General features: G+C 42.7%; 218 protein-coding genes (1 of these 218 cut by a window edge). 102 read left to right on the top strand and 116 right to left on the bottom strand.

Going from position 1 to position 230,686, the window contains the following annotated elements:
* Together EHO59_RS10670 and EHO59_RS10665 are read right to left on the bottom strand one after the other, a co-directional pair.
* Window positions 1–1,214 carry the 5' portion of a hypothetical protein gene (locus tag EHO59_RS10670; RefSeq protein ID WP_135587784.1) on the bottom strand. It extends 376 nt beyond the left edge of the window, so the window shows 1,214 of its 1,590 coding nt (coding positions 1–1,214); it begins with the start codon at window positions 1,212–1,214; its stop codon lies beyond the left edge, outside the window.
* On the bottom strand, window positions 1,211–1,606 hold the full coding sequence (locus EHO59_RS10665; RefSeq protein WP_135587934.1) for a Fur family transcriptional regulator: 396 nt from the start codon (window positions 1,604–1,606) through the stop codon (window positions 1,211–1,213). The genes EHO59_RS10670 and EHO59_RS10665 overlap by 4 nt, the downstream gene beginning before the upstream one ends.
* 171 nt (window positions 1,607–1,777) lie before the next feature.
* On the opposite strand from EHO59_RS10665, the gene EHO59_RS10660 reads away from it, so the two are divergent.
* Window positions 1,778–2,482 carry a leucine-rich repeat domain-containing protein gene (locus tag EHO59_RS10660; RefSeq protein WP_135587782.1) on the top strand — a complete coding sequence of 235 codons (705 nt, stop codon included), beginning with the start codon at window positions 1,778–1,780 and terminating at the stop codon, window positions 2,480–2,482.
* Here the strand turns inward: EHO59_RS10660 and EHO59_RS10655 are convergent, their stop codons facing one another.
* The gene (locus tag EHO59_RS10655) at window positions 2,483–3,166 is read right to left on the bottom strand and encodes a hypothetical protein (RefSeq protein WP_246052828.1); all 684 of its coding nucleotides are present in this window, start codon (window positions 3,164–3,166) and stop codon (window positions 2,483–2,485) included. It abuts the gene before it with no gap.
* A 194-nt stretch (window positions 3,167–3,360) separates the two neighbouring features.
* Between EHO59_RS10655 and EHO59_RS10650 the strand changes: the two genes are divergently transcribed.
* The gene (locus EHO59_RS10650; protein ID WP_135587780.1) at window positions 3,361–4,959 is read left to right on the top strand and encodes a peptidase M30; all 1,599 of its coding nucleotides are present in this window, start codon (window positions 3,361–3,363) and stop codon (window positions 4,957–4,959) included.
* On the opposite strand, the gene EHO59_RS10645 is transcribed toward EHO59_RS10650, so the two are convergent.
* The 4 genes from EHO59_RS10645 to queA form a co-directional block, all read right to left on the bottom strand.
* Entirely contained in the window at window positions 4,960–5,268 is a 309-nt protein-coding gene (locus tag EHO59_RS10645) for a YbaB/EbfC family nucleoid-associated protein (protein WP_135587931.1), read from the bottom strand.
* Between the two features lie 85 nt (window positions 5,269–5,353).
* Window positions 5,354–5,590 (bottom strand): hypothetical protein, encoded by a 237-nt coding sequence (locus EHO59_RS10640; protein ID WP_135587778.1) that lies wholly within the window; start codon window positions 5,588–5,590, stop codon window positions 5,354–5,356.
* Window positions 5,591–5,683: 93 nt separating this feature from the next.
* Window positions 5,684–7,300 carry a S16 family serine protease gene (locus EHO59_RS10635; protein WP_135587776.1) on the bottom strand — a complete coding sequence of 539 codons (1,617 nt, stop codon included), beginning with the start codon at window positions 7,298–7,300 and terminating at the stop codon, window positions 5,684–5,686.
* A 63-nt stretch (window positions 7,301–7,363) separates the two neighbouring features.
* Entirely contained in the window at window positions 7,364–8,410 is a 1,047-nt protein-coding gene (queA, locus tag EHO59_RS10630; RefSeq protein ID WP_135587774.1) for a tRNA preQ1(34) S-adenosylmethionine ribosyltransferase-isomerase QueA, read from the bottom strand.
* Window positions 8,411–8,547: 137 nt separating this feature from the next.
* On the opposite strand from queA, the gene EHO59_RS10625 reads away from it, so the two are divergent.
* The 9 genes from EHO59_RS10625 (at window position 8,548) to EHO59_RS10585 (ending at window position 18,578) form a co-directional block, all read left to right on the top strand.
* Window positions 8,548–9,861: a glycosyltransferase family 87 protein gene (locus EHO59_RS10625; protein WP_135587772.1), complete on the top strand. Its 1,314-nt coding sequence runs from the start codon at window positions 8,548–8,550 to the stop codon at window positions 9,859–9,861.
* Window positions 9,861–11,000, top strand: coding sequence for a glycosyltransferase family 4 protein (locus tag EHO59_RS10620; protein ID WP_167882100.1), 1,140 nt, complete (start codon window positions 9,861–9,863; stop codon window positions 10,998–11,000). Before EHO59_RS10625 ends, EHO59_RS10620 begins: the two co-directional genes overlap by 1 nt.
* A 17-nt stretch (window positions 11,001–11,017) precedes the next feature.
* A complete protein-coding gene (locus EHO59_RS10615; RefSeq protein WP_135587770.1) occupies window positions 11,018–11,626 on the top strand; it encodes an LIC20162 family protein in 609 nt (202 codons plus the stop codon).
* Window positions 11,626–13,011 (top strand): hypothetical protein, encoded by a 1,386-nt coding sequence (locus EHO59_RS10610; protein WP_135587768.1) that lies wholly within the window; start codon window positions 11,626–11,628, stop codon window positions 13,009–13,011. Before EHO59_RS10615 ends, EHO59_RS10610 begins: the two co-directional genes overlap by 1 nt.
* An 88-nt stretch (window positions 13,012–13,099) precedes the next feature.
* Entirely contained in the window at window positions 13,100–14,599 is a 1,500-nt protein-coding gene (locus EHO59_RS10605) for an MBOAT family O-acyltransferase (protein WP_135587766.1), read from the top strand.
* Window positions 14,600–14,606: 7 nt separating this feature from the next.
* Window positions 14,607–15,773 carry an SGNH/GDSL hydrolase family protein gene (locus EHO59_RS10600; protein ID WP_135587764.1) on the top strand — a complete coding sequence of 389 codons (1,167 nt, stop codon included), beginning with the start codon at window positions 14,607–14,609 and terminating at the stop codon, window positions 15,771–15,773.
* Window positions 15,770–17,167: an MBOAT family O-acyltransferase gene (locus EHO59_RS10595; protein ID WP_135587762.1), complete on the top strand. Its 1,398-nt coding sequence runs from the start codon at window positions 15,770–15,772 to the stop codon at window positions 17,165–17,167. Before EHO59_RS10600 ends, EHO59_RS10595 begins: the two co-directional genes overlap by 4 nt.
* Window positions 17,168–17,175: 8 nt before the next feature.
* The gene (locus EHO59_RS10590) at window positions 17,176–18,249 is read left to right on the top strand and encodes a DUF1574 family protein (protein ID WP_135587760.1); all 1,074 of its coding nucleotides are present in this window, start codon (window positions 17,176–17,178) and stop codon (window positions 18,247–18,249) included.
* On the top strand, window positions 18,246–18,578 hold the full coding sequence (locus tag EHO59_RS10585) for a nucleotide pyrophosphohydrolase (RefSeq protein ID WP_135587758.1): 333 nt from the start codon (window positions 18,246–18,248) through the stop codon (window positions 18,576–18,578). Before EHO59_RS10590 ends, EHO59_RS10585 begins: the two co-directional genes overlap by 4 nt.
* A 7-nt stretch (window positions 18,579–18,585) precedes the next feature.
* Here EHO59_RS10585 and EHO59_RS10580 read toward each other — a convergent pair whose 3' ends face one another.
* Complete coding sequence (locus EHO59_RS10580; protein ID WP_135587755.1) at window positions 18,586–18,984, bottom strand: ExbD/TolR family protein; 399 nt, start codon at window positions 18,982–18,984, stop codon at window positions 18,586–18,588.
* Window positions 18,981–19,466, bottom strand: coding sequence for a MotA/TolQ/ExbB proton channel family protein (locus tag EHO59_RS10575; RefSeq protein ID WP_135587752.1), 486 nt, complete (start codon window positions 19,464–19,466; stop codon window positions 18,981–18,983). The genes EHO59_RS10580 and EHO59_RS10575 overlap by 4 nt, the downstream gene beginning before the upstream one ends.
* Window positions 19,467–19,610: 144 nt before the next feature.
* On the opposite strand from EHO59_RS10575, the gene EHO59_RS10570 reads away from it, so the two are divergent.
* The 3 genes from EHO59_RS10570 (at window position 19,611) to EHO59_RS10560 (ending at window position 23,740) form a co-directional block, all read left to right on the top strand.
* Window positions 19,611–20,342, top strand: coding sequence for a ubiquinone/menaquinone biosynthesis methyltransferase (locus EHO59_RS10570; protein ID WP_135587927.1), 732 nt, complete (start codon window positions 19,611–19,613; stop codon window positions 20,340–20,342).
* Between the two features lie 57 nt (window positions 20,343–20,399).
* A complete protein-coding gene (locus tag EHO59_RS10565) occupies window positions 20,400–22,322 on the top strand; it encodes an LruC domain-containing protein (RefSeq protein ID WP_135587750.1) in 1,923 nt (640 codons plus the stop codon).
* A 62-nt stretch (window positions 22,323–22,384) separates the two neighbouring features.
* Window positions 22,385–23,740, top strand: coding sequence for a PrsW family glutamic-type intramembrane protease (locus EHO59_RS10560; RefSeq protein WP_246052826.1), 1,356 nt, complete (start codon window positions 22,385–22,387; stop codon window positions 23,738–23,740).
* 80 nt (window positions 23,741–23,820) lie between these two features.
* Here the strand turns inward: EHO59_RS10560 and EHO59_RS10555 are convergent, their stop codons facing one another.
* The 7 genes from EHO59_RS10555 to EHO59_RS10525 form a co-directional block, all read right to left on the bottom strand.
* Window positions 23,821–25,806 carry a hypothetical protein gene (locus tag EHO59_RS10555; RefSeq protein WP_135587923.1) on the bottom strand — a complete coding sequence of 662 codons (1,986 nt, stop codon included), beginning with the start codon at window positions 25,804–25,806 and terminating at the stop codon, window positions 23,821–23,823.
* Window positions 25,807–25,942: 136 nt separating this feature from the next.
* Window positions 25,943–26,395 carry a TraR/DksA family transcriptional regulator gene (locus EHO59_RS10550; RefSeq protein WP_135587748.1) on the bottom strand — a complete coding sequence of 151 codons (453 nt, stop codon included), beginning with the start codon at window positions 26,393–26,395 and terminating at the stop codon, window positions 25,943–25,945.
* Window positions 26,396–26,406: 11 nt separating this feature from the next.
* Window positions 26,407–26,559 (bottom strand): 50S ribosomal protein L33, encoded by a 153-nt coding sequence (gene rpmG / locus EHO59_RS10545; protein WP_010514486.1) that lies wholly within the window; start codon window positions 26,557–26,559, stop codon window positions 26,407–26,409.
* Window positions 26,560–26,683: 124 nt separating this feature from the next.
* The gene (locus EHO59_RS10540) at window positions 26,684–27,649 is read right to left on the bottom strand and encodes a bile acid:sodium symporter family protein (RefSeq protein WP_135587697.1); all 966 of its coding nucleotides are present in this window, start codon (window positions 27,647–27,649) and stop codon (window positions 26,684–26,686) included.
* Between the two features lie 5 nt (window positions 27,650–27,654).
* A complete protein-coding gene (locus tag EHO59_RS10535) occupies window positions 27,655–28,800 on the bottom strand; it encodes an aminotransferase class V-fold PLP-dependent enzyme (protein WP_135587695.1) in 1,146 nt (381 codons plus the stop codon).
* Between the two features lie 87 nt (window positions 28,801–28,887).
* Window positions 28,888–29,616: a ferritin-like domain-containing protein gene (locus tag EHO59_RS10530; protein ID WP_135587693.1), complete on the bottom strand. Its 729-nt coding sequence runs from the start codon at window positions 29,614–29,616 to the stop codon at window positions 28,888–28,890.
* 65 nt (window positions 29,617–29,681) lie between these two features.
* A complete protein-coding gene (locus EHO59_RS10525) occupies window positions 29,682–30,308 on the bottom strand; it encodes a lysoplasmalogenase (RefSeq protein ID WP_135587691.1) in 627 nt (208 codons plus the stop codon).
* 103 nt (window positions 30,309–30,411) lie between these two features.
* On the opposite strand from EHO59_RS10525, the gene EHO59_RS10520 reads away from it, so the two are divergent.
* The 15 genes from EHO59_RS10520 (at window position 30,412) to EHO59_RS10450 (ending at window position 46,551) form a co-directional block, all read left to right on the top strand.
* Window positions 30,412–31,407: a TerC family protein gene (locus EHO59_RS10520; protein WP_135587689.1), complete on the top strand. Its 996-nt coding sequence runs from the start codon at window positions 30,412–30,414 to the stop codon at window positions 31,405–31,407.
* A gap of 10 nt (window positions 31,408–31,417) precedes the next feature.
* Window positions 31,418–33,301, top strand: a complete 1,884-nt coding sequence (locus tag EHO59_RS10515; protein WP_135587686.1) for a methylmalonyl-CoA mutase family protein — start codon at window positions 31,418–31,420, stop codon at window positions 33,299–33,301.
* The gene (gene scpA, locus EHO59_RS10510; RefSeq protein WP_135587684.1) at window positions 33,298–35,478 is read left to right on the top strand and encodes a methylmalonyl-CoA mutase; all 2,181 of its coding nucleotides are present in this window, start codon (window positions 33,298–33,300) and stop codon (window positions 35,476–35,478) included. Before EHO59_RS10515 ends, scpA begins: the two co-directional genes overlap by 4 nt.
* A gap of 4 nt (window positions 35,479–35,482) precedes the next feature.
* Window positions 35,483–36,526 (top strand): methylmalonyl Co-A mutase-associated GTPase MeaB, encoded by a 1,044-nt coding sequence (gene meaB, locus EHO59_RS10505; protein ID WP_135587682.1) that lies wholly within the window; start codon window positions 35,483–35,485, stop codon window positions 36,524–36,526.
* Between the two features lie 231 nt (window positions 36,527–36,757).
* Window positions 36,758–37,147 (top strand): LIC20211 family lipoprotein, encoded by a 390-nt coding sequence (locus EHO59_RS10500; protein WP_135587680.1) that lies wholly within the window; start codon window positions 36,758–36,760, stop codon window positions 37,145–37,147.
* A 14-nt stretch (window positions 37,148–37,161) separates the two neighbouring features.
* On the top strand, window positions 37,162–37,578 hold the full coding sequence (locus EHO59_RS10495; RefSeq protein ID WP_135587678.1) for a hypothetical protein: 417 nt from the start codon (window positions 37,162–37,164) through the stop codon (window positions 37,576–37,578).
* Window positions 37,575–37,916, top strand: a complete 342-nt coding sequence (locus tag EHO59_RS10490) for a hypothetical protein (protein ID WP_135587676.1) — start codon at window positions 37,575–37,577, stop codon at window positions 37,914–37,916. The genes EHO59_RS10495 and EHO59_RS10490 overlap by 4 nt, the downstream gene beginning before the upstream one ends.
* Window positions 37,913–40,462: a TonB-dependent receptor plug domain-containing protein gene (locus EHO59_RS10485; protein WP_135587674.1), complete on the top strand. Its 2,550-nt coding sequence runs from the start codon at window positions 37,913–37,915 to the stop codon at window positions 40,460–40,462. The genes EHO59_RS10490 and EHO59_RS10485 overlap by 4 nt, the downstream gene beginning before the upstream one ends.
* A complete protein-coding gene (locus EHO59_RS10480) occupies window positions 40,462–40,971 on the top strand; it encodes a hypothetical protein (protein WP_135587672.1) in 510 nt (169 codons plus the stop codon). The genes EHO59_RS10485 and EHO59_RS10480 overlap by 1 nt, the downstream gene beginning before the upstream one ends.
* Before the next feature lie 64 nt (window positions 40,972–41,035).
* On the top strand, window positions 41,036–41,650 hold the full coding sequence (locus EHO59_RS10475; RefSeq protein ID WP_135587670.1) for a MotA/TolQ/ExbB proton channel family protein: 615 nt from the start codon (window positions 41,036–41,038) through the stop codon (window positions 41,648–41,650).
* A gap of 25 nt (window positions 41,651–41,675) precedes the next feature.
* Window positions 41,676–42,080, top strand: coding sequence for an ExbD/TolR family protein (locus EHO59_RS10470; RefSeq protein WP_135587667.1), 405 nt, complete (start codon window positions 41,676–41,678; stop codon window positions 42,078–42,080).
* Window positions 42,081–42,093: 13 nt separating this feature from the next.
* Entirely contained in the window at window positions 42,094–42,750 is a 657-nt protein-coding gene (locus EHO59_RS10465; protein WP_135587665.1) for an energy transducer TonB, read from the top strand.
* A 145-nt stretch (window positions 42,751–42,895) separates the two neighbouring features.
* Window positions 42,896–43,474, top strand: coding sequence for an SCO family protein (locus tag EHO59_RS10460; protein WP_135587663.1), 579 nt, complete (start codon window positions 42,896–42,898; stop codon window positions 43,472–43,474).
* Between the two features lie 159 nt (window positions 43,475–43,633).
* Window positions 43,634–44,086: an LIC_20196 family exoprotein gene (locus tag EHO59_RS10455; protein ID WP_135587661.1), complete on the top strand. Its 453-nt coding sequence runs from the start codon at window positions 43,634–43,636 to the stop codon at window positions 44,084–44,086.
* 107 nt (window positions 44,087–44,193) lie between these two features.
* Window positions 44,194–46,551 (top strand): C1 family peptidase, encoded by a 2,358-nt coding sequence (locus EHO59_RS10450; protein ID WP_425460230.1) that lies wholly within the window; start codon window positions 44,194–44,196, stop codon window positions 46,549–46,551.
* 31 nt (window positions 46,552–46,582) lie between these two features.
* On the opposite strand, the gene EHO59_RS10445 is transcribed toward EHO59_RS10450, so the two are convergent.
* From EHO59_RS10445 to EHO59_RS10420, 6 genes are all read right to left on the bottom strand, one after another.
* A complete protein-coding gene (locus EHO59_RS10445; RefSeq protein WP_135587657.1) occupies window positions 46,583–47,932 on the bottom strand; it encodes an EAL domain-containing protein in 1,350 nt (449 codons plus the stop codon).
* A gap of 78 nt (window positions 47,933–48,010) precedes the next feature.
* Window positions 48,011–49,441 (bottom strand): UTP--glucose-1-phosphate uridylyltransferase, encoded by a 1,431-nt coding sequence (locus EHO59_RS10440; protein ID WP_135587655.1) that lies wholly within the window; start codon window positions 49,439–49,441, stop codon window positions 48,011–48,013.
* Window positions 49,429–49,833, bottom strand: a complete 405-nt coding sequence (locus EHO59_RS10435) for a hypothetical protein (protein WP_135587653.1) — start codon at window positions 49,831–49,833, stop codon at window positions 49,429–49,431. The genes EHO59_RS10440 and EHO59_RS10435 overlap by 13 nt, the downstream gene beginning before the upstream one ends.
* A 42-nt stretch (window positions 49,834–49,875) precedes the next feature.
* A complete protein-coding gene (locus tag EHO59_RS10430; RefSeq protein WP_135587651.1) occupies window positions 49,876–50,421 on the bottom strand; it encodes a CsgG/HfaB family protein in 546 nt (181 codons plus the stop codon).
* A gap of 14 nt (window positions 50,422–50,435) precedes the next feature.
* Window positions 50,436–52,577, bottom strand: a complete 2,142-nt coding sequence (locus EHO59_RS10425; protein ID WP_135587649.1) for a 7TM diverse intracellular signaling domain-containing protein — start codon at window positions 52,575–52,577, stop codon at window positions 50,436–50,438.
* Window positions 52,578–52,595: 18 nt separating this feature from the next.
* The gene (locus EHO59_RS10420; RefSeq protein WP_135587647.1) at window positions 52,596–53,795 is read right to left on the bottom strand and encodes a TraB/GumN family protein; all 1,200 of its coding nucleotides are present in this window, start codon (window positions 53,793–53,795) and stop codon (window positions 52,596–52,598) included.
* 233 nt (window positions 53,796–54,028) lie between these two features.
* Between EHO59_RS10420 and EHO59_RS10415 the strand changes: the two genes are divergently transcribed.
* The 4 genes from EHO59_RS10415 (at window position 54,029) to EHO59_RS10400 (ending at window position 57,052) form a co-directional block, all read left to right on the top strand.
* Complete coding sequence (locus tag EHO59_RS10415) at window positions 54,029–54,535, top strand: chemotaxis protein CheD (RefSeq protein ID WP_135587645.1); 507 nt, start codon at window positions 54,029–54,031, stop codon at window positions 54,533–54,535.
* A gap of 6 nt (window positions 54,536–54,541) precedes the next feature.
* The gene (locus tag EHO59_RS10410; protein ID WP_135587643.1) at window positions 54,542–55,393 is read left to right on the top strand and encodes an HDOD domain-containing protein; all 852 of its coding nucleotides are present in this window, start codon (window positions 54,542–54,544) and stop codon (window positions 55,391–55,393) included.
* Entirely contained in the window at window positions 55,390–55,929 is a 540-nt protein-coding gene (locus EHO59_RS10405) for a shikimate kinase (RefSeq protein WP_135587641.1), read from the top strand. Before EHO59_RS10410 ends, EHO59_RS10405 begins: the two co-directional genes overlap by 4 nt.
* Before the next feature lie 229 nt (window positions 55,930–56,158).
* On the top strand, window positions 56,159–57,052 hold the full coding sequence (locus EHO59_RS10400; RefSeq protein WP_135587639.1) for a tyrosine-type recombinase/integrase: 894 nt from the start codon (window positions 56,159–56,161) through the stop codon (window positions 57,050–57,052).
* A 4-nt stretch (window positions 57,053–57,056) separates the two neighbouring features.
* On the opposite strand, the gene EHO59_RS10395 is transcribed toward EHO59_RS10400, so the two are convergent.
* The 7 genes from EHO59_RS10395 to EHO59_RS10365 all read right to left on the bottom strand — a co-directional run bounded on the left by EHO59_RS10395 (window position 57,057) and on the right by EHO59_RS10365 (window position 65,075).
* On the bottom strand, window positions 57,057–58,457 hold the full coding sequence (locus EHO59_RS10395; protein WP_135587637.1) for an MFS transporter: 1,401 nt from the start codon (window positions 58,455–58,457) through the stop codon (window positions 57,057–57,059).
* A 1-nt stretch (window position 58,458) separates the two neighbouring features.
* Window positions 58,459–59,694 carry an alanine racemase gene (locus tag EHO59_RS10390; protein WP_425460229.1) on the bottom strand — a complete coding sequence of 412 codons (1,236 nt, stop codon included), beginning with the start codon at window positions 59,692–59,694 and terminating at the stop codon, window positions 58,459–58,461.
* Window positions 59,695–59,792: 98 nt separating this feature from the next.
* Window positions 59,793–60,413 carry a trimeric intracellular cation channel family protein gene (locus tag EHO59_RS10385; RefSeq protein WP_135587633.1) on the bottom strand — a complete coding sequence of 207 codons (621 nt, stop codon included), beginning with the start codon at window positions 60,411–60,413 and terminating at the stop codon, window positions 59,793–59,795.
* A 2-nt stretch (window positions 60,414–60,415) separates the two neighbouring features.
* Complete coding sequence (locus EHO59_RS10380) at window positions 60,416–61,219, bottom strand: SDR family oxidoreductase (protein WP_135587631.1); 804 nt, start codon at window positions 61,217–61,219, stop codon at window positions 60,416–60,418.
* A 23-nt stretch (window positions 61,220–61,242) separates the two neighbouring features.
* A complete protein-coding gene (locus EHO59_RS10375) occupies window positions 61,243–62,352 on the bottom strand; it encodes an MBL fold metallo-hydrolase (protein WP_135587629.1) in 1,110 nt (369 codons plus the stop codon).
* Window positions 62,353–62,414: 62 nt separating this feature from the next.
* A complete protein-coding gene (locus tag EHO59_RS10370; RefSeq protein ID WP_135587627.1) occupies window positions 62,415–62,783 on the bottom strand; it encodes a hypothetical protein in 369 nt (122 codons plus the stop codon).
* A 51-nt stretch (window positions 62,784–62,834) separates the two neighbouring features.
* A complete protein-coding gene (locus EHO59_RS10365) occupies window positions 62,835–65,075 on the bottom strand; it encodes an adenylate/guanylate cyclase domain-containing protein (RefSeq protein ID WP_135587625.1) in 2,241 nt (746 codons plus the stop codon).
* A 125-nt stretch (window positions 65,076–65,200) separates the two neighbouring features.
* Between EHO59_RS10365 and EHO59_RS10360 the strand changes: the two genes are divergently transcribed.
* Together EHO59_RS10360 and EHO59_RS10355 are read left to right on the top strand one after the other, a co-directional pair.
* Window positions 65,201–65,680, top strand: a complete 480-nt coding sequence (locus tag EHO59_RS10360) for a peroxiredoxin (protein ID WP_135587623.1) — start codon at window positions 65,201–65,203, stop codon at window positions 65,678–65,680.
* 3 nt (window positions 65,681–65,683) lie between these two features.
* A complete protein-coding gene (locus tag EHO59_RS10355) occupies window positions 65,684–67,456 on the top strand; it encodes a M61 family metallopeptidase (RefSeq protein WP_135587622.1) in 1,773 nt (590 codons plus the stop codon).
* Here EHO59_RS10355 and EHO59_RS10350 read toward each other — a convergent pair.
* Window positions 67,443–68,207 (bottom strand): SDR family NAD(P)-dependent oxidoreductase, encoded by a 765-nt coding sequence (locus tag EHO59_RS10350; RefSeq protein WP_135587620.1) that lies wholly within the window; start codon window positions 68,205–68,207, stop codon window positions 67,443–67,445. The genes EHO59_RS10355 and EHO59_RS10350 overlap by 14 nt on opposite strands.
* Before the next feature lie 87 nt (window positions 68,208–68,294).
* Between EHO59_RS10350 and argB the strand changes: the two genes are divergently transcribed.
* Both argB and EHO59_RS10340 read left to right on the top strand, forming a co-directional pair.
* A complete protein-coding gene (gene argB, locus EHO59_RS10345) occupies window positions 68,295–69,167 on the top strand; it encodes an acetylglutamate kinase (protein WP_135587921.1) in 873 nt (290 codons plus the stop codon).
* Between the two features lie 119 nt (window positions 69,168–69,286).
* The gene (locus EHO59_RS10340) at window positions 69,287–71,035 is read left to right on the top strand and encodes a GAF domain-containing SpoIIE family protein phosphatase (RefSeq protein ID WP_135587618.1); all 1,749 of its coding nucleotides are present in this window, start codon (window positions 69,287–69,289) and stop codon (window positions 71,033–71,035) included.
* 17 nt (window positions 71,036–71,052) lie between these two features.
* On the opposite strand, the gene EHO59_RS10335 is transcribed toward EHO59_RS10340, so the two are convergent.
* A complete protein-coding gene (locus EHO59_RS10335) occupies window positions 71,053–72,351 on the bottom strand; it encodes an ATP-dependent 6-phosphofructokinase (RefSeq protein WP_135587616.1) in 1,299 nt (432 codons plus the stop codon).
* 123 nt (window positions 72,352–72,474) lie between these two features.
* On the opposite strand from EHO59_RS10335, the gene EHO59_RS10330 reads away from it, so the two are divergent.
* Window positions 72,475–73,509, top strand: coding sequence for an LIC_20087 family outer membrane protein (locus tag EHO59_RS10330; protein WP_135587614.1), 1,035 nt, complete (start codon window positions 72,475–72,477; stop codon window positions 73,507–73,509).
* A gap of 107 nt (window positions 73,510–73,616) precedes the next feature.
* Window positions 73,617–74,240 carry a DUF3157 family protein gene (locus EHO59_RS10325; protein ID WP_135587612.1) on the top strand — a complete coding sequence of 208 codons (624 nt, stop codon included), beginning with the start codon at window positions 73,617–73,619 and terminating at the stop codon, window positions 74,238–74,240.
* 13 nt (window positions 74,241–74,253) lie between these two features.
* On the opposite strand, the gene EHO59_RS10320 is transcribed toward EHO59_RS10325, so the two are convergent.
* The 11 genes from EHO59_RS10320 to EHO59_RS10270 all read right to left on the bottom strand — a co-directional run bounded on the left by EHO59_RS10320 (window position 74,254) and on the right by EHO59_RS10270 (window position 85,977).
* Complete coding sequence (locus EHO59_RS10320; RefSeq protein WP_135587610.1) at window positions 74,254–74,577, bottom strand: hypothetical protein; 324 nt, start codon at window positions 74,575–74,577, stop codon at window positions 74,254–74,256.
* A 6-nt stretch (window positions 74,578–74,583) separates the two neighbouring features.
* Window positions 74,584–78,321: a methionine synthase gene (gene metH, locus EHO59_RS10315; RefSeq protein ID WP_135587608.1), complete on the bottom strand. Its 3,738-nt coding sequence runs from the start codon at window positions 78,319–78,321 to the stop codon at window positions 74,584–74,586.
* Window positions 78,318–78,617, bottom strand: a complete 300-nt coding sequence (locus EHO59_RS10310) for a ferredoxin family protein (RefSeq protein WP_135587606.1) — start codon at window positions 78,615–78,617, stop codon at window positions 78,318–78,320. Before EHO59_RS10310 ends, metH begins: the two co-directional genes overlap by 4 nt.
* A 28-nt stretch (window positions 78,618–78,645) precedes the next feature.
* On the bottom strand, window positions 78,646–79,959 hold the full coding sequence (gene ahcY, locus EHO59_RS10305) for an adenosylhomocysteinase (protein ID WP_135587603.1): 1,314 nt from the start codon (window positions 79,957–79,959) through the stop codon (window positions 78,646–78,648).
* Window positions 79,959–80,954, bottom strand: coding sequence for an ArsR/SmtB family transcription factor (locus EHO59_RS10300; RefSeq protein WP_425460228.1), 996 nt, complete (start codon window positions 80,952–80,954; stop codon window positions 79,959–79,961). Before EHO59_RS10300 ends, ahcY begins: the two co-directional genes overlap by 1 nt.
* Before the next feature lie 153 nt (window positions 80,955–81,107).
* Window positions 81,108–81,641: a DUF1564 family protein gene (locus EHO59_RS10295; protein ID WP_135587599.1), complete on the bottom strand. Its 534-nt coding sequence runs from the start codon at window positions 81,639–81,641 to the stop codon at window positions 81,108–81,110.
* An 88-nt stretch (window positions 81,642–81,729) separates the two neighbouring features.
* Window positions 81,730–82,464: a FecR family protein gene (locus tag EHO59_RS10290; RefSeq protein WP_135587597.1), complete on the bottom strand. Its 735-nt coding sequence runs from the start codon at window positions 82,462–82,464 to the stop codon at window positions 81,730–81,732.
* Between the two features lie 107 nt (window positions 82,465–82,571).
* Entirely contained in the window at window positions 82,572–83,630 is a 1,059-nt protein-coding gene (locus tag EHO59_RS10285; RefSeq protein ID WP_135587595.1) for a DNA-methyltransferase, read from the bottom strand.
* A 138-nt stretch (window positions 83,631–83,768) separates the two neighbouring features.
* Window positions 83,769–84,329 carry a HAMP domain-containing protein gene (locus EHO59_RS10280; RefSeq protein WP_135587593.1) on the bottom strand — a complete coding sequence of 187 codons (561 nt, stop codon included), beginning with the start codon at window positions 84,327–84,329 and terminating at the stop codon, window positions 83,769–83,771.
* Window positions 84,330–84,394: 65 nt separating this feature from the next.
* Entirely contained in the window at window positions 84,395–85,426 is a 1,032-nt protein-coding gene (locus EHO59_RS10275) for a FecR domain-containing protein (protein WP_135587591.1), read from the bottom strand.
* A 29-nt stretch (window positions 85,427–85,455) separates the two neighbouring features.
* Window positions 85,456–85,977, bottom strand: coding sequence for an RNA polymerase sigma factor (locus EHO59_RS10270; protein ID WP_135587589.1), 522 nt, complete (start codon window positions 85,975–85,977; stop codon window positions 85,456–85,458).
* A gap of 427 nt (window positions 85,978–86,404) precedes the next feature.
* Between EHO59_RS10270 and EHO59_RS10265 the strand changes: the two genes are divergently transcribed.
* Complete coding sequence (locus tag EHO59_RS10265; protein ID WP_246052837.1) at window positions 86,405–86,686, top strand: hypothetical protein; 282 nt, start codon at window positions 86,405–86,407, stop codon at window positions 86,684–86,686.
* Between the two features lie 42 nt (window positions 86,687–86,728).
* On the opposite strand, the gene EHO59_RS10260 is transcribed toward EHO59_RS10265, so the two are convergent.
* From EHO59_RS10260 to EHO59_RS10245, 4 genes are all read right to left on the bottom strand, one after another.
* Entirely contained in the window at window positions 86,729–87,007 is a 279-nt protein-coding gene (locus tag EHO59_RS10260; protein ID WP_135587585.1) for a TIGR04454 family lipoprotein, read from the bottom strand.
* A gap of 83 nt (window positions 87,008–87,090) precedes the next feature.
* Window positions 87,091–88,992, bottom strand: a complete 1,902-nt coding sequence (locus EHO59_RS10255) for a glycoside hydrolase family 5 protein (protein WP_135587583.1) — start codon at window positions 88,990–88,992, stop codon at window positions 87,091–87,093.
* Window positions 88,993–88,996: 4 nt separating this feature from the next.
* Window positions 88,997–89,884 (bottom strand): patatin-like phospholipase family protein, encoded by an 888-nt coding sequence (locus EHO59_RS10250; RefSeq protein WP_135587581.1) that lies wholly within the window; start codon window positions 89,882–89,884, stop codon window positions 88,997–88,999.
* Window positions 89,885–90,479: 595 nt separating this feature from the next.
* Window positions 90,480–91,700 carry an MFS transporter gene (locus tag EHO59_RS10245; protein WP_135587579.1) on the bottom strand — a complete coding sequence of 407 codons (1,221 nt, stop codon included), beginning with the start codon at window positions 91,698–91,700 and terminating at the stop codon, window positions 90,480–90,482.
* A gap of 307 nt (window positions 91,701–92,007) precedes the next feature.
* Between EHO59_RS10245 and EHO59_RS10240 the strand changes: the two genes are divergently transcribed.
* A complete protein-coding gene (locus EHO59_RS10240) occupies window positions 92,008–93,123 on the top strand; it encodes a GGDEF domain-containing protein (protein ID WP_135587577.1) in 1,116 nt (371 codons plus the stop codon).
* Here EHO59_RS10240 and EHO59_RS10235 read toward each other — a convergent pair.
* Window positions 93,115–94,506 carry a high affinity choline transporter 1 gene (locus EHO59_RS10235; protein WP_135587576.1) on the bottom strand — a complete coding sequence of 464 codons (1,392 nt, stop codon included), beginning with the start codon at window positions 94,504–94,506 and terminating at the stop codon, window positions 93,115–93,117. The genes EHO59_RS10240 and EHO59_RS10235 overlap by 9 nt on opposite strands.
* 85 nt (window positions 94,507–94,591) lie before the next feature.
* Between EHO59_RS10235 and EHO59_RS10230 the strand changes: the two genes are divergently transcribed.
* The gene (locus EHO59_RS10230; protein ID WP_135587574.1) at window positions 94,592–95,347 is read left to right on the top strand and encodes an enoyl-CoA hydratase/isomerase family protein; all 756 of its coding nucleotides are present in this window, start codon (window positions 94,592–94,594) and stop codon (window positions 95,345–95,347) included.
* 22 nt (window positions 95,348–95,369) lie between these two features.
* Here the strand turns inward: EHO59_RS10230 and EHO59_RS10225 are convergent, their stop codons facing one another.
* Window positions 95,370–96,272, bottom strand: a complete 903-nt coding sequence (locus EHO59_RS10225; protein WP_135587572.1) for a haloalkane dehalogenase — start codon at window positions 96,270–96,272, stop codon at window positions 95,370–95,372.
* A gap of 182 nt (window positions 96,273–96,454) precedes the next feature.
* On the opposite strand from EHO59_RS10225, the gene EHO59_RS10220 reads away from it, so the two are divergent.
* On the top strand, window positions 96,455–97,582 hold the full coding sequence (locus tag EHO59_RS10220; RefSeq protein WP_135587570.1) for an MBL fold metallo-hydrolase: 1,128 nt from the start codon (window positions 96,455–96,457) through the stop codon (window positions 97,580–97,582).
* Between the two features lie 62 nt (window positions 97,583–97,644).
* Here EHO59_RS10220 and EHO59_RS10215 read toward each other — a convergent pair whose 3' ends face one another.
* Both EHO59_RS10215 and EHO59_RS10210 read right to left on the bottom strand, forming a co-directional pair.
* Window positions 97,645–98,325 carry a class I SAM-dependent methyltransferase gene (locus EHO59_RS10215; RefSeq protein ID WP_135587569.1) on the bottom strand — a complete coding sequence of 227 codons (681 nt, stop codon included), beginning with the start codon at window positions 98,323–98,325 and terminating at the stop codon, window positions 97,645–97,647.
* A complete protein-coding gene (locus tag EHO59_RS10210) occupies window positions 98,322–99,653 on the bottom strand; it encodes a hypothetical protein (RefSeq protein WP_135587567.1) in 1,332 nt (443 codons plus the stop codon). Before EHO59_RS10210 ends, EHO59_RS10215 begins: the two co-directional genes overlap by 4 nt.
* A 110-nt stretch (window positions 99,654–99,763) precedes the next feature.
* Between EHO59_RS10210 and EHO59_RS10205 the strand changes: the two genes are divergently transcribed.
* The 4 genes from EHO59_RS10205 to EHO59_RS10190 all read left to right on the top strand — a co-directional run bounded on the left by EHO59_RS10205 (window position 99,764) and on the right by EHO59_RS10190 (window position 105,168).
* Window positions 99,764–101,776 carry a protein meaA gene (locus tag EHO59_RS10205; RefSeq protein ID WP_135587565.1) on the top strand — a complete coding sequence of 671 codons (2,013 nt, stop codon included), beginning with the start codon at window positions 99,764–99,766 and terminating at the stop codon, window positions 101,774–101,776.
* Between the two features lie 3 nt (window positions 101,777–101,779).
* Window positions 101,780–102,733, top strand: coding sequence for a P-loop NTPase family protein (locus EHO59_RS10200; RefSeq protein WP_135587563.1), 954 nt, complete (start codon window positions 101,780–101,782; stop codon window positions 102,731–102,733).
* 73 nt (window positions 102,734–102,806) lie between these two features.
* Window positions 102,807–104,051, top strand: coding sequence for an ankyrin repeat domain-containing protein (locus tag EHO59_RS10195; RefSeq protein WP_135587561.1), 1,245 nt, complete (start codon window positions 102,807–102,809; stop codon window positions 104,049–104,051).
* A 310-nt stretch (window positions 104,052–104,361) separates the two neighbouring features.
* Window positions 104,362–105,168, top strand: coding sequence for an acyl-CoA desaturase (locus EHO59_RS10190; protein ID WP_135587559.1), 807 nt, complete (start codon window positions 104,362–104,364; stop codon window positions 105,166–105,168).
* A 62-nt stretch (window positions 105,169–105,230) separates the two neighbouring features.
* Here the strand turns inward: EHO59_RS10190 and EHO59_RS10185 are convergent, their stop codons facing one another.
* A complete protein-coding gene (locus EHO59_RS10185) occupies window positions 105,231–105,710 on the bottom strand; it encodes a hypothetical protein (RefSeq protein WP_135587557.1) in 480 nt (159 codons plus the stop codon).
* 436 nt (window positions 105,711–106,146) lie between these two features.
* On the opposite strand from EHO59_RS10185, the gene EHO59_RS10180 reads away from it, so the two are divergent.
* The 3 genes from EHO59_RS10180 to EHO59_RS10170 are packed head-to-tail and all read left to right on the top strand — an operon-like array spanning window position 106,147 to window position 109,818.
* Complete coding sequence (locus tag EHO59_RS10180; protein WP_135587555.1) at window positions 106,147–108,528, top strand: SpoIIE family protein phosphatase; 2,382 nt, start codon at window positions 106,147–106,149, stop codon at window positions 108,526–108,528.
* Between the two features lie 47 nt (window positions 108,529–108,575).
* Window positions 108,576–109,478, top strand: coding sequence for a diacylglycerol kinase catalytic domain-containing protein (locus EHO59_RS10175; RefSeq protein WP_135587553.1), 903 nt, complete (start codon window positions 108,576–108,578; stop codon window positions 109,476–109,478).
* The gene (locus EHO59_RS10170) at window positions 109,471–109,818 is read left to right on the top strand and encodes an STAS domain-containing protein (protein WP_135587551.1); all 348 of its coding nucleotides are present in this window, start codon (window positions 109,471–109,473) and stop codon (window positions 109,816–109,818) included. Before EHO59_RS10175 ends, EHO59_RS10170 begins: the two co-directional genes overlap by 8 nt.
* Here EHO59_RS10170 and EHO59_RS10165 read toward each other — a convergent pair.
* Complete coding sequence (locus tag EHO59_RS10165) at window positions 109,815–111,476, bottom strand: PhoX family protein (protein WP_135587549.1); 1,662 nt, start codon at window positions 111,474–111,476, stop codon at window positions 109,815–109,817. The genes EHO59_RS10170 and EHO59_RS10165 overlap by 4 nt on opposite strands.
* Window positions 111,477–111,588: 112 nt before the next feature.
* Between EHO59_RS10165 and EHO59_RS10160 the strand changes: the two genes are divergently transcribed.
* Window positions 111,589–112,083 (top strand): hypothetical protein, encoded by a 495-nt coding sequence (locus EHO59_RS10160; protein WP_135587547.1) that lies wholly within the window; start codon window positions 111,589–111,591, stop codon window positions 112,081–112,083.
* On the opposite strand, the gene EHO59_RS10155 is transcribed toward EHO59_RS10160, so the two are convergent.
* The 17 genes from EHO59_RS10155 to EHO59_RS10075 form a co-directional block, all read right to left on the bottom strand.
* The gene (locus tag EHO59_RS10155) at window positions 112,064–112,588 is read right to left on the bottom strand and encodes a hypothetical protein (protein ID WP_135587545.1); all 525 of its coding nucleotides are present in this window, start codon (window positions 112,586–112,588) and stop codon (window positions 112,064–112,066) included. The two genes, EHO59_RS10160 and EHO59_RS10155, sit on opposite strands and share 20 nt — an antisense overlap.
* Before the next feature lie 55 nt (window positions 112,589–112,643).
* Window positions 112,644–114,473, bottom strand: a complete 1,830-nt coding sequence (gene htpG / locus EHO59_RS10150) for a molecular chaperone HtpG (RefSeq protein ID WP_135587543.1) — start codon at window positions 114,471–114,473, stop codon at window positions 112,644–112,646.
* Window positions 114,470–116,074, bottom strand: coding sequence for a BatD family protein (locus EHO59_RS10145; protein ID WP_135587541.1), 1,605 nt, complete (start codon window positions 116,072–116,074; stop codon window positions 114,470–114,472). The genes htpG and EHO59_RS10145 overlap by 4 nt, the downstream gene beginning before the upstream one ends.
* Window positions 116,071–117,783 carry a VWA domain-containing protein BatB gene (gene batB, locus EHO59_RS10140; protein ID WP_135587539.1) on the bottom strand — a complete coding sequence of 571 codons (1,713 nt, stop codon included), beginning with the start codon at window positions 117,781–117,783 and terminating at the stop codon, window positions 116,071–116,073. The genes EHO59_RS10145 and batB overlap by 4 nt, the downstream gene beginning before the upstream one ends.
* The gene (gene batA, locus EHO59_RS10135; protein ID WP_135587537.1) at window positions 117,780–118,724 is read right to left on the bottom strand and encodes a VWA domain-containing protein BatA; all 945 of its coding nucleotides are present in this window, start codon (window positions 118,722–118,724) and stop codon (window positions 117,780–117,782) included. The genes batB and batA overlap by 4 nt, the downstream gene beginning before the upstream one ends.
* Entirely contained in the window at window positions 118,721–119,593 is an 873-nt protein-coding gene (locus EHO59_RS10130; RefSeq protein ID WP_246052823.1) for an LB_053 family protein, read from the bottom strand. The genes batA and EHO59_RS10130 overlap by 4 nt, the downstream gene beginning before the upstream one ends.
* Window positions 119,594–119,694: 101 nt before the next feature.
* Window positions 119,695–120,519, bottom strand: coding sequence for a DUF58 domain-containing protein (locus EHO59_RS10125; protein WP_135587535.1), 825 nt, complete (start codon window positions 120,517–120,519; stop codon window positions 119,695–119,697).
* A 17-nt stretch (window positions 120,520–120,536) separates the two neighbouring features.
* Window positions 120,537–121,547, bottom strand: a complete 1,011-nt coding sequence (locus EHO59_RS10120) for an AAA family ATPase (protein ID WP_135587533.1) — start codon at window positions 121,545–121,547, stop codon at window positions 120,537–120,539.
* Between the two features lie 18 nt (window positions 121,548–121,565).
* A complete protein-coding gene (locus EHO59_RS10115) occupies window positions 121,566–122,183 on the bottom strand; it encodes an LIC20036 family protein (protein ID WP_167882104.1) in 618 nt (205 codons plus the stop codon).
* Between the two features lie 64 nt (window positions 122,184–122,247).
* Entirely contained in the window at window positions 122,248–123,540 is a 1,293-nt protein-coding gene (locus EHO59_RS10110) for an LIC20035 family adhesin (protein ID WP_135587529.1), read from the bottom strand.
* A gap of 99 nt (window positions 123,541–123,639) precedes the next feature.
* Window positions 123,640–124,728 carry a DUF1574 domain-containing protein gene (locus tag EHO59_RS10105; protein ID WP_425460226.1) on the bottom strand — a complete coding sequence of 363 codons (1,089 nt, stop codon included), beginning with the start codon at window positions 124,726–124,728 and terminating at the stop codon, window positions 123,640–123,642.
* Window positions 124,729–124,775: 47 nt separating this feature from the next.
* Complete coding sequence (locus EHO59_RS10100) at window positions 124,776–125,141, bottom strand: PLU-1-like domain protein (protein WP_135587527.1); 366 nt, start codon at window positions 125,139–125,141, stop codon at window positions 124,776–124,778.
* A 179-nt stretch (window positions 125,142–125,320) separates the two neighbouring features.
* Window positions 125,321–125,743: an SRPBCC family protein gene (locus EHO59_RS10095; RefSeq protein ID WP_135587525.1), complete on the bottom strand. Its 423-nt coding sequence runs from the start codon at window positions 125,741–125,743 to the stop codon at window positions 125,321–125,323.
* Between the two features lie 16 nt (window positions 125,744–125,759).
* A complete protein-coding gene (locus EHO59_RS10090) occupies window positions 125,760–126,572 on the bottom strand; it encodes an SDR family NAD(P)-dependent oxidoreductase (protein WP_135587523.1) in 813 nt (270 codons plus the stop codon).
* 49 nt (window positions 126,573–126,621) lie between these two features.
* The gene (locus EHO59_RS10085; protein WP_135587521.1) at window positions 126,622–127,908 is read right to left on the bottom strand and encodes an NAD(P)/FAD-dependent oxidoreductase; all 1,287 of its coding nucleotides are present in this window, start codon (window positions 127,906–127,908) and stop codon (window positions 126,622–126,624) included.
* Entirely contained in the window at window positions 127,901–128,416 is a 516-nt protein-coding gene (locus EHO59_RS10080; RefSeq protein WP_135587520.1) for a low molecular weight protein-tyrosine-phosphatase, read from the bottom strand. Before EHO59_RS10080 ends, EHO59_RS10085 begins: the two co-directional genes overlap by 8 nt.
* A 13-nt stretch (window positions 128,417–128,429) precedes the next feature.
* Entirely contained in the window at window positions 128,430–129,194 is a 765-nt protein-coding gene (locus EHO59_RS10075) for an SDR family NAD(P)-dependent oxidoreductase (protein WP_135587518.1), read from the bottom strand.
* A 138-nt stretch (window positions 129,195–129,332) separates the two neighbouring features.
* On the opposite strand from EHO59_RS10075, the gene EHO59_RS10070 reads away from it, so the two are divergent.
* On the top strand, window positions 129,333–130,355 hold the full coding sequence (locus EHO59_RS10070) for a GGDEF domain-containing protein (RefSeq protein ID WP_135587516.1): 1,023 nt from the start codon (window positions 129,333–129,335) through the stop codon (window positions 130,353–130,355).
* A gap of 12 nt (window positions 130,356–130,367) precedes the next feature.
* Here EHO59_RS10070 and EHO59_RS10065 read toward each other — a convergent pair whose 3' ends face one another.
* The 4 genes from EHO59_RS10065 to EHO59_RS10050 form a co-directional block, all read right to left on the bottom strand.
* Entirely contained in the window at window positions 130,368–130,766 is a 399-nt protein-coding gene (locus tag EHO59_RS10065) for a Crp/Fnr family transcriptional regulator (protein WP_135587514.1), read from the bottom strand.
* A gap of 324 nt (window positions 130,767–131,090) precedes the next feature.
* Entirely contained in the window at window positions 131,091–131,696 is a 606-nt protein-coding gene (locus EHO59_RS10060) for an NADPH-dependent FMN reductase (protein ID WP_135587512.1), read from the bottom strand.
* Window positions 131,697–131,817: 121 nt separating this feature from the next.
* Window positions 131,818–132,519 (bottom strand): ParB/RepB/Spo0J family partition protein, encoded by a 702-nt coding sequence (locus tag EHO59_RS10055; protein WP_135587510.1) that lies wholly within the window; start codon window positions 132,517–132,519, stop codon window positions 131,818–131,820.
* Window positions 132,503–133,429 carry a ParA family protein gene (locus tag EHO59_RS10050; protein ID WP_135587508.1) on the bottom strand — a complete coding sequence of 309 codons (927 nt, stop codon included), beginning with the start codon at window positions 133,427–133,429 and terminating at the stop codon, window positions 132,503–132,505. The genes EHO59_RS10055 and EHO59_RS10050 overlap by 17 nt, the downstream gene beginning before the upstream one ends.
* A gap of 192 nt (window positions 133,430–133,621) precedes the next feature.
* Between EHO59_RS10050 and EHO59_RS10045 the strand changes: the two genes are divergently transcribed.
* From EHO59_RS10045 to EHO59_RS10030, 4 genes are all read left to right on the top strand, one after another.
* Window positions 133,622–134,737: a putative porin gene (locus tag EHO59_RS10045; RefSeq protein ID WP_135587506.1), complete on the top strand. Its 1,116-nt coding sequence runs from the start codon at window positions 133,622–133,624 to the stop codon at window positions 134,735–134,737.
* Window positions 134,737–135,840 carry a ferrochelatase gene (gene hemH, locus EHO59_RS10040; RefSeq protein ID WP_135587504.1) on the top strand — a complete coding sequence of 368 codons (1,104 nt, stop codon included), beginning with the start codon at window positions 134,737–134,739 and terminating at the stop codon, window positions 135,838–135,840. Before EHO59_RS10045 ends, hemH begins: the two co-directional genes overlap by 1 nt.
* A 69-nt stretch (window positions 135,841–135,909) precedes the next feature.
* Window positions 135,910–136,323 (top strand): SRPBCC family protein, encoded by a 414-nt coding sequence (locus EHO59_RS10035; RefSeq protein ID WP_135587502.1) that lies wholly within the window; start codon window positions 135,910–135,912, stop codon window positions 136,321–136,323.
* Window positions 136,324–136,343: 20 nt separating this feature from the next.
* Window positions 136,344–136,736, top strand: coding sequence for an iron chaperone (locus EHO59_RS10030; protein WP_135587500.1), 393 nt, complete (start codon window positions 136,344–136,346; stop codon window positions 136,734–136,736).
* On the opposite strand, the gene hemG is transcribed toward EHO59_RS10030, so the two are convergent.
* From hemG to EHO59_RS09970, 11 genes are all read right to left on the bottom strand, one after another.
* Window positions 136,723–138,024, bottom strand: coding sequence for a protoporphyrinogen oxidase (gene hemG, locus EHO59_RS10025; RefSeq protein ID WP_135587497.1), 1,302 nt, complete (start codon window positions 138,022–138,024; stop codon window positions 136,723–136,725). The two genes, EHO59_RS10030 and hemG, sit on opposite strands and share 14 nt — an antisense overlap.
* Before the next feature lie 86 nt (window positions 138,025–138,110).
* Window positions 138,111–139,115, bottom strand: a complete 1,005-nt coding sequence (locus EHO59_RS10020; RefSeq protein ID WP_135587495.1) for a DUF5683 domain-containing protein — start codon at window positions 139,113–139,115, stop codon at window positions 138,111–138,113.
* Window positions 139,116–139,238: 123 nt separating this feature from the next.
* A complete protein-coding gene (hemN, locus tag EHO59_RS10015; protein WP_135587494.1) occupies window positions 139,239–140,588 on the bottom strand; it encodes an oxygen-independent coproporphyrinogen III oxidase in 1,350 nt (449 codons plus the stop codon).
* Window positions 140,585–141,607: a uroporphyrinogen decarboxylase family protein gene (locus EHO59_RS10010; protein WP_135587493.1), complete on the bottom strand. Its 1,023-nt coding sequence runs from the start codon at window positions 141,605–141,607 to the stop codon at window positions 140,585–140,587. The genes hemN and EHO59_RS10010 overlap by 4 nt, the downstream gene beginning before the upstream one ends.
* Window positions 141,600–142,292, bottom strand: a complete 693-nt coding sequence (locus tag EHO59_RS10005) for a response regulator transcription factor (RefSeq protein WP_135587492.1) — start codon at window positions 142,290–142,292, stop codon at window positions 141,600–141,602. The genes EHO59_RS10010 and EHO59_RS10005 overlap by 8 nt, the downstream gene beginning before the upstream one ends.
* The gene (locus EHO59_RS10000) at window positions 142,289–143,218 is read right to left on the bottom strand and encodes a sensor histidine kinase (protein ID WP_135587490.1); all 930 of its coding nucleotides are present in this window, start codon (window positions 143,216–143,218) and stop codon (window positions 142,289–142,291) included. The genes EHO59_RS10005 and EHO59_RS10000 overlap by 4 nt, the downstream gene beginning before the upstream one ends.
* 1 nt (window position 143,219) lies before the next feature.
* Window positions 143,220–144,515, bottom strand: a complete 1,296-nt coding sequence (gene hemL / locus EHO59_RS09995; RefSeq protein ID WP_135587488.1) for a glutamate-1-semialdehyde 2,1-aminomutase — start codon at window positions 144,513–144,515, stop codon at window positions 143,220–143,222.
* Complete coding sequence (hemB, locus tag EHO59_RS09990; RefSeq protein ID WP_135587486.1) at window positions 144,515–145,480, bottom strand: porphobilinogen synthase; 966 nt, start codon at window positions 145,478–145,480, stop codon at window positions 144,515–144,517. Before hemB ends, hemL begins: the two co-directional genes overlap by 1 nt.
* Window positions 145,477–147,039, bottom strand: a complete 1,563-nt coding sequence (gene hemC, locus EHO59_RS09985) for a hydroxymethylbilane synthase (protein WP_135587484.1) — start codon at window positions 147,037–147,039, stop codon at window positions 145,477–145,479. The genes hemB and hemC overlap by 4 nt, the downstream gene beginning before the upstream one ends.
* Window positions 147,024–147,911, bottom strand: a complete 888-nt coding sequence (locus EHO59_RS09980) for a glutamyl-tRNA reductase (RefSeq protein ID WP_135587482.1) — start codon at window positions 147,909–147,911, stop codon at window positions 147,024–147,026. Before EHO59_RS09980 ends, hemC begins: the two co-directional genes overlap by 16 nt.
* Window positions 147,912–148,216: 305 nt before the next feature.
* Window positions 148,217–149,044 carry a Cof-type HAD-IIB family hydrolase gene (locus EHO59_RS09970; protein ID WP_135587913.1) on the bottom strand — a complete coding sequence of 276 codons (828 nt, stop codon included), beginning with the start codon at window positions 149,042–149,044 and terminating at the stop codon, window positions 148,217–148,219.
* Window positions 149,045–149,211: 167 nt separating this feature from the next.
* Between EHO59_RS09970 and EHO59_RS09965 the strand changes: the two genes are divergently transcribed.
* Window positions 149,212–150,039, top strand: coding sequence for a 1,4-dihydroxy-6-naphtoate synthase (locus EHO59_RS09965; protein WP_167882099.1), 828 nt, complete (start codon window positions 149,212–149,214; stop codon window positions 150,037–150,039).
* Window positions 150,040–150,137: 98 nt separating this feature from the next.
* On the opposite strand, the gene metF is transcribed toward EHO59_RS09965, so the two are convergent.
* The 5 genes from metF to EHO59_RS09935 form a co-directional block, all read right to left on the bottom strand.
* Entirely contained in the window at window positions 150,138–151,010 is an 873-nt protein-coding gene (gene metF / locus EHO59_RS09960) for a methylenetetrahydrofolate reductase [NAD(P)H] (RefSeq protein WP_135587478.1), read from the bottom strand.
* A gap of 33 nt (window positions 151,011–151,043) precedes the next feature.
* On the bottom strand, window positions 151,044–153,551 hold the full coding sequence (locus tag EHO59_RS09955) for a discoidin domain-containing protein (protein WP_135587476.1): 2,508 nt from the start codon (window positions 153,549–153,551) through the stop codon (window positions 151,044–151,046).
* 18 nt (window positions 153,552–153,569) lie between these two features.
* Entirely contained in the window at window positions 153,570–154,457 is an 888-nt protein-coding gene (locus EHO59_RS09950) for a helix-turn-helix domain-containing protein (protein WP_135587474.1), read from the bottom strand.
* A 383-nt stretch (window positions 154,458–154,840) separates the two neighbouring features.
* Complete coding sequence (locus tag EHO59_RS09940) at window positions 154,841–155,680, bottom strand: ParB/RepB/Spo0J family partition protein (RefSeq protein ID WP_135587472.1); 840 nt, start codon at window positions 155,678–155,680, stop codon at window positions 154,841–154,843.
* Window positions 155,664–156,416, bottom strand: a complete 753-nt coding sequence (locus EHO59_RS09935) for a ParA family protein (RefSeq protein WP_135587470.1) — start codon at window positions 156,414–156,416, stop codon at window positions 155,664–155,666. Before EHO59_RS09935 ends, EHO59_RS09940 begins: the two co-directional genes overlap by 17 nt.
* 272 nt (window positions 156,417–156,688) lie before the next feature.
* On the opposite strand from EHO59_RS09935, the gene EHO59_RS09930 reads away from it, so the two are divergent.
* The 6 genes from EHO59_RS09930 (at window position 156,689) to EHO59_RS09905 (ending at window position 163,104) form a co-directional block, all read left to right on the top strand.
* Window positions 156,689–158,044, top strand: coding sequence for a helix-turn-helix domain-containing protein (locus tag EHO59_RS09930; protein WP_246052821.1), 1,356 nt, complete (start codon window positions 156,689–156,691; stop codon window positions 158,042–158,044).
* 4 nt (window positions 158,045–158,048) lie between these two features.
* Entirely contained in the window at window positions 158,049–159,083 is a 1,035-nt protein-coding gene (locus EHO59_RS09925) for a hypothetical protein (RefSeq protein ID WP_135587468.1), read from the top strand.
* Between the two features lie 95 nt (window positions 159,084–159,178).
* Window positions 159,179–160,090 (top strand): hypothetical protein, encoded by a 912-nt coding sequence (locus EHO59_RS09920; RefSeq protein WP_135587465.1) that lies wholly within the window; start codon window positions 159,179–159,181, stop codon window positions 160,088–160,090.
* 45 nt (window positions 160,091–160,135) lie between these two features.
* Window positions 160,136–160,513: a phosphatidylinositol phospholipase gene (locus tag EHO59_RS09915; protein ID WP_167882098.1), complete on the top strand. Its 378-nt coding sequence runs from the start codon at window positions 160,136–160,138 to the stop codon at window positions 160,511–160,513.
* Between the two features lie 819 nt (window positions 160,514–161,332).
* Window positions 161,333–161,548, top strand: a complete 216-nt coding sequence (locus EHO59_RS09910) for a hypothetical protein (RefSeq protein WP_086445707.1) — start codon at window positions 161,333–161,335, stop codon at window positions 161,546–161,548.
* Between the two features lie 107 nt (window positions 161,549–161,655).
* Complete coding sequence (locus tag EHO59_RS09905) at window positions 161,656–163,104, top strand: MBOAT family O-acyltransferase (RefSeq protein ID WP_135587461.1); 1,449 nt, start codon at window positions 161,656–161,658, stop codon at window positions 163,102–163,104.
* Here the strand turns inward: EHO59_RS09905 and EHO59_RS09900 are convergent.
* Window positions 163,089–164,567: a hypothetical protein gene (locus tag EHO59_RS09900; protein WP_135587459.1), complete on the bottom strand. Its 1,479-nt coding sequence runs from the start codon at window positions 164,565–164,567 to the stop codon at window positions 163,089–163,091. The two genes, EHO59_RS09905 and EHO59_RS09900, sit on opposite strands and share 16 nt — an antisense overlap.
* A 99-nt stretch (window positions 164,568–164,666) precedes the next feature.
* On the opposite strand from EHO59_RS09900, the gene EHO59_RS09895 reads away from it, so the two are divergent.
* From EHO59_RS09895 to pyk, 4 genes are all read left to right on the top strand, one after another.
* The gene (locus tag EHO59_RS09895) at window positions 164,667–166,229 is read left to right on the top strand and encodes a hypothetical protein (protein WP_135587457.1); all 1,563 of its coding nucleotides are present in this window, start codon (window positions 164,667–164,669) and stop codon (window positions 166,227–166,229) included.
* Window positions 166,230–166,305: 76 nt separating this feature from the next.
* Window positions 166,306–167,352 carry an aspartate-semialdehyde dehydrogenase gene (gene asd / locus EHO59_RS09890; protein WP_135587455.1) on the top strand — a complete coding sequence of 349 codons (1,047 nt, stop codon included), beginning with the start codon at window positions 166,306–166,308 and terminating at the stop codon, window positions 167,350–167,352.
* Between the two features lie 14 nt (window positions 167,353–167,366).
* The gene (locus EHO59_RS09885) at window positions 167,367–169,337 is read left to right on the top strand and encodes a hypothetical protein (RefSeq protein ID WP_135587453.1); all 1,971 of its coding nucleotides are present in this window, start codon (window positions 167,367–167,369) and stop codon (window positions 169,335–169,337) included.
* Window positions 169,338–169,381: 44 nt separating this feature from the next.
* On the top strand, window positions 169,382–170,812 hold the full coding sequence (gene pyk, locus EHO59_RS09880) for a pyruvate kinase (RefSeq protein WP_135587451.1): 1,431 nt from the start codon (window positions 169,382–169,384) through the stop codon (window positions 170,810–170,812).
* A 10-nt stretch (window positions 170,813–170,822) separates the two neighbouring features.
* Here pyk and EHO59_RS09875 read toward each other — a convergent pair whose 3' ends face one another.
* The 3 genes from EHO59_RS09875 to EHO59_RS09865 are packed head-to-tail and all read right to left on the bottom strand — an operon-like array spanning window position 170,823 to window position 171,795.
* Window positions 170,823–171,095 (bottom strand): hypothetical protein, encoded by a 273-nt coding sequence (locus tag EHO59_RS09875; protein ID WP_135587449.1) that lies wholly within the window; start codon window positions 171,093–171,095, stop codon window positions 170,823–170,825.
* 22 nt (window positions 171,096–171,117) lie between these two features.
* Entirely contained in the window at window positions 171,118–171,504 is a 387-nt protein-coding gene (locus tag EHO59_RS09870) for an LBF_4227 family protein (protein WP_135587447.1), read from the bottom strand.
* A gap of 12 nt (window positions 171,505–171,516) precedes the next feature.
* On the bottom strand, window positions 171,517–171,795 hold the full coding sequence (locus EHO59_RS09865) for a DUF883 family protein (protein ID WP_135587445.1): 279 nt from the start codon (window positions 171,793–171,795) through the stop codon (window positions 171,517–171,519).
* Between the two features lie 235 nt (window positions 171,796–172,030).
* Here EHO59_RS09865 and EHO59_RS09860 point away from each other — a divergent pair, with 235 nt between their 5' ends.
* Window positions 172,031–172,444: a TraB/GumN family protein gene (locus EHO59_RS09860; RefSeq protein ID WP_135587443.1), complete on the top strand. Its 414-nt coding sequence runs from the start codon at window positions 172,031–172,033 to the stop codon at window positions 172,442–172,444.
* A 17-nt stretch (window positions 172,445–172,461) separates the two neighbouring features.
* Window positions 172,462–172,770 (top strand): 4a-hydroxytetrahydrobiopterin dehydratase, encoded by a 309-nt coding sequence (locus EHO59_RS09855; protein WP_135587441.1) that lies wholly within the window; start codon window positions 172,462–172,464, stop codon window positions 172,768–172,770.
* Window positions 172,771–172,789: 19 nt separating this feature from the next.
* Here the strand turns inward: EHO59_RS09855 and EHO59_RS09850 are convergent, their stop codons facing one another.
* Window positions 172,790–173,344 carry a DUF1564 family protein gene (locus tag EHO59_RS09850; protein ID WP_167882097.1) on the bottom strand — a complete coding sequence of 185 codons (555 nt, stop codon included), beginning with the start codon at window positions 173,342–173,344 and terminating at the stop codon, window positions 172,790–172,792.
* A gap of 165 nt (window positions 173,345–173,509) precedes the next feature.
* The gene (locus tag EHO59_RS09845; protein WP_135587437.1) at window positions 173,510–174,235 is read right to left on the bottom strand and encodes a response regulator transcription factor; all 726 of its coding nucleotides are present in this window, start codon (window positions 174,233–174,235) and stop codon (window positions 173,510–173,512) included.
* A gap of 225 nt (window positions 174,236–174,460) precedes the next feature.
* On the opposite strand from EHO59_RS09845, the gene EHO59_RS09840 reads away from it, so the two are divergent.
* The 4 genes from EHO59_RS09840 (at window position 174,461) to EHO59_RS09820 (ending at window position 179,859) form a co-directional block, all read left to right on the top strand.
* Complete coding sequence (locus EHO59_RS09840; RefSeq protein WP_135587435.1) at window positions 174,461–174,898, top strand: DUF4279 domain-containing protein; 438 nt, start codon at window positions 174,461–174,463, stop codon at window positions 174,896–174,898.
* 371 nt (window positions 174,899–175,269) lie between these two features.
* Complete coding sequence (gene epmA / locus EHO59_RS09830; RefSeq protein ID WP_135587427.1) at window positions 175,270–176,214, top strand: EF-P lysine aminoacylase EpmA; 945 nt, start codon at window positions 175,270–175,272, stop codon at window positions 176,212–176,214.
* A gap of 190 nt (window positions 176,215–176,404) precedes the next feature.
* Complete coding sequence (locus EHO59_RS09825) at window positions 176,405–177,424, top strand: OmpA family protein (RefSeq protein WP_135587425.1); 1,020 nt, start codon at window positions 176,405–176,407, stop codon at window positions 177,422–177,424.
* A 173-nt stretch (window positions 177,425–177,597) separates the two neighbouring features.
* Window positions 177,598–179,859, top strand: coding sequence for an aconitate hydratase (locus EHO59_RS09820; protein ID WP_135587423.1), 2,262 nt, complete (start codon window positions 177,598–177,600; stop codon window positions 179,857–179,859).
* Window positions 179,860–179,930: 71 nt separating this feature from the next.
* Here EHO59_RS09820 and EHO59_RS09815 read toward each other — a convergent pair whose 3' ends face one another.
* On the bottom strand, window positions 179,931–180,620 hold the full coding sequence (locus EHO59_RS09815) for a TetR/AcrR family transcriptional regulator (RefSeq protein WP_135587421.1): 690 nt from the start codon (window positions 180,618–180,620) through the stop codon (window positions 179,931–179,933).
* 147 nt (window positions 180,621–180,767) lie between these two features.
* Here EHO59_RS09815 and EHO59_RS09810 point away from each other — a divergent pair, with 147 nt between their 5' ends.
* Together EHO59_RS09810 and EHO59_RS09805 are read left to right on the top strand one after the other, a co-directional pair.
* Window positions 180,768–182,531 (top strand): ArnT family glycosyltransferase, encoded by a 1,764-nt coding sequence (locus EHO59_RS09810; protein ID WP_135587419.1) that lies wholly within the window; start codon window positions 180,768–180,770, stop codon window positions 182,529–182,531.
* Complete coding sequence (locus EHO59_RS09805; protein WP_135587417.1) at window positions 182,528–182,878, top strand: Cys-rich protein; 351 nt, start codon at window positions 182,528–182,530, stop codon at window positions 182,876–182,878. Before EHO59_RS09810 ends, EHO59_RS09805 begins: the two co-directional genes overlap by 4 nt.
* Window positions 182,879–182,884: 6 nt before the next feature.
* Here EHO59_RS09805 and EHO59_RS09800 read toward each other — a convergent pair whose 3' ends face one another.
* Window positions 182,885–183,454: a lytic transglycosylase domain-containing protein gene (locus EHO59_RS09800; protein ID WP_135587415.1), complete on the bottom strand. Its 570-nt coding sequence runs from the start codon at window positions 183,452–183,454 to the stop codon at window positions 182,885–182,887.
* Between the two features lie 157 nt (window positions 183,455–183,611).
* Between EHO59_RS09800 and EHO59_RS09795 the strand changes: the two genes are divergently transcribed.
* Both EHO59_RS09795 and EHO59_RS09790 read left to right on the top strand, forming a co-directional pair.
* Window positions 183,612–185,915, top strand: a complete 2,304-nt coding sequence (locus EHO59_RS09795; protein ID WP_135587909.1) for a sensor histidine kinase — start codon at window positions 183,612–183,614, stop codon at window positions 185,913–185,915.
* On the top strand, window positions 185,912–186,589 hold the full coding sequence (locus EHO59_RS09790) for an LIC_20245 family lipoprotein (protein WP_135587413.1): 678 nt from the start codon (window positions 185,912–185,914) through the stop codon (window positions 186,587–186,589). The genes EHO59_RS09795 and EHO59_RS09790 overlap by 4 nt, the downstream gene beginning before the upstream one ends.
* On the opposite strand, the gene EHO59_RS09785 is transcribed toward EHO59_RS09790, so the two are convergent.
* The 4 genes from EHO59_RS09785 to alr are packed head-to-tail and all read right to left on the bottom strand — an operon-like array spanning window position 186,586 to window position 190,543.
* Window positions 186,586–187,347 carry a hypothetical protein gene (locus tag EHO59_RS09785; protein ID WP_135587411.1) on the bottom strand — a complete coding sequence of 254 codons (762 nt, stop codon included), beginning with the start codon at window positions 187,345–187,347 and terminating at the stop codon, window positions 186,586–186,588. The two genes, EHO59_RS09790 and EHO59_RS09785, sit on opposite strands and share 4 nt — an antisense overlap.
* Window positions 187,344–188,243 carry a hypothetical protein gene (locus EHO59_RS09780; RefSeq protein ID WP_135587409.1) on the bottom strand — a complete coding sequence of 300 codons (900 nt, stop codon included), beginning with the start codon at window positions 188,241–188,243 and terminating at the stop codon, window positions 187,344–187,346. The genes EHO59_RS09785 and EHO59_RS09780 overlap by 4 nt, the downstream gene beginning before the upstream one ends.
* Before the next feature lie 9 nt (window positions 188,244–188,252).
* Window positions 188,253–189,401 carry a 1-acyl-sn-glycerol-3-phosphate acyltransferase gene (locus EHO59_RS09775; RefSeq protein WP_135587407.1) on the bottom strand — a complete coding sequence of 383 codons (1,149 nt, stop codon included), beginning with the start codon at window positions 189,399–189,401 and terminating at the stop codon, window positions 188,253–188,255.
* 8 nt (window positions 189,402–189,409) lie between these two features.
* Window positions 189,410–190,543 carry an alanine racemase gene (gene alr, locus EHO59_RS09770; RefSeq protein WP_135587907.1) on the bottom strand — a complete coding sequence of 378 codons (1,134 nt, stop codon included), beginning with the start codon at window positions 190,541–190,543 and terminating at the stop codon, window positions 189,410–189,412.
* Window positions 190,544–190,689: 146 nt separating this feature from the next.
* Here alr and EHO59_RS09765 point away from each other — a divergent pair, with 146 nt between their 5' ends.
* Window positions 190,690–191,178, top strand: coding sequence for a DUF2505 family protein (locus tag EHO59_RS09765; protein WP_135587404.1), 489 nt, complete (start codon window positions 190,690–190,692; stop codon window positions 191,176–191,178).
* A gap of 53 nt (window positions 191,179–191,231) precedes the next feature.
* On the opposite strand, the gene EHO59_RS09760 is transcribed toward EHO59_RS09765, so the two are convergent.
* Complete coding sequence (locus tag EHO59_RS09760; protein ID WP_246052814.1) at window positions 191,232–191,645, bottom strand: hypothetical protein; 414 nt, start codon at window positions 191,643–191,645, stop codon at window positions 191,232–191,234.
* 260 nt (window positions 191,646–191,905) lie between these two features.
* On the opposite strand from EHO59_RS09760, the gene speD reads away from it, so the two are divergent.
* The 4 genes from speD (at window position 191,906) to pyrF (ending at window position 194,939) form a co-directional block, all read left to right on the top strand.
* Window positions 191,906–192,292 (top strand): adenosylmethionine decarboxylase, encoded by a 387-nt coding sequence (speD, locus tag EHO59_RS09755; RefSeq protein ID WP_008596834.1) that lies wholly within the window; start codon window positions 191,906–191,908, stop codon window positions 192,290–192,292.
* Window positions 192,293–192,409: 117 nt separating this feature from the next.
* Window positions 192,410–193,276 carry an S-adenosylmethionine decarboxylase gene (locus tag EHO59_RS09750; RefSeq protein WP_135587400.1) on the top strand — a complete coding sequence of 289 codons (867 nt, stop codon included), beginning with the start codon at window positions 192,410–192,412 and terminating at the stop codon, window positions 193,274–193,276.
* A 9-nt stretch (window positions 193,277–193,285) separates the two neighbouring features.
* A complete protein-coding gene (speE, locus tag EHO59_RS09745; RefSeq protein ID WP_135587398.1) occupies window positions 193,286–194,128 on the top strand; it encodes a polyamine aminopropyltransferase in 843 nt (280 codons plus the stop codon).
* A gap of 1 nt (window position 194,129) precedes the next feature.
* Entirely contained in the window at window positions 194,130–194,939 is an 810-nt protein-coding gene (gene pyrF / locus EHO59_RS09740) for an orotidine-5'-phosphate decarboxylase (RefSeq protein ID WP_135587396.1), read from the top strand.
* Window positions 194,940–194,965: 26 nt separating this feature from the next.
* Here the strand turns inward: pyrF and EHO59_RS09735 are convergent, their stop codons facing one another.
* Window positions 194,966–195,661 carry a hypothetical protein gene (locus tag EHO59_RS09735; RefSeq protein ID WP_210413061.1) on the bottom strand — a complete coding sequence of 232 codons (696 nt, stop codon included), beginning with the start codon at window positions 195,659–195,661 and terminating at the stop codon, window positions 194,966–194,968.
* Window positions 195,662–196,134: 473 nt separating this feature from the next.
* Here EHO59_RS09735 and EHO59_RS09730 point away from each other — a divergent pair, with 473 nt between their 5' ends.
* Window positions 196,135–196,365, top strand: coding sequence for a hypothetical protein (locus tag EHO59_RS09730; protein ID WP_135587392.1), 231 nt, complete (start codon window positions 196,135–196,137; stop codon window positions 196,363–196,365).
* A gap of 5 nt (window positions 196,366–196,370) precedes the next feature.
* On the opposite strand, the gene EHO59_RS09725 is transcribed toward EHO59_RS09730, so the two are convergent.
* Window positions 196,371–197,195 carry a hypothetical protein gene (locus tag EHO59_RS09725; RefSeq protein WP_246052813.1) on the bottom strand — a complete coding sequence of 275 codons (825 nt, stop codon included), beginning with the start codon at window positions 197,193–197,195 and terminating at the stop codon, window positions 196,371–196,373.
* Between the two features lie 129 nt (window positions 197,196–197,324).
* Here EHO59_RS09725 and EHO59_RS09720 point away from each other — a divergent pair, with 129 nt between their 5' ends.
* The 7 genes from EHO59_RS09720 to EHO59_RS09690 all read left to right on the top strand — a co-directional run bounded on the left by EHO59_RS09720 (window position 197,325) and on the right by EHO59_RS09690 (window position 203,727).
* Window positions 197,325–197,774, top strand: coding sequence for a YqaA family protein (locus tag EHO59_RS09720; protein ID WP_135587390.1), 450 nt, complete (start codon window positions 197,325–197,327; stop codon window positions 197,772–197,774).
* Window positions 197,775–197,990: 216 nt separating this feature from the next.
* Window positions 197,991–199,310 carry an NAD(P)/FAD-dependent oxidoreductase gene (locus tag EHO59_RS09715; protein WP_281275716.1) on the top strand — a complete coding sequence of 440 codons (1,320 nt, stop codon included), beginning with the start codon at window positions 197,991–197,993 and terminating at the stop codon, window positions 199,308–199,310.
* Complete coding sequence (locus tag EHO59_RS09710) at window positions 199,301–200,083, top strand: DUF1365 domain-containing protein (protein WP_135587388.1); 783 nt, start codon at window positions 199,301–199,303, stop codon at window positions 200,081–200,083. Before EHO59_RS09715 ends, EHO59_RS09710 begins: the two co-directional genes overlap by 10 nt.
* Before the next feature lie 31 nt (window positions 200,084–200,114).
* Window positions 200,115–201,368 carry an SAM-dependent methyltransferase gene (locus EHO59_RS09705; protein ID WP_246052811.1) on the top strand — a complete coding sequence of 418 codons (1,254 nt, stop codon included), beginning with the start codon at window positions 200,115–200,117 and terminating at the stop codon, window positions 201,366–201,368.
* A complete protein-coding gene (locus EHO59_RS09700; protein WP_135587385.1) occupies window positions 201,365–201,853 on the top strand; it encodes a DUF2062 domain-containing protein in 489 nt (162 codons plus the stop codon). The genes EHO59_RS09705 and EHO59_RS09700 overlap by 4 nt, the downstream gene beginning before the upstream one ends.
* Window positions 201,854–201,871: 18 nt before the next feature.
* Window positions 201,872–202,663 carry a DUF1295 domain-containing protein gene (locus EHO59_RS09695; RefSeq protein ID WP_135587383.1) on the top strand — a complete coding sequence of 264 codons (792 nt, stop codon included), beginning with the start codon at window positions 201,872–201,874 and terminating at the stop codon, window positions 202,661–202,663.
* A 32-nt stretch (window positions 202,664–202,695) separates the two neighbouring features.
* Entirely contained in the window at window positions 202,696–203,727 is a 1,032-nt protein-coding gene (locus EHO59_RS09690) for an SAM-dependent methyltransferase (protein WP_135587381.1), read from the top strand.
* A 65-nt stretch (window positions 203,728–203,792) separates the two neighbouring features.
* On the opposite strand, the gene EHO59_RS09685 is transcribed toward EHO59_RS09690, so the two are convergent.
* Window positions 203,793–204,413, bottom strand: a complete 621-nt coding sequence (locus EHO59_RS09685; protein ID WP_135587379.1) for a TetR/AcrR family transcriptional regulator — start codon at window positions 204,411–204,413, stop codon at window positions 203,793–203,795.
* Between the two features lie 83 nt (window positions 204,414–204,496).
* Between EHO59_RS09685 and EHO59_RS09680 the strand changes: the two genes are divergently transcribed.
* Both EHO59_RS09680 and EHO59_RS09675 read left to right on the top strand, forming a co-directional pair.
* A complete protein-coding gene (locus tag EHO59_RS09680; RefSeq protein ID WP_135587377.1) occupies window positions 204,497–206,080 on the top strand; it encodes a phytoene desaturase family protein in 1,584 nt (527 codons plus the stop codon).
* A 9-nt stretch (window positions 206,081–206,089) separates the two neighbouring features.
* A complete protein-coding gene (locus EHO59_RS09675; RefSeq protein ID WP_135587374.1) occupies window positions 206,090–206,833 on the top strand; it encodes an SGNH/GDSL hydrolase family protein in 744 nt (247 codons plus the stop codon).
* Between the two features lie 190 nt (window positions 206,834–207,023).
* On the opposite strand, the gene EHO59_RS09670 is transcribed toward EHO59_RS09675, so the two are convergent.
* From EHO59_RS09670 to EHO59_RS09645, 6 genes are all read right to left on the bottom strand, one after another.
* Window positions 207,024–207,779, bottom strand: a complete 756-nt coding sequence (locus tag EHO59_RS09670; protein WP_135587372.1) for a hypothetical protein — start codon at window positions 207,777–207,779, stop codon at window positions 207,024–207,026.
* A 43-nt stretch (window positions 207,780–207,822) separates the two neighbouring features.
* Window positions 207,823–208,029 carry a hypothetical protein gene (locus EHO59_RS09665; RefSeq protein WP_135587370.1) on the bottom strand — a complete coding sequence of 69 codons (207 nt, stop codon included), beginning with the start codon at window positions 208,027–208,029 and terminating at the stop codon, window positions 207,823–207,825.
* Window positions 208,030–208,106: 77 nt separating this feature from the next.
* A complete protein-coding gene (locus EHO59_RS09660; protein ID WP_135587368.1) occupies window positions 208,107–208,646 on the bottom strand; it encodes a hypothetical protein in 540 nt (179 codons plus the stop codon).
* Window positions 208,630–209,739, bottom strand: a complete 1,110-nt coding sequence (locus EHO59_RS09655; RefSeq protein ID WP_135587901.1) for a KamA family radical SAM protein — start codon at window positions 209,737–209,739, stop codon at window positions 208,630–208,632. Before EHO59_RS09655 ends, EHO59_RS09660 begins: the two co-directional genes overlap by 17 nt.
* Window positions 209,740–210,004: 265 nt before the next feature.
* Window positions 210,005–210,325: a hypothetical protein gene (locus EHO59_RS09650; RefSeq protein ID WP_135587366.1), complete on the bottom strand. Its 321-nt coding sequence runs from the start codon at window positions 210,323–210,325 to the stop codon at window positions 210,005–210,007.
* Window positions 210,326–210,392: 67 nt separating this feature from the next.
* Window positions 210,393–211,301, bottom strand: a complete 909-nt coding sequence (locus EHO59_RS09645) for a phosphate ABC transporter substrate-binding protein (protein WP_135587364.1) — start codon at window positions 211,299–211,301, stop codon at window positions 210,393–210,395.
* A gap of 173 nt (window positions 211,302–211,474) precedes the next feature.
* Here EHO59_RS09645 and efp point away from each other — a divergent pair, with 173 nt between their 5' ends.
* From efp to EHO59_RS09625, 4 genes are read left to right on the top strand one after another with little or no spacing between them, the layout of a single operon-like run.
* Window positions 211,475–212,041 carry an elongation factor P gene (efp, locus tag EHO59_RS09640; protein WP_135587362.1) on the top strand — a complete coding sequence of 189 codons (567 nt, stop codon included), beginning with the start codon at window positions 211,475–211,477 and terminating at the stop codon, window positions 212,039–212,041.
* Window positions 212,042–212,066: 25 nt separating this feature from the next.
* Complete coding sequence (locus EHO59_RS09635; RefSeq protein ID WP_135587359.1) at window positions 212,067–212,600, top strand: 1,2-dihydroxy-3-keto-5-methylthiopentene dioxygenase; 534 nt, start codon at window positions 212,067–212,069, stop codon at window positions 212,598–212,600.
* A gap of 3 nt (window positions 212,601–212,603) precedes the next feature.
* Window positions 212,604–213,239 carry a methylthioribulose 1-phosphate dehydratase gene (mtnB, locus tag EHO59_RS09630; protein ID WP_135587358.1) on the top strand — a complete coding sequence of 212 codons (636 nt, stop codon included), beginning with the start codon at window positions 212,604–212,606 and terminating at the stop codon, window positions 213,237–213,239.
* Window positions 213,240–213,243: 4 nt separating this feature from the next.
* Window positions 213,244–213,927: an SDR family NAD(P)-dependent oxidoreductase gene (locus EHO59_RS09625; protein WP_135587356.1), complete on the top strand. Its 684-nt coding sequence runs from the start codon at window positions 213,244–213,246 to the stop codon at window positions 213,925–213,927.
* 40 nt (window positions 213,928–213,967) lie between these two features.
* On the opposite strand, the gene EHO59_RS09620 is transcribed toward EHO59_RS09625, so the two are convergent.
* The 4 genes from EHO59_RS09620 to EHO59_RS09605 form a co-directional block, all read right to left on the bottom strand.
* Complete coding sequence (locus tag EHO59_RS09620) at window positions 213,968–214,963, bottom strand: response regulator (RefSeq protein WP_135587354.1); 996 nt, start codon at window positions 214,961–214,963, stop codon at window positions 213,968–213,970.
* Window position 214,964: 1 nt separating this feature from the next.
* The gene (locus EHO59_RS09615) at window positions 214,965–217,952 is read right to left on the bottom strand and encodes an MHYT domain-containing protein (RefSeq protein WP_135587352.1); all 2,988 of its coding nucleotides are present in this window, start codon (window positions 217,950–217,952) and stop codon (window positions 214,965–214,967) included.
* A complete protein-coding gene (locus EHO59_RS09610) occupies window positions 217,949–220,474 on the bottom strand; it encodes a histidine kinase N-terminal 7TM domain-containing protein (protein ID WP_135587350.1) in 2,526 nt (841 codons plus the stop codon). The genes EHO59_RS09615 and EHO59_RS09610 overlap by 4 nt, the downstream gene beginning before the upstream one ends.
* Window positions 220,475–220,535: 61 nt before the next feature.
* The gene (locus EHO59_RS09605) at window positions 220,536–223,001 is read right to left on the bottom strand and encodes a hybrid sensor histidine kinase/response regulator (RefSeq protein ID WP_135587348.1); all 2,466 of its coding nucleotides are present in this window, start codon (window positions 222,999–223,001) and stop codon (window positions 220,536–220,538) included.
* A 528-nt stretch (window positions 223,002–223,529) separates the two neighbouring features.
* Here EHO59_RS09605 and EHO59_RS09600 point away from each other — a divergent pair.
* The 3 genes from EHO59_RS09600 to EHO59_RS09590 all read left to right on the top strand — a co-directional run bounded on the left by EHO59_RS09600 (window position 223,530) and on the right by EHO59_RS09590 (window position 228,333).
* Window positions 223,530–224,723: a tyrosine-type recombinase/integrase gene (locus EHO59_RS09600; RefSeq protein WP_246052809.1), complete on the top strand. Its 1,194-nt coding sequence runs from the start codon at window positions 223,530–223,532 to the stop codon at window positions 224,721–224,723.
* Window positions 224,724–224,869: 146 nt separating this feature from the next.
* Complete coding sequence (locus tag EHO59_RS09595; RefSeq protein ID WP_135587345.1) at window positions 224,870–225,787, top strand: HamA C-terminal domain-containing protein; 918 nt, start codon at window positions 224,870–224,872, stop codon at window positions 225,785–225,787.
* Entirely contained in the window at window positions 225,784–228,333 is a 2,550-nt protein-coding gene (locus EHO59_RS09590) for a DEAD/DEAH box helicase (protein ID WP_135587343.1), read from the top strand. The genes EHO59_RS09595 and EHO59_RS09590 overlap by 4 nt, the downstream gene beginning before the upstream one ends.
* Window positions 228,334–228,431: 98 nt before the next feature.
* Here the strand turns inward: EHO59_RS09590 and EHO59_RS09585 are convergent, their stop codons facing one another.
* Entirely contained in the window at window positions 228,432–228,779 is a 348-nt protein-coding gene (locus EHO59_RS09585; protein ID WP_135587341.1) for a helix-turn-helix transcriptional regulator, read from the bottom strand.
* 93 nt (window positions 228,780–228,872) lie between these two features.
* Here EHO59_RS09585 and EHO59_RS09580 point away from each other — a divergent pair, with 93 nt between their 5' ends.
* The 3 genes from EHO59_RS09580 to EHO59_RS18385 all read left to right on the top strand — a co-directional run.
* Entirely contained in the window at window positions 228,873–229,091 is a 219-nt protein-coding gene (locus EHO59_RS09580) for a helix-turn-helix domain-containing protein (RefSeq protein WP_135587339.1), read from the top strand.
* A gap of 760 nt (window positions 229,092–229,851) precedes the next feature.
* On the top strand, window positions 229,852–230,235 hold the full coding sequence (locus tag EHO59_RS09575; RefSeq protein WP_135587337.1) for a hypothetical protein: 384 nt from the start codon (window positions 229,852–229,854) through the stop codon (window positions 230,233–230,235).
* Between the two features lie 275 nt (window positions 230,236–230,510).
* The coding region (locus tag EHO59_RS18385; protein ID WP_425460227.1) for an AbiTii domain-containing protein at window positions 230,511–230,686 on the top strand (176 nt) is incomplete at its 3' end.

Below are 230,686 nucleotides of genomic sequence, written 5' to 3'. Positions count from 1 at the left end.
GCCCCAGCCTTGAAGGCATAGATCCGTTCCTTATAGTCCTTAGAATAATCCTCTTGGTTCATATGAGCGAGTCTTGAATCATCTATGCCCAAGATCCTAAGATACGAAATATTCTTTCTGATCTCTCTTCTACAAAAATTTTGCGAGAGACGGATGCCATAAATTTCTTCTAACCCGAAGAGTCTCGCGTCCACTTGAGAAGATGAGATTTTCTTATCCGTTACGAACCTTAAAGTTGCGGTCTTTGTCTCTTGAGGGAATTCTAAACGTAGGCTATTCCATCCGGATTTAGAAAAGGTTTGGTCTAATAAAACCTTCTCCCCTTCTCCAATGATCTTGAGATTTGCTCCCTTTTCTTGGAAGAAGACACTTTCTTGAAAGATTCCGTTTTTTAGCTCACATTCGATCTCGAATTCAGGTTTTGCCCATCCTCGTAAATACATTCCTTCTTTCGGAGGAATTCCAGTATAGTAATGGTAGGATCTCCCGCTTCTGAGATGATTCTCTATCCAAACATCGAATGGATCATACAAGAAACTGCGGTATCGAACTACCAAAAATAAAGACCTGGAAAGAAGGGATAGAGCCGAGGACTTTCCGATTTTGACCACATCCGAAAATCGTTCCTTTAGATATTCCCAAGGATAAATAGTGCGATTTTGATGTCTAGTTGTAGCTTCGATCTCGGTTAGCGCGTGCTCGTCATATTTTATATTCTGGAGATCTAAGACTGAATCTTCCTGATATATAATATTTTTCTCATATTGTCGAAATCTTGCTTCTGATTCTTTTTCGGAGACTAAAAAATCCAATTGTAGATCCGCCGGATTTAATATGAAAAAGACCAGTTTCGGTTTTTTAGAGGCGATATCTTCCTTATAAAAATAGAAGTCGGAAGGAGTTAAGGCCGGATGAGCGTAAAATTCAGTCCGAATCGGCAGGGAATTCTTTTGAAAACCCTCATTGATCCTTTCCGGAAGAGCAGAATACAGTGCAACACTACTTCCTACAAGTAGGACTCCTTCTTCATTCGGAGCAAATTCTATTCTCTTTCGTTTCTCCAAGAAATTAAACCAAGGAGAAGTATCCCATTCCTGCTCATTCGGAAATCCGAAAAGGACGTTATCCAGAACGAAGCGATCGATAATAGCGAACGCAGTGAAGAATATTAGAGTTATATAAAGTATTCTAAGCTTTAGAGGAGTTTTTTTCATTTTCGTTGGTTGCATTCCGAGCAAATGCCATAGAGGATAATTTCATGAGAATCTAATGTAAATCCCTTGGGCAGATTTTCCAACGGGAAAGGACAAACACCGACGTCGAAAACACGATCGCATACTTTGCAGTGAAAATGATGGTGATGGCCTAAGTGGCTCGCTTCGAAGCGGGAAGATTCTCCCGGGAGTTGGATCTCATGGATTGACCCGGATTCGAGCAAATGATTGACCACTCTATAAACAGTGGCTATTCCTATGTTCTGAACGGATCTCTTGGAGATATCGTGGATTTCCTTTACGGAGAGAGGACCTTTTGCATCCTGAATGACTCTCAGGATCTCCCCTTTTTGTTTTGTGTTACGAGAAGCGGATTTTTTATCTTCTTCCATCAGGAATCCGAGTGAATCAAAGAACCTAATCAAAAGGCTCGTATTAGATCCTGCGCTAGGAACGAGGTCTATGTCAACCCCGATTAATCCCAATTCCATCTCGGTCAAGAATCCTAAGAGAAGAATGATTTTCTAGTTTTCCTTTCTAGGATTTCTCTTAGATTTGATCTTATGAAGAAAGTATTCTCTCTTCTTCTATTTTTTTCCTTCTGTGCTCCCACAGAATATCTGGTCCAGATCAGAAATACTTCGGGAAGTATTATCGGAGAATACTATAAAGAAACTCGCTGGTTAGGTCTGAAAGAGACTCCTAATTGGAAAGATCTGTCTTCTTTTTCTAAACTTGAAATCCTAGAATTCAATGCAACTAATCTAAACTCTCTGCAGGATATTCCGGCTCTTCCTAAACTTAGATACCTGCAACTCGACGGCGCAGAAATCCAAGATCTAAGTCCTCTCCAAAGATTTCCTAAATTGGACAGTTTGATTCTAAATCGCACGGATACGAGCGATAAGGTCATGCTTACTTATTCGAATTGGAATCAACTCACTCGATTGGAGCTAGCATATACGAATGTTTCCAATCTGAATTTTCTGGGTCCTGGATGCAGTCTGCGTCATCTTCATTTAAGAAATACTAAAGTAAGCGATCTAAAACCTCTTTCCAATTGTACAAAACTGACTGAATTATATTTAAGAGGAACAAAGGTAAAAGATCTAAGTCCTTTGTACGGGATTACTGGTTTGATCCATTTGCAAACAGGTGGAAGCGAAGTCTCGGACGAAGAGATCCGTAAGATCAGATCAATCCATCCGTATCTGAAGATTATGCCGGGACTTCGTAAGATCCTAGGTTCCGAGACAGGCTTGGATTAATTACAAGGCAAGCGGTTTCGCATCCCCACTCGGATTTGTATAGAGTATAAAATCTCCAGGAACCACTCCCTGTTTTTCGGTTTTAATCTCTCCTGTAGTCTCCACCGTCTGTAGAGATTTCAGATCGATCTTTCGCCCATCCTGTTTCTCCAGATAGACACTGGCTCCGCTTCGCACCCTAGAAAGCCTCATTCCCCAAACACTCGTGATCAAAGAATCTACCTTGAGTACTATAGCAGCTATTCTGGACGGGTTTCCGGATCTGGGGCTTGTCAGTTTGAGCCCGCCTTCTTCTCCTTCGGGGCCGGGGACAAGACGGATCTCTCCGTTGCCGGATTTCCATATTAAAAATTCATAATGGTCACATTCATAGGCTCTGGTTAAGGTCCAGCGATCTCCTGGATTCTTGCTTGTGAATATTCTGCAAAGGCGAGGTCTAAATCTGAAGTATTTTCCGGATTCATCGATACTCAGTTTTCCTTCAAAGCGGATCTCTTCCCAATTCTTTGCTTCGGAAACAGTAAGCTGACTGATGGACAATTCCAGTTTGGAGGAATGATTCAGATACACCTGTCGCACATAAAAGCCTGTCGGGATTTTTTTGATCTCTGAAAAGTATTCCCCGCTTTCGGGAAGAGATACAAGGAAAGGTATGTTCGGACCTTGGGTCTGATTTCTTTCCAATGGAGATTGACGAAATCCGCAATTACATCCCAACGAAAAAAGAATGATATATATTAAAAATTTGGAAAAAAATTTCCTAATCTTGGAAACCGTAAAGGTCAATGGTTCTTGCTCGTCTCGGGCCATTTCCAAGAATTGACACTAAAGAAAGGAACCTTGCAGTAAAGCTAGTTTCGTTTTTTTAGAAGAAGACCATGAAAGTTTCTCTTCGAGAAAAGATTTTTACTTCCGATTGCGGACTTCGGACCATCGTCTATGTTCCGTTCGCGTGCATTCTTCTTCTTTCAAACTGCGTTGCTTCCGGCTCCTTTGGTTCTTCTCAACAAGATTCCAATCCATCCTTGAACGATATCCTGTCTTTAAGTAGAACTGGTCCTTCCTGTTCGGGAACAGGTAATTTTTGGGTCCGCAATCTAATCACGAATTCTTCCAGTTGTGTTCATTTTACTAAGATGTCCTCGGGCCAATATACGGACGTATATGCATCTTCCGGTCTCGAAACCGCTCTAGATTATGGAAATGTTTCCCAAGAATTCGATACCAAAATCTATCCTAGACTAGGAGACGCTTTCGGATATTCAGATGATCTGGATGGAGATGGAAAAGTGACCATCCTAGTTTCCGATATTCAGGATGGAAGCCAACCTGGAGGAGCTTTCGTAGCGGGCTTCTTCGATCCTGTAGACTTTTATCCGGACAATTCCTCTTATAGTGTAAGATCAAATTATTCTAATATACTTTATATGGACGGAGTGCAATTGGTGGATCTTAGAAATTCGGATCTGGCCCAGGGCAAGCCTGACACTTTTCTTTCCACAGTAGCTCATGAGTACCAGCATTTAATCCGATTCCAATACGAGGCAAGGATACTCGCTGCCGGTGGGGGAAGGGACGAGACTTGGATCAATGAAGGAACGAGCGAAGTAGCCGCGGATATCGCCGGTTACTCTCCGCAAATCGGACGAATCAATTGTTATAGAGGAAGAAGTGCCGGTTCCTGTGCTCGAGGTGCGAACGGTTCGGCTATTTTTGGAACGGAGAATTTCAGCAGTTTAGTGGATTATGCGTTCGCATACTCCTTTATGAAATACTTATATATGATCTCCGGCACAAGCGCTGTTACTCGAAACTCGTATTTCAGGAACGGAGTTCAAGGTCCAAAAGGCAATCGAGCCTCCGACTCTATCGGTTTATTTCATCTTTTCCGCACAGGCTCAGAGGCATATACGACCGCACCTTCCGACGTAAAAACAATATTAGGAAGTACGGATGCTTCGATCTTTCAAAAGATATATCCTACTTTCGTTTGGTTATCTTTGGGAGATACAGTTCCTGATTTTGCTCAGAGTGGAACTAATCAAGCGGGAGCGAATACTTACTTACAGAATATGACCCGGATCATTCAATACTTTCCTTTTCCAGCTGCGGGAACGGATGGAGATTTCTTACGAAAACTATATGATCCTCAGAGACTTCCTGAAATTACTCCTTTGACACAGTTGAATCCGGGACAGATCCAATTTGTAAAAGCGGATCGTTCTAATGCGAACGGGATCGATAATCTTGTCTTATTGAAAAAAACTTGGGATACCAATCTCTATTCTTTGCAGATCAATACTGAAACAAAAAGAAGTGGAGAAGTTTCTGTTTCCCTAGGAATTGCAGAAGCGGATGAGGAAGGAGAAGAAGGGATCAAACTCCCGGATTCGAAAGAGGCTATCGCAATCTGTCCTCATCAATTCTTTAAATTAGCAAGAAGTCGCACGAAAGAAAAAGTCTACCGTGCGTTTTGATTAAGGCATTCCCGCAAGAAGACCTTTGAATTCTCCCATTCTTTCTTCCGCAACTTTTTGAGCTGCTTCCATAGATTGATTCACTGCTTGCTTAATACTTTTCTGAAGAAGTTTCTTATCGTTCTTTGCTAACAGCTCGTCTTCGATACGGATCTCTTGTACTACTTGCTTTCCGTCAGTGATGCAAGTGACTAGATCATTTTTGGATTTTCCCTCGAAGGAAAGAGCTTCCAATTCCTTTTCCAGACGTTTCATTCTGACTCGCATCTGGTTCATTTGTTTTAGATTATCAAGACTTTTACCAAACATCATCCTCTCCGGTCGATATAACTAATGATAGGATTTCAGAAAGAATCGCCGACGCAAGAATAAAGCGCGAAAAGAAGAGAAGGAATTAAACGAAGGAAGGACCAGGCTCTACAGTTCTTTCCGGTAGATCTCGGATCTGTTCGGAAGAAGGCTCCCAAGAAAATTGGTCTGGCAGCAATTCCTCTAAGATAGGTTCGTCTGTCAAAAATCCATCCCGATCCGTTTTGAGAGGAGCAATCCCCAAAAGCAATACGAACCCTAGACTGGAAAATAGGGTCACCAGCAGAGAAGATTCTATATTGATGTTTGCCCTGGGCTTCATCTCTATAGAGAGTATCGGTCGTTTTGGGGGAGTCTGATTAGAGGATTTCTGAGGAAAAATCCGAGACCGAGCGTTTTCCAGCGGGAACTAGACTTAATTCTCCTCCCCGTCCCTCTTTCTATCGATCCTTTCTTCGATCAATTTGAACAGACTTCCGTTCGGATATTTTCCCGATTTGGAGATCCTTCCCGCCGGAATCCCGAAAATCTCAGGGATCAGGTCTTCTACATGAGAACAAGACAGAATCTGGAACCTACCCTTCTTCATAAGTTCTCGAATTTCTCTGGGAAGATTCAGATCCCTTACATTGTCCTTAGGAATATAAATGCGATACTTTTCCTGAGAAGACCCAGCAAGCCGAGTAACGTCGTACCAAGCCTGGATCTTTGTGTTCACCGATCCTACCGGTAGAATATCTCCATACTGGGAAAGAGCCCCAGTCACCGCAATATTGCAAGGAATCTCCAGACCCGAAAGAGCCGAGAGCAAGGCTAAGAGCTCCGCACAACTTGCAGAATCACCATCAATCGGAGAACTGTTTTGCTCGAAAAGAATAGAAGCGTCTAAGCCGAAAGACTGAATATGAGAGAACATTCCCTTGATATAGGACTGAAGAATAAAGACGCCTTTATCATGCAGATTTCCGGAAAGATTTACTTCCCTTTCTATATTGATCAAATTCCCGGAACCCAAGGAAACCCGAGCTGAGACCTGATTCACTTGTCCGAAATCCAATAAGGAAGATTGAAGAAGAATAACGGAGAGCCCGTTGATCCTGCCGGTCTTCTTTCCTTTCAATTGGACCGAGATCAATCCTTCTTTGATATTCTCCACATATTTTCTTTTATGAATAGCAGTCCTTTTTTGGATCAGAGAAGGAGCCGCCTCTATCTGGGATCTTCCGACTGTCTTCTTACCTTTATTATTTAAAGCTAATATTTCTCTTACGAAGGAACGAAGTTCCGAGAGATGAAGAGAAAGTCTATTTTGGCTATCATTCCATCTAAGCGCCAGTTCCAAAAGAGAATCCAGGGCCGCCTGGTCTAAAGGAGGATAGCCCGGCTTCTCCCAGGATTTTACAAGTCCGGAGAAAATAGGAAGAGTTGATTTATCTAGACTGATCTCGTATGGCATATGGATCTTGAAATCGAAGCTCCCGTAAAAGTCAGCATCCATTTCTGAGATAGAATCTACTTCAGTCTCTTCTCCCACTAAGATGAGGCGAAATACGGAATCTATGCTTGGATGAAAACGATTGATCGCAGAATCCGAATCTTCGGGAAGAGAAAGAAAATCTATCTTACCCGTTAAAAGAACTCCCTTTAAAAAATAATATAGGTCCGGATCTTCTACAAAGGCTTTGATCGGTAATAAAAGAAGACCTCCGTTTGCTTCCGCAATCCTACCGGGTCTGTATTGGTCTTTGAAGGGAAAGCCAGCGAGAGAAAGAAGCGTCGGGTTCGGTTCTGCGACAACAGGCTGTTTCTTTACAATCTCTTCGAGGTACTGTCCGAAGCGGAGAAGATTGGATTCTATCTCTGGACCTGTGATCAGAATATGCCGAAATAATTTCGGATTTTCCAAGGCTTGGCGGAATGTACGAACTTCTTCCTTATGAAATACTAAGAAATCCGGAAGGCCGTTCAACCGGATCGGTTTCGCCGCCTTTAATCTTGCTTCTGTTTGGACAGGAAGGACTTTACGTAGCACCTTTCCCATTCTTCATACAAGCTGGGAATTGCTCAATTAAATAAGTACGATCCGAACTTGTTTTTAGGGATCCAAGATCAGCATAGAATCTCCATACGAAAAGAAACGAAATCCTTTCTGTACTGCATATCTATATGCGTCCATCATCCTGTTCTTTTCGGAGAATGCGCTTACCAAGAGAAGAAGACTGCTCTCCGGCAAATGGAAATTCGTGATCAAACCTTCGCAGCTCTGTATAGGATCTCCGGGCTGCAAGAATAAAGTGGTACTTCCTTCTCCCACTTTGAATTCGTTTTTTTCCTTTTGGTAAGAAGCTTCTAAGGCTCTCAATGTTGTAGTTCCTACTGCAATGATCCTTCTATTCTCTTTCTTGGCTTGGTTTAAGATCTGAGTGGTTCTTTCGGGCATAAGAAAAAATTCTTCGTGTAACTTCTTCTGAGAAAAATGCTCCTCGGTTAAGGGTTGAAAGGTTCCATACCCTACTCTCAATTCCAGATCTAAAAATTCGATCTCATTGCTTTGGAGTTTAGAGATCAATTCCGGAGTAAAATGTAAACCAGCAGTGGGAGCGGCAACCGATCCTAAGTTTTTGGAATAAACAGTTTGGTAACGAATATCATCTTCCGAAGAACTCTCTCTCTTGAAATAAGGAGGAATCGGAGTCCTTCCGACTTTTTCAAAAGACTCTTCGTTCCATTCTGTTCCGGCTTGGACGAGAGTAAACTCTTCTTGCTTTCCAATTACGGAGAAGGAGAAGTTGCGACTTACTTCATCAAAGAGTGTATCTCCGATCTTTAGCTTTTTAGAATTTCGAAGAAGTGTTTTCCAAACACCGGGTTGGACTTCGGATAAGAATAGAGACTCGTGTCTTCTTCCAGTACTAGTAACTAGAAAGACTCTTCTCTTAGAGACTCTAGTATGATTGGCTACTAAGACATCTCCTCGCTTTAAATATTTTAGTATGGATGTAAATTCAGCTTCTTCTGTCAGAAAATCTTTGGTCCTTCCGATTACTAGCAATCTGCTTTGGTCCCGTTTGGATGCCGGGAACTTTGCGATCTGTTCTTCAGGTAATTCGAAATCGAATTCGGAAAGATCCGTGAATTTCATTCTTCCAGAGAATCAAATTACTTGCATACGGAAATCGATTTTTATCAGGCTTTCCATTCTATGTCTCGCTTTTATAGCCGAGGATGAAGGGGATTTTATTTCTTGGCTTTTTGGGCCTGCGATAAAAGAGTACCTGAATGCGGATCGATCTGAAAAAGCATTGGCCTATTCTTCTTTTTATCCTGTTTCTAGGTTTGCTTTATACCAACGGATTTAGTCGTACTGGACAATCTTCCGATTTTTCGGATTATTATGAGGCCTCTCGTAATTTCCGGATTCAAAAAGATCTATATAGCTTGGATGTTCTCTCTGAAGTAGTCCAAGATTTCGAAAGCGGAAAGTTCAAGATGGAGCAGATCTTCGAGCCTTCCGTATTCTTAAGCCTAAAAGCCAGGATCGAGAATGTAGGATCTTATATTTATCCTCCTACGTTTGCCTTCCTTCTCATTCCTTTTTCTTATTTAGAGTTCGAGACTGCCTCTGCGATATTCTTTACTCTCAATTTTATCTCTTTAGTTGGCAGCCTTTTCCTAATCGGAAGACTACTTGGAAAGCAAAGATCCTTTCTTTTCCTTTCAGCAACTCTTCTTCTTTCGCTTCGTTTTGTGGAAAATCATCAGAACAATAACCAGGTCGGATTCTTACTTCTGTTCTTGATCCTTCTGTCTGTCTCATCCAAAAGAGATTGGTTATCCGGTCTTCTTCTTTCTCTTGCGATCATCATCAAGATCACTCCTGCGGCATTTCTATTCTATTTTCTTTATAAAAGAAGGTATGCAGTGATCGCTTATACTCTCGTATTTGCGATGGTATGGTTGGCATTGCCTGCTCTTCTATTCCCAGAGTTTACTTGGAAGATGAATCAAACTTGGTACAATCTGGTACTTGAAAAATATATGAAGTCCCCAGCATTGAGAGCTTGGAAGAATAACCAAAGTTTAAGCTCTACTCTTTCCAAGTATTTCTTATCTTATTCGGATCTATTGAACCAAGGAAGATTCGGAATGCCATTCGTGAATCTTACGGTAGCGCAAGTAAAAGCCATGGCTCTTGTGCTAACTCTTGGAATCTCCGGTCCTTTCTTATACAGAGTATACAAGGGAGCTTCCGAAGGATTTGTGCTTTCTGGTCTATTCTTCTTTTCGGTGATCTTTAGCGGTATATCATGGATCCACGCATTCGTCTTTTTGCTTTTTCCTATCGGTTACGCTCTCTCCCAACTTTGGATGGATGAACAAGAAGACGGTTTTGTTTGGGAAAAATGGAAGAACAGGATTCTTTCTTTTAAAGCGGCAAGCCTATTTACTTTAATCGCTATATTCGTACTACTCATGAATAGAGGAACGATCGGGAATACTGCCGAAGAAGCGCTCTTGATGTTCTCTTTCTTACTTTATACTTCTCTAATACAATACGCCTGCACCTTTTATATCGACAGGGCGAGATCCTAGTGGCAAAAGATCCCAGACTAAAAACGGAAGCCTTGAAATACAAGCCCCGTGTTGCAGTAGATGCGAGACCTCTTGCGTACGGGATCACAGGCAATTCTAGATACCTGGCCGAAGTTTTACAAAGACTGATCCGTCCTGATGCTCCCTTAGAATATTATCTATATTCGAATAAGCCAATACACCCCGTTTTTCAAGATCTGATCCGTCAGACTCCTGTATTTATACCGAGTAGGCTCCCTGGATTTATCTGGCTGAACTGGACCATTCCCGCAGTGGTAAGAAAACACAGGATCGATATTTTTTGGGGAACGATCCAATTATTGCCAGTATTCGGCCTAAAGATCCCGACTGCAGTGAATTATCATGATCTGAATTTCAGGTCCGCGCCGGAAACCATGACCACTGCAAATTATTGGCAGCACAAATTTCTTTCTCCTCTTACATTAAAAAAAGCTGATAAAATATTCTGCCTTTCTCAAAATACTAAGAACGATATAGAGCAGTTTCTTCCTAAGATAGAATCCAAACTAAAGGTAATCTATCCAGGGGTGCAAGGCTTCCCTTCTATCACTGCTCCTTCTAAGCCTCTACCGGAGCGTTTTCTATTTTCTGTAGGAACTCTAGAACCTCGCAAAAACCTGAATCGATTAGTAGATGCCTATTTAGCCCTGAAGAAAGAAGAACCGAATTTTCCCTTTCCTTTGGTTTTGGCAGGAAGACTCGGTTGGAAGTCCGAAGGCCTTACCCTTCTCTTGAAAGAAGGATCTTTGGAGAAAGATGGCGTCTACTTTGTAGAAAATCCGAGTGACTCTCAGCTTGGTTGGTTTTACCAAAATTGTTCCTACTTTGTATTCCCCTCTCTACACGAAGGCTTCGGGCTTCCTCTTTTGGAAGCGATCCGAATGGGTAAGCCTTGCATTGTTTCCGATATCCCTGTATTTCACGAGGTCTTGGATGTTTTAACCGATACCTTCGTGCCACCTACGGATACGGAAGCCTGGAAAAACGCGCTTTCACTCGCCGGCAAGAGGGGAATTTATGGGAGAAAACCTAATTCCAACCCCTGGTCCTGGGATACGACTGCAAAACAAGTCGAAGAATCCTTGGTAGATCTTTGGAAGAATAGAAAGAAAAAATAAGTCCGAGGACCGATCTTATGCAAACTCATTCAAAGCGAAAATCTTCCGCCTGGTGGGATTGGGAAACTTCTAAGCCGAGTCTTCCTAAAAGAAGTTCAGGAAGTTCTAAATTAATAAATAATTATATTCCCCCGATTCTTGCAATCCTGGCCTACTTTACTTTTATCTGGTATTTATATCCAATCAAGGACTTGGTCTCCGTTTGGATCTTTAAGTTCGTAGAGTTATTACAGATCACCAAAGTATTGAAACTTTCCCTTCTTACAGACAAAAGACTTTATGACTACACAGCTCTTGCGATTTTTCTCTATGTCGGATTTGCATTCTTCTTGGATCTGTTCCGTTTCTTAAATAAGAATCTATTTCAAAACTTAAGTTGGGACGGAGAGGCTTTGATCTTTTCCAGATGGGGATTATTAGGAAAGATCACTGTCCGATGGAATCCCAATCAAACCGGTTTGCAGATACTACATAAGGGAGGATGGGTCCGTAAAATTCTCGGATTGGAAAAGATCCTCTTTAAAGTAAATGTGAGCGGAGCAGAAGAATCCACTCTAGCTGAGTCTCCTTTCTTTTCTTCCAAGAAGAATGGACAGTTTCTTTCTTCTATCTTTAAGAATGTGTAATGCTCAAACGTTCTATAGAAAGTCTAGAATTCATTGCGAGAATTCGATTTATCTTCCGATCTCCAACTCTTTGGACGGGAACATTATTCTTAATTTGCTTATCTTTAGCCTTATTCTTATTCGATCTTAGATTTCTTTCCCGTCATTACGACTGGGACTCCATCGTTTATACTCATAATATTCTTACGAATAAATATTGGAAGGTATTCTTTAACCCTCATCATATAGGTTTCGAAAGCACAGGATATCTGTATTTGAAATTCTGGTATTGGCTGCACGGCACGGATTCCGCTATGTTCGGCCTGAGACTAAGAGTGCTCGCCTCCGCTCTTGTTTTCGTTTTTGTTTTGATGTTAACGTATTGGAGACTGTATCATGATTTGATCGGCGCAGTACTCTTAGGGCTCTCTGTACATTGCACGCAAGGATTCTGGTTCTACGCTCAACACAACGACACTCCTCTGATCCATTCTTGCTTAACCGCTTCTCTGTATTTGGTTTGTGTATGGAATTGCAAGAAGGGATGGTCTCCCGGAAAACTCTATATCGCCGGCTTTTTACAAATCTGGAATATCTACTTTCATCAATCCGATACGATCTTTCTTACATTCGTTCCCGCCTCTCTTTTGCTAACAGATAGATGGAGAGGAGGAACATTCACATACTCTCATAAATTAAGACTTATCTTCGTATATCTGACTGCCGTAATCGGCATACTCACTCTTTCCTATCTTTATGTAGGCTTCATTATTTTAGGAAGGGATTTGGTTTCACTTCCGACTAGCGAAAAGAATTTTGCGAATTGGCTTTTCTTATACGCATCTCAGGAAAAATGGGGAGCGGCTCCCGGCGAAAAAAACTATATTATGAATTTCTATAGAGGGATCGGTGATGCCTTCTTGAATTTCGAGGGAGTTAAGAACGGGCTTAGGATCAATCCAAGCTTGCCCACTGCTCCTAGAAATTTTCCATACAATCTCAATCTTGCCTTTTGGTTGGGAATCTTAGCTCTTGCAGCAACAAACGCTCTTCAACTTTGGAAAACATACAAACAAGAACTAGTGCTATTATTTTTCTGGTTAGTTCCTTCTTTGATCTTCTATACTTGGTGGGAAGGTTATTTCTTCGAATTTTGGGTCTCGGCTGTGATCGGACTCATGATCTTTGCCTCCCTAGTTCTACATTCTCTCCGATGGGAAGGATTGAAATTCGGGATCCGTGCTTTGACACATGTGGCCTTATTCACGTATCTACTATTGCTTTTCTTGGTAAACTTCAGCTATTCCACCTACCCTCGTTCTCAAAGATCCAACGCAAGTTTCATAGAAGGGATCGAAGATAAGTATGAAGCGATCACACCTGAAAAAGTGTACAAAGACGAGTAAGTTCCTGTGCCTTCTTTCAACCTAATAAAACGCTTGTGGGTTTCCCTCCGTCCAGAAAACTGCACAGGAGTCGAGGAAAAGCAAACGAATGCTGTTTAATTCAGCCCATTTTATTGTGTTTTTGCCGATCGTACTGATCTTAGCAAAAATCTTAAAGGGAACGTATCAAAGAGTCTTTCTTTTACTCGCGAGTCTCTATTTTTATAATGCCTGGCATCCTGCCACCATCCATTGTGATGCTCCAAGAACTGCTACTTGGTACGAATCATGGATAGATTACTCCTTCTGTAATTTTAACATTAACTTATATATCATCATCTTGATCGCTTCCATGATCGTAGACTACGTTGCAGGAAGATTGATGAGTAAAGAAGGAGTCTCTGAGCAATTCAGAAAGCTCTGCTTAGTCGCTTCTCTCATAACAAACCTTGGGATTCTATCTTACTTCAAATATACGAATTTCATTTTAGATGTTTTTGCTGATATTTTCACCCTAGGAACTCTCAAGCTAGAACATTGGAAGATCATTCTTCCTGTAGGAATTTCATTCTATACCTTTCAATCCATGAGTTATTCGATAGATGTCTATCGTAGGAATTTGGAAGCCAGAAAGTCTTTCTTGGATTTTGCATTGTATGTTTCCTTCTTCCCTCAACTGGTAGCAGGACCAATCGTAAGAGCACATACCTTCTTCAGAGATTTGGACGATCCTCCTAAGGTCACTGCAAAAGATGTGGAAATTGCGTTTGCTCAGATCTTAATGGGATTCACCAGAAAGATCGTTTTTGCCGACAACCTGGCAAAGGTAGTAGATTATACTTTCAATTATTATAGAATTCTAAACCCGGTTGAGATTTGGGTGGGAACTCTTGCATTCGGATGGCAGATCTATTTCGATTTTGCCGGCTATACGGACATAGCGATCGGAGTAGCCAGATTATTCGGATATAAATTCGATCCGAACTTTAATTTCCCGATGGTAGCAAGGAATATCGCGGATCATTGGTCTCGTTGGCATATCTCCTTCTCCACTTGGATCCGAGATTACATCTATATTCCTTTGGGTGGTTCTAGGGTTTCAGTGATGAAAGGATACAGAAACCTTTTTATCACATGGTTATTCGCAGGTATTTGGCATGGAGCCGCCTATCATTTCGTTAGCTGGGGACTTTGGCAAGGGATCATGCTTGGGATCCATAGGGAATATTCTAAGACTAAAACTGCCGCTTGGTTGAACGAGAAAGGTGGGAGATCCTACGATATAGCAGCGAGAGTATTTACAATGTTCTGCTTATCCTTCGGGTTTATCATGTTCCGCGCAAAGACAATGCAAGATGCTTGGGCGATGATGAAGTCACTCGTCTTCTTCGTTCCGAGCGGAATCGCTTCCGTTAGCACATTCTCGAACTATGATTACGGTTTACTATTGGTGCTCTGTTTTGTCCTCTCTTACTATTTCTCTAAAAATACGATTGAGTCTATGGTAGAGAGTGGAAGAAAGTTCGCCGTATTCTTCGTAGTTAATGTTTTCTTAATCTTCTTCTTCGGCGCTACGGAAAGTAATAACTTCCTGTATTTCGATTTCTGAGGTAACTGTGAGTCCTTATCTTCAATTGATACGTCAAAAAAAATTCTGGATACCGGTCCTCATATTCTTTTGCTTCGATCTTTGTCTGCAGACAGGTGTCTATAGACCCTTTTTGAAGAAAGGATCCTTTGCAGCTAACGTAGTTCGTAACACCGAATACATTTTGGAAAAGAAATCAGTATTCGAACCTACTATTTTAGTCTTAGGGACCTCCGTAGCATACCAAGGACTTTCTCTCGAAACCCTGAACAAAGAGTTAGAGCCTTATGGAGAAAGAGTGCAATCTCTTGCGATGGAAGGTACAGAGTTAGTAGTCCAGGATTCTCTCGTACGAAATCTTCTTCCAAAATTCCCGAAAGTGCATACAGTCCTTCATATATTGGAGATTTCCACACCATGGGTGGATCAGGAATTCTTGCAGATCCATACGCTCGCAATGCTCGGAGAATTGGACAGAAGAATTGCATTTCCTCTAATATTCGATTTTAATTATAATATAAAGTACGATGACCTCGGTTTCTTAGCATTCAAAAGTGTTGCCTATCGACGGGATATCCGTGATTTCGTCCTAGATCCTTCAAAGCGTTTAAAGGACATCGGCAGAAGAAGAAAAGAGCCTCGTTTGAATCCTTGGCCTCACGAAAACACGAATCTTCCGAGTATTAGTATGTATCCGGAAGCGAAGGATATTCCTTCCTGCATTAAGGTTACGAATCCTAATAATGGTCTTCCTGCTCCAGCAGGTTCCGACCAATTTCATAAGAAGGCGATTTGGGATACCTGTGATCTGGCAAGGACCAACTCGAAAGAAGTCACTAAAACAAAAAGAGTCCTAAACTATTTCCATAGAATGAATATACTTCATGGAGATATTCGAAGGATAGGAAAAGAAAACGGTCAAGACATTCGTATCATAGGAGTCATCGCGCCTTATAGCGAGCTGATCAAAGACTGGAGAACTCCGGAAAGAAATCGCATCTGGGAAGAAGAGCTCAAGAAGATCAATCCGAACACAACGCTTTTGGATTATCAGGAAAGCTTGGATGGAGCGAATAACGGAGATTATTATTACGACCTGATCCATTTAAATAAAGCAGGAATGCATAAATTTTCCGAAATCTTTGCGGCGGATCTGCCTTCTATTCTTGGCCTAGGACAGAAGAAAACGAAATGATATTTACATCCACACTCTTCTTTCTTTTCTTTCTTATAGTTTATATCAGCTATTGGCTTTGGCAGGATCGCAAATACAGAGAATGGATCCTAATGATCGGCTCTCTAGTCTTCTATGCGTCCTGGAATCCTCCTTTCTTATTGCATCTTTTAGGAATAGTCTTACTAAATTACTTATTCTTAAAGCCTATTCTTCGTACTAAAAGCAAGAAATTGCTTACGATCATAGTTGTTATAGACCTGGTCAATCTAGGGATCTTTAAGTATTTCTATTTCTTTACCGAAAATTTATTTTATGTAACTCATTGGTCCGTTTTCGACACGAGCACCATGCCATTCAGGATCATACTTCCTCTTGCTATTAGCTTCTACACATTCCAAGTCATGGCCTATGTGATAGACGTGTACCGAGGCAAAGTACAAGAAATTCCAAGCTTCTTTCATTTTACTTTGTTCCTGCTCTTCTTTCCTCAGTTAGTAGCGGGACCGATCATGAGATCCAGGGATTTCTTTCCTCGGTTAGAACAATTAAGGATCCATAAAACAGCCATATACACAGGGCTATTTTTGATAGGCCTTGGTGCTTGCAAAAAGATACTAATCGCGGACAATCTAGGCGCCCTGATCGATCCGGTTTTTCTAAGACCGAAGGAATATGGGAGCGGTTCTCTAATATTGGCCTCGATCGGATTCACTTGGCAGGTCTATTCCGATTTTTCGGGCTATACGGACGTCGCAAGAGGTTGTGCTTTATTATTCGGATTTAATATACCTAGAAACTTCAACGCTCCTTTCTTCAGCAGGGACATACATGAACTCTGGAGAAAATGGCATATCACTCTGGGGAGCTGGCTTAAGGATTATATCTATATTCCTTTGGGGGGGAGCAGAATCTCCGAAGCCAGGACAAACCTGAATCAAACCATTACATTTGCGTTAGGCGGTCTTTGGCATGGAGCAAACTGGACTTTCTTAGCATGGGGACTTGCGCATGGACTTTTCCTTGCTACAGAGAGATTCATGGAGAGAAACGGGATCAGAATACTTCCAGAGAAAGGAAAATTTTTCACTGGCCTCCGAATTCTTTGGACCTACTCTCTCTTCGTACTCGCAGCAGTATTCTTCCGATGCTTCACGATCCAAGACTCGATGTATTTCTTTAAGAGTTGGTTCTATTCTCCGATCACGGAGCAAAGCAATTTCCTTTCTTTTAATTTGATTTTACCTTATATAGTAGGTGGAGTCCTTTTCCATGCGGCAGAGGCACCTAAGAATTATCCTCTTTGGTTCCACAGAAATCGAACCAAACTTTTGATTGCATTCTTAATCATCGGAGCTCTGATATTTGGGAACTACGCCGGAAAAGGCCAGGACTTCATTTACTTCGCTTTCTAAGATATCCTATGAAAAACTATCATATTCCATTCTTAAAACGCAAAATACTTTGGATCCCATTGGCGATTGCAGCCCTGGTCCTCTTCTGGGACAGAGTACTGTCCTCCGAGTTCGTTCGACCTTATACGGAGAGCGGAGCCGAATATTATTTTTATAATATGAAAGATCGGGTCCTAAATACAATGAAGAAGGAAACGGATGCAAAAAAGCCGGCGCAGAAAGTGCTTACCTTCTTCGGGACCTCTCATATGGGCGAGTTCTCTTTAACCGAATTCGAAAAGAATAGCCCTGGCTTGATCGTTTATAATCTTTCCGGGCCTTCTGCTCCTTATTCCTTTCATAATTTTACCTTAGAAAAACTGATCTCTAAAAAGATTCCTTTGGATTATGCAATTCTAGAATATTATCCGGACTCGGGCACCGACTTTGCAAACCGTTACCCTCTCCGATATTCTTATGATCTTCCTTTCTTTTTGAGATACTGGAATATTTTCTCTACGAGCGAATGGGACAGCTTCTTGAAAGCAAGAGTGTTCCGTACATCTGTCTTTCCACCTAGATTTAAAGAAGCTTATGCTCGTATTAAGAATCCGTTCGAAGTAAAGAAACTATTATTTATTCGTAATATATTGATCAATGAATCGGATAAATTTAAAGGCGGGATCCCGAATACACTTCTAGCAAATACTCCTGAGGATCAATTGGGTTCGGAATCGGATCGGATCTTTAACGAATCTTACAAGAATTATAGAAGCTCTAAGGTCCAAGAATTCTTTCTTAGGAACTTCTTAGAAACATCTCGTAAGAACGGGATCAAAGTGGTTCTTTGGACTCCATTACTCTATTCTAAATTCTCCGAAAAAGTTAGATCGGCCGCGTTCTTTCAAGAATGGATCAAAATGAGAGACTCTCTTTTAAAGGATTATCCTGAAACCTTGGTCCTGGATATGGAGAATTATAGAGAAAGGATGAAATGTCAAAAGTTCATTGATCCTCACCATCTCAGCGGGGGCTGCTATGCAGAGCCTACACGCTATCTGATCGAGTTCTTGGAAGAAAAAGGAAATCTTCCTAAACCATGACCTTTGAAGAAGCCCAAAAGGCGGTCGATGATTGGATCAAAACGATAGGAGTAAAATACTTCTCTGAGCTCACCAACCTCGCCATTCTTATGGAAGAAGTTGGAGAATTTTCTCGTATAGTTGCTCGTAAATACGGAGATCAATCCTTTAAGAAAGGAGAAGATCCAGAAGCTTTGCCCAAGGAATTCGGGGATATTCTTTTTGTGCTGATTTGTTTAGCCAATCAGATGGGAATCTCGATGGAAGATGCTCTTCGTAGCACCTTGGAGAAAAATACGAATCGCGACAAAGATAGACATAAGAACAATCCTAAATTGCAGGATCCTTAATATAGTTCTATTTAGTCCCTTGAACTGCAAGCTCCAAGGAAGAAGTCCCGGATCTTCTCAATAAATCCAGTGCTCTCACAGTTTCTCCGTAATTTGCGGATTCTCCAGCGAAGAAACGAACCTCTTTGCCATTTACAAAACCTGAATGTAATTTTGCTTCTAATGCTTGGCGATCTAACCTTTCTCCGTTTAGAGAGAATCGGCCTTCTCCGAGCATCCCGAATTCGATCCTTTCTCCCTTTGGATCTTCTCCTTGGCCTATTTTAGGAAGTTCTAATGGAATAGAACGGATTTCTTTTCTGAAACTTACCGCAAGCATCACGAAAATCAGAAGAATAAAGACCACATCTATAAAGCTTGTGAGGTCTATACCGGTCTCTTCTTCCTTTAATAAGGATTTTCTCATATAGAACCTGCTGGAGGAATTTTCAGCCAGGAGAGTGCCTCTCTTTCCAGATCCAGGACTCGATGTTTCAAAAATTGATACGCAAATAAAGAAGGAATCGCCACCGATAAACCTAAAATAGTGGTGAGTAAGGCTAATTTAATCCCTCCTGCAAACGCGTCCAAACTAACTGTCCCAGCGGCTTGCAAAGAAGAAAAGGCCTCGGAGATCCCAAGGACGGTTCCTAACAAACCAAGCATGGTAGCTATGCTTGCTAGATGTTTGATCCAAGATAGTTTTGTCTCGATAGGAAATAAGGCTGCTGATAATTTTTCTTCCCAAATGGAAGGATCCTTTTGCGCAATGAATTCGGAAAGCAAGGCCTTTCTTCTTTTAGGCAGAACTGTCAAGACATGCAAAAAAGTTCCCAGATTCCAAATCGATAAGAGTCCGATCAGAGTAGAGACCCAATCTAGTCCCTGCAAAAAATTCCCGCTATTCATCCTGTTACAAATTCCTAAGAGATATCTTTGATTTTATTTTCCAGATTCGCCAAAACAATCGGATCTGTCATCCGAACAAAATCAGAAATCCCTCTTGCACTCCAAGTAAACCGCAAAATCTTAAGGGAAATGAACTCTTTCCAAATGCCCTCTCAGGATACGAAGGCAAACTTCGTCAGAGAGAACTTCGATAAGATCGCTAGTAAGTATGATCGATTCAATGATTGGAATAGTTTTTTTCTTCACCGCGCTTGGAAAAACAGATTAGTGCATGAGATCGAAAAGGAAACCCAAGGACCGATTCGGGTTCTGGACCTTTGCTGCGGTACTGGAGACATCTCGGTTCGCTTGGAAAGATCTTCTAGAGTTCAATCCCTTCTCAGTTTAGATTTTTCGGAAAAGATGCTCTCCGTTGCGAAGAACAGACTGCAAGTCCCTATTCAAAAAGGAAGAGCCACGGTCGAGATCGGAGATGCGACAGAACTTTCTAATGTTCAAAGTAATAGCTTGGATGCAGTTAGCATTGGATTCGGCCTGAGGAATGTAAACCATATAGATAAAGCTCTGTCGGAGATACTACGAGTTCTAAAACCCGGAGGAGTCTTTGCTAATCTGGACGTGGGTAAGGTAAAAAATCCTCTGGTGAGAAAATTCGCTGATTTCTATTTCTTTAAGATCGTCCCTCTATTCGGTTATATTCTTTGGGGAGGCAAAAATGATATGTTCGATTATCTTCCCGTGTCTTCCCTTTATTACCCAGACCAAGAAAGCCTAAAACAAAAAATGCAAGACTTAGGCTTCGAAAAGGTGCGTTATACCAATTTTGTATTCGGAAACGCAGTTCTTCATATTGCAAAAAAACCGATTCGACCGTAGTATTCTTTCCTAAAACCCGTCTCCTAACCTAAAGAGATTAGTTTTGGGATGCATTCGATGAGAAAATTTCTAGCCTTCGCACTGGTACTAGGATTCGTTTATAATTGTACTCATAAGAAAAAGGGACTTCTATTTCCTTTCTTCTTTTTAGGAAATCCACATAGCGTAAGTGGAGTTCCAGGAAACAGTGGAAGCCCTGGAGTTGTGTTCGTACCAGGAGATGGTTCCGGAAACCCAACCACCACTACCCCTAGTTCCGGAGATTCTTCCGGTTCAGGATCGGGTAGCACGGATACTAGCGGTTCCAATTCCGGTAGCCAATCCGGAGATACCGGATCCAATTCAACAACAAGCGGCGGTTCTTCCGACCAAACTTCTACTAGCTCGAATACAAGCTCTGGCAGTGGAGATACTTCCTCCAGTAATTCTGGATCTTCTTCCGCTTCCAATACTTCCGGTTCTTCTAATTCATCTACAGATAATTCTAGTGGTTCAAGTTCATCTAACTCGGACTCAAATACTAGCAGTGCAAGCTCAGGATCTTCAAGTTCCAGTTCGGACACTTCTTCTAGCGGATCTTCTTCTGGAAGTTCCTCTTCTGATAGTTCCAATGCTTCGAATGCAAGCGGAGGCTCGACAGATACTGGTTCAGGCACAACTCCGACTTCGAATTCAGGATCGGACAGCTCAGGAACTCCTACTGTTGCCGTTGTGGTTGTAGAAGATCCTACAGGAACTGCCAACTTTAACTACAATACAACAATCAATATTCCACTGAACTTAACCGTGATGGATAAGGATTCCCGCTCCGTGGCCGGAGCAACAGTTCTAGTGTATGATGAGAATAATAATATACTCTTCCAGGGAGTGTCCGATTCTTCGGGAAAAGTTACAGGGACATTGACAGTCCCAACTTCCGTCGGAAATATCACAGTAGATATCTCTATAGGCGGAGATTCCATCACTCAATACATTAGCTTACAAGATATTCTTGGTATCAATCGCACTATACGTTATGCGATCACTCTTCCTACAGCACAAGTTGCGGATGCGGATGGAGACGGAGTTCCTGACGATACAGATATTTATCCGAATGATGCAACTCGTTCAACCGAAGTGTCTTATCCAAACGATGGAGTCTTTACTCTGGCGTTCGAGGACTTATATCCTTCTGCTGGAGACGCAGACTTGAACGATTATGTGATCCAATTCAAAAACGAAGAAGATCTGAACGCTCAAGGAAACATAGTTCGCTTAAGAGGAGTATACCAACACGTAGCAAAAGGTGCTGGATACAGACACCAATTGTATATTAAATTGCCGGTGAATGTAGGAGCTTCTTTAACTTACTCCTTAACACAAGCCGACGGAAAAGTAGAAGTAGCGACCAATACTGTTTCGATCACTGCGGATGCGTTGAAATCAGGATATCAGATCTTTCCGGAGTCGAACAAAACAATCCGTGGCCAAAATGTGCATCCAGGAGATGTATTTAAGCCTGGCTTTATAGCTAAATTGGAAATTGTATTTAACTCGCCGGTAACTAGAAGCCAGATCGGCTCCTTTCCATACGATATGTATGCATACGTTCTGAACACGAACCAAGAGATCCATTTTCCAGGTTTATATAAGAATTCAAACGGAACGGATAAATATCTAGACTCTACCGGATTCCCTTGGGCAATCATTATGCCTGGTCCATGGAAATATCCTTACGAAGGTTATGATATCAGAAACCCTTCCCAAACAGGTTATGCAGAATTCGTTTCCTGGGTAAGTTCAGGCGGGGCTAATTATAAGACTTGGTATTTCGATGTGACCAATGAATCGAAGGTCTTTCCGGTTCCTAGCACTAGTAGCATCGTAGGTTATCTGTTCTTATCTGTGAAGAAATTCGCGATCTTCTATGCGATAGGACTTGTGATTGCAGGGGCAATTGCTGTCTACTTCTTGCGGAAAAGACAAAGTCTTACGGTATAGAATCTAGTTTTCACAACTCGAAAAGTTGCGAAACTAAGGGCATCGCTTAAACTTGTCGGGCGATGTCCTTTTTTATGTATGATTGGTTGGTCTTTTTAAAACCCGCTGCGGCAGTCTTAGCTGCTTGGTTTTATTGGGATTTTTATCGTAAGACATACTATTCCGGACAAGGCAGGATCTTTACAATTCTCGCCTTCTTTTATGGAATGATCGCGACAGGTATCGCACTCGCTTGGGAAATAGGCGTCTTCGATCTATTCGAGTCCTACCATCCGTTCCAACAAGCGGTCCTATTAGGAGCATTGCCAGAAGAAACTGCAAAGGCCTTGCTTATTTATCTTTTTCTAAAGAAAGAGAAAGGCTCCTCGAATCTGGCGGATAGTTTGTATTTCGGTCTCACCGTGGGAGTTGCCTTCGGATGTATCGAAAACGTCTTCTATTCATTTCAATTGGACTTTTGGCCAGGGATCTTAAGATCCGGAACCTCACTCCCTTTTCATACTTTTTCAGGAGGAATATTAGGATTTTTTATATTAAAAACTCTGCAATCTCGAAAGGGAAATCTTTCCGGATTGGATTTCTGCCTTTCCTTTTTATTCCTAACTCTACTTCATGGGCTTTATAATTTTCTACTCTTAGAGGGAGGATTAGGAACTGCAATGATCCCATTGATCCTAGGACTCTCCTTTCTTACCTTGGAATTGATCGTAGTCCAAGCTGAAGTCACACTTCCATTTGAAGTATTGCAATCGGAGAATCTCTACTTAGATGATTATGCGATGATACGAAAATTTTCCAGATACGATGCTTGGTTGAGAGCCGCCCAATCCAATGAAAGCATACAGAGTATTCCGTTGCTTCGGGATCTTTCTCTCGAAAGAGCGATCATTTCCGTATTCTTATTCGGAATTCCCCTCTTCTGCTTGAACTTTTATTTATTTGTCCCCGCTCAAATTCCGTATTATCTGGAGAATATTAGTTCTTTGGAATTTATCACCTTGTTCATGGAATATCCTGCTTGGCTCGGATTCCTATTCTTAGTGCGAGGACTTTTGAATCCTTCCTTCTTTAGAGAAAGGATCCTGAAAATCCCTCTCTTTCTTTCCGTAAACCTCGGCGCAGAAGGAGAAGAAGAGCCTAGTCTTGCATATTCCCTTTCTCGAAAAGGATTCTATTCTCCTGTGATCCGAGAGCCCGAACTAAACCGAGAAACATTTGTTTCTTTTTATATTGCGGGGAAGAGTTTCGAGAAGATCAAAGTAGTCCCGATCTGGAAAAACTTTAGAGAGAATGATCCAAGCCACGAAAGCGGAGCCTTGTACAGATTTTCTCAAATCCCCTGGGGACTCCTTACTTGGAGATGGCTTGTTCGGATCAAACAACAATACAGAAACGCAGTAGAAGCGGTTTTCCGCTAATTCCCCCGATTTTTCTTTGAGCAGAGAACTGGGCTTGAATTACATATCCGAACAGATAAAAGCCGATCTTGGCAAAAGGCCTATCGGATCCGATTCAGTCCGTCAAAGTCTTCTGTTAAGATATAAAACTCAGATGGCCCAGCTTGGTACCAAGTCGTTCTTAGTACTTTCGCAGTGAGTGATTTAGCTCCAGCAGGAACACCGAGTCCGATCTGACTCGCGATACTAGTCAGAGGAGTGTTTCTAGATTGCAGTTCCACTCCGTTCTGATCCGAGAAGATCCAACGAATATAAACAGGTTTTCCCGGTTTAGGCCCTTCGTCCAAGGCAACTCTCAAACTGAGATTTCCTTTATCTCCCAGGATCCAAGATGCTCCCGAATGGAAACTATGAAATCTTGCTCCTAACTTCTCTACGTTCTTTGCCTTTGCAGAGAGCTGGTATGTTTTTCTCTCTTCGTATCTGAACTCAGGTCCTTGTAACTGCGAAGATAATTTCACGAAGGATCTGACGGTAAGAGCCAGTCCAAACACAAGGCAAACTAAATTGAAAGCTGGGATCATCCACCATTTAGGAAGAGTCTTAGTCGAAGCCCCGGAAGAACTTAAAAGCCAAATCAAATAGAACGCTAGGATTCCTGCGCCTCCTGTCCAAGGCTCGAAAAAGCTAACAGGGAAAAAGAGTAAAGGCAAGAACCAGTAACTAGATCTTGTATAGGCTTCGAGCCCGATCCAGACAAAGAATAAAAGGAAGAAGATCACTCCCCCTTCGGTCAATAAAAAGACCCAGGAAGTAAGTCCAAAGTCTTGGATACCATTTGCCGGATAGCCTGCTCTCGGACCAGACTCTATCCAATGCAAAGCGAACCCACCGAATCCTTGTCCGAAGAAAGGCATTTCCTTCCACCAATTCCAGGCAGAAAGAGTTTGGACCCATCCGTCCTTCCAGAAGAATTCCAAAAATTTGGAGACTGTCTTTCCTTTGACCCACGCGTTAGACGCATCTTCACGGATCAATTGCCAAGAAGTAAAGGACCAGTCCATTCCTCCGATCACATATACTCCGGCAAGGGCAACGCAGGTTCCCAAAACCACCAGTGGAATGAAGGAATACTTTAAGATAGGATTTCGGAAACTTCTCTGATAAGAAAGTCCCACAACTAAAGCGGTTTGGAAGATAAGAAGAAGCCAATATCCGGTTCCTTGAAATCTTCCAGCAAGACCAAGAGCTAAGAAGACAGCTAAACTTAAAAGCAAGCGAGAGAATCTTCGCCAGTTACGACTATGGATCTGATAAAAGAAAAATCCATATAATACAGGCATTCCTATCCCGAAAGATGCAGCATCCGGAAAGAAGCCGGATACACCGAATGTTTCCGCATTCCCCGCAGTAAAAGGGAAGTCAGTCTCAGGAGCAAGGCCTTGCATCGCACCCAAGATCAGATTCGCAGTAAAGCCTACGGTGATCCCTGTTTTCCAATGTTTGCCAGGAGGATCCGTATCGTGGGAACTCGTTTCTTCTGCAAAGAAGTACAATAGTGCCGAAAGCCAAGAACCTATCCCGTCCAAAGTAAGTGCAAAGGCGTACTTAGAAGAGATCCCAGTAGAATAATCCCAATCAGGTAATATCCAGGAAGTGATCGGATCCGTTCCGAAATAGGCAAGCAATCGATCCAATAGCAAGAAAACTGCAATCAACAAGAACCCAGCCTTAGGGTTCTGAGTGAACTCTAAGGAATTCTTATAAGGACGGTTTATATAAAAATATCTTAAAACAGGATCGTCGTCATTTGCAGTATGCGCATAAAAAGTGGAGACATACTGTCTCAGAAAGATCCCAAAGACCGCACCGGAGAATAGAGCAGAGAGATAAAGATATCCCCCTTCCCCATATAGCAGAAGTCCAGGAGAAAGAAGAGCAAAAGCCGCAGTGAAAATCCTACCAGATTTGCGATGATGCAAATTAGGGATGAGCCCTGCCAAGAATTGGATCCATACGATGCCCAGATTTCCATCCGGGTCACGAGCGAGCAAGGTCCAGCGCAATAAGACGTAGGACAAGATCACCGTCAGTATTAGGGTAAGAAAGGTAGGAGTTCTAAGAGGCCTCAATCGGGCGAAAAGATTTGGCACGAATTGGAAATGCTCGCCGAAAACGAAGAGATTTCAATCTAAAAAAATAGAATGGAATATAAGATTTGGATTAATCGTCCAGAGAATCCGGATCGGACGGAATTTTGTAAGTTCCCGTAAGAGTCGCGGATAAAGGACTTTTTTTGCCGGAAGCCTTGTGTTTGGAAACTGCTTCGGCGTACTCGACAGTGTAACGAGTCCAGGGAATGGCCTTCAATCTAGCGAGAGGGATTTTTTTACCAGTCCCCTCGCAGATTCCATAGGAACCGTCCTCGATCTTTTCGAGAGCGACATCAATCTCTCGGATCGTGTCTATCTCGGATTCTGTAAGAACGGAACTCAACATCTCCTCGTTGATCTCGGAGGCGATGTCGGCGATATCTCCCATTTCTTTCAAGCCGGATGGTTTGCTATTATCTTCCCATTTTGCATACTTCTCCAATAGAGAGTTTTTTCTCTCTAGAAGAAGATCCGTGATTTCAGTCAGGACCTTTTTATCGTATGCGGCTTTTTTAGCTACCATCGGCTTTAGGATTATACCTTGGATTCCTTATGTTCGACGTGTGCGCGGCAAAATTTACAGAATTTTTTCGTTACCAATTTCTCGGATTTCGCCTTTTTATTCTTTGTTTGGAAGTAAGAATTTTTCTTACATACCTGGCAAGAAAGCTTAATGATCTCTCTCATGACGAATGATTCTCTTAGCTAAAGATTAGTCTGATACAGGCTTTTATAGAATTTAGACGGATTTCCGCCCTTATCCCAGCCCACAGAACTTGATTATGCTATAAAAAAAAAGAGATCGTAAAAATCAAGGAAGATCGCTTTGCAGCTGTGTTTTTTCCCCAAAACCGGACGGAATAGACCTTCGCCAGATCCCTGCGAGAACGCTTCCGATCAAAGAATGCACCAAACTGGAAATCGCAGCAGGAATAGCTACCAATGGGTCAGAAAAATTATTTCGAGCTAAAACCGCACCTAGGCCGCTGTTTTGCATTCCCACTTCTATGGAAACGGTTCTCGCCACTGTAAGGGAGCGAGTCCCAAAAAATGCGACCCAATACCCGAAAAAATAACCGGAGAGATGGAGCAAGAATACACAGAGAATCAGATGAGGTCCTGAACTGATCACAGCTTGCTTTCCAGAACCTATGATGGAAGCAACGATCAGAGTGATCAAAAGCACCGCGATCAAAGGAGAAACTAGTTTCGCCTTCTCCGAGAATTTAGGTGCATAACGATTTAATAAAATACCTAAAATTACAGGCAGGATCACTACTTGGATCGTATCTATAAATAGTCCGAGAGCGTTTGCTCCCACGCTATTTCCCGCGAGAAATAAGGTAAGAAGCGGGGTCATTACCACGGAAAGCAACGTAGAAATTGCAGTCATCGTAACGGATAAGGCCAAGTCCCCTCTCGCTAAAAAAGAGATCACATTGGAGGCCACTCCTCCAGGACAGCAAGAAACGACGATAATCCCGATAGCGAGCGGAGTCGGCAATTGGAAGAAATTCCCAAGGATCCAACCGGTCAGAGGCATGATCGTATACTGACCGATCACACCGATTAAGATGGGTTTTGGCATCTGAAAGACCCGAGTGAAATCCTCTGTCTTTAAGCTAATCCCCATCCCAAGCATAGTGAGCCCGAGGCTATAAGTGATCCAAGGTCCCTTGAACCAAACAAGTGCGGACGGAAAGATCCAAGTGATCGTAACCCCAAGGATCACCCAAAGTGGAAAGAGTAAGGCCGCTTTTTCTAAGATCCTACCCAATCGAATTACCTGGAAAGAAGATCCACTACCCGATCTAGTTGTTCTTTGGCTAAATAGATATGGGGAGAGAAGCGAACCCTTCCCAAACGAAGAGCGCACATGACTCCGTTTTGCTTGAGAGAAGAAACGATATTCTCCATAGAAAGCCCATCTTTCTCAGCGACAACGATGCCTGTTTTGAAATCCGGAAAATGATCCGAGGCCAACTTCCAACCGGAATCTCTTAATTTGTCGGAAAGATAATCTGCGAGTTCGTAGATCCTTTCCATAGAGTTATGAAATCCAACTTTATGCAGCATTTCTAATGTAGATTGAAAATATACCCAGTCGATAAAATTCACTGTGGAGATCTCGTAACGATCCGTACCTTTGAGCTCTTCTCTATACGGCAAATAGACCTCGTCGTTGACTACGGAACCGGTCCCCTTGAAAGGAAAATTCAGTTGTTCCAACTTCTCCTTGGCAACATACAGTACTCCCAATCCCAAAGGACCGAGTAACCATTTCCATGCCGGAAAGGCCATATAAGAAATCCCCATTTCTCTAGGGCGAACCGGAAGAAGCCCTACTCCCTGAGCTCCATCTAGAACGAATTCAATTCCCTTTTCTGAAAGAAGAGCACCGATTTCTTCTAACGGGAAAGGCATTCCAGTGCACCAATGCACGGCAGATAAGCTCACCACTTTCACGTCGGGAGTGATCGCTGATTTTAAATTTTCTAGAAAAGCGTCTGGAGTATCAGCCATTGGAACAAAAGAGATAGAAACCCCTTTATCTTTCCAATGCTCCCAAGGATAAATATTGGATGGGTATTCATTCTCCAGAAGAAGGATCCGATCCCCCGCTTTCAAACGAAGCCCGAGCGATATAAATCCAATTCCTTCATTGGTATGATGGATAAGAGAAAGTTCTTCGGCGTCTACACCTAGAAGTTCTGCGAGTATATTTCGGATGGCCTTCTTGACACTTGGATAGCGACGAACATCCGTCTGTCCTCCATGAGCGGCGTAGCCTTGTAAGTATTCATTTACCGCTTGGAGTGTTTCGGTATTTGCAGGAGTGGTCCCACAATTATTCAGCCAAATCATTTCCCTGTTTACGGGATATAGATGTTGTATTCTCGCCCAATCCGGACTTGGAGTCGTTTTCATCTAGGTCCAACTTGGATCGAATGCTAAGAGCGAAAACTTTTTTTTCAACCAAAACCGGGAAAGCTTAGCTCCCCGGTTCTCTAGTTCTTATCTTTTTTTCTTAGCAGCGGCCTTTTTCTTAGGTGCAGCTTTCTTAGGAGAAGTTTTTTTCTTCGCGACTACTTTGGCTTTTTTAGCAGGAGCTTTTTTCGCTGCCTTCTTAGGTGCCGACTTCTTTGCCTTCGCAGGCTTCAGGCTTTTAGCCGCCTTGGAAGGAGTTTGAGTAGCCTTAGCAACTTCTTCTGCTTGTTCGTCCCAGAAATAAGCTCCTCGTCCGGAACTGGTTTGGTCAAATGAATTCAGCTCAGCTTCTAACAGGGATTGATAATTGTGATTATAATCCATTAGCTTGCTAAACAATAATTTGATATTCTCGTCATCGAACTTGGTAGTGAGCTTCTCGTAAAACGCGACAGAGTTTTCTGCCTCTCGGATCGCAAGCTCAAGCGCTTCGTGAGCGTCTTTGGAACCGGAACCAGTGATAGTACGTTCTACCTTATTCATGATCTTTTGGATAGTAGTCTGATGGAACTTATGAATGGCAGCTAACTGTTTTAGATTAGGAAGTTCAGATCCTTCTGCAATCTCGTATACTTCTTGGATGAACCTGATATGTTCATCTACTTCTTCTGCGAGTTTTTCGAATAACTCTCTCGTTCTTCCTGGAGGAAGTTTCTCGTACGTATCCATATAGAATTCGAAGTAATCTTTCTCATGTTGGATGGCGGCGGCTACTGCTTCCAAGAAAGTTGTTTCTTTTAAAGGTTTAATAGTCATTCTGCATACTCCGGTCGCGACAATTCTAGGGGATTTTCAAGCTCGTTCAATAATATTTTTTTCAATTATTCTTCTTCTTGAGAAAGATAAATCAGCATCTGAGCTACATAGTAAGTGCCCATGATCCAAACTCCATGCAATGGAAGTTTGTTCGGAGTGAATTGTCCGAGTGCAATTAGGGAATCCGAAAGTATAAAACTGAGTGCGCCTAGGATTCCGAGGATTCGATCTCTCGGAGAAACTTCTCTCGCAGTGGATCTCCAGCCCATAACGCAGATCGCCGTCACGTAAACCGCTACGGGAATCTGCAAGGCTCCGGCAATCCCAGGAAGAAGCCAGTAATAATATCCTGCCCCAAAGATCAGAAAGGGGATCACTCGCAGGAAATGTACCGGATTTCCGAGAGAGAAGCTCACAGAGTACGAAACTTGTGCGATTAGAAAACTTCCGAGCCCGAAAACGAAATATCGATCCGGGAAGGCCAAGATCGTATCCCCTCCTAAAGAGAATACTAGTCCGATACCAAGCCAAAGACCTGCGCTCGTTTTCCATCTTCCTTCCCAAACACTGCTCGCAAGAAGGAATACGATAGGCGCGATCTTGGAAAACAAACGGAGAAGAAAAATATCCGGCCAATATGCGATGGCTACCAAATGAAAAATGGCTAAAACGGGGAATGCGATGTAAATCATAACTAGCTTTCTATACTCCATCCAAGTCGATTTGGGATTGTCTTCCAGATCGAACCGAGGAACCTGTCTTACGAGGACAGTTTTTAGTTCCTCAGAAGCTGCGATGATTTCGTTTAGCCAAAAAGATTCTACACTTTTTCTGATTTTTTCCGTTCTAGTAGGCCTTTTGATCTACTTAGATCTATTCGTACTGAATAAAAAGGCTCATAAACTCTCTCTAAGAGAGTCCGGCTACTGGACTTTGTTCTGGGTAACTCTTGCATTCAGTTTTTCCATGCTCGTTTACATCTTTCACCAAGATCCGAATCAACCGGAACTTGCAAAAGAGAAAACCTTGGAATTCTTAGCGGGATATCTTCTAGAATATTCACTTTCCGTTGATAACCTTTTTGTGTTTATCATGATCTTTTCCAAGTTCAGGATAACGGCCCAACACCAGCCGATGATCTTGAAATGGGGAATTATAGGCGCTCTGATCTTCCGAGCGATCATGATCTTTTCCGGAGCGGAACTTGTTTCCCGTTTCGAATGGATCCTGTATCTATTCGGACTTCTTCTCTTATATTCCGCTTGGAAGATGTTCTTTCACTCGGAAGAAGAAGATGAATTCGATCCGGAGAAGATGAAACTTCTTACGTACGCTAAGAAAGTGCTTCCTATGACTCATACTTTTCATCCTGAAAAATTCATGGTGAAGGAACATGGCAAAAAGGTTTTCACTTCTACCTTTTTGATTTTGATCGTAGTAGAATTCAGCGATATACTATTCGCAGTGGATTCCATTCCTGCGATCTTTTCGATCACTCAAGATAGTTTCATCATATATACATCTAACGTATTTGCGATCCTAGGACTCAGATCCCTGTTCTTTCTTCTGGGCGGTGTCATGGAACTGTTCGTGCACCTCAAAAAAGGAGTCGCCCTTCTTCTTGCCTTCGTGGGAGTGAAGCTTCTTCTTCCTTCTTTTTCGGGCTATTTGTTCGGAAGAGTCATCCATGTATCTATAGAACTTTCTCTGATTGTGATCTTGGCTACCTTGGTGATCTCGATTCTCGTTTCTCTTCCTCACTATATAAAAACAAAAAAGGAACGTCCGTAGGCGGCAGTCGATGGCATCTCAAAAACTCTTTTCCGAATTTCCACCTATCTCCACGGAAGAATGGACCAATCTGATCCAAAAAGATCTGAAAGGTGCGGACTTCGATAAAAAACTGGTTTGGGAAACCCAGGAAGGATTTAAGATCCGTCCGTTTTATAGAAAAGAGGATTTGAAAGGAAAGGAATGGCTCCTCTCCAATTTGCCTGGAAAATTTCCGTATGTTCGTTCAACTCGCAAACTTACCAATGAGTGGAGCATTCGCCAAGATATCGATTCTCCCGATCTAAAGACTGCAAAGACTCTCGCATTCGAAGCGATCCATAACGGAGTTTCTGCGCTTGGCTTTGTGATCTCCAACTCCACTTCCGGAAAGAAAGGTGTTCCTGTTCAAGGTCCTAAGGATCTGGAATTCTTGATCCAAGATCTTCCTTTAGATGACATCACTCTTCATTTCGTTGCAGAAGAAAGATCTCCCGAAATCTATTCTTGGCTTCCTAAGAATAAGACTATTGTAGGCGGATTGGGTTATGACCCTTATAGAATCCTTGCAAGACAAGGTCATTCTGCAGGACATGGCCCTGAAACCTTAAAGCCGATCCTATCCGAACTTGCAGGCAAATGGAAACATTTCCGTGCACTCACCATTCATTCTTCTTCTTTTAGAGACAGTGGTTCCACGATCGTTCAAGAGTTGGCATATACGCTGGCGCTCGGTTCTGAGTATTTGTTTCGACTGGGAGAATTAGGGATCAGCCCTGAGATTGTAAATTCTCAAACGATCTTCCAATTTACCATCGGGCCGGACTACTTCTTAGAGATTGCTAAGTTCAGAGCCGCAAGAACTCTTTGGGCGGAAATATTCTCGTCTTATTCTTCGGATAAGGGAGAAGCGAGTCTTCCGTTCATCACTGCGGAAACTGCAAGATTCAATTACGGGATCTACGATCTTCATAATAATATTTTAAGAGGAACCACGGAGGCGATCTCTGCAGCCATTGGAGGCGCAGAAGTCATCAATGTATTCCCATTCGATCATCTTCTTCAACCTGCAGACTCCTTCTCTCTTAGGATCGCAAGAAACATCCAACTTTTGATGAAACATGAGTCCTACTTAGATAAGGTCGCGGATCCTTCTTCAGGTTCTTATTATATAGAATCCGTCACCGATGCGATTACGGAACAAGCATGGAAACTTTTCTCCGAAGTCGAAAAAGACGGAGGATTCTTGGAATGCCTGAAATCCGGCAAGATCCAATCTGCTATCCTTTCTTCCAGAAAGAAGAAGGAAGAAAATTACTCTACTCGCAAAGAATTCTTTCTTGGAACCAACCAATATCCAAATGCAAAGGATAGGATTAAGAACAAAGACTTGAATAAAAATCTGAAGTCTTCTTCTTTACCTAAGGTAGAAGGCGAGATCGTTTGCGAACCTCTGCCCGACTTCTTTGCTGGAGACGCCTTAGAAGAGATCAGAATGGCCACGGAGGATTGGGAGAATAAGAACCAAACCACCGTAAAAGCACTTCTTCTTCCTTTAGGAGATCTGAAGATGAAGAAGGCGAGAGCAATCTTCTCCTTGAATTTCTTGGGTTGCGGCGGTCTGAATGTGATCGATCCGGGAAGTTACGAAAACTCTCAAGAAGCAATCCTAGGAATTTCTAAAGAAGCACCAAATGTTATCGTTCTCTGTTCTTCCGATGAGGAAGTTCTTTCTTATGCGAAAGAGATCCTACCTCAGATAAAAAAAGACTCCAAGGTTCTTGTATATGTTGCGGGTTATCCTAAGGATCAGATCCCGGAACTAGAATCTTTAGGAGTAAACGGATTCTTGCATGTCCGCTCCAATCTTTTAGAAACACTTTCCGATCTACTCAAAAGGCTGGGAATCAAATGAAACGACCTTCCTTCTCCGCAAATCGTTCTCCCGTTGTTGGTGATTCTAAATTTGAATCCTGGTCTAAGGAAGCCTTGGATGAATTAGGTCTTTCTAAAATAGAAGAAACCGTTTGGAATACTCCCGAGAAGATCCCTGTTAAACCTGTTTACGTTCCTAAGGATGTGGAATCCTTAGAACATTTAGATTTTGCTGCAGGACTTCCTCCTTTCTTACGAGGACCGTATTCTACTATGTATGTCCAACAACCTTGGACCATTCGCCAGTACGCAGGCTTCTCCACCGCCGAAGAATCCAATGCATTCTATCGTAGAAACTTGGCCGCAGGACAGAAGGGACTTTCCGTTGCATTCGACTTGGCAACTCACAGAGGATACGACTCCGATCACGAAAGAGTTCTAGGAGATGTGGGAAAAGCGGGAGTTGCAATCGACTCCGTGCTGGACATGAAGATCTTATTCGATCAAATCCCTTTGGACCAGATGTCCGTTTCCATGACGATGAACGGTGCGGTCATCCCTACTCTTGCATTTTATATCGTAGCTGCTGAAGAGCAAGGTGTGAAGCCGGAACAACTTTCCGGAACCATCCAGAACGATATCTTAAAAGAGTTCATGGTGAGAAATACTTATATTTATCCGCCGGAACCTTCGATGAGGATTATCGCGGATATCTTTCAGTACACCACTGAGTTCATGCCTAAGTTCAATTCGATCTCTATCTCCGGCTATCATATGCAGGAAGCTGGAGCAACTGCCGACATCGAGCTTGCTTATACTCTAGCTGACGGATTGGAATATCTACGCACTGGGATCAAGGCCGGGATGGATGTGGATAGTTTCGCTCCTCGCCTCTCCTTCTTCTGGGCGATAGGAATGAATCACTTCATGGAAATCGCTAAGATGAGAGCGGGAAGACTTCTCTGGGCAAAACTAGTGAAGACATTCAATCCTAAGAATAGCAAGTCTCTCGCGCTTAGAACTCATTGTCAAACCTCAGGTTGGAGTTTAACGGAACAGGATCCATTCAATAATGTGGGAAGAACCTGTATAGAAGCATTGGCTGCGGCTCTCGGACATACTCAGTCTCTACATACGAACGCGTTAGACGAAGCGATCGCACTTCCTACGGACTTCTCCGCAAGGATCGCAAGAAACACTCAGATCTATTTACAAGAAGAAACAAATATCCATCGAGTCGTGGATCCATGGGGCGGTTCTTATTATGTAGAATCCCTCACTGCGCAACTCGCAGAAAGAGCCTGGGAATTGATCCAAGAAGTCGAGCAACTAGGCGGGATCGCAAAGGCGATCGAGACCGGGATCCCCAAAATGAGGATAGAAGAAGCCGCTGCCCGGAAACAGGCAAGGATCGATTCCGGAAGAGATGTGATCGTAGGGATCAATCGTTATCGCCCGGAAAAAGAAAATCCTTTGGATATTTTAGATATCGATAATACTGCAGTGAGAGAATCCCAGATCAAAAAGCTGAACGAGCTCAAGAAGAATCGGGACAATGCAGCTGTCGAAGCGGCCCTCAATACAATTACTGAATGCGCCCAAACAGGAAAAGGAAATCTACTCGCATTTGCGGTGGACGCGGCTCGAAAAAGAGCTACTCTCGGAGAAATTTCTTACGCCATGGAGAAAGTGTTCGGACGCTATAAGTCAGTCACTCACATGATCAAAGGCGTATATTCGGAAGAAATCATGGACGATCCCGATTTCAAAAAGGCCAAAGAACTCTCCGCCAAATTTGCCAAGCTCGAGGGAAGACAACCTCGTATCATGGTCGCAAAGATGGGACAGGATGGTCACGATAGAGGTGCCAAGGTAATCTCAACGAGCTTTGCCGATATGGGATTCGACGTCGATATAGGCCCTCTCTTCCAAACTCCGGGAGAAGCTGCAAAACAGGCGATAGAGAATGACGTGCATGTACTCGGAGTCTCTAGTCTCGCAGCGGGTCATAAGACACTTGTGCCTCAGGTTATCCAAGAACTTAAGAATCTTGGTCGCGAAGACATTTTAGTCATCGCAGGAGGAGTGATTCCTCAGCAAGATTATGATTACTTGTATAAGGCAGGAGTGAACGGTATCTTCGGGCCGGGCACTAAGATTTCCAAAGCAGGAGTGGAGATCCTAGAACTCCTCATCAAAAGCGTAGAAGGTCAATAATCTCATGCCGGCGACGGAAGGATCGGACGAAAGCCTAGTCAGAGGCTCGGTTAAGAAGAAGATCCTTCCGGATCTGGAGACATTCGTACAAGGAATCTTGGCAGGAGATATCGTACTTCTCAGCCGTGCTATCACCCTGATAGAAAGCACCCTTCCTTCTCATCAAGAATTAGCAGAAGCTATTTTAGAAAAATGCCTTCCTCATTCAGGCAAAAGTGTTCGCGTGGGGATCACAGGAATTCCGGGAGTCGGTAAAAGCAGTTTCATAGAAACTTTCGGAAATCATCTGATTGATAAGGGAAGAAAGATCGCAGTACTTACGATAGATCCTTCTTCTCAACTTTCCAAGGGTTCTATTCTGGGAGACAAGACCAGGATGGAAACTCTCTCTCGTAAAAAAGAAGCATTCATTCGCCCTTCCCCATCCGGAGATTCATTGGGAGGAGTGGCTCGTAAAACCAGAGAGACTATTTTTCTCTGCGAAGCCGCCGGCTTCGATACTATTCTAGTCGAAACGGTAGGTGTAGGACAATCCGAAACGGCAGTGTATTCGATGGTGGATATTTTTCTTCTTCTACTGATAGCAGGAGCCGGGGACGAATTGCAAGGGATCAAGAGAGGCATCATGGAGATGGCAGATCTGATCGCGATCACCAAGGCGGACGGAGAGAACACGATGCGCGCCAATCGTGCGAAAAGCGAAACGATTTCTGCAGTGCATTTTCTTCCTTCTCATGAATCAGGAATGAAGACCGAGGTCAGAACTTGTTCAGCACATACTGGAGAAGGGATATCCGAGATCTGGTCTGAAATCCAAACTTTTATTAGCGCAATCAAAGAAACCGGTTACTTGGATAAGAAAAGAAAGGAGCAGGCTAAACATTGGCTTCATGAATCCGTGCAGGCTATGCTTCTGGACGATTTCCATTCCAAGTTAGGCGAAGAATTCGAAAAAGAAGAAGATAGAGTAGTACAAGGTCTATCAGGCTCGTACCAAGCTGCTCGAAAACTCGTGCAGTCTTATAAGAAAACAGACACCATTCGCTAATTCCTTCCTCAAGATACAAAATCATAGTTTTGTAATATACTCATTTTCTTTTCGATCGACTCCCGGTTAATTCAATTTATTTCCCATTCCTAGGAACAAATTTTTTCCTTGGAAAATATGTCTTTTCAGTCCTTGATGGCGGTAAATTCTACCGAGCCTGATCTTAGGGTCTTGCGATGTTCTGAATCCAACCGATTTGGACTCAGGTCGGTTCCCGAGAAAGGAAAAAACATGAAACCTCGTATTTACGGACTAATCGTTTCCCTAATCCTGGCCTTTTTTCTTTCCGGTTGCGCCACGTCTAACGCTGGGCTTGCAACAAGCACGGTTCCGATGGCGGATAAAAAATACAAGGTGATCGCTCCGGTAGAAGGAATGAAATACTGGTTCACGTTCGATATCGCGATCATCGGAGTTCCTTTGAGTGAACCGCCAATCGACCGCTTATTAGATGAACTTAAAAAAACAAAAGAAGCGGACGCTCTCATCAACGTGAGATTTTGGTCGGATAAGATCATTGTCGCATTCATCACAATAAACAGATTACATATCTCTGCAGAAGCGGTAAAATTCGAAGAAGAGCCGCAACAACAACCGGATCCAAGAAGAAAAGGTCGTTAATTCCCTTACCCTATATGATTCGATTTCAGATCGGCATACTGTTTCTTCTCGTCTTTCTTCTAAGCGAGTCCTGCTCCGGTACATTGACCAGGACCGAAGTGGGAGGAAGGGTCTCGCATATCCGTTATGCGGAATCTGCTACGATCATCCGTTCTTCAGATTATGTGGAACTCGGAGTTTCCAGCGGAGAAAGTTCCGTATTCTTTTTATTCGGCCTCTTCCCCATGACAAATCCTATGAATATGGATTATGCGTTGAGCGATGCCGTGCAGAGGATCCCCGGAGGAAAAGGACTCATCAAGATCAAGTATTGGCATGAGACTCATCTATTCTTCCCTGTAGGAACAATAAGCGTATTGAAAGTAAAAGGAACTGTGATCGGTTCTCCGGAAGTAATCGAAGTATCTCCTCAGGAGCCTGTACGAAGATGAAGATTCGCTTACTGTTCTTCTGTATTCTAATCTTCTCTTTGTCTGACTGCGTTCGACAAGACACCGTTATGGAAGGAGACGCAAATAGCCAGATCTATGCAGCCGCAAGTTTCCTTTCTCAAAAATGCGGAGATCCAATCCCTCCGAATTTTCCGACAGCGATAGGAGACGTGCAAAGAAGGAATTTGGATCTATGCAGTATCGCGATTACTAAGGCAGAATGTCCGTTTGTATCTTATCCTGTTGCTTGCCTTCTAATCTATTACGATAAGCCCTTGGGTGAAATTCCCTGGTACCTGAACTTTAAAGATGTATTCGTGAACCAGAAAATCCCATGAAGATGAAACGAATACTGATCAAATTAGTTTTTCTGGCTGCATTCGCGCCTGCGGATGTTTTTGCAGAAGTTGCATTCAAGGCACGTCTATTCTCCCGACAGAAAGACCAAGGAGAAGGAAAGACTCAAGTACTCTTATTCGAGACTCGAAAACTCTATAAGACCGATGCGGATGGTTATTTCGAAGCGGTGGTTCCTGCTCCTGGAATGTATACTTTCCGTGTATTAAAGAATGATGATATGCAGGACATTAAGGGGAATGTGGAGTCCTCAGGACAGATCATCACACTGTATATGGATGCAGGCGCAAACTCCGGAGGAATAGGCTCTTCCATTCCCAAGGCTCCTAAAGGAGCGATTACAATCTCTGCAGAAAGAGAAAAGCCGATCATGTCTCGTACTACTCTCAAGTATGATGAGATCAAGAGAATGCCCGGAACATTCGGAGAGCCTTTAAGAGCGATCGAGACTATTCCGGGAGTAGTTCCTACTGCCGCCTTTGGTGGAGGAGCCAATAACTATGTGATCCGAGGTTCGGATCCGAACTCGAACTTATATTTGGTGGATGACCTTCCCATTTTATATCCGTTCCACTTCGATGGTCTTAGTGCGGTAGTTAACGCCAACCTAATCAAGTCCATGGATGTTTATACGGGTGTATATCCCGCAAACTTCAATAACGCCTTGGGCGGTGTGATCCATATTGATACTGTCGATAAAGTGGATAAGTCCCAAAAGAACCTGATCATGTCGGCTTGGTCGAGTAGCATGAGTTATATGACTCCTACCTTTGGCGGAAAAGGATATTTAATCGCTTCTGTTCGCGTAGGTTACTTGGATCGATTTGTACAAGGTCTGACTTCTGCTTTAGGCGCGAGTTTTCCAGAAGGACTTAGGTTGCCCAGATTCGTGGACTCCCAAGTGAAATTCGTTCATAATTTTGATGAGAAGCACCAGATCTCCTTCCACTCCTTTTATTCTAAGGATGATTTTGCCGCCAATCTTCCGAGCAAATATCATAACGACCCTGCAAACGATTCTACTGCCGCCTTTGCTGGAGGAAGTTTTTCTGCAGGACAAGGATTTAGAACGCAAGCACTTCGTTATACTTGGAAACCGATCGATACATTTTCAAATCGGATCACTTTTATCAGCTATGATCCGTTTACGGATTTCAATGTTTCCTTAGGTTCCATTAAAGGAAAGAGCCAGGCAAGTGGTGCGTATAACGGAGTACGTCAAGATGCGTTCTGGGATCCGAACCGACATTTAAGCGTCGAGTTCGGTTCCGAATTCAGACAACTGAATTACTACTCCAGAGGATCGAGCATTGTGCAGACCGATCCTAATAATATGAGCCCGAACCCGTATGATTCTCAGAATCCCGCGTTCACTACTATTCCCACAAATATTGCTGCAAAGGGAACGTACTATAACTCTTACGTTACTACTAAGATCAAGTTTGGTGGATTTCAGATCGAGCCTGGTGCAAGATATGATTACATTCCTTATGTGCATCATAGTGCGCTTGGGCCGAGAGCACAGGCCTCTTATAAATTCGAAGGGATAGGAAAAGGAACTACCATCTTCGGAGGTGGAGGTGACTTCTATCGATTCCCTCTGGATACCCGTTTTAATAAGGACAGTGGAAACCCTCATTTGAATTTCGAAAAAGTATTCAAATACGGAGGCGGTATAGAGCAACTCTTAGAAGGAGATTATCAGATCAAAGGAGAGGTATTCAAACAGGAATATTCAAATTTGATTGTGGATGACCCTTATATCACCGATCCGATCGGAGTAAATCCGGATCCTTATTCTGCAGTCACTCAACCTTATGTGCTGAATAAAAAACTGAATTATTCCAACAAGGGAACCGGATGGTCTCACGGATTTGAATTGGTACTTCGTAAGAACTCTAGACCGGGGACAAGACATTGGTTCGGTTGGATTACCTATACCTGGTCTCAAACATTCAGAAATAATAATGTTTACATGCAGTATCCGAACACTCCTGCACTTACTCAGCAGCAGATTGATCTGACCTCTCAAGTTTATAATAATTCCAAACAGACACTCTACGACTACGACAGGACCAATGTGATCAACGTTGTATTCGGCTGGAGATGGAGCCAAGAGTGGCAATTCGGCTTAAGATGGTCTTATTTGACCAGTATGCCGTTTACACCCATTGTTGGGGACGATGGGGGCAAATTCAGCAACCCGGCCAATGGCCAAACCTACTGGTCCCCCCAATATGCCAATAATCCGGCCCTAGGACAATATATCAATAGTGAGAGATTAAAACCCTATCATCGACTTGACATCCGGTTTGACCGGTTTTTCAATTATGAATGGGGGTATGTGAATACGTTCTTGGAGATCATCAACGTCTACATGCGTGAAAACGTAAGTGGAGAAAGTTTCGATAATACCAAGCCTTATTCCAAAACCAACCCGAGCCCAAATCCGACGTTTGGAACAATCCCTTTACCGGGAGGGGTAGTGATCCCTTTCTTTAACGTAGGAATAGAGGTTAAGTTTTAATGTCAGAGCAAAGCATATACATGCCTGTATTTAGAAGTATTGCAATGTCCCTTGCGATACTTACGCTCTCATTTTGTTCCCAAACGGAAACAGATTCGGGAAGCGAAGGCTTTATATTGCAATCCCTGATCAACAATTCCGCAAAGCCTGTTTCTGCTTGTAAGACTTCTGCAGAAGAAGCGCAGGACTGTTTAGAATCCAGTTCGGATCTATCCGGCTCTGGCGAAGAGAAACTGGCTCAGATCTTCTCCGGAGGATCGGCTTCTTCTTATGAATCCTATTGTAATCAACTCTTAGAACAAGGTCAGATGGCTAAGCTAGGTGCCAAAGTCCAAGAATGTATTTTTGAATGCAACGCAGCGTATTGGTCCAAAGTACAATCAGAAGGGAGTTGCGAAGGAGACGGAACCGAACTCATCACTGGTTCCGGGGTCGAAACCTTAAACTGTCTTAGAAATTGCAAAGAACTGTACCTTACTGATTCGGAACCTTCTGCTTCCGGAAATTAAGGAACAAAAACAGAATGACTGGGATCATACCAGGCAAAAAATAGAATGTAGGAAGGATATCTGAATGAATTTTGAGAGTTTCATCGAGTACGGCGAATCAGCAGTATTCGTGATCATGATCATCGCGAGCATTCTCGCCATAGCAGTGGTGGTCGAAAGAGCTATCGTTTTTATTAAAAATACCAAAGATTCCAAACTCTTACTCACCGAAATCGTAGACACCGTTCGCAAAGGAGAACTTTCCGACGCGCATAAATTCACGGAGACTTATCCAGAAAATGTATACGCGAGATTCGCTAGCTTCTCCGCAGAACATTCCAAAAAAGGAAAAGAAAGTTTGGGAGAGCTGATGGAAGGAAAAGCCATCGGAGAAAGAGTAGAATTCGAGACCAGACTCTCCATTCTAAATACTCTTGGAAACAATGCTCCTTTTATCGGACTACTCGGAACAGTCTTCGGAGTGATCAATGCATTCTATCGTTTAGGAACACTCGGAAATACCGGAGCAGATGTAGTGATGAGAACCATCTCCACTGCCCTATTAGCAACTGCAGTAGGTTTGGCAGTGGCTATCCCTGTGGTTATGGCAAACAACTACTTCACTCGTAAGCTGAAGATCATCCAAGCGAATCTGGAAATCCTTTCCAGAGAATTCTTAGCGAGCGTCTCTCGGAAATAACTCCCGAGAATAAAAGGAGTAGAACATGGCAGGACAAAGTTCTTCCGGAGACGGCGAAGAAATAGGCAGCATTAATATCACACCGATGGTGGATGTTATCCTAGTGCTGTTGGTGATCTTTATGGTGACCGCAAACTTCTTAAAGAAGGAATCCATCAATATCAACTTACCTAAGGTGGATTCAGCCGATCCGAATGTGGCTCAATCCGTCCAGGTCGCACTTACTAAAGACGGCAAGATCATGTTAGAAGGGGCCGAGACCGACGGACCTCGATTGCAGGCTCAATTGCAAAGAGACTTGAAATTCAGGCCGAATATGAGGCTTACCTTATCGGCCGATTCTTCCATTCCATACGGAAGAATTGCTGAGACCATGGGCTTGATTCACAAGGCCGGAGTGACTAGGATCGCTTTATCAGTAAAAAGATAAATCGTAGACTCGGATGAACCAAGGCTTAGAAAAAATAAAAACCGCTACGATACAAAGGGTGAAGGAACTCACTCTTTGGGAAAGATGTTTATACGGCTCGATTGCCGCTCATATTCTTTCCTTCGGGATTTATTATATCGTCACTCATACAGACGTTTCCATCGTAGATTCAGAACAATTGGAAATGAATGTGGAAGTGGATATAGAGGACATTCCCCCTGAATTATTAGGAGGAGAGAATTCTCCCACTCATGTAGAAAAAGAAGAATGGGTAGAAGGCTCCAAAAAAGACGGAGAAGATCCTGACGAGGCCGAAATCGATCCGAACAAGCTAAGCGGCGATGGCACAGACAAAGATGGATTCTTGTACGCATTCTTAGGAGATAAACCTCCAGCGGCTATTATCGATTTCGATTTAAATGATTTCTTTCCGGAGAATGCAAAGGCACAAGGGATTTCTTACGCAGACATTACTCTAGAAGTACAAGTAGACGAGAGAGGAAACCTAGTCCAAGCTAAAGTGGTTCGATCTACTATCAAAGGATATGGCTTCGAAGATGCAGCCGTCAAGGTGGTGCGAATTGCGAGATGGAGTCCTGGTTATGCAAAAGGACGTCCTACAAGAATGAACCATAGAGTCCCGGTTCACTTCGAGTTGAGAGATAATTAATTTCCGACGTCATAAGTAAGGCAATTCTATCCAGAATTCCACTCTTGCTGTAAATTTTACTAGCAACATTCCATAAAAAATCAGGGCCTTATCCAAAGAATACTGCTGCGGTTTTAAGCCCCCTTGCGTCTCTTGTTCTTAGAGCATGGAATCAAATCGCTGGAAACTCTTCTTAACTGCAACGATCGCGATCCTACCTATACTCTTCCTTTTATTCCATAGAGATGCCAACATGGTATTCGCAGAGAAGGACGTTCCGAACGAGACTGTATTTTTGGGGAAGAACCAAGAATCCGTCTTACTCAAGAATGTTTTGAGCGGAAGACAAACTCTGTTGTATTTCGGTTTATTTGATTCTCCTGAGAGGAATAAGAAAGATCTTAGAAAATTCTTGGCTCATTTTCAGGAATCCGCTCCAGTAGGAACACAGTTCGTATTCATCACTTTAACGCCTGAGAAAGATCACTACGAGGATCTAAAGAATATCTTTGGGGAGTTCGGAGAGAAAATCGTATTCTTGAGCCCGAAAGGTTCTGGTGCCGCCATGGAGCTAGCGAGAGCATTCGGGATCCAAGCGTATATCATTCCCGAATTAGGAAGTATGAAATACCAACCTGCTTTGATCTGGGTGGATGATTCCCCTAAAATCCGGGCAATCTTTCCTCGTTTCTCAGAGCATCCCGATTCTATCAATATTCCTGAGTTGCTTGTACACGCAAAATAGTTCCAGCTTCTCCCACAAAAATCCGATCTAGTTTTCTTTTTCTGTAAAATTTTCATCTGCTCTTCTTCAACAATAGCGCGGAAAATCGTTGAAAAACCCGAGGATTTCGAAGTAGAGTGGAAAGCCGTGTTAAAAACTTGTTTCCCGGAGTGGCTTCCAATGCAAAGACAATTGCCTTTGGTATTCTTGGCTTTTTTACTGATTTTCATTCTTCCCTTATCCGCACTTACCCCTCCTCTTCCTTTAGAATCCCAGGTCAACGCCTCTAATTATATCGCGTTGGCTCGCCTCACTAATGTGAAGGAGAGTAAGATTTCTTCTAGCTCCATTTCGGTCACAGCGACTGTAGAAGTGATCAAGCCTCTAAAGGGTGGAAGCACCTTGCCTCAGAAGTTTGATCTAGCATTTTTAGTCTTTCCGGAACTTTTCGGGAAATGGCTGAAGGCAACTCCTCAAGAAGGAGAATATATACTTTTTCTAATAAAGAAAAAAGTAAAAGATAGCAAGGGGAACGAGTCGGAGACTATCGCTCTTTACGAGCCTCATCCTTACGCATTTCGAGAATACAGCAAAGAGCTGGAAGAAAAGATCCTATCCTACGTTAAGAACTAAGAAGGTAATACCGAATGAAATCGAATCTTCGCACAATATCCGTATTCACATTCCTATTTTTCGTTTTCGCATCGGGCCTATTCTCTCAAAGCCCTCCTTCTTTGGGAATGAAACAGGAACCGGCAGAACTGATCGCTTCCTTGAAAGAGGCAAACCCGTACAAGATTGCGCATAGAGGACTTCCCTCTTCCGTAGATCTTTCTTCTTTTATGCCGCCTGTAGGAGACCAGGGACAACAGAGTTCATGCGTAGCCTGGTCTACCGCATACGCAACGAAGTCCTACCAGGAATATATGGAGAGAAAGAACTCAGGCTGGAAGTTGAAAGATTCTTCAGGCTCTCCGAATTACTCTAATATTTTTTCTCCTGCATTCATCTATAATCAGATCAATGGAGGAAGGGATAATGGTTCTTTGATCTCCGATGCTATGCGTTTGGTAGTAGAGAATGGAGCGGCACCTTGGACCAGCATGCCATATAATCCGAACGATTATCTAACTCGTCCTTCTCAAGCTGCATTAAATACCGCTTCCAACTACAAGGCCAAGGAATTTCTGAGAGTTCGTCAAACGGATCCGACTGAGGTTAAAAACCAGCTCAATGAAGGAAGGCCTGTAGTAGCCGGAATTCTAGTTTATGAAAACTTTATGAACTTAAAAGGAGATCAGATTTATAAGGAAGGAATTGGCAAGACCTACGGAGGTCATGCAATTGCGATTATAGGATATGATGATTCCAGAGGAGCATTTAAGTTCATTAATTCTTGGAGCACTCAATGGGGAGACAATGGATACGGTTATATAGACTATAAGTGGTTCTCCAAGATCTGCCAATCTGCATTCGTAATGGTGGATGAAACGGCTCCCGCCAGCACTACTACCGCGACGAATACCGCAGATACAAGCACTACGACTACAACAACCACGGATAATATCCTTCCGCCGGCTACTGATACAAAGCCTGTGCCTCCTGAGAAAGTAAAACCCCTTCCTCCAAAAGAGATCTCAGCCTCCCAAGGTTCTTTCTCCGATAAGGTAATCTTGACCTGGGAATCGATCCCACTCGCAATCGGTTATGAGATCTACAGAAAGGGTTCTGGAGATTCTTCCTTTTCCAAGATCGGACTTTCTCAAACAAACGGATTCACCGACGACGGAGTACAAAAGGACTTCGCATATTCCTACAAGATCGCTACTTTAACCGACTCCGATTCTTCGGATCTATCCAATGGAGATGTTATCGGTTACGCAAAAACGGAAGAAGCTAAGGCTCCACCTAAGGTAGTAGGAGTAAAGGCAAGCCAAGGGCAATTCTCCAACAAGGTAGATTTAGTCTGGGAAACCATTGATGGAGTGACTGATTACTCCGTTTATAAATGGAGCGCAACTCAGAAGAAATACCTATCTATCGGAAAGGCAAAGGCTTCGACTTATTCGGACAATGGAGCTGCAAAGAACGGAGTTACCGAATTCTATGTAATTGCAGCAACAGGGAACGGAAAAACCGGAGAGGCCTCAGACGCAGCTTCCGGCTTTACGGCGAAGCTTACAGCAAAGCCTTCTAAACCTACTGGCCTCAAGGCTACGAAAGGATTATACAATAGTAAAATAGAATTGCATTGGCAAAAGGTGGCCGGTGCTTCCAAGTACGTGATCTATCGATACAATATCACGGGGATCTTTGGAGGAGGAGCCTGGGCCAAACTTGCAGAAGAGCCTAGAGAAAATTTCATAGATGAGAAATTATCCGGACAATACGCGTTCTATGCAGTGGCCGCAGTCAATAAAGACGGTCTATCAGGACCATTCTCTGATTATGCTTACGGGTACATCGATCCAAACAAGCAAAGAGGAGCCAAATTACCTTCTCCTGAAAATCTGAAAGGAAGCACGGACGCAAAGGCCGGCAAGATATCTTTGAAATGGGATCTGGTGAAAGGCGCAAATGAATATTACGTTTATAGAAAGAAAAGAGGCTCCTCTTCTTGGGACTTCCTTTCATCCACAAACGATAAAACATCAGCATATACAGCGGACATCCCTGAAAAAGAAACATTATATCTATACTCGGTCACAGCGAAAACGGATCTCGGAGGAGAAAGTGATCGTGCAAATCCTATCTCCGCAGTTCTCTCCAAGGCCAAACCCGCGGCTGCAATGCGATCTTTCGGCGGTGATTCTAGTTTAGAAAAATTTAAAGGACCATGGACTGCTATGGCCTGGGACGGATCTAAAGGAGTCAATCAAGTCCTTTTAGAGATCGAGAGCCAGGACAACGTGAACTACGTAGTGAAATTCAATAAACAGAAAATCTTCGAAGGAAGATATGTGGAGAACAGTCCGATCATCGATAAAGAAGGAAAATTTAAGATCGAGATCGAGAACTCTGGAGATGCACTACAAGTTACTCTGAAGGACAACGGGATTATCAATCAAAAGTCCACGTTAAACTTCCTGAAGGAGTAAGGAATTTTGCAGGGGGTGAGACAACGCCCCCTTAAAACAGATCTAGATCTCTTGCTAAAACGAAAATATTTCCGACACCTTTCAATCTTTCCGTTAACTCCGGAGAACTTAAGATCTTGGTAACCGCAGTTTCAGGAAGCTTCTGCATTTCCTTAAAACGATCCTTATAATCTTCTATCCAGATCTTTCTACAGAAAAGGTTGGCTTGGAAATAATAAACTTGGTGAGTGATCAGGAAGTTCAGGGAATCGATATCTTCCAAAGCTTCCGCAGTGATGATCGCTTCTCTGTTATCGGATAATCTTCTGCAATAATCGATGAATGCAAGGTTGTCCAAGAATTTGGTAAGGTCCTGGTCGGCTTTGAACTTAAAGCTGATCGGATCGAGTTTAAACTCTTTGATCATTTCTCCCAGATCCAAAACAACCTGATGGCTTTGGCTCTTCACTCCGAAGTCGTCCGCCGCAAAGCTAATCCCAAAATTCCAGAACCTTCTGCACACCGACTTTAGAGTGGCTTCGGATTCCTCGTATGGTTTTTCGATCAGCTCCATACGGATATTCTGAGGGTTCAGATTTTGCTTCAGCAAGAGTTCGTGGAATCGGGTTACCTTCTCATCTGTATCAAATGTATCGATCAGCGTTTGAGGAGAAATATTAAATTTCAAAAGTCCAGGAGAACCGTTGCAGGACATGATCAATTTCTCTATGATGAGAAGTTCGATCCGATTTAGATCCTGGTCATGAGGAATGTCCCGGATCAAATCCGAATAACCTGCATAGGCCTCACCGCCCACGAAAACCTCTCCCCCTTTCATGGAGAAAGTATGGTCCCTATGATTATAATGAATGATCGGCTGAATCACCGCGTCCGGGCGTTCATTCGCGAAATAATCGTTTACTCGATTGAGGTAGGTCCAGCTCCAACGAACAAGATTGTCCTTCAGATTCTTTAAGGAAGAAGAGTCCAGCTCCCTAAAAATCTCTTCGACATAGGAAATAAAATTGCATTGGGTTCTACCGATCCCGAAATCAAAGTTCATTGTTCCGGTGCGTACGGAATGATCATGGAACCTTCCCATAGCAGCATCGAAATTTGCAAGATTCTCCATCCCGGAATGATCCAAAGGAGCAACTCCGATCAGCAGATTCTTTTTATCCCCATAGGCATAGTAACGGAACAGTTCTCGATGAGAAGGTTCTATATCCGCAATTCTTTGAGGGATCAGTTGGATGAACTCCACTAAGGAGATCGTAGAGATATTCTGAAAGCGAAGGAGGAAGATAGGCTTCCCACGATTTTCATTTATGAATACCGTCTTAAACTGCTCGAGATCCCCCATATCGAAGGATCTTAATTTTAAGTCAGAGGTATCTGTCATTTCGTTTGAAGCATGAATTGGCATAGGGACGGACTTGCAAGCGCAATCCCGTGGACTGGATTTTAAACGACTGTTGTTTTATGTAAAGCGGAATCGCAAACTCTCATTTACAATCCTTTCCTTGCCCAATTCAGACAACTTTCTTTGTCCAGGACCAGGATTTACTAGAGTGATATCTCCTTCCATAATTACTTTCGTATCAAACAAAATATCTCCCTCTACTTTTAGAGAGGTGCAGCGCACTAAAGAAGGGATGACCTGCATCCTTGCATTGAAGTCTCCCACTTTCTTATAATATGATTCGTCCAGAGAAACTACTAGCTCCGCAAGCCCTTCTTTCTTTCTGTCTTGGGACATGGTAACTGAGAAATCATGATTTAAGGAATACGCGTCTGAACGACGCACTAGATAATCCTCGCATTTCTTTACTGGAGCAAATCTATCTCTAGGAATAATAATGCCCTTTGCCTTAGAAAAGTTTTGGATAGCAGAGCCCATTGCAGTTTCTAATTGTAGGACCTCCTTCCCTTCTACCTTCTTCGGGTTCACGATCAAGGAGAGTCGAAACTTATCAGCAAGCAGTTTCTCTTTTAGAACATCCAATCGGATCCAAAGATTATTAGTAGAGAATGTTCTAAACTTTCCTAAGCCTTCGAACTCATGCATATATTCCGTTGGGACCTGCGCAGTTTCCAGCAATTGTAAGTTCTTCTTTTCTTTGCCTACTACCCTTCTGAAGATTGCTCCCCCTTTTTTGTCGGCGAGAGTTTTTGGAGTCATCTCCATACAGAATTCTAAATCTTCTTTCAGAATATATTCTAAGATACCAGCGTGAACTGTAGCTCCTAAATTATCCCCATTGGAAACGAATGCTACCTTATACCCTTTCTCTAAGAGTTGGTCCAAGAGCCCAGTTTCCAAAAGAGTAAACCAGATATCTCCGTGGCCAGGAGGGCACCATTCTTCATTCTTATCCTTTTGCGTTTCGAGAGGAATTAAATTTGGAACAACAAGCCTCGGCACCTTATGCTGCAAAAAGCTCATCGGATAATCTTGAGTGAAGCCTATCTTTTTCAATTCGGCCAGACTTTGCTCTTGTGTGCTGAAACTATCCATCAGCACAAGAGGAACTTCCAAATTGTATTGCTCTCGAATATGACCGATCTGTCTGCAGATGATCTCTAAAAAAGACATTCCATCCTTGATCTCTATCAAGGATTTCGGGCCAGAAAGACCCATACTAGTCCCGAGCCCACCATTCAATTTAATTACAACTAATTGATTTAGATAAGTAGGATCTCCTACATAAGAAGATTCTATCTTTTCTAAGGAGATCTCATCAGAAGAAGGATCCAGATCCCCAACTTCTTCCCATTTTACGATCCCAGTCTCTCCGTTGCGGACTTCTTCTATCTTGGAAAGAAAGTCGGAGATAAATTCGGAAGATAGTCCTTCTACTTCCATCTTCTCTCGTATCAGTTTTTCGGATTCGGCAATCATCGGATCCATCTTATAATTCCTTTCGCATCATATATTTCATCAAACTCGCCCAATTCAATCGTATATTTGTCCTCATCGGAGGACGGATCATAGATCAATTTGAGTTTCACTTCTCTTCCGCCTTCCTTCTGAACTGCCTTCTCCCCTTCCTCCGAATAAAGAGGAAGAAATACTACGAAGGAATAGATATATACTGACTTCTTGGAATTTTTTCTATAATAGAGCACACCCTTTCCAGCCAGATCCCTTTTCAAGATCTTTGTATAAGGCACCGGAAAGGTTTTGTTCCAAGTAGAAAGAAGTGTCTTGTCCATTTCGGAATGTCTATGGACTTCCGAATACAAATCGGTTACAAGGATCAGAAAAAATCCAAATAGGAATAAGCGAAGAAGAGACTTCATAAACCGTCTAGACAGCTTGAGAGACCGAGTCTATCCTTCAAGTTATTTAATGGATTCTTTATATTTAGAGTAAGTGTCGTCGTCGGAATCGAATAGTATGTCCGCAGTCGCGCAGATCACTCCTCCCAAAGAAACGATCCGAATATTTAAAAGGAAAACCTGATCTTGGAATACTATCTGGCCTAGCGTCAAATATTCCGCTCCGGATAATTTTCCGGCAGATACGATCTGATCGCTCAGCACCAATCCGGTTTCTTGGAAAGTCTGCTCTCCGATCACCTGATTCAATCTATCTCTTTCTAAAAGAATGAACGTCTTAGGATCGAATAATTCTTTGCTCAAACGGTCCGAGATCATTCTCCCCAATTGGGAACTCTTTCCTTCTTCGTTGATAATGTCTAGAATTCCGAGCCTTGCAGGCAATTTTCCTCCCTGAGCCTTGAGAGAAGATAGAAACTGGTATCTAAGTTCAGAAGCAATGGTTGCCGCTGCCGCATTCGGATCTTTTGCCTTTGGTCTAGTTCCTTGACCGGAAGCACAGTTTGCGAATAAGAATAAGGAAACAAGAAGAGCGATGCTATTTTTCATTTTAGAACCCAATATTAAAAATACTTAATTAATGTGACCTGATTTCCGGAACTATTGAATTTTACCAGATCGAATGTAGAAAGGGTCAAGGTCAATCCTCTACCATGGGTGATCCCTTCCGAGTTCAATTTGTCCATGCTGCTTTTCATCAATCTGGCATGATTGAATCCTTTTCCTTCATCCGTAATCCGAACTCCAAGTCTATCTCTGGAAAGAGAATATTCCACCTTAACTTTCTTGGATTTATAGTAAGGATCCTTTTGCCTTTCCTGCACAAACCTAAAATAGCTTCCGTCCGACATGGCTCTTGTCTTCTCTTCGAAACTGATGTTCAAGTTTCCATGCTCGATCGCATTGATGATCATTTCTCTCAAGCAATTTCGGATCGCTGTAATCGTGCCCGGATCGGTGAATCTATATAGATTAGTAGTCATTCTCTGGCTAAGAAGTTCCGCATTCTGCAGATAATTATTCGCAGAATAAACTGTCTTCTCATCATCCACGAACCTGGACATCAAATCCTGATCCGGCTCATAGGCTCTTCCTAGAATCTCTCTTTGTCCCTCATATTCCAGGATTTGGAATTGGATCTGCAATTCCTTCGGTTCTCTCAAATATTTCTGTAGGAACTCCGCTAGGAAACGGACTGGTTTTCCTTCTGAGGCAAGCTCTTCTAGTTTTTCGAGAACGTATAATTTCTTATACGCATCCTGTAATTCTCCTGCCTTATAGATCAGCTCCATGAAATTCTTTCCGACTACTTCTTGGGGCTTGAACCCGATATGCTTGGAGACGGAGCGGTTGGCAGCGAGCACATTCCAGTTTTGATCTAAGGAGAAAAGAAAATCCTCTTCTGCTTCGAATAAGCTCCTGTATTTTGCCTCTGATTCTTCGGCCTCTGTTCTTATTCTACCAAGTTCGTTCACTCTAGATGTAAGCTCATCCGAGAGTCCTTTGATCCTGTCTGCAAGTCCCAAGGACAATAAGCTTACTTCCATCACGGAACCGACTTGGATCCCCCAAAGTGTGAAAAAATTATTAGGAAGGATGCCGAAGGATTTCAACCCGAAGAGAAAACTGAAGAATAGAAAGAATGACCAAGCTAAAAGAAAATACTTCGCCTCTCTTCTGCCGGCGAGCAAACATTGGATCCCGTTTGCGATCAAGAACCCCAAGGTCACAAACATCAGTATTAGGCTCGCCATGATCGCGGTCCTGTACTCCCAAAGAAAGAGGGTCGAGAACATTCCGAATCCGCTTAATCCGAATAAAACATAGTACACTCGGGAAGTCTTTGGAGTATATTCCACAGCGTTTAAAAAGGATCTGCCGAAGGCACTGCCTGCTAAAAGCACCGTAAAGATCGAGAAAGGAAGACTATAATTCGCCCAAAGAACGGAGTTTCTCCAGAGATATTGAAAAGACAAACCGTTCAATGTGAATTGGAATAAGATATAAGACAATATATATAAAACATAATATAGATAGCTTTTATCTCTGGTAGAAAATAGTAGAAAAAGATTATATACTACCATGATCAACATGGACCCGTAGTATAATCCTAAAAACAGCTGCTCTAAGAACGCATGCTCGGTGAATTCTCCTTTTGTAAATACCAGAAAAGGAAGTAGAATGGAGCTTGAGCTTGCGATCCTAAAATAGATCTCTCTAACGGATCCAGGTCGATCCGTGAATGGATACGCGAAATTCCTATGTTCAATCGGACGAAATCCGAATTCTCTCATATCTCCGGAACGATTGACCGCGTTTTCCGATCTTCTTCCGGAATACATTTCTACATAGTCTAACAAAGCATAATCGATCTCAAGGATCCAATCGATACTTCTGTCCGTTTCGTTCTCCGTTTCGATCTTTACCCAGATCGCCGCTTGCGAATAGCCTAGACTATTGTGACCTAGCTTTTTAGATTCACCTCGATCAAACGCCTTAACGATCTCGAAGAAGGGTTTCTTGCCTGTTTCGTCTATATAAACGGAAATATAAGGGAGTAAGGAGATCCCGTGCATCTCCTTCTCCAGGGGAAATCTCTCCTGATTTTCTTTAGAATACAGTTCTTGGTTAGATAGAAGGAAGGAAAGAAAACCGAATCCTAAAAACAATAAGCTTGTGACCCGAGATTGTTTTTCTTTCCGCATAGTTTTTCCGATCTCCGATCAGGAGAAGAAGCTGCCAAAGATCTGAGGGATCTTATCAATGATCTGCTTGGATACAATGAAGGTCCCGATACTGCTTCCGATCTGAGGCAAAGTAAATACGAGGAAAATTCGTATCACATTATTCTTCCAATATCCACGAAAACTTTCGGTATCTTCTCCGATCTTTTCAAAATCTTCCACCAAGGGTTTGCGAAGCCAAGACTCGGAAAGTGCCGCAAGCCAACCTGGCTTGATGATCGGGTTGAAATTCCCGATAGGCGCCGCGATGAATGCGAGTAGAATAGAGATCGGATGAGCGAGGGCAATCATTGCACCAATTGCCGCGAGACTTCCCTTGACTAGAACCCATCTGACTAGAAATTCTTGTCCTTCTTCTTTTCCGCCATGCCAATAGACAAAGCCAAAAGCACTCAGTATCAATGCGGGGAATAGAATGGGTCGGATCACGTCCCAAATGCTTTTCTTTGGTAGGATGTCCAATGGAGAGATATCCCGATCTTCGGTGATATTCTTCATGATCCCTTCTAAGTGACCTGCTCCTACGACAGCAAAGATCTTTTTGCCGTCGGTCGCCTGTTCTCTGATCCTTTGCGCAAGATAGGCGTCTCTTTCGTCTATGATCACATTTTTTACGGAATGATAGCGGCTAGGCAACTGAGAGAATAGATCCTTGAGCACATCGTCGGATTTCATTTCCTCGATCTTCTCAGGCGCAACTTCTTCCTTATAGATCAGGGAAGTAAGAAGAGTGGAGAATAAAAGCATGCGGCTCCAAAAGCCCACATTCCACCAGGCTCTCTTGAGAGTGACCGAGATCTCTCTGTCGACAGGAGCGATCTTTGCTCCTATTTTGCCGCCCTCTTCGATCGCCTTGCGCATCTCGTCTCCGGGACGGATATTTCCATTGCCCAACTTCTTCTGGAAGGAAGAAAGGATGAGACTGGAAAGAAGAAGCCACATCTTTCTTTCCTTGAAGACCTTGAAAATGTCTAATTTCTTCCAATGATCCGGATCCAATACGGATCTCATTCTGGACTGACAGAGTTCTACGCAGACTGTATCTGGTTTTTCTTCTTGGATGATCTTGGATACTGCATCTATGCTTTTCTGGCTAATATGAGCCGTTCCTAGAATTATGACGGAGGAACCGTTGAGCTTTAGAGTTCGGATCGGTTCGGATGAGACGGTTGCTTGCACTGGAAATCGATTTCCTTTCTGTTTCCATACAGTTTCCCTTCCCCTCCGAGACTTGAAACTCTATTTTTGATAAATCTAAGGGATTTCCTCTTGGATTTTTTACGATCCAGATCGTCACATAATTCGGATCAAACATCTGAACTTTTCCAGGAAAAAGATTTGATGTAAGCCTCGGGACCGGGAAATACTTGTTCGGTCTATTCTTCATCCGATACGGGAAATGAATTTGAAACATGCTCAGTAAGGACGCAAAAATTATAAACGTCGGGATCGCGGATATTCAAATCGGGCAATCTCCCTCCGTGATCCGCACAACCTTAGGATCTTGCATAGGAGTCGTATTCTATGCTCCTGAAAAAAAGATCGGAGCCATGGCGCATATCATGCTTTCCAAGGATTCTTCCGGAAAAGATTCCTCTAAGAACCCTTTTAAATATGCGGATACCGCACTTCCCCAACTCGTTAAAAAAATGGAAGAGTTGGGTTGCACTAAGGGAGAATATTACGCTCGTTTATTCGGTGGAGCGTCGATGTTCAAGGGAATGAACTCCAGCTTCTTGCAAAATATTGGTGATTTGAACGTAAGCGTAGCAAAAGAATTTTTAGATAAAGAGAAAATAACGTTACTCGTAGAAGAAGTGGGCGGGCATGAAGGTAGGACGATCAGTCTCTACTTGGACGACGGTAGGATCCTCTTGAAGAAAGGCGGATTCGAAAAATACCTCTATAAGGTCAGGTAGGCGGAAATGAAAGAAAAGATAGACCAACTTTTTGAAAACGAAGCCCAGCTCCCTAAGATCTCTTCCGTGGTCACCAAAGTCATGGAAATGGTAGGCAAACCGGATGTCGTCATCGCGGATCTTGCTAAGGAGATTTCTAAGGATCCTGGCCTTACTGCGGCAGTGATCAAGCTTTCCAACTCGGCATACTTCCGTCCTACCAAACCAGTTAAGACTGTGCAAGAATCTCTCATGACTCTCGGAATTAAGACAGTAAGAGAGATCATTCTTCTAAACGAAACAAAAGGGATCCTCAAAAAAGAACTGAAAGGATATCAGGTAGACGGAGAATCCAACTGGCTGCATTCCTTAATTGTTGCCGAGCTCGCTATGAGAATAGCAGTCCAGAAGAAGCTTAAGATAGACAAGGATGTTGTCTTCACTGCAGGACTTCTTCATAATATTGGCAAGGTGATTCTTTCCGAATTCTTCCCCACTGTACTCATGCAATTTAGAACAGAATTGCAAAACTATGAGGGTCCATATACGGAGTTAGAGGCCAAATTCTTCGGTTATACACACCAAGAAGCTGGCGCCAAACTACTGACTAAATGGAATTTCCCTCAAGAATTGATCGAAGTCGCAAGCTTCTATACTGAGCCTGAAAAGGCAGTCCACTTCCCTGAATTAGTTGCCGTTGTCCATATCGCGAATTGTATCGTGTTAGTTGGTGGAATGGGAATTGACATCGGAGGTTTACGAATTCCACTTTCTCCTAAAGCCTTACAAATTGCGGGCGTGACGGAGGGAGACTTACAGATGTATTATACTCTTCTGCCCGAAATGGCTAAGCATATAGAAGAGTTAATCTCAGTTTGAAAAATATCGCTCTTGTCGGTCCCAGAGGGGTCGGAAAATCCAAGATTTCTCGTAAATTATCCAAACTCACAGGAAAGCCGGTCTTATCTACGGATATGATCGCAGTCTATCTGACTGGCGGCTTATCGATTCCTGATTTTGTAAAATCCCATTCTGGAAATTGGAAACCTTTCCGGGACTTGGAGTATGAGATCCTACAACATGTTGCTTCTTCTCAAAGTCTCATCTTGGATTGTGGTGGAGGCATTCTATTCGATCAGGATGAATCCGGTAAAGAAGTAGTAAGCGAGAGAAAGGTTCGTATCCTAAAGGATAATGCTTTTGTTATCTCCTTATCTAGAAAATCCGAATACTTAGTCGAAAAGATCCAGAACGATCCGACTCGACCTCCTTTAAGTTCAGTTCTATCTTATAAAACAATTTTGGAATCCAGACTACCTCAGTACAGAGCGCATTCGGACATTCAAATTGCCCTAGATGACCGCAGCGTAGAAGAAGTTTGCGAAGAAATACTACGCAGATCCGGTTGGGCCTAATATAAAAAGGGCGATCTGCCCTTTTGTTGAACTTACAAGTTTTAAGACTTATAGTAAAATCAGAAATATCTTTACGACTTTCTAATTAGATCAGAACCTTCGTATTACCGGATATGGAATGATTCCAGATCCCGAGAGATTCGAAGAGTGTAAATCTGCTCTTTGATCATCCTCTCGCCGCCAGGGGAAAAAAAGATAAAAATGATAAAGATAGAACTAGAGGTCCGACATGATAGAAACGGAGGTCCCGAGGAAGAATAAAGCTTCCTTCGAGAAACTTATCAAAGTTATTCGGCAGAGAAATTATAAGAAAGCTACCGAATACACGTATCTTAGATACAATCTCGACTTCCTTTTATTCGCGGACAAGCCCGCGGAGAAAGTAGTCACCAAGGATATTGAGAAGTACATCGAGCATTTGCGTAAGAAGAAGGTTTCTTCTTCTACTATTCAGATCAATATCAGCTCTTTGAAAATGTTCTTCGAAGAAGTTTTGGATATGAATGTATTCCAAGACTTCAGAAGACCTGCCAGAGAATACAAGACTCCTAAGGTTTTAAGCCAAAAAGAGATCTCTATTCTTTTGGATTCCGCTTCCGAATCGAATCGGTCTCATCTCCTTTGCGCGCTCGCCTATTTTGGCGGATTGCGAGTTGGAGAGATCATTCGTTTGAAATGGGGTCAATTCGATCTAACTAAAAAGACGATCAAGGTGGATTCTCCTATTCCTACGCAAAATAGGATCGTTTTCATGGATTCCGAACTTCAGAAAGTTTTGAAGAAGTTTGAGAAGGAAGTGGGAACTGAAAAGTCCGCTTTCTTATTTCCAGGAAAGTATGAGGGAACTCATTTAACTTCTCGTAACGTGGAAAGATTGGTAGGTGATTTGGCTAAGACTGCAGGGATCAAGACCCAAGTAACGTTATTTACTCTTCGTCATAGCCGTGCAATTCACCAATTGGCCGAAGGCAAGAGTTTAGAAGATATCAGGGATTTTCTGGGCCATAAGAGTCTGGCTACGACGGAAAGTTATCTTCCGATCAGAAAGAACCTTCGTCCTCAAGTTAGGCAGAAGCATATCCAAGACGCTCTGAAAGAGATCAAGAGAAAGTATAAGTATTGAGATTTTAGCCGGCGGAAACGCCGGCCTTTGCGTTCTTTCGGATAATACGCTTGCGTACCAAGAGATCCTGGATCCTTTTATGAGTTTCAGGCGTAAGCTGTAACCTAGAGAATATTAAAGATCCTGCAATAAAGAATCCCCCCACCACTGGCCCGAACAAGATGGTCAAATTTTGACCCAAAGAAGGATCTTGCACTGCAGAACCTTCCTTGTAGCCAATCTCTTCTAAGAGAAAACCTAAGCAGGCGAATCCGATCGCTCTTACTACTTTAGTAGCCATTTTCCAAAATCCGAAATAGGCCCCTTCTCTCTTTTCTCCTGAGATCAACTCATCATAGTCCACTATATCTGCAACCAAGGAATCAAAGAGAAGAATAGAACCGGCAAAGAATCCCCCAAAGAACGCTGCGATCAATGGAGCCTCGTAGGATCCGGGAGGAAGATTTGGATATAAGACAACGGTCATGACTCCGAGCAAAAAACTTCCCCAGAAAGCAGGCCATTTCTTGCCGAATCTCTTGGCCAAATAGACCCAAAGAGGAATAGAAACAATCAGAAAGAATACAAATGGAAGAAGGATACGTACAACTACTTTAGAATCTTCTAATAATAATCTTTGCTTATAGTACAATAGTCCGATCGAAGAATTCAATGTTCTAGCAAAGGTTGCCACTATGAATGCCAATAGAAGAGGCCTAAAGAATCTGTTCTTTAAGATGGAACGAGTGGACTGAAAAAATGCGGAGAAGCTTCCGGAAACTATATGATCCGGATCCTTCTTCCATTTTTCCAAAGGCTTGTCCTTTCCCCTTGTGGAAAAATAAGAAAGGACAGATACAAAGATCAGAAGCTCTCCCACGATCAGTGCAGAGGCACTCCTTGAGTTGAAAAGATTAGCCCCCGCTCCTACCCAAAGAGCAGGCAAGAGTAAACCAGTCAATAAACCCAAATTGGCGAAGAATAATCTCCATCCAAAGATCTGATTTCTTTCTTCACTTTGAAACGTGAGTTCGCCACCTAGAGCAATATGAGGCACTGCGATGATGGTCATAAATGTATTCACCAGGAAATACAAGGAGAGAAGATAGATAAACTTTGCGATTTGAGATTCTAAAAATGGAGGAGTGAATAAAAAATAAGTCCCTATTCCTAGAAGCAATCCTCCTAAAAGAATATAAGCTCTCCGTCGGCCGGTGCTGAAACCAGTACGATCCGAAATAAAACCCATGATGGGATCGCTGATTGCATCCCATAGAATTGCGATCAGCATCGCCAATCCGAACAAGGAAGGCTTCAGACCTATTACGGAAACGTAAAATTCCAAAAGATAGATCTGCGCCATGGTCTCTACCGCAGTAATACCCATCTCCGCGGAAGCATAGCCTGCAATTGTTCTTATTTTCATTTTAATTAATAAAGCATTTCCATATACCGGAGAGTTTATTTCCCCGCAATAGATGGATTTCTCCCATCTCCGCCATGACCTTTTCACTTTGAGTAGGCCGGAAGAATACGTAATCATCCGGTTCTAGCTTTGTAGCCTTAGATCCGTTCAGAATACTTTGGTTCGTACTGGAACCGAATAAGGAATTATCCTGTAATCCCTTAGGCGATTCCTTCTTAGCGGAATAAGCTCCACCGTAGATAAAATAAGTCACTTCTTGGTTCGGGTCCCAAAGAGGAAACAAGAAGGATATAGATTCCAAGAATGGGATTTGAGTACCTTCTAGTTTTTTTAAAACAGGAGTCGCTATGAAGACAGCAGGAGTATGTTCCTCCAAACTCTCGACATCAAAGTCTGTAGGCTTTACTAAGGCGGAACCTAAAGAGAGATCATTGACCACTCCTAAATGTTTTTGATAGAACTTGTAGGTCTTGCTTCCTCCTCCGTTAAAGGTCAGATCGGAAGTAAAGAGCTTTGGATATTTACGTTTTCCTAATTCTATATGAGAAGAATATCTTTGCAGAGACTCACCCAACGCTTCCTCCATGGCTGCAATTTTATCTCTAAAAATCGTAGGCACGGAGGCCACATGAGGCTCATAGCCCATATATCCGGAAAAAGAAAGACGATCCGAATTCTCTTGGATCAGATCCAAAGCTTGCAGAGAAGCTTCCGGATTGGGGAATCCTCCCCTATGAAGACCTATATCTATTTCCAGATTGAGTTTTAATTTTAGATCCTTCTTCTTAGCAAACTCCAAATACTGTTCTATTCTGGTAGAAGTGTCTAAAAGCCATTGTACTTTTTGAAAGTTTTCTTTTTTCGTTCTGGAGTAGATCTCAGAAAGAGCTGCAACCGGCATCGGCTTTCCTAAGAGTATATCAAACTTTTGGAATTCAGGATCATTCAGAAGCATAACCAAATCTCCTGAGTGAAAGACCATAAGCCTACGAGAACCTGTTTCTCTTACGATATATCTGAGTAGATCCAAAGAAGGAAGTGATTTCACCACAACTCTATATTGCAAAGGAGGCTGGATCTTTTCCTTTAATACTTTGAGATTTGCATCCAATCGATCCAGATCTAATAGCACGATCGGCTTGCCCGGACCAGAAGATCTTAATTCTTGATTCAGTTTTTGAAAGTAATCTGAATATACTGCTCCGTTATCCTTGGGTTTAACTACGAAAGCAGCGATAACTGCGAGTGGTAATAGCCAAAGGAACTTTTTTTTAGAACTTTCTTTGCGCACCTATTCTCTCCAATGAATCCGGAATTGGATCCTAAGACGAAGCTCTATTCGGGCAAACGGAATTTAGGCAGCGACAGATTAAATCTTACTGCGATGATCCGAACGAGTATGACTGCAAATGCCGAAACTGCCGTATTGATCTCGGCATTTACTTGCAGTCTTTCTAAGAAAATATACAAGATCGCACCGACTAGACAAGCAGTCGCGTAAATCTCCTTTCTAAAGATCATAGGAACTTCGTTGATCAGAGTATCCCGGATCACTCCTCCGAATACCGCCGAGATCATTCCTAAGATTGCAGCCGCAAATGGATTCACTCCTGCTAATAACGAGATCCTCGTTCCGATCACTGTGTAGATTCCTATTCCGATCGTATCGAATAGAAAAATACCTGTCTTCATCTTTAATAGATATCTAGGAAATACTATCGTGATCACGAAGCCTATAAAGATTGCCCAAAGCACATTAGAATCAGATACCCAAGAAACCGGATAATTTCCCAGAGTAATATCTCGTAGAGTCCCGCCTCCGATAGCAGTAATGAATCCTGTAAAGAATACACTGAATGCGTCGTTATGATGGGTTTTCTTTTCGGCAGCGGCAAGTGCTCCGGATACTGCGAAGACTGTGACTCCCGCTAAATTGAAATAATATGCCAGATCCACTTTCAGTGACCGTATTTGGCCTGCTTCTTTCTTCCTTTACTTCTGAGTGAAGGACCGAGTAACGCATTTGCCCCTGGAAAGAAGTTCCCTATCTTTGCAAGGAAACCGCGAGAACCAGGGATCAAAACTTCCAAAGGTTTTTTAGGAATTACCTTCTTGAAGATCACGTTGACTACGTCTTCCGTTTTTAAGTAGCGATTTCCGGAGAATGTCATAGAAGCTTCTTCGTAATCTTTTTGCAAATCCAACATGGGAGTTTGGATCGCGTCAGGACATACCACGCTTACGAATATATTCTTTTCTCTTAATTCTTGAGCGATTGCTAAGGAAAATCCTCTAACTGCAAATTTAGAAGTAGAATACAATGAGATCCCTGGGATTGGAGCAACTCCAGCCAAAGATGCAATATTTATAATATGTCCGTCTCCCTGTGCAATCATTCGAACAGAAGCCTCTCTTGTTCCGTACATCAATCCTTTGGCATTGATATCAATATGTCTGTCTATGTCCTTTGGCGAAACATTATAGATATATCCGGGAAGAAGATAGCCTGCCACATTCATTAGAATGTCGAGTCTCGCCCATTTTTTATAGAGAAGGTCCATACACTTCTTCCAATCCGAAACAGAGCTAACATCCAGCTTGGAGAATAGAACCCGATCCTTTTCCCATTTCCATTCAGAAAGAAGGTTCTTGAGCGCCTTCTCATTTATATCCGTGAGAAAAAGACGATGTCCTTCCGCATAAGCCTTCTCAGCCAGGCTTCTTCCCAGACCTCCGCTCGCACCGGTAATGAAAATGTTCATAAGAATACTCTAATTTAGAAATTCTATTTTAGCACTGGAGTTCCAAACTCCAATTGTCCGAAAGAAAATGTGGGACTCGTTCCTGGGAATAGCCAGAATCCGCTCATTTCAGATGAAGGCATAACGTTGAAGAATTCCGGATTTCGTTTAGAAACTCCTGCGATCTCTTTCTCCAATACCATGGAAATGTATTGATCCAAACCGAGCTCGAGAGTGTTTCCGTTTAATATAACTTCCATCCCGCTATTCTTTGCATATTTGCGAACTCCGGGGATCCTGGAATTCAAAGGATTATAACTGTCTGCGCTCACTCCATTTTCACTGCTTACAAAAATCCCTTCTGGAGTATTTGCGACTAGGCTGTGATTTCCGTACGTGTGCCCGGGAGTACGAATGAGAGCTAACCCTCCTCCTAACTCGGTATCCGAATCCAAAAGAACGATCCGATCCATGGAAATTCCTCCGGAACCGTTCGGACAATACCAATCAGATTGAGGAGGAAGAAGTCCTTGGATCGAATTCCATTCTTCTCTCATTACGAGTAGCTTCGCATTCGGGAAATAGCCCGGCTGCCCATTGGCTCCCAACCATTTTCGAAGATCCTGAGTATGCAAATGATCGTAAGAAATATAATCCACTTGCTCGGGAGAAATTCCTACCTTCTTCAAACATTCTTCGACAGTATTTAAAGTAGGAGCCATGATCCTGCGACCAAGATCCTGAAAAGGTCCAAAACTCTGAGAAAGTCTCTTAAAGAAAGGAGTCTCCGAGTTTGCATCTACATCCGAGGGAGAGAAAAGCAGAGTCTTGACCCCTTCTGATGTCTTGTATTGGATGACGAACAATCTATTGATAATATGCAAAAAGGGAGTAGGAAGTGAAAACGCGTTTAAGAGCGCATACTTTGTAGGATAAGGCACCCGTACTAAATCAAAGGATTTGTAATATATAACCTGAGGTCCGGAGAGAAATTTTTCTCTGAACCTTCTTGCCCTTCTTCTCACATCTTCAAGACGATCGACGGGAGCAGGCAAATCGCGAGAGCCCAGAAAATCTTTGATCGGTTTCAGACTCGTATCCTTCTTTGAAGAAGTAGAACCATTTTTTGTTTTAGAAGCGATCGCCTTTGCCATGTTCATCCCCTCGCAATATATATATATTATTTTCTTAAAATAGAAATCGGAATGGGTCCCGATCAGAACGGTTTGTACAATGCCAGATAAGCGGAGAATACTCCCAGCACAGGAAGTCCGAACAAAAGGATCTTTGCAAAGTTCGGCTTTTTGTAATATAGAGTTAGGGCTCCGCCGAATGCCAACCAAAGTACGATCTTAGCGATCACCCAGCCAGGAAAGGCAGTTAGAATTCCGATACGAGCGAGCATTCCAAAACCACCGAGTAAGATCAGAGACATTCCGATCCCATGAGTCAGGGCGATCAATTTTCTAGGAGCGTTCTCTCTAGTTCCTCCGCCTATTACATGAAGGGCCAAACCACCAAAGGCGGAGAATAAGAATAAGATTCCAAGTATATGAATCAGTTTATAAACCGGATAAGAAATCATAGAGGTTAGTTTTAAGATTTCCAGGCCGGATGGAAAGCGAAAAACGGCTCCCTATTTCTCTAAAAGATGTTGGACCCCGATCCAATTCCCTACTGGAGGAGATTCGATATATTCTTGGCAACGTTTTCTATAAAGGATCGGTACTATATCTTCCGGATAAACTTTTAGAGCCTGCTCGAAATTGAGCAGAGCTTCTTTAAAATTTCCTACCTTATAGAGAATGATCCCTCTAGATATCAGAGGAAGAGTTGCATCCTTAAGTTTACGAATATGAGGATCATCTGATTCATAGATCTCGTAGATTACAATCGGCTGGCTTTTTCCTTTTACAACTACTGAGTCTACTTCTCGTACTGCGAGTTCGTCTTGGATGGTAAGACTGGATAAAGTGTTTTGGGTCACTAAAATATCCGCCTTATATAAATTCGTGAGACTTTCCAAACGAGAAGCCACATTGACCGTATCTCCAATCACAGTGGTGTCCAATCTGTGAGAAGATCCTACAGTCCCAAGCATCAAGTTCCCGGTATTGATCCCTATCCCGATGCGGACTCCTTTAATATGACCTTCTTTGACTTCTTCGGTTAATTCTCGTACTCTCTTTCTCATCTCGATCGCAGCTAGAACAGCCCGGTCTGCAGCAGACTTACCATCCCAAGAATTATCCGAGACCGCCGATTTCTCGGCGGAGAATAAAGCGAGAATGGCATCCCCCATAAACTTATCCACGAAGCCTTCGTACTTCTGAATCAAAGGTTCCATTCGAGCCAAGTATCCATTAATAAAACGGAAATTCTCTTCTGGAGTCATCTTCTCCGAGATAGTTGTGAAGGAACGAATATCTGTAAATAGAACACTCATCTCTCTTAGAGCAGAGTCTCCCAGATTCACATCCACCGCGGAATCTTTTCCAAGCACACTTAAGAATTGCATAGGAACGAATCGGAAGAATGCATTCTTCTGCCTGGCTAGTTCCAGCTTTTGATGACTCAATTCGATATTCAATTCTTCGGACTGTCTATAGAGATCGATAAAGCGATTAGCAAGGATCGTAGTTAATGATATTACAAAAAGAAGATATGCAAATTGCATAAATCTGAATCCAAGTTGAAAGAACATGGAATCCAACAGATCGTAACCCGCAATAAATACGATGATGAACAGGCTAATCGCCATCACGGAAGCATCCTTCTTCTTCAGATATACCGCTTTCCCCATAAAATAAAGCATGTAAATCAAGGAAGGAATGATTGAGATCTGCCAAGCTCTCAGGCTCGTAATCAGATACCGAAATGGAGCAAGCAAAGAGAAGAAGAAGATCACAAAGCTAAAGCTAGCGATCAAAAGAATAGGCCATTTAGGCAGAGTAGATCCGTAGAAATAATCATGCAGAAATAGCAAAAATAACGGTGCAAGGAGAGCAACGGATCCATATTCCATTCTCGTAATCAAGGTAGTATCTTGGATAAAATCGAAAATTATGGAAGATCTGCTCAAAGAATAGATCGCCATAGAAATGGAAAAGACTCCGAAGAATAGATTGTACTTATCCGCCCTTCTCTTGGTAAAAATAAGAAGATGATACAATCCAAAAAAGATATAGATCGTATTCAAACTAAGATTGGTAAGCACTCCGATCTGTCTGGAAAAATCATAATCCTGGCCTAAAGTATAATCACCATTTACATAAAAACCTAGATCCACATTCGTAGGAGTGAGAAAATTATCTTCGGAAAGAAGAATTGCAGGAGCATCTCCGAGTAAGTGAAAGACAAGAGTATTCTCTCCTTCTTTCAACACACTGGAGTCGACTGTGACCTCCAGATCTCTATACGATCTTCTCTCTTGGATCTTTCCTTCTGGAGTCAGATGGATCTCTTTTCGGAGAAGATGACCGTTCAAATAGATTTCCCAGTTCTCTCCGATAAAACTTAAGAACAATCGGATCGGGCTCACAAAGATCTCTTTCTTTGCCTCATCATCCAATAGGAATGTGGTCTGAACAGTGAACTCTTGTAGCTCATCCGAAACAGGAGTCTTGTAAAGTTGGTTCAAAACGATCGGAAAACCTTCTATCTTCCGAACGGATGAGCCGCTCACGTCAAAGCCTTGGGAGTATTCCTTCTTAAATCCTTGGACGGAATGCCAATCCAATCTTTTTAGATCTAAGTCCTTCCATTTAGAGACCGAGTCGTTCTCTTCTGAGAAAAGAAGCCCCGGTAGAAAGAGCAGAAATGAAAATGCGAAAAGGAAAATGTATCGAGCTGAAAGAGTTTTTTGTATTTGCGCCATGCGTTATTCGTCTGCAGTTATTGGATGAGAAAAAGCGACAGAATTCAATGTTTTTAAAGGATTTTTTCCTTTTCCCGAAAACGATTTAGGATGAAACTATCCGGAAGAGAAATCGGGAGGAGTTTATGTCCGACGCATGGGAAGGAAAGAAACTACCAGAGGTTAGTCTGGAAAGCTCGGAAGGAAACACGGTGAATCTTCCGAAAGATTCTGCGGGCTCCTGGACATTATTATATTTCTATCCGAAAGACGATACTCCTGGCTGTACTAAGCAAGCTTGTTCGTATAGAGACAATCTGGAAGATTTTAAAAAAGCAGGCGCGAGAGTCTTTGGTATCAGTTCGGATTCTCTCGAAAGTCACAAGCAGTTCATCGGCAAATTCAATTTGAGCTTTCCTCTCTTATCGGATCCGAAGCAGACGTTAAGCGGACCTTTAGGAGTGTACGGAGACCAAGAATGGCAAGGTAGAGTTTTCAAAGGACTCTCCAGGGACAGCTTTTTAGTCGGACCGGACGGAACAATCCGCAAGGTATGGAGAAAAGTAGATCCGACTAAGACGGTCGCCGAAACTTTGGAGGCAATCCTGAAAGAGGCCGGTGCCTAAGGCGTGATCCTAAAGTATTTTCTAGACACATACAAGCCTCATCAACATTTACTTCGGGTGGAAATGGAAGTCCATCCGGACAAACAAGAAACTCTTCTCTGTATTCCAAACTGGTCTCCTGGGTCTTACAAGATCCGAGATTATTCCAAATCCATTCATAAACTTGACTTCATAAGTCCTAAATCGGGCTGGACTCTCGAACAAATCGATCTAGACACATGGAAGATCAATTCTAAGGGAGAAACATTCAAGATCTCTTATTTAGTGTACGGTTATGAACATACTGTCCGCACCAACTACTTCACAAGTGAATTCATTTTAGTCCATCCCCCGGCTACGTTTCTCTATCCGAAAGACAAACTCGATTTAGAAGTGGAGATTTCTTGGAAGACACTTTCTCCCTTCCGCTATTGTCATACCGGTCTTAAAAAGAAAGAAGGCTCCAAGAATGTATACAAAGCGAATAATTTAGACGAATTCTTTGACTCCCCTATCCTACTCTCGAATGAGAAAGAACTCAGTTTCTCTGTCCAAGGCTGTGATTTTGATCTAGTCATTCTGGGCGATATATCCGCCCCTGATAAGAAGAAGATCGCAAAGGATCTGACCCTTATCATGGAGACTCAGATCCCTAATATGGGAGGAACGGAAAATTCATATTATCTTTTCATATTGGATATGTCTGAGAATTTATATGGCGGCTTGGAGCACTTAAATTGCAGCATCAATCAATACGATCCAAACGGTTTTAGTTCCCCAGAAAATTATAGAATCCTAATGGAACTTCTCTCCCATGAGTATTTTCATCATTGGAATGTGAAACGGATCCGCCCAATCGCTCTGGGGCCTTTCGATTACCAAAAACCGAATCTTACGAAAGAATTATGGATCGCAGAAGGGATCACGAGTTTCTTCGATGCGTATTTCCTTCTACTTTGCGAGCTTTATTCCCCGCAGCAGTATCTGAACAAGATCTGGAAGGATATATTGGAGCTAGAAGAATCATCTGGCGAGTCCTGGATGAGCCTAGAAGACTCTAGCTTTACTGCATGGACAAAATATTATAATCGTCCATTCGATCCGAATTTCTCGAACACAGGAATCTCCTATTATACGAAGGGAGCTGTTCTTTCTTTAGGAATGCATCTGTTCATTCTTTCCGAGACTAAGGGAAAGAAATCACTTCTGGATGTAATGCAGGCTTTGAACAAACAGTACCACCAAGAGAAGAAGAGAGGATTTACTAAATCGGAATTCTTCCAAACTGCAAAGAAGGCGACAGGATTGGATCTAAAATTGGAATTCGATCCTTATATAAGCGAACCTAAACGGATCCCGATCGAAAAATATCTACATCTTGCAGGAATTGAAAGAACTCCATCTAAACCAAAGGCAGAACCTGGCTTTAGAGTAAAAGAAGAGAGAGGAAGATTAATCATAAGCAAGATCCTCTTAGGCAAATCCATACGAGACGTAGATATCAATGTGGGAGACGAATGGATCTCTATCGACAATCGCAGAGTACTTTCCGGAACATATAAGGAAATCCTAAATAACTACCAACCTAAGAGGAAAGCAGAGATCCTATTGTCCAGAAGAGGACAGATCCTGAAGAGAAGGATCCAATTCGATTCTTCCGCTTCAAATTGCGAGTTATGGATAGACGAAAAGGCAAAGTCACAAGCGTTAGAGACAAGAGAGAAGTTTTTCAACTTGAACAAAGAGATAAAACTTCCCGCCTCTAAACCAGCCAAGAAGAAGACTAGATCGAAGTAATCCCTCCGTCCACTGTCCAGTTCGCTCCGTTGATATAACCCGATTCCGAAGAAAGTAAAAACGCCACCACCCGAGCGATCTCGCTTGGGTCCGCGATCTTTCCTACTGGAGTCATATCTATTATCTTTTTGCGATGATCGTTTATCTGGTCTTCTTGGATCCCCATTGTGGTTTCCATATAACCAGGGCTGATTGCATTCGCAGTAACTCCCTTCTCTCCCCATTCGGCTCCGATCGATTTAGTAAAACCGACTAACCCATGCTTAGAAGAAGAGTAAGCGACGGATAACGCACTCCCTTGCACGGAAAGAGAAGATGCGATATAGACCAAACGGCCGTATTTTCTTTCTGCAAAGACCGGAAGTAACGACTTGGTGATCTGAAATGCAGAACGCAGATTGATCGCAAAGATCCTTTCCCATTCTTCCATAGAAACTTCAGTAATCTTATGATATGGGCCGCCGTAGCCTGCGCAATGCACGAAACCGTTTAGAGGAAATTCCTTAGGAGAAGGTCCTGAAAGAAAATCCGCTTTTAATATCCCGCATGCTTTGTCCAAGTCGGAGAGAGAGGTAAGATCGACTCGATAAAAGGTTTCGTTCGGATGAGTATGAATCGGAGGGACCAGATCCCAATTCAAGATTTTGTAATTCAAATCTCCAAGAAGGGAAACTAAGGCCCTTCCTAAACCTCCACTTCCCCCAGTGATCAATATGGTCCCAGGTTTTTGCGGATTTTCCGTCAGATTCATTACGTTATTGTTTCAGAGATTCGCGAAGAAAGAAAGCAAAGGATTTCTGAATCGACAGACCAGAGGCTTGTGAATTCTCTGTTTGGTATGGAACATTCCTTCGAAAGGGTCAACCATATTCTGGAAGCCCTTCCCTATATCACAAAATACTCGGGCAAAACGGTAGTGATCAAGTACGGCGGTGCTGCGATGGCAAAGGCCGACTTAAAGGAATCTTTCGCAAAGGATATCGTCCTTCTAAAATATGTTGGGATTCATCCAATCATCGTGCATGGTGGTGGTCCCGAAATCAACAGCCTATTAGATACTTTAAAGATCCCGACCGAGTTCGTGCATGGACATAGGGTTACAAACGCCGAGACAATGGATGTGGTAGAGATGGTGCTCACTGGAAAAGTGAATAAGCAGATCGTCTCCATGATCAATACGCAAGGTGGAAAGGCAGTGGGACTTTCCGGAAAGGATGGAAATCTGGCAGTCGCTTCCAAGACCAAGATAGAAGTGGATGTGGAAGGTAAGTCAGGAGAATTGATCGATGTAGGTCTCGTGGGCAAGATAGACAAGATAGATCCTACAGTCATTCTCTCCCTGCAAGAAAAGGGATTTATTCCAGTGATCTCTCCAGTAGCAGAATCGGAGAAAGGAGAATCCCTGAACATCAACGCGGACACATTTGCGGGAGAACTCGCAGGCGCATTGAAAGCGGAGAAGCTTATTCTTCTCACCGATACAAGTGGCATTCTCATCGGAGGAAAACTTGTTACAGGCCTGAACCGAGCTTTAGTAAAGGATTATATCAAAAAAGGTGATATTACTGGAGGAATGATCCCGAAGGTGGAATGTTGCCTCTCTGCAATCGACCAAGGAGTTCGAAGAACTCATATTATAGACGGAAGGGTTCCTCATTCCATTTTGATCGAGATCTTCACCGACCAAGGGATTGGTTCTTTGATCGAGTAAGTAGAAAATCGAAGAGATCCTAGAGAACTTTCGAATCTCCTTGACAAGGTTGAGAATTAGATTGGAATAAACCCTCCGATTTTAAAATCATACAAAAATAGAAGAACCGCGACCCCAAAATGAGTTTCAAACAGCTCTCCCTTGCACTGATTTCCGACATAACGGCTCGTATCAATTCCACGGACGACCTAGAAGAACTTCTCGGGATCATAATAGAGACAACCAAAGACGTTTTAAATACCGAAGGCTGTTCCCTTCTTTTATACGATAGAGAAGAAGATTGCTTGGTATTCCAAGTCGCCAAAGGAGACAAGGGCGAATCTTTAACCGAGCTCAAGGTCCCTAGAGGCAAAGGGATTGCGGGTATGGTTCTAGAAACTCTTGAGCCAGTAATCGTAAACGATGCTGCAAACGATCCTAGAATCTATAGAGATATAGACGACACCGTCGGTTTTACTACTCGAAACCTAATCTGCGTCCCGATGAAGACCCAAGGAGAGATACAGGGAGTTCTCGAAGCGGTCAACTCTAAGGAAAGACCCGAGTTTACGAGTAAAGATATTAAAATATTAGAATATCTTTCGGATCTCGCGGCAATCTCCATTAGAAATCGAAGATTGATCCGAGATTTGAAGGATAGAGCAAGAGAGTTAGATTGCTTATTCCAAATCAGCCAGGCTATTTCGAATATCAGCGAGTTAAACGAATTCTTAAATCTTACTGTTCATTCTATTTCGGACGTATTGGGAGCCGAAAGAGTCTCTCTGATCTTTCAAAATCCGAGGACCAAGTCATTCGAACTTTCCAAGTCCATCGGTTTCAATTTGGAAGAAGAGTCTCATCTTGTGGACGAATCCAGAGGGATCCTGAACGAGATCCTTTCTAATGGGAAGGCGTTGCTTGTACAAGGATCAAGCGATATCAGCCCCAATCTTTTAAACCCGAATCGCTATAAAACGAAATCCTTCGTCTCCGTTCCGATCCGACAAGACGGAACAATTATTGGGATCTTGAATGCTGCGGATAAGAAGAGCGGAGATAGTTTCTCTCACCAGGACTTATCTATCTTAAGCACTATCTCCAACCAGATCGCGGAGGCTTACAATAGCCTACTCGCAAAGAACCAAAAGGAGAAGTTGACTTCGATCCGGAGAGATATGCAGATCGCTTCTCAGATCCAAATCAACTCTCTGCCTAACATCCCGAAAAAGATGCATCTCTTAGAAATAGAGACTTCCTACACTGCTTCCAAGGAGATAGGAGGAGACTTTTACGATCTTATCTATCACAATCCTGACGAAGTAAGTATTCTGATCGCAGACGTTTCGGGCAAAGGGATCTCTGCAGCTCTATTCATGGAATTCTCCAAGACGATCATCGCGGGGGAAGTCGCAAGAAATTCTTCCACAAGCATCAGTCTTATGGGTGCGAATCGCATCATCCAAGAGAAGTCGGGCTACTTCATGTTCGTGACAGTGATGCTTACCCGAATCAATATGCTCAAGAAAAGAATACGTTATTCGAGCGCAGGTCACAACGAGCAATTATTGTATAAAACGAAGGAGAAGAAGGTTGTTCTTCTCTCCGGAAAAGGAATGCCTCTTGGGATCAAAGAATCCGAGATCGAAGAGCACGAAGTAGAATATCAACCAGGAGACCTACTCGTACTCTATACGGACGGAGTGAGCGAGACAACCAACGAAGGTGGAGAGATGTATTCTTTAGAGAATCTGGCTAAGCTTGTAGAAAGAAACGGAGATATGCCGGTCGAAAATCTGAAGGACCTGATCCTAGACACCACGGACGCTTTTCGTGGAGAAGCGGATCCTCACGACGACTATACTCTCGTTTTAGTACGATTAAATTAGAATATTCTAAACTTCTTTTAATCCTCAGCGCTCATGTGGGCCGGCTGTCCCGTAGACGCAAGCAAAGTTCTCCACAGAGTGCTCTTAGTGGGTTGCAATACCTTTCTTTCCTGGATTGCAATATCTATTGGAAGATGAGTAAACACATTATTCCACATACCGATCACTATATCCGTCTTGCCAGCCATGCCGGCGTGCACTGCATTCTGCGCTAAGAAACCGCAAAAAATAGAATCCTCTGGATTTGCAGGAATGGAACGAATGATATAGCTTGGATCTATGTACTTAACATTGACCTCGATCTTCTCCGATTTAAAATAATCTTGGATGGAATTCTTGAGATAGACGCCTATATCTCCCAGTTTCAAATTTCCGGAAGCATCTCTCTCTTCATTCTTACCGAAGAATTTTTGACCGGCACCTTCGGCCACTATGATGACTGCGTGTTTACGAGTGAGGATTCTCTTCTTTAAGATTTCTAAGAAGGCACCCTTTCCTTGCAGATCGAAATCTACTTCTGGAATTAAGCAGTAGTTTACATTCTGAGAGGCAAGAGCGGCATTTACTGCGATGAAGCCGGAATGACGGCCCATGAGTTTGACTACACCGATTCCGTTCGGAGCGCCCTTGGACTCAACATGGGCGCATTCCACTGCTTCCATTGCCTTGGAAAACGCAGTAGAAAAACCGAATGTTTTTTGAACATAGTTGATATCGTTATCTATCGTCTTTGGAACTCCAATAACGGAGATCTGCTCTCCCCTTTTCTCTATCTCTTTTACGATTTCCTTGGCACCTCTTAGAGTACCATCCCCGCCTATGCAAAAGAGGATCTTAACTCCATAGAGCGAAAGACGATCCACCATATCGGTAGCTTCTTGGTTTCCTCGAGAAGAAGCGAGAATGGTTCCTCCGTCCCTTCCTATATGAGCTACATTCTCCGGAGTGAGCTCCACTGGTTTATGATCATACTTCTTAACCAAACCCTGGTATCCGTACGGAAAGCCTAGGACCCTCTTCACTCCGTATCTGTAATTCAACTCCATTACGATTCCGCGAATTACGTCGTTGATGCCCGGACAAAGACCACCGCAAGTCACGATCCCCGCAGTCACATCCTTCGGGTCGAAATAAATTTCCTTTCTGGGTCCTGCTTGCTCGAAAAACTCCACACCAGCACTCTTATATGCCTGCCAACTCTCATCGGTCTCGAAAACGGTCTTAAAAATAACCTTAGATTCGTCAGGAGTATAATATTCGTAACCGGCCGGGCTGACCACCTTGCAGGGTCCGAAATTTTTGATTCGAGTGTTCATCTTAGCTCGCTTCCAAAAGAATTTTCAAAAGGACATTTTTCGGAGAATAGGACGGATTTTTCATTGGCAAAGCAGATAATTTCGTCATATATCAATAAATAAAGGGTGGAAACGAATCCAAAGATGGCAGATGATCTCGATTTCCATTCTCGCAAGCTCAGACCCGAGCCCAAAAAAACAAGTCATGCTTATCTCCCGATTATAGGTCCTTTTCTTCTTAGTCTATCCGTTTTATACGCGGAGAGTAATTCCCCTTTTTGGGATTCCTTCGGAGTATTCTCTTCTAAAAAGTCTTCGTTCCATGTAGAAGAACCTCCTAACGACGCTGACAAGAAGAAGGAAGAAGAAAAACCTGTCCGTTTCTTTTCTGCGGCTGCATTCAAACATCCCTACGAGATAAAAGTCTTCCAAGAATATTTTCCGAATGAATCTCCGGTTCTAGAATCAATTCCTGGGTTCACTACAAAGGCACCTTCCCTACCAAGAATCAATCTACAAAGAAGAGAATTCTTCTCCTTGTATCCGGCCTTTGGAAGAGAAGAGATATTCGTCATGGGTCTCGCGATGAGCCAGACTAAGGATTCCAAAGCGGAAGCGTATGTAGGAACTACTTCGGAGAAAAGAGCCTTCGACCCTTTGACGGACGTTAGGAGCACAACAACTGCCCTTCCAGGAGGGAACCAAAATCTCTCGAAAGGATTGGATAACCAAGCGGGGAATATACTCTTCGGTTATTTATTGGGACGTGCCGGGATTCAAATGGATGTGGGCTGGCGAATGGCAGGGAATAACGTGGGTTTGGCGATCCCAGAATCCGCAAAATCTTCCATCGGGATCTCTTATTCACTGATTTCTAATTCGAGTGCGCTCAATAAGATGGATTTCTTTCTGCAATTTTCCGGAATCAAACGTTTCAACGACAAGGCTTTCTTAGCTGTAGATATTCCTCCTGCATTTAGAGGTTGGCAGCAGGGCTATGAGTATTATGTGAATCCCGGTTTTTCCATCTCTACTAAGAATTTAAGCTTTGAAGGTCTGGTTAGATTGCCGTTGCACCAGCCTTTTCCAAATACAGATGGATTACTTACTCCAGAGGTTCAGGGTCTATTAGGAGTGAAATATAGATTCTCTGAGAGTTCTCCGAATAACACTAAGTAAATCTAGATGGTTCTGGTTCGATTTTGTAGTAACTTCGACGGTTTTTAACCCCTCTTTCTCATATCTCCACTAAGTCTCAGGTTTTCAGAACATTCTAAAACGTAACTATGAAGAAATCCTCTCTATTACTCCTGCTGCTTTTCTCCTTATCCCTCCATTCAGAAGAAACGGTTTATACCAAAGAGGGAAAGAAGGTCCTACTCAAAGACGATCATACTTGGCAATACACTGCGGAAGCAAAGTCCGACGCGAAAGAAAAACGAGCACCTGTCCGAAATCTAGCTAAAAGCAAGGATATGGGCGCGATTGCGAAGAGTAAGCTCGGGAAGTATTCCATTTTATATAACCCTGACCAGTGGAGCTTAGTAAGTAGCAATTCTGAATTCGCGGAATTTCACTTTGTTAATCCTAGCAAAAGCGCGAACGCGATGGCTATCTACGATGGAGCGGAAATTCCACTCGAAAGCTTTCCGGAACTCCTGATCCTAAGTATAGGCAAATCCGATCCAGAAGCAAGGATCCTAAATATTGAAGATTGCTCGATCAATGGAGTTATAGGCAAGATAGTAACCTACAAAGCTCATACGAAAGGCCTAAAATTGATTTTTTATACCTTCATCACCAGTGGAACCTTCGGCTCCATCCAATTCTCTACCTTTACTTTAGAAAATCAGTTCGATCGGGAGAAGGTAAACTTTGAGAGGCTGTTATCAGGGTTTGTTTTGGACTAGGTTGTCGAAGATACTACAAATTCTTCTTTCGATCGAAGGCCAATTGAAGATCAAGCTTATTGATTTGCTCCTTCTTTCTACCAAATCGCAAAAAGAAGAGAGATGTATTTGAACTTGGGTCAAACACATCAATTTGGGTTTCGGTAACTGGGCAGCTTACTTCATCGCAGCTAATTTCCCGGACCTTCAACCAGATATCGTGTCTACCAGCTTTCTCCCGGATTTTCGAGGCCAACCAAGGGTGGAACGCAAATTCACCGCCAGGCGCCAGCTCATGCGTGTATTCCGCATGAGCCAAATGCCCGGAATTTGTAGTAACTTTGACAAAAGATTTCATCTCTAGTTAGACTTTCGAAACTGCCTCTTGGGGATCATAAGCTAAATTCGGTGCCAGCCAACGCTCCACTTCCGAAACGGAAATTCCTTTCCTTTTAGCGTAATCTTCCACCTGGTCCTTATTGATTTTTGCCACTGCAAAATACTTCGCTTCTGGATGAGCAAAATAAAGCCCACTGACAGAACTCGCCGGCCACATCGCAAAGTGTTCAGTAAGAGTAATCCCGGTATTACGTTCGGCATCCAATAGATCAAATAGTGTCCTTTTTTCAGTATGATCTGGGCTCGCAGGATAACCAGCAGCCGGACGGATCCCGCGATACTTTTCACGGATCAATTCTTCGGCAGAAAGATTTTCATCCGGAACATAACCCCAGATTTCCTTCCTTACTTTCAAATGCATATATTCCGCAAACGCCTCAGCGAACCTGTCTCCGAGCGCTTTAGACATTATGGAATTATAATCATCTAATTTAGCATCAAATAATGCAGCAAACTCTTCTACTCCGTGGCCGGCAGTAACTGCAAACCCACCTACATAGTCGGCTATTCCGCTATCTTTCGGAGCTATATAGTCTGCCAGGCAATAATTTGGTTCTTGCTTATCTTCTTTGCTGATCTGCTGACGAAGAGTGTGGAAAACCGTTTTTACCTTTTTTCGATTCTCATCTTCATAGACTTCGATATCATCGCCTACGCTATTTGCGGGGAATATTCCAATTACACCCTTAGTACGATACCTCTTATTTGGAATTATATCTTCCAATAACTTTTGGGCATCTTTAAATAGCTCTCTCGCTTGCTTTCCATAAGTTTCATTCTCTAGGATAGAAGGATATCTTCCTTTTAATTCCCAAGCTTGGAAGAAAGGAGACCAATCGATGTATGGAAGAAGTTCTTCCAACGAAATTTCTTCGTCAAAGACCCTTACTCCTACAAAATTCGGCGTGGAAACCTTGGTAACATTCCAATCTGTCACATAGCGATTTTCTCTGGCATCTTCTATAGAGACCAATTTACGATCGCTTCTAGTATTGAAATAGATTTCTCTCTGAGTTTTCTGATCTTCTTTGATCTGCTTTATATAATCTTCTTTTAATGAAGGATTTAAGAGTCTACCGACCACATTCACAACGCGAGAAGCATCAATAACGTGAACTACTGGCTGATCATATTTTTCGGAGATCTTAACGGCAGTATGCGCAGAACTTGTAGTCGCTCCGCCGATCAGAAGAGGAATATTAAAGCCCATTCTTTTCATTTCGGACGCAACATGGACCATTTCATCCAATGAAGGAGTGATTAATCCGGAAAGACCGACGATATCAACATTCTGTAGCTTTGCTTCCTCTAAGATCTTCTCACAAGGGACCATAACCCCTAGATCGATAACCTCGTAGTTGTTACAAGCAAGGACCACTCCCACGATATTCTTGCCGATATCGTGAACATCCCCTTTTACAGTCGCGATCAAGAATTTCTGTTTTGCAGAACTTTGAGTACGTTTGCGATTTTCTTCTTCCATATAAGGAAGAAGATACGCTACGGATTTCTTCATTACCCTAGCGCTCTTTACTACCTGAGGAAGGAACATTTTTCCGGAACCGAACAAGTCTCCGACCACTCTCATTCCATCCATAAGAGGGCCCTCGATCACGTTCAAAGGCTGATCGTATTTCAATCGAGCTTCTTCCGTATCTTGATCGATGTATTCTACAATTCCTTTTACGAGAGCATATTCCAGTCGCTGTTCAACTGTTCCTTCTCTCCAAGCTTCTTCTTTCTTTTCAACCTTGCCACCGGACTTAACGGACTCGGCAAATTCGATCAATCTTTCGGTTGCATCCGACCTGCGATTTAAGAGCACATCTTCTACTCTTTCCAAAAGGTCTTTTGGAACTTCTTCATATACCGCAAGCATTCCAGCGTTTACGATCGCCATATCCATCCCGGCACTGATCGCATGATATAAGAAAGCAGAGTGCATCGCTTCTCGAACTGGATTATTCCCTCTGAAGGAAAAAGAAATATTACTTAGACCACCGCTGATTTTCGCACCAGGACATTTAAGTTTTATTTCTTTGATCGCTTCTATAAAATCGACTGCATAGTTATTATGCTCTTCGATCCCTGTCCCAACAGTTAAGATGTTCGGATCGAAAATAATATCAAAAGGAGAGAAATTCGCTTTCTCCACTAATAGATTGTAAGCGCGAACACAAATACGGACCTTATCGTCCTTGGTCGCAGCTTGTCCTTGCTCATCGAACGCCATTACGATGACCGCAGCACCATACATTTTGACCAAACGAGCTTGCGCTAAAAATTTCTCTTCACCTTCTTTCAAAGAGATAGAGTTAACGATCGGTTTTCCTTGAATGCATTTTAATCCGGTTTCCAAAACAGACCATTTGGAACTGTCGATCATGAAAGGGACTTTAGCTATATCCGGCTCAACGGCGATTAGATTTAAGAAATGTCTCATAGACGCTTCTCCATCCAAGAGAGCCTCATCGAAATTGAGATCAATCACATTGGCTCCGGCATCCACTTGCTGCAGCGCGACCGAAATTGCTTCTTCAAAATTTCCTTCAAGGATCAGTTTCTTAAATTTAGGAGATCCTGTTACGTTCGTTCTCTCACCGATAAGAATAAATCCCGTATTCTCATCTATATTCAAAGGTTCTAAACCAGATAACTTGGTTTTTTCTATAATGGCGGGAATTTCTCTCGGCTTCTTATTCTGAACTGCTTTTGCTCCCGCAGAAATATGAGCGGGAGTAGTTCCACAACAACCGCCTGCAATATTCAACCAGCCTTGGTTGGAAAAATCATCCAAGTAGTTTCCGAATTCTTCAGGAGTCTGATCATATCCGCCGAAAGCATTCGGTAGGCCTGCATTAGGATAACAACTTATATAACAATTCGATATCCTGGATAACTCTTCTATATACGGTCTCATTTCGCCTGCGCCTAACGCACAGTTTATCCCTACAGATAAAGGGTTCGCATGATAGATGGAATTATAGAAGGCCTCAATCGTTTGTCCGGATAGAGTTCTACCGGATGCGTCTGTGATAGTAACAGAAATTGAGACGGGAATTCTTACCTGCAAATCATGAAATACATTTTCAATCGCAACAATGATAGCCTTGAGATTTAAAGTATCGATATTTGTTTCAGTCAGAAGAATATCGACTCCTTCCTCCACAAGAGCTCTTACTTGCTCGTAGAATGACTCGACTAGTTCATCGAAAGTTACAGCTCTAAAGGCCGGATTATTTACATCAGGCGAAAGAGAAGCGGTCTTAGTAGTCGGCCCGATCGAACCCGCGAGGAAGAGAGGATGATCCGGATTCTTCTTCGCAAATCTATCCATTGCAGAGCGAGCGACTCGAACAGCCTTGCGATTGATCTCGTCCACATAAGCCTGAGCATGATAATCTGCCTGGGAAATGCTATTGGAGCTGAATGTATTCGTTTCCAGAATATTTGCTCCTGCCTCCAGGAATTTGAAATGGATCTCTTCGATTACCTCAGGTTTAGTAATCACTAATAGATCATTATTCCCTTTCAATGCAGAAGGGTGATCTTTCAGTCTTTCATCTCTAAAATCCGATTCCGTTAAACCGTATTGCTGGATCATCGTTCCCATTGCACCATCCAGCACTAGTATTCTTTCTTCTAGTAGCTTAAGAAGTTCTTGGGCCTTAGGATTCGTATATGTGGGAAATTTGTTTTTCATAATTCTCTAATATTGCACTGTTTATCTAAAAGAGGAGTCTTCAGATCTCGAATAATCGGTAATTTCTTCGATTCTCTAGCGTTAATTCCGATCCATTCTTTCCAAACTACTGGAACTTCATCCTCCGGAAAAATCGCGTTCACGGGACATTCACGTAAACAATCATTACAATGAATGCATATATCCGGATCGATCAAGAGGTAGTTCTCCCCTTCCCGAAACGCTTCGACCGGACAAGCCGCGGCACAATAGGTAATCTTACATCCTATACAGGGCGGGGTTACCACATATGCCACGACTTTTGTGCCTTACTTTAAAAGCAGATCAGTAACGATAATGCTCTGGTTTGTATGGACCATCGACCGGAACTCCGATATAATCGGCTTGTTTCGCGTTCAATGTTGTTAAACGAACTCCTAATTGCTCTAAATGTAAGGCCGCAACCTTCTCATCCAGTTTTTTAGGAAGTCTATAAACACCAATCTCGTACTTGTTGTTCCAAAGCTCGATTTGAGCCAGAACTTGGTTCGTGAATGAGCAAGACATTACGAAAGAAGGGTGACCAGTAGCGCAACCAAGGTTTACAAGACGGCCTTCTGCGAGAACGATAATAGATCTTCCGTTCGCAAAGGTGTACTTATCTACCTGAGGTTTGATTTCCTTCTTAACTACGCCAGATTCTGAATTCAGTCTAGACATCTGGATTTCAGTGTCAAAGTGCCCGATATTGCAGAGGATTGATCCGTCTTTCATCGCTTTCATGTGTTCTAGGGTGATGATGTCGTCGTTTCCTGTCGAAGTTACTACAAGATCAACAAACTCGATCACATCTTCCACTCTTAGAACTTGGTATCCTTCCATAACAGCCTGAAGAGCGCAGATTGGATCGATCTCGGTTACGATTACGCGAGCACCGAAATTCCTGAGGGAAGCTGCGGAACCCTTACCAACATCACCGTAACCGCAAACTAAAGCGACTTTTCCAGCAAGCATAACGTCAGTAGCGCGCTTGATACCGTCTGCCAAGGACTCACGGCATCCGTAGAGGTTGTCAAATTTAGATTTAGTGACGGAATCGTTTACGTTAATTGCCGGAATTTTTAGTCCGCCCTTCTTAAGAAGCTTTTCCAAACCTTTTACGCCTGTGGTAGTTTCTTCAGAAACCCCTTTGATCTCGTTCAAAAGTTGAGGAAACTTCTCATGAACGTACATTGTAAGGTCTCCGCCATCATCAAGGATCATATTCGGGCCTTTCTCACCGTCGAAGAAGAGCGTTTGCTCTACACACCACCAATATTCTTCTTCTGTTTCACCTTTCCATGCAAATACAGGAACACCAGTTTTTGCAATTGCAGCTGCAGCATGATCTTGAGTGGAGAAGATATTGCAGGATGACCAGCGAACTTCAGCTCCTAACTCAGTAAGAGTTTCAATCAACACTGCAGTTTGGATTGTCATGTGAAGGGAACCAGCGATCCGAGCACCTTTAAGCGGTTGTTTGCCCTTGTATTCTTTACGAAGAGCCATCAGACCCGGCATCTCTTTCTCAGCAAGAATGATTTCCTCGCGGCCCCAATCTGCGAGGGAGATATCCTTAACTTTATATTTTAAACCTTTCTCTTGAACTGTCGCGGACATTAAAGTCCTCCTCTTTTCTTAGCTTTTATAATTAATACTTTGAAGTATTTCTGTGATTCGACTTCTTCTATCGATTGGACCTGAAAACCTGTATGTTCCAGCCAATCCGTTAAGAGCTCGGGTTCAAAACCAAGCCACAAGTCTGCAAAATTATCCCGCATGATTTCTTGATTATGTTTTTTAAGATCAACGATAATGAATGTTCCGTCTTCTTTTAATACGGAATGAACTTCTTTCATTGCTCGAGCAGGATTAGAGAGATGGTGAAGGACCATCGAAGATACTACAGAATCCGCCTGATTTGCTAGCTCGACTGGTAAAGATTCGATTTCAGATTCCAAAAAACGAACTTGAGGGTTATTCAAAAATAAACTCTCTGCCTTCTTAATCATCTTAGCAGAAGAATCAATTCCCAACACTTCTTGGCCTTTTGTTAATAAGTAAGGGATAAGTCCGCCTGGCCCACAGCCAAGGTCAAAGATCCTACCAGAGTGTTCAGGCAACAATTCTAGGATCTTATTCCTATACAAAATCGGATCCAAAACATCGCTTTGAATCGTTTCCCAATTTTGAGCTACATCATCAAAATACTTGGATGTCTTCAAATCCCTCTGTTTCAGAAGCCCCTTTGTCTTTGCTAAATCGTGCTCGGAATAGGGAAGATTATTTTCAAACGTAAGTAGTAAAGCATGAAGATGTGAAGAAAAGTCGTCTGCCTTTTCAATATCCTTTGGTCTATAATAAACCCAAGAGCCTTCTCTTTGCGAAATTAAGAAGCCCGCATCGGTCAGAATTTTCAGGTGTCTCGAAATGCGAGACTGGCCCATTCGCAAAACTTCAGTCACTTCTTGAACATTCAAAGGCGCAATAGATAAGATACGAAGAATGCGAACTCTTGTTTCATCAGATAATGCTTTTATTGCAAGTAGTATGTCCTTGCCTTTGCTCGAAGGAGCCAAAGCAATAGCTTCCGCAGAAGCTCCTGCCTTCCCCATAAAAGGCTCGAATACTTCGAGGGATTCCCTGCCGTTCGAAACATCTCGAATGCTCATACTAAGTTTTCTTCAGCATATCAAGATATCTTGATTTCTTCAAGCAAAATATCCTACAAAATATATACAATTATGTCCTCTAAGCTAAAAAATGACCTAAACCCAACGAGTAGATCCTCTCGAAAGGTAGAATTTAGTCGGGCAATGGAGAGAAAGAACCCGGACTTCTTGAGTTGCTATGTCCAGCACCCTGGAAACATGTAAAATCTCCAATTCAGGGGGCTTACGTCCTTTCCAAAATTGCCTCAAAAGCTTTCGAATAGATTTGCAAGAATCCCAAAATATCATGAGCGCTATAAGAAGGTTAACCGAAACCCCGTGACCAATTGCAATATTCCTTAACTCTTGGTAATGCTCTTCAATAGGCCGGTAGCTATGCCGAATTAGGCTTTGGCCTTTTTCTTGAAAGGTAGTTCGCAAAGATGACTTACCCAAATATTCATGGGTGTAAAGAAGATGGTGATATCTTCCCCGCAGAATGCCTAAATAGTAAGAGAAATTCTTCTTATATACTGCCGGGATCTGGCGCCATAAATCTAATGGGATCAGGGCTGTAGAAGGATATAAATATCTAGGAATCTTATCCTTCTTCTCAAGCGAATCTTTTTGAAAAACAACGGATGTACTCATAAGAAGTACTGTTTCCGCTCTGATAAAGTGCGCGAAAAAAATCGTATAAATTTATGTGTCGAAGATACTACAAATCTTCCGCGTTACTCTATTCGGTAGTTTTAGTATGATGTAACAATTCTTGATTTTGCAGTCTTTGATCTCTCAGCAATTTGTAATTTTCTTCGCTGATGCGCTTAAAGCCATCGAGAATCTTCATCTTCTCCCGCATGAATTCCTCTAAAGGCTGCTTTAGAAGTCCTTGGGAAGATAAAACGGCCTCTTCATTTCCTTTCAGAGGGAAATTTTGTCCAGATCCCGTAGTAACTCCGACTTCGCCTTCCTTCACAAAGATGCCATTAGGAACATCTGAATCTTCATGTTCCGGGTTGCTTTGCTTTTGAGATTCCGTTTCTTCACTTATAGCAAACTGAGTTCCGCGAACACCTGCGTTATACGATGGGGAAGTAACTGCGAAGTCTTCTTTTTTAGCACCTTTATCAACTCTCGCAAAGATTTTTCCCGAAACGAGAGCAACCTTCGATTTATTTTCCTTATTATCAGAGCTAAGTTCAGCAAGACGAACCTTTGTAAAAGGAGAAATACGAACTACTACGGAGGGGCCAATTTGCAAATCCACCTTCCCTTCTTTCGTTTCTATTTCATCTTGCTTTTTTAAAACAACGTTCTTTTTAAGACTTAACTTTTTGCCGTCTTGAAGTCCGGACGCCTCACCAACCACAAATAGAACAATTGCAACTTCATCGGCCGCATATACAGAATGTATATTAACACCCAAAGAGAGCAGAAATGCAGATATCGTTAAAGTAAGCCTCAGATTCATCAATAAACTCCCTTTTATATTTCACGATTCATTCTTCGCTCGGAATCATTTCAGGAAATATAATGTTGACAACAAATAAAATAGAGCCATTTCACTGAAATTGAAGATCAGAACGGACTATAATTTGCCAGGATAGAAGAGTCTTTATCTTCGTTAATTTCTTCTACTATCTCGAAGCTCAATTGCTTCTCCTGGGATGTCACTACCGGAAAATCGAAATATTTATTCACGTGAGCTAACTTCTTCCCAATTAACTCCCGTTCGGAGACAAACTCGCGATGACTTTGAACCCGAATTTGTAGTAACTTCGACGAAATCCCAGCAGCACTCAGCAGCTTCTTCCTCGCAATCGATAGTATCCCAGAATCGAGATCATATCCTGCACTATTTCGAGAACTCAAAAGTGCGGCCAAAGAAGTAGTTCCGGTCCCCAAAAACGGATCCAAAACAGTGTCCCCTTTGATAGAAAACATATTTACCAGGCGGTATGCGAATTCCAAAGGGAAAGCAGCCGTCCTTTCCCGCGAAGCTCCTACATCCTTAAAAATCTGCCTCTCCCCTTTCAGCTCCCAAACATCGGAAAACCACTTATTTCTCTCTTCCCAGAAGAAGGCGCTATTTCTTCGGATTTCAACTTCTTGCTTGGAGTATTTTCTTAGGGCCCCTTTTCGGAAGATGAGTATATATTCATGTTCGTAAGTAACGTACGCACCAACCGGGAACATTCCAGAACCCATGAATTTAGTAGGAGAATTCGTTTGTTTTCTCCATAAAATATCAGGTAGAGAAGTGAAGCCCAAACTCCGGCAAGCTTGGAGAATTCGAGAATGATTCGAAAAAAGGGAAAATTCGCCGCCGATACTTCTAGTTGCATCACCAATATTGACGAGGAGAATTCCTCCCTGCTTTAAAACTCGATAGCACTCAGACCAGACCCGATCCAATTGCAAATGCATACTTTCGAATGCTTCATTGCCTTGGTTTTTAGATAAAAACTTTTTTGTGTTTTTATCCCAGCTCTTGAAAAGATCATCCCACATTTCCACCATTGGATAAGGAGGAGATGTCAAAACGAGATCCACGCTCTCGTCGGATAATTCCTTCATCTTGCGGGAATCAGAATGATATAAGTGATGCTTTGTCGTCGGAACCAATACGTTTTTCATATTCGTTCCGATTCAAGGAGAAGATTACCTATAGTGAATTTATAGAGAGATAATAAAATACTTTTCAAATTTAGAATATTCTAATGGATCTTAATGGCAAAATTTAGAGAGCTAAGAACAAAAACCCGAGAGCTTTCTTCATTTATGATGATGAATTTTTTTATCTATGAGCTCATTCAATAAGTCAGCGAGATCCTGAAATTCATCCCCACTCCGGATCCGAATCTTATCCACATCCTTTCCGTCTAAGAGTAGCCTTAGATTCTTCTTTATGTTATAGATTGGACCCGCCATTTTATGCGAGTAGACCAAGACGAACGCCGCAGATAAGAACAAGTAGAGTGTAGAGAAAAGAATAATCCCTCGAAACTGGATAGTAAACAGATCCAGACCATGATCGTAGTCGGGAAGTGCATATTCCTTCTCTACGTATTTTTCCTTTTCTTCTCCGTTAACGACCTCGAAACCTTTTTGATAAAACTTTACGGTGTCTTGACGAAGACGGAACACTACGCCTTTATCATATTTTGTGGAATGGATCCAGAATAAAAAGCCGAGAGTCAACAGTAGTCCGAAGATGAATAATAAGGAAAAGTTTAAGAAGAATCTTAACTGGAAATCCTTATCGATCAGATAATTCGCAAGGTGCCTTTTGTATCTGGGGGTTTTTGCAGATGGGTTTACGGTTTCTTCAGACATATAGAGATGAACCTTCTTAGGTAGAATTTCTCGAAAATTCCCCACATGTCAAAAATATTTCTCTTTTATCGAAGTTGAATCACCTCGTTCACGGAATCCCTTGGTATCTTTATTTCGTTTTTGAGGGTCTGCAAATACATAAAACTTTCGTCCATATCCACGATCACCCCTTCAAGGGTCTCACCATTCGAGAGCACTACTCTTTCTATTCTCTGATATTCTTTAAAAAGGTCTTCTTTATTTGAAAAAGATTTCTCGGTATTTCTTGGGATCTCATCTACTTTAAGTTCGGTAAATTTCTGATTCAGGCCTTTTTGTTCCACGGCAGAGAGGAAGGAACGCTGAAACCCTTTCGATTCTAAACGGATCTTTTGCCCAGGCTCCAATACCTGCTCCCCTCGATCGGATTCGTTGGTATTGATTGCGGCAACTCTTCCCTCAAGAACGGAAACGACCGTGCCTTCTGCTTTCGTCTCTCGGATCTCGAACTTGGTTCCCCGCACTTCTACCAATCCGGAAGAAGTATAGATTCGGAAGTCTTCCTTCTTCAGATTTTTATGGAGATGGACCAGCACAGTTCCAGCTTTCAGACGGAAAGATTGCTTAGAATCCCTTAGGATCTCGAGTTCAGTCCCTTCTTCCAAGACCATTCCTTCTCCTTTTGAAACAGAGAGAAAAAGCTTTGATCCGGCTTCCGTTCTTAAAGTCTGGCCTCGTCCTACAGCCTCGCCTTCATTCAGGGCCAATTGTTTTTCGGAATCGATCGAAGAAAGATAACCTTTTCCGATAATCTTCATGACGGAGATCGTAAATTGATCGGAAGGCGTAGAAGAAGATTTAGGATTTTGTAATATAAAGAGCCCGATAGCTCCTAATAAGATTGCAGCAGCGGCCGAAAGTGCATAAGCCAGAGGTCGCTTGAATTGAATTACCTTAGATGCCTTGGATTTTTCGTAAATCTGATCGAATGAAAGATCCTGAGGCGGACTAGCCCAAGATTTCGAAAGCAGGTTCGACAATGCGTCGATAGAAGAACTATATTCGTTCTTTTCTCCCTCGAGTGCCTTCCTGATTTTTTCTTCGAAATTATCTTCCATTTTCCCCTTAAGCCTTCTCTTCGTCCAGATTACATCGGTAAGATCTGTTTGCTTTTCGCTATCTCTAACAGCTTTGCCGTCGCCTTGACGACAAGCCTGGAAGCAGTTGCAACGGAAATATCCATCACTTCAGCAATATCAGCTAACGTGTAATTCTCTATATTCTTTAATACTAAAGCGTATCTTTCTCCTTCTTCCAAATCACCCAGACATTCCATTAATCTGGTTTCTAGATCGGAAAGTTCTGCCTTGCGAACAAAACTTTGACCTTCTTCCTTGTAATGCCCCATATCGTCCGAACCGGATTCCTTCACGGTAGAAAACTTCTTTGCGTGATTGATGGATCGATTTCTCGCGATGGTATATAATAGCTTAAGGGCTTGTTCCTTGTTCAGGTCGGAATCCGAATACTTCTTAAAAAAATTAAGAAACGTATCCTGCATTAGGTCAGAGGCGATCTCTGGATTCCCAGTGTATTTGTACAGGAAGTCAAAGATTCTCCCGCTGGATTCCCTATAAAGGGTTTCCATAAAGTCTTTTCGGGACGCCATTGCACAAAGATTTCAGCTGGAAACGCTAATTCAAGTAAATTCCGACGGTTAATCTAACTCTACCCTTTCCTATTTTCTCCTTTGGGCTTTGATTGAAGTAACAAATCGAAACTGGCTTTTTTACATTCGGAGAAAATTTTCGATCAAATAATTCTTCTTACTTGCATAACTTCTCTCCGCTCCAGTTGAGAAGAAGAGCTCGGTCATCGTTGTCCGCTTGCTCCAGCCTTGCGACTCCGAGCGCGAAATAGGTCAGTTGCGATCCGTCAAGCTGGAAGCTGAGGGGGGATTTTTGTAGTATCTTCGACATCCGATTCCCACAATACGACATAATTCCCCTCCAGACTGGCCTTCCGTTCGCCGATCTTAGAAAAAGATCTGATCCTAAATGAAATCCCCTTCTTTTATAGCAATCTTACTGATCACTATGGCTGGATTCATATCCCAAGGAGATCTGGTCCCTTCTCCTCAAAGCGCTTTTCCTGGAGAAAGTCCTAGTGTAAAACCTTTGCTTAGAGTATTACCTGCTTTTAGGACGGAGGAATGCGATTGGGCGATACGCTGGGATATTTGTCTAAAATGCGTTCGGAATGAATATCGTTATGCGCAGAGGATCCACTTCTTTCCAAGTGGGCAGTATAGAGAACACGGATGCTATACGGAAGAGAAAGGCTTTTTTTTGATTACGAAGGAGAAAGGAGAAGAGTAGAAGAAAAGAGCCGAGTTTAGAACTCGACTCTTTTAGAAGAAATTACTTTTTGCAGGTTTGAAGAGCTGCAATTGTTTTAGCAGATCTTAAACAGGTAAGATCATACTTTCCAGTCATACATTCTTTCAGCAATTGAGCTGAAACTTGAGCTTGCATCACTTGAAACTTTGCAGCTTGCTCAGGAGTTTGAGCAGCGGTAATGTTTTTCAATAGATCGCCTACTACTGGTTCACATTCTGCTTGGCTAACTTTTGCTCCTCCGCAAGAAATAATACCTGCAAGAAGAAAGATAGCAAGGATTGAAAAAAACGTTTTTTTCATGCAACACCTCTACGAATATTTATTATATGTCGCGAAAGTTCAACGACGAACGCCATTTTAGCGACCACCATTCTATAGAAAAGTTATTTTTTTGCCGGGAAAATAGTTATGCCGTAATATGAGACTGACTTTTCTCCCTTAAAGGTTAATATCCTCTTCTTTGCATCATACTTCCAAGTTCCGGCATTTACCAATACTTCGAAACCTTTTCCGTAATGAACTTCCGGAAGAAAGATCTCAACAATAGGGATCTCTTCTGCTTCTTTACGAAACGAATATTTGAACATGGACTTATCCATATCAAAGCTAATGGCTTCGGGATCCCCTTTTGTTCGAATCGGATATGGACGAGAAAAGGCCTTCACTGCCCTTCCCCCATCTTCATCTATGCTCTTAGGAGTGTCTATAGAATAGATAGAAAGGTCTTCTTCGTTCCATCTATCGCCAAGGCTATTCGTATTATCAGGAGTATAGTTCCATAACGTATAATGCACGAAGTTCTTTTCGATAGCGGAAAGGATCCTATGCAATGCTGCTTCTAAATGAGAATAGTTCTTAGTTCGAAAAGCTAATCGTCCGTTCATATCCATCGGGATTCCAGTCTCTCCGATAACGGTAGGACAATTTCCCATTTTCTTAATGGAGAGATCCTTGATCATCTTAATGGTATCTTCGTACGCTCTATCCACATTCTTTCTACCGAATATCGGAACCTGCTTGAAGATATGCACTCCGAACCAAGGAATATAACGTTTGAACATGAGCACCGAAACATCATACCAGTGAGTGGCGTTTACAACAGTTCCCTCTCCTGTTTTCGGCTTCTCCTTCCAATCTATATCAAGGCTTCCAGGATCGGATTCTATAAAGACGGAGAATTTCTTTTGTACGGATTGGATCCTAGTTTTGAATTTCTTAATAAAGGGAAGCATAAACTCGGAATAGAATTCGACTTGTCTTCCTCTATACTTTCCGAAGTAATTCGGTCTTAAGAGCATGGGAGCCCCGTTCGGATCGTAATCCCAAACCCCATGCTGTCTCCATACGCAAGACTTTCCTTCTTTCCAAAGAGGAATCCCGTTCGGATTCAATTTAGTTTTTCCGAAATGAACACCTGTAAATCCCAACATATACGCGTTATACGCATTTACTGTTCTTCCTTCGGAAAGGAACATTTCTTGAAAAGGAGAAGTGGATACTATTTTTCCGAAACCAAGGCCAGAGAATTCTCCTATATTCTTCTTTCCTATCCAGCCAGGAGAAGGCTCGTTCAATGAATCGAAGCCGAGCACATTTTTGTATTTCGAAACCTTCTTCGCTACTTTACTAATCGCTTCTATATAATGATCTTGTAAAAAAGTCTCCGCATTCTTTCCGCGAATGTTTAGTTTCGGTGCGAAGGTCCTTCCCCCAAAGAAAAGAGTAAACATGGTACCGCATGCATACTTCTGATAATTCAGAGGCCAGGACATTCTTCGGTAGTTCCTACCTTGGAAATGATGTACGATTGCAGTGTCGGAATCTTTGATCTTCTCTATGTCCATTCCGACTTCTTCTAAGGTCCAACCGGGTGCGCCGTCTCCTCCGGTAAATCGGGACCAAACGTCTTGGTGCGGATCCATAAATACGTAGAAGCCTTTCTTCTCGGCTAAGGCGACCATTCTTTCCACGTAATCCAGATAGGCCAGATCATACTTGCCAGGGCCGAGATGTTCTATCGCCTCCCAAGTCACCAAGAAGCGAAGAAAATTAAATCCCCATTTTCGCAAGCGATCCAAATGTTCCGAAGCTTCCTTTTCCTCTAACGGCCTTCCCACAAAAGAAACTTTTCTGTGGTCATGAAAGCTCAAGGATTGATCAAAATGCGTGGTCCCATCCGGTTTATAAGGAAGTTTAGTACTTCCGGAAAGATTCACTCCTCTCAGTTGAAGAATATATCCTTCGGAATCTACGAAATTCCCGTCTTTAATTTTTACTTCCAACATTGGATTAATCTTCTCCGAATTGAACCTTTGCGTCTTCATATCCTCGGCTGATCAGATAATCCGCTTGGACTTGAGAAAAATTTAATATACTTCCGAATCCTAAAGAAGTCCTCGGTCCTATGACTCGAATCTTGTAATCCGACTTCTCCGGTTCCGAAAAGGAAAGGAGAGACAAAGATCTTGTGAAGCCTCTTTTCTTCTCTTTTTTCTTTTTCTGGTATTGCAAGTTTGCCATAATGGTTTGAAAGGACCCAATCAAAGAAAGTTCGAAGACTCGCTCCAATCCTTCTCTTCTGCTTCTTGGCAATCCCATATTCACTCCGCCCACCGGCGAGAGTAAGACTACTACGATTTCTTTGGCGCCTCTTTCTACTGCGGGAAGAATAGGAACGTTAGCCATCACACCCCCGTCCCAATGTGGCTTGCCATCTACATATTGCCAAGGGAAGATCAATGGTATGGCGGAAGAAGCCATGACATGTTCTATATCTATGTCCTTATTCCCGAAGAACACCAACTCAGCTGTCAATATGTTCACTGCAGTGATGATCACTTCCATCGGATTCTTTCTTAGCTTTCGAAAATCAAGTTGAGAATAGAGCAGGTATTTTAAGGGAGTTGTATCTGCCAAAGGGGAAAATCGGCGAAAGATCAGGTCCAAGAAATCATTCCAAATGGAATACTTCATTACCTTTTGGATCTCTATGGATTTCCATAGCTCGATAATTCCCGCAGCGTTCATTCCGCATCCGAGTGCGCTGGCTGTTATAGCTCCTACGGACGTTCCACAAACCACATCTGGTTTGAAATTGATCTCTTCTAAATACTTCAATACGCCGGCGTGATAGGCCCCTCTGGCTCCTCCACCCGATAAGATCAAAGCTCTCTTCATTCCGATCAAAAACCCTGCCGGGCCAGTCTTCGACCTTGCGGGTAAATTTCAAGACGTAATATTGGTTCGGAAGATTGGGTTTGTAGTAACTTCGACAGGGAACACTCTCTTTCCGCTGAACGGTTGGATAACGAGAGCAGTTGGATGGAGGAGAAGAGCTAGTAGTTAGAGATTTGGTTGTCGAAGTTACTACAAATTGATCATGATCTCCCAATTTGGAGATCAACCTGGAAAGAAATAGGAGTGAATCTTGTCGTAACTTCGACGAAAAGGAATATTCCCAACTTATGATATTCAGGAATTAAAACCTTCTGAGTGTCTGCGTCCAGCAAAGCCGAATGCCCGAAAGTGACCAATTTTCAGAACTCAGAAAGGCCAGTGGTCTGATGGTATTGCAATAGGGTCCGAAAGGTCCTTTTGCAGGGGTCTGGGCTATTGCTCAGCCACCTCACAGGTCATTTTCTTGCTGCAACTGTCGCTACTCAACTAAACCACCTCCTTTTACGTGTGGCCAGACCATATTCTGTCACATTAAAAAGTCAAGAAATGTCCGAATTTTTTTAGAATTTCAAAATGACTTTTCGATCTCAGCAGTTTAGGAGACTACTTTTACTTTTCTGGAGAGATAAAGAGCGAGAAGATTAAAGCCAACCGCAAGATATCCTACAATATCAAATCTTTCGAAAGTTCCATTTGGCAACTGAACTAGTATAGCACCGGCTAACAAAGCTCCCAGGCCCGTCGCAACACTTTGCATGCTGGAATTCACGGACATGAAGCTTCCACGGATCTCAGGTCGAATGGAAGAAGTCATCAAAGCCATTGCAGGAATCACCCGACCGGAAACCAAGATCATGAAGAAGGTGGTCACCACGAGCGCCAAAGGCACTGGCAAGTCCTGAGGAAGATGAGTGATCGAGAGAATCGGTAAAATCGCAAGAAGGACAAGGAACATGAAGATCCTATGCTTTCCAAATTTATCAGATAGGAAACCTACTAACCAAGAAGAAGCAAACGTACATATCCCACCGATTTCGTAAATACGGCTTACATCATGCTTGGAGAAGCCCATATTCCTTTCCATATAAACGGCGATCGAAGTTACTACAGTGAACCCCCCTAGGATCACGGCCATAAAGAAGACTAAAGCTCTCAGGTGAGCCGGATCGGACAGAACCTTACCCAACTGACTGAAGTCGGCAATTGGAGTCTTCTCCATTTTAGAAGGCAAACTAGGTAAATACAATATGGCAAAGGCTAAGATCGGAATTCCAATTGCTACAATGAATCCAAAAGTATAGTTCCAGCCGAAATGAATTGCGATGCGTATCCCTGAAGGAACTCCTAATACCGAAGCAGCAGAGAAAGCTCCCATCACTCCACCCATTGCCTTCCCTCTTTTCTCAATAGGAAACACGTCGCCTATGATAGAAAGAACGATTCCGCTCATCATTCCACCGAAAATTCCGGCAATGACGCGAGCGATCAAAAGAAAACTATAAGTATGCGCAACGGCACAAAGCGCCGTTCCGATCAAGAAGCCGGAATACAAAAAGATGGCAGCCGATTTACGATTGAAGCGATCGATAAAGTTAGCCCCAACTAGCGCAGCGATCGCAGCCGCGAAAGAATAAGATGATAAAATTAAGGAGAACATCGCAGTATTAATATGAAACTGCTTCAAGAAGTAATCCTGAAGAGGAAACATAATCATGAAGTCCATGATGTTTGTGAACTGTATGCTTGCTAAAAGAAAGATTAAGAATATTTCGTTAGTTACTGTTTTTGAGCGAGTTGCGGTTGCGACCGATTCCATGCTTACCAGATTTTTTTAGGTAAGGTAGAAAGGGAGGCTTTTTTCATCTTGCTGCATTTCAATCTAGTAAATTTCTTTCAGCATTGATTTTACTCAATCAAAGATCGAAGGTTTATCTAGAACTAAGTCTAAGATCTTTCTCATTCGAGACTCAATGGATGCTCGTTAGTTTGCGGGACGAAGGAAGCCTCACCTTTCTTTCTTATATGAAGTAAATAATTTTCTAATTTTAAGGCTTTCTGCAAAGAGGTTACGAAGAGAGTTCTGTATAAACAAAGATCTTCCTTCCGTCTATCTGATTATTCACATGAAAATTAGAAAGTTCATAGCGGAAGATTTTTCCTATTCGAAATCGGGTGAAATTCGAAAACTCAGGTCCTTGGATAACGATAAGTCCATCAGGGTTTTAAGTTCTTTTATTCTACTAATCTCTGTTATCTTACTCTTTCAAAATCTATTCTTACCGGACACTCAAACCGTCCCTAATCTTCAATTCTTGTATGGAATGTGCTTCGGATCCTCGGCTTTGATTTCTGGATTCATGTTGGCAATTTTAGCCCTTAAGGATCTACAGGGAAAGAAACTGTCTCATTTCACTACTGTTTCTTATGTGATTGCTTTAACGATGACAACAACGTCCACCACCTTGGTCGACTTCTCCCATATCACAGACTATTCTGCTTATTGTTTTGGTCTTCTTATGCTGCCTCTATTTATTCGAGCTAGCCTCTTCACTTATACATTCATTGTTCTTTTGAATTTTTCATGGTTTGTGATTGGATTCGTGTATGTATTGGGGAATGAATTCAATCTACCTACAGTCACTCCGATCATTGCATTCTCTATAGCAAGTTTAGGAGGTGCGATCAGTGTAGAAAGTGCTCGTCTTAAAGGCAATATACTTCAACTTCAATTAGAAGAATCTAATCGGAACTTGAAAGAGCTTTCTCATAAGGATTCTTTAACAGGTCTATTCAATCGCAGACATTTAATGGAGTCCCTCCATACTCTCCTTTCTGCATCCAGAAGATATGATTTTCCTTTATCCGTTCTACTTTTAGATCTCGATCATTTCAAGAAGGCAAATGATTCCTTAGGACATCAAGCGGGAGATAAACTTCTCGCAAGTATAGGTCGTCTTTTATCCGGTCTAGTTCGGGATTGTGATGTAGCGGCTCGTTATGGCGGGGAAGAATTCTGCGTAGTACTTTCGAATACCAACCGAGAAGGCGCAAGATTCGTTGCAGAAAGAATCCGAACAAGGATCGAGAACGAAACCTTTGACGATATCCCTTGGAAGATCACCGTGAGTATAGGAGTCGCGACTCGAGAGACCGACGAAAGCTCAGAAGACTTCCTAAAGGCTGCCGACTTAAAACTATATGAGTCCAAGGCAGCAGGAAGAAATCGGGTTTCAGCCTAACCCTTCTTCCAAGTAGGAAAAAGCAAAGAATCTCCCCAAATATTGTCCCAAGAAGCTGACGCCTAACGCAGGTATGGTGGCCGGGAGCCATTCCGGCCCGAAAAATTTTAATACCAACCAAACGATCATTCCGGAGAACATTGCGTATACAGCCCCGCTCGCGTTTGCCTTCTTCCAAAACAGAGCAGCAATCAAAGGTACAAATAAAGACACAAGGCTAATGGAAGAAGAGTCCGCCACGAGTTGATAGATATTGGTTTCGCTCAATGCCATTCCTACAGAAACGATCGTTACGATTAATACGGAAAACCTCATCACTCTCAAAAGCAATTTTTCGGATGGATCCTTAAGCGCTGGCCGGATCAAATTCTCTCCCAATACCGAAGCCGGTGCAAGAATTGCTCCGGAAGCTGTGCTTAAGATCGCAGAAAGCAATGCACCGAAAAATAGGATCTGTATCAGTAAAGTAGAATGTACTAATACTACGTTCGGAAGGATCATCTGATTGTCCCCGGCGGCAATTTCCGGATACACCCTTCTTGCAAAATATCCGGCAAGCAAGGGTAAGAAAGCGATCGTTAAGTACATTCCTCCTCCCAGAAAAGAAGAATACACGGCAACCTTTTCCGACTTAGAGGACATCACCCTTTGAAAGATATCCTGCTGGGGAATAGAGCCAAGCCCTATCGTCATCCAAGCCGCAATATAAGCCAGGATCGCATCCATTCTCATGGGCGGAAAGAAGGAGAAGAAGCCAGGTTGCGCAGTCGCGAGGACAGTTTGAAATCCTCCCGCCTTGTCTTGCAGATCCCAAACCAATACTGCTAAGCCAACTATGATCAGGATTGTCTGCATGAAGTCAGTGATCGAAATTGCCCACATTCCACCTATATAAGTATATATTAATACTACGATGGAGGCGAGAAGGATCCCTACATAGATATCAAAACCAAAGAGCGTATGGATCACAATTCCCATAGCTACTAACTGGGCCGCAATCCATCCGAAATAAGAAGGGATCATAAAAAGCGCGGAAAGAAATTCCACCTTACGACCGAATCTATTCTTGTACAAATCTCCGAAGGTAAGTATGTTCATTCGATATAGAGGCTTTGCAAAAAAGATCCCTACCAAGAACAAACACAACGCAGCTCCGAAAGGATCTTCGATGACCGCCAAGATCCCTCCGTCTACAAATTTAGAGGAGGCTCCCATCAAGGTTTCCGAACCGAACCAAGTGGCAAATAATGCAGAAGATGCCAGAAGCAGAGGAAGTCTTCTGCCCGCTAGGACATAGTCCTGGGAACTTTTAACGAATCTGGAAGCAACGGCCCCAATGAGAATAGTAAGACAAATGTATAAGATTACGAATAAACCTAGCAAGTCCCGAGTCCGATCCGAAAATTTCTGAATATGCGATCCTGAAAGTGGAAGAAAGGAATGCAAGCTTTATTAAAATTTGGCTCTTATGAGCTTTGAACATCTACTCTTGGACAATAGAAACGGCTTACTTGTTGTGACCTTGAATCGGCCGGAAATGAACAACGCGCTGAACATCAAGATCAGAGACGAACTCGAATCTATCTTTTCCGATTCTAAAAATGATCCTGCGGTAAAAGGTATTTTGCTTACTGCTAACGGCAAAAATTTCTGTAGTGGCTATGATCTTCAGGAAGTGATAGATACCAAATTAGATTCTTTCCGTCATCGTATTTTAGAATATCATTATGAACTATATTCTTATCCGAAACCGGTGATCAGCGTTCTGAAAGGATTTTGTTCCGCTGGAGGTTTCGACCTGGCGCTCTGCGGAGATTATATTATTGCCGAAAAGAAAACATTTCTTTTTAGACCGGAAATCCGCTTTGGAGGCCCTCCCCTTATCACCACTTTGGCTAGAAAAGTAGGACCTACAAAAGCATTGTCTCTCACCTTATTAGGAGATCCGATCCGAGTACAAGATGCGGTTTCCTTAGGTATAGTGGACGAGCTATATACTGGAGAAGATATCGTACATCATGGACTAAAAGTCCTAGAAAAGATGTGCCGTTGGAATACCGATCTAATCCGAGCGGAAAAAGAGATCTCAAATAATTTCTTTATGGGAAATCTTTATGAAAACCTAAAGAAAGAGTTCGATATATTCGCGAAATTCTTAGAAAATCCGAATTTCCTTTCGATCATTTTAGAATATTCGAAATCCATAAATCAAAAAGTAGAATAAAAAACGGACTGAAAGTGTAACTTCAAGAAGGGTTGCTTTCAATGAACTGAGAGAGTAAATCCGCCAAGAGCTCCCCCTTCTCTTCTTGTAAGAAATGACCTGCACCTTCGATGGTTGTATGTTTTTGTCCTTTTGCTCCAGGGATCATTCTCCTAAAAAAGATGTCTCCTCCCTTCGTAATGGGATCCGAATCACTAAACATTGTGATAAAAGGTTTCTTCCAGTTTTTATAGAAGAGCCAAGCCTGTCTGTTCTTCTCCGATTCAGGATTGTCGGAGGAGATCGGAACCAGGGTCGGGAATTTACGAGCAGCAACCTTGTATGACTCATCCGGAAAAGGAGAGTCGTAGGCTTTGACCACTTCTGCACTCAATTTAGTTACACATCCATTCTGAATGATCTTCCCAATCGGAAGTTTACTCACCTCTTGTGAAAAACTCAGCCACTTTAAAAAACCTTCTTTAGGAGGAATATCTCCTGTAGGCAAGAAAGTGTTGGAAGCACAGACCCTACTAAAACGAGAGTCCAAGTCTGCAACTGCTCTAAGACCGAGTAGACCTCCCCAATCCTGACAGAACAAAGTGATCCGTTTTAGATCGAGAGCGACAATAAACTCTTTCAACCAGTTTATATGATTCTCATACGTAAATATATTTGCATCCGTTGGTTTATCAGATTTTCCGAAACCGATCAGATCCGGAGCAATAACTCTGTAACCTTTCATTGCAAGAGGAGGGACCATCTTTCTATATAGATAAGACCAACTCGGTTCCCCGTGCAAGAGTAGGATTGTTTCTTGCGCATCCTTAGGCCCTTCGTCCACATAATGCATTTTGAATTCTTTCAACTGTATATAATTAGGAGAAAAAGGATAATCCGTTAAATTCGCAAAAGAGCCTGTAGGAGTTTCTAAAAAAGTTTGCATAGTAAATCAACCCAACTTATAAATTAAGATCGTTTCGAATTTTGAGAGCAATATTCTGATTTCTTTTCGTTCCTTGTCAAACTTCTTCAAAAAATTCTGCATGTGGTTCCTCTTTTTGTGATATAAAGAAAAAAGAAATAGGAACGAATTAGATCCATCGCAGGACTATATAGGAAAAATTCATGTACATTCGGAAATCTCGTAAATTAACAAAATACGCTCTCATCCTTTTAGTTTTGATTACCCTACTCGTTTTATCTCAAACTGCTTGTTTAAGCTCCTTCGGAGGAACTCCAAGCGGAGCACGATTGGAAAGAATGAAGACTTCCAAAATGTATAAGGACGGACAGTTTGAAAACGATCCTTTTGTTCCGAATGTAGTTCCAGGCACTTATTCAAATATCTTACGCAGACAATTATTCGGATCGGAACAGAGGACTCCCCCTTCTCCCATTCCAGTTCTTCATCCTAATCTTAAAGATTTTTCTGAACCCCTCAGCACAGGTTTAAGAGCAATCTGGTTTGGCCATTCTTCCGTTCTAGTCGAAATAGATGGAGTTCGCATTTTTACGGATCCAGTTCTTTCTCAAAAAGTTTCGCCCTTCGAAGACATAGGACCGGAGAGGTTCTTTCAACCTCCGATTGCGTTAGCCGATTTGCCTCCTATAGACGCAGTAGTGATATCGCACGATCATTATGATCATTTGGATAGGGACGTTGCTCTTCATTTAACGAAAAAAGGCACGAAGTATTTTGTTCCTCTGGGAGTTGGTGCTCATTTAGAGGCTTGGGGAATTCCTTTGGATCGGATCGTAGAACTGGACTGGTGGCAAAAAGAGAATACTAAGAATGTCGAAATCGTTTGCACTCCGGCAGTTCATTATTCGGGAAGAGGTTTATTCAATCGTAAATCCACTCTTTGGTCCTCTTGGAGTGCCATCGGTCCAAAGCACCGATTTTATCACAGCGGTGACTCCGGCTTCTCTCCTCATTTTGCAGAGATCGGAAAACGTCTTGGTCCTTTCGATCTGACCTCGATCAAGATCGGAGCTTATGATTGGACTTGGGAAGGAATTCATATGAATCCGGAACAAGCATTGCAGGCTCATCTAGATTTAAAAGGTCAATTCATGCTGCCCGTCCACTGGGCAACATTCAATTTAGCGATCCATTCCTGGGATGAGCCTATCTTTAGAACGAAAGAAGGAGCCGAAAAAAATCAAATTCGTTTACTCACTCCTAAGCCAGGACAATGGGTAATACCCGGAGAGAATTTCGTCTCGGAATCCTGGTGGGAGCAAGTGAAATAGAGCAAACAAAGACGAAACTTTCACCGTTAGAATTCAGGAACTCGTTCGAATAAAATAGGCCCTTACTCTTCTACAAACAACTCGTCGCAGAACTGACTGTCCTGCACGATCCTACTCTCGAGAAGATTGAAGGCGACTCTTCTGAAATAAGGTTTGATCAATTTTTCGTAATATTTCTTGGATCTTTGGTAGGCATACGGATCGGTAAAATAGATCTCTTTCTTCATTCTATCATAGTCGTTCTTTGTCGGAACGGTGAAATAGAGATAATTCACTAGTTTATGAAGTTTTTCAAAGACCTTAGGCAGTTGTTTTTCCTCAATGTACTGCACTACAGAATTGCAGACGCCCAGATCGAAAGGTGGAAAATTGAAATGTTTTAGTTCCAGATCCTGAATGGTAGAATGCAAAAAGGAAAGATTATATCCTCTGATCCATTTCTGCTTTGCAATCGCATCTACCATCTCTTCGGAAGGATCTACTGCAAAAATGCGATTCGGCTGGAATATCTTTACAAATTCCTTCAATAATAACCCTTTTCCGAATCCGAAATCGGCGATGCTCCTAGGCTCTAGCTGCATCAGATCAAAAAGGGACTTTATATATTTTGCATGTTCTTTGGCGTTAAAGGAAGCATCTACATCCTTTCCGCTTCCGTATATTTCGTCCCAATAGGAAATTTCAAACGGCTGCCCATTGGCGCCATAGGCGATATAGTCCGAGTCTTCTTGTTTTTTCCTCATGCCTCGGGGGCCTTGGAAGATACAAACAAGGAAATTAGAAAAGCCTTAAGTTCATCGTAGCCTTTTTGGTTTTGGATCTCGGCTCTAGCTTCTACAGAACGTGTCTTAAGTGTTTTCAGACCCGGATCTGTTTGGATTCTTTTCCATAAATGAGCGTTTATTAAGATTCTTTCTGAGGATAAGAATAGATATTGAGTATTCTTTGCTTTTACTTCTCTTTGCAGAAGCTTACGATCCACTGCCCAAATCTCGGACATCAAAATATAATCTTTCTCTCTGAGCTCATGAGAAGCGCTAAAGGAAGTTTTTTGTTTCGTAGAGAAATAGAGATAAGACGCGACCTCGGGCGAAGTGTAGATCTTTTCGTCCGGATTGATGACCAACCTTCCCCGCAAGGAAGCGATGTCCTTAGCGAGAGAGTTCAACTTTTGCTTATCTATTCCCCCAATCGGAAGGATCGTAAAATAACCTGAGGCTGCGATCAAGAAGAAGAAAGCGATCGATGCCGCTAACGAATTCAATTCCTTCTCCGATCTTAAGAGGAAAACTCCTATGAATAAGATCAGAATAATGGAGCCGAATCCGAGCAAATAAGCCCAAGCAGCTCTTCCCATAAAGGAGAAGGATCGAGTTCCATAAAAATCAAGATTTCCTAATAGGATCACAAGCAATACGAAAACGGAAAGATATCCGAATAAGAATAATTTAGGAAGGTTCCTTCTCTTGAAGAAGACGGATTGTTGCTTCTTCTTTTCCCGGATCCCTACTGTTCCTGCCTTGATCACAAAAATAGTAAAGCCGACTAAGAAGAAAGTAAAGTGAGAGAATAATCCAAGAAGAGTGCAAGAAGCTAAGACAAGAAGATCGATAATTGTCTCCATTCGGAATGAAAGGAACAGGAGCAGAAGAAAGGTTAAGCTCACCAATTCTCCCAACATATGCAAAGGCACTGTATACGAAAGAGGATTGATCGCAGCTATATAGCAGAGAAGATAATGATTTAACTTCCAAGTCTCCTTCTCCATTAAGTATGCACAGAGATGGATCGCTAAGCTTAGGAAGAAAGCGCCGAAAGTAACATAGGCAGTGATGTAATTCAAACCCAAAACGGATTTCCAAGCATACAAAAGCAAGAAGGCTAAGGGTTCTTGGAAGGAGAAGAATTTTCCGTCTTCGGAAAGAGAGCGAAGTTCGGCGAGGACTCTGAAACTTTCTCCGTTGGAAGGGTCTCCATGCCAGGAATAAAATAGAGTCAATAATCCGGTTAGAAACAGCACCGAGAGTAAAATGAGCGCGGGGTTTGCTTTTCTGTTTCTTTCCAAGTCCATTGCGGCAGGTTTTTCTCTCCTACGGATTTCGGAGCAACGTTAAAAATTTAGGTGAAATTATACCAACACATTTTGAACTAAACTAAGAGTCATATTCCGAGGACAAGAAGATGGAAAAAAAAGACCATATCCTGTACGATAAGTCGGGAAACCCGAGCAAAGAGCCCGCTTGGATTTTCAGAACCTACGCAGGTCACACCAACGCCAAGGAGTCCAACGAACTCTTTCGTAAAAACCTGGCAAAAGGCCAAACAGGCTTATCCATCGCCTTTGACCTTCCTACTCAATGCGGGTATAGCTCCGATCATGCGATTGCAAGACCCGAAATCGGAAAAGTAGGAGTTCCTATCAATACTCTCGAAGACTTCCGGATCCTATTTGATCAGATCCCGATCGAGGAAATGAACACCTCGATGACCATTAACGGGACTTCTATGTGGCTTCTTTCCCTGTATGTGGCGCTTGCCGAAGAAAGAGGAGAAGACGTCTCCAAGCTGCAAGGCACGACTCAAAACGACATAATCAAAGAATACTTGGCGAGAGGGACCTATATCTTCCCGCCGGAACATTCCATCCGAATTATCGTGGATATGTACGAATATTGTTTGAAGAGGATCCCAAAATGGAACCCATCCAATATTTGCTCGTACCACTTGCAAGAAGCGGGAGCAACTCCCGTACAAGAGTTGGCATTCGCTCTTGCGACCGGGATGGCAATTCTAGACGCAGTTAAAGACAGAAACTGCTTCACTCACGACGAATTCGAGCAGTGCGTTGGTAGGATCTCCTTCTTCGTAAATGCAGGGATTCGTTTCATCGAAGAAATGTGCAAGATGCGCGCCTTCTCCGATATGTGGGAAGAGATCACCAAAGGAATTTATGAGGTTAAGAGCGAGAAATATCGCCGCTTCCGCTATGGAGTTCAAGTAAACTCTCTTGGTCTCACAGAAGAACAGCCGGAGAACAATGCTTGGAGAATTTTGATCGAGGCATTGGGAGTCACTCTGAGCCGAGATTCAAGATGCCGAGCACTGCAACTTCCTGCTTGGAACGAAGCACTTTCCCTTCCTCGTCCTTGGGACCAACAATGGTCTCTTCGTTTGCAGCAAGTTCTCGCGTACGAAACCGATCTTTTAGAATATCCTGACCTATTCGAAGGCTCCAAAGTAGTAGAAAGCAAAGTCAGAGATTTGATCGACAATGCGAACAAAGAGATCGCAAAGATCAAAGAAATGGGCGGAGCGATCAAGGCGATCGAGAACGGATACATGAAGGCTCAGCTTGTTAAATCCCAAGCGGAGAGATTGGCAAAGATCAATAACGACGAACTCATTATCGTGGGTAAGAACAAATGGAAGGAAGGAATCCCTTCCCCTCTTACAAACGATCCTGACGGTGGTATCTTTAAAGTAGATCCTAAATCTGCAGAGCAAACTTTGAAAGTTCTAGCGGATGTTAAAGCTAAGAGAGATTCTAAGAAAGTAGAAGAGACACTCGCTCGCTTAGAAGACGATGCTCGAAACGGCAAGAACCTGATGTTCGCTTCCGTAGAATGTGCAAAGGCTCTGGTTACTACAGGAGAATGGTCGGACACTCTACGCAAGGTATTCGGAGAATATCGTCCTTCTACAGGCGTAGAAGGTCAGAAACTGAATCTGGAATCTGAGAAGGTAGTTGGCGTCCGCGCGAAAGTAGAAAAGTTCCTGAAAAGCACAGGTGCAAGACCTAAGATCGTAGTCGGTAAACCTGGGTTAGACGGTCATTCCAACGGCGCAGAGATGATCGCGGTTTCTGCAAAGCACGCGGGATTCGACGTGATCTATTCCGGTATCCGATTAACTCCGGAAGAAATCGTTCAGTCTGCGGTAGAAGAGAATGCGAATGTGATCGGAGTATCTATTCTCTCCGGTTCTCATGTGGAACTTGCAGAGCAAATCTTTGCGGAACTGAAGCATTATAAAGCGGATATACCTGTGGTCTTCGGTGGAATTATTCCTCAACCTGACTTCGATAAACTTCACAAGATAGGCGTGAAAGCTATCTTTACTCCTAAAGACTATGATCTGATGGATGTGATGGATCGAATCATCGAAATCGTTTCCCAGGTTCCAGCCTCAGTCTAAGGCATGACCGTTCGGTTCGCAGGTAACGAACTCAAAGAACTGATCTCCGAAGCGGCCCAGGGGGAGAAATACCCTCTGGCGAAACTGATCAGCGAATTAGAAAGACCGGATTCATTCGAATTTCGTAAATTACTTTTCCAAGAACTACAGAACGCCGGCTTTACTGGAGAAAGATCCTTAACGATAGGATTTACCGGAACGCCTGGCGCCGGAAAATCTTCTCTCTTAGGGGAGATCTCCACTTCCTTTTTAAACACTGCGGCAGACAAGAAGATGGCTGTCGTTGCAATCGATCCTTCTAGTCATATCAGCGGAGGCTCATTGCTCGGGGACAGGACTAGACTTTCTCTTCCTACAAGAGAACGTAGGATCTTTTTTCGTTCCCAGCCGAGCCAACTCGAGTTGGGAGGATTGAATCCTTATACCTATCATGTGATCCGTCTTCTAAGATGCTTCTTCGACCTGGTGTTCGTAGAAACGGTGGGAATAGGCCAGAACGAGATCGAGGTCTCCAAACTTTCCGATCTTTCCTTCTTAGTTATGGTCCCTCTAGGCGGGGATCAGATCCAATTCATGAAAAGTGGGATCATGGAAGTCCCCAACGCATTCATATTAAATAAATGTGATGAAGAATCCCTCGCAAGAGCCAGCTATCATACCCTTTCTACGACTCTTGAGTTCCTGAAAGATATAAACCCAGGGGGAAGCATTCCTCCTATCTTTCTTACAAGTGTAAAGACAAAGAAGGGAATCACAGAATTATTAGATTTCATTCTATCTCAAAGACCGGTCATAAACCGCAAATCCGAAACCATTCTTCAATTGAACAAATGGGTAAAATCGGAATACGGGAATTTCGGGCTTTCTGTTCTGGGCGAACTGCAAATTTCCGAAACCAAAAGTTTCGAAGATTGGGAAATCCTATTTAAAACGGAAATCGCGAAGAAATTCAAATAAATCGCCTTTATAGCGAACGAAGCCGCAATTCTTCCTTTGAAAGATTTTGACAAAACTCGTCGTCGAATCTCGGATGAAATTTATTTCCCAACCGATTTCATTCTTAACCCTCGGTTTCTCTCTACTCTTTGTAGCCTTCTTCTCCATAGGATCGGAAGAAGTTCGGTATGCCCATCCCAATAACAGCGTAGGTGCCGCTTATTCCGGGGTAAAGAAAAGAGCCGATCTTCCCTCCCCTACTATTTCCGGTTCAGGACTCAAGGCAGTCGCCATTGTGGGAGAAGTGGACGGAAGCGATGGCCCTAAGACCAGAGAGTATGTGAACAATGTCAAAGGGCTCGTCAAGGTATTGAAGGACAGAGGTGTGAGTGTAAGTGAATTTTATCCTCCGAATAATCCTTGGTCAGGTATCGTAACTGCAGCAAAGAATTCTAATATAGTTTTATACGCAGGTCATGGTGTCGGAACAAACTTGGATCGACCTCCTTATGATCAAAAATCCGTCGGTGGTTTTTATCTAGGGAAGGAATTTGTCTCCAACGAACAGATCTCTTCCGAATTCAAACCGGCTCCCGATGCGATTGTTCTATTCCTGGGCGCTTGTTTCACTGCAGGAAATATGGCTTATGATATGGGAGTCATTCGAGATGAAGAGGCAAAGAAAAGGATCTCAATGTATTCTTCTCCTTTTATCGGCTCTGGATTTAAAGGATATTTCGCGACTTGGGCGCCCTGGACAGCACAGACCTTGCTCGCTCTTTTATTCACTGAGAAAAATTTCGGTGAAGTATATCTGAGTCAAACCAACTCCCAAGAAGTCAGCAAGATAGATCATCCTTCTCGATCTGGATCCGTTTTGTATTATCATACAAAGCCTCCTCTTTCAAATCCGATTTACGACTATGCATTTGCTGGTGACGCTACAACGATTTGGAAATCAACTTCTTCTAATACTGGTCCACCGGACACTGCGATCTCCGAAGAGGAAAAACAAAAACAAAGCCGCATCCTGATCTCGAGTATCTACGATAAGAACGAGGATAAGTCTTTACAATCTTTGGCAAAAGGAGCAGACCCGAACTCGGATTATCTTGGTTGGAAGCCGATCCACCTCGCTATCGTATTCGATCTTCCGAATGTGGTGAAGGAATTAGTAAGCAAGAAGGCTTCGATCAATGCGCAAGCAGAAGGGTTCACTCCTCTCTCTTTAGCAATCGCTTATGATCGTAAGGAAATCGCTGATTTTTTGGAAAAAGAAGGAGGCACTCGCAGTCGAGCTGCATTCAAAAAACCGAATATTCCTAATTTGAAACGCTAAGAACAATCAACATGCAAGGCTTCAAAATGAAGGGTAAGCTTTACCCTTCTTTTCTGACATAACATGGAAATACAGCTTGATCTTGCCCGAAAACCATCCCTGAGGGAATAGAAAGCCGAAATCAGGCGAGGGCAAAAGACCAAATTTTATCCGTCGAATCCTATTGGTAGGAGCTCCTACACCGCGGAGAAACGGCCATTTCGAGGGAATTCTTCTTTCTTCTCCCGAAATTTTTAAAAGAGGGGAATCTTTTTTGCAACAATTCCCCCCAGAAGAGCTCGAAACCAGTAGAAAGAAAAAGGAGCCCTTCATGGCAATCGTTCTTAGTTTTTTTGCGGCACACTGGATTTTAGCCGCTTTCGTTCAGTCTTTTTACTTACACCGTTATTCCGCTCATCAGATGTTCAAGTTAAACCGCTTTTGGGAAAAGTTCTTTTACTTCTTCACATTTTTTGTACAAGGATCTTCCTTCCTCAATCCGAGAGCATACGCAATCCTTCACAGACGACATCACGCATATAGTGATACCGAAAAAGATCCGCATTCTCCTGTAGCTTCTAAAGGGTTTTTCGATATGATGTGGACCACCGCAGTTGTTTACGAAAACATTCTGGATCGCAAAGAAGAAGTAGAGAAAGAGTTCAAAGGAAATTATCCTGAGATCCCTTGGTTCGATCGTTTCGCAGATTCTTGGTTCATCCGTTTATTCTTCGGAACTTCTTACACTCTTTTCTATATGGCATTTGTTCCTGCAGATGCAACTTGGTTGTATGCTTTATTACCTATCCATTATCTAATGGGACCGGCTCACGGAGCAGTCGTGAACTGGTGCGGTCACATGTATGGATATCGCAACCATGCAAAGAACCCAGATAATTCTAAGAACACTCTTCCTGTGGATTTCTTGATCATGGGAGAATTATATCAGAACAATCACCATGCTCATCCGAATTCTCCTAACTTCGCGTTCCGTTGGTTCGAATTGGATATTACTTACCAAGTAATGAGAATCCTTCACTTTATGGGAATTATCACGATCCAAAGAGCAGTTTGGACCGAAAAAGGAAGAAAAGAAGTCAGAGGCACGGCTCCTTCTCCTCTTGCTGATGTGGCTTAATCCGATCTTTAAATAAATATTAACAAATTTGAATGCTCTGAAAGCCGGGATCCCCGGCTTTTTTATTTTTCACGGAAACGGTCCAGATCTCCTCTCATTTCCTTGTCGTATTCTTCTTTCAAGAGGGGATAGAATTCTTTCTTTAATTCTATTTTGTCATTCAATACCAAGGAGAATAGATCGCGGACCAAATCTTCTTGGTCGAAGCCTGTAAAGATCCACTCGATTAACTCTAATGAAAGATCCAATCTCCCTTCTTCTTTGATCGTTTTCCTGAGGGTATCGAGGACCTTCTTCCAATCTCCCGCTTCTAAAAAGGATCTTAATTCTACTGGCATGCTTTGCAGAAGGATCTGCTTCTTTGCGTTTGGAGTAAAAAAGAATTGGGTCTGGCCTGGAGGAAGATGAGAGAGAATCGCTTTTTCGATCTCTTCCTTCGGGACTCCCAATGACTGCAGAGTTCGACCCAAGACTTCTCCCAAAACGAAATCTTCTAAAGGGTGAAAAGGAAATCCGGGTTTCTGTGATTCTTGCTCGCTCATCTAATGTTAGAGTTCCTACAGCCCTGCTCCCAGTCAAGCTCCAGAGATATGAACCTGGGTCGAATTTCAGGGAAGTTATGTGCAAGAACATTAAAACAGTTCCCACATTTTTGGAGCACAAAATTCACTCTTGCAAGAAACGCGGAAATATGATAGAGCGGACGCGAGCTTCTCCCACTGGGGCCCACCTCCACCACCCGATGAGGGTGGGGGCCGCGCGCATCTGTAGCAATTACCACAGAACAATTCTGTTTTTTTCTTCCAGCTAACAAACTATTAGGTGATGCGTTTTGTAACCGGAATTTCACGAATCCTTAGTACTATTGGGATCTTCTTACATTATCTTGTTGGTCTCTTTTCTAATTTGAAAAAGAAAAGGCTGAAAATAAAAAGCGCCCTCCCCTTCCGGGGCAAATCCATATTCCGGAACGAACTTATGAGTTTTAGACAAAAAATATTCCTGATCCTGGGAGCAAGTCAGCTTCTCTTAGTCCTAATTCTTGCGATCACCTTCATTCAAATGATCGACAGAGTGAAAAACGAACCGCAGGACAAGAGAGCGTTAGACCGCTCCTTGGAATTTAGGAAGGAACTCAAACACAAGGAAGAAGTTATCCGTCTTCTTCTGAAAGAGATTGAGAGAAATCAAAAGACCTTATCTATTTTAGAGAATGGCCTTCACAATCGCGGCATCTTACAAGCGAACTTAGATTATATCAAAGGCATCATGTCACAGTATGGTCTCTCTATCTTTGAGATTCATGATAGGACGGGGCATGTATTTTTCCGTTTTCATCGACCTGCGGATTATGGAGACGATAAATCAGGACAGAAGATCGTCCAAGAGGCTTTGCAGGGAAGAATTGCTTCTACCTTGGAGATCGGTCATAGCGGTTTAGGGCTTAGGGTGACTGCTCCTCTGAGAGGCGGTGGTCTAATGATGGTAGGCCAGGTAGTGGATGATAAATTTATACATACCATCACAGGGTCAGAAGACATTCATCTCGCGATCTTTGAAAAAGGAAAACTCATCTCCTTCTCCGATCCTACGATTTCAAAATATCTTGGAGATCGCAAGCCGGAAGATCTAAGCGGCGCCTCTCGATTTACATTCGAAGGAAAACATTTTTATCTTACCCAAGTTCCCTACGAAAACCAAGGCTTGAGTAATCTTAAGTTAGACTTTCTACTGATGATTGATGAGACCGAGCTCTATGAATCGACTCGAAATCTTTGGTTGTATTGCGGACTGATCGCACTCGCTGTCTTCGGTGGAATCTTATTCGCTTCCTACCGATTCTCCAGAGATATCATTAATGCGGTGAAGGCACTGAATTTTGCCATGAAAAACCCTGCGGAAGACGAATCTACAATCGTGGATTTACATCGTTCCGACGAGTTAGGCGAAATGGCAGAAGTCTTCATTCACATGAAGAAGGATCTGCTCGATCATCAAATGTTCTTAGAAAAGAAAGTAGAGGAAAAAACCAAAGAGTTACAGGAAACTCTTACAGACCTTCGCGCACTGAAAGAAAAGCAAGACGGCGACTATTATCTTACTTCTCTACTTCTTCGTCCTCTCGCAACCCTGAAATACGAAAGTAATTCCACTAAGATCCGCGGCATCTTAAGACAGAAGAAGACATTCGTATTTAGAAAGAAAGAATCTGATATAGGTGGAGACCTTGTCTCCATCAGTGAGATCGTTCTTTATGGGAAGAAGTATCTTGTAATTATGAACTCTGACGCGATGGGAAAATCCATCCAAGGAGCGGGAGGCGCGCTGGTTATGGGAACGGTCTTTAAAGCAATCGTCTCCCGTACACAGATCTCTCGCACAAACCAGAAAAAAACTCCAGAGAAATGGTTAAAAGACTGCTATACGGAATTGCAAAACGTATTCGTTACCTTTGATGGTACAATGCTTGTCTCTGCAATGATCTGCCTCTTGGACGAAGAGACAGGTGCTCTTTATTCTATCAATGCCGAACATCCGAATATGGTTCTCTATAGGGACAGAAAGGCTTCCTTCGTGGACCCGGATTTCCCTTTAAGAAAGCTCGGCTTCTCCGAAAATACTTCTGAGCCTTTGGTTCGAGTGGATAAATTGGAAGCGGGAGATCTGATCTTTATCGGTTCAGACGGAAGAGACGATATCATTATCCAAGATCCGAATTCTGCAGAGCCTGTCATGAATGAGGATGAGAACCTATTTCTCAGATTCGTAGAACTCTCTGGCGGAAATCTAGAGGATCTAGAAAGACTAATCTCTGCTGCAGGAGAGATCTCCGACGATCTAAGTCTATTAAGTATTAGTTATAAAGAAGTAGAGGCGATCTCTTCTCCTATTAAAACAGTTTCCGAAGAATACAGTCGTCTCCTCCAGATCGGTATCAAAGAATATAAGAAGGGAAATACCGAAAAAACAAAAGAAGCTTTTGCGCAAGCACTTGCAATCGATGATTCCGATCCAGCCCTATACAAGCAACTCGCAAGGATCAGCATCAATGCGAAAGAATACGATATGGGTGCAAAATACTCCGAGGCGTATCTATCTAAAATACCTTTCGACAACGAATACATTTTCTATATTTCGTATTGCCTACGCAAAACCAAGGATTACTGGAAGTCATTAGAATTCTCCGAGAAACTCAGATCCAGAGAGCCGGAGAATATTAGAAATCTAAAACATCTAGTCGCTCTCTATAGGTTGACCGGTAACAGAATGAAATTCAAGAGCACCATAACAGTGCTGAAGGCAATCCTGGCCGCTACGGATTCGGAAACAAATAATAGCTCCGAGCCCGCTTTAGTCTGATTTTTTTCGTTTTCTAGGAGGGCATATTCCGTCCAAATAGGTAATCCATGCCCTCGGAAAAGCGAAAAAAACCCGAATCCGTTTTGGTAGTCATCAAACGGACCAAGTACGAATTAGATTTGGAAGCCTATTCTTCTGAGGAAGAATTAAAACGGATCGCTCATATTCAGAACGATTCCTTCTCCCGAATTTATAAATCCCACCAACGCCAATTGCAAAGCAGAGAAGAATTAAAACGGATCTTCCCTGCTGGAAAATTCATCTTTAGAGAAGAATTAGATAATCTAGATATTTCCCGCTTCGACTTAGTGATCGCTCTTGGTGGAGACAATCACTTCACTTACGTAGCTCACCATGCTCTCGAGAATCTAGTCTTAGGTTGCAATTCGGATCCAGAGACTTCGGTTGGCGCCCTACTCTCCTTTCATACGGGAGATATTGCAGAAGCTGTTTCTAAGAATTGGGAAAATACTGATATTGAGGAATGGCCTCGCATCAATGTTAAGATAGAATATCCGGATGGTCAGGCAATCGAGACCTTCCAAGGGATCAGCGAGATCTCGATAAGAAACAATAGTCCGGATCTCACGAGTCGCTTCTTAATCTCTCACGAAAACGAATCGGAAGAACATAAATGCTCAGGGCTTTTAGTCTATACCGGAGCGGGCTCCACTGGTTGGGTTATGTCTTGCGAAAATACGGACGTAAGCTTTGACAAGCAAGCGCCTTATTTCAAAGTGTACTGTAGAGAGTTGCGCAAGAAGGAAAACCGGGAATATAAACTGGCTCACTTCACAGTTCGCAATTCATTCCGTCTAATTTCGGAAATGCGGGGAGGGATCTCCATCGATTCCTTAGCGGAACGCATTTACGATTTCCCTCCCGGGGCAAAGGCGGATTTTTCGGTCTCTCCGGAACGATTACGGGTGGTAGTAAAGAAACATGGATAGTTTGAAGATACTCGAGCAGGAAGCCGGAGCCGAAATCAAAGTCTATCTGATTTCAGGTCGTTTAGATGAGTCTACCTTTCCTTTCTTCAGGGAGAAGGTTCTAGAAGTAAAGCATGCTAACAATACGGTTCTGAATCTTTCCGATCTAAAGTATGTTTCTAGTTCAGGAATACGCGCCATCTTCGAATTGAAGAACCGTCTCACTCAAGAAGGAAAGAAACTACTTCTTACAGAAGCGGGAGAGAAAGTAATTCAGATCTTTAATCTATTAGGATTATGGAAACCGTTCGCTCACTTCGAAAAAGAAGAAGACGCAATCGCTGCCTGTCTAAAAAATTAATTCTCTCTTCGGATCACTACCACTGCAGGTTTAGGGATATCTCCCTTCTTCTTACTTGGCCAAGAGCTAGTAGGACGAGAATAATCTTTAGTATCTTCTCCTGGATGCTGCACAGATAAGAATAAAAACTCTTCGTCAGGAGTAAACCAAGGCCCTGTAAGCTCCGAGCCGATCGGTGCGGATGCAAATTGGAATACCTTGCCCTCGTCTCCTCTGCTTGTAGGTAGAAAGAACATCCCGTTATTTCCGAATTTCTTAAAGATGGATTTTCCGAGTAGCTTGGTGGTCATGTCGGTTACCATCCAGAGTCCACCTGCAGAATCGAATGCCAAATTATCCGGAGAAGAAAATCCGCTCTTCCCTCCTCCCGCAGCAAACACTTCGAAATCAAAATTCTCTGCTTCTGGATTAGAATCTTTTTCAAAGATCCGCACGATCTGTCCGTAAAAATTTCCGTGAGAATCGTTATTCGTAAAGGAGACAAATATACTTCCATCCAATGGATGCACTTCCAGATCTTCTGGGCGATCCATAGGAGTTCCTCCTACAACCTTTGCTGCTTCTCTGCAACGAACAAGTACATCCGCTTGGTTCGAGAACATTGGCTTGCCTTCTTTGTCCTTGGCATTTTTCAGATCGTTATTCTTCTCTAAATCCAAAGGAACCCAGATACATTTTTCAAAGTTCCCTACATACAAAGTTCCCTTATCTAAAAGCTCGGAGTTTGCTTTTCCTTTCTTAGGATCGTATTTTTCTGCAGAAACAAATTTATAAACGCATTGGTCCTTACTATCGTCTCCCATATAGACGACTAACTTGCCAGAAGGAGAAACGGCGAGTGCGGCATTCTCATGCGCAAATCTTCCGAGAGCAGTGTGTTTGATCGGAGTAGAATTCGGATCGAAAGGATCTATTTCTATGATCCATCCGTATTCTCGGATATCTTCGAGCTTGCAATCATTCACAACCATATCAAAGTTCTCTTCGCAAGAAAGAGCAGTGCTCCAAAGAGTTCCACCTCCGGAACAATTTGCAAAAGTACCGTACGCCTTGGTCTTTCCTCCCATCGCTTCCGAACCTGATGCCGGACCTTTGAGTTGGAATTCAGTGCGTCCAGTGATCCTTCTTCCGTATTTGGAATTCGGATCCAGGACCCAAGTACCATTCGATTTACGAAGTCCTATGATGGATCCGCCCAAAGCATACAGATACTTTTCGATCTGCTCAGGAGTACGAGTATTCGGAGCCTTGACTTGATAATCATATCCAGTCACATAATATTCTAATTCGTTTAAGTACTCGTGATTTGTCCAAAGGAGAGCAGAGTTCGGATCATTCGGAAAAGGAAAGAAGCAATTGAAATCCGCTGCGAATCCGAAAGTATCTCCCTTTGCATTGATCTTGTCTCCGTAAGCTGCGATCACGTCGTAACGAAACCCCTCCGGAAGAATGAGATCATCCACAGTGCTGGGACGCACCGGCTTGAAAGTTGCGCCCGGTATTTTCTTGGAATGTCCAAGAGAAGAATCAGAGGCGAAATGTTTTTTATGAGAACGACTCGATTTCGTTTCGGAAAGAAGATCAACGCTTCGGACAGCAGTCAGAGCGAGCATCCCCTTGCCCATGTATTTTAAAAAATCAGACCGAGATACCTTCATATCCTAATTATCCTTTCCCCGATCCATTGCACCATTCGTTTTTTCTTCCTACAAAAAAAGGAAACTTGGTTGTAATATTCTACGATGAAAAAGAGCATTAGAACTGCTTCGAATGAAACCGAACTCTACCCCGTTCTATAAGATTCTCTTCGTCATGGGCTGGGTTTCTTTTGCTTTCTTTCTCCCTTTATTCGGCCTAGTCTATTGGGAAAATCGCGGTTTAGAATCGATATACAGTGAGCTTTCTCTTCCCGGAAACAAGGAATTCGGCGTTTTGATCGAGGACACGAAACTGAACAAGTTGGGCAGGATCGTCCACGTTTACACTTACTTAGTTCCGGACGAGCACGGCAAGAAACACGAAGTCACAGAAGAAGTCGATCAACTCACTAACAGAAGAATGAGAGTCGGAGACACAGTGCAGGTCCGTACCCGCACTTGGAAGAATTTAGGCAAACCGATGATCCTCGGGAGGATCGTTGGCAATACTGCCGCGGCACCTAACTTTAGCTTTATGGAAGAATTGTTCTTCTTCGGGATCGTATTCTCTTTAGGAATAATCGCGTTGAGTTTTTATTTCAGCACTTTCAAGGCTGAGGCAGAGTAGAAGTAAAAGGATTTTCCTTCTTAAAGATAAGCTGAACCTGATATGGTTCTTGTATGTATCTCGCTGGATTCATCTCGTAGGAAATAAAGCAATAATACTTATCGTAAACGATTACGAACATGTAGTCCTTGAATTTCAGATGACCTAACTGCTTTCGGATCCCTCTCATCCAAATAGAATCCTCGAAGACTCTCTCATAACGCACAGAACCTGCGTTTATTTTCTTCAATTCTTCCGGATTCATTTTCTCCGGATCTCTCTTTCTCAATTCTAATTTCAAGGATCGGATAAGGTTGTATTCCAACTTCTCCTTCTCCAAAACATCCGTATTGGGAAGGGTTTTGAAATAATACTCGTAGTATTCCTTATCTAAGGACTGACCGTCCTTATGGACTTCCGTCTCCTCTTCGGGCAGAGGTTTCCCTTTTTTCGCGTCCTGAGCCCAGACTTCGCTAGACAGGAACATCAAAGAGTATATAAGAATCGGGAAAATCGGTGTCCGCATACCGGTACCAGTAAAAATATCGGTACGATCTCCGATTTCCCTTCTTTTTTTTCGATCAATCCGAGGAAAGCTGTTCGAGCAAATCCCTTTGTCTACGGACCATAGCACTCAGTTCTTCCTCGCTGAGAAGCTTTGCTCCTAATAAGGCCAAGTCATATACGGACCTCGCCAGTTTTTCAGCCTTCTCCGGATGCAAACCCTTAGACAAAGAAAGTATATTCTTTACTAGTTTCGATTTGCGATTGATCAGAAGAGTATGGGTCTTCAGTAATTCAGAAGATTTTTGACCATAAAACTGACCCATTTCGGCGATCCTTCTCAAATGTTCCGGAAGCAAGATAACAGAAGGAACATCCTCTGCCTTTAAGGCCTCGGTCTTGATCTCCACTCCTTCCCTTCCCACTGCTTTGGAAAAGATCTCTTTCAAGCGATCTTCTATCGTCTTGTTTTCCGAATCCGCTAGATCGGGAGAAGCTTCCTTATCCAAGACCTGGTCTGCAAGTTCGGAATCCACTCTTTGGAATTTCCAGTCGGCATTCTTCCCTTCTAAGAATTGTAGGAAATGGCTATCAATTCTGGAATCCACAAGCACTGCTTCGAGGCCTTGGGATTTCAACAAATCCATATATACGGAAGAAAGCTCCGCTTCTCCTGCGTAGTAGATCTTGCCTAAGTTCTTTTCCTTATTTCTCTCTACATAATCTTCCAGTTTCGTCAAATCACCGTTAGACGATCGGAAGAAGATCAGATCTTTTGCAGATTCGTAGAATTTCTCATCCGTCATGAGTCCGTATTTTACGAATAGAGAGATCTCGTCCCAATTCTTACGAAACTCATCCGGATCCCTTTTGAACTCTTCCTGCAATTTGTCGGAGACCTTTTTTACTATATGAGAAGAGATCTTTTTGACCAAAGGATCGTTTTGCAGATAAGAACGAGAAACGTTTAGAGGAAGGTCCGGAATATCCAAGGTCCCTTGCAATACCGTTAAGAACTGAGGAACCAACTCCTTTGCTTCGTCAGAAACGAATACATGATTGCAATAGAGCTTGATCCCCATTCGATTCGCATCCAGCTCATGCTTCAATCTTGGGAAGTATAGGATCCCCTGAAGTTTAAACGGATAATCAACGTTTAGATGAACATGGAAGAGAGGGTCCTCTGCAAACGGAAATAAATACTTATAAAAATCGTCGTACTGTTCCTTCTTAACGGAAGAAGGTTGCTCGCTCCAAAGAGGAGTCTGCTTATTTGCCTTTTCCTCTTTCACATAGATCGGAACCGGAAGGAAATCACAGTATTTACGAACTAGTTCCTTTAATTTCCAAGGGTCCAAATATTCTCCGGAATCTCCGTCCAAGAATAAAGAGATCTTTGTTCCTCTCTCTGTGGTCTCTCCCGGCTTAATCGTAAATTCCGTACCGGATTCACTCTCCCAAACTACCGGCTGGCTTCCCTTTCGATAAGATTTGGTCTCTATGCGAACCTTAGAAGAAACCATAAAGCAGGAATAGAAGCCAAGACCGAAATGACCGATAATCTCAGGCTTGTCCCCTTCTCCTTGGTATTTCTTTACGAATTCCTCTGCACCGGAGAATGCGATCTGGTTGATATATTTATGGACCTCTTCTTCGCTCATTCCTATCCCGTTGTCTTGGATAGTGAGGATTCTCTCGTTCTGATCGAAATTCAGATCGATCCTGTAATCAGTCCCGCCTTCGAACTCCTCGCTTAAAGAGATCTTTTTGAGCTTAGCGATTGCGTCGCAAGCATTCGACACCAATTCTCTTAGGAATATGTCTTTTTCGGAATATAACCATTTTTTAATGATCGGAAATATATTCTCCGTCTCTACGGAGATCCTTCCTTTTACTTCTTCGCTCATGCGGATTCTTCTTCCTTTATATTCGCCAATAATTTGCGTGCGATCCTAAGAAGTGAGGTGCGGGAATTTAGATCTAAACTTCTATACGTCTCGTATATAGGGATCGATTCCACTTTGCAGGAGGCCAACGCCGCTCCCTCTTCTTCCGATAAGCCCTTAGTGATCGCTGAATGTTTCAATACAAAACCTCTTTTGGAACCGATCCAGAGGTCAAGTCGTTTCAGACTTCGGACAATCTCGTATCTTCTTCGAAATGCTTGCGCTATATATAGAGCCCCTAGCAAACCTAAAATCCCTAAAAGAGAATTCCCCCAGAAAGAAATTCCGTACGTTCTTTCCGTCTCCACTCCGGACTTGTTGGCCTTAGGCCGAGGAGGTCCCACAACAAGACTTGGAAAACTCACAGTGATTTCAGAATATCTTTTTAAGTTTGGATCGAAATAGGAGAATTGCACATCCTTCGGTTTCCAACTTCCTTCTTTCTTAGGTAGAACGGAATACGAATAGGAGTTGCTTAGATGAAAACCGTATTCTCCCGGGCCTAACTCCTTGAACTCTCTTTGAGGACGAAGCTGCAAAAAGGTCACTTCAGAATAACAATCTGAAGAAGGGCAAGAAGAGCGTAACGGATCCCTGATGGAAGAAAGATTTCCTTTTCCTTTCAACACCACCTTGAACTGGAATGGTTCGTCCACATGGATGTTTTTAGGAAATTCTTCTAGGCTGATACTGAAATTTCCGACTGCCCCTGCGAATGTCTTTGGAGAAGGCAAAGGAAGATCCTGTACTGTCACTTTGCTTCCTACAGTCTTGATACTTCTCATATGAAAGTAAGACTGCAATTGTCCTTCCAAATGAAAGGAAGTAGAGCCCAAGGAATATTCTCCCTTCTTCAAAGGAGTGAGTATAAAGATTTCTTTATTATAAGGAGAAGTCTCGTATTCGATTCCCTCATATACAACTGAATTCGGAATGGTGAGGCTGATCCCGGAAAGCACTTCGCTCCTGAAATACGGAAATTCTATCGAGCTAGAAGGGTCTCGATCAAAATAAGGACGTATTGCATTTCTATAATATAGTGCGAAGAATCCCAAGATGGGTTGGCCTACCCATACTTCTTTCTTATCTAATTGAAAGACTACTTTCAGGTCTCCATCTGCGGGCCCGGCAGTATCTTCTGTAGTAAAGAATCGATTCCAGAAAGACCCAGGATTTCTTGCTGCAGCGCTTCTTGCTCCGAACTCGACAGTGAGAGAACCTGATTCATATCTCTTTCCGTCTATCTCGATCGCTATCTCAGGTACGGAATACTTTCCAGGTGCGGAAGCAATAAGCCTGTACTTCATGAGTTTTTTACGAAATGTTTTGAAGTTCACTATGGTGGTGCTATCTTCCATTCCCCAATAGACTGCTTTGATCCCTTTGGCCTGGAATTCTTTATCTATAACACGAATTTGTGCACCACTTTCAGCTTCTATGATCGCGAATACTGGATCTCCTAACTCCGCTCTGGATTGGCTCAAATAAAATCTAGGATCCAATGCATAAACAGAGCTCGCGCTTACGATCCATATTAAGAAAAGAAGAAGATGACGTTTCACCAGAACACCTCTCGATTTCTGGAGCCGGGACTTCTTCTCTTTACATTATCCAGATCCATGGACTCCATGATCCGATCTAACTCTTGCTCTGCCTTCGATTTATTTTTGTTCTTAGGATCTTTTCCGGCTTCCGATTTGGACTTATTCTTGTTCTTTGAACCTTCTTCGTTATCCCCTTCTCCTCCTGTCCCGGGTTGGATCGAGTCGTTCTTGCCTTGTGATTGATCTTTGTTCCCGGAACCTTCTCCACCGTTTGGAGGAAGTTTACGCAACCATTCTAGATTTTTCTTAGCAGGCTCCATGCCAGGATACTCTTTTAAGGAACGAAGATAATGTTCTGCTGCCTTTTTTCTATCGCCTAACTTCATGTAGGCGTTTCCCAAATTATAATGGGACATCGCTCTTACCTTGAAGTCCTTGGCTTCCGTGCCTTTCTCGAAATGACGAATTGCCCTGTCTATGTTTCCGGATTTATATTCGGAGTCTCCACGATTGAAATCCAATCTGGGATCTTCTGGAAAGTACTGCTCTGCTTCCTTATACTTCTCCAGAGAGCCCTTGAAGTCTCCTCCATCGTAGGAGTTCCTACCTTCCTTCACGCGGTTCCCACCTGGATCTAATTCGACGGCAGATAATCTGGGAGAAGAGAGAATGAGAAGAAACAATGCTGCAGTGGTTAACTTCTTGCGAAATTTGTGAGAATATTTTCCCCAGATCTCTAATACAAAGAAATCGAATAGCAAGAGAAGCACGATAGGCAAAAGGAATTTTTGGACTCCCTCTGCCCTTCTTAGATTATGGATCCTTTGGTTCGTATTCTTCTCCATGGAGCCCACCCATGTTTGGACTTCTTTTAGATTAGGACTTTCCGAATCTAAATCCAGAAATTTACCATCATTGCTACGAGCCAAATCTCTTAAAAAAGAGGGGTTTGCCTTGGAGATCACCGCTCCAGGAGAATTTTCATAAGGGGCCAGGGAGCCTTCTCTAGTTAAATAACCGGAGACCCGGGAGCCATCGTCCGTGTACGCGATTGCTCCTCCTGTAGGAGATCCTACAGACCAGACCCAAACATCCGCAGGGAATCGGAACAAACTTGGAGATTCCATATCTTCTCCATCTGTAGCCAAGACGAGGATGCGGTTCCTAAGTACCTGATTCGAATTTAAGACTTCGTCAGCCTTTTTGAAGGCAGCATTCAGATCGGTACCTCGATCGCCCACTATGTCCGCATCCAATCCTCTTACATACTCTGCAAAGGCTCTCGCATCGGATGTCATTGGGCAATACACAAAAGGAGAAGCGGCAAATACGATCATACCGAAACGATTGCCGGGTAACTCAGGCAACATTCTTAAAATCGTTTCCTTGATTCTAGCTAAACGAGAAGGAGTAATGTCCACCGCTTGCATGGAAAGGCTTACATCCACCAAAAATAGAAAGTCCACTCCTCTTAAGGTTTCTTCTTCCTTGGATTGAGTTCCTTCTGACTTCTTGAATCCTGAATAAGAAAGATAGAATACGATTCCTAAAATCAATACTCTGATCAGCACCAACCAAAGAGAAGGTACCTTAGCTTCTCTAGAAAGACCTGGAAATTGTTTCTTCCAGCGATTCCAGAAGAAATAAAATGCAATCTTAAAGAATGCGTACCCTACAAAAATGAGAACTAACGCAGTCCAAAAAGATTCTAAAAACTTTTCGCTCATACATAGTACCTAAAGAGCCAAGTTCTCAAGAATAGATCCAGACCGAGCAAGGCCAAAGCATAAGCTAGAATGATCAAGGCCTGTGTTTCCCTTACTTCTTCTGGAGGAAGTGCCAACAGATCCTTTTCCAAAGAGTCAATCGATGCAAGCACCTCTCTCAACTGACTTACATCTTCTGCACGATAGAAAACTCCTCCTGTTTTTTTGGAGAGCTCGTCCAGAATATCAAAGTTCACTTCGTAGGATTGATCTTCTTTTCCGATCCCTATGGAGTAGATTTTGATCCCTACTCCTTTCGCTATTTCTGTTGCGGTCACTGGGTCTATCCGACCAGTATTCGAGACCCCATCCGTGATGAGTACAATTACCTTGGATCTTGCTGGAGATCTTCTCAAACGATAAGAAGAAAGAATGACTGCGTCTCCGATTGCAGTTCCTTGTTCAGGCACGGTCTCTTCTTCTGCCATTCCTAAGATCTCTTCGAGAGTAGCTCGGTCACTAGTCAAAGGAGATTGCAGATATGCTCCTCCAGCGAATACAACTAGACCAATCCGATCCGTTTCTCTTTTTCTAATAAACTCTTTCAGTAGTTTCTTAGAGATCCCTAGACGTGTTTCCGGCAAGAAGTCTCTACTCTTCGACATAGAGCCGGACACATCCAAGGCGAGCATGATATCCACTCCTTGGGTTTCGTCCGGCAAAAATCTGTATTTCTTTCCTGGGCCAGCCAAGGCGATTACGAACAGACTTAGTGCAATAGGTCGAAGCAAAGGAAAATAACGTGAGGACCATTCCAGAACAGCTCCTGCCCCAGATGGCTTTTCTCCAGGGATCCTAAGTTGCAAACTGAGCGCTGGATCCTTCTTCCAATAAGAATACAAGGTCCAGATCCAAATCGGAACCAATAGAAGAAGATAGAGAGGAGCCTCCCATTCATTCATTCGGAGAGAACCTCCTTCCAATAATCCCAGGCCTGCACCGCATCTTCGCGAGAAATGTTTATATCATCACCGGAATATTGGGACTTGCGCAATAGATTCTCCCAAGTGCGAGCCTCTTCCCCATCGATCGGAAACGAATCATAGATTTTGGAAAATAATTCTGCCTCGGTAAGATGCGCAAAGGAAGTATTCAATTTCCTCGCCATATTCTCTCGTATATATCCGGAAAGCGTCCTATAAAATTCGCGAGTATTGATGGGAGGAGAATTGATGAGTTCATCCAATCCATTTTCGTAAATTAGAATTCTATGAATCCAAGGGTCCGTTTGCAGTAAGGCATCCACCGGACGATGCGCTTTTGTTTGGTGCAAGTACCAGGCATAGAGAACTCCAAGCAGGATAGAAGCAAGCGCAGCGAACAAGGCAGCCAATTTCCAACCGTACGGCCCGGAAAATTCTAGAGGAGGCAAGATATCTTCCGGCATTTGATCTTTTTCACTCAAGGAAGAAAGAACCGTAAGAATCATTTTGGACCTATATTCTTTTGAGTTTGCATCTTTCCAGACCACAGGAAGAGTGAATTTTCCCGTCGCGTAATAGATTACGATTAGTTTAATCTTATTCTTTTCTACATTTACAGAAATCACTTCTAGAAGTGGGAGATCAGGAGAATCAGGATCGGAATGAATTCCCTTCAAGGGAAAATCGGGAGATATAATCTCTCCTTCTTGAAATTCCAAAACATATTCCGCTCTCTGTCCTATGCTCACATGATCCGGGCTCCAAGCCTCTTTCAAAGCAAACAGAGGAGAAGAAGACAAAATAAGAGAGAGTACGATAGCTATCTTTCTTAATCCGAAAGATCGCATGCAGTCAAGGACGGATAAATTTTTTTTAAGCCTTCCGTGTCGCTTAAAGCATCCAAAGAGTGACGCTTCTTCGGAGCGCTTGCTTGTAGGAGCTCCTACAATCATCCTAAATTTCTCCAATAATTCAGAAGTTTCGTAGGATCTGTATCTCTTCCTTCTAATTCCAAATACCTGGACTTGAATAGTACTTCTAGATTTTTTTTGACGTCTACCTGCTTTCCGCGAGAAAGAGTTCCCACTTCCGGATCTTTCCCTAAAAAGTAAGAAAGCATATTTCTTTCAGAAGAGTTTTCTAATGCGTCTACAAATCGGATTGCATGCAAAGTATGAAATTTTCTTAATCCGGTTAATTTTCGAAGAGATGTAGATCCCTGAAAATCGGAAAGCACATAGGAATCCGTATATCTTCTGATCCTGTTTTTCAAAAGAGTGAATGGAAGCTTAGGATCCGTTCTTCTTTTTTGATGGGAATACAAACGCACTTTCTCTAAGCAAGGTAAGGCTTCTTCTACGCTTCGCAGATATCCTGTTTCCCATTCTAACTTATCCGAATAGAGAAGTATCTTCGCTAAATTTCCCCTTCTAACATAGATAAGAGTGAGTAATGCAAGTACTTGAAACGCATTCTCTGCCTTAGTCCATTCTGAACTACTCCAGTCCATGGACTCTGAAACGTCTAAGAAGAATACTCCTAATCTCTCTTTCTCCTCGTTAAACTCTCTCACATGCAATTCTCCGAAGCGAGAGGTAACGTTCCAGTCGATCAATCTAGTATCATCTCCCACTGCATAAGGACGGACATCTTTGAAGTCCACTCCCCTCCCCTTTCTGGAGCTTGCAGCAGTTCCTTGTCGATTTCGCAAAGAGAATCCTTTCTCTTTGAAATCTAAAAGTTGGATCAGATTTTGATATTCTTTGCGAAGCATGTGTCGCTTCCGAAAACTTATAGCACTTGGGTCGCGTCGGAGACGATGCGGATAACTGATTCTATTCCCACATCTTCGGAAATAGCTTCGAATGTAAGTAGGATCCTATGTCTCAGGATCTCAGGCAGGACAGCCTTCACATCCTCCGGAGCAACGTAATCTCTTCCTTCCCAAAGAGCTCTTGCCTTAGACGCCTTGAGAAGACTTAAACTCGCACGGGGAGAAGCCCCATGTCTCACATAAGGAAGAAGTTCTGGCACAGTTTTTTCTTCAGGACGAGTATTTCGGACCAAGCGAACTATATAGCTCTTTAACTTAGGCTCCACATGAACACGATCCACTAAGCTGGAGATCTTCAATATGTCCTGAGCACTTGCAGTTTTTTGAATGCGTTTAGGAGAAGAAGCGAGCTTACCGTGTTGCTCCAGAATAGCAAGCTCCTCGTTCATATCAGGATACTCCACGAGCACCTTCATGAAGAAGCGATCCATCTGTGCTTCCGGCAATGGATAGGTCCCGTCCTGATCGATGGGGTTTTCCGTCGCCAAGACCAAGAAAGGCCTCTCCAATGGAAAGGTATGATCTCCTATAGTCACGGTTCTTTCTTCCATACATTCCAATAATGCGGATTGTACTTTGGCAGGAGCACGGTTAATCTCATCAGCAAGTAAGACTCCGGTGAATATAGGTCCCTTGCGAGTATTGAATTCTCCGTTCTTTGGATTGAATACCACAGTTCCGATCAGGTCGGCAGGAAGAAGGTCCGGAGTAAATTGCACTCTCTTGAAATCCAAAGCAAGTGCAGAAGACACCGATTTCGCAAGAAGAGTCTTTGCAAGACCAGGCATCCCTTCCAAAAGAACATGGCCCTGGCAAGCAAGAGAGATAAGCAGATTCTTGACCACTGTCTCTTGTCCGGTGATCTCTCCGGTAAGTTCCTGGCGGATCCTATCCAGAGTATTTTTTGCAAATTGAATATCAGATTCTGCTAATGGAAGAATCCCTTGCTTACTCGTAGCCGATTCCATAAAATTCCTTGGTATAAACTAACGTTCCGCGATCCAACGCCCGGAGCTATTGCTTCCCTGGTAGGCGCCCTGGATCTTCTTTCCATCCAGATCACCTGTATAGGTCTGAGTAAATGGAGTACTACTGCCTATCTCTGAACATTTCGCGCCGCTGCAAGAACGAATGAACCGAATGCTCTTGCCTGTGACTTTGATCCCTGACAGATATTCGTTCGTGCCCTTTCCCCAATTCGTGAAGCGAAGGCTCGCACCAATCCCTCCAGTCTTTCTAGGAAAGATGCTCAGGACTCCTTTGTGGATTCCCACCTGCAATTTATAAGTTCCCACAAAGGACTTTTCTGAATCCGACAAAGGGACTTGGCTGGAATTTAGACTCTGGGCATCCTCTAAAAATTCTATTTTCTCAACAGTTTCCAGAGGAATGGAAAAATCAGGATCCTTTAATATTACGTTTTTTGCATCTATGGAAATCAGAGTCCCTTCTGTAAAAGAACCGCTGTAAGTGACTTTTGCCTGCCTGTCTACGGAGCCACATCCCCGCATGAAATATCCCAAGAGAAAGAACAAAGGGGCAGCGATCAGAAACCCCAAGCCAATTTTTTTGTAATCGTTATTCGTAATGATTTTCTGCAAAATTAGGAGCTTCCTTTAGAACGCTCTTCAGGCCAATAGACCGGAAGAGCGCTGATTGTGTTTTAGATTATTTGCAACCCTGCAATTCGCCCATCTTGGCGTTCTCTTTTCCATTCACGTAGTACTTCTTGCCCTGAGAGGTAGTCCAGCAATCGTTCTTTGCATTGGTTCCAGGCATAACCGGTCCTTGTCCGATCTTCGCTCCGGACTCGTCATACTCTATCGCGGTGGTCTCACTTTGGATCTCAAAAGTCTTCTTTCCGTTTTTATAATAAGTAAACGGAAGATCAGGCTTGAACTTTGCTTTCAGTTCATCAGTCTTATCATCCATCAAGAGAAGGTCGAATAAAAGCTTGCCCTTGCCGATCAACTGCCCGTCTTTATCATACACTTCTGCGGAGCTCATCATCATTTCGTTCATCATCGCACCCTTATAAGCAGGATTTCCGCTGCTCCAGTAGAACTTCCAGTCCCCTTTGCGAGTGTGATCTCTTTGTCCTTCGGCGAATACCTTTCCGTTTTTATAATATTCCTTCCAGGCACCTGAACGAAGTGATTTTTTATCATCTCCAGTTCCCTTAGGAGTATAGCCGCCTTCCGAAGACACTCCACCGTTATCGTAATAGTTCTTCCAGTATCCTACTTTTAGGTCATCCCCATACGATCCTTCCGAAGAAAGAGTGGTTCCATCTTTATAATAATTGGATTCTTTTCCGTTCTTCTTGCCATCTCTATAATCTCCGACGGTTTTCTTAGCTCCGTCCTCGTTATAGTATTCCTTCCAAGTTCCGGTCTTCTTGTCGTCGGTATAAGTCCCTTCTTCCGTTAAGACACCTTTATCGGTTTTAGCCCAATATGGACCGTTCTTCTTATCCGCTTTATAGATAGTGCTTTCGGTTTGAGTGCCGTCTTTGGTGAGTTTCTTGTCCTCGCCTTCCTTCACTCCGGCAACATAAGGAGTCTCTCTCAGAGTTTCGCCTGTCTCGAATAAGGTTTTCCAGATGCCGTCTCTCTTATCGTCTTTATAAGTTCCCACACGGACTAGAACGGAGAATTTCTTTTTGTCGGGACCAGTCCCTTCCTTCTCAACATATTCTTTCCATTCGCCATTGCGTTTAAATTTCTTAATTTGATCCGGGGTCAAGGCACTGACCTGATCCGGAGTACAAGGTTTACCGGAACAATCCAGAGTCACAGGACCTTCCGCTTTGATATTAAAAGTTTCTTTGAACTTTTCGACCCTAAGATTCGGATCTAAAATTTGGAACTCAGCATCCTTACCTTTATTTTCTCCTATATTAATAGAAGAACAACTTGCTAGCAAAGAAATTGAAACCGTCAGGGATAAAATTTTTTTCATACGTCGCCGTCCGAGTAAATCTAACTCAACAAAGCTAAGCCGAACGAGCGTACTCGTCAACCTCCTTTCCCGGAAGAAAGGGAAGAAGGAGAAACGAAATCAGTTACCTGGAAACCGGATCCTAAGGAATCTCAAGAAAGGACGGTAGCAGTCCACAGCCATGTGACCGCTATCCGCGAATGTGTTACAATCGTAGTCATTCGCTTCTGCCATATCGATGAGAGGAATGCCGAACTTAGAGTTGATCGGACGTATCCTTTCCCACCAAGGCGCGGGAATGTTCAGCTCTTTCAGTAGATTTTCGAGAGGAAGAGAAACCTCCGGTCTTACGACCAAGGTGGGGATTCCTCTGGACTTCACTTCTTCCAATATATCCTCATAAAAGGAAAATTGCATTTCAGAAGGAGAATATTTAGGATAGATCCAGCCTATGGTCCGAATCGAACTGGCTTCTAACTTGCCGTAATCTTTTTCAGTAAAGCCACCGGCGGGAGAAAGGGCGTTCCCCTTATCCTTATGCAAAGAATCGACGGTGAGTTGTTTGATCAGATCCGCCTGCTCGAATTTCTTATTGGTAAGATGAGCATACACATTCTCTAAATATGGCTTATTCTTGCTTACACCAAAGAAGAAGTTCGCAAGATAATAGTTCACATTTTCCTTTCCCAGATTCCAAGCATGAGTAAGGATAAAGCGAACATCAAAACTGTTCGCTAAATTCGATTTTTTGAATGTAGTACTGTTCGCGTTGAACTGAAAAGGATCCGCCTCTAGAACCAAATAATCAGGCTTGACCCCTGCTTCAAATAATCTCTCTAAAAAATACAGGTAATACGCGGGAGTCGTTACTGCCGAAGAAAGATTGTAAACTTCCCAATCCGGGTAGAAATCCAAGATCTCTTGATTCTTGAAATATAGCATTCTAGACGATCCCATCAAAAGGACCAGTTTCTTGTCCGATTTATTCGGCGAATTCTTGCCGAACTTAGAGATCATCTCTTTTAGGAGCTCTTGCTTTACATCATAATAAATGTAAGTCAACTCTACCTTAACATAGTCTCGGACCTTATCCAAAAAGAAGATCTTATCGAAAGCGAAAACGAATAGAAAAAGAAGAACTGGATAGAAAAGAAAAGGCTTGGTGAAGAAGTTTAATTTTTCTTCAGGATTAGGTTCGATATTCGACACGAACTCAAAACTCCCCGGCATAACCGGGGATGTCAATAGAATATATCTTAAGCGGTAGCGAGAGTTTCTGTGGCTCTACGGCGTTTTTGAAGATCCGCCAACCACTCTTCAGTGCTCTTGCAATAAGACACTAAACGCTTCACATACGCTCTGCGTTCCGGGTCCAAGATCTCTCTTGCTTCTCTGACGATCTCTTCTACGATCTTGATATGAAAGGAAAAATGACTGGTAAATAGGTTGAAGTATTCTTTGTCAGTGGAGAGCCAACCCATAGCCTGGACATCCCTCCAAAAATCTTCCATCTTGGAAATGTCTGCGTCGAAATCGGATTCATACGGAGAGTTTAAGATCGAAATTGTATCTGTGATATCCGTGAGACTTTGGAAGTACGGATCTAGTTCTGGAAATTCCACTATCATTACCACCTTGAAAGAGCAGTCCTAACGAATCTACTCCGCTGAGGAAGGGTGTACCTCTTGCTTCGCGGAGAGACCGCGCGAACCCTTTGGAACAGGGCTCTAATGCCATCTTTTTTTAGAGACCCAAGAGTTCAAGAGAAAAACTAGAAGATGTATTTAGTCGGTTTGGGATCTCAATTTTTCATTAGGTATTGGAGAAGATGCATACTCTCTTCGTCCCAACCTTCGGAGGCTGCCTCTATCCAGAAATCATATTTGTCTCCGAGGGGATAGCCTGAGTTCGTCAATCTAAGAAGAGTGCCTTCTTCTCCGTCTTTCTCGAATTCAAGTTTTAATTCTATATCACCTGCGGGATGATCCTGCCATTGTAAGATCAATTCTTCGAATGGAACGATCTTCTTGTAGACCCCGGTAGAAGTGAGTTCTCCTTCAGGACCCAAATTCCAGGTCCAGGAAAAGTTTCCGCCGATCTTAGGACGGCCAGTCACCTTATCAGCGAGCCAGTGGATCAATTCCTCGTTAACCGTCACAGCGCTCCAAACTTTTTCCAAAGGAAACGCATATTTGAATTCCTTAATAATGCTTCTTGTTTCCATAGCCCCGAGTTTCAAATTAATGAAAGTCCTTATAAAGTTTTTTGTACAGTACCTTTTCTAAGAAAGAAGGAGAAATATTCCTCATCCATTTCAAGAACCAACCGCTTTTGTCCATGACTACCAATCTCGCGTTCGGATCTTCTATCGCCTCTATCATCTTTTTTGCAACTTCTATAGGAGATTTACTTTTGCCTGAATAATGGGATTCGCCTAATTTCTTGCCATCCCCATCGATTCCGTTCGCTCTTAGATTCGTTTTAGTATAAGGAGGACAGAAGATGATAAAGCGCAGGCCTTCTTCGGATAGCTCGATACGAGCAGATTCCATGACTGCATGCAGAGCAGACTTGGAAGAAGAGTAAGCACTTCTCGCAGGGATCCCGTACAGTCCGCTCACTGTAGAAGTAACCATGACTGCTCCCTTATTCTTTTTCAAATAGGGAAGAAGACGCATGGTCAAGAACACAGGACCGAAGAAATTAATATCGAATGCCTTGCGAAAGGCCTCTATTTGGGTCTGATCGAATCTAGAATGAGCGGTAACACCGGCATTATTGAATAGAACGTCAATGCCATCGGTCAGCTTGGCTAGCTTTGCAACTGCCTTATTGATCTCCTTCTCCGAAGAAAGGTCCACGGAGATATGAGATAGGCTCGCCGCTCTCTTCTCCTTGCCCTTAGAGATCTTTTGGATCAGCTCAGGCTCAGTGCGGGAAAGATTAATGATCTTACAAGGAATCTGAGACAATAGGTCCAGAAGAGAGGCTCCGATTCCGGAAGAGCCTCCCGTGACAACGATGGTCTTACCTACCCAGGTATCCGCGCGCATCTAACTAAATCTTATCGCACTCGAGTCCGCTTCAAGGCTTTTTCGAGGTTCAATTTGTGACAGAAACATCCTGTTTCGCTTCCACCTCGTCCTGGATCAGACGAGCCTCGGCGCGAAATGCCATATAGGCCCAAACCCAAGTAATGAAGATGGAGATCTTATTCTTGAAACCGACTTGGTAGAATATATGCACGAACAACCAAGCGAGCCAACCAAAGAAGCCCTTCATTTTAAAATTACCGACTTGAGCGACAGCATCCTGTCTACCGATAGTCGCCATACTTCCCTTATCTATATAATGAAAAGGTTTTCTTTTCTTGGATCTTTCATCTCCGCGAATGATAGAGGCAACATATCTCCCCTGTTGCATAGCCACAGGAGAAACTCCCGGAAGAGGTCTTTCCAATCCCTTGGAGTAACTAGCGATGTCTCCGATTACGAATACTTCCGGATGACCTTCTATATTACAATATTCATCTACGATTACCCTTCCCCCTCTATCTAAAGGAGTTCCAAGAGAAGCGCCTATGGAATTTGCCTGCACACCCGCAGCCCAGATAATCGTGGCAGAAGGGATCCTTCTTCCTTCTATCTCCACTCCTTCGTCGTCTATACTCAGCACCTTGGTACCGGTTAAGACTTCTACTCCTCTTTTTTCGAGACGCTTCTTTGCGAAGTCGCCTAACTTAGGAGCGAAAGTAGCAAGCAATCTAGGAGAAGCTTCGATCAATGTGATCTTTGCCAAAGCGGGATCAATCGTATGGAATTCGTTTCTCACGATCTCATGAGAAAGCTCCGCTATCGAACCGGCAAGCTCCACTCCCGTAGGTCCCCCTCCGATAATCACATAATTCAAAAGCCTTTTGGTTTCCTCAGGATCTCCGGCGAGTTCCGCCTGCTCGAAAGAGGTAAGTATCTTAGTGCGAATAGAAAGTGCGTCTCTAAGGGATTTTAATCCGATGGAATGCTTCTTCCAATGATCATTTCCGAAATAGCCGCTTTTTGCGCCCGCTGCTAATATTAGATAATCATAATCTTCTGCATGGTTTTGAAAATAGACCTTCTTTGCTTGGATGTCTATCTTCTCCACTTCTCCCAAATACACTGTGACATTCTTTTTGTCTCCAATGAGAGAGCGGGTTGGGATCGCGATATCCGCAGGACTTAAAACGGCTGTGGCAACTTGGTATAATAATGGCTGGAACAAATGGTGATTTTTCTTATCGATGGCTATGATCTCAAGGTTATCATCTTTGGAAAGCTTCTTGATCGCTTGCAGTCCCCCGAATCCGACACCGATCACTACGATTTTCTTTTTTTCTAAAGCCTTAGGCATTCTTTACTCCATTCTTATTCAAAACAAACTCCAGAAACCCTTCCGAAGCATCCGAAACAATTTGGTGGACCTCTTCAAAATCCTTCATGGTCCCGTAATACGGATCCGGAACATCTGAATCCTTGCCCGGACCTTTTTGGAACTTTCTAAACAAATGGACTTTTTTTCTTTCTTCATCGCCGGAAGCCAATGCAATCAGATCCTTTTGGTTGGATCTATCCATGGCGAGGATATAATCAAAATTTTCGAAATCGGATTTTTTAAATTGTCTGGCCTTGTGAACCAGTTCTATTCCTTTCTTGCGCGCAGTTTGTCTCGTTCTTGAATCCGCGAGTTCACCTATATGATAGCGTGACGTGCCGCAGGAATCCACCTCAAAGAGATGAGAGAACCCTCTCTTCTGGATCAGATCAGTAAACGCACCCTCTGCAGCCGGGGACCTGCAAATATTTCCCAGGCAAACAAACAATACCTTACATCTAAGCTGAGACTCTGGAGAATCCACCATGACGAAAAAGAAACTATTTAGCTTCGATTTTCTCCCATAAGAACTCCGGGATCGATCTCATCAAAACTCCTACAATCGCCCATGGAAACCAAGGAACGGTCGCAGACCTTACGCCGGATTCGATCCTATCGTAAATTTTTTTGCCTCCCTTTTCTACGGAAACAAGAAAAGGACGAGAATCCAGCTTTTGATTGATAGGCGTATCAATGAATCCCGGATGGATCACTGTAACCTTGATCCCGAATTTTCTTACCTCTCCTCTTAAAGCTTCCAAGTAGGTGGAGACCGCAGCCTTAGAAGTCGAATAACTTGCTGAACCGGGAAGCCCTCTGAAAGAAGCTACAGAGGAAATCCCTACGATCTGCCCCTTCTTCTGAGAACGAAGAATACTTTGTAGAGCGGAGACTCCTGCCATTAGGCCCAGAACATTCGTATCGATCACCTTCTTGTCCGCCTCAAAACTCTTCACACCGAAAGAAGAGCTAGTAGAGATCCCAGCATTCGCGATAAACAAATCCACTCCTCCCAAATCCTTTGCTAACTTGGGAAGTACCTTAAAATTATCATCGGTTTCGGAAACGTCTAGGCTTGCGGTCAGAACCTTCCCGCCTGCGTTAAAACCCTTGATCTGTTTGGCTATATCTTCCAAAACTTTTTTGCGGCGAGCGGTCAATGCCACATCATGCCCCGCTTTGCCATATAATAGCGCTAATTCTCTGCCAATTCCGGAACTAGCTCCGGTAATGATAACTTTTTTCTTTGGAGTATGGTTGGACATAGGAGTAAACCGCCGAGTGATCCATTAAATTGGTTTACCACAAGGCGGGAAAAGAATTATTTTACCAGTAAAATACATTGCGAAAGAGAAAGACCAAGGTTCGGCAATCTTGCCGTAATATTTCGATCCGGAAAGAGAATGAGTAATTTGGAAGAAGTTTTAAAATCAAGAGAAGAAGAGATCCAAAAACTCAGAGAACTTCTGGAGCTGTACGAAAGAGTCTCCAAGCTAGGCGAAGTAGAGCTTCTCGCAGCGGAGCAAACTCTTAACGCCCACGAAACCACAGCTAATTTGGCCAGGAACGAACTCATAGAGATGAGGGACCGTTTCAAAGGACTCGGTCAGCTCAACTCCGAAAGAAAGACTGCAATCTTAGAGATCGTAAACGACAGACAAGCTCCCCTTCCGAGCCTAGCTACCAAATTCGAGGAGATGGGAAAGAAGGACGATTATTTCTACTCCGACTTCTTCCGTATCATAGCAAATTTAGACCTCCCAGAATCAGAAGCCAGATCTCTCTGGAAAGAAGTCTATTCTCATGCTGAGGGGATCAGCAAGCAACTCGGACGAAGTATGAACTTCGTAGTTGCCTTGTTAGATTATATTTATCTAAAGAATCGACTCATCGAAAACCCGAAAATCGTGGATATCTATTCTTTCGAAGAGATCATCCTGAACGCAGTCATAGACGAAGGAACAGGGATCTATAACAGAAGATATTTCAATCTAGTATTGAACAAAGAGATCACCAGAAGCAAAAGATACCAGCGTGACTTCTGCTTATTTCTGTTTGATCTAGACAATTTCAAGAAGATCAACGATACCAAGGGACATTCTTTCGGTGATGATATACTGAAGCTTGTAGCAGGAACTCTCATGTATGCCTTCCGTACCGAAGACATTAGCTGCCGAGTAGGAGGAGAAGAGTTCACTGTCATTCTCCCTGAGACCTCCAAAGCAAACGCAAGAGTCGCCATAGAAAGATTCAGGACTTATTTAAGAAATTCCTCAAAGAACGATTTCGGGATAGAAGTCACAGTCTCAGGCGGGGTTTCCGAATACCCTAAAGATGGAGAAGAAAGTAGCAGGCTCTACTCCATCTCGGATGCAAGATTGTACGAAGCTAAATCATTAGGAAAAGACAGAATCGTTTACGAATAGGTGCAGAAGCACCTATTTATCATCTATCTGGTACTCGATCTCTTTCGTAGTGATCTCATTCAATTTCGAGATCAAAAGCTCATTCGTATTCGCCAAGCGATCCGCAAGTATTCGCACCATCTTAGCAGCAAATTCAGGATTCGCGATTAGATATCTCTCTAGTTGCTGCTTTGATTCCACAGGCACCATTTCTGTGTCTATGATCGCTCTAGCTGTGGCGGTCCTTGGCTTCGCACGAAACAGAGCCATCTCCCCAAAAAAATCGCCTTTCTTCATCAAAGCCAAGCGAGTGGCCGAATTTTTATGAGTAAAAAATATTTCAACAGTGCCGGAGGTAATAATGTACATGGAATTATTCATCTCACCTTCTCTGAAAATAATTTGTCCGGCGGGAATATTGATTTTGTTCATGAACTCCTGCTTCCGATCTTTCGGGTATTGTTTGCGAACGCTTCCATATCGATCGCTCTGTTTATCTGACTTTTTTTCCTGTAGAATCCTAACTCACGAAAGAGTTCCGGAATTGAGACCCTCGGAAAGGAGAAGATTGATCCTATTTAAAGATCGGGTTTGCAAACTAAATTCTCGAGCCCTTTCCGGAAGAAGATAGGGCCCTCCCCTATCCCAGAATTCCCTTTGGTACGGAAAAATTATGTCGCATTTGGAATTTCATTCCTGGCCCGTTTCTGCAGCCCGAGAACGTATTTTCAAGATTTCTTAGATTTCAAATATTCTTCAGGACATTCCGTTCTTAAAGCGGGCATCATAGACCACTCCAGATTCGCGAATCTCAGAAAGAGAATTTGCGTAAGCGATGAGAATCTTTAAGGCAAACACGCTTCTGTCCCGGATGAAAGTATCTTCAGGAGAAGCAGGCTCACCTCCGTTGACAAGATGCTCCACATCCCTAAAGATCAAATGCTCAGGAAGATAACAGATCTTAGAATTTTTATAAGAACTAGCTCGGAGTTCGTTGATCGGAAATGCACCACCTCTTCCGGAAGAAACAGATGCAAGAAGCGCAGGCTTATGACCCAACTGAGCAAGACCCGCATGTAAGAAGAAATTCTTACTCGCTGGGCTGGCCATTCCGCCATACTCGGGAGTAACTACCACAAAACCTTCTGAGCTCTTTAGTTCTGAGTCGATCGGTTTCCAAACTCCCTGCCAAACAGAATTGGACTCCGTCTGGGTCGAGTCGTACAAAGGAAGAGGATTCTTTCCAAGGTCCAGAGTCCAAGTATCGACTGACATTTCTTTCAATTTTGAACCTAAGAAGGCTCCTACTTTTGCGGACTGGGATTCTTTTTGTTGAGAAGCTACTATGATACCGATTTTCATTCGATTCCTTAATATAAAACGGATTTACTCCGAGAGTCGAGCGAAGCCTTTCTCGAAGCGGTCGTCTGAGAACAAAATAGAAAAACGGGGGTTTTCTCCAACGAGAAAAAAAGAAGAAGGTTCAGCTTAATCCGTATTTTTTCTTTAGATTGGAAAGTTCCTTTAGAAAAGAATCTCTGTTCTTGGAGCTGAGAGACTTTAGGTCGACAACGATCCTCTCAGGAGACTTGCGGGGTGAAATCATTTCACCCCCTCTGCCTTCCTTCTTCTTTAATAAGGTTTCAAGGTTCTTAACAGAAGGCTCTGCTCCGGTCTTCAACATCTCGGAGACCGATTTCTGATCCAATCTAGCAATGGAGCTCAATTGCTTCACATATCTTTCAGTGTAGCCTAGAATCTTTCCTACCTCTTCGGCAGTTTTCTTTCTTTCCTTTCTTAAGAACTGAATTGCTCGCCCCACTTCCCAAGGATTTAGGCTCTTTCTCTTTTCGTTCTCAGCCAAGGCGATCTCATAGCATCTATCTTCGGAAGCCTCGGTCTCCACCACAGGCACCGATTTCCAACCTAAGATCTTCGCCGCCTGAAATCTTCTCTCTCCTGCGACGATCTGGAATTTTTTGCCCTGCTTGCGGACCACGATCGGCTCGATCAGTCCGAGCCTCTTCATGGATTCGACCAAGTCTCCCACATCTTCTTTGCCAAAGACCCTGGGTTGATCCGGATTAGTAAGAATATCCGAGAGAGAGATCTCCTTTTTAGAAGTTTCTTCTCCGCCGAATGCGGTCAGCAAATCCAGTCCTGCGAAATCAGCTCTTTTTGCCATCGGATCTCCTCATCACTTCTTCAGCGAGAATGGAAAACATTTGCATCGCCTTAGGATCATATTCTGATAAAAGTTTACGTTTTGCTTGGGACTGAGGAATAGCTTCTCTTCTATAAACTACTGATTCAAAAACAGGAAAATACTTACGCACTGTCTCTGCCAGACCGGAAAGAGCCCTCGAGTCCTCATATTGATTCAATACCGCACCCAAAAGTCCAAGGGTCGGATTTGCTTTTTTACGGATCTTCTCTATGGTGCCATGAAGATCTTTCAGTCCCTGCACGCTAAACGCTCTAGTCTGGATCGGAACCAAGACAGAGTCAGCAGCGATAAGCGCATTCTCCAGGATCAATCCAAGAGAAGGAGGACAATCTATAATAATATACTCATAAGAAGAACGCACAGGAAGAAGAGCTTCTTTCAATAGATCGAAATCGTCTCTCTCATACGGAGTAGTAAAGTTCGCCAAATGAATGGAAGAAGGAACCAGATCCAATCCTGGAGCGAGATTCACTATGATCTCCGAAATAGGAAGCTTGTCCTCGTTCTTATACCCAAGAGAATGGAATATAGACTTCTCCGTTTGGCCTACATAAAGCTGGGTAATATTGGCCTGAGCGTCCCAGTCCAATAGAAGCACTTTCTTGCCCGCCTTGGCCAAAGCCTCAGCCAAGCAAATGGAGACTGTGGTTTTTCCTTCGCCACCTTTTTGATTAGAAACTGCGATGATCACAGACTCGTATGCACTCTTATCCTTCTTGGAGAAGTACTTGTCCAAAACATCTGCTTTGTATTTTCCCTTTCCATCCTTAGGCAATGACCAGGCCTGAGCCTTCTCCAAGAATTCTTTCTCGGAACCTAAGGCGTATTCGGAAAGTACTTCTTCGACGCTCAATAATCTCGCTTTCACAACAACTCCGGAACTATCCTCTTGTTCCCTCTAAAGTCAGAATTTGTCAAGAAAACCTATGTCTCATTGACCTCTGAGGGCGAAAAAACCGAATTGAAACGGTAGGGTAGGGGATAATGCTGGGGAGATGGCCTAGCGGAACAGGAATTCCGATAGGGGTGAAATCATCTCACCCCTCGGCTTCAGGATGAAATGAAAATTCTAATTCGATTCTTGCTATTATCTATCTTTCTTTTCCAAATACAAAACATCCAGGCGCAAGACAAGGAGACTCCCAGCATACTGACTCAAGGATCATCCCAAAAGACGGACCAAACATCTTCCTCTACTGGAAGTTCTTCTTCTTTCTTAAAGGATTTTCTCTCCCGCAGTTCAATTACAGGACTATTTGGACAGAATGGCGGTCAGCATATCTTCGAATCAGGAACTAAGTTCCCGAATCTTTCAGGAGTAAAGGCTGGATCCAGGATCACTTATGATCGGGAATTCCAATACGGCGGCCTCGAACTTAAACATTGGTGGAATAGTTGGGAGATCGGGCTCGGATACAGAACAAATTTTAAGAACCAAAGAACGGAACAGGGGAGGGACGAGGACTTCTTTATGGGAAGCGTTACCCAAGAGAGAGGGACTAAGATCGACTTCCGGGATTTGAGCTTTTACGATACTCCTTATACTTTTACAGGCACTCAGAACTTCGCGGACGGCAGAGGCAAACTGAAGATGAAACAAGATCGGATCAGCCTGCAAGCCAGAAAGTATTTCGGTGGATCCGATCCCGACCCACGAAAGGCAGGAGCGGGAATGTTTATCTCAGGCGGAGCGCATTATACTTATTTTAAATACTACCTATATGATGTAAATCAATGGATCGCCACTTCTCCGGTTACCTACGGACCAATCGGGATCGGACTTAGTTATTCTAACTCCACCTGGGAATTTCCTCTAGGCTTAGGCTATAGATATTCTACAGGAACCTGGATGTTAGAGGCCGGCTTTATGGGGAATGTTTGGTACACTCATTACAGAGACTATCATTACCAAAGAAACCTGAACTTCATCGGTAATTCTTCAGGATACGGAGTGGAAACTCATGTGGCTGGAGCCTATATATTAAATTCTTGGATGTTCTCACTCAAGCTGACCGAATACAGATTGTACGGACAGGGAAGTTTCCAAACCCAAGGAGGACTGAACACTTCCGATATCACCTCCAACTTCTCCGGCCAGTACAGGAATTATCTTAGCACGAAACAGTTCGCAGTAGAACTTCAAATCACCAACTTCCTAGATTGGATCTCTCGTTAATGAAAAACAAACTATTACTCATCAATTTAGGCGGACCCAGAAGTGCCGAAGAGATCCCGAAATTCCTGAAAGACTTATTCGAAGACCCTTTAGTATTCGACCTTCCTATTCCTGAATTTCTAAGGATCCGACTCGCAAGATGGATCGCATCCACTCGCTCTAAAAAAGTACAAGAGACGTATGCTTCCATGGGATTCGGAGGAGGATCTCCTTTAGTTGATGAAACAGAAAAGCAAGCAGAGGGATTGAAAAAAATCTTAGAAGAAAGCGGAGAAAGCTGGGAAGTAAAGACAGCAATGTGCTGCGGATATCCTGACATCAGGGAATTTCCGAAAGAATGGACCGACCCAAGCCAAGGAGTCGTGCTTCTTCCTTTGTTTCCTCATTTCTCCAGATCTACGATCCTTTCCACTGCAATGCTTATGGAAAAGCAGTTAGAATTTTGTCCTGCCTCGGATCCTCATTGGATCAGACCATTCTCCGAGAGAAAAGAATATTTAGAATCAGTACGAGATCTGATACTAGACTTCTTCCAAGGAAAACTTTCCGAAAAAGATTTTTTACATCTTCATTCTAAGCCGATCCCGAATTGGGAAGAGTTGGATCTAGTATTTAGCGCTCATGGAATTCCGCTCCGCCTCATTCAAAAAGGGGACAGATATACCGAAGAGATAGAGAAGAATGTAGAAAATCTAACTTCCCTACTGAGAGAGAAAGGCTTTAGAGGAGAGATCCATTTGTCCTACCAGAGTAGGGTAGGGCCAAGCAAGTGGACCACTCCGAATACCTTGGATAAAATGCAGGAACTAGGAGAGAAGGGAAGAAAGAGGATTGCAGTCTATCCTATCAGTTTCGTAAGCGATCACTTAGAAACCCTTGAAGAAATAGGAGTGCAGATCAAGGATCATGCTCTTTCTTTCGGAATCCAAGAATATCATAGAATTCCTGCGCCGGGATCTTACCTCCCCTTCTTAAAAGCCCTTGCAGACTTTGTATTGGAAGCGAAGATGGCGGGGAAAAACCGCTCTCTTATAAATTGCATTTGCAAAACTTCCGGAGGCTGGGACCCTAAAAAGGAAAAAGTTTCTTGTCGTTGCGATTAACACGTTACGCGAAACATGTCTCACTTAACAAATAAGGCACACAATTCATTCAAATAGGCACCCAAGTATATGAGCACCTATCCAGTCCGACATATCAGCATTCATCTTTCAGTCGATCTCCAGACTGCGTACGACTATCTTGCAGATCCTAGAAATTTTCCGGAATGGGCCTCGGGATTATGCAAATCTATTCAACCATTAGAAAATGGCGAATGGTTGATCGATTCTCCCATGGGAGAACTCAAGGCAGTTTTTACAGAGAAGAACCAGTATGGCGTTCTAGATCATACTGTCATCTTTGGACCGGACAAAAAGGTGAACAACCCTATGAGGATCCTTGCAAACGATCAAGGAAGCGAGCTCGTATTTACTCTCTTTCAACTCCCTGAGATGTCTGACAAAAAATTCGAAGAAGATGCTGCCTGGGTAAAAAAGGATTTAACGGAACTGTCGGAACTGCTAAAAAAGAAATTCTCCAAATAGATTGCGGAGAGGGCAGGGCGATGGAACCCAATCAAAAGAAATTCAAAACTATAGACCAATACATCTCTTCTTTTCCTAAAGAAGTACAGATATCTCTGCAAGAGATCCGGTCTGCGGTTCAGAAATCCGCTCCTCTCTCAAAAGAAAAGATCAGCTATAATATGCCTGCATTCGACCAAGATGGGACCTTGGTTTACTTTGCCGCTTTTAAGAAACATATAGGTTTTTATCCTATGATCAGTGTTTTGAATACTCTCCAAGAAGAGTTGTCCGAGTATCGAACTTCTAAGGGAACTCTCCAATTTGAACATGGAGAGCCTATTCCTTTAAAATTAATCGCGAAGATAGTTAAGCTAAGAGTGAAGGAAAATACAGATCGAAAGAAAGCAAAGTCTTCTTCTAAGAAGTCTTAGGTCCGTATTGTTCGAAGGCTCTCTCCAGAATAGATTTCAAACCGATCCCGCTTCTAAAATTTCCTTCTACCTTGATATCGGGAGGAAGCACACGATCCAAGTCTCTATTGAAAGCAAAAAGTTGAGGCCCATACACCGGGAGAGCATCCTTCCAAACGGTTACATAATGGTTCAAAGGAATCTCTCCGCTTGGAAGTAGTTTCTTTCTATCTTCCTCCACGATGGAGATGATCTCTTCTTCTGCCTTGCTTGCGATCTCCCTATCTCCGGCTCCTCCCATGATATACGTCTCTGAGTGGATTCCGTCGGAAGTCCTACCGGAGAATATAAAATCGTTAAACAAAATCCCTCTTGTTCGAATTCCCAATTCAGAGGAGAAACTTTTATGATCCTTGGGGAATAATACACCGAATCCTTTTTTGCCGGAAAGGATCGAATCTTTTCCAAAGCGAGTCACACTTACTATTGGCAAGGTCTCCAACATTCCTTGGTATCCTTTCAATTCTTTGAACTCCGCTTTTAAAATCTTGAGTGCAAAGGATAAGTTAGTCGCCAGAGTGATCCGCGCATTCGGATAGGCTTTGCGAATATCTTTTAGGCTGATTATTTCTTGTTTATATTTGATCTTGCCTTGGCTAGATACTCTCGCTTCCAAAGCACCCAAGATAGAACCGAGTCCTCCCCTGAAACTGACTGTTCCTTTTCTTCCAGGGTGTAATTTAGGTTTTCCTTTTCTGGAATTTGCATACGATCTGAAATTCTTCCAAAGAGGGACGTCTTCTGCTAAGAATTTTCCGAGCACGAACTCGGCGGACATTGCATCCAAATCTCCCGCATAAATGCCGCCTAACGCAGGTTCAACGACCTTGGAGAGAAATGATTCTCCTACGACTCGTTTGCCCCATTTATAGATGGACTCTCCAGGAATGGGCTTGGACGGAACCGTCAAAGCGGAGAAGATAAATCGAATGATTTCAAAAACGGAAAGAGGAAGACGTTTGAATTTTTTATCTGAAAAGATATATCGCTTCTTTGCATCTGCATCCGGAAATAATAAATCCAATCCTAATCTAGAAGAAAGAGTTTCCAATTCCCAGCAATTCAGGATCCCGTTTGCTGCGGTCTCCACGATGCCGTATTCTGTAGGAACAGAACGAATCAAACCGCCAGCCCTATCTTTCTTTTCTAATACCAGGACAGACTCTCCCTTTTCCAAGGAAAGAAAAGCATGCACTAAGCCGGTAAACCCTGCGCCGATTACGATATGATCCGGTACTGATTTTGCCACGGATACATGCTAAAGAGCCCGAGACTGTTGGCAATTAAATCCTAAGTTCCGGAGAAGAAGTTTTTCTCAAAGAAGGACGAAGGATCTTAAAATTGGAATCTGTAACCGAAAGTGTATTTGGTTTCCATTCCTGAATAAGACCCGCTCCCCGTATTTGCGGAGGCAGAACTTACTCCGGAAGGAACAGCAGAGAGTATCATTCCCTTGCTCTTACCATCGGACATTTGCACTGTAGATTTGATGCTATTCGCAAAGAAGAAGGAATCGATCAGGTTAATCAAATAGATACCGCCTAACACATATAATGTGCCTTGGTATTCTCTAAAATCGCTATCCGCCTCTTCTCTCTTTAACTTGATCTGGCTTGGACTAAACTTATCCGCTAAATATGCGGAAAGAGGAGAAGTAGACGTCGTAGAAGTTATGGTAGTGGGAGGATGTCCGGAAAGAGTTAACAGTATATTTGTCTGAGAATAAGGATTTCCGATCTCACCATATTCTTTAACTGCTTCTCTATAGACTCTGTACTTATCATAAGAAACGAATGCTGCCGCAGCGAATAGGGTAGGGTAGATAATCCCTTGGAATTTTCTGTCCGAATAGAACTGTCCCCAACCAGGAATGACCGCAGATCTCCAAAGAGAATTGTAAGGACGTCCCGCAGCAAGTCTTCTTAATTCTTCTTGCTTGCGAGCTTCTTCTGCCGCAGCTGCTGCGGCTTCTTCATCTTTCTTAAGTTGGTCTTGCTTCAGTTTTTCTTCGTCCAACTGACGCTGGGCTAAGTCTTTGTCTTCTTGCTCTTTTTTGTCAGCGGCAAGTTTGCCCTCTTCATCCTTTCTGATCTTTTCTTCCTGATCATCGTCCACGTCATGGAACAAGACTTTTAGAACGGAATCTTTATCGATCTTTCTCTTTCCAGACTCTGTTTGTAGGAGAATGGAGGATTGGTTCTGGGTGATGATATCTCCCTTGACCCTCCCTCCTTCGCGTAGTAGTACCGTCACCGGAAGAATTCCGATCGGAGCGAAAACAAATAAAGAAAGAATAATGATCTTTCGAATAAAAGAAGAAATATTATAAAGACGAATCATATCAAGGATCGAGCTTTTTCTAACCCAGTTAGTCTCCCAACAATTGGACGAAAAGAAATAAATTTCCGATTAACCCGATATTAGAAGAAACATCTCAGAATTCCTGATATTTCAGCGCGGATCTTAAATTGACTGAGAAAAAACCTTGGTTTCGGGGCTTTTTCTACGCAAACGAAGATCCAACCCGGTGCACGCATTGCGCAAGAAGGGTTTTCCCAAATCGGTCAAGAGCAGGGTATTTCCCTGCCACTCTATTAGATTATCGTCTTCCATAGAGGCCAAATAGAGCCGTACTTCTTCAAAAATCCGATCCGGAACCTCCACTCTGCCAAGAGTAGATAATTTCAGAATGAGTTCTCTTTGTGCCAAATCTTCCGCATTCAGTTTATGTCCCCTGAGTAAAGCATGACCGCTTTCCGAAATCCTTCTCTGGAACTTCTTCAAAATCTTTTCATTCTGATAGAAGCAATCCCAACTATCCGAAATTGCAGACACTCCCATTCCTAAAAGAAGGTCAGTGGACTTAGTGGTGTACCCCATAAAATTTCTATGAAGATGTCCATCCAGAGAAGCTGTGTAAAGTGAATCCGTTTCTAAAGCAAAATGGTCCATTCCAATTTCTTTATATCCGGCAGAAAGGAACATCTCTCTTCCGATCTCATACAACTCTCTCTTATCTTCTCCTTTAGGAAGATCGTCTTCGGTAAAGAGCCTTTGAGCCGCCTTGATCCAAGGGACATGAGCATAACTGTAGAATGCGATACGATCCGGCCTGAGCGCGAGAGTCTTCTCGATCGTCTCCCTTACACTTTCTTTAGTTTGTTTAGGAAGTCCGTAGATAAGATCGAAGTTTACGGAAGTATAACCAAGTTTTCTCGCTCCTTCCGTGATCCCTGCAGTCAGCTCATAAGGTTGGATTCGATTCACGAGCCTTTGCACCTCAGGATCGAAGTCCTGAACACCTAAGCTAATCCTTCTAAAGCCATACTTTGCAAGCACTTCTAACTGAGACAATCTTGTCCTACGAGGATCCACTTCTAAAGAAAACTCAGGAGAAGGGGCTATATTCCAGGAATCTAATATAGGCTTAAGAAGATTCTCCAAATTAGATTCGGATAGGTACGTAGGAGATCCTCCTCCCAAGTGTAGCTCTCTCAGCTCTCTCTTGGTCAGTTCAGGAACATCTTCTCTGTATTTTTTGAATTCCTGAAGAAGAGTCTCTACATAAGGATCTTCTACCGAATGGTTTTTGGTAATAGAGGTATTGCATCCGCAAAAAGAACAAAGAGTTTCACAAAACGGAATATGAAGGTATAAGGCAACGGAAGAATCTTCCGGAATCAACCTTCTTCGGATCGCGTCGATCCATTCCTCTCTAGTGGGATTATCCTCCCAATAAGGAACTGTAGGATAACTAGTATACCTGGGAGCAGGAACATCATATTTCCGGATCAAATCGGTCTTAGAATTCATGCGAGAACCTCCCGAATCGTATTTACGAAAGTTCTAATATTCGCTTCCGGGGTTTTAGGAAGCACCCCGTGGCCCAATCCGCAAACCCAGCCGGCTCTTTCTTGAGGAGTCTTTGCCGAGAAAGGACGAACCCATTCCATTAAATATTTCTTAAATTGCGCCGGTTCCATAAATAGAAGCGCTTGGTCAAAATTCCCTTGTACGAAATGAGAGCCATTGCCGAGCAATCCTGTAATATCCGCCCGATGGTCCATTCCAAAACCGACTAGCCCAGGGATGGATCGTACTGATTCCAAGGAGGCAGGCGCTAAACTCTTAGCATAGTATCCTATTTTACCCGGAAATGCGCTCACCAATGCCTGGATCGCAGGCAGAATCGCTTCTTGGAAGAATGCAGGAGAAGCGTCTCCGGCAGCAGTATCGAATATCATTACGAGCTCCGCTCCTCCTTCCAGTTGTAAGCGAATGTTTTCCTTGAGCAAGGGGAGGATCTTCTCGTAGAAGCCTTCCCTCATTTCAAAAGAGACCTTAGGAAGTATTAGATTTCCATCATGCTTCCCTTGGGTCGCGTAACAAAACAAAGTCCAAGGACCACCGATAAATCCGATCAGAGACTTATCTTCTGCAATCCTCTTACGAGTTAGACTGACTGCTTCTTTCTGAAAGCTCATGAAATCCACTGCTTCTCTGAGAGAAAAAAACTTTTCCAGGTCTTTGGTCTCTGAAAGATGCCAGCCAAGTTTCGGGCCCTCATCTCCGAATCGAAGCCCCATTCCCAAGGCTTCTAATGGAAATAGAATATCCGAAAACAAAATAGCAGTATCGAAGTCGAAATCATTTACAGGACCGAAAGCAACTTCGGCAGCGAGCTCCGGCACCTTGCATAGTTCTTCGAAACTATGCTTCTTTCTTAAATTTTGATAATGCCAATGATAACGGCCGGCCTGACGCATCATCCAGATCGGCGGAATGGCTTGAGGCTCAAGCCTTACTGCGGCTTCGAATCTCTTGTTAGACATCTTTCAGTTCTCCGATCCATTGGTAGCCCACTCCTCGTACGGAACGGATCGCCTCTTCTCCCTTTTCTTCAAAGGCTTGGCGTAATCTCACAATGGAATTATCTATAGTTCTATTTGTGGGAAATTTTTCCTCTCCCCAAAGGCGATCCAAGATCTCATCTCTACTCACTGTTCTTCCTCTTTCTTCTACTAGAAAGTTCAATAGAGCACAGTCTCTCTTGGACAAATGAATCTCTTCTCCTTGCGGAGTATGAATGCTGTATCCGAAAAAATCCAAGAGATATCCTTGGTACGAATACTTGGTCTGCTTTATGGAATGCTTATGTGATTCCAACACATGCTTCACTCTAATAAGCAACTCTTTTAAATGAAACGGCTTGGGAATGAATTCCTCCGCTCCCAACTCAAATCCTCTCAATCTTTCCGGCGCTCCAGAATGAGCGGTCAAAAACAAAAAAGGAGGGCAATCTTTTCTAGTCTTTAGCTCTTCGGCTAATTCGAATCCGTCTCCATCGGGCAAGCGAACATCTAACAAGATCAGATCCGGTTTTGCATCTACAGCAAGCACTCTCGCCGATTGAGCAGAGACAGTCCAAACCATCTCGTAGCCTTCCTTCTCCAGACGTTCCTTTAAGGTTTCGCCTAGAGAACGATCATCTTCGACCAATAATAATTTTGCCTTCACGATCTATTTTCTCCATGCGCTGCAGGAGAGGGGAGTGTCCATTCTGCCATGAATCCGCCCGAATCTGAATTGCGGACCTCAAAGCTTCCACCCATTGCCTTGGTTAATTTTTTCGCGATATAAAGTCCTACGCCTGTTCCACTAGTGCTCGTATGACGTAAGAATAATCTTCCTAATAATTTCGGATTTCCATGGAATCCCTTTCCATTGTCCAAGAAGGTAAATTTGATCTTGTTTCCAGGAATCGCTTCCGAAAAAATTTTCACTTGGGTAGCCGATCCATGTTGGACAGAATTCTCCAAGAGATTTCTAAAAATACTTTCGAGAGCTCTTCTGTCGGCGAGGATCTTTCTTTCCTTCCAATCTGTTCTGATATCCAACTCGGACCAATCTTCTCTCAGAGTTTCTTCCCAATTTTTCAGATCCAACTCTTCTAAGAATAAACCTTCTGATCTCATGAGACTAGCCAAATAAAGAGCCTTGTTCATTTGAGATTCTATACGGGATGCGTCTTTTAACAAGCGATGGAGCAAGCGATCTTTAGTGGCATCCACTCCTTCTTCTAATAAGCTTTCTGCCTGTAATCTAAGGCTAGCTAAAGGAGTTTTGATTTCATGAGTTACTGTAGAGAAGAAGTCTTGTATAAGTTTGCTTCTCTTGTCTTCACGGAAAGTTAGCCAAACCAAGGTCGCTCCTCCGCTTGCTAACAAGAACAAGAAGAAGGTCCCTTCCATTTTAATCATTGAACTTTGACGATCTAGTTTTTCTAATACTTCTTTCTCTGCATCAAAACCGATCTTGAATGCGAGCTCTGTCGCCATCCTATTCTGCCTCAAATCTAAAAAGAGCCACCAGACTCCCAAGGAGACCGTAGTGAGAACCCAGAGAACGGGCAAAACGATCTTTTTAGATTTGAAATCAGTCATTTTATACTTTCAATTTCTTTAATGCAGAGTCCGCTTTTTCAAGAGTCTTGGCAATAATTGCATCATCGTGAGCAAAGCTCATAAATCCGACCTCATACCCGGAAGGCGCCAAATACACTCCTTCGTTCAAGAGAGCATGAAATACTTTCGCAAATGCTTCCTTATGGCCGGCAGGGATCGCATCCACAGTCCGGATCGGAGAAGAAGATGCCTTATGGAACCAAAACAACGAAGAATGGACCAAAGAGTCCCAATTTGCCTCAGAATCCCTTTCTTTCAATATGGACAAGAGTCCGCGTACAAGCTTTTGAGTACGAGATCCTAAAATGCTGTAAACATTTTCTCTTTCACATTTTTTTAATGTAGCAAGTCCGGCTCTCATTCCGAACGGACTCGCACTCAAGGTTCCCGCTTGGTACACCGGACCCTGAGGAGCTACCAGATCCAGAAGCTCTGCTTTTCCAGCATACGCGCCGACAGGAAATCCTCCGCCTATGATCTTTCCGTAAGTTACCAGATCCGGACTGATTCCAAGCTCTCCGCTCATTCCGGTCAATCCTACACGAAATCCACTAATAACCTCGTCAAACAGCACAAGGCTTCCGTGTTTTCTGGCAATCTCCACGATCTTAGAAAGGAACTCCTTTCTTTGTATTAATAAACCGTAATTTGCAGGCAAAGGTTCAATCACGAGTGCTGCAATATTCTTTCCTTCCTTAGAGAAGAGCTCTTCTACCGCATTCTCGTCATCTAAGGGAAGGACCAATGTATTTTTGATCAGCTCTGAACCGATCCCTGCGCTATCGGAAGAAGATTCCCCCGCAAGACCGGAACCCGCTTTAACTAACAATGCATCCAAATGCCCATGATAGCATCCGTCGAATTTCAGGATCTTATCCCTGCCGGTGGCAGCACGAGCAACACGTAATGCGCTCATTACTGCCTCGGTTCCACTGTTTACGAAACGGATCTTTTCCACCCAAGGGATCTTGGATACGATCCATTCTGCCAACTCCAAGGAATAAGGTTCCGCAGCTCCAAAACTCCAAGCGAGCTCAGCGGTTTTAGATACGACTTCCTGGACTTCGGGGTCCCTATGCCCCAAGATCAAGGGCCCGAAACTCAAACAATAATCTATGTATTCATTTCCGGAAACATCGGTGAGATAGGCACCCTTCGCAGATTGAAAGAAGACCGGATCTCCCCCTACGGAGCGAAAGGATCGAACAGGGGAGTGCACTCCTCCGGGAGCAACCTTCTTGGCTCTTTCAAATAGTTCTTTGGAACTCGGATACATTAGTACAGGATCTCCTTTCCTCTTCTTGCAGCATACGTGATCAAATAAGAAGCGCCCGCTCTAGAAAATACCTGCCAGGTCTCGCGAACTGCATCCTCGAATTTACAAAAACCGTTCTCAGCAAGCATGGCAAGAGAAGCATACTCTCCGCTTACCTGATATGCTCCTACAGGCAATCCTGTTTTCTCACGAATTGGTTGAATTAAATCAATAGACGTTATACCAGGTTTCACCATCAAAAGATCAGCGCCTTCTGCGGCATCTCTTACGGAAGAAAGAAGAGAATCTTCTCTATTCCTTACATCGATCTGATAAGAAGAACGATCTCCATGCCCCGGAGCGGATTCTGCGGCTTCTCTAAATGGTCCGTAGAACTGGCTTTTAAACTTAGTAGAATAACTCATGATCGGAACATGTTGGAATCCATTTAAATCCAAGATATTCCTATGACTCGCCACTCTTCCATCCATCATGTCGGAAGGAGAAATACCATCGGCTCCTGATTGAGCATAGCAAAGAGCAAGCTCCGAAAGTCTTTTTACCGAGCTTACATTCTCTATTCTTCCTTTCGGATCCAAAAGACCACAATGACCATGAGTCGTTAAGGAACAAAGGCAAGTGTCTACCCAAAGAAATGCTTCCGGAAATCTGGACTTGATCCCACCGATCGCCTTCTCATAAAAAGACTTAGGAATAGAAACATCTGACTTAGTCCCTGGCACCAAGAAGAGAAGAAAATGCTCCACTCCTGCTTTTAAATCGGATTCGATCTGAGAAAGAATACTTTCCGTGCTATCTCGAAATACTCCCGGCAAGGAAGACATTTTCTCGGGAGAAGTTAAATTCTCCGCAACAAAGATTGGCTGCACCAGTTTCTTAGGATTTAAACTTTCGGAGGAAACCAAATTTCTAAGAGGAGAATTGATTCGATTTCTTCTTAAACCCAACTCACTTGCAGAATTCATAATATTCCTCTTTCTAAAAGAAAATCGGGAATCTCTCCCCGGCAGGCCTTGGCCCAAGATTCGTAATTCGGGAAGGCAAATACCTTCGCCTCGGAACCTAATATTTTTTTAATATACTTATATGTCGCGCCAGTACCGCAAGAATGGATCTTGCCTGCAAGATTCGGATCTTTTTTGTATGCGCGATCGAATTGAGAAGCGCTCATCCAGAAGAAGTGAGAGTACTCGGAAAGATCAGGCTGCTCCGAGTCGAAATCCACTTTATAAGTTACGAATCTCTTCCAGACGCCTTCGATAATATCACTTTCCTCATGAGTGAGTTTGATAAACTCGGGAGAGCCACCGAGAATACTCACGATCTTGCTTGCATCTTCTTCGCCCAAACCATCTGTGGAACCGTTCACCCAAACATCTCTGGATGCAAGCTTCTCCCAAGTTTTAGCTCCTGCCACGATCATAATCGTATCAGGACCGGGAAGTTTCCATTCTTCCGGCAAAGAGTCCGCCCTGGACACAAACCAAAATTTCTCGGAAGGAATAGAAGACTGTAAAGGAAACCGTTTCATCCTAAACCCTTGCCTAGGCTTAGGGAACACTGCATCGAAAGAAGAAGGAAGAGGCAAAGGCTCACCTTTCCAGCGCTCGAAAGCATCCAAAGTAAGACCAGAATCCGTCTTTCCTCGAACGAAAAGAAAATCTGCGGGACCACCCAGAATCACAGAAACGCCTATCTTTTGGTGGCATCCTCCGCCGAACTGAGAGAGAATCTTTCTCTCTTCTGCAACGGCAGCCTCTTCTCTTGCATTTGAAAGAGGAAGAAGAAGTTTCTTAGTCTTCTCGTCTCCTTTGCGGATCTCAGCAGCCAAAGCTCCCTGCGCGGGTGCATTCGGATTTTTTGATAAAGGAAGCACCATAAAGAGTTCGGAACGAATTGTTTCTGCAATTCCATTTCGGACTTCTTCATATTCTGGAGTAGATGCAAAAGAAAAGTCCTGAGCCAAAAGACGGTCTAACGCAGCCTTCGCCACCACTAAGCCGGATACGCTCGGATCCTCTTTCCATTTGCGAATACGGGTCTGCACATTCCCCCGAACTGGATGAAAACTAATAGGACGACCTTGTAAACGAGAGGGAAGGGCAGTCGGCAAAAATGCGGAAAGATTATATTCTCTTCTTGGACTAGAAGAGTGGATCTTTAATTCTGCTGGAGGATTTTCAAATGCCGACTTCTTCCAGAGAAGTACGTCTCTCTGATCGGCACGAGGAAGAACCATGAATACTTCGGTATCCTTTCTCCCATCCAAATCCAAATCCTTAAAAGAATGAATGACTACATCCACATTCCCATCCACAAGCTCCTTGGTCAGATCTTGTGTGAATACACCCTTGCTGCCCATTTTCCAAAGAGGAGTGGTGAGGTCCTGATCTCCGCTCGCTTCCTTAAATAGAAGCTGAAGCTCTAACTCAGGATACAATTTGCGTAGAGAATCTTGTACTAAGCAGGTCTGTAGTTTAGCGAGGGAACTTTTTCGGGAACCGATTCTTAAAACGTCGGACAAGGTAGGTCATCCCAACCGAATACAATTTGATGAGCTTCCCACTCTCTTTCTTGTAAGAGCTCATCTAAAACGGATTTTAATTCTTCCTTCACTTTTCTAGTTCTCTCTTCTGTTTCTTTTAAGGAAGAAAGCATATCTGCAAAGGAAATATAAATAACTCCAGAAGGCCAAGAAGATTCCAAAGGCTCTTCTCTAAAGTCCAGGACCAAATTTCCTGGAGTGAGCTTGTCCATCCAAGGAGAAAGATCCATTGGCGCTGCAATTACCCAAGCCTCTCCATTCGGAGACCAATCTTCCATTAGATGATAAGAAGAATTGGATACGGAGGCCAAGTATTCTAAGCGATCCGGATTTCTTCCTACAATTTTCGTTTTCTTATCTGAATTAGAAAGCCAAGGTAAAAGTTTCTCTGCAAGTTGTCCCGTTCCAAAGAGCACAACCTCTTTGGGAGGGTTCTTTGCTTCGGACAAATATTTATCCGCCAACCCACCGTAAGATTGCTCTCCTAAATTTTGCAAGTACCCGGAACGAAGAGATCTGCAGTCTTCGATCAGATTATCTCTTAATTTCGCGAGGTATTCTCCAAAAGCTTGGTCTGGAAGTTCTTGGAACCTCTGGCGGAATTGAGCGAGTACCTCTGTCTCTCCAAATAATTTGGACTTTAATCCGGAAATGATTTCGAGAAGTAGACGGTAAGCTTCGTAACCAGTCTTGCTTTCCCAAGTAGTAGGAAGATCAACAGGAGAAGGATGGATCCTAGAATCGGAAACGATCACAGTACGCATGCAAGTCTTCCAGGAAAAAGAATCCGCCATGGAAAACAAATCCCTGTCACTTGCTTCCGAATGGAAAATTTGCAGAGTGGACCACATCTGTAGCTTCGATCATATCTTTTTTGGGGCCTCATTTGTCAAAATACTGTCAGCGTGATCGGAAAATATTCCTCTTGCTTAGATTGAGAACCATTTTCAAAATGACTTATATGATTTGGGACATAGGAACCCAGGACAAAATCGTTTATTTGGTCGTCGGAGCCGCCACGTTTTATCTTTCTTTTCCTCTCATATCTTCTTTCAGAAGTATTTTCGGAACGGCAAAGAAGACGGAGACCAGATTTGGCTGTTACGAAGACGCCTGCTCAAGCTGCCAAGTAATCGTAGAAGAAAAACCTTCCTCCTTACGCAAAAGAAAGAACGCCTAACTCCAAAAGAGTCATGGCGATCCCGTCCTCATTATTTGAATATTTCGTAATATACTCTGCTTCCTCTTTCAATTTAGGAACCGCATTCTTCATTGCGAATCCGTAGCCGGAATGCTTCAACATCTCCCTGTCATTCCATTCGTCTCCAAAAGAGATCACTCCTGTTTCTTCCAAACCGGAAGCCTTTAAATAAGATTCGATAGCAGCCCATTTGGAAACGCCCTTCTCCAAGACTTCCAAACAATAGGAAACACCGGGGATCTTAGTGATCACAGTCCTATATTCCTTTGCTTCGGGAAGGGCTAATAGTTTGGTTTCTAGATCTTGCAAGTGTTCCTTCATAAGAGAAAGATAACAGACCACTAAGGCCTTGTCTTCTGCATGATCCAAAGTATCCGACACGACTCTGGTTCGCCTCATGTCGCCGCCGGAATAATTATGAAAACAAGGCTCCGTGATGGGCGACTCGACTAAGATATCCGTACCTTCTTCGAATCGATCCACATGCAAAAGAGGAGAGAAGCCTTCCGATTTTCCGAGAGACAAAACCGCTCCTGCGGCTTGGGCAGAAAGATACGTTTCCGAAATCCTGTCCCCGCTCGGAGAACTACGAAGAACTTGCCCATTATTGGCCACCACAACCACATCTCCACGAAACTCTCTGGCATAGGGGAGGGCAGAAGAGAACCTTCTCCCAGTCGCAATGATCAATCCGATCCCTAAGTCCAGAGCCGATTGCAAAACATAATGATTCAAACTGGAAATAGAAGCCTTAGAATCCAAAAGAGTTCCGTCCAGATCCATTGCGATCGTATGAATGGAAGGCTTTCCGTTTTTTAGAATAGAAGAAGTAGAAGATTGCAAAACCGACTTGGACCCGAATCCGATATTTCATTCCAATTTGTAAAAAGCCTGAGGATCCTACCTCCTTTTTTCGTTTTCAAAGAAATCCAAAATGATTGGCTGGAAGAATGGAACTTAGTCTGGCATACTCTCCCTGTCCGAACGACACGTTTATCTTCTATCATCTCATCTCCGGAAAAACAAAGGCGCCATTCTCCATCAAAGAACAATTATACGATGTGGAACAACTGAATCGATTCGCCGACCAAGGAAAATTCCAAGCAACCAAGATCTCCTTTGCCGCACTATTCCAAGTGGCGGACAAATATTCTCTCTTAGATAGCGGTTCCGCTCTGGGAAGGAACTGCGGACCCATCATAGTAAAGAAGAAGGGCGCAAATGTAGGAACTCCTACAGGAAAAAATATTCTAGTCCCTGGACTATGGACCACGGCGAATCTACTCACTCATCTATATTTAAAAGGAAATTTCACACCTGTTCCTACGCGCTACGATTACATTCTGGACAAGGTCAAGAATGGAGAAGCTGACTTTGGGATTGTTATCCACGAAGAAAGATTCACCTACCAAGACAGAGGCCTCGAAAAAGTACAGGATTTAGGAGAATGGTGGGAAGGAACAACCGGCGCCCATATTCCCTTAGGATGTATCGCGATCCAAAGAGACATCGCTGCAGAAACAAAAGCCGCCTTGGACTCGGCAATTAAAGAAAGCTTAGACCTGGCTTACATGAACCGCGAAGATATGTATGATTATATACTTCGTCATTCCCAAACCACAACGAGAGAAGTGGCCGATGCTCATATCGATCTCTATGTAAATGAATATTCCAAAAGCTTAGGAGAAGAGGGAAGAAGGGCCATCCGACTCTTGCAAGAGAAGGCTCTTCAGACCGGACTTCTTCCCAAAGAAAAAGAGAAGGAACTCTTTCTTTAGAAAATCTGAATATTCCCGCCAACTCATAAGCAAGCCGGCGCGAAATCGAATTTTAACTAAGATCTTCTACCAACGAAAGTGGGCCTACTGATAGATTTTTATTTTTTCAGCTCTCGGACAATATCCAAGCTAGCTGGAGATTGATTCAGAGTATAGAGATGGATCCCGGGAACTCCCATCTTGACCAACTCTCGGCACTGGGCCACAGAGAACCGAACGCTTCTTTTATAAAATTCTTCCGGCTCATCCTTGACTGCTTCCAATTCGGAAACCAATTCGTCCGGAAATTCACAAGCAGCCATCGTCTTGAATCTTTCGATCTGAGAAAAAGAAGTGATGGGCATAATCCCCGGAACAACCGGCACTTGGATCCCTTTCTTACGGATCAGATCCAAGAAGGACTCGAAGGATGAATTCTTAAAGAAAAGCTGAGACACCAAATAAGACGCACCAGCTTCTACTTTTCTTTTCAGATTCTCCACATCTTCTTCTATACTTTTTGCTTCTGGATGTTTTTCCGGATAGCAGCCGGCGCCCAGGCAGAAATCGAAGCCTTCTTCTTTAATGAATGAAATGAGTTCGCTCGCGTAGCCAAAGCCACCTTCTACTTTTTTAAAATGACCTTCTCCCTTAGGAGGATCTCCTCTCAAAGCCATCAGGTTTACAATGCCGGATTCTTGGATCTGCTTCAGGATATTTCGGATCTCATTTTTATCTCCGCCCACGCAGGTAAAATGAGCCGCCGCAGGAAGGGCAAATTCTTTTGCGAGTTCCGAAGTCAATCGGATCGTCTTGTCCCGAGTAGAACCTCCTGCTCCATAAGTCACAGTGATAAAGTCCGGCTCCACTTTCGAAAGTTCGCGCACCGCCTCGAATAATTTCACTTCTCCTTCAGGAGCCTTCGGAGGGAAGAACTCGAAAGAGTAAACCGGCGATTTGGCCGCTTTATAAATATCTAATATTTTTTTCATTCTAACCTTTCCCCACAGACGGCAGGGATTTTTTCAACTATGACTAAGTAAAACCGGAACAAGCCCTCGGCCACTTCTTTGTAAGCCTAATGACTTCGCAACCAGTGCCCCAGGTTTTAGATTTTCGGGAGCGACTCGAACCACATGACCTCCAGTAAGTCCAGAGCAAAGAAGATCTCCAGGCTGAACAGGATAAGACTGAGCCTCTACATTCGCAAGTGCCACTCCTGCAATTGCAACTAACCATTGCCCAGGGTCTTGCGCCTTTTCACCCAAAACGACTGCAGCCGATTTCACAGCTACACCAACGATATTCGTTGCATTGGGCTGACGAGACTTATGCAATTTACCGTCTTCTCCCATCGCAAGAAGGTCTCCTTCCGCAATCACATCAGAAGATTGTACAGAAAAGAATTTCGCAATGCAATCAGTACCTTTTCCGGTCTGCACATAAATAGTTCCTACAAAATCGGAATCTCCTTCTGCAAGAATTGCCTTGCCGGAGCCGGTCTCATTCAAGAGAGGAATTCCTTTGCCGCTTGCATACACTGCATGGCCTGACCTGGAATGGAACCATCCACCAAATCCGCGCTTAGCGAGACCTAAAACACCTGCGGCATCTTTTTCTCCGGAGGCACTATCGCCTCTCACTCCAAATTTTTCGCCAAAGGCCAAAATCCCTGCGAACCTGCCCGAGCCGACGACTCCAGAACCTTTCTCGCTCTCATTGCGAGCATAGATTAAACCTGCATTTTCAGGAGGAGGGGAGATATTAGAATAGGGAGCCTCAACAGAACCCTTCAACCTTAAGAGTCCAGTATGAGAACTGAAGTCATGTTCTTTAGGAGCATACTCATGAGTGTGAGGCTTAGGCTCTCTTGCGTCCGACAATCTTGGATCATCAGATGTTACTACATGATTCGAAATAGATTTTCCTTTAGGAGCAAGACTTACAATTCCAGGATACTCAGTGGACGCATGGCGCAACCTTTCATCATTTCCTTGGACAACAGAGCCTTCTTTTGCTTCTCCCGAAAGAGCCAGTTTCACGATCCCATAAGACTGAGGAGTAGAGAGCTTTAATCTCTTATCATTTCCTTGGACCGCAGCTTCTGCCGATTCTTCGCCATTGGATGCGAATCTTAAAATACCAGAATTTTCCGTAGTAGCATTCCGCAACCTCGGATCATCAGAAGTGACCACCTTGCCAGGACTCTTATCTCCTGGTCCTGCTAATTGCACAAGACCATGCTTCTGAGTGGACGCATGCTTTAGGCGATCGTCATTCCCTTGAACAACGGTGCCTTCTTTAGTCTCTCCGTTTTCCGCTAACTCAACAATCCCCAAGCTTTGGGTAGAAGAAGGCTTTAAGCGATCATCGTTTCCTTGAACGACTCGATCTGCCCGATTTTCGCCATTGGACGCAAGACGAACCAAGCCATAGGAAGCCTCACTTGCATGTTTTAAACGTTTATCATTTCCTTGGACTACAACTCCTTCCTTCTCTTCTCCGTCGGAAGCAAGTTCAACAATCCCTTTGTATTCAGTAGAGCCGTCTCTTAGCCTTCTGTCGTTTGCCTGTACAGCAGCACCTTCGGAAGTTTCTCCATCCACAGCCAAGCGCACCAAACCGGAGCGAAGTACAGTAGCATAGGGAAGGGGTTCAGCAGTAGGCTTATGAGTTAGATCGCTTAAGTATGGGGCCGCATACAATTCAACTTCCGCGATAGAAGTGCCGTACTTCTCCTTATTTTGTATCTTGCGAGGTCTGGATACGAATTTCAAGAAGCGAATATTTGCAGGCAAGAACCTCCACTGATACCAGGTCCCTGGTTCAGATAAGAATTGATTCTCCTCTAAGAGCTGATTCCAAGTGAGATCGTCTTCGCTATAATATACGGTAAAAGTTTCCGGAAAAAATAAATGACCTTCTTTGGGCGAAAGAAGTCTGAGCTCATTCACTCTACTGATAGAACCAAGATCCATTAAGAAGAATTCTTCTTTAGGTTGAACGGAGTCCGCAGAAGACCAACCATAGTCAGGCCTTTCATCGATCAGATTCTCTTTTACCCAAAGACGATCCCTTTCGGAACTGACTTCTAATTTAGTAACTCCAGAGATACCGACTTCCAATGCTCCTATAGAGACCTTGAACTTGGATCCTTCCTTCTCGGAAACCTTGCTGACCAATTTTAGAAAATTTGCACGAACAAGAGAGAAGTTCCATTGACCTACCTTCTTGTTCAAACGCCTAAACCCGGTCTCTTGCAAGATAGGTTCCCAAACCTTGCCGTCTAAAGAGATCTCGAATTTAAACGCATCCGGAAAGAATGCTCCCTGCGCATCCGACTGATGCAATTTGATCTGATTAAAACTAGAGCCAGGATTCAGGTTAAGAGTGATTACTCCCACTCCCGCATGATCCAATTGTTCCGAATAAGAGCGAAGCCCTCCTTCTTTTAATTCGAACGTTCCTTTGGTCTTGATCTCGTTAACTTTGACTTGTCGAGGATGGCTGATCCGGATGGATTCTTCATTCATAGAGTTGGAGTGGTCCTTTTAAACATGTACCCGGTTTTCTTCGGCTTTTGCAGAAAATATAACCAATATCGATGGGTGGATTTTGTCTGTGAAGTACTTTGTAATGATCATTCTGAGGGCGTCCGGCACCGGATCCAGAATCAAAAGAGTATTACCATCAGGCTCCACTCTAATTTTCTCCAAAAGATCCAAACTACTCTTGGAAAGATTGCCTTGGCACCAAAGTAAGAATCCTCTCCAAGACCTTTCATTTTCCTGAGTAGAGGTCTGGACCTTCGCCTTATGCTCAAAATTCGGCTGCCTTTGTCCCGAGAGGTTCCTACAGATCCCTCGTATATAATGTAAGTTCTCTTCGAAGCCTTGCGCTCGAGCGATCTCTATCGCTTCATTTAAGATAGGATCTCCGAAGTCCATAGCTAAAGAATCCAAACTCAACTCTTTCTTTTCTTTTGATCCTGTTGGTTTTTGGTTCTGGGTATTATTGATGGTTATATTTATATTGTTTGGGTTTCCAGGGTACCCCCTCTCGGGGCCATTTTGCGAAACCCCCGAGGCATACTCCTGTCCACCCCCAAGGGTTCCAAAAATACCCCCCTGGGGTGGAATTTTAGAACCGGGGTAGTTGAAGCAGAAATAGTACATGGAATTCTTATGCCCGGTGCCAGGAACGAACTGTAAGAGGCCTGCCTTAACTAGGTCCTTCTTTCCTTCATTGATAGATTTCTTAGTCTTCAAACCAGTAAGTCGGATCAAGCTTTCATTACTTGGCCAGACCGGTTTAAAAGTATGGTCACTAAATTTAAGCAGGACGAGATAGAGGGTCTTTGCCGCAGGGGACAGATTGGCCCAGATCCCGGATTCGATGATATCCGAAAGGAATTTTATATATGGATAATGCTCGCCCATACCTCGGTTCCTTCTGTCCCTGGAAGACAGAAAAAATTAATTTTAAGCAAAAAATCCGAAGGTAGTTGACATTTATCCGACATAAGGTTACTTATGTCTCATCCAACAACATTCCTTCGGGAAGGTCCGGCCCCTGGATCACCAGGGGAGTTTTTTTATCTCGGACTCCAGAATATGCAATCTCCTTCTCTCTTCCAGGCCGGGAGAAAGTACTACATTTCCGTTTACAATATTATGTCACATTATTCAGGTTTTTTCCGCTCCGTCAATCCCATTCGTCTTTTTTCTATCTTGTCTTAGTAAAATCTTTCGCTAAGTACATGTTTGTACTATTTTACATTTCGCTTAACAGTATTTATTAAGCGCCTGATGGGCTTGTAGATTTATTTTCCGAATTTCTTCGAGATCTCTTTTCTTACGAATCGATGCAACTCGGAGAGGAACTCTTCATCGTCGGTGGAGATGATGATCGAATTTCCCTTCTTTGCGATTTTATAAGGGAAGGGGGGAGCTCCTCCTTCTGATTCTGAAAGAGGAATGGTCTTTATAGAAGGGAAGAGGCTATCTTCGGAACGATTGAAGGTCTTTGCATCCTTGACGGTTCTAAGTTCGCCTGAATTGAATTTTTCTAAGAAATCTTTTAGAGTGCCTTTTTTGGCAGCGGAAGCGGCTTGGACTAGAAGGTTCTTACTCTCAATCCCTGCATCTTTGCAAATCCTAAGATCTTCCTTAGAAAGAGAGGAAATGCCTAGAAGCTCAGTCATATAGCTTCTACTTTTTCCGAATAGATTTCCTAGTTCCATATCCGTATAAGAAAAGGAGGTTTTGAGATGGGTCATTGCCTCGATTTCTTCGTAGGGAGATAAGTTCTCTCTTTGCAGGTTTTCGATAATGGCCAGGCGGAAGGTTTCCTTCGCATCCCTATCTAAAATTTTGCATTCTATCTCAGGCCATTTGAGAAGGGTCGCCGCATGGTATCTTCTCTCACCAGCGATGATTGTATAGAGCTCATCATCGGCAGTCTTAGTGACCAAGATAGGCTGCAAGAGTCCGTCCTTGTCCAAGCTTTGCGCAAGCTCTTCTACCCCTTTTTTTCTCTCTTGTCTAGGCTGGCTTTCAGAGGGACGGATTTTCTCTAGACGGATCTTTCGAATTGTGCCTTCTAATTTTTCTGCCTGAAAAACGTCAGCAAGAGTGCCTAGTCTTTTACTTTTTGAGCTCATTCAGGAACTCCTCAATGAAGCTTTCGTATTCTTGAGCTTGGCGACTGGATTTATTATATTCGAAAACGGATTTTCTGGCTAGGTGAGATTCTCCCACGGCCACTCCGTCCGAGATGCTGCTCTCAAAAATTTTAAAGTACTTAGTTAGAACCGGGATAATCGTTTTCGTAAGAAGCGTCTGAGGCTTGAGTTGGGTTACAAGAGCGCCCATGATCTCGAGTCCTGGATTGATTCTTTTTTTAATGCTCTGAATCGTTTGCTGTAAGCCGAGAATCCCATCCACGGAAAATTTTTCTGCCTGCAAAGGAATGATTACATAGTTAGAAGCAACTAGCGCATTGATCGTAAAAATCGAAAGGCTAGGAGGGCAGTCAATTACGCAGAAGTCGATTTCCTTTTCTAGATCAGAAATAGCATCTCTCAGGATATAGGGAGCGTCCACGATGGCTGCGATGGTTTCCGCTTCCGCAAGGGTCAATCGGGAAGGGGCGATATTCAGGTTTTCCACCTGAGTGGCGACCATGACTTCTCTGATCTTTGCCTTGGACTGGAAGATATTGTGCATGGATTTTTCCAGGCCTTCCGGATTCAGGAAAATTCCAGTAGAATTTGCCTGAGGATCGATATCGATCAAAAGAGTTTTCTTTCCTCTGCGAGCGAGGCCCCAGGCTAGATTCAGAGAGGTAGTTGTTTTACCTTCTCCTCCCTTTTGGTTTGCAATAGATACAACAATCATTCGTTTCCCTTGTATTTCAATTGTCGGATGTCCGACATCCCGTCCTTTACTCGCAGATCCGGAATCGGAGGAATAAATGCTGGGATGTTGAAGAAAAATAAAAGCTAAGAAGCAAGGACCGAGCTGAAGCGACCTTACATATTTCCATTTCAAGGAAGGGGAAGAAGGCTTCAAACTAATTCTTAAAATTCATTAAAATTCGGATCCGCCTCAGATCGAGGATGTCGGACATCCGACATTGCCTGGAAAAACTCAGGTACATGGTTGACACCATGCTTAAATTTAAACATTTTCCCTCCATGCTATCCGCAACAGAAGAGCTAACTTGGGGAGATCCGGATCCGAAAGATCTTCGCCTTCTTTTGCCCTTAGCATTTCCTGAATGGCTCCGATTGATGGACGGTCTTGCCGGTTTGGTGACTTTACTTTCCGAATCAGAGCAGGGAACTTTGGAAGAAGCAGCTTCTTGGGGATATGGAGAAGAAGGTTTTTTCTATCCATTTCTGGCGAAGGGATCTTCCATTCGAAATAAATTAGAATTAAGCAATTCTCCTTTCTTCATTTCCGGTTCCGGCGACGCTGAGCTGTATCGAGAAGATGCAATGGGCTGCCTGCTTTCTCCTATCCGGGTCCAGGATAAATTATTCGGATTCTTCTTATTGGAAATGAGGTCTGTTCCGGACGAAAGGCAGACACTTCTTCTTGGATTATTCTGCCAAAAAATATCCAGGTTATTGGGTTCTTCTTCTCCTTCGAAAATGGACAATTTTAAGTCTGCGCAAGCCGAAGATTCTTTGGGATCTTTGCTGTTCCAATTAAGCAAAGGCGAAAATTCCCAACTGGAAAAATTCCAAAAGAACGGGACCATTTTCATACAAGGTCCTTCCGCTTCTGGAAAGAAGACTTTGGCCAAATGGATCCATCGACAGTACTTCTCAGATAGATCCGCACTTTCGGTTTCTGTACTTCCGGAACAAATTTTGAAATTGGAAAAGACCCTGGCCGAATGGGAAAAAATGGCCCAATTCGGGAGCATCATTTTCGAAAATGTGGAAGAATATTCGCTGAACCAACAGAGAATTTTATATGAATATTCACAGAGAAAGACCGCGAAATGCCGTCTTATTTTTTTAGAGAAACAAGGCTCTAAACCGAAGGAAGAATTTATATATTTTCGTTCTCTTTTGGGAGAGAATCGGTTAGAATTACCGGCTTGGAAAGAGTGGGGAAGGGCCGAAAAAAAATCAGCCATCCTGCCGATATTCCGAGAGGTTTGCGAGCTTCATGGAAGGCTTGATTTGAATCTTTCCCAAGGGGCGCTGGACTCCTTGGTGGGGGGAAATTCTTACCAGAATCTGGAAGATCTTCGCAATGCAATTGAGGAGGCTGTTCTCAATTCCGGCTCGGGAGAAATCGGGAATTCTGAATTGAATACGGAGAAGGCTAGGGGGGTTTCTTTGCCGGATCCGGAAGATCTGGATTTAAGAAAGGCCGTGGAAGCTGTAGAGCGCCAGAAAATACTTTTGGCCGATAAGTTATTCGGGGGGAACCAGATCCGAATGGCGAAGGCGCTCGGGATCTCCAGAGGGTCCCTGCAATATAAACTAAGAAACCTAGGTTTGGGTTAGAAAATTGGAATTAGATTCCTTATACGAAGAAAGAAAAACACCGGCGGGATACCTAGTTAAGGTCCGTCTGGCCAAAATGTCCTATGTTGTTTTTACCTCCAAAGGACCTGAAGTTCCTAAGGGTGCCAGAAACCAATCGATCGTGGTTCCTGTACCTAGGATTGTATTTTTAGGAGAGGATTTTGATCTCTCTCATTTTAGGTTAGGGGAGTTAAGCTTTGTGAACGTAAAGCAGAGCAAACTCGTAATCCCGTACCAGCACTCCAGTTCCGGAAATGAGGTCCGAACCATCTTCCTGAATAGCGGAAGCGAATGCGATATTTTGCCAGTGATGATCTACCACTATTCCCAGATCGACGACCTTTTGCAGGCTCGAGAATCTGGGGTGGAGATGCACCACCTGGTCCTAGATGAGGAATTTCCTAGACAGGATCTCGTGGCTCTGAAGATACGATTCCCTTCTTTGAACATGCTCATCATCAAGAGAAAAGTGGCCCAAAAAATCGGGCCGGGTGCCGGAAGTCCTACTCCTCCAAAAGAAGAATTGGAAAGATCTCTACGAGAAGATTCGAGCATCGTCGACTTCAATAAGGTTCGTGCTACGGATTTATTGGAGAAGGGCAACCTGAATATGCATTCTATGAATCCAGTCTTCTTAGCCAGGGTTCATCTCCGAAAAATGGAACTCGAAAAAGTAAAACAGCTTCTGTTGGAATTTGCTCTCAAGCCAGAAGAGGTCGCCTTTATCCGAACCTTTTTAGATGTGATGATCCGGAACGAAGATAATAAGGAAGAGCTGAAAGGCTGGGCCGGAAAATTAAAAAATCTAGATGAAGGTTTCCGATTAGCCGGACTGATCTTAGAAACTAAAGAAGAAGAATTCGAAGCAGAATTGGATCGAGGTTTCTCTAAAGATATTGCGAGCATGGTGTATGCGCTTTTGGAAAAAGAACAGGACCGAGCCAACTCAAAAGAACAGGAAATTGTCCTTTGGGAATGGAAGCTTCGGGCGAAGCGTCTCTTTCGGAAGACCGCCTAAAATCTCGGAAAAAGGGTAAAAAAAGCTTCCTTTTCTGCCAAAAATGGTTAAAAATGGGCTATACTCTTATGTTTTTTCTAAAGAGACATAAATTTTTGGCACAGTTTTTGCTTATCTCGAGCCTGGCTCTGGTAGGACTCCCTGTCTTTGCCGAGTCGGAGTTGGGATCGGATTTGCAAGCAAGCGATCTTGAACTCGCCAAAACATTTTCTTTAGAAGAACGCAAATCGATTCACCAAGAAGAAGTGGATCTGGTTTTAGCAGAAGAAATTTCCTATTCAGATGAAGACAGACTTTCTGATTTTCCGGATTTGGATTCTCTTCTGAAAAATAAGCCGAAGCAAAACACACTCGCAAGAGAAACATTGGATCAAAAGAATCCGAACTCCAAGGTTTCTTCTTCGGACTGCCAAGGATTGAAGTTGCTCGGTTCCTCCAAAAACTCTTTAGGAACTTCTCAGAAATCCATTCAAACTTCCGTTCTGAAAAATTGCGATGAGATCCGTTTAGGATTTGTAACTGCCTCTTCAGTTGTTTCGCCAGAAGGGAGGGAGTTCCTTCTCGCAGGTTGCGGACAGGGTGCTTTTTCGCAAACCGATAGGGGAGTCTTTTCTTCTCTGGATACTTCTATGTTCTCTTATTTAGCTTCTTGTTCTCCTGCCTTTTTGAGAAAATTGGGAGCCCTGGGAATTTCTCCGGTACCCGGAAGGAACTCCTTCCAAATTCTCAAAACCGAACAAAATGCCCTGTGGGTAGGTCGGGTCTCGGCGTCCAATTTGGGAAATAATGCAGGGGATCTCGTAGTGAGCTCCGGAAAGGCTAAGAGAGCAATCTCACCAGCCTCTAAGAGGAAGGCAAGGGGAGCTCAACTTGCAATAGGCGAGTATCACTCAAATTCACGACTTTTTACCCAAGAATCAACTTCTCCGTCCGACAATCTGGGCGATGGGATGCTGGCGGGCTCTATCCTAAAAACTCTAGCCTCGGGCCTGGATTGCCTCTCGTAAATTTTCTGGTGGTCTCCTGACCTACGGAATTCTAAGTTATCAATTATGGCTGCGAAAATAAAACGGACCTCCTTTCAGAGGCTCCTAAATGCGATGAAAAAAGTCACGAGTGAAGTGAATGATCACGAGATTCTTCGCAGGCTTGAAACCTTAATGGTCACTAGTAAGGAAGATCTGAACCAAGCAGTCATCCGTACTCTTCTTGAAAATCCTTTGGACTTCGATCCTAAATCAGTTCCAGAACCTTATGCTCAGTACGTTAGGCACTTTGTGTACATGGTAAAAAGAAATAAGAAGATGGGACTCGATATAAATTTCGATTCGGGTTCCCTTGATCAAAAAAAAGAAAAGAAGAAGGTAGCAGCACCTCCCAAAAAGGCACTCCCTTCTAAAAAATCCCTCCCAGCTCGCAAAAGAGCCTAATTTTCTAAAACCGCCCTGTATGCAGCACAGGGCCAAAATACAATTCTACAAATCGGCAGATTTTTGATTTAAGTGCCCAATTCACGTCGCATACCGATATAAAGGGGCAGATTCTGCCCAAAATCCGTTTTTCCGAGCTGTTGGCAGGGCTTTTAGATAACTGCCCAATAGTAATCATCAAAATAGGCTAATCGCCAAGACGTTTCAAAGTGAATTTCTGTGAAGAATCGTACTGAAAAGTGCTGGTTCTCTCAATTTGGGCCAGGTATTCTCGGGCATTTCTGGCAAAAGAGGATTCTGGCCCGTACTTAAAATCATGCCGAGAACGGCTGCATTTTCCAGATATTCTCAAGGTGGAAGGCCAGAAGGGCCTGGGCATCTGCCGAGCAACTTCGCCTATTTTTAAGCACTTAGGGAAGGGGCTCAATGCTGTAGAATGACTGCGATTTTTGCAGGCTATTAGCAGGGGTGCTCTCTGGGCGAATATAAGCCCGATGCAACCATACTACCGCTATGAGGGAATGAAAGAATACTCTCGAGACATCCCACAAATGAATCGCAGTCCTTTTAAGCTGCCCTTGTGTGGGCAAAGATTGCATGGCGGAACAGGCTGTGCGGCAAAATAAGTCGGACGATCCATCTTAGGGACACTTTGAGAGGTAAGTAAAAGATGGCTTTGTTTGGTGGGGAACTCATCGCAAAATCTATTAAAATAATGCCATAAAGTCATGTGTATACAAAAATCATCCCCATGAGAGAATGGCGGACTTTGCTACGGCTTTATTCTTGCGAATTCTCCCGCTCGAGGCATTCTATGCCATGGCCGAAGTAATCAAATTGCGTGTAAAATGCCACGCCTGCTCAAATTTAATCGAAGGTTCAGCTAAGTACGGCGGCGGGCACTATGTGCCAGAAGGGGTCAATTTTGAGTTTGTTGCCATCGGCAAGGTCGAAACCCCAAAGGGAAAGCGCGTTAAAGCGGAGATTACTGCTGATTGCCCAAATTGCGGAGTCCGTTGCAAATGGACAATATGATTAAAAATGAGCATTTGTTCAATCTAAACTGCTTATAATTAGTCTTTAATTTGATTATTATTTTAAATGATTGATATTGATTTATAAAGTGATTAAAATTAATCTAAATGAATTTCACTACCTCGCTCTTTTTCTTTTTCTTCTTATTTATACTCACTCTTCGCTGGGTTTTACCCTTATTTAGGTCTTTTCCCCCTTGGATACCAAAGCCGATCTTATTGCTCGGTAGCTATTTCTTTTATCTCTCTTGGAATCCTAAGTTCGGGCTTCTTCTTTTTGGAAGTACCTTGCTGGACTACTTGGTTGGGTTACGAATGGGAAAGGCAAGCCCTGCAACTCGCAAAAAGCTGCTTCTTGTTTCTCTTCTAGGAAATTTATCCGTTCTTGCTTTCTTTAAGTATTTCAATTTCTTTATAGAGAGTGGGATTGCCCTATTTTCGGCATTTGGGCTAAATTTGCCTCTTCCTGTATGGCGCATTGCTCTCCCCGTAGGGATCTCTTTTTACACATTTCAGTCCTTGAGCTATACTATCGACGTGTATAGAGGCGAGATTTTGCCTGAGAAGAGTTTTTGGAATTATGCTTTGTTTTTATCTTTTTTTCCTCAGTTAGTTGCGGGCCCGATTGTGCCTGCGAGGACCTTCTTGCCTCAGCTTGCAACTTTGCCGATTTGGAAAGATATTCCGATACGTGAAGGAATTGTCTTAATTCTATTAGGTGTTTGGAAGAAGGCGGTTTTTGCGGATACTCTTGCGATTCTGCCGGATTTTTTCTTTAAATCTCCTGAGATTTTCTCCACTGGGTACGCTTGGTTGGCGATCTTAGCGTATTCTCTCCAAATCTATTTTGATTTTAGCGGATATACGGACATTGCCTTGGGGGCGGCCCTGCTTTTGGGCTTTCATCTGACTGAGAATTTTAGAATGCCCTATCTTGCTTCGAGTTTTTCGGATTTTTGGAGGAGATGGCATATATCTCTTTCTTCTTGGCTTAGAAATTATCTCTACATTCCCCTGGGAGGAAATAGAAAAGGAGAGATTCGGACCTATATTAATTTATTCTTAACTATGCTTTTGGGAGGGCTTTGGCACGGAGCTAGTTGGAATTTTGTAGTTTGGGGTGGATTGCATGGGTCTTTTTTAGCCTTAGAAAGAATGGGTACCTCCTTTTTTCCGAAATTAGCGAGTTCGGATCATAGACTTTTGTCATTTTTAAAGAAGGGCTTGTACAGAACGATTGTAGTGCTTCTTGTGATTCTTGCTTGGGTTTTCTTTCGCTCTCCAAATTGGAATACTACCGGCTTGGTTTTCGAGAAATTATTTCATTTTTCAGCGGGCATTCAGCCAAACCGAGAGATCCTTCGGATTTTTTCGGCCATTTTGCTTTCTTTTATGATCGCGACGTGGATAGGAGCTAAGGATGAAAAAAATTCTAGTTTTAAGAATTGGTATGAGAGTATTTCTCCCGTTCTTTTTGGCGCCGGGGCCGGTTTTGTCCTTCTTCTTGCGGTGATGCTTGCCGCAGATTCTCAGCCGTTTCTTTATTTTGTTTTTTGAAAAGGTCTTTGTAGGAGTTCGATGATCTTTTGAGTTTCTTCGTAGACTAAGATCTTGCCGAGCCCATTCGGACAGTCGAGAATACGGGTAGGTTCTCCGTAGAAAGATTTGATTCTATGTTCTCCTAATCCGTCAGGTAAAACTGCGATCGGTCCCTCCGGCGGGAATAAGAACCATTCCTTGTTTGAAAGAGTATGTGCTCCCTCTAATGTGCTGAAATCGATCGGGTAAGCGAGAGTCTTCGTTTCAGAATAGATGAATATTCTTTTTGCTTTTCTCGCTTCTGCAAGAACCAGAACAAAAGAATCTTTTTCTTTCCAGTCATCCACACAGGAGACTTCGTCCGGTCGGGAGAATGAGATAGGTGCCCAGTTTCCTTCGCTTTGTCTGCGATAACCGGTAAAGATCCCAAGTCCGATGATCAGCCCTAGAATTGCAAAATTTCTGGAATTGCTTCTGTCTCCAGGATTTCGGAGAGAAAGCAATACTCCGAATAATACCGGGACCATTACGAACGCAGGAAGACTGATTTTCAGTCCGTTTTCTCCCGTATAGATGCCAGTCAAAGGCGGAAGTAAGACCAGTATCAGCTGGAAATATCCGATAAAGCCGAGGCTATGACCCCATTCTTTGCTCTTCTTTAAACACCAAAGAGCAGTAATAAAGCTGCAAACTAGAAAAATCCCCGGTAAGCCCAATTGCAATAGAGAGCCGACTAGATCCTTCCACCATAAAAGGATGGAATCGGTTATTGGGATCTTATTGGGAGATTGGATGGTGAGTAAAACTCTCAGCACCATATTCAGAGCGATTCCCACTGCGCCGGCGAAGAAGAATTTTAAAGAAATAAGTGGGAAGGAAATTCCCCATCTACCGTATCTTCTCGCCCAGCATAAGGCAGCGGCGAAATACAATTCGAAAACAAGGATCCGATCAGAGAGAGTGATCAAGGAAAGGATGGGAAAGACTGAATTTTTCGGGACCTTCTCCTTTCTTAGATAAGGCCAGATCCAAAGCGTAGTGATAAAGGCGCTGATATGAGTAGAAGGTAGATATAAAAAATAAAGAAGGGAAAATTTTTCGGAAAGTATGAATAAGAATGAAAGGGAAAGAAAGCTGAGAGTATAGCTTTGCGTTCTTCCCATTTTTGGTTCCAGGGTACGGATGAATCTGCCTAAGACCAAGGCAAGAATTGTGACCTGCAAGATTGCATAGATCACTAGAGTTTTAAAAATGTCCCCGGTGGCGTATCCTAAGACAAAGATCGCTGGCAGATCAGGAAAGAAATACGGGGTCGGAGCAAAAGACCATCCTCTTAACGGGCTACTATCTCGTAAAACATCGAGCAAGATCGTTGGGAGATAAAGAGCTTCGGTATTCCAAAATAGTTCTTTGGGAAAGCCGATCACCGAAAAGGCTAGGGAGATAATAAAAATTATGATAGAGGTCCAAAGCCAAATCACTCTGGAATCCTGGCTAAACTGTCGTTCAAGGTAAAGAAGAAAACGGAAACTAATTCTGGACAAGTGAGGATTTGCCGATTAGTTTGGGGCGCAATGCAGATGAGTTCCCACAATTCGAACTACTCCAAGATCCTGATCCTCGCATCCGGTATTTGCTTTGTATTTCTTTTGGATTTTTTCTTCTTCAAATTCGGTTTCTGGCTTTTGCCGAACGAATCTGCCTGGGCTTCGGATTATTTTTATAATTTTCTTCATGAATACAAATCTATTGAAGACAAGAAAAAAGAAAAATTCCGGATCCTTCTTCTTGGTTCTAGTGTTGCTCACTATTCATTGAGTAAGAAGGAACTTGCCTCCGAAATTTTCAGACTCTCCGGAAAGGAGACTGACGTGGAGATGCTTTCTTATGCCGGCATGGCTCCTCTGGATTCTTATCTTTTAAGAAAGAAGATCGCCGATTTAAATCCGGACTTGATTGTTTATCCGGTGAATTTTGTAGATTGGAGATTGTATAGAGCTTATGTTTTGGATCCGAAATCGGGAAAAAACGAAACGATCTCGGAAGATAAATTAGTAAGAGATGCTTTTGATTGGAGAGATGCTCCTCAATCTAGATTTCTTTTTCCTTGGGAAACAGTATCCGAATTTTGGAATATTCTAGGAATAGAGAAGGATTCGGAGTTCTTAGCTGCTTCTCTATTCGGAGCGTACAGATATAAAGGGATCTATTGGAAAACTTTAGGATCTCTTTGGGAGCATCGTTTTGGTAGGAACTCCAGCTACCGAGAATACAGCGGAGTTCAGATCCCGGAGAGAGTTACATCTCGGGGATGGACTACAAAAAGCTTCTCCTTCTTTCCGAAGAAATACATGGCCCACAAAGGATTTTATGTTCAGATCGTAGAAGAGATCTTAAAGGGCGGAAAGATCAAACTGGAGTTTCGAAATTCTTCAGGAGTCTTTCAATCCCTAGAGTTTTCTTCTCCCGGATGGAAGAAGATTCTTTTGGATCCGAGGTTCTTGGAGGGAGAAGGGTCATTCGATAGTTCACTCGGGCTCGTGAAAGTAGAGCTTTCGAATACTTGGACTCCTTACGAAGCAGGTCCGGAGCATAAGGATTGGATCCGTGACAAGTTAGGAGTTCGATTGCAGCAAACCTTCGGAGAGGAAGTTCCGAGACAAAGAATGCAATTTGATCGGGAAGAAAGAATCGAGGATCTGCGTTATCTAGGGATGTCCGGACCTGAATATGAGGAATATTTTAATTTTAGAATCTTTGCTGATCCGAAGCTAAGGCCTGGGACCCAATATTTGAGAGTCTTGGGTGAGGCAAAGAAGAGGATCTCCACCGAGAGCTTTCGCCCGGTCTTACATTTTCATTATATGAAGGAGCTCCTACAATATCTAAGAGAAAGGAAGGTCCCGGTCCTTCTGATCAATAATCCTGAGAATCCGATCAGTCTTTCCTGGTATGAAAATTCGAATTGGTATAAGGACCACTTAGACTATCTCAGAACGATCAGCGGAGGAGATAATTTCTTTTTGGATTGGAAGGATGAGTTGCGGTCGACGGACTTTTGGGATTACCATCACTTCACTTATCAAGCGATGACAAAAATGAATTCTAAGTATGCGCAGGCAGTATTGAAATTTGTCGAATGACAGTCTGTGCGCTTACAAAAAAATAGAGAAAAACTGCGGACTTACTTTAAGATCCGCGAATGGTTGAATAAGTTCTATGGCCAAAATCAATGTCGCCGTTTTGGGAGCTACTGGCTCCGTCGGGCAGAGGTTCATCCAGCTTTTGGAGAACCATCCTTATTTTCAGGTTACCCATCTATGCGCTTCCGAGAATAGCGCAGGCAAAACATACGGGGAAGTGATGAAGAAACGTTGGAAGATCTCCTCCAACATTCCTTCTTACGCTCGCGACATAATTATCACGCTTCCTGATCCAAAGCAAACTCCAGGAGTGAAACTGGCGTTCTCCGGATTGGACGCATCTATTGCGGGAGAAGCAGAGACTGCATTTGCCGAATCGGGCATTCATATTATTTCCAATTCTAAGAACCACAGAATGGTGGAGAACGTGCCTTTACTTTCTGCGGAAGTAAACGCGAATCACTTGGCTGTGATCGCCGATCAAAAGACTCCTGGAAAGATCATCACTAACTCGAATTGTACGATCATGGGGGTTACTATCTCCCTGAAGCCTCTTTTCGATAAATTCGGGATCGAATCTGTCATGCTTTTCTCTATGCAGGCGATTTCAGGTGCGGGATATCCTGGAGTTCCTTCTATGGATATTTTGGGCAACGTGGTTCCCTTCATTGGGGGAGAAGAAGATAAGGCTGAGATCGAGCCTTTGAAATGCTTGGGAAGGGTTGAAGGCGGAAAAATTTTGAATGCAGACTTCAAAATTTCAGCTCATTGTAATCGCGTGCCGGTTTTTGACGGACATACTGTTTGTGTTTCCGTTAAGCTCAAGAAGAAGGCTAGCGAATCCGAAATTTTAGAAGCCTGGTCTTCGTTTAAAGGCGAACCTCAGGAATTAAATTTGCCGCTTGCTCCGAATCCTCCGATTCTTTATCGTCAAGAAGAAGATAGGCCTCAGCCTCGTCTGGATTTAGATACCGGAAAGAGTATGACCACCGTTGTAGGTAGATTGCGTCCCGATCCGATTTTAGATTGGAAATACGTAGTGCTTAGCCATAATACGGTCCGTGGGGCTGCCGGCGCCGCGCTTCTTAACGCGGAACTGATGTATCGTAAGAGCCTACTCTAAAAAGAGGATGACCCATGCTGGATCCCCAATCACCGGAACTAAAGGTAGCTGACTATAATTCGACGTTACAGTTGACTCAAGCTTTAGAGGCCCGCGGGGATTTCCAGTATAAGGGAATTCACAAACTCGTTCTGATCATAGGGGATTGGACTGAGAAATACGTAGCAAACAAAATTCTTCCGAGCACAGAACAGCTGGCTCGGGAGCTTACCTTAGATAAGGAAAGGGTCTCCGCCTACCTCAAGGAGATGACCGCCCGTCATAATCCTCCTATGGTTAAGAAAATCTGCATGGTGGATTATAATCCTACCGGAGATTCTTCTGATGGAAGGATTACTTCTTTTTTAAGACTGATCACTGTATTTGCCAGGCCTTCTCAAACAGATGCCGGCTCCAGCCATAGATATGTGGATGGGGTGAATCAGACTTCTTTTAGCTCCATCCAAAGATGGGTAAAGGAGAAGAGACAGTTTCCTGGAAAGGAAAACTTTCAGAGATGGGTTTACGATTGCATCGATAACAATAAGTTGAGTGAGACTTACGCCTCTTCCGAGATTGGAAATTTATTTCAAGATACGTTTGATGTGACTCCTGTTCTAAAGCAAACCACCATCAATATCCATCTTAAGCCTGTCTTGAAGAAGTTGGTAGATAATAGGACTCTGTACTTTTATAGAAATGAGAACGCATTGAGCCCAGGGAATCGCTCCGTGTTCTATTATAATGTTCACGATGAGATTATCGCTAGATTAGAATCATATAAGAAATATTTAGTGGAAAGGATCATCCCGGAGCTACAAAGGATTGGAGTGTTGGGGAATTTTTCCGAACAGGATATCGAAAACACTCGATCCATCGCGACGCAAGTCCTTCCTTTCCTAAGCCCTGCTTATGGAGATCAGAAGACCGCTGTCGAAGAACTTCTCTCTCTGATCCATTTCGAAGAAGAAGAAAAAGATAAGAAAGAAAAGGAAGAGAAGAAGGCGAAGCTTTCCGAACTTTTAGATTATATCAAATCGGCAAATCGACTTGTAGATCTAAATTATTTACGTTTTCGAGGAGAATCGATCGAAGAAGAGATCAGAAATCTGATTGTCAATCACGATATGATCCTTCATGCGGAATTCGCTGATAAGAAGAATTTATATACTTTCGTACTTCACAAAGAATGCATTAACGGCGCTGTAGAGACTGCGAAAAGAGTTCATGCCGCAACCGGAAATGATAGCGAGATCAGAGTATTAGCGAAAATGAATATTCGAGATCTCTTGGAGTCGAGAGAAGCAAGCTCCCAATTTGAAAAACTGGAATATTCCTCCCTTTTCAAATACCTCCCATTCTTGACACGTTTTTTCCGTTCTATTTTTGGGAATGTGGTAGTGCATCGGTTTGAGGCCGAGGAAATCCGAGCTCGCCTGGCTGCTGAGCAAAACAAAAAGGTCTTGGAAGCTAAGACCAAGGCCGCTCAAGAAGAGAAAGTCCGAATTGCAGAAAGAAGGATTAAGGATAGGGAAGTTGCGGAAGCGACAGCGAAGGCAAGGGCAGTCGCTGCGATGGCGGCTTCTAACTCGGATTCTTCTGTTCCCCGCAATAGTGCGAGTCCTGAGCAGGATGCCGAGTCTAAGCAGATGCTTTCTTCTATACTCGATATTTTGGACCATGCTTGGAACGGAGGAGAGTATCCGGATCGAAATTATCTGGTGCAAGCATTGGGCGGGAATCAAGATGAAAATACGGTCATTAACTTTCTGAAAAAGAATGCAAAAAAGGAAATCCATTCCTTTATGGTAAGAAATCAAGAAGAGCAATATTCTTTTCCTATCCTAGTAACAAGAAGGTTCTTAAAGAAAAACGGAAGAGTCTTATTGGACAAATCCAAGAAGATTGTGGACGAGCAGAAGAATGCAGGGATGCCGGAACAGGATAAGTTCGATTTTTATATTTCTCTAGAAGATTTTCTGAACAGAACTCTTCCAAAGATTTAAGCTTTCCTTTTTTATTATAAAATACTTATATAGATCAACCCCAGATGAAGAACGAATTAGTTAATTATAGAAAAACAAAGATAATTTGCACAATCGGCCCAGCGACTGCGGATAAGAAAATGATCCAGGCGCTTGCTGAATCCGGGATGAATATCGCCCGATTGAACATGTCTCATGGAAATCATGATTTCCACAGATCTGTGATCCGTTCTATTAAAGCATTAAATAAGGATGTGCTGAAGCATCCTATCGCAATCCTTCTCGATACGCAAGGGCCTGAGATCCGAACAGGAGATTTGCAAGTAGATCATTTAGATCTAAAAGTGGGAGAATCTTTTACTTTTCATATCATTCCCGGAGAAGAATCGGAAGAACAATCCGTTTTCGTAAACTACCGTGATATCGTAAAGGATCTAAAGATTGGAGATAGGGTTACTGTCGATAACGGTCTTATCAATCTTGTGGTGGAAGAAATACAAGAGACTGCTCTCAAGTGTAAAGTAGTCGATGGCGGAAAATTAGGTTCTCGTAAACATATTAATCTGCCCGGTATCCGTGTAAATTTGCCTTCGATCACTCAGAAGGATCATAAGGATATACTCTTTGGATTGGAAGAGGATGTGGATTTCATCGCTCTTTCTTTCGTGCGTTCCGCAGAAGACATACATCAATTAAGACAGATCATTGAAGAGAACAATGGACATTCTGCGATTGTTGCTAAGATAGAAGACCAAGAAGCTGTCAAGAATATGGTCGAGATTGTAGAAGCTGCAGATGGGGTCATGGTTGCTCGAGGCGATCTTGGAGTTGAGTTGCCGATTGAAGAATTGCCTCTGATCCAAAGAGCTATCATTAGAGAATGTGCGATAAAGGGAAAGAGAGTGATTGTCGCGACTCACCTTTTGGAATCTATGATCAATAATCCTTCTCCGACTCGCGCAGAAGTGACCGACGTCGCCAATGCCGTCTTCGAAGAAGCGGATGCAATTATGCTTTCAGGAGAAACTGCAGCTGGAAAATTTCCAGTCCGTTGCGTTGAAATGCTCCATAAAATTTCTGAAAGAGTGGAGAAAGCGCCTGGTCTTGGCTACGTGTTGGAAAGAGTTCCTTCTACCAAAAAAGAAGAGATGGCTAGATCAGCTGCTCTTCTTTCGGACTCAATCAAGAGTCCAGCGATTATCGTAATTACTCGGCGCGGAACTACCGCCTTAAATGTGGCTTCCTTTCACCCGAGACTTCCTTTGATCTATGCGTTTACAAATATGACTACTGTTCGGCGCAAGCTTTGGCTTACTCGCAGCGTTATTCCTTATCGGATCGATTTTTCCAGTGATCCTGAGAAAACGATTAAGCTTGCAATAGAAACTTTAAAGACAAGCGGGCGAGTCAAGGAAGGGGATCAGGTGGTGATCCTGTCCGATATTATTGCCGGCGCAGATCGAGTGGAGACTATCCAGGTTCGAGACGTTAAGTAGGAAGGAACTCCTAGCTTTCCGTTTGGCTAAAGGCTTGCTGGTTTAGCCAGTTTAGCACCCATTCTTGCAATCCGAGGCTTTGGAAAGCCTCAAGTAGCATTCCTGTATAGCTAATCGAGGATTGTAGACGTTCAAAACTAAGTCTAACTTGGAGCTTTTTGATTTGGAGATAGAGTAGGAGCTCCTCTTTGCTCATTTCTGAAGGTTCTTTCCAAGGGGTATAGTCATCCCCTGAAAGTGGATTTAGTTTAAAGATATCTCCGGGAGATGGTTTTTTGTTCATACGGAAGGAGTTCCTTCTTACCTCAGCCTTTGAACTTCCGTGCGACTAATATAAATGAGATAATTGATATTCCAAAACATAACCCACCGGTCCCGAGCAGAGCTGGCAAAGGATCTCCGCCAAAGTATCTCTGCAGAAAGAGGAAAAAGGCGCCTAGCAAGAATAATACGCTAAGGCTAATGAAGAACAAGCCTACCTTTAAAAATAAATAGGCTTGGACCCCGTTAACAATCTGCTCAACTGCTATCTTTTTGGCGTATAGGAATAAGGTTTCAAAGTATTCAGCGATAGAGTTAATAAATGCGAGCAGGTGTTCCTTCAGCTCAAAATTAATGAACGAGGAACCATCCTGCTGATTACTACTATCCTGGTGGGAAGTTTCTTCCGAACTGGTTTTATTGGAGGCCAAGCGTAGTTCCGATTATTTTCTGCGACCGATTAACATTCCGATGATGACACCGATTCCGACGCCAACACCTAAGCCAATCAAGGTTGCTTTTTGCGGATTTTCCTTTATATAAGCTCCTGTTTCATCAATGATCTGCTTTGCTTTTTCGCTGGTTTCCCCAGTGACTTGCTTTAATTTTTCTTTTAGATCTGATACATGTTCCAAGTATTCCTCCCTGGCCTTTCCAGTTATTTTCTTGGCCTTATCTTTTAAGATTTGGAGTTCCTCGCTTAAACTGTCAGCTTTAGACATAAGAACGTTCCTCCATGGACTTTTATGATGGTATATATCTTCAATTTCAAGAATTTTACATTCGGAAATCATTGATTCGTAAAAATTGCGGGCCTTAAATGGAAGGATCGGGATAAATAAGTCGATAAAAGTGGTCTAACTGGGAAAATGGCGAAAGAGGAATCTTCTGGAAAAGATATGAAGGCCTCATTTCAAGCGAAACCATTCCTGTTGATTATAACTTAAGGTGAATGGCATGAATTTAATTTCTAAAATTGCTAAAATCCGCAGAACTCAAAAGCAAAGAATATACAATCGCGCGTATCGACAAGCGTTGAAACATCTTAAAAAAGAATTCAAGGCCGAAGCGGATCGCCATTCGCAGGCAGAGAAAGAATTAGAGAAATATTACAGAAAAGACGTTGATAGCGAAGCGAAGAAAACTCGAAAAAAGATCCAAGAACTCGAGAATTACAAACTCCTTTTAGAGCGTAAGGAAATGGAAATTGAGTCAAAGCTTGCCTTCTTAAATGATCAGCTTCATAAAATCGAAGAACTAAAGGCAAGAATGGATGGGGCTGTTAATTTAATGGCTAGAGCTGGTTCTCTTTCTAATGGCGCAATTGACGATGCTGAGAAGATTAAGCAAGCCTTGAAAAAGGTTCTGTAACTTTTTCGGTAAATTCGATGGGTAGTGCTCCGCGATTACTTTCTGTTGAGGAGTTACGGAAGGAACTCCCGCAATTTTGGGTGATCGTTAACAATATGAACGAACCAAAAATCCAAAGAATCTACAATTTAAAGAAATACGCAGATTGCGTAAGCCTTGTAAGCGATCTCGGGAAACTTGCGGACGAGATGGATCATCACCCTGAAATACTTCTTACCTATGGATCTGTTAAAGTCGAAATATTCACTCATTCCTTAAACGGGATTTCTAATTTTGATTTAGAATATGCAAAGTCAGCGGATCGACTTTTTGAACTAAATTTTTAAATTAAAGCGCTTTAACTTTCTACGAAGCCAATTTTGGATCTGTAGGTCCTCGCAAATATAAAGCACCGATTTGATCTATGTTTACTTCCGTATATTCTAATACCCATAATTCTCGAAGAAGAATGCCGGCCTTTACATTTAAGGAGATTTTGGTTTTAATTTTCCAAATTACTTTATTATCTTTTGAGAATTGCTTCTGCTTATATTCCTCTACTAAAAACACAAATAAAAAGCACATTGAAACTCCGTGGCCAATAGCTAAATTTCGAAGCAGAGCCCAATCATTTTGCGCCGGCCGAAAGTTGAACTTTATATACCTTCCTTCTATATTTTGTTCTCTAACTCTCTGATATCTTACGTTTGCAGAATAGTTATTCATTCTTTTTGCCGTTATGAGAATGCTTCGCTGAACTTTTAACATTTCTCTTAATAAGCGAGTTACTCCATGACATCTTACGAACTTTTCTAAATGAGGAGGAATTAAGAGAGTGGAGACAGGGCGTAATCTTGACGAACGATTCCTAATCGAAATATTTCTTGAGATGGATTTATAGAAAGACGACTTGTTTTTCATTTTGTTCATATGAAAGACAGGTAAAGAAATGTCAGATTGGTTAGATTTTTTGGAAAATTTATTTTAGTTTAGGGACGTATAACGCAAAAGAGGAAGGAGTTCCTTCCTCTTTGACCTAAAAGATAGCAATTTCAAACTTGGGCCATTAGCCCTGATATATTGAAGCTAATCTAGAATTACAATATTATCATAATTATCGGTGAATCTATAACCGATCCCCCAAATCGTTTCAATCCATTCAGGTTGAGCCGAATTCTTCTCGAGCTTGGATCGAATTCTCTTGATATGAGAGTCGATCATTCTCTCAAAACCATCCCACTCCATCCCCCAAACTGCTTCGAGGATCATTTCTCTAGAAAAAACTTTTCCAGGTGAAGTTGCCATTAGTTGCAGGATGTCAAATTCTTTACGCGAGATATTGATTACTTGGTCTTTTAAAGTCACTCTGCGGCGAACAGGATCGATTTTTAGAGAGCCTCTTATAATTTCTCCGCCACTTCCGATATTTGGCTTAATTCCAGCTTTTTTATCCCATCGACGAAAGAAGACATCGACCCTGGTTTTTAATTCTCTAACGGAAAATGGCTTTGTTATATAATCATCTGCGCCCAGTTCAAGGCCCATGATTCGATCGATCTCTTCGTTTCTTGCAGTAACAATAAAAATAGGCGTGTTTTCATCATTTCGACGAACAGTTCGGCATACGTCCATTCCATCTATGTCTGGAAGGGAAAGGTCAAGGATTAACAAATCAGGATGATTTGCTTTATAATATTTAAGCCCTTCTTCTCCGGAGGTCTGAATAGTAGTTCGGTAATGAGCAGAATCCAAGGACTTACGGATTAAATTACCGATGTCCGGATCGTCTTCAATTACCAAAATGTTCTTCATAAGTGCCTCGGGATTATTGGATGTTAAATTTAACCTCATTACAACATATTATTCGCATCAAAAATGCTACATAGCAAAAAATGAATTTTTAAATCAATTGATGAAAAGTTACCGATCTTGAAAATCGATAAGATAGGCTTTTCTTTCCAATTTCCGAATGGATGCTGGGCGGGATTTTGTAGTTTTTTCATATATTAGTCTTTTAAGGCGTATTTTAGGCAGTTGATGAAAACGGACAGTCCGTCATTTCCAAGAAGCTGGGCACTCATTGCAATTTCCAATCCGGGGCTTGATGTTCAAAACCTGACTCGCGAATTAGGTATACGTCCCGACTTATCAGTCCATAAAGGAGTTCCTTCCATTTCTGGTGCGCCAATCACTTCTCCTCTTTGGCAAATACATTCGAAGAAAGATGCAAACCTTCCTTTAGAAGATCATATCTGGGAACTTCTTGAAAGAATTGCTCCTCGCCGAAAGGAATTTCAAAGCATTTGTGCGAAATATAATGTAATCCTATATTGTTCAGTAGAATATAATAATGGAAGCATGGATGAATCCGTGCTAAGCCCTAAGACATTGCTGCTAATTGGAAATCTTGGGCTGAAGCTTGCGTTTCATGCCTGGAAATTACCAGAGCGGGGGCGTCGATCAGAGGATAAGTAGTAATTGATCTAAAGCGAAGGTTTGAATGTATTTTCGAATTTGAGGAGCCGGTTTGGATAAAATGAAAACGCGATTTTTTTCCCTGAGATCCAATGCGAATTTGATTAATTTTTCAATAACTGAAAAGGGCAGGCTCCCGAATTTCGACATATCTAATTTCACATGTCGATTTGTTTCGTAGAAGGCCATCGCTAAGACTGATCGAAGTTCATTTATAATTTGCTCGTTCATCTCTGAAAAAATAGCTTCGATTTCTACAACCTTTGGTTTTTTTCTTATTTCAAAGTAAGTATATTTTCTAATGTTCTCCATGAGGAGTTCCTTCTAATGAAAGAGCAAAGAATCTCTCTTTTGCTACTGAACTAAGTAACATGAATTTAACTAATCTGGAAATCTTATCTCAGCGATCTCAGTTTTTGCAAGCGATTCGAACTTTTTTTACAGAAAAGCAGTTCCTGGAAATTGATACGCCAGCCCTTAAGAAAATCCCTGGAATGGAACCGTATCTCGATCCTTTCCTAGTTAATTCTCCTTCAGAAAATGAGAAAGGTTATCTAATTACCTCTCCTGAATATTCCTTAAAACAGGCATTATCTTTGGGTTTAGAAAGGGTGTATGAAATAGCGCATACCTTTAGATCGGGAGAAAGAGGGAGCTCCTTCCATACCGCTGAGTTCCTTATGCTAGAATTCTATGAGGCTGGTTCAAATTTAGGCCAAGCTATGGATCTTGTTGAGGATTTGATTCGCAGCGTAGCACGAAAATTAAGTCTCCCGATGCAGAGTGGGCCTTTTTTGCGGAGATCTGTGAAGGAACTCCTTCAAGATTTCGTGCATATCGATTGGGATAGACAGACTTTAGAATCTAAAATCAAGGAATTGGCTCTGACTAACTTGCCATTGGAGCAAATGGAGTACGAGGATTGCTTCTTTCTAATATTTCTAAATCTAATTGAACCCAAATTTCCTGCGGAATTTCAATTCATCTATGATTACCCCCCTGAGATGGCAGCCCTCTCCAGAATTGAAGGCGGGGTAGCGAAAAGATTCGAACTTTATTTTGGAAATATTGAACTGGCGAATGCTTTCTTCGAGTTGCTAGACCCAAGGGAGCAAAGAGCTCGCTTCGAAAAGGAACAGAAGACTAGGGAAAAACTGGGGAAGGAAGTTTTTCCCATCCATGAGGAGTTCCTACAAGCCCTTGAAAAAGGACTGCCCGAATGTTCTGGAGTCTCAATTGGGTTAGACCGTCTTCTGATGGTTTTACTCGGGTGTACTTCTCTTAAGGAAGTTAGCCCATATTGGCGTGAGATCTGAAGGGCGAATTCTACTAATTTAGTATATTTTGAATCAAGAAAGTATATATGATGGTTCGATAATCCAATTAGGCGTTGTAAAACTTTAGTTGCCGAGATCGCCTTAAGAATTACTTTAAGAACCGTCATTCAAAGAAAGACGGCTTTAGTAAGATGAAAAGATCCTTATCCTTGGAAGATGGACCGGAAGTATGACTAAAAAGCAAAATTATTACGTCACTATCAAAGGTAAGAAGTTTGACCGGGGCTTAGTTGAGCTTGCGGATGAAGCTACTGCTGGTAAAAGGGACGGGCGAATTTCCATCAATGACGCAAAAAGGCTCCTAAGTGCGGTTAAGGATAATAATACTTATACTGACATCGAAAAAAAGACGATGGAGTATATTCGAGAAAACTACAAGTTTACTGAAAAAGCAGATGAATGGTTTCGAACTGAAATTCGAAAATGGGCAGCTGAGAAATCGGCGCATTCTAGAGGCGATCAGGAAGAATATACTTCTCACGACGAGGCAATTGGATTAGTGGTCCCACATTCTTCAGATTTACATTCGAAAGGTTATTCCGGTTACATTCCAACTCCTTCTGCTGGCCAACCGAAGAAGCAAAGCCGCATTCCGGTACTCATTCTATCTCTAATTATCTTATTTGGGTTTGGAATTGGGGTCTATTATGCTTTTAGAAAGAAGCCAAGCTCTCAAATTTCTGCTCCGGAAGTAGCAGAATCTAAGAAGAAAGCCTCTAAGGCAGAACAAAAGGTTGTCGAGAAGAAGGATTCTGAAGGAGTTCCTTCCACTGAAAAGAAAGGGATCTTCGATTTTCTTTCTGAAAAGAAGGAACCGGCCAAGTTAGAGGGAAAAGATGCTGAGCTTGCGTCTAAAATCCAGTCTTCACCGATCTTCTTCGATAAAAATGATATTAAGATTCCTCACTCACACAGAAGGGTATTGGATTCTTTAAGTTTTCTTTTGAAAAAACATTCTGATATCAAAGCCGTTCTGGTCGGCCACGCTTCTTTGGAAGGGTCTGAAGAAGCAAATCAGAAAGTTTCCCGATTAAGAGCGGAAATGGTTAGAGATTACCTTCTGGGAAATGGGATAGAAACTTCTCGATTAGTACTGGAAGCGAAGGGCTCAGAGCAACTTGGTAAGAGCGGAAGCTCAGAGGCCGCGAAAGAGAAAAGCAGAAGAGTTGATATTCAGATTGTGAGATAGGTTTATTCGTTCTTTCTACTCAGGTGGAAGGAACTCCTCGCAGAAAATTTAAAATTCACCTAGGTCAGTAGTAAACAAATATTCCGTATCGCCAAAATTGTCCTTTTGGCGGAAAAATCCTATACAAGCACCCTATGCCTGAGAGACGATGAAACCATCATCGGAGATGACAAATGGCATTTGATATAGATATGATTCGTGCCCGGTATGAAAAACTCGGGTCCTTGGTCAAGAAGGCAAGGGAGTTGGTCGGACGCCCCTTAACGTTGACTGAAAAGATTCTTTATTCTCATTTATGGGAAGGAACTCCTACCGCAACCTTCGAAAGGGGAAAATCCTATGTTGATTTTGCTCCCGACCGAGTTGCAATGCAAGATGCAACTGCCCAAATGGCTCTTTTGCAATTTATGTCTGCTGGTCGTAATAAGGTAGCAGTTCCTTCCACGGTTCACTGCGACCATTTGATCACAGCTAAAGAAGGTTCTTCCTCCGACCTTGCCTCGGCTTCTACCGAGAACAAAGAGGTCTATGATTTCCTTTCTTCCGTTTCAAACAAGTATGGGATCGGATTCTGGAAACCAGGTGCAGGGATCATTCACCAAGTAGTATTAGAAAATTATGCATTTCCTGGCGGAATGATGATCGGGACCGATTCTCATACGGTAAACGCCGGAGGCTTGGGAATGGTAGCAATCGGAGTCGGTGGAGCTGATGCTTGTGACGTGATGGCTGGACTTCCTTGGGAGTTGAAATGGCCAAAATTGATCGGAGTGAAACTCACCGGAAAACTGAACGGCTGGACTTCTGCGAAAGACGTTATCCTAAAAGTAGCTGGCGTTCTGACTGTAAAAGGTGGAACCGGAGCCATTGTAGAATATTTCGGAGAAGGAGCTACTTCACTTTCCTGCACTGGAAAAGGAACTATCTGTAACATGGGCGCGGAAATCGGCGCCACCACTTCTACTTTCTCTTATGATGAATCTATGGAGAGATATTTGCGCTCCACTGGCAGAGCAGATATAGCGGATCTCGCAAACGGTGTGAAGGAACACCTAACTGCTGACCAAGAAATCTATGCAAATCCTGAAAAATTCTTCGATCAAGTAATCGAGATCAATCTTTCAGAATTGGAGCCTCATTTGAACGGGCCGTTTACTCCCGATTTGGCGACTCCGATTTCTAAAATGAAGGAAGAAGCTAAGAAGAACGGTTGGCCTACTAAGGTAGAAGTTGGTCTTATCGGTTCTTGCACGAATTCCTCTTACGAAGACATTGCAAGAGCTGCTTCCTTGGCTAATCAAGCCGCTGAGAAGTCTTTAAAACCGAAGGCTGAATTTACGATTACTCCTGGTTCGGAGCTTGTCCGTTTCACAATTGAGAGAGACGGGTATATTAAGGTTTTTGAAAAGATCGGCGCGAAGGTTTTTGCGAACGCTTGTGGACCTTGCATTGGTATGTGGTCTCGTGTCGGCGCGGATAAGAAAGAGAAAAATACGATTGTACATTCCTTCAATCGTAACTTCCAATCTAGGAACGATGGAAATCCGAATACATTCGCCTTCGTGGCTTCTCCTGAGTTAGTGACTGCTCTTGCAATCGCAGGAGATCTCACTTTCGATCCAAACAATGATACACTTGTAAACGAGAAAGGGGAGAAGGTTAAACTGGATCCACCGAATGGTGACGAATTGCCTAAGAAAGGATTCGATGTAAAGGACCCTGGATATCAGGCTCCTGCAGCGGACGGGTCCGGGATCCAAGTTATTGTGAGCCCTACCTCGAATCGTTTGCAGCTTCTTTCTCCTTTCATTAAGTGGGAAGGAACGGATCTATCCGGTCTCAACCTTCTTATCAAAGTAAAAGGAAAATGTACTACGGACCATATTTCCATGGCAGGTCCTTGGTTGAAATTCCGCGGACATTTGGATAATATCTCTAATAACCTTCTTATCGGTGCTACCAATATCTTTAACGAAAAGATCAATAGCGTAAAGAACCAGTTGGATGGTTCCTACGATGAAGTTCCGAAAGTCCAACGCCAATATAAGGCAAAAGGCATCGGGTCCATCGTGGTTGGAGATGAGAACTACGGAGAAGGATCTTCTAGAGAGCATGCTGCGATGGAGCCGAGATTCCTCGGTGTTCGCGCCGTTCTCGTAAAATCTTTTGCCCGTATCCATGAAACCAATCTAAAGAAACAAGGTATGCTCGCTCTTACCTTCGCAGATAAGGCGGACTACGATAAGATCCAGGAGGATGACAAGATCGACATTCTCGGGTTGACTGGTTTCAAGGAAGGAACTCCTCTTACTTTGGCTTTGCATCATAAAGACGGAAGCAAAGATGAATTCAAGGTGAATCACACGTACAATGCGCAACAGATCGAATGGTTTAAGGCAGGTAGTGCTTTGAATCTGATCGGCGGAAAAAAGTGAGTATCAGAATTTTCTAATTCTCGCTCTCTTGAAATTGAGAAAGGTCGGATCGCGAAAGCATCCGGCCTTTTTTATGCCTTCACTTCGGGCTTTAAGCCTTTATGCAAAAGGCGAACCATTTCCTTGATGGTAGCTTTGACTTCTGATTCAGGAATTTTATAAACCACCTGGGCCATAAATCCTAAGGCAAAAGTGAGAGAAGAAATCCCGAAGGCTACGGATTTCAGATCTGCCTTCGAGTCGATTTGACCGGCCTTTTTAAATCTTTCCAGCTCCTGGATCATTTCAGGCAGAGCTTTGGTGTATATTTTTCTCTGGATAATCCTGCTGACATCTGGGTCCAGGATGATCCTGCTTACTGCGACCTTCATAAAATCGGAATAATGACGATAGTCGGAACATTTCTCAAAGATAGATTCGACCAAAGCCTCGTCTAGGTGGGTGTAGTCCTTCGCTTCAGCGTCTTCGTTATGCGAAGTGGATTTATCGAAGTCTTCGGTCCTAGTTAAAATAGCTTCGAGGAGCCCTTTCTTACCGCCGAAATATCGCATAATAAGAGCTTCATTTGCGCCAGCGGCTTTGGCGATATCCTTGGTCGTAGCAGCATCATATCCCTTTTCAGCAAATACTTGGATCCCGGCTCTCATAAGAGCACGTTCGGTTGCAGTTCGGTCTCTCTTTTTTGGGTCTCGGCGTGAGGCGGCGGCTGTGCCTTTTGAGGCCTTTACTTTCTTCGTTTTCTTTTTAGCTGCTCGAACCATCTAGACTGCCTATATGAACGTATCCCGACCCTTGACTAATCAGCCAAGCGGATTTTTGTTTTCTGAGCCTGGTTTAATCTTGATTAATCAAATAGGCATGAAAAAAAGGTATTAAGTAAGTAAACAATTACTTATAAGTAAGACCCAATGCCGAGTTCAAATCCTCCAAATGACAATTCTGTTTCTGGAAAAAAGGGAACCTTTTCCGAATTTGTAATCCAGAAGATTTCTTCTTTATTTAGCTCCGGAGGGGATCGCCTATTCCTTTCTTTGCTAATATTATTAAACATTATCTTACTTTTGCCAGGTTCTGGCGGAAATGCGTTGCTCACCCAAGGGGATGAGTCGATGCATATCGCTACAATAAGGGAGAGCTTAGCTTCTTCTTCCTATCTTTTCCCGAAATTTGAAGGGATCTTGAATTTATACAAACCGCCGGCATTGTTCTGGGTGGGAATGGCCTCCGATGCTTTGCTTGGGATCGGCTATTTTTCGGAAAGATTTCCGTCTTTCCTACTGTTTTGCGGAACTTCCGTTCTGATCTATATCGGTCTCAGAAGAGCTGGGGGAAGTGCGAGGAGTTCCTTCTCAATTTCCTTTGCCTACACTTTAACGTTGGGAGTCTTTAAATTCTCGCGACTTGCGATGATGGAATCCTTATTGGCGTTTTTTATCACCGCAGTTTCCGTTTCCATTTTGGAATTTAGATTATTTGGAAATCGGATTTGGCTTTTTGTCGGGGGTTTACTTTCCGGAATCGCAATTCTTATCAAGGGCCCGGTCTTCCAAGTTTATAGTGGAGTTATACTCGGCTCTTATTCAATAATTCGCGTTTTTCTAATCACCGAAAGAGGGATTTGGACTGGTAAGAAAAGAATTTGGAAGGAACTCCTCAACCATATTGTCTTCCATTCTTCTTCTTTGATTGTTCCTGGGATTTGGATCGGCGTGCTACTTTCATATTCCGAATTGGGTAAAGAATTTCTAAAGGTCTTTCTTTTTACAGAAAACTTCGGCAAATTCTCGGCGGCCACAGTAAATCAACCGGAGTGGATCATTCCAGGTGGATTCCTTCTATATAGCTTTCCATTTTGTATTGTTTTGGCAGTTGCTTTCTTTACCAAACTGTTATATAAGGCAAGAAATACTGCAGAATTGATCGGGAGTTCCTTCCTCTGGACGACTGTAGCGATCTTTCTGATCCATCTTTCTCCAAATAGAAAGGATTTTTACTACCTTCTACCAATCATCCCGCTCGCGTTCTTGGGCCTTGGTTTATTCTCTATTCGAAAAAAGGAATATGAATTCAGCCGAGCTTTAATTTGGAACTTCTTCTTTAGCTTAGCATTCTCGATCATTCTGCTTTTGGGAATGAGCTTTTTCGATGTGATCATGGAAGGATCGATCTGGCAGGAAGTTCTATTCTTTGGTTTTGTTTTTGGAATCATCTGGATTTTCAGAAGAAGCCTCACTCGTGAAGGAGTTCCTTCCATAGTGGCTGCAAATCTTCTCATTGGCTTGGGACTTCTCTCATATTTGCAATTTTCCCTTCTGCCCAGATTGAGTCTGAATGAGGTACCTCAAGAAGGACCTTTAAGACTTGCGAAACAGGTCTGTATAGTCTCTGAGAATCCTTGGACCGCATTGACTTTCAAAAACGATCTTCCCGAGGCGGAAATCGTGCACTCGGTGCCAGGTGCAGAGAGAAACTGCGCGGACGGGACCAGATTCCTGGTAGTTTATCAAAAAGGCTTCATAATTCCTCCCGGATATACTCATGCGCAGACGCAAGAAGTGTGGAAAAGGGATATATCTTCCATGCAGGAATTCCTCGGGCCTACCAAGGGTAAAGAGCAGATCTATATTTTTGGGCCGAACCGTAGAATAGATTCAAAATCGGAGAGTCGATGAAACGAATTTCTTTTAGAAAATTTTTTCCTTATTTACCTATATTTCTTTTAGGTCTCGCGGTTGGGACCTTTATTGCCTTCAAATATTCCAGAAGTTCCGTAAGTCATTCTAATTTGGATTGGGAAGGGAAGGAAGTTTGCTTAGATTATTGCGACAATCTTGCAAAATGTACTAAGAAGGAACTCCCTCAAAGTACGGAAGATCAACTCTATAAGATTGAAAACTCCTGCTTACGCGGATGTAAGAAACACTTCGATAAAATGCAAGTATGCCTGCAGCCCGAAAAGATGGCTTCTTGTTCGGAACTCACTGCTTGTCTGTTCGGAGAGTTAAAGAAATATTATTAAATCCGATTACTTCTCTCCCTTCCAATAGCGATTTACTTTCTTAATATAATCTTTGGTTTCTTTGAAAGGGGGAACTCCGTCGTATTTCTGCACGGCACCGGGACCTGCGTTATATGCCGCTAGGGCCAAATTTGAATCTCCAAATTTATTCATCATGTCTGCCAGGAATCTTGTTCCTCCGGCAATATTCTCTTCAGGATTGAAAGGGTCTTCCACGCCTAAGGCTTCTGCGGTTCCAGGCATTAGCTGCATCAAGCCGATTGCTCCTTTTGGGGAAACTGCAGAAGATTTAAAACCGGACTCTGCGCGGATCACCGATTTTACAAGGTTTGGATCCAAATGGTTCTTGGCCGCTTCCTTCTGGATGATCTGAGCGAGTTCCTTTGATCCTGGGCCCATATCTTTTTCGGAGAGTTCCTTAAATTTAGTCTCCAACACGTCTGCGAATCCGGGCTCGGGCTTCTTTTCTGTAGGATCTCCTTCCTGCTTCTTCGGCTGGAACCTCTCGGCGATTCCGCCAATCTCTTCCATCCTCGCCATAACCCGCTGAAATGAGTCTAAATCCGTGAGTTTCATGCTCTTGCCCCTGAAGGAGTTCCTTCCGCCAGAAAGGAGCTCTCATATTATGTCTCTCGACAGAAATTTCCCCTCACTGGAGCCTTTTTTCTAGCTTTTGCGCCCGGAATCCAAGGGTTTCTTGAAAAAAGCCCAGGGTTAGGGAACGATGGGTGCCGTGATAGAAATAGAGATCGTCACAACACCTAGGTTAACGTCTTTTCCGATCTTTCTCGCATTCAGTAGAGGGTACTTCGAGGAAGAGGGAGTTCTCGTTCGTGTCCGAGCATTAAAAAGTTATGAAGCGGTTCTCGCTCATATGAGAGAAGGTCGGGCAGAGGCAGGCGAAATCCCGTTTACCGTTTGGGTGGACCAGCAGCTTCGCAAGACTTCTCCCCATTGGACATTTTATAGAGGGACGGTGCTCTCTTGTCTCGTGCACGGATTTTATTCCGCATCTTATATGGAAGCGGAGTCCATTCGAGATTCGTATCATAGTTTTCTTCCCATTTTACATCCGTATTCTTTGGATCGCTTCGTTGCAGAAGAGTTCTTTCGCTCAGAGAATTATCATCGCAGAAAGCCGGTCCCATATTTGACCACTAGGCCGACCTTGCTAATACACGAATTTATTCGTGCGGAGTGCTTGGGGGTCGCTGCTTCCTTGCAGGAATTTCCTTTCTTTGGGGAGAAGGGATATTGCCTAACGGTGGAAAATGAAATTCCGCCATTCTATCTTCCTACAAATATGTTGGTCTTTACCGGACGCTTCGCTTCCAAATTTCCTGAAGAAGCAAATCGAGTATCTCGTGCGTTAAAGAGGGCAATGGAAGATCTCGCAAATCATGTCGCATACGAAGGAGATTCCTATGTGGCGGATTGGGTGGGTCCTTGCCCTTGGAAACCGAGTGATCTGGACGGCTTTTATCGTCGGCCTGTTCCTGAGTTAGGAAGGATCTTATCCGGTATGCCTTCTTATGAAGATCTTAGCTTCGTAATGGAGATTTACGGCAAGACCTTCCCTGGTTTGGAAGGTGGGCGCAAGATCTTAAAAGACCTGGCTCAATCCGTCGCAGACGATCCATTCCCTAAGTTTCCAGAAGCTTTTGCTCAGGCAAATTCTGCGTCGAATCGTCTGTATTATTCCAACGGTAAGTTTCCAAAACTAGGAGGGGCTCTAAAAGATATAGCTCCTCTAAGAAGTCTCGTCTCCGAAATGAAAGAGTTTGCCTTAGCTTTGTTCTCTGGAAAGAGAGAAGTTTCATTGGACACTCAGCTTCCGAAAAGTCCTTATCTTTTTATTCGCTCTACGATTAACGGAATATTAGATTATTTGAATCAAGAGATTCGTGATATTGAAGAGAAGAATAAGAGACTATCTGAAGACAATTATCTTTTGGAAACCCGTCTCGATATTAGCGATTTAAAACGCCAGACTACTGAAGAAAGATATAGATACATGTTCGAGTTTGCAACGGACGCGATGATTATCGTAAACGCAGATACTCGTATGATCGTGGATGCGAACAGAAGATTTAGGGAAGTTTCCGGTTACCAAATCTCCGAGATCAAGAATATTCGCTTAGCGAGGGTCTTGCCAGATATTCTGGAACAGACCGAGTTAAAGTCTCCCAGCGGAAAGGATCAGAATATGACCTTTATTCCCGAGGCGACTCTGATCTTGAAGGACGGCACCCGATTTTCAGTAGGTTTGAGCGTTACTGGTTTTAGTGCAGAAACCAAAAGGTTCTATCAGATCCAAGTCAATGATAATGCCTTGATCCTGGAATCTGAAAAGATAAAGCACGAATTTATATCAAATATTTCTCATGAACTTCGTTCTCCTATGACGAATATTCAAGGTTACTTCGATCTATTATTCTCCGATCCTGTTCTCTCTTTGAATGACGATCAAAAAGGAATGACAGATGTAATTCGAAAGAATGTGAGAAGATTGAACTTCCTCATAGATAATCTTCTTCAGTTAGAAAATAAGAATTCGCAAACTACCGAAGAAATGAACGAGATCTTTGATCCTCTCGTTGTGATCGAAGAAGTAGTATATATCAATTCTCCTCCTGCTTCCGAAAAAGGAATTACGATCAGTATGGATTTGCAGCCTGGCCTAAAATTAAAAGGACTTAGGTTCGAGTTCTCTCAGATCGTTACGAATTTCTTTGTGAATGCGATAAAATATACGGAAAGAGGAGGAGTGGATGTCTCACTTAAAAAAATATCGGATAAGAAGATTGAGGTTCGCTTCACTGATACCGGTGTTGGGATCGATCCTAAATATAAAGAATTGATCTTTGAAAGATTCTTCCGAGTCCCGGACCAACGAAATAGAACTGTGGGAGGGACTGGTCTTGGACTTTCCATCAGCCGCACTTTGATCAACAAAATGGGTGGAGAAGTGATCGTCGAACCGAATCTAAAAGGTGGCAGTATTTTTAAGGTAATTTTACCCTTACATTCAGAATGACCCGAAAAATCATATATTCGATCTCAGTCCTCGTATTCCTACTCGTTGCAATTTCCTCTTACTTCCTTTTCAGTTCCTCTTCCGAAGAGAACGAGGTCGTTCTACAAGGCGGCTTGTCAAAAGAAACCGTATTAAGAAAAGAGAATTCTGTTTTTGACGGGGGAGGGTTCTTAGAGTTCTCCGAATCTTCCGAAGAACCCGCGGTCGATCAGGACAAGACTTCCGATGGAGAAGAAAAATCTCCCAAGCCAAAATCCTATCTAGACAGCCTCTCACCGGAAGAAAGAGCTAAATTGTACGAAAAGATGTACGAAAGATTCAAGCCTCTTGTCGAAAAATTCCCGAATAATACCTTAATTCCTCGCAAGTTGACCGATGCAGAGACTCGGAAAAGAAAAGAAGACGAGGACCACTATTACCGGATCCAAGGAGAGATCTTGGATAGAAGGGATGTCCCCAAAGAAGAAATGACTTTCTATCTGAATACCAAGCTCAAGAGATCTGATGATATGTTGGAGATCCTACAATACGGCATGGATAATTATAAAAAGATGGTCTCCGAGAATGCTCAAAGCCAAAATCCGGAATATGAAAAAATGATCAAAGAGAGATTGGAGAGTATTGAAAAGAGTAAGGAAGAGGTATTAAACGCGAAGAAGGGAATGGATAACTAAGAATTCTTTCTTTTGCTCTTTGTCCTCTTGCTCGGAGAGGACTTTCCCTTTTTGGGAACAGGCTTTCTTACTGAAGGAAGTTTCATTTTATTCACTGTATTTACTAATACACCTAATTCTTCCATGCTAAGGATAGAAAGAAGAGATAGCACCTTCTGAAAACCCACTTGAGTCAGAAGAGTGAGTGCGTTCTTGGTTCCGAATGTTTTCAGTAAAGTAGGGATTTCTGCCACGGAACGTTTTCGGATCCATTCTGCACATTGCTCAGGGGTTAATGTCTTTGTCAAAGGAACGAAGTCTTTGACTGGAACAGATTTGGCGATCTCCAAAAAGGAGTCTGTGCCGATCGCATTCAAATATTGTAATGCTTCTTTTGTTCCTATATTGGTGATGATCTCTACTATAGTTTTAGAACCGATAGTCTGATTGATCCTGGCAACGTCTTCCGGAGGCAAGGCTTCTGCCAATAGCTTGAGTTCCGTGAGCCCTAGATGTTTTACGTAATATACCAGATCGGAGGGAATCGTGTTTTGGATCAATTCTACCAAAATGGATTCCGAAATCGACTGTAAAAGGCTAACGATTTCTTGCTGGCTCAGGTTCTGACTTAAGAATAATAAGCTCTTATGATCCACCTTCTCCGAGATTGAAAACAATGCCTCGTAGCCAAGATCCCTGAATAACTGGAAGGATTTCTGGGGTCCGAGTTTGTCCAGATATTCCAAAGCATTTTGGATGGTGGAAATGACCTTCTTCAACCCAGAATATCCCCTAAGATTTCTAGGACAAGTGGAGAGATGGATTTTTTAGTATGGACTTTTCTTAAATTATGAGCCGTATCGCTCGCTATCTTGCCGATCCAAAGGTCCAATTCAGTTTGGGACAGTCCTACGAATTCTTTCAAAGTCTCTTTTCTATAATGATTTAATAATGTATCTCTTCCTACGGAGTAAACATTTTCCATCGCGGCCCGTACTTTCTCATCGCTTGCGATCGCTCTGCGGATCCGATCCGTGCCCGATCCGAATTGAGAAGTTTCCATTCTTCCCAGATCTTGAAAGCCGGTCTGCAATAGGATCCTGAGAGTATTTCGGATCACTGATTGGATCTCTTGAGTTCCGGAGCCTATGGAAACAAAGTCTGCTATTCTTTCTGTGAAAGTAGGTAACAAAGAAGATAGAAATTGAGAGATTTGTTTTTCTAGGCCCGCTGCCTGAAATACTCCGTGCAGAGGATTGATCTTCTTATGGAATTCACTTAGCACTTTCTCCAGGCCTTGGGAAAAGATTGCCTGCACTTCAGGCTGATTCAATATTCCCAGCACTAAGTTCTTAGAAGGAGCAGCTTGAGCTCCCGCAATAAATTCTACGATCGCATCCCTAGATTCTTCAGAGAGCAATTCATCTAAAGAAGAATAGGGGAATGCCTTCTCGATCGGAAATTCTTGAGTGAGAAGTTTCAATTTCTCTTCGGGCAAACGAAGAAGTCCCACGACAGAAGGAGACAATGCGATTTCTCCCGGTAGGATCTCCTCTATAGTAGAGGAAAATAGAAAGTTCAAACTCTTACTGATACTAGCTTCGAGTCTTCCTGGAGTTGTAATCCAGTTTTCGACTTTGGTTTTACGAGAACCGATTCTTTTCCAAAAGGCCAAAAATTTCTCCTAAACGGTTACTGTAGACGCCCATGCTGCGTCCAGTTTCGGAAGATGATAAGTAAGTTGGTTCCTATGATATAGGACCATATTTTTCTTCTTCAAATTATGCAGATCTTTCGGGATTTGAAATAACTTCTCTAAGAATACTATATCGTTTCCTTCGAGTTTCAAGAATCCACTCTTCTTTGTCTTCTCCAAGAAGGAGTCGAAAGCATGCTTTAGATTTTCGGTATTAAACTTCTGTGATATATAGATCTCAGGATGTTTTGTTTTGATCGTTTCTGCGAATGCCTTTAAGGTTTGAAAGAGTTTGTCTTTGCTTTCTTTTGCTCTTCCTTCGAATTTCAGGATTATATAAGATGCTAGATTTCCTGCGGTTACGGCGTATCCGCGTCCTAATCTTTCCTTTACGATACTCGAGACCTCGTCCGAGTCTGCGCTTTCCGGAATTGGGAACTGATCTCCGTAGCCAATATGTAGTTCTGCTTTCTTTGAGGAGAAGTAGTCGTATGTTAAAGTGAAAGAAGTGAAATTGAGTCCTTTAAACTTGGTGCGAAGAAAATAGACTCCTTTCTTGATCTGATTCATGTATCCGTCATGATTGAACGTTCCTTCTGGGAACATGAATAGATTCCTTCCTTCCGAGATCCGATCCGAGAGATAGCTCCATTCCTGGTCGACCATATCTCTTAATGTACCTTTCTTCAAGAGTTCTCTTGCGTTATCTCGAAACGGTCTTTTGATAGGAACGCATCCGATATAGTTCATATATGTAGGAATGATCTTGGATTTATCTACGAGAAAGAAGAACCATTTGAGGAAACCTTTCGGTTTGAATTCCTTTGTTAAGAAATCCTTTCCCATTAGATCTTCTCTCGCAGGGATAGCAAACTTGATAGAAGGAGTAACGTGAGGATACACTGCCGCGAGCGCAGGAACATCACCTTCCCAAACGTGATTTGCCATTAGAACGGAAGGATAGGGAGCAGGTAACATCTTCTTCGGATTGCTTGCGGGAAAATATTCCTCAAAAGAGTCGAAAAGCAAACCTCTCGCCTTAAACACTAACCTGATCATTAGGCTGTATGTCTTAGTGGTATAAACCGGAGTCACTTCTTTGCCGGTTTGTTTTTCCTTGGATTCGGGAAGATTCATAAACTCTCTTACTCTTGTATTATTTTTGGTACAGACTCGCTGATACGAGTGGTCACTTCGTAGTTAATCGTATAAGTCCAATTCGCATGATCGTCGGCGCCGATCTCTTCTTCTTTATCTTTTCCTAAAATAGTTACCACGTCTCCGATTTGCACATCGTGAATATGGGTGACATCCAGCATGGTCATGTTCATGCATATCCGTCCTAGGATTTTCGCTCTTTTCCCTCTCACTAACATGACTCCGTTATTCGAAAGCTTTCGATCCAAGCCTTCATAATATCCGACGGGAACGACGGCGACCTTTGTCTCTGCGCTTGTTTGGTACGTGGAGCCATAGCCTACGAAACTATCCTCCGGCACTGTCTTTAAATGAACAATCCTTGCCTTCCAACTCATGACAGGAGAAAGTTGGAAGTCCTTCTTGCCACTTAGATGTAGAGAAAGTCTAGTCTGCAAACTTGGCCAAAGACCGTAGAGAGAAATTCCCACTCGAACTAGATCATAATGTGCTTCGGGAAAAAGCATGGTAGAAGCGGAAGCACAAGAATGTTTAACTAGATCCTTAAACCCAAGACTCTCCGCAAGTTGGATCGCTTCCGAAAAATTCTTCATCTGTTCTTTGGAGTATTTCTGTTCTAACACATCTTCTGTGCTCGCAAAATGAGTAGCGATTCCATGCAAGGGAAGTCCAAGGTCACGAATTTCAGTAAGAGTCCTTTCTAGATCTTTTCCTGAATATCCTAGGCGAGCCATTCCAGTATCCACTTTCAGATGGATCTTGGGAGAAGGTTTGCATTCAGAAAGTATTTGCACGCTTTCGGTTCTAGAAACGATGATCCAAAAATTCGGATCCGAAACTTCTTTCCTTCTCTCTAACAAATCTGGAATTTCTCCCATAATCAGGATGGGAAAGTCAGGATACTTAGCTCTGAGAATAAGAGCTTCTTCCAAAGAGTTTACACCGAATAGATCCGCTCCTCCTTTACGAGAAAGCTCTGCGGTTTCTAATAGGCCGTGACCGTACGCGTTGGATTTGATGATTGCGGCGATCAACGTTTTGGGAGAAAGAAGAGAGCGAAAGCTCTTAAGATTCTCGGCGATTGCCTTTTTAGAAAGTTCTATCCAAGTTCTATCTTTCATTCTTAGGATTAACATATCGCCTCCTTTCTTTCTGCCTGTCATTCGGATTTTTCCTTTCCTGCAGTAGGAAAAAAGGGTTTCCCGAGTGGAGAAATGTAAACAAACTGCCCGGGAAACGGCTAAAACCAAGTCCTCAGGAACCCCGGATGAAACAATATAAAGTAGTACAAACCTTTCCAGTACCCTTACAAGATCTACTCCGAGCCAGAGAAGATAGATACAAATATCTGGATCGCTTTCCGGAATTGAAAAACGTAGAGCTCTTGGAGGAAAGAAAAGAGGGAAACAAGGTTTATCAGAAGAGAAAAGTGAAGTTAGCCGAATCCTTACCTAAGGTACTTGCTACCTTATTGTCGGATCCTTCTCTTTTGGAAGACTCCGTCTTCGATCTTTCCACGAATACCCATGAGTTTACGATCGCGCCTCCTGGAAACGATACAATTGTAACAATCAAAGGCTTCTCCGTTTATAAGGAGATCGGTCCGAACGAATCCGAGAGAAGTTACGACGTCAAAGTCAGCTCCGGAGTTTTTCTCATGGGTTCTGTTATAGAGACAGTGATCGAAGAGATCCATCGCCATTCTTTGGAGAAGGATAAGAATTCTATCTCTGAGTTTCTGAAGAAGGGCGATTAAAGCCCTTCTCATACTTCCTTCTATTAAATATCCGTTTACGCGAGTGAGAGCTCTTAAGGCTCTGCGCTTTGCGTAGCGGAGCCTGAAAGTTTTTGGATGAAGTCCTTCTTTGGCGATCCTGGCTCTAGAAGAAGTAATTCTTCTCCTAGATTCATGATCCCCCAAGAAGGTCTACCGCTTCGAACCAAGGCCAATGCCTCTTGGAATCTATCGTCCGAGAGGATCCTTTCGTATTCCAAACTTCCTTCCGAGACTTTGAGAAGAGTCCAACCGAGATGATCCAAATCTTCTAGATCTCTAGTTTGCAAGCCACAGTCTCCACACACAAGAGGAGTGATAAAAAATATTATCCCTTTCTTGCCAGAGCTTTCTGCGCTTGCGATTGCTTCTTCTCGAGTGTTGAAAACAGGATACGAGTACCAAAGTTGCGATAGTCGGTCTCTATTGATGTAAATGAGCGTACTCAAAATGGCCCAAAAAACCCCGAAAAAGCTCAAAAGGACCCATTTTTTAAATCGATGATTTTCGATGTCTATACTCCTTGTGGGATTTCATTTCAAAGCTCGTCTCTAAAAATGTAACGTTATCAGTTTCTAGAATCTTCCGATCTTAGAAAAAGCTGTACAGAAAAATAAATATAAATTTACGTAGAGAGTTGACAAAAAAACATAGTCATACGCATGCTCGGTTACTAAACCAGAATCGGTTCGGAGGTGTCAGGCAGTAGATGAACGCATTGGGAAAGCACGTAATTGCAGAGTTTTATGAGTGTGATTACGAGACCATCAACAATCACGAATTGGTAGAAGATATCATGTTGAAGGCAGTCGACCTCTCCGGTGCCACCACAGTTAAATCTGTTTTTCATAGATTTAGCCCGTTTGGTGTGAGCGGTGTGGTTGTCGTGAGCGAATCCCATTTCGCCATACATACCTGGCCCGAATACGGTTATTGCGCGATCGACGTCTTCACTTGCGGAGACCTAATCGATAATCAGGCAGCTCTGGAATATCTCAAGGAACGCTTCGGCTCGAAGAGCATCTCCGTTGTGGAAATGAAGCGCGGTTTGTTGAAACTTGGCGTAGACCTACCTCACAAACCAGTTGGGAAATAGAGACCTTCTCTCCGGCAGAGCCGGAAAAACCCGCATTGATAAAGATGAATTCCCCTCTCCAGGTGGGTGGGCTGTAAATTCATATGTTCAAATTAATACGAGGAGAGGTATCAGAGTATGAGCCTTCGGACCCAAGATAAACTTAAGATCGTTAACCGTTTTTCTTATCTAAGAAATAGCATTGATATTACTACTACCGAAAAGGGAGAAGCTTTCCTATATACTAAGGAAAGAATCCCTGCCGGAGAAGTCGTGGCAGTTTGGGGAGGTAAAGCAGTCCATAAGGACGAGCTTGCTGGCCTTTCTGGTCTTTCCACACCTCACCGTGTGCACAAGGATTTCTATCTAGTATCTCCTTTGCATGACGATGGAATCGACTCCGTGCATTATATCCGTCAAAGCTCCGATGCAAACTGCGGTTTCCAAGGGGATATTACCCTGGTTGCCCTGAGAGACATCGAAGTAGGACAAGAGATCACCTTCCATCCGGCTATGAAAAATCCGGAATTGGCTTGGGCTCGCAATGAAGAATCCGAAATCGTTCGTAAACGTTTCCAAGGAAGCTTCCCAACATATATCCAGTCCAAAATGGATGCAGATCCCGAACTGAAAGTATACGAGCCTTTCAAAGACGGAGCTTGGGGACTTCTTACTTCCATCGACTTGGAAGAATGTGACGCTGCATTGATCAGAGACGCTGACGCGATCAAACAATATGTGATCGAGCTTTGCGATCTTATCGAAATGAAGAGATTCGGAGAGACCCAAGTGGTTTACTTCGGCGAAGACGATAGAGTTGCAGGATATTCCATGGTGCAGTTGATCGAGACTTCTTGTATCTCTGCTCACTTTGCGAATGACACCAATACTTCTTATATCGATATCTTCTCTTGCAAAGGATACGATCCAAAGGTAGCGGCGGAATTTACCCGTAATTTCTTCAAAGGCGCTGCAATGCGTCTCACAGTAACAAACCGCTTCTAAGGGGATCCATTGGAACTTTGGTTAGACGAGGCCCTAGAACTTCCTAACGGTAGGGCTCTCAAGATTAAGGTGAAGGAGTTCTTGCACACTCGCAAGACTCCTTTTCAAAAAATAGACGTATTCGAATCTGAAGGTTTCGGCCGCATGTTCACTCTGGACGGAGTCGTCATGATGACCGAGGCTGACGAGTTTGCGTATCATGAAATGATCGCTCATGTCCCTATGATGAGCCATCCGAATCCGGAAAGAGTTCTGGTGATCGGTGGTGGAGACGGGGGAACCGTTCGCGAGATCCTAAAGCATCCTTCTGTAAAAGAAGTTCATTTATGCGAGATCGATAAGGGAGTCGTGGACGTTTGCTACGAGTACTTCCCAGAGATAGCGAATGCAATGAAAGACCCTAGGGTCAAGCATGCATACGAAGACGGAGCAAAATACGTTCAGGATTACAAAGAATACTTCGATGTGATCTGCGTGGATTCTTCCGATCCTGTCGGTCCTGCAGAAGTCTTATTCAAGAGACCTTTCTACGAGACTATGGCAGCTTCCTTGAAAAAGGGCGGGATCTGCACTACCCAAGGAGAGAGCTTCTATTATCACGGAAAAGTGATTAAGGAATTATTCCAATTCATTCCTCAGGTGTTCGATCATTGCGGTTATTATTTTACCGTAGTTCCTACATATCCTTCCGGGATCATTGGATTTACTTACTGCTCCAAAGGACCGGATCCTTATAAAGTCGAACCGGATCCTAAGAGAGTTCCTAAGGGATTGAAATATTATTCTGCCGAAATGCATAAGGCTGCTTTTACGCTTCCTCCTTTCGCGCAGGACTATATAGTACGTAAATAGCATGGACTTCTATTCCAAATTCGCAAAAAGAAGGGAAACGTTAAACTCCCTTCTTTGCGTTGGAATAGATCCGGATGTATCCAAACTTCCTCCTTCTTTAGAAAAATTTCCCGATAAACTTTTCCTATTCTCCAAAGAGATTGTGGACGCGACTGCGGACTATGCAGTTGCTTATAAACCGAATATAGCTTTTTATGAGGCTTTTGGTTCCAAGGGAATCGAACAATTCGAGAAGGTGATCTCCCATATTCGGACAAATCATCCGGAGATCCCGATCGTTGCGGATGCAAAGCGCGGAGATCTGGATAATACAGCAAAGCAATACGCGAAATTCTTCTTTAAAGAGCTCGGAGTGGATTCTTTGACTCTCTCTCCTTATATGGGTTCCGATACGATCAAACCTTTCTTGGAAGATGAGTCCAAACTGGTTTTTTTACTTTGTCTTACATCCAATCCTGATTCTGCCGAGCTGCAAAAGAAAACTTTCTCTGAGACGGGTAGGACCTTGTATAGAGAAGTCGCAGCATTGAGCGAGAAGTTCTCACCTCGAAATGTGGGTTTGGTAGTGGGCGCTACTCATCCCAAGCAATTATCAGAAATTCGTAATGCTCATCCGGACCGAATTCTCCTTATTCCTGGCTACGGAGCTCAAGGAGCTTCTTTGGAAGAAGTGGTCGCGGTTTGCGGTAAGAATGCTTTGATCAACTCTTCTCGAAGTATCATCTTTTCTTCTTCAGGACCTGATTTTGCAGAAGCCGCTCGAAAATCGGCAGCTTCCATTTCGGTAGAGATGAAGAAGCTTCTTGCTTAGAAACCTCTCCACCCCTAGTAAACTATCTATCTAAACGCGAAAGGTTCCGATTGGACCGGATGTCTTCCTGCGTTCGGACTTACTTCGTCTGAAGGGTCCATGGATCCTAGATACATGCCTATACCGACCCATCCGTTATAATCGTGATACGTCCAGTTCCTCTGCACATAATGACGATTGATAGAAGAAGCTTCTCCTTCGAAGTAGACAAAGGTTCGATCCATATTTACTCTCAGACCTAAGCGTCCATAAGTTCTATAAGAGCCACTGCCGGCGATTCCAATACCAACCGAAGCATAAGGATCGATCGTCTTTCCTGGTCTAAGATGAAGAGTAGGTCCTATATCGACGTAGTTTAATCGAAAGAACTCTCTGTTTTCGAACCCTCGACTGAAATTATAATAAGCGATATAATCACCAGCGTTTCCGCCACTGTAGGCAAAAGAGAGAGCCTTGTCCAAAGATTCATCTTTCTTGATAGAGTAATTACCCTGAGTTACTCCCACTTCCAAGCCGAGATATCGTGGATTGTATTCCGCAGACATTCGATAGGCAGACGAGGTTCCGTAGTTATAAGAACCATCTCGCACTTCTCCTCTTGCTGCTCCAAGCTTCAAGGTCCAAGCAGTATTCTGCTTTGTATCCGTTGTGTTGTCTTTTGCGACTGCCGGTAGGGCAGGAAGACAGATCGCCAATCCTAAGATCAAACGTTTCATTTTCATAAACAACCACCTAATGTTTGTTAAACGTCTATGATCTTTTCGAATCATGCTCGGTTCCATAATGGATCGATTTTTAATCATTCTGCAAAAATTAATTTTATATCATACGAAGTGAAAGCTCTGCACTAAGGGAGACCTGAAAGTCTTTAGATTTGTTTCGAAAGATTTGAAAATCGTAATTACTATATAGAAAAATAGATTTTCATTTCAAACTGATCTTGCGTTCGAAATGAAAAGAGAGAATCGGTAATTTATAGATTATTTATATCCTTCGGAATTTTGAGATGGATGTCCGGATCATACATTCTATGTCGGAGATCCATAAATGAGACGTTATTCTATTCTTCTGTTTCTTGTTTTGTTTGGAAATTGTCTTTCTCAAGATGTTTCCGACTGTAAACTTCTGAATGATTGCAATTCGGCTGCAATCCAATGCTATCTGATGCTGAAAGCATTGGATCCGTCAAAGGCAGATGTCAGAAGGCCGTCTTGCATTGCATTCCAGGAAATGTGCGTTTCTGAATGCGAGAGATGTGCTCGTCAATGTTTCTTGGATTCAGGATATGATGATTGCAGTTGTAAAACGGACCGCTATAGATTATTGCAATTTCCATTGCCAGGTAAGCGCGAATGATAAGGCTGCGAAATCGAATGCAATACTTTCTCCTCGGTCCATAATTGCAAACAAAACGTTAAATCTGTAATGTGCTTAAGGATTTGGATTTTCTCTTTGTTCAACAGGAGGTGTTGGCTCAGTCTGATTTTCAACAGGTTGAGACTTTGTTTCTTCCTTAGGAGGGATTTGTTCCTCTTTCGGTTTTGGTTGATCCTCGACAGGCTTTTGTATTTCTATATTTGCGGGAGCGGAAGATCCAGAAGCGCCAAAATAATATCCGAAGCCGAAGATTCCTAAGCCTTCGCTATAGGAATATTGGTTGCCGCCATAATGACGACTGATCGAAGCTCCTTCTAATTCTAAATAAAGAAAACTTTGCTGAAAGTTCATGCGTATACCTAACTTTGCATATCCTCTCAATGTAGATTGCTTGGATCCAATATCCGCAATCCCAGCTCCAACACCTACATACGGATCGAATTTACTTCCAGGCTTTAGATGGAATGTAGGACCAAAGTCCAAGAAAGTTTTTGAGAATGTGATTTGGTCCACTTTAGCTGCAGTATACATAGTGTAACCAAAACGTTCGGGAGCTCCGGCACCAGCGGATAGAATATATGCTGCGAAGAATTCAGTACTTTTGTCTGGCGGGACGAAGTAATTTGATCGGTTTACTCCGATTTCAAAACCCCAATTTTTAGGATTGTATTCGAAAGACGCACGATAAGAATCGGATCGACCTGAGTTTCCGTATTGATACTCGGCTTGACCGGCTCCTACTCCAAGTTTCATTGTATATGGAGAGATCTGGGTGCCGTCTCCGATCAGGCTGTCAGCATTGAGAGAGGATAACGTTAAGCAGAGAACAATTATAGAGGAAAGTATCTTTGAATTTCGAATGCATTTAAGATTTTCCAAGTGCTTACCGCCTAAGTTCCCGCTGTTTTTACCATTTTATAAGAGGCCGTTAAATTTCTACCTTTCTTCTTTCAGTATGAACACTTCGTTTTCTTAATATAGTTCTTAGTTTTTAAATCGGACATTTAGTTGGACTTCTTTCAAACGTTCAGTCATCTATTTCTCAACTATGGGGGCCCAGGGCTCTTGTTAGTTTCCTTTGCCGCAGCGACCATTTTGCCATTTAGTTCTGAAGCAGCTCTCTTGGGAGCGATCTGGTCAGGACTTCCTACGTATGAAGCGATTGCATGGGCTTCCATCGGGAACTGTGGAGCCTGTGCATTTAACTATGGACTTGGATATTGGTTTGGTAAGAAGATCGAGATCAAGATCTCGGAATCTAAGACATATTCAGCTTGGGCAGAAAGAACTGGTCGTTGGGGTTATTGGGTCCTCCTATTTTCATTTTTGCCTTTTGTGGGAGATCCTATCACTGTGCTTTCCGGTTTCTTTCGCCAAAGGTTTTGGATTTTTGCTTCGATCGTATTCAGCCTAAGAGTCCTAAGGTATATCGCTTTAGCCTATGGGGTTAGCTTGTAATATTGTAAAATACAAGACTATGATTTGTCGGGACTCCTTCCTGTTGAGTGGCCTATCTTCCAGGTCATAAAAAAGTTTTTACTAAAATCCTTTCCGCTCTTTTAATGACTGGACTCTGGAGCTTTGGAAAATTTTTTCCAAACCGGTTTTTTATTCTAAGAGTCTATAATTAAGTTCCAAATCTTTCAGACTAGAACCAATTCATCGGAGACTTTTTTGAAGCCAATCTCGATTAGAAAAAAAGCCCCCACCCAAAAGCCTTCCAAGAAAAAACAAAAATTGGCCATTGTAGGCTCAGGCATAGCGGGAATGGGCTGCGCTCACTTCTTGCAAAATGATTTTGATCTGACGATCTTCGAGAAAGGAGATTATATCGGAGGACATTCAAATACGGTCTTTGTGAAAGAAGAAGGTGAACTTCTTCCTATTGATACCGGATTCATCGTGTTCAATCATGTCACGTATCCGAATCTAAAAAGGCTTTTCGAGGACTTGCATGTGCCGACTAAAAAGACAAGCATGTCTTTTAGTGTGCAACATGTTCCGGACAGTCTGGAATTTTGCGGTTCGGGCTTAGGCGGTCTATTCGCGCAAAGGAAAAACATATTAAATTTTCGATATTTGCGCCTACTTTTAAATATCAACAGATTCAATGAAGAAGCCCCAAGAATATTAGAAAATCCTAAATACAAGGATTACTCATTATTGAGATATGTGAATGAGGCAGGGTTTCATAAGGATCTCTTAACATATTATTTAGTCCCTATGAGTTCCGCTGTTTGGTCCACTCCCGAAGATCTGATGTTAGAATTCCCTGCATATTCCTTAGTCCGATTCTTTTTGAATCATGGGTTCTTGGGCTTGAATACACAACACCAATGGTATACTGTTCATGGTGGATCCGTTGAATACGTTAAGCGGCTTACTAAATCCATCCGAGATAGATTCAAGACCAAATCTCCGGTACTAGGAGTGGAACCTCTTTCTCAAGGTAAGGTAAAATTACTCTTTAAAGGGGGAAGGTCCGAAACTTTCGATAAGGTAGTGCTTGCATGTCATGCAAACAGCTCTCTTTCTATTCTGAAAAAACCGAATTCTTTACAAAAAGATCTCCTCTCTCAATTCGCGTACCAAGAAAATATTGCAACTCTTCACACGGATGATTCTGTAATGCCTAAGACCAAATCTACTTGGTCTTCTTGGAATTATAGAATGGATAAGATCGCCGGAAAGATCCGACCTCATACGATCTATTGGATGAATTGTCTCCAGGATGTTTCTAAAAGAGAGAATTATTTTTTATCCATAGGTGATCCTGGTAAGGTGGACCCAAAGAAGATCATTCGCGAGATCAAATACGAACATCCTTTATTTCATGTGGGCTCCTTAAAAGCACAGGAGAGATTATCCGAGCTGAATAGAAATGGGCCGGTCTATTTTTGTGGGAGTTATTTTAGATATGGATTCCATGAGGATGGGCTCTGGTCTGCAAGGAATCTGTCGGAACAATTGCTTGGTAGAAGTGTATGGGACTAAATTCCAAGATCATAGAAGCCAAGGTCATGCATGACCGCAGCATTCCTAAACGAAATCGGTTTCGATACGGGATCTTTACTTTTCAACTAGACTTGGATGAGTTGGATACCCTGAACGACCGTTCGTTCTTGTTTGGAAAGAATAAATTTCGGACTTTTTCCTTTTACGATGCAGACCATCTGCATTTCGGAAAGCAGGGCTTGAAGGAAAATTTTTTAGAGTACATGAAAGAGCAGGGAGTCAAAGAGAAGGTAGAAAAGGTTACGCTAATCACCAACCTGCGCGTATTCGGTTACGTCTTCAATCCGGTCTCCTTCTATTTTGCCGAAGGCCCTAATGGAGATCCGATCTGTGCGATTGCCGAGGTTGGTAATACATTCGGAGAAAAGAAGTTATATTTCCTTGGCAAGGAATCCCTAGAGCAAAGAGGATTTAGAAAGAAGGAAGATAAATTCTTTTACGTTTCTCCGTTTGTGAGTTTGGACTCGGAGTTCGATTTTTATTTAAATCCGCCTTCCGGCGATAAGATCAATTTGCGCATCGACGCCTTCGAAAAAGGAAAGAGGGTGATGGTGACGACTTATACCGGAAAAGCAAGAGAATTGACCGATCTAAATTTACTCTGGATGTTCTTTAAATATCCTTTCGTGACCTTAAGAGTGATAGGCCTCATTCATTGGCAGGCATTTATTCTCTACCTGAAAAGAATTCCATTCATTCGAAAGGATGAAGGTTTAGACCAACAGAGAGGATTGCATCTTGGAAGGCGATAATTTAGTTAAAGTTGAACCGTTGCAAGGATCATTGGACTCGGCATTGGGCAGTCCTAGTCTCTATGAAAAGATTTTCTTTTCTGCTTTATCAGAGATGCAAAGAGGTTCTCTTCGAATTTTATTTCCAGATGGTGGACAAAGATATTTAGGAAATCCTAATTCTTCCGAAGCTTCTGAGTTTCATCGAGCTATCATCCAAGTAAAGAACAGAGAATTTTTTAAGAAGTTGGTGCTCTACGGAGATATTGGCCTAGCAGAATCTTATATGGATGGAGACTGGGATACGGACGATATCAGAGCGATCATCTGTTGGTTTCTTTTAAATGTGGAAGCAGCACCTTCAGTTAGCGGTTCCAAGAAGAATTTTTTACATCTTGCCTTTATGAATCTAGGAAATCGTCTACTGCATCTATTCCGAAGCAATTCTGTGAGAGGCAGCAAGAAGAATATCGTTGAGCATTATGATCTTGGAAACGATTTCTATAAGAAATTCTTAGATCCTAGCATGACTTATTCCTGCGCTTATTATCAGGAAGCCGATCTCAGTTTAGAAGAAGCCCAGATAGCAAAGATAGAAAATCTTTGTAAGAAGCTTAGATTAAGATCATCCGATCATCTTTTGGAAATAGGAACGGGTTGGGGGACCTTCTCCATTCATGCAGCTTCCAAATACGGATGCAAGGTTACTTCTTATACGATTTCCGAAGAACAATACAAGTTTGCTACCGAAAAGATCCGAGGTTTGGGTCTAGAAGATAAAATAGAAGTCAGACTGAAAGATTATCGAAAGGTAGAAGGTTCTTACGACAAGATAGTCACGGTAGAAATGCTAGAAGCGGTAGGTCATGAATACTTCGAGGATTTTTTTTCCATGTGTGATCGTGTCTTAAAGAAAGAAGGACTGATGGCCCATCAGATTATTACCTGTCCCGATTCCAGATATGATTCTTTTAGAAGGGGAGTGGATTTTATTCAGAAGCATATCTTTCCGGGATCCTTGCTTCCATCCGTTGCTAGGATCAATCAGGCCATCAATCGAACTAGCAACATGTTTCTGCACGAGTTAGAGGATATCGGCCGAAATTATGATAAAACATTGATGAGTTGGCATAAGGACTTCGAAGAGAATATTTCTGCCATCCAAAGCATGGGTTATGATGAGTCTTTTATCAGAAAATGGAGATATTACTTTTCTTATTGTGCAGCAGCGTTTTATATGCGTAATATCAGCGTAGTACAGGTTGTATACACTCGACCGAACAATCGCGGGCTAAATCCTCTGTGATCGAATCAGAAACCGAAAATAATAAAACAAAATCATCCTTTCTTGGAAAAGCCAAGGATAGGATCTTAGTAGAGTTAAAAACCGGAACCAGTCCGGAAAAGATCGCTCTTTCTCTCGCGTTAGGTGCTGCTATTGGAGTATTTCCAATTATAGGGAGTACTATGGCACTTTGTGCTTTGCTTGGGTTTCTTCTTAGATTAAATCCAGTGTCCATTCAAATTGCAAATTATGCAGCCTATCCATTTCAAGTTTTTCTAATTATTCCTTTCTTAAAGCTGGGATCTTCCATTCTTAAAAAAGAAATCGATCTTGGTTGGGCGTATCGTCTGGCCGAAGGAGATACTTCTCAATTGATAGACGGATTGTCTCGTTCGGCAGGTTATGCTGTCTTAGGTTGGACGAGTACAGTGCCTATCGTCGCATTCTTCTCTTATTTTTTGTTCCTTCTTCTCGTAAGAAAAGTGAACGGAATCATTCGCAAATAAATCCGATCGGAGTATTCTATGTACGAAAAGGCCCTGTCTCTGATGTTCACTGCTTGGGTAGTCGTTTTCTTTCTAATGAGTTTCCTTTGGTTGATCGGTAAAGTAATCCGAAATTATGCAATCGTGGATGTAGGGTGGGGACTTTGTATCTCAACGATAGCGATCATTTATTTCTTATTGGGAGATGCATACTCGGTTCGAAAAGCTATCTTTGCAATCATGGCAACCGTTTGGGGTTGGAGACTCTCCTATTTTATTTTCACAACTAGAGTATTAAGCGGACATGAAGATCCTAGATATTCTGCCTTTCGACAAGAATATGGAGACCAGGTAGATAGAAAATTCTTCACCAATGTGTTTCAATTCCAAGGAATACTTGGGATTTTCTTAAGCCTTCCTTTCTTGTTTCCTGCATTAAATCCCTCTATAGTTACGGAACCATTAGAGATCATAGGACTTTTCATATTTACGATTGGAGTCATAGGAGAATCAATTTCAGATTTTCAGTTGGCTGAGTTCAAGTCAGAACCTGCGAACCAAGGAAAGGTGTGCGATATAGGGCTTTGGAGATATAGCAGGCATCCGAACTATTTCTTTGAATGGGTGATCTGGATCTCTTTCGGATTGGTTTCCTTAGCTTCTCCTTGGGGGTGGATAGGGCTCATTTCTCCTTTGGTGATGTATATTCTTCTAACTAAGATCACTGGAGTTCCATTAAACGAAATCGGTCAATTGAGATCTAAAGGAAAGCTATACGAAGAATATAGGGCAAAGACTAGCTCTTTCTTTCCTTGGTTCCCTAAAAAATAAACTCTCAAGCAGCAGATGCAGGAGAACGAAATATGAACCTCATCTATTCTCTGATGGAAAAAGATATTTTTCCGGATTGGTTGATCCGTCTTAGGATCCGACAGCTTCTTCGCTTGCGATTGAAAGGAGAGGAAAAGGGAAGCTTAGAGGCAAATCAAAAGCATTTGATCGAGTACATTAATTCCCTTAAAAGATCTCCGATTGCGGTGAACACTGCCGAAGCAAATGAGCAACATTATGAGGTGCCCGCTTCCTTCTTCCGTTTAGTAATGGGAAAGTATATGAAGTACAGCTCTGGATTCTGGGCATCTCCGGATGTAAGTTTCGACGAATCCGAAAGGGCAATGCTGCAGCTGAGCTGCGATCGAGCCAAGTTAGAGAATGGAATGAATGTTTTGGACCTTGGCTGCGGTTGGGGCTCACTCTCTCTTTATATCGCAGAAAATTATCCGAAATGCAAGGTGACCGGAGTTTCGAATTCCAAAAGCCAAAAGGCATTTATAGATTCAGAGGCGAAGAAAAGAGGTTTAAAAAACCTGAATATTCTTACCATGGACATGAACGTATTCAAAACAAATTTGAAGTTCGATCGCATCCTATCGGTTGAGATGCTCGAACATATGAAGAATTACGAGCTCTTATTCGAGAAGTTAGCCGGCTTTCTAAAGCCTAAGGGCCTATTCTTTGTTCATATTTTCACTCATAAAAAGTATGCGTATCCTTTTGAAGTGATCGATGACACTGATTGGATGGCAAAATACTTTTTCACGGGAGGGCAGATGCCTTCCCATGATCTGTTTTTGTATTTTCAAAAGGACTTTCTTATCCAAGACCAATGGGTAGTAAACGGCAAAAACTATGCGCGTACTTCGGAAGCATGGCTTGCAAATATGTATAAAAACAAGAACGAGATCCTAAAGATCCTAACGGATACGTATGGAAGGGATCAATCGATCAAATGGTTCGTTTATTGGAAAGTCTTCTTTATGGCATGCGCAGAATTATGGAAATACAATCATGGGGAAGAGTGGATCGTATCTCATTATCTTTTCCATAAAAGATAACGTCTCCCGCGTTTTCTCATAGTACCGAAACCACCGGCACAAATAGAGAGCGTTTAAGTTTTAAATTAAGCTTTCAGTCCAGTGTATAAGAACTGGATTAACTCTTTAGTGATCTTTCTTGCCTGCTTTATCTCTATCGCTCGGAACATCATCTGCTGGCCGGAAAGCAATACTGCAACTCCATGAGCCATGGTCCACGCAGAGGTAGCTGCTTTTTCTGCATTTCCTTCCGGGATCAGTCCTGCTTTTTGGCAGTCTTTGATGATCTCCACTATGATCTGAAATGTTTCATCCTCTGTTCTGATGAGAGAGTCATATTTTAAATGGCTTTCGATCTGATTCCCATACATGATCCGAAATAGATCAGGATTTTCTAATGCGAATTCTACATAGGAAACTCCGGATTCTCTAAATAGTAGCAAAGGTTTCGTTTTGTACTTTGCTCTTAATCTCTTTTGCCTTTCTGCCAGCAGTAGGAATCCTTCCTCCGCGATATCTGCGTATAAGGATTCTAAATCTGGATAATGTCTATAAGGCGCGGATTGGCTGACTCCGGCCAAGGTCGCAGCCTTTCTGAGGCTTAGGGCCTTATAACCTTCTTCTTTTAAGATCTTTATGGAGGCGTCCAATAAGGCTCTTTTTAGGTCTCCGTGATGATAAGAATTTTTTTCCGGCGGATTTTTCATGTTGACATCTATTACATTGAAGGGGTTTATTATAAACACAATGTGTTCGGTGTTCACATTGAAAAAGTTTCGAGGTTCTGTCAATGAATATAGATCAGATCGACGATCAATATGATATTATCTTTATAGGTTCCGGGATGGGGAGTCTCTGCACCGCAAGCCTTCTGGTACAGCATGCAGGAAAGAAGGTGCTCGTTTTAGAGAAACATTTCCAACCTGGAGGGTTTACTCATGAGTTCCAAAGGAAACAGGGCAAATACCATTGGGATGTAGGAATTCATTATGTTGGTGATATGCATGAAGGAGGGCTCTGTAAGAGAATTTCCGACAAGATCACCCGGGGACAACTCACTTGGAAAAGACTACCAGAGCCTTTCGAGAGACTTGTCTTTCCTTCTGGGAATTTCGACATTTATGGAGATCCTGAAAAATTCAAGTCGGACCTGATTACTCAATTCCCGAAGGAAGAGGAAGCCATCGAAAGATATTTCAAGGATATCAAGAGGACATCCGGCCTTTTCGGAAAGGCAATCATGATGAGACTATCTCCTCCTCCTTTAGATTCACTTACTGGGCTTTTGGGAGAAGGGAATATAGTCACTCTCAAGGATTATTTTGATAAGAATTTCGAGAGCGAAGAATTGAAGGGAATTCTTGCGGCCCAATGGGGAGATTACGGTCTTCCCCCATCAAAAGTAGCTTTTGCGATGCATGCAACATTGGTGCAGCATTATATTAACGGTGGTTATTATCCGGTGGGCGGCGCTGGCAAGATTTTCGATACTATCGAACCTATCTTGCAAGAGAAGGGAGGAGCAGTTCTTTCTTCTGTGGAAGCAAAAGAGATCCTAATCAAACAAGGAAAAGTAGTAGGGGTCAAGGCAAAGGCTCTAAGGGGAGAAGGTCATGAGCGAGATTTCTTTGCTCCGATCGTGATCTCTTGCGCAGGCGCTTATCCTACTTATACTAAACTGATCCCGGATTCCTATCCGATCTCTTTCAGAAAAGATCTAAAAGATTTTTATAATAAAGAGAGAATGACTACGAGCATTTGCCTCTATTTGGGTCTTTCTGAGAGCCCTGCCAAGCTAGGATTTAATGGAGAGAATTACTGGATCTTCTCCTCTAGTGATCATGATAAGAATTTCTCCGAAAGGAACGATTGGTTTTCAGATACTGGAGAGATCCCGAATCTATATCTTTCTTTTCCGAGCTTGAAGAATCCGGAAGCCAAATCTCATACGATGGATGTGATTACCTTTACCGATTATTCCAACTTTTCCGAATGGAAAGACGAGCCTTGGAAGAAGAGGGGAGAAGATTACAAAAATCTAAAGGAGAAGATCGTAAATCGGATCCTTTCCACCTTAGAGAAAAGATTTCCCGGCTTGACTAAACTAGTCGAGTTTACGGAACTCTCCACTCCGATCACGAACGAACATTTTACCTCTCATCCGGACGGCGCGATCTATGGTCTAGCTTGTGTTCCAGAAAGATATAAGAAGGAAAAATGTCCTTGGTTTGATGTGAGAACCCCTGTTGAGGGTCTTTATCTGACTGGGGCAGATGCAGCTTCTCCTGGAATTGCAGGTGCAATGATGGGAGGATTGGCGGCAGCTTTGGCTGTGACCGGCAACGCTGATATACTGAGAGAGTTGAGAAATTAAGAAATCTTAATGAAAGAGATTCCGTTCTATACTACGAGCCTTCTTTTATCTCCCGTGCTTCTATGGCAAGGGCTGAAGGCTCGCAAAACAATTCCTCGTCTTCCGGATGCTTCTGGTCCGGATTTCGGGGAATTACCTGGTGCAGATCCGTTCTCACTCTTGGTTTTAGGAGAATCTACCGTTGCAGGGGTAGGAATTCCGGATTATAAAAGTTCTTTGACCGGTCAGATCGCTTCCGTTCTCGGAACTAAGAGTGGTCGAAAAATTCTTTGGAAAGCGATTGGAGAAAGCGGGATCACTTTGAAAGAGGCAAAGGAGAAGTTTGGATCTCGTTTGCCCGAATCTTCTCTAGACGCGATCGTAATTGCTTTGGGTGCGAATGATGTTGTGAAATTGAATACTCAGAAAAGATGGTCTTCTGAGTTGCAAGATCTGATCGATATTTGCAAAAGTAAGTATTCGGATACTCCTATCTTTATTGCAGGTGTGCCACCCCTAGGAATTTTTCCATCTTTGCCTTCGACCATGAGATTCGTTTTAGGATGGAAGGCGCGACTTTTGGACCAAGCTTCTTCTTATCTTTCAGCGAGACTACAGAACGTATTTCATATTCCAATGAGGAAGCTCGGGTCCATTTCTTCTGAAGGGATCTTTTGTTCGGATGGGTTTCATCCTTCGATAAAAGGATGTTCCATTTGGGGAGAAGAGATCGCGGACTCTATTTTAGCTGTTTATAACAAGCGATTTTTTTAGGAAACAGTTCGGCAAAATTTCTACTATGCAATATCCGGATTTTCTGATATAGCGGGAACGCGAACCCACGGGCCACACCCCCCACCCAAGAAAGGGTGGGGCTACCCTGTTGAAATTTGACTTCACTTTGTTCAGTCACCCATTGGGAATCTCGCTTCCTATGGGTCGTTTGATTGGGCAGGGCCCTTTCTTAGTAATTCAGCTTAAGTATCCGAATCTCTTTCTCTTCGAATCTTAGAGTTTCTTTTAACTGATTGAATCTCTCTACGGAGAAATGAGACTCTGGAGATCTCAGTTCCTTCTTCAGTTTTAAGACTTCTTCGTACAAATCTAAAAGTTCTAAGGTATTTCCTTTCGCTTCTTTAGGATAGAGACCCTTGAACATTGGTCCGATCCGAGAAGGGATATCCGAATTTACGATCTCAGCTACGCTCAGGTCCTCTATATGACGGAACATCCAGTTCTGAAGATAAACAGCCAGAAGTCTTTCCATGCGGACTACATCTTCTTTGGTGTTTCGAGGAACTATACCTTTGTAGAATCTATAACGTTTTCTTAAATACTTTCCGGCTCCGACTGAATCGACCGGCTCTGCTTTAAGTTTGTCCCATTCTTCTTTGATGACTGGAAAGTATTCGGAGCCGAAATAAGGCTCTCCTAATTCGCAGATATGAATCGCTCCCGGGTCGTAGCTTTTCATTCTGGTGCGGAAACCATCCCAGTCGGCAGCCAAAAGGTTTACCTGGCCTTGGGATTGCAGAGGCTCCATAGCGCGATTGATCTCCCGGATAAAATTTCCTTTCAGCTGGTCGGAAGGATCCGCAAGCACTAGGAAATTAAAATCGGAAGACTCGTCTCCTTCTCCTCTTTGTCTTGAACCGAAGAAAATGAGTTCGAATGGCTTTAGGGAAGAGACGCTTGAGAGATTTTCTTTAATTCGTTCCATATCTCGTTTGTTCGACCGCGCGAAGGAAGAGTTGGAAGTAAGATTATTCAAAGAACAAGCGCATCCTGGAAAGATTTTCCAAAATTGCTTTGTACGCCCGATCTCTATCTTCCGGGTCCCCGAATGGAAGTGATTTTACGTGGTTAAAATCATGGTACGTGATCTCGATCGAGTTCGCCGTCAGATTCTTTTTAATGGAGGAAATATAGTCCAAATTAATGACTTCGGTGTCCCCCAATTTCAGCCACATTATTCCTTTTTCCCCGAGACCTCGTCCCCGCCGGATAAAATACTTTCTCGGTACAATTCGGTCAAGAAAATACCCCTTTAAAAAGCTTTTATTCCCCGGCTCACGAATTCATGAAATTCTTTCCCAAGCTCTAGACTAGATAGTCCCTTTCTGTTTTCGACCTCGGTTTCAAATACGAAGATAAAGGCTTCCTTCTGCCATTCCCAACGGACGTAACAGTGTTCGGCAGAGGATTTCTTGAAGCAGCCTGAAAATACCGTGGCCCTGGAATTTTCCCCCATGGAGAAGTACTGGAATTGGCGGTTATTCAGTTTGGCCTGTTCCGTTTCGGATACCAAATGTCTGAAATCTATCGAATTGTCCTCGGTATAAGAAGTGGCTCGGAATGTGTCGAAATTCGATTTGGTATCTGAGATCTTACATTCGTAGAATAATCCTCGAGCGAACATCCTTCCTGAATTCAAAACCACCGCGTTCCCGCTAGTATAATACACAACGTCATAATTTAATCTAAGCACCGATGGATTCTCGGCAATGACCGCGTTCGGATTCTGCTCCGTGGTTTTACATTGTGAGATGAAGACAAGAATGCAGAGAATACTAAAAGCCGATTTCATAAAGATCTCCTTTATAATTTCTAAATACATAAGAAGAATCCTTTGTTTCTTCTAGATAGTTTGCGGGAAGGGGAACCTTTCCTCCTCCTCCGGTCAGGTCGACCACGTACAAAGGCACGCTCAGGCCGCTCACACTTCCTCGGATTTGCTTCATGAGCTCGACGCCTTCTTCGATAGGAACTCTAAAATGAGAAGAGCCGAAGATCTCATCACATTGGTGCAGATAGTAAGGCTTGATTCCTATCTTAGTGAGTCCGTAGAAGAGATCCTTTAGAGTCTCAACTGAATTGTTCACTCCTTTCAGAAGAACGGATTGGTTGAGAACTGTAACGGCTCCTTCCTTCACTAACATTCCTATTCTCTCCTTCACTAAAGGAGTCAGTTCTTTTGGATGATTGAAATGAGTGACTAGATAGATCGGGAAATGTTTTTTCAGAACGGAGCAAAGCTCCGAAGTGATCCTCATCGGTAAGGTCACAGGATAACGAGTATGAATTCGGACCTGATTGATATGAGGAATGGATTTCAATTCCCCCAAAAGAAAATCCAATTTATGATCGGAGAGATTCAATGGATCTCCTCCGGAAAGGATCACTTCTTTGATCTCAGGATGCTCTCTGAAATACTGTAGAGCCTTTTGCCAATCTTCTAAGCCTGGAGTTCCGGAAGACTGAGAAACCTTTCTCTTACGGGTGCAGAACCTGCAATACACCGCACATACATGAGAAAGATACCAAAGAGCTCTGTCCGGATAACGATGAGTGACTCCTTTGACTGGCATATATGATTCTTCTGCCAATGGGTCTTCTCTGTCCCAGGCACGAACGCTAAGCTCTTCCTTGCGGGGAAGTACTTGGAGTCGGATCGGGCAATTCGGATCCTTCTTATCTGCGAGTCGTAAATAATAAGGGGTGGCAGAGAAGCTAAAGACTTGGGAGCAACTGGAGATGGCTTCTCTTTCGTCCGAACTGATCTCTATATAGTCCGAGAGCTCATGTTCATCCTTGATCCGATTTTGGATCTGCCATTTCCAATCCAGCCAATCCTTTTCGGGAATGTCTGTCCTTTGCCTTTGAGAAGAAATAAGTTCCAGAGAGATGCTCCTCTTTCTGATTGATTTCCGGCTCGGCCTTGCAGTCAACCGAGTATCCGCATAAAAAAAAGGAAACCTATGCGATTTCCTTTCGAGTTTTCTATTTAATAACCTCTGGGAAGAGTGCTCATCTTTTTAAGGTTGGAGACTTAGGAGAAGGATGAGCGAGTCCCTGCTGTATATATTACCGAAACGGAATTTTTGCCCGAAACCGATCGGTATCTCCGGGAAAATCCCCCCGAGGACCTTACAGAATGAAAGCCAATTAGGCCGGAGGGGGGAGAAAAAGATAACGATATTCTAAAGTGTGAAAGGAAAGAATGCGATCGGAACAATCCGGAAGATAACGACTTTTCAAGCCCAGAAGAGAATGAAAGAGTCGATTGACTAGGCCGATGCCAGCCTCATCTCCTGAGGAAGTAAATAGAGAAGGAAGGGCTTGACCCTCGGTTTCTCGGAACGACTGGACCTTTGCTTTTTTCGGTAGTCCGAAAGTCTTAGTGGCTCTGAAATCCTTGGCAACCACCTCGCTGAACAAGGCGACTACCAGGAACAGAACTAAAGACAAAAGCCCGAGTCGTTTCATAAGTATCTCTCAAGTTTGACGAACGAAAAAGCCTTTCGCAACCTTTTTTCGAGCAAAAAGAGTGATTTTACTGTTTGGACGCTTCTACTTCTACCGTGCTTAACGTACTTCTTAAGTAACCACTTTTTAGGACGAGAGCCTGTCCTTCTTCGGAAGTGATATAAGTCACGAACTCGTCTATCTTCTTTCCTCGATCGGAAAGATAGAACAGATAAAGTCCTCTTGCTAGTTTATATTCTCTGTTGGAAACATTTTGAATATTCGGTTCTACGAATGGATCTTTTTCAGTACGAGCATAAGGAACAGCTTTGACCTTGCCCTTGTTTTGGATCTGTGCGTTTCCCATTCCCATGAATCCGACTGCTGCAGGATCTTTTTGGATCTCGTCCGCCATTGAGTCGTTGTCCGTGACTATCTTGGCGCTGGAAATATATTCCTTCTTCTTAGCAGCTTGGTAAGCTTTCTCTCCTAGATCTCTTTGTCTTAGGATATGTGTTTCAAAATAGGCAGTGGTTCCGCTCTTATCATTTCTAAGTAGAACATGTATCGGTCCTGGTTTACCACCTAGCTTTGACCAATCATTGATCTCTCCGGAGAATACTTTTGAAACCTGATCCAAGGTAAGTTTGCTCACAGGGTTTTCTGGATGGACCACTATTGCGATACCATCATATCCGATGAGAACACCTTCGAACTTTCCTTTTTTTTCAAGTTGTACTTGTTCTTCGGGAGTAAGTGGGCGGGAAGATGCAGCTATGTCAGTCTTTCCTTCGAAGAGTTTTTCGATACCTTCGAAAGATCCTCCTCCCTGGACTTCTACTTTAGTGTCTGGTGCTTTATTGGAATATCCTGAAGCCACTACGTTCAACATAGTGTGCATGGTCTCGGATCCAGTAATCAAAATGGTTTCTTTCTTACAATTGGCGCCGCCCAATCCTAATGCTAGGATAAGGATAGGCATTAATTTTTGTTTCATCGGCAAATGGGTTCTCCGGAAATCTTTTCCAATCAGGGATTCTTTCTTATAAACCCTAAAAGTCGAATGGATTTTGGGCTTGAAATATTACAAATAGCGGTTGAGTACATCGCTTGACACCTCGCCTTCCTGCATGGATATAGAAGGAGCGTAATCTTTATTTTAGGTCGTATATGAACTTAGGTATCACTGAAGTTAGAAAAGGAATGGTTCTCAAGGTTGAAGGAGAATTGTATTCCGTAGTTAAAAGCGAATTCGTAAACCCAGGCAAGGGCTCCGCTTTCATCCGCACAAAATTGAAAAACTTGATCCGCAGTAGCTCCATCGAAAGGACCTTTAAGGCTGCCGAGAAATTGGAGTCCGTCGAATTAGAAAAGAGACAGATGACCATCTGCTACTCCGAGGGCGACGATATCATCTTCATGGATACAAATGACTTCGAACAGCTTCCTGTTTCTAAAGAATATTTAGAAGATATTCTTCCTTTCTTGAAAGAAGAGACTCCTATGGAAGTTTCATTCTACGAAGGAAAGCCAATCGGAGTAATTCCTCCTAACTTTGCAGTGTTGACAGTAACTTACGCTGAGGAAGGTCTTAAAGGAGATACTTCCGGTACTGCTCTTAAGAGAGTTACCGTCGAAACCGGAGGAGAGATTAACGTTCCTATCTTCGTGAAGCAAGGGGATGTGATCAAGATCGACCTAAGGGACCTTACCTACGTGGAGAGGGTCAATAAGTAATCATACTGACTGGAGAGATACTGCCATGGCTACCATCGTCCAAAAACCCGGATTACCGGAAATCAAGGATAACGCAGAAGTAAAAGTCTTCTTGAACAAGAGAGGAATAGAATACGATCATTGGCCGGTTCCAAGCGAGTCTAACGCGCTAACCGATAAAATGACCCTTCTAGACGAAGAAAAAGAAACTCTTCTGAAGAACTTGGATTATCGCTTCGCTGTCCTAAAGGAAAAAGAAGGATACCAATCTAGAGATTTGATCGTTCTTCATCCTCAAGTGCCTGGCTTAAATGAGATGCTTGCGAAATTCGACAAGGTCCATTATCACACGGACGACGAGGTTCGCTATATCGTAGACGGTTCTGGTGTCTTCGGATTCGCTCTGAACGGAGAGAAATTTCTAGTGAAGGTAGAAAAGGACGATTTCATTTCCGTTCCTAAGAACACCAACCACTGGTTCACTCTGGATGAGAACAAAAGGATCAAAGCGGTCCGTTACTTCCAAGACATGAGTGGCTGGGTCCCTAATTACGTAGAAGAAACCACGGCACTCGTTTAAAGAATGTCCCAAAAGAAGATCCTGACTCGCTTGGCCGAGTCAGGAGTGTTATATCATTCTAAAGGTTGGATGCCCGGGACTGCCGGAAACCTTTCCATCAAGGACGAAAAAGATTCCGACGTTTTCTGGGTAAGCGGAAGCGGCTTGGACAAGAATAAGCTCAGTCGCAAGGATTTCCTTCCGGTTCAGATAGAATCCGGCAAGGTACTAGAAGGTTGGAAAGGCAGAGAAGGTCTCAAGCCTTCTGCAGAGACTTCCATTCATAGAGCTGTATACAAGGCATTTCCTGAAATGGGTTGCTCTTTGCATGTTCACACTCCTGAATCCAATCTGGTAGAGATTGGTGTGAACAAGGAGAATCCTATCGAAGAACTTCCTCTTCTTCCTTTGGAGATCATTAAGGCATTCGGTATTTGGGATGAGAATCCGAATGTATCTGTTCCTGTTTTATACAATTATCCTTCCGTTCAAGAAATCTCGGATCATTTGGAGAGTTATCTGATCGAGCATAAACCACGCGTTCCTTTCTGTATTATAGAAAAGCATGGGATCACTGTTTGGGGGAAGGATCTAGTCCAAGCAAACAGACATTTGGAAGCGGCCGATTTCTTGCTAAAAGTCAGGGCCATGTCTAAATAAGACGATGGATCCCAAAAATATTCTAGTCGTAGGGGCTGGCTCCGGAATCGGAAAAGCTCTATTAGAAAAATTGCATGCAACTCCAGGGATCAACGCGATCGGGATCTCCAGAAGAGGGATCTCATTCGAAGGCAAGTTCGAATCCGGAAAGAACTATCATTGCGATCTGAACGATCGAAAAAGCTTAGAATCATTTTGTAAGGATCTGTCTTCTTCTTGGTCGGAGGTCGCAGCAATCTACTTTTTGGCGGGAGATGGTCTATTTCTGCCCATCGAAAATCTCGAGTTGGAAGATCTGGAAAAACATATTTTTCTGAATCTAATCTCTCCCATGGCATTGACCTCTAAACTAATCGGAAAGTTACAAAGAGGCTCCTTGCTTTGTTATCTTTCTTCAACTGCGGGAAGGCAGGGATTTTCGGAATCTTCTCCATACTGCGCTTCTAAACATGGCCTGGCAGGATTTGCAAAGGCGATCCGAGAAGAAGTGAAGCAAAAAGGGATTCGAGTCAGCACAGTTTATGCTGGAGCCATTGACACTGCTATCTGGGATGGAAGAGAAGGCTTTAAAAGAGAAGATATGATCCCAGTCTCGGATGCGGTAGCCTTTCTAGAGAGTTTGTTTTTACAACCGGCGAGCTTTAATCAAGATGAGATACTGTTTCTGCCGCCAAAAGGAATTTTGTAAGGCTTACCTAAGCTTTTTACGATTTTCTAAAATTCGATCCTTATTTTTCGGCCCAGCGTTCTCGGATCTCGAGTAGCTTCGGCATTAAATCTAGAAAGACAGGTACTAGACCGGGATCAAAATGCTTTTCCGAGTTATCTCGAATGTACTGGATTGCATCTGGGATCTCCCAGGCTTTCTTGTAAGGCCTTTCTGTGGTCAGTGCGTCGAATACATCAGCCAAAGCCACGATCCTAGCCTCCATTGGGATTTCGTCGCCCTTTAAGCCGTTCGGATAGCCTGAGCCGTCCCATTTCTCGTGATGGTTTTGAGCGATGCTTTTTGCCATTTGCAATAGGAATGAATCATGATCTCCTATGATCTCTGCTCCGATATTAGGATGTTTCTTCATGATATCCCATTCTTCGGGAGTGAGTTTACCAGGTTTTTGTAATATACTATCGGGGATCCCGATCTTTCCTATATCATGCATAGGGGAGGCGTTCAGGATATTCTCCGCGACTTCGGGGCTATAGCCTAAAGCCGAGGCCAATGTCTCGGAATAATGGCTCATTCGAATTACGTGCAGACCGGTTTCATTGTCCTTGTATTCCGCTGCGAGTCCTAAGCGTTGTATGATCTGAAGACGAGTTCCTTTTAACTCGTCATTTCGTACTAAGGAAAGATGAGTGCGGACCCTGGCCTTTACAATCGCAGGACTTACTGGTTTTGTAATGTAGTCTACGGCTCCGGATTCGAAACCGTCTGTCTCGTCTTCTTCTTCCGCCATGGCAGTGACAAAGATCACCGGGATCCTAGAAGTAGCCGGATCAACTCTTAGTTTCTTACAGGTCTCATGTCCGCTCATTCCGGGCATCATTACGTCCAGAAGGATCAAATTCGGTTTTTCTAATATTGCTAGTTCGATTGCCTTTGCGCCGTCTTTGGCGAATAAGAGGGAATATTCGTCTTGTAAGATTTGCCTGAGTACCTGTAGATTCGTTGCCTCGTCGTCTACAATTAGTATTTTGGGCCGGACATCGACGAGACTGCTCATATTAATTTTCCTTTTCCTCGAGTCCTAGATTGTTTGCAATTCCGATTAAGATCGAGATTGCCTCTTCAAATTCAAATTGTTCGATCTTTGTTCTGAGTTTTTTTAGCTCTTGAGCGTCGGCTTTAGACTTTGCCATACTTAGAAACTCTTCTAAATGCTCGTCTTCGATGGATCCTCTTCTAAAGGAATCGGAAAGTGACTCATATAGTTCATTCGCTCTTTGCGGATTCCATTCGGAACCGGAAACGTCTTCTACTTCGATCTCTATCTTTTTATCATTAGAAGAATAACCTAAGACTCTAGCGATTTCGAAAGTCATTTGATTTAACTCTACAGGTTTCGCGACAAACCCGTCCATACCGGCTTCCATTGCGGAGTTTTTATCCTCTTCAAATACGCTAGCAGTAAGTGCAAGAATAGGAGTTCTCGGAGTATTTTCCTGAGCCTCGTGCATTCGAATGACTCGGGTGGCCTGTCTACCGTCCAAGCCTGGCATTTGCACGTCCATGAGTACCAGATCGAAGTTCTCTGCCTCTACTTTTTTTACGGCGTCTTCTCCGTTATGCGCTACTGTGACAGAATGCCCTTGGTTTTTCAGTAAAAGCTCTACTAGCTCTGTATTTTTTTCTATATCATCGACTACCAGTATTTTAAGGGAAGGAAGACTCAACAGATTGTGGGCATGGATCTCCTGTCTAGGTTTTCCTTCTTCTAATGGAAGGAGCACATGAAATATACTTCCTTTTCCTAATATACTTTCGGCCCAGATCCGACCACCCATCAATTCGGTTAACTGTTTGCAGATCGTCGTGCCAAGACCTGTACCCCCATAACGTCTGGTGGTAGAAACATCCGCCTGAGTAAATGGCTCGAAGATCTTTTCTAATCGATCTGCGCGTATCCCTATTCCGGTATCCTGGACAGCGAAATGCAAGGACTCATTTTCTTTCGCCACTCGTAAGGTCACCTTTCCATGTTCGGTGAATTTTACTGCATTGCCGATCAGATTCAATAAGATCTGTCTGATTCGGAGAGAATCTCCTACGTAATATTCGGATAGGAGAGGGTCTTGTATTACTTCGAATTCTAGATTCTTCTTTCGTGCACTTATTCCAAGTGTGGATTTTAAATCTGCGATCACTTTGGATAGGGAGAAGTCTATACTCTCCAACTCGACCGCACCTTTCTCTAATTTAGCGGTATTCAGGATATCATTCAAAAGTCTTAATAAAGATTTTGCGGAGCTCTTGACTGTCTCCAAATGAGTTCTATGTTCCTTCTCCAAATTCTCAGAAAGAAGAACTTCGGTGAAACCTAGAATAGAATTCATAGGAGTGCGGATCTCATGGCTCATGTTTGCCAAGAAAGAAGTCTTGGTAATTGCGGCTAGCTCTGCTTTTTCTTTTGCTGTCCTAAGTGCTTCTTCAATATTTCTGCGTTCTGTAATGTCGAGAATGACTCCGTCTATAAAGAGTACTTCTCCATTTCCTCCGTAGACTCCGCATCCATTTCCCCAGAGCCATCTGGTATCGCCGTTCTTATCGGTGATCCTATACTCTAGAGTAAAGGCTCTCTTCTCAAATATGGCTGAATCGATTTCTTCTTCTATTCTCTGCAAGTCTTCCAAATGAACGAGCTCTTTGAAGGATCGTGCCGGCTCTGTGCGAACAAAATCGGATGCAGGATATCCTGTGATCGATTCGGAAGCATCGCTCATGAATAGAATCTTCCAATCTCTACCAGGAAGACAACGATACGTGATGCCTGGAATATTTTCGATCAGGGATCGAACCTGTTGCTCGCTTTGTTTGAGAGCAGATTCGATCATCTTTCTTTCACTGATATCTGTTACGAATCCTACGAAGAGATCTTCCCCAGATAATCTTGCGTGGCCGATTGCAAGACGGATGGGGAAGTCGGATCCATCCTTTCTCAGGCCGATCACTTCTTTACTTGTGCCGACGATCTTTGCAAATCCTGCACTAAGAGAGTACTTAGGTTCTGTTCCTTTGGAGGAATAGTATGGATCTGGCATCAATTCCCTAATATTCTTTCCGATCACTTCTGATCTTTTATAACCGAAGATCAGCTCCGCAGAAGGATTGAAGTCATTGATCCTTCCTTGGTAATCTATGATCATAATCCCATCTACCGCAGTGGTGATGATGGTCCTTAATCTAGATTCGCTGGCTCTTAGATTTTGAACTAAGACTCTATATCTTAAAAACCAGTTCACTGCAAAGGCGAATAACGTGAACAAGATCGTAGTAGAAGAGATTGCAAGTGCGAGAAAGGTAGGGTCGTTGAACGCAGTGTTCAGATCCGTTTCCGGAGTGCCTATGAATCTGGCGGAAACCATTCCTGTGTAGTGCATTCCTGAAATAGCAAGGCCCATGGTGCAGGCAGCGATCAGAGTAAGTTTTTGAGAGCTCAGTCTTAATCCTGCTAGGCCAAATCTTACCCAAAGAGATGCGATTGCTAAAATGACTGCGACCACGATGGACAGGGAAAAGAACCAAGGATCGTATCGTAAGACTGCTGCCATTTGCATGGCTGCCATTCCGGTATAGTGCATGGTCCCGATCCCGGAGCCTACTAAGACTCCGCCTAACACTAATTCGGTGATAGATATCTTGGGACGATTTACGAAAGAGAGTGCTACCACAGAGGCAAGCAAGCTCGGAAACATGGAAACAATAGTGAGAGTCTTATCGTATTTTACGGTAGTGCAAAGAGAGAAGGAAAGCATTCCCACAAAATGCATTGCCCATACCCCGCAACCCAATGCAAGGCTTCCTGCAGCTAGAACCAAATACTTGGTCAAAGGAGGAGAATGTTCGGGAACAGTTTGTCCTACAATTTGCAAGGCGATATAAGAGGCAAATATCGCAATGAGTACGGAAAGAACTACAAGCCAAGGATTGTATGTTTCTACTAAAAGAGGTGAGCCTGGATCGAATGTAAAAAGACTACGCAAAGAAAGGATCATTCGGATTTAACCTCGAAAGGCAACCCCACATAAAAGACTGTGTTTCCAGGAGAAGATTCGAACCAGATCCTGCCCTGGTGTTTTTCAACGATACGTTTCGCGATATCCAGACCGAGTCCGGATCCTTCTCCCAATGGTTTGGTAGTAAAGAATGCTTCGAATACTTGGTCGGCTACATTCGGAGGAATCCCTGGCCCGTTGTCTCGGATCGAAACAAGAACTTCCTTTTCTTGCAGAGAAGCTTCGATATTCAGATTTCCCTTATAGTTCATTGCTTGGACGGAATTCATGATCAGATTGGTCCAGAGATGCATAAGGTCGTCTGGAAATCCCAAAAAGTCTTGAACCGAATCCAGGCTCGTCGAAACTTCCACCCCGTGTTTGAATAAATTTTGGTATAAGGTCAGGACTGTATCAATATTCTCCTTGAGGGAGAATTTCCTTTTTTTATGAGACGATTCGAAATGCGCAAAACTACGAAGAGCGTATACGATCTTAGAAGAACGCTCGACGGCAGTCTTAATCGTGTCCACACATTGTTCCGGTCCTAATAGATCCAGAAAGAAGGGAAGAAGGCTTCGAGAATTCGAATTTTTTAATATAGGAAGGAACTCCTTCCACCCGGAAGAAATTCCGTAGTCTACGAAAAACTCTGCGGTCTCGTCGGAAAATAAGATCTCTTCGGATTTCATCTCTTCTTTCAGAGAAGAGAGGATCCTTCTTCTTTCCAATCCGATCAAAATCTCCTTGGAGGAGACTCCCTTTTCGATCAGTTTCTCGAATAGATCCCATTCTTGGTCGGACAATAAGGATAAGCGGGAAAGGGAAGTTCGCAGATCTGTCTTTACCCTTTGCAGATAAGAAAGAATATTATACCCGGCGGCTTGGATAGCTCCGATGGGATTATTGATCTCATGAGCGATTCCTGCGGCGAGTTGGCCTAGGTCGGCGAGCTTAGAAGCTTGGATCAATTTTGCTTGGGTTCGCTTTACGCTTTGGATTGCTTGTTCGAGATCTGCCTTTTGCGTTTCGATGATCGCATTCTTTGCTAAGATCTCTTCATTCGCTCTTTTTAATGTATCAATGCGTATCTCGGCTTCTTCCAAACCTGTAGTGTCTGTGCCGGTAGAAATTACATATTGAAGAAGTCCCGCTTTATCCCGTACTTCCTTATGCTCCCAAGCTGTATGACGCGCCTTGCCATCCTTGGTCTGAAGTAGAATACTTGTGCGGGAAGGAAATCTCTTCTTCGCAAAGCGACTCTCGAATACTTTAGCGACTCGAATCTTGTCCTGAGGATGGATTACAGTTTCCCAAAAGACTTTTCCTTCCAGCTCCATTAGGTCAAAGCCTGTGATCTGCAAGCATGCTCTGTTTAGAAGGATGAGTTTTCCTTCTCCGTCCAAGACCAAAAATAAAACACTAGTCGAGTCTAAGATCGTCTGCAAAACGTCTCTTCTTTCGGAGAGCTTTCTCTCTGAAATAGCTCTTTGGGTCACATCTCTCAGAGCGACTATCTTGAAATGTGAGCCTTCTTCTTCCAGAAAACGAATGGAGATATCGTAGTATTTGCCGCCGGTCCTCCATTCTCCGCCTGCTTTTCGACTGAGATAGCATTCATCTAATATGGAAGATAACTCTGGTAGTAACTCCGATAATTTCTTCACTCCTCTCAATCTTGCTGTGCCTAAAAGATTGAGAGCGGCCACATTGCAGTCCAACAGGAACCCTTCTGGATTCAAAACAAACACTGCGTCTTGGATCCATTCGAAGACCTGGTTTCTGGCCATGGGGATCAGATCTAATATTCTAAAATAATAAAGTCCGTACATCCAAATTAGAAGAGCGAAGCTTGCGGCGAGAGGAAAGATGTCTAACTTAGGATGTACGAAAGGAATGAAGCCTCCCGCTGTCATAAGTTGGCTTCCGAATGGAATGGAAAGACCGATCAAAAAGACCAGATTACGTATCCTGTGAAATGCTCTTTGGCTCCAGGCACCGTAAGTCAAGATTAGAATGCAAAGTAAGAAGGTTCCTAGAAAATTCACCACGAATACATTCATCCAAGGACCGTATTCGTAGATCAAAGCGAGCCAAGGAGCGGAAGTATCGAAACGAATAGAAGGGCGGATCCATTCCTTTTTGCCGAACCAGACGACGACTTCAGTGATAATAGGAATGATGGTGAAAAGAGATATGCTGATCGGATGGATGAGTTTTCCTAAATTGGCAACTCTCAAACATAGAAATGGAAGGGAGGCGATTAGAATATCCGAGCCAATGAATTGAAAGTCATCCCAGAAAATGATCTTTTCCGGTTCTGCACTTACGATCTCCCAGAAGTAACCGAAGCTGTAGAGAGTCATTCCGATCGAGACGAAAAGAAACTCAAGAGAACCTGGAGTCTTTCTATTCTTGAACGCGAGTCTAAGTGTGATTAAGGAGAGAAAAAAACTGAATATAGGGAGGATCGCATACGGTGTCCATTTGAACCAAAAGAGAGTCTGGACTTCCGTAGCCATGCGACAATGTTTGAAAGCGACAGCACGCACTCAAGGAAATAAAGAATTCACCGGAGCGCGATCAACTAGCAATGGCTTCCTGCTTGGTCCCTCCGATCGTAAAATAGAATGACGCGCCTTCGCCCAATTTGCCTTCGGCCCAAACTGAACCTTTATATCGAGTGACGATTCGATGAACGATAGCAAGACCGACTCCGGTCCCTTCGAACTCATCTTGTCTATGCAATCTTTGGAATACACCAAAAAGTCTATTATAGTATTTCATATCGAAGCCGGCTCCGTTATCTTTCACGAAGAAGGTTCTACCTTTCTCGGTTTGAGCGACTCCGATTTCGACTCTTGGATTTTCTTTCTTAGAAGAGTATTTCACTGCATTGGAGATAAGATTTTGGAAAACATAAGACATCAGATCCTTGTCAGAAGTCACTTTCGCTAACGGATGGATGATGATCTCCGTCTTCTTTTGCATTTGATCTCGGATCTGGTTTGCAACGGATTCGGCTACTTCTGTCAGATCGAAAGTAGAATCTTTGAGTTCCTTTCTTCCCACCCGAGAGAATTCTAAAAGATTATCGATTAGATTCTCCATTCTCTTGGTGGAATCGATAAGAACATTCAAGAAACGGATCCCGTCTTTATCCATTACGGAACTATAATCTTCGATCAGCATCTCGGTATAGCCTTGAATGGCTCGAAGAGGAGCTCTCAGGTCATGAGAGACTGAATAGGAGAAGGCCTCTAGTTCAGCATTCGCAAATTCTAATTGGAAGTTCTTCTGTTCGATAGACTCCATAGTTTTTTTGCGATCTTCTGCCATGGAAAGTAATGACTTCACGCGAGTGATCAATTCTTCCGGATGGAAAGGTTTGAATAGATACTCATCTGCCTTAGCTTCCCAACCTTTTAACATTGCTTCTCTATGAGTAAGAGCAGTCAGAAGAATTACGATCGTCTTAGAAGCTACAGGATCCGACTTGATTGCCTTGCAGAGTTCGATCCCATCCATTTCCGGCATCATCACATCTGAAAGAACTAGATCCGGTTCCCAGGAATGAATATGCTTCATTCCTTCCTTACCATCCTTAGCAAGTTTCACTCGGGAGAAAGGACTCAAGAGAGAAGAAATAAAGCGAGCCAAGTCTTCATTGTCTTCGCAGACAAGTACTTTAGGAAGCTCGGATTCTTCTGAAATAGCTTCTTCTTGGTTCGACTCGGAAGAATAAAATCTAGGGGAATAAGAGACCAATTTACTTCCGGCTAAATCCTTGTCGTTCGAAGAAGACTCTAACATTTCTGCCGGAACTTCGATAGTGAATGTGCTACCAACTCCTACCTTACTCTCAACGGAAACTTGGCCACCTAAGAGCTCTGAGAATTCCTTCACCATTGCGAGACCGAGTCCGGTTCCACCATATTTCCTGGTAGAAGAACCTTCTACTTGCTGGAACTTTTGGAATAATTTGCCGAGATCAGTCTCTGCGATCCCGATGCCTGAATCTTTCACGCTTAATTTCAAGACACCTTTTTGCCAAGAAAGATGGACGGAGATATTTCCTTCCTTAGGAGTGAATTTCAAAGCGTTGGAAAGTAAATTGAACAAGATCCTTTCGAAAAGATAACGATCCATAGAGATAGAAGGATTAGACGCGATCAGGTCGGACTCAATATGAATCTGCCTCTCCGAGGCGACCGGTTCGAAATCTCTTAGAATCGTGCGGACAAGATTGCAGACAGGAACGGATTCCTTTTCGACCTTCATCTTGCCAGCTTCAAATTTAGAAAAATCTAATAAACTATTTACTAATTGAAGAAGCCGGATCGAATTATTATGCACGATATGGAGTTTTTTCGTTTGCTCCGGGCCGAGGCTAGAACTCTTTTCCAAAAGAAGAAGAGACTCTAAAGGAGCCAGGATCAAAGTGAGTGGAGTCCTCAGTTCATGGGAGACGTTTGCAAAGAATTCATTCTTGATCCTTTCAGCCTCACGGAGCTTCTTATTGCTTTCCTGCAATTCGAGAGAGCGACTAATAATCTCGGATTCCATCTGATTCGTGCGGGATTGCAATTCTTCAGTGATCTTGCTGAGCTCGGTGCCCTTCTGCTTAAGCTGAACGAACTCGGTCACATCTTCTACCTTATGGATGATATAAGAGACCTCGCCATTTGTATCGAGTAGGGGGGAATTGATCGGGCTCCAATATTTCTCACGATAACCGCCACCTTCCGACTCGGGAAGTTGTATGGAGTATTTTTGGACTGCCATGGTGTCCGAGTCCTTCTTTTCCAAGACGCGCAAGAGGGAAGTGCGAAGGTTCGCGACGCCGGTGGCCTCAGGATCGTTTGGATCGTCGGTAAAAGCCTCAAAGATGCCCTTGCCTAAAAGATCCTCCCGCTTGGTAAGAGTCGCCTTAAGGTAGGCATCTGTAACGGCTAAGATCTTGAGTTCAGACGAGAGAATGAGATAGAGTCCGGGGGAGGATTCGAAAAGAAGACGAAAATCAGGCTTTGGAGAAGAGGATTGGTCCATTCTACACCGGAACAAAGAACGAAACTGAAGAAATTCTAAAACGCATAAAGAATTTCGAAGAACAAAGCTATCTGGTTTCGGAAAATAATTCAATCAGATTCTGAGCAAAAAAAGGAATAGAAACGGCTCAGAAAGGAATAAAAGAGTAAGCAAAAGGATGTATTTCTTAGGTGGGGAAGGATCCAGCTCACCAAAATCAACCGGCAAAGGAAGCCCACTCCGAATATTCTTGTGCCAGTTGAAAAATAATTTCCAAAAAATACAAAACTTCCCCGCTCCCAAAAGAAAAACAGATCACGTTTTCATTATATAGAAGTTTTCTGCATGAACTTTCCCCAAATACGAGCCAGATAGTAGGAAGACTCAACTTTTTCGCGCTGCAAAAAACCAAATAACTTTCCATTTTCGTAATCTTTAAATAATTAATTAAGAATCTTTCTCAACGAAAGCGTTATCTGCTCCTTAAAGAATATGTTCTATGAAAAGAAGAGATGCGTAACGTACATTCTCCTCTTTCGAAAGCCAAAAATGTCAAATTCTCTCCATAAAAGTCAAATCCGCTTGACGTATTTTTCTAATATACGATTTTTTTCGCGCCCCATGGGACTCAAGGGGCGAAGCTACGTACGGGGATGGGGAATATATACTATACAAATTATTAGTATTTTTAAATCTCTCTCCATGGCTGCAAATATTGAGATTCGCAAAATTTGGGAGAATGGTTATTCATTTGCGACTGTCCAATGTTCCGATCATCCAGCTCTCTTCCGAGAGTTGAGTCGTAAGCCAAGAGCGGAATGGAACTCCACATTAAGATATTGGAAACTCCCTTTTTCGGAGCAATTTCTATCGGAACTTGTATCAACATACCGGGAGAAGATTAATGCGGAAGTGGATATTCTATTGCTTCCACTGAAGACGGAGCTTTTGCGTAGAAATTATAGTCGAAAGACACAAAAAGCATATCTCCTCTATAACCGTGCGTTTTTGCGTTCCGTAAATTTAAATCCATATCGAGTCGTCGAGGCGGACCTGCGGAAGTATTTAGATAATATCCTTTATGAAAAGAAACTTAAGGCCATTTCAATCCGAGGTTTAATATACTCTCTTAAGTTTTATTATAATAATGTAATTCAAATTCGCGCGTTAAGTTCCTATTCCTTGCCGAAGCGGGAAAAAACAATTCCAGAATCTTTGTCTAGATCGGAAGTTGAAAAAATTATAAACGGTTTAGCCAATCCTAAACATCGTCTCCTTTTAAAACTTTGCTATGGTGCGGGGTTGAGAGTAAGTGAATTGACGAGGCTTAGAGGTACAGATCTAGATTGGGAGAGAAAGAGTCTTCGAATTCGTCAAGGTAAGGGCAAAAAAGATCGATTTTCTTTATTGCCGCTTTCGTGTAAGAAAGAACTTTTAGACGTTATCAACCGACAAGGTGCAAATACTTGGATTTTTCAGGGAATGGTTCCAGGTAGAAGTTTAAGTATTAGATCGGCAGAAAAGATCTTTTCGAATGCAAAAGATCGAGCGAACATTAAAAAGGATGTTTCCATTCATGATCTTCGACATGCTTTCGCAATTCATCTTTTGGAATCAGGAACGTCCATCAAAGTCATCCAGAAACTATTAGGACATGCTTCTGTGAAAACGACTGAGATCTATGCCCGTATCACTGATCCTATGCTTACACAAATAAAAAGTCCCCTCGATGCCGATTTTTGATTTTACGCACCTTCGCCTTTTCGGCTCTTATGGCTCTCGTTACGCAATTACGGAGAGTTGCAGTTATCTGCCATGCCGCGCCCCTCATTATAGTGCCTGCCGTCCGTGGCAGGCTTTTATTTAATAACTTAGTAAACAAAATTTAGATGGCAAAAAAGAAGAATACTACAATCAAAATCGAAGATTTATTAACTCATACTGAATCATTATTTCGACATGTGCATATGGTTTCTCAAGATTTAGGATTGGTTCCTAAAAAAGAACATACAGCGGCCGCAATCGCATATACTGATATTCGTCCACGTGTTGATCAATTTTTGAGAGAATTAAAAGGAACAGTTACTTCCTGGGTTTACAGTAAAGCTACTTCTAAAAAGCTATTAGAAGATAAACTTAACGAAACCAATGACATGGGGAATGCCGCCGAGTTTTTAACAAGACTAGCTCATAGCAAATTCAGAAAAGGCCACCCGCAAGGTCAATTTGGAGAATTATTATTATTCAACTTCTTACAACACCTATTTCAGGCAGTCCCCATACTTCGCAAAATGCCAGTCACTACTTCTCCAGGCCATGAAAGATTTGGAGCAGATGCGTTGCATTATAAGAATGAAGGAAGTTCTCACAAAATCATTTTAGGTGAATCTAAATGTTATGAAAGCAAATACAAATTTAAAACAGCTTTTGAAAAGTCATTAGTTAGCATAATAGATTCATTTAATAATCTAGACAATGAGCTTCATCAATTTGTTTGTGATGAATTTATTGAAGAACCATTACTTACTATAGCTAAAAATTATAAAGACAATAAGCTTGCAAATGTACAATACGAACTTACATCCATAATTATTTATAATGAAACATCAGAGTTGGGTCATTTAAAAAATGAGACACAAATACATAACGAAATTGTCCGAATTATTAAAGAGAAATGTGGAGGAATAGAAGATAAAACCTATAAGATTGCAAGTGCAAACGTTCTGGATAGGATAAATTATATTATTTTTCCCGTATGGAAGCTAGACGAACTATTGAATAAATTTGATTCTTCTTTAGGTATATGAAATTGAAAGAAGAGGAATTAAGCAAATTGCTGGCCAAGGTGCTCACATTCGAGCATGTACAAGTTGCTAGGCGTTTAAATTATATAGAAGGAGTTCAGGAAAGTTTCCCCGAAGATCTTCTAAAAGAGGCATTAATCGCACTAGATGTTATAACAAGAAATCCTAGTGATAACGAAAGGAAGATCGCCATTACAATCTGTGCAGTGATTTGGCAATATAAGTCAGATGATTGGAATGGGTTAAAAGACCATTTTTTATTAATTCTTACAAGAATTGGTCAGGCCCCTGCCACAATGATGATTGATGAAGGATATGAGGAAAGATCTCAAACTTTTTCTCCAATGGATAGTTATATCAGTCAAGTTGCCGTAGCTTTAAAGCAGAGTTCCTTTGAGGTTCGAATTGATGATTCAACTTTTTTATTAACTCAATTTCAAAAAAATATTTGGAATAAGTTGGATGAAAGCAAGTTATTAGGAATTTCTGCCCCAACAAGCGCAGGGAAATCTTTTATTTTAGCCTTAAAGGCAATTAGCCTTTTGAAAGAAAGAGACGGATCGATAATTTATGTGGTGCCAACATTAAGTTTGGTTAGCCAGGTATCTTTAGATTTTCGTAAGCTTTTAAATCAATTTAATATGAAAGATTACAGAATTCAAAATACATATCTCGGCGATTCTGAGTCAGACAAATTAATCTATGTATTTACTCAGGAAAAGGCAATTGGCGCATTCTCACGAGATTCAAATCCCTTTAAAAATGTTAGAATGTTAATAGTTGATGAAATTCAAAATGTCGAAAGAATTGAATCAGAGGATGATTCGCGCTCGAAGATTCTTTATGACCTTCTTCAAGAATTTAGAAATACTAGTTCTCTTGATCATATTGTTATTTCGGGACCAAGGATAGATAATATTGATTTAGTAGGGTCAAATTTATTTGGCAGAAAGTCTGCAAAAGAAAATACAAGGAACTCACCTGTAGCAAATTTCACTTATGCCATCAAAACTCACAGGAAAAAGTATTATTTAAATATGTATAGTGAGCTTCTCGGAAATCCTTTAAGTCTTCCGATATTAAAAAATAAGGAAGTTATTGGAAATTCTGGAGGTTCAAAATATACGGAAGCTATTTATAATTACATTTTTCATACTATTAGTGGCTTAGGAAAAAACAGTATAAATATTATTTTTTCACCCACAACAAAACAAGCGAGAAAAACAGCTTTAGACTTAAGTCACCGTTTTGAAGAAAGCAATGGAAATAATGAAAAAATTTCTGAATTAATTGATTATATTAGCGAAACCGTTCATCCTGAATATGATTTGTGCAAAGTTCTAAAAAATAAAGTTGCTTATCATCATGCTAAACTACCAAGCCACGTTCGAAATGTTTTAGAAAAAGCAATATCTATGAAACTAATCAATAATATAGTTTGCACAACAACATTGATGCAAGGCGTTAATTTGCCAGCACAGAATATTATCATTCGCAATCCTAATTTATTTGTAATGAGAAATAGAGAAGTTAACCCGCAATTAACTCCTTATGAAATTGCTAATTTACGAGGGCGAGCTGGGCGCCTTCTAAAAGACTTCATTGGGAGAACTTTTGTCTTAGATGAAAATGCTTTTTCCGTTTCCGAAGAAGCTGAAGATCAACAGCTTTTCGAAGATGCTTATAAAGAAATCAATTTAGGATATGGCGATGCCTATCAAGGAAATAAGGGTTTAATAGACGATCAGCTTTCACAGGAATATGATGATCAATCCATTGCAGAAGATAACCATTTTTTAGTAACTTATATAAGACAGTCAATCTTGAAGTATGGAAATATAAAAGCTCAGAATAAACTTAAATCTGTTGGTATTTCAATTAATGAGCGTTTAATAAAGAAAATCTCGTCAGAATTGAGAAAATTAGAGGTTTCAGAAGAAACTTGCTTTATGAATCGATATTGGGATCCATTTGATCTGGATCGCTTGTACAAAACTCGCAATGATTATACAATTCCAATTTCAAGATTCGAAACAAATATCAGCGGAAAATTGAAGAATATTCTAGTAAAACTAAAGTCCGATTTTGAACCATATTTTCGACGTTATTTAAAACTTAGAGAGGTTCCAGGAAAAGATATAATATATTCTTTTTGTATTAATGCAGAAAATTGGCTTAAGGAAACTAAACTTCAACAAATACTTGCTTCCGATTATCATTCTGATTCTGAGTTAATTGAGAATACAATTGGTACTCTTCAAAAAGATGTAACTTACGGGTTACCAATGTTATTAAAGCCATTGTACGACATTTTAGCACCAGAAGAACCTTTTTTGAGATTTATTGAGACAGGTGCCTATAATCCGGTTACAAGAAAATTAATTGAATATAATATTGCTCGAGAAACCGCTATTTCTTTAACAGAATATTTTTCTAATCCTGTGAAACGTTTAGAAACTCCGACCTTCGAAGAAATACGGGCAGAAGTTAATCGAGTATATAAACGTCTTGATTATTGGACTAAGATCCAATTGGAGATACTTCTTTAAAAAAAATGAAAAGCTCATTCTTATTTGATTGAACCGTCCACCCGAACGCTATGCGATCGGGACGCCAAATCTTCATTAAACTGCTCCGATTGCCCTCGTTAAAACTGCTTCGCAGATTTTACTCGGGCTTTCTTCGGTGATTTGATGACTTCATTTGTAGTAAATACAGAATAAAAGAAAAAAGGAGATTTCTTATAAATCTTCATAAACTTTAAAAATTCATCCATATACAACCTACACTTACCTGATTCTATCTTCGAAACTTGACTTCTGCTCCTTTTAATCATTTTACCTACTTGTGCCTGAGTAAGATTAGCTTCTATTCTAGCCACTTTAAGTTGATGATAAAAAGCTTTCTTCTCTTCCTCGGAGATTCTCCTTATGATCTCTGATTTAGGCCATTTTCGGACAATACCTTGAGACTTGTTTTTAGATTTTCCCGTCATACAGGTGCCTTTTTGAATAGAAATTTGTAAAGATTACGTATCCCACGGTATACCGCGTTCACATTTTGTCAATCATGCCGCAACATACCGTGTGTGAATTTCGAAGAATTTTTAGTAAAAGTTGGGAAGAATATTCAGAAAGCTCGGAAGGAAAAGGGGCTTACTCAGGAAAATATGGATGAAGGCGATTACGCTGTTCCCGTAAGAACTTTGCAAGATATTGAAGCGGGTAGGGCTAATTTCACTGCTAACTCAATTTTCAAGCTTTCGAAACGATTAAAAGTCAAACCAAGAGATTTATTGGATATATGAGAAACCTAATCGTTAAATCTTAAATAGCAATTTTATTGGCGTTCCCTAACCAGCTACGCCTTCCGTGGCTTCGCTCGGTTAGACATCGGGGCGCGGCACAGCAGATAACTTCGGCTTATCGCTACGCTTCGGGGTTCACTTCGTTCTCCCTCGCTCGGGCTTCGCCACATTGATCTCCGTCACGCTTTTATGCAGCAGCAAAAAGCGCGCCGACGGTAACGCCTCTGCGAGGCTCACCTACGACCAACGTCGATAAGCCTTGGGTCGTTAGGCTACATGACTACCAAATGCTTTGCTATTTTTAAGTGTTTGAAACTTGGAAGATTTCGAAGATCTTCCTTATTACTTATACGAAAGCTTCTGTGTTAGCATCCGCTTCATCGCGCTTTTGTATTTTCTGAACTTCTAATGCATGTAGCAACATTCATTTGATAAAAGGAAACTCATTCCGAAGAAGTTATAAAGTCGCGCAATTTGAAGCGGATGGGAATTTTTAGAAAGAGTTGGATTAGATTGTATTGAATTTGACTGATTAATTTGGTTTGGTTCAATCTTGTTGTGTCCGGGTAGTCACGCCGCCTAACTTTCGACTTGTCGCTTCGCATCGAGATCGCTTCGCGACTCTCGCTTGGGCTTCGCCACATTGGCTCAGTCATTCGAATTGCAGAGCAATTCTCATGCCTGTCCTCACATTGTTCGGCACGCCAACGTCGCCAAGCCTCGGTCGTTATGCGCAATATTCGCTTGGAATTTTCTTTATATGAAAAAGGTAGCCTACTCAATTGGAAGTAATCAAAACTTCATAAAGAATGCAAAAGTTTATTTTGGACAATTTCTGAAAGATAGGGGTTATGAAGAAAAGCAGGTCGGCAAAGACTTATTGCTATATACGACCAAGTTGAGAAGAATAGAAATTTCAAATCGCACAATGCCAACGGATTATGGATTTTCAGTCATTATTTACAATTTGAAGAACGAAGATCATCTAATTCTTGTACATGTGCCATGGAATCGGCAAGATGATTCCTTTGTCTTTTTGCGAGAGTCTTTTTATGAAATAATATCTAATCCAAAAGTAGTTCAAACTATCTTAGGCACAAAATGGTTTAAAGGCCTTAAAGGATATCGGTTAAACGAATCATAGAAAGTAATCTTCCTAGCTGAATGACGAAGTAATGGATTTTTCTTTTCCAAAAATGAAATGAACATTACATAGCAAATGCGAATACTGCGCCTAACTAAAAAATTGTCGCTGCGCTTCGGGATCGCTTTGCGACCCTTGCTTGGGCTTCGCCAAATTCCGCTTTGTCACTCGTCTTGCAAAGTAAGCCTCGCGCCAAGTCCTTCGGACTCGCGGAACTTCGACAATTACTGGTCGTTATGCGAAATTGCAAAAATATTTCATAAGAGATCAATAAAGTGGAAAAACCAATTGTTATTCAATTACAATCAGAAGCAACAGACACAAATATATCAATAACAGATTTACTCAGAAAAGCTCAAATAGTAGCTTCTAAGTTATCCATTGAAGAATTCAGAAAATGGATAACAAATGAAATGTATGGCTACAAAAATGAAAAGGTTCCTGAATATAG

The sequence above is a fragment of the Leptospira semungkisensis genome (assembly GCF_004770055.1).
In the GTDB taxonomy this organism is placed as follows: Bacteria; Spirochaetota; Leptospiria; order Leptospirales; family Leptospiraceae; genus Leptospira_B; species Leptospira_B semungkisensis.
This window is presented reverse-complemented; position numbering and strand designations above follow the sequence as displayed.

Bases quoted from the DNA above. Each gene is read 5' to 3' on its own strand.
- pyrF (WP_135587396.1), top strand. From the start codon at position 194,130: ATGGACTTCTATTCCAAATTCGCAAAAAGAAGGGAAACGTTAAACTCC.
- EHO59_RS10495 (WP_135587678.1), top strand. From the start codon at position 37,162: ATGATTCGATTTCAGATCGGCATACTGTTTCTTCTCGTCTTTCTTCTA.
- EHO59_RS10185 (WP_135587557.1), bottom strand. From the start codon at position 105,710: ATGAGCGAGCAAGAATCACAGAAACCCGGATTTCCTTTTCACCCTTTA.
- EHO59_RS09690 (WP_135587381.1), top strand. From the start codon at position 202,696: ATGAACCTCATCTATTCTCTGATGGAAAAAGATATTTTTCCGGATTGG.
- EHO59_RS10535 (WP_135587695.1), bottom strand. From the start codon at position 28,800: ATGAAAACGACTCCAAGTCCGGATTGGGCGAGAATACAACATCTATAT.
- EHO59_RS10475 (WP_135587670.1), top strand. From the start codon at position 41,036: ATGAATTTTGAGAGTTTCATCGAGTACGGCGAATCAGCAGTATTCGTG.
- EHO59_RS10590 (WP_135587760.1), top strand. From the start codon at position 17,176: ATGAAAAACTATCATATTCCATTCTTAAAACGCAAAATACTTTGGATC.
- EHO59_RS10245 (WP_135587579.1), bottom strand. From the start codon at position 91,700: ATGGAATCGGTCGCAACCGCAACTCGCTCAAAAACAGTAACTAACGAA.
- alr (WP_135587907.1), bottom strand. From the start codon at position 190,543: ATGAAAGATAGAACTTGGATAGAACTTTCTAAAAAGGCAATCGCCGAG.
- EHO59_RS09595 (WP_135587345.1), top strand. From the start codon at position 224,870: ATGGCAAAAAAGAAGAATACTACAATCAAAATCGAAGATTTATTAACT.
- EHO59_RS10225 (WP_135587572.1), bottom strand. From the start codon at position 96,272: ATGCAAACTTTTTTAGAAACTCCTACAGGCTCTTTTGCGAATTTAACG.
- EHO59_RS10605 (WP_135587766.1), top strand. From the start codon at position 13,100: ATGCTGTTTAATTCAGCCCATTTTATTGTGTTTTTGCCGATCGTACTG.
- EHO59_RS10110 (WP_135587529.1), bottom strand. From the start codon at position 123,540: ATGAAAAAAATTTTATCCCTGACGGTTTCAATTTCTTTGCTAGCAAGT.
- EHO59_RS09800 (WP_135587415.1), bottom strand. From the start codon at position 183,454: ATGAAACTCACGGATTTAGACTCATTTCAGCGGGTTATGGCGAGGATG.
- EHO59_RS09935 (WP_135587470.1), bottom strand. From the start codon at position 156,416: ATGATTGTTGTATCTATTGCAAACCAAAAGGGAGGAGAAGGTAAAACA.
- EHO59_RS09840 (WP_135587435.1), top strand. From the start codon at position 174,461: ATGAAAACGGACAGTCCGTCATTTCCAAGAAGCTGGGCACTCATTGCA.
- argB (WP_135587921.1), top strand. From the start codon at position 68,295: ATGGAACATTCCTTCGAAAGGGTCAACCATATTCTGGAAGCCCTTCCC.
- EHO59_RS10435 (WP_135587653.1), bottom strand. From the start codon at position 49,833: ATGAAGTCTCTTCTTCGCTTATTCCTATTTGGATTTTTTCTGATCCTT.
- EHO59_RS10595 (WP_135587762.1), top strand. From the start codon at position 15,770: ATGATATTTACATCCACACTCTTCTTTCTTTTCTTTCTTATAGTTTAT.
- EHO59_RS10190 (WP_135587559.1), top strand. From the start codon at position 104,362: ATGGCAATCGTTCTTAGTTTTTTTGCGGCACACTGGATTTTAGCCGCT.
- EHO59_RS10440 (WP_135587655.1), bottom strand. From the start codon at position 49,441: ATGGATCCGATGATTGCCGAATCCGAAAAACTGATACGAGAGAAGATG.
- EHO59_RS10230 (WP_135587574.1), top strand. From the start codon at position 94,592: ATGAGCTTTGAACATCTACTCTTGGACAATAGAAACGGCTTACTTGTT.
- EHO59_RS10465 (WP_135587665.1), top strand. From the start codon at position 42,094: ATGAACCAAGGCTTAGAAAAAATAAAAACCGCTACGATACAAAGGGTG.
- EHO59_RS09855 (WP_135587441.1), top strand. From the start codon at position 172,462: ATGGGTAGTGCTCCGCGATTACTTTCTGTTGAGGAGTTACGGAAGGAA.
- EHO59_RS10490 (WP_135587676.1), top strand. From the start codon at position 37,575: ATGAAGATTCGCTTACTGTTCTTCTGTATTCTAATCTTCTCTTTGTCT.
- EHO59_RS10625 (WP_135587772.1), top strand. From the start codon at position 8,548: ATGCGGATCGATCTGAAAAAGCATTGGCCTATTCTTCTTTTTATCCTG.
- EHO59_RS10130 (WP_246052823.1), bottom strand. From the start codon at position 119,593: ATGCGATCTTTCGGATTAAGAAAGATAGCTATCGTACTCTCTCTTATT.
- EHO59_RS10640 (WP_135587778.1), bottom strand. From the start codon at position 5,590: ATGAAGCCCAGGGCAAACATCAATATAGAATCTTCTCTGCTGGTGACC.
- EHO59_RS10270 (WP_135587589.1), bottom strand. From the start codon at position 85,977: ATGGCGTCCCGAAAAGACTTTATGGAAACCCTTTATAGGGAATCCAGC.
- EHO59_RS10160 (WP_135587547.1), top strand. From the start codon at position 111,589: ATGAAACCGAACTCTACCCCGTTCTATAAGATTCTCTTCGTCATGGGC.
- EHO59_RS10085 (WP_135587521.1), bottom strand. From the start codon at position 127,908: ATGCCTAAGGCTTTAGAAAAAAAGAAAATCGTAGTGATCGGTGTCGGA.
- EHO59_RS10000 (WP_135587490.1), bottom strand. From the start codon at position 143,218: ATGACTGATTTCAAATCTAAAAAGATCGTTTTGCCCGTTCTCTGGGTT.
- EHO59_RS10010 (WP_135587493.1), bottom strand. From the start codon at position 141,607: ATGTCTAACAAGAGATTCGAAGCCGCAGTAAGGCTTGAGCCTCAAGCC.
- EHO59_RS10445 (WP_135587657.1), bottom strand. From the start codon at position 47,932: ATGACAGATACCTCTGACTTAAAATTAAGATCCTTCGATATGGGGGAT.
- EHO59_RS10275 (WP_135587591.1), bottom strand. From the start codon at position 85,426: ATGGAAGATAATTTCGAAGAAAAAATCAGGAAGGCACTCGAGGGAGAA.
- scpA (WP_135587684.1), top strand. From the start codon at position 33,298: ATGAAACGACCTTCCTTCTCCGCAAATCGTTCTCCCGTTGTTGGTGAT.
- EHO59_RS10610 (WP_135587768.1), top strand. From the start codon at position 11,626: ATGCTCAAACGTTCTATAGAAAGTCTAGAATTCATTGCGAGAATTCGA.
- htpG (WP_135587543.1), bottom strand. From the start codon at position 114,473: ATGAGCGAAGAAGTAAAAGGAAGGATCTCCGTAGAGACGGAGAATATA.
- ahcY (WP_135587603.1), bottom strand. From the start codon at position 79,959: ATGTCCGCGACAGTTCAAGAGAAAGGTTTAAAATATAAAGTTAAGGAT.
- EHO59_RS10070 (WP_135587516.1), top strand. From the start codon at position 129,333: ATGAGTAATTTGGAAGAAGTTTTAAAATCAAGAGAAGAAGAGATCCAA.
- EHO59_RS10320 (WP_135587610.1), bottom strand. From the start codon at position 74,577: ATGAAATCTTTTGTCAAAGTTACTACAAATTCCGGGCATTTGGCTCAT.
- speD (WP_008596834.1), top strand. From the start codon at position 191,906: ATGAACGCATTGGGAAAGCACGTAATTGCAGAGTTTTATGAGTGTGAT.
- efp (WP_135587362.1), top strand. From the start codon at position 211,475: ATGAACTTAGGTATCACTGAAGTTAGAAAAGGAATGGTTCTCAAGGTT.
- EHO59_RS09650 (WP_135587366.1), bottom strand. From the start codon at position 210,325: ATGAAACGACTCGGGCTTTTGTCTTTAGTTCTGTTCCTGGTAGTCGCC.
- EHO59_RS10200 (WP_135587563.1), top strand. From the start codon at position 101,780: ATGACCGTTCGGTTCGCAGGTAACGAACTCAAAGAACTGATCTCCGAA.
- EHO59_RS10055 (WP_135587510.1), bottom strand. From the start codon at position 132,519: ATGGCAAAAAGAGCTGATTTCGCAGGACTGGATTTGCTGACCGCATTC.
- EHO59_RS10580 (WP_135587755.1), bottom strand. From the start codon at position 18,984: ATGAGAAAATCCTTATTAAAGGAAGAAGAGACCGGTATAGACCTCACA.
- EHO59_RS09635 (WP_135587359.1), top strand. From the start codon at position 212,067: ATGGCTACCATCGTCCAAAAACCCGGATTACCGGAAATCAAGGATAAC.
- EHO59_RS10330 (WP_135587614.1), top strand. From the start codon at position 72,475: ATGGCAGATGATCTCGATTTCCATTCTCGCAAGCTCAGACCCGAGCCC.
- EHO59_RS10665 (WP_135587934.1), bottom strand. From the start codon at position 1,606: ATGGAAGAAGATAAAAAATCCGCTTCTCGTAACACAAAACAAAAAGGG.
- EHO59_RS09775 (WP_135587407.1), bottom strand. From the start codon at position 189,401: ATGAATCTTCCCGAATCCAAGGAAAAACAAACCGGCAAAGAAGTGACT.
- EHO59_RS10175 (WP_135587553.1), top strand. From the start codon at position 108,576: ATGCCCTCGGAAAAGCGAAAAAAACCCGAATCCGTTTTGGTAGTCATC.
- EHO59_RS10350 (WP_135587620.1), bottom strand. From the start codon at position 68,207: ATGAATCTGACGGAAAATCCGCAAAAACCTGGGACCATATTGATCACT.
- EHO59_RS10550 (WP_135587748.1), bottom strand. From the start codon at position 26,395: ATGGTAGCTAAAAAAGCCGCATACGATAAAAAGGTCCTGACTGAAATC.
- EHO59_RS09735 (WP_210413061.1), bottom strand. From the start codon at position 195,661: ATGAAAATGAAACGTTTGATCTTAGGATTGGCGATCTGTCTTCCTGCC.
- EHO59_RS09730 (WP_135587392.1), top strand. From the start codon at position 196,135: ATGTCAGAAGGCCGTCTTGCATTGCATTCCAGGAAATGTGCGTTTCTG.
- EHO59_RS10075 (WP_135587518.1), bottom strand. From the start codon at position 129,194: ATGTCCAACCATACTCCAAAGAAAAAAGTTATCATTACCGGAGCTAGT.
- EHO59_RS09605 (WP_135587348.1), bottom strand. From the start codon at position 223,001: ATGGACCAATCCTCTTCTCCAAAGCCTGATTTTCGTCTTCTTTTCGAA.
- EHO59_RS10045 (WP_135587506.1), top strand. From the start codon at position 133,622: ATGAAAATTCTAATTCGATTCTTGCTATTATCTATCTTTCTTTTCCAA.
- EHO59_RS09590 (WP_135587343.1), top strand. From the start codon at position 225,784: ATGAAATTGAAAGAAGAGGAATTAAGCAAATTGCTGGCCAAGGTGCTC.
- EHO59_RS09905 (WP_135587461.1), top strand. From the start codon at position 161,656: ATGAATTTCACTACCTCGCTCTTTTTCTTTTTCTTCTTATTTATACTC.
- EHO59_RS09910 (WP_086445707.1), top strand. From the start codon at position 161,333: ATGGCCGAAGTAATCAAATTGCGTGTAAAATGCCACGCCTGCTCAAAT.
- EHO59_RS09665 (WP_135587370.1), bottom strand. From the start codon at position 208,029: ATGTGGCTGAAATTGGGGGACACCGAAGTCATTAATTTGGACTATATT.
- batA (WP_135587537.1), bottom strand. From the start codon at position 118,724: ATGAATGAATGGGAGGCTCCTCTCTATCTTCTTCTATTGGTTCCGATT.
- epmA (WP_135587427.1), top strand. From the start codon at position 175,270: ATGAATTTAACTAATCTGGAAATCTTATCTCAGCGATCTCAGTTTTTG.
- EHO59_RS09865 (WP_135587445.1), bottom strand. From the start codon at position 171,795: ATGTCTAAAGCTGACAGTTTAAGCGAGGAACTCCAAATCTTAAAAGAT.
- EHO59_RS10295 (WP_135587599.1), bottom strand. From the start codon at position 81,641: ATGAGTACATCCGTTGTTTTTCAAAAAGATTCGCTTGAGAAGAAGGAT.
- EHO59_RS10380 (WP_135587631.1), bottom strand. From the start codon at position 61,219: ATGAACATTTTCATTACCGGTGCGAGCGGAGGTCTGGGAAGAAGCCTG.
- EHO59_RS10585 (WP_135587758.1), top strand. From the start codon at position 18,246: ATGACCTTTGAAGAAGCCCAAAAGGCGGTCGATGATTGGATCAAAACG.
- EHO59_RS10155 (WP_135587545.1), bottom strand. From the start codon at position 112,588: ATGCGGACACCGATTTTCCCGATTCTTATATACTCTTTGATGTTCCTG.
- EHO59_RS10470 (WP_135587667.1), top strand. From the start codon at position 41,676: ATGGCAGGACAAAGTTCTTCCGGAGACGGCGAAGAAATAGGCAGCATT.
- EHO59_RS10095 (WP_135587525.1), bottom strand. From the start codon at position 125,743: ATGGAAACAAGAAGCATTATTAAGGAATTCAAATATGCGTTTCCTTTG.
- EHO59_RS09750 (WP_135587400.1), top strand. From the start codon at position 192,410: ATGAGCCTTCGGACCCAAGATAAACTTAAGATCGTTAACCGTTTTTCT.
- EHO59_RS09940 (WP_135587472.1), bottom strand. From the start codon at position 155,680: ATGAGCTCAAAAAGTAAAAGACTAGGCACTCTTGCTGACGTTTTTCAG.
- EHO59_RS10030 (WP_135587500.1), top strand. From the start codon at position 136,344: ATGGAACCCAATCAAAAGAAATTCAAAACTATAGACCAATACATCTCT.
- EHO59_RS10570 (WP_135587927.1), top strand. From the start codon at position 19,611: ATGCCCTCTCAGGATACGAAGGCAAACTTCGTCAGAGAGAACTTCGAT.
- EHO59_RS09980 (WP_135587482.1), bottom strand. From the start codon at position 147,911: ATGTGGTCCACTCTGCAAATTTTCCATTCGGAAGCAAGTGACAGGGAT.
- EHO59_RS09810 (WP_135587419.1), top strand. From the start codon at position 180,768: ATGCCGAGTTCAAATCCTCCAAATGACAATTCTGTTTCTGGAAAAAAG.
- metH (WP_135587608.1), bottom strand. From the start codon at position 78,321: ATGAAAAACAAATTTCCCACATATACGAATCCTAAGGCCCAAGAACTT.
- EHO59_RS10500 (WP_135587680.1), top strand. From the start codon at position 36,758: ATGAAACCTCGTATTTACGGACTAATCGTTTCCCTAATCCTGGCCTTT.
- metF (WP_135587478.1), bottom strand. From the start codon at position 151,010: ATGAAAAAAATATTAGATATTTATAAAGCGGCCAAATCGCCGGTTTAC.
- EHO59_RS10210 (WP_135587567.1), bottom strand. From the start codon at position 99,653: ATGGACTTGGAAAGAAACAGAAAAGCAAACCCCGCGCTCATTTTACTC.
- EHO59_RS10340 (WP_135587618.1), top strand. From the start codon at position 69,287: ATGAGTTTCAAACAGCTCTCCCTTGCACTGATTTCCGACATAACGGCT.
- EHO59_RS09825 (WP_135587425.1), top strand. From the start codon at position 176,405: ATGACTAAAAAGCAAAATTATTACGTCACTATCAAAGGTAAGAAGTTT.
- EHO59_RS10020 (WP_135587495.1), bottom strand. From the start codon at position 139,115: ATGATTCGTCTTTATAATATTTCTTCTTTTATTCGAAAGATCATTATT.
- EHO59_RS10170 (WP_135587551.1), top strand. From the start codon at position 109,471: ATGGATAGTTTGAAGATACTCGAGCAGGAAGCCGGAGCCGAAATCAAA.
- EHO59_RS09955 (WP_135587476.1), bottom strand. From the start codon at position 153,551: ATGAATGAAGAATCCATCCGGATCAGCCATCCTCGACAAGTCAAAGTT.
- EHO59_RS09645 (WP_135587364.1), bottom strand. From the start codon at position 211,301: ATGAAACAAAAATTAATGCCTATCCTTATCCTAGCATTAGGATTGGGC.
- EHO59_RS10255 (WP_135587583.1), bottom strand. From the start codon at position 88,992: ATGTTGGAAGTAAAAATTAAAGACGGGAATTTCGTAGATTCCGAAGGA.
- batB (WP_135587539.1), bottom strand. From the start codon at position 117,783: ATGAGCGAAAAGTTTTTAGAATCTTTTTGGACTGCGTTAGTTCTCATT.
- EHO59_RS10460 (WP_135587663.1), top strand. From the start codon at position 42,896: ATGGAATCAAATCGCTGGAAACTCTTCTTAACTGCAACGATCGCGATC.
- EHO59_RS10480 (WP_135587672.1), top strand. From the start codon at position 40,462: ATGTCAGAGCAAAGCATATACATGCCTGTATTTAGAAGTATTGCAATG.
- EHO59_RS10240 (WP_135587577.1), top strand. From the start codon at position 92,008: ATGAAAATTAGAAAGTTCATAGCGGAAGATTTTTCCTATTCGAAATCG.
- EHO59_RS09670 (WP_135587372.1), bottom strand. From the start codon at position 207,779: ATGGAACGAATTAAAGAAAATCTCTCAAGCGTCTCTTCCCTAAAGCCA.
- EHO59_RS09805 (WP_135587417.1), top strand. From the start codon at position 182,528: ATGAAACGAATTTCTTTTAGAAAATTTTTTCCTTATTTACCTATATTT.
- EHO59_RS10525 (WP_135587691.1), bottom strand. From the start codon at position 30,308: ATGATTTACATCGCATTCCCCGTTTTAGCCATTTTTCATTTGGTAGCC.
- EHO59_RS10395 (WP_135587637.1), bottom strand. From the start codon at position 58,457: ATGAAAATAAGAACAATTGCAGGCTATGCTTCCGCGGAGATGGGTATT.
- EHO59_RS10265 (WP_246052837.1), top strand. From the start codon at position 86,405: ATGGCTGGATTCATATCCCAAGGAGATCTGGTCCCTTCTCCTCAAAGC.
- EHO59_RS10415 (WP_135587645.1), top strand. From the start codon at position 54,029: ATGCTCAGTAAGGACGCAAAAATTATAAACGTCGGGATCGCGGATATT.
- EHO59_RS09575 (WP_135587337.1), top strand. From the start codon at position 229,852: ATGAAAAAGGTAGCCTACTCAATTGGAAGTAATCAAAACTTCATAAAG.
- EHO59_RS09895 (WP_135587457.1), top strand. From the start codon at position 164,667: ATGAGTTCCCACAATTCGAACTACTCCAAGATCCTGATCCTCGCATCC.
- EHO59_RS09860 (WP_135587443.1), top strand. From the start codon at position 172,031: ATGAATTTAATTTCTAAAATTGCTAAAATCCGCAGAACTCAAAAGCAA.
- EHO59_RS09815 (WP_135587421.1), bottom strand. From the start codon at position 180,620: ATGGTTCGAGCAGCTAAAAAGAAAACGAAGAAAGTAAAGGCCTCAAAA.
- EHO59_RS10575 (WP_135587752.1), bottom strand. From the start codon at position 19,466: ATGAATAGCGGGAATTTTTTGCAGGGACTAGATTGGGTCTCTACTCTG.
- EHO59_RS10090 (WP_135587523.1), bottom strand. From the start codon at position 126,572: ATGCGCGCGGATACCTGGGTAGGTAAGACCATCGTTGTCACGGGAGGC.
- rpmG (WP_010514486.1), bottom strand. From the start codon at position 26,559: ATGAGAGAGATCATTAAGCTTTCTTGCCAGGTATGTAAGAAAAATTCT.
- EHO59_RS10065 (WP_135587514.1), bottom strand. From the start codon at position 130,766: ATGAACAAAATCAATATTCCCGCCGGACAAATTATTTTCAGAGAAGGT.
- EHO59_RS10060 (WP_135587512.1), bottom strand. From the start codon at position 131,696: ATGAAAATCGGTATCATAGTAGCTTCTCAACAAAAAGAATCCCAGTCC.
- EHO59_RS10455 (WP_135587661.1), top strand. From the start codon at position 43,634: ATGCAAAGACAATTGCCTTTGGTATTCTTGGCTTTTTTACTGATTTTC.
- EHO59_RS10125 (WP_135587535.1), bottom strand. From the start codon at position 120,519: ATGCTTCGCAAAGAATATCAAAATCTGATCCAACTTTTAGATTTCAAA.
- EHO59_RS09615 (WP_135587352.1), bottom strand. From the start codon at position 217,952: ATGATCCTTTCTTTGCGTAGTCTTTTTACATTCGATCCAGGCTCACCT.
- EHO59_RS09625 (WP_135587356.1), top strand. From the start codon at position 213,244: ATGGATCCCAAAAATATTCTAGTCGTAGGGGCTGGCTCCGGAATCGGA.
- EHO59_RS09790 (WP_135587413.1), top strand. From the start codon at position 185,912: ATGACCCGAAAAATCATATATTCGATCTCAGTCCTCGTATTCCTACTC.
- EHO59_RS10280 (WP_135587593.1), bottom strand. From the start codon at position 84,329: ATGTCTGAAGAAACCGTAAACCCATCTGCAAAAACCCCCAGATACAAA.
- queA (WP_135587774.1), bottom strand. From the start codon at position 8,410: ATGAAATTCACGGATCTTTCCGAATTCGATTTCGAATTACCTGAAGAA.
- EHO59_RS09710 (WP_135587388.1), top strand. From the start codon at position 199,301: ATGGGACTAAATTCCAAGATCATAGAAGCCAAGGTCATGCATGACCGC.
- EHO59_RS10410 (WP_135587643.1), top strand. From the start codon at position 54,542: ATGAAAGAAAAGATAGACCAACTTTTTGAAAACGAAGCCCAGCTCCCT.
- EHO59_RS09965 (WP_167882099.1), top strand. From the start codon at position 149,212: ATGGAACTTAGTCTGGCATACTCTCCCTGTCCGAACGACACGTTTATC.
- EHO59_RS10250 (WP_135587581.1), bottom strand. From the start codon at position 89,884: ATGAAGAGAGCTTTGATCTTATCGGGTGGAGGAGCCAGAGGGGCCTAT.
- hemB (WP_135587486.1), bottom strand. From the start codon at position 145,480: ATGAATTCTGCAAGTGAGTTGGGTTTAAGAAGAAATCGAATCAATTCT.
- EHO59_RS10300 (WP_425460228.1), bottom strand. From the start codon at position 80,954: ATGGGGAAGGCAGGAGCTTCTGCGGAAGCTATTGCTTTGGCTCCTTCG.
- EHO59_RS10485 (WP_135587674.1), top strand. From the start codon at position 37,913: ATGAAGATGAAACGAATACTGATCAAATTAGTTTTTCTGGCTGCATTC.
- EHO59_RS09585 (WP_135587341.1), bottom strand. From the start codon at position 228,779: ATGACGGGAAAATCTAAAAACAAGTCTCAAGGTATTGTCCGAAAATGG.
- EHO59_RS10120 (WP_135587533.1), bottom strand. From the start codon at position 121,547: ATGGAATCGGCTACGAGTAAGCAAGGGATTCTTCCATTAGCAGAATCT.
- EHO59_RS09680 (WP_135587377.1), top strand. From the start codon at position 204,497: ATGAATATAGATCAGATCGACGATCAATATGATATTATCTTTATAGGT.
- EHO59_RS10195 (WP_135587561.1), top strand. From the start codon at position 102,807: ATGAAATTTATTTCCCAACCGATTTCATTCTTAACCCTCGGTTTCTCT.
- asd (WP_135587455.1), top strand. From the start codon at position 166,306: ATGGCCAAAATCAATGTCGCCGTTTTGGGAGCTACTGGCTCCGTCGGG.
- EHO59_RS09675 (WP_135587374.1), top strand. From the start codon at position 206,090: ATGAAAGAGATTCCGTTCTATACTACGAGCCTTCTTTTATCTCCCGTG.
- EHO59_RS09765 (WP_135587404.1), top strand. From the start codon at position 190,690: ATGAAACAATATAAAGTAGTACAAACCTTTCCAGTACCCTTACAAGAT.
- EHO59_RS10660 (WP_135587782.1), top strand. From the start codon at position 1,778: ATGAAGAAAGTATTCTCTCTTCTTCTATTTTTTTCCTTCTGTGCTCCC.
- EHO59_RS09875 (WP_135587449.1), bottom strand. From the start codon at position 171,095: ATGAACAAAAAACCATCTCCCGGAGATATCTTTAAACTAAATCCACTT.
- EHO59_RS09620 (WP_135587354.1), bottom strand. From the start codon at position 214,963: ATGAGCAGTCTCGTCGATGTCCGGCCCAAAATACTAATTGTAGACGAC.
- meaB (WP_135587682.1), top strand. From the start codon at position 35,483: ATGCCGGCGACGGAAGGATCGGACGAAAGCCTAGTCAGAGGCTCGGTT.
- EHO59_RS10425 (WP_135587649.1), bottom strand. From the start codon at position 52,577: ATGCGGAAAGAAAAACAATCTCGGGTCACAAGCTTATTGTTTTTAGGA.
- EHO59_RS09850 (WP_167882097.1), bottom strand. From the start codon at position 173,344: ATGAAAAACAAGTCGTCTTTCTATAAATCCATCTCAAGAAATATTTCG.
- EHO59_RS09695 (WP_135587383.1), top strand. From the start codon at position 201,872: ATGTACGAAAAGGCCCTGTCTCTGATGTTCACTGCTTGGGTAGTCGTT.
- EHO59_RS10035 (WP_135587502.1), top strand. From the start codon at position 135,910: ATGAGCACCTATCCAGTCCGACATATCAGCATTCATCTTTCAGTCGAT.
- EHO59_RS10260 (WP_135587585.1), bottom strand. From the start codon at position 87,007: ATGAAAAAAACGTTTTTTTCAATCCTTGCTATCTTTCTTCTTGCAGGT.
- EHO59_RS10165 (WP_135587549.1), bottom strand. From the start codon at position 111,476: ATGAAGGTATCTCGGTCTGATTTTTTAAAATACATGGGCAAGGGGATG.
- EHO59_RS09970 (WP_135587913.1), bottom strand. From the start codon at position 149,044: ATGGATCTGGACGGAACTCTTTTGGATTCTAAGGCTTCTATTTCCAGT.
- EHO59_RS10430 (WP_135587651.1), bottom strand. From the start codon at position 50,421: ATGAAAAATAGCATCGCTCTTCTTGTTTCCTTATTCTTATTCGCAAAC.
- EHO59_RS10530 (WP_135587693.1), bottom strand. From the start codon at position 29,616: ATGACTATTAAACCTTTAAAAGAAACAACTTTCTTGGAAGCAGTAGCC.
- EHO59_RS09885 (WP_135587453.1), top strand. From the start codon at position 167,367: ATGCTGGATCCCCAATCACCGGAACTAAAGGTAGCTGACTATAATTCG.
- EHO59_RS10450 (WP_425460230.1), top strand. From the start codon at position 44,194: ATGAAACAGGAACCGGCAGAACTGATCGCTTCCTTGAAAGAGGCAAAC.
- EHO59_RS10400 (WP_135587639.1), top strand. From the start codon at position 56,159: ATGATAGAAACGGAGGTCCCGAGGAAGAATAAAGCTTCCTTCGAGAAA.
- hemN (WP_135587494.1), bottom strand. From the start codon at position 140,588: ATGAATTCTAAGACCGATTTGATCCGGAAATATGATGTTCCTGCTCCC.
- EHO59_RS09610 (WP_135587350.1), bottom strand. From the start codon at position 220,474: ATGGCTACGGAAGTCCAGACTCTCTTTTGGTTCAAATGGACACCGTAT.
- EHO59_RS10375 (WP_135587629.1), bottom strand. From the start codon at position 62,352: ATGGCAAAGGCGATCGCTTCTAAAACAAAAAATGGTTCTACTTCTTCA.
- EHO59_RS10325 (WP_135587612.1), top strand. From the start codon at position 73,617: ATGAAGAAATCCTCTCTATTACTCCTGCTGCTTTTCTCCTTATCCCTC.
- EHO59_RS10560 (WP_246052826.1), top strand. From the start codon at position 22,385: ATGTCCTTTTTTATGTATGATTGGTTGGTCTTTTTAAAACCCGCTGCG.
- EHO59_RS09660 (WP_135587368.1), bottom strand. From the start codon at position 208,646: ATGAAATCGGCTTTTAGTATTCTCTGCATTCTTGTCTTCATCTCACAA.
- EHO59_RS10180 (WP_135587555.1), top strand. From the start codon at position 106,147: ATGAGTTTTAGACAAAAAATATTCCTGATCCTGGGAGCAAGTCAGCTT.
- EHO59_RS09820 (WP_135587423.1), top strand. From the start codon at position 177,598: ATGGCATTTGATATAGATATGATTCGTGCCCGGTATGAAAAACTCGGG.
- EHO59_RS10615 (WP_135587770.1), top strand. From the start codon at position 11,018: ATGCAAACTCATTCAAAGCGAAAATCTTCCGCCTGGTGGGATTGGGAA.
- EHO59_RS10515 (WP_135587686.1), top strand. From the start codon at position 31,418: ATGGCATCTCAAAAACTCTTTTCCGAATTTCCACCTATCTCCACGGAA.
- EHO59_RS09845 (WP_135587437.1), bottom strand. From the start codon at position 174,235: ATGAAGAACATTTTGGTAATTGAAGACGATCCGGACATCGGTAATTTA.
- EHO59_RS10645 (WP_135587931.1), bottom strand. From the start codon at position 5,268: ATGTTTGGTAAAAGTCTTGATAATCTAAAACAAATGAACCAGATGCGA.
- EHO59_RS09600 (WP_246052809.1), top strand. From the start codon at position 223,530: ATGTCAAATTCTCTCCATAAAAGTCAAATCCGCTTGACGTATTTTTCT.
- EHO59_RS09950 (WP_135587474.1), bottom strand. From the start codon at position 154,457: ATGGGCGAGCATTATCCATATATAAAATTCCTTTCGGATATCATCGAA.
- EHO59_RS09685 (WP_135587379.1), bottom strand. From the start codon at position 204,413: ATGAAAAATCCGCCGGAAAAAAATTCTTATCATCACGGAGACCTAAAA.
- EHO59_RS10215 (WP_135587569.1), bottom strand. From the start codon at position 98,325: ATGAGGAAAAAACAAGAAGACTCGGACTATATCGCCTATGGCGCCAAT.
- EHO59_RS10080 (WP_135587520.1), bottom strand. From the start codon at position 128,416: ATGGTGGATTCTCCAGAGTCTCAGCTTAGATGTAAGGTATTGTTTGTT.
- EHO59_RS10290 (WP_135587597.1), bottom strand. From the start codon at position 82,464: ATGAATCTGAGGCTTACTTTAACGATATCTGCATTTCTGCTCTCTTTG.
- EHO59_RS10285 (WP_135587595.1), bottom strand. From the start codon at position 83,630: ATGAAAAACGTATTGGTTCCGACGACAAAGCATCACTTATATCATTCT.
- EHO59_RS10520 (WP_135587689.1), top strand. From the start codon at position 30,412: ATGATTTCGTTTAGCCAAAAAGATTCTACACTTTTTCTGATTTTTTCC.
- EHO59_RS10365 (WP_135587625.1), bottom strand. From the start codon at position 65,075: ATGGCGCAAATACAAAAAACTCTTTCAGCTCGATACATTTTCCTTTTC.
- EHO59_RS10220 (WP_135587570.1), top strand. From the start codon at position 96,455: ATGTACATTCGGAAATCTCGTAAATTAACAAAATACGCTCTCATCCTT.
- hemL (WP_135587488.1), bottom strand. From the start codon at position 144,515: ATGTATCCGAGTTCCAAAGAACTATTTGAAAGAGCCAAGAAGGTTGCT.
- EHO59_RS10565 (WP_135587750.1), top strand. From the start codon at position 20,400: ATGAGAAAATTTCTAGCCTTCGCACTGGTACTAGGATTCGTTTATAAT.
- EHO59_RS10335 (WP_135587616.1), bottom strand. From the start codon at position 72,351: ATGAACACTCGAATCAAAAATTTCGGACCCTGCAAGGTGGTCAGCCCG.
- EHO59_RS10650 (WP_135587780.1), top strand. From the start codon at position 3,361: ATGAAAGTTTCTCTTCGAGAAAAGATTTTTACTTCCGATTGCGGACTT.
- EHO59_RS10360 (WP_135587623.1), top strand. From the start codon at position 65,201: ATGTCCGACGCATGGGAAGGAAAGAAACTACCAGAGGTTAGTCTGGAA.
- EHO59_RS09930 (WP_246052821.1), top strand. From the start codon at position 156,689: ATGCTTAAATTTAAACATTTTCCCTCCATGCTATCCGCAACAGAAGAG.
- hemH (WP_135587504.1), top strand. From the start codon at position 134,737: ATGAAAAACAAACTATTACTCATCAATTTAGGCGGACCCAGAAGTGCC.
- EHO59_RS10370 (WP_135587627.1), bottom strand. From the start codon at position 62,783: ATGATTTCTTATCCGGTTTATAAACTGATTCATATACTTGGAATCTTA.
- mtnB (WP_135587358.1), top strand. From the start codon at position 212,604: ATGTCCCAAAAGAAGATCCTGACTCGCTTGGCCGAGTCAGGAGTGTTA.
- pyk (WP_135587451.1), top strand. From the start codon at position 169,382: ATGAAGAACGAATTAGTTAATTATAGAAAAACAAAGATAATTTGCACA.
- EHO59_RS09915 (WP_167882098.1), top strand. From the start codon at position 160,136: ATGGCTGCGAAAATAAAACGGACCTCCTTTCAGAGGCTCCTAAATGCG.
- EHO59_RS10205 (WP_135587565.1), top strand. From the start codon at position 99,764: ATGGAAAAAAAAGACCATATCCTGTACGATAAGTCGGGAAACCCGAGC.